The organism is Pseudomonas sp. WS 5021, from assembly GCF_012985535.1.
In the GTDB taxonomy this organism is placed as follows: Bacteria; Pseudomonadota; Gammaproteobacteria; order Pseudomonadales; family Pseudomonadaceae; genus Aquipseudomonas.
The window spans coordinates 223,094-453,779 of record NZ_JAAQWP010000001.1; the positions used below are offsets into that span (position 1 = coordinate 223,094).

A 230,686-nucleotide genomic window follows, 5' to 3' on the forward strand; every position below is an offset into this window, starting at 1 on the left:
CGGGACTTCGCTGTCGTTGTAAGGTCGGATGGTATCGAATTCGCCCATCATGCTCTCTTGTTAGAAACGGCTAGGGTAAGTAAAGGTTTGGATCGATAAGTGACAGGGCGGGGTCTGAACAAATGGCATCAAACGAAAAAGCCCTGCAAATAGACCGGCGATTATACGCACAAGTCACCTGGGAGACCGCGATGCTCGAAAGTGCGCTGTACGATTGTCCTTATTGTGGTGAACGGATCGAGACAAGCGTGGATTTGTCCGGTGGCGACCAGAACTATATAGAAGACTGCCAGGTGTGCTGTCGGCCGATCATTTTCGACCTGCAGGTCCACGGCGATGAATGGATGCTCGAAGTGCGCAGCGAGAATGAATAAGGGGGGCGGCCATGCAACGAATCTACGAGCCGGAAAACCTGATGGAAGGCGAGTTGCTGCAACAAATGCTCGCCAGCGAAGGCATCGACGCCCATCTGGTGGGGCGCCATCTGCTCGGTGGCACGGGTGAACTGCCGATCTTCGGCCTGTTGGGCCTGGAGGTGGAGAACGACCAGGCCACCTACGCCCGTGAGTTGATCACCGCCTATATCGGTGCTCAACCGCTGCCCGGCGATGAACCCGACAGCTACCCCGACGTGCTGGTCTGTTAGGCTGTCGGTCGGTTTACCCAAGAGTCGTGTTGCCCCATGTGTGGACGTTATGCCCTGTTTCGCTGGAATCCCGCCTTTGCTGCCTTGCCGGGGTTCCCGGCGGATCAACAGGCCCAGTGGAATATCTCCCCCAATGATTCAGTGCTGATCCAGCGCGCCACCGATGGCCAGCGCACCCTGGCGCGGGCACGTTGGGGGCTGACGCCGCCGTGGCTGACCGATCTGTCCCGCACGCCGGCCCACGCCCGCGCCGAAACCCTGGCCGAACAGCCGATGTTTCGCGAGGCCTTTCGCCTGCGCCGGTGCCTGCTGCCAGCCAATGGCTTTTATGAATGGCGCGGCACCCAGCGCAAGCGGCCGTACTGGCTCACGCCGGGGGAGGGCTCGACCCTGTTTTTCGCAGCGATCTGGGAGGCCTACCCGGTGCAGGAGCAAGTGTGGCTGAGCGCGGCGGTGGTGACCCAGGCGGCGCAGAGCCAGCGCCGGCCGTTGATTCTGGACGCGGCGGGGCAAGCGGCCTGGCTGGATCCCGAGACGCCGTTGCATGTGTTGCAGGGCTTGCTGGCCAGCGAGCCGGCGGCGTTGCGTGAGCGGGTGCTGGCTAACATGGTCAATGATCCGAAGCTCAATGGGCCGGAGTGTTTGACCCCGGGTTGAGACTGGGAGTTGTGTGGGGGATTCGCTGGCGCCATCGCAGGCAAGCCAGCCCCCACATTTTGATTTGTGAATACCTTCAAATGTGGGAGCTGGCTTGCCTGCGATACGGCCCCAAACGCCACTGAAACCTTCAGACCTTGAACTGATTGATCAGCCGCCGCTGCTGCTCCGCCAACTGGGTCAGCCCCGCACTGGCGGCACTGGACTCATCCGCCCCGCCCGCCACCTCATTGGCCACCTGGCCGATATTGATCACATTGCGGTTGATGTCCTCGGCCACCGCGCTCTGTTCCTCCGCCGCACTGGCAATCTGCGTATTCATGTCATTGATCACCGACACGGCCTGGGTGATGGTCTCCAGGGCCTGCGCGGCCTTGGCGGCGTGTTGCACGCTTTCATCGGTGCGCTGCTGGCTGTCTTCCATGACCTGCACCACATCCCGCGTGCCTTGCTGCAATTGCTGGATCATGGCCTGGATTTCTTCGGTGGCCTTCTGGGTTTTCTGCGCCAGGTTGCGTACTTCGTCGGCTACCACCGCAAAACCTCGGCCCTGTTCGCCGGCCCGAGCGGCTTCGATGGCGGCGTTCAGGGCCAGCAAGTTGGTTTGCTCGGCAATGCCGCGAATGGCAATCAGGATCGCGTTGATGTTCTCGCTGTCCTTGGCCAGGGCCTGGACTACCGTCACCGCCTTGCCGATCTCCAGGGCCAGGGCGCCGATGGAAGTGGAGGTGTCGCGCACGATCTGCATGCCCTGGCTTGCAGCCTGGTCGGCATGGGTGGCGGCCTGGGCTGCCTGGGTGGCATTACGCGCCACGTCCTGGGCGGTGGCGGTCATTTCGTGCACGGCCGTGGCGACCTGGTCGATCTCGACCATTTGCTTGTGCACGCCCTGGTTGGTGCGGATGGCAATGTCGGCGGTGTGTTCCGACGAGTCGCTGACCTTCTGTACCGAGCTGACCACCTGGCTAATCATGCCCTGCAGCTTGATCAGGAAGGTATTGAAGCCGGCGGCAATCGCGCCCAGTTCATCGGCGCGGTCACTGGTCAGGCGACGCGTCAGGTCGCCTTCGCCCTGGGCGATGTCATTGAGCATCGCCACCATTTGCTTGAGTGGGCGGGCAATGCCGTGGCCCACCAGCCAGATCACCAGCAGGCCGATGCCGGCAATCAGCAGGCCGACCATGGTCATGCCGAAGATATCGGTCTTGCGCTGGGCGTCCAGGTCGCCTTGCAGGGTGTGCAGGTCGGCCATTACCGCGCCCAGGGGCAGTTGCAGCATCAGGGTCCAGCGCGCATCGGTCTGGCCGATATTGAAGGGCAGGAACAACTCGATATGCCCGTTTGCCTGGTCGATGTCGTAACGCACGTCACCGACCTTCAACTGGCCGAGGTTCTCCAGTTCATTCTGGTCGAGCAGGTCGCTGGCCTTTTCCCCCAGTTTGCTGGGGTCCTTGGTGTAGGCCACCAGGCGGCCGTTGCTGGAAATCAGCGCCATTTCGCCAGCGCCGTTGTAAAGCTTCTGGTCGGCGGCGGTGAGCATTTCCTGGATGAAATTGACCGACAGGTCGGCGCCGACAATGCCCTGGAACGCGCCGTCGATCATGATCGGTTCGATAAACGAGGCCAGCATCACCGTGGTGTTGCCCACGCGATAGGGCGCCGGGTCGATGGCGCAGGGCTTCTGGGTTTCCTTGGAGCAGAGGTAGTACTCGCTGGCGCGAATGCCGGTGGCGAGGATTTTCTGGTCGGTCAGGTCGGCGAGTTTTTCCAGGCCCAGGCTGCCATCCTGATTGCGGAACCACCAGGGCATGAAGCGCCCGTTGGCAGGTTCTACGCCGACGACGGCGGTGTTCAGGTAGTTGGCGTCATTGTGGTCGATGGCATTGGGTTCCCAGGCGATATAGGAACCGAGGATTTTCGGGTTGCGTACCACCGTTTCGTGCAGCAGGTTGATCAGTTGTTCACGGCTGACCTGCAGCGGGGCCGCGCCGTTTGCGTCCTTCATGCCCATCAGCGCATTGGTGGTGGCCAGGCCTTTGGCGGTCACCAGCGGCGCTTCCAGCTCGCGCTGGATCAGCGTGGCCTGGGTTTGCGCCAACGCCGTAAGGCGTTGCTCGATGATTTGCTCGAATTGCGCCTGGGTGCGGTCCTGCACCATCTCTTGGGTCCGTGCGCCGGCGAACAGCGCGTACAGCACCAGGGCCGCCACGACACTCAGGACAATGGCCCCGGCCAACGCCGCGACAGAAAACTGAATCGACTTGAATTTCATGAAGGCTCCTGGCGCTTGGGGGCATGATCTGCCTTTGTGTATCGGCCACAGGCCACGCAGACATGAGGCGCTGCCCTGCAAAAGAACCAGGCATGTCGTTTATAGAATGGTCGTGGGCGTCGGTGGCCTCTGAAATTAGCGGTTAAGCGTCAGGTGTATCTGGCGCCGATACATGAGAGGGCCTACGATACGCGCCATGTTTTCAGGGAGAATGTGCATGAAAAAATCATTGGCGGTAACGGCATTGAGCGCAGCCTTGCTGCTCGCCGGTTGCCAGTCGGTCAACACCACCAGCGGCGGTGCCGTGGGTGTGGAACGCAAGCAGTACATGTTCAGCATGCTGTCGAGCCAGGAAGTCGACCAGATGTACGCGCAGTCGTACCAGCAGACCCTGGGCGAAGCCAGTGGCAAGGGCCTGGTAGACAAGACCAGCGCCAACGCCAAGCGTGTGCAGGCCATTGCCAAGCGCCTGATCGCCCAGGCCCCCACCTTCCGTCCGGATGCGGCGCAGTGGAAGTGGGAAGTGAACCTGATCAAGAGCGACGAGATGAACGCCAACTGTGGGCCTGGCGGCAAGATCTTTGTCTACAGTGGCTTGATCGACACGCTCAAGTTGACCGATGACGAGCTGGCGGCGGTCATGGGCCATGAAATTGCCCACGCCCTGCGTGAACATGGCCGCGAAGCCATGTCCAAGGCTTACGGCATCGAAATGGCCAAGCAGGGCGCTGGCGCATTGTTGGGCCTGGGCCAGGACAGCATGGCGCTGGCCGATACCGTGGCCAACTACGGCATGACCTTGCCTAACAGCCGCAGCAATGAGAACGAAGCCGACCTGATCGGCCTGGAGCTCTCGGCCCGCGCCGGTTACGACCCGAACGCGGCGATCACGCTGTGGAACAAAATGGCCAAGGCTTCCGAAGGCGCACCGCCTGAATTCATGAGCACCCACCCGGCCTCCAGCAGCCGGATCGCCTCGTTGCAGGCGGCGATTCCCAAGGTGATGCCGTTGTACCAGCAGGCCAAGAAGTCCTGATAATCCAGGCCTTGTGAAGATCCAGATGTGGGAGCTGGCTTGCCTGCGATGGCGGAATGTCAGGTTAGATATATTTAACTGACCCACCGCCATCGCGGGCAAGCCCGCTCCCACATTTGCAATTAGATCCAGCCGCTGCTTTGCATGGCCTTGTACACCGCCACCAACGCCAGGATGAAGAACGCCGAAGCCGCCAGGCGCCGAATCAAGGTCAACGGCAGTTTCTCCGCCGCGAAATTCCCCGCCAGAACCACCGGTACGTTGGCAATCAACATGCCCAGGGTGGTGCCGATAATCACCAGCCACAACTCGGGGTATTGCGCCGCCAGCATCACCGTGGCGATCTGCGTCTTGTCACCGATTTCAGCGATAAAGAACGCAATCAGGGTGGTCAGGAACGGCCCGAACTTGCGCGAGGTGCTGGCTTCATCATCGTCGAGCTTGTCTGGCACTAGGGTCCACAGGGCCGTGGCGCAGAAGCTCGCGGCGAGGATCCAGTGCAGCACCGCATCCGAGAAGAAACTGCCAAACCAGGCACCCACGGCACCGGCAGCGGCGTGGTTGGCCAGGGTCGCGGCGATGATGCCGGCGATGATTGGCCAGGGTTTGCGAAAGCGTGCGGCGAGGATGAGCGCGAGCAATTGCGTCTTGTCGCCGATTTCGGCCAAGGCAACGATTGCGGTAGGAACGAGAAGTGAATCCAGCATCAGGTAGGTTTCCAGGGGCGGGTCGACACGGCTATGACACGTACAGCCTTCCCGCCCCGGGTAAGGTGTGCGTGTCATAGGTCTTGTCAAACCCCGGTCCGTCTGTGCGGACTCCTGGGTCGCATACGCCATGGTCTGCTGACCAAGTATGTTGACGTATGCCGGACGAGCATGTTGCTCGTGGGAGACTACTCCCCTAGGACGGAGCGGATTCTGCCTTGGCAAAATCCATTCGGCAAGCCTTCTTTTTCAAACGCCCGTCAGCCGCGCTTGGCCCGATAGATGCGAAAACCCTGGCCCTCGGCCTTGACTGCGCACACGCCCAGGTGCTCTTCGATCAGTGGTTGATACTTCAGGAAGCTATTGGCGACTAGCCGAAGTTCGCCGCCGTTTTTCAGATGTTGGCGTGCTTTTCGCAGCAGGTTTTCTGTGGCGAAATAATCCGTGTGTACCCCGACATGGAACGGCGGGTTACTCAGAATCGCATCCAGGCCCATGGGCGCGGCGTCGATGCCATCACCGGTCAGCACTTCGCCCTCCAGGCCATTGGCCTCCAGGGTCAGGCGACTGCTGGCGGTGGCGAAGGCGTCCACATCAAGCAGGGTCACGGTGTTGTGCGGGTAGCGCCGCTTGACCGCCGCGCCCAACACGCCGGCGCCACAGCCGAAGTCCAGCAGATGACCGCTGGGCAGTTTGTCCAGGTGTTCCAGCAACAGCGCGGTACCGCGATCCAGGCGGCCATGGCTGAACACGCCCGGCAGACTGACGACCTTGAGCGGTCCGTCGGCCAGTGGCACTTCAAACACCTGGGCCAGGCTCGCCAGTTCCGGCGCCGCCGGAGCATCGGCCACGGTGGCCAGCCACAGTTGGCAGTGCCGTGCGTTGTCGAGCTTGCGTGGCTTGCCGAAGGCGTTCAGTTGCTTGGCGGCGCTTTCGATGCCGCCGCGTTTTTCACCCACCAGGTACAGCTCGGCGCCCGGCAGCCGTGCCGCGACGGCCTTGAGGATGTAGTCGGCCAGATCCTTGGACTTGGGCAGGAACACCACCGCCGTGTCGAATGCGCGTTGCGGCACATCGACCCCGAAATGGCTGCGTTCGGCAAACCGCGCATCCAGCGCTGCCTGGTCGCCCGCATGCCAGCACCAGCCATGGGCATTGGGCAGGCGGCCCAGCAGGTCATCGGCGGGCAGGCCGGCCAGCAACACGTTGCCTTGAAAAAGTTCGGCCTGACGAAGCAGTACTTCACTGCGCGGATCCATGGTCTGCTCCCTGAAAAAGGAGCGCAGTTTATCAACTGACGACGCGCTGCGGTGCTCCGCTGAAAAAGCCCCGGGCGTTTTCAGTCAATTGGCCGACGATCCGTTGCCGTGCTTCGCGGCTGCCCCAGGCACTGTGTGGCGTGATGATCAGCCGTGGGATGTCGCTGGCCAGCAGCGGGTTGCCGGTGGTCGGCGGTTCGACGCTCAGCACATCGCTGGCCGCCCCGCCCAGATGACCGCCGCGCAAGGCGTCTGCCAGGGCCTGTTCATCGATCAGGCCGCCGCGCGCAGTGTTGACCACGAACGCGCCCGGCTTGAGCAGCGCCAACTCACGGGCCCCGATAAAGTGGCGCGTGTGTTCGTTGAGTGGGCAATGCAGGGTCAGCGCATCGATCTGCGGCAGCAGTTCGTCCAGCGGCACCCGGTCTGCACGGGCCGGGCGGCCGGGGATAGCGCCCAGTAGCACGCGCATGCCAAACGCTTGGGCCAGGCGCGCGACGGCGCCGCCCAACTCGCCATGGCCCAGCAAGCCCAGGGTTTTGCCTTCCAGCTCGACAATCGGGTAATCCAGCAGGCAGAACTGCTTGGCTTGCTGCCACAGGCCGGCGTCGACGTCTTTTTGATAGTCCTTCAGGCGTGTGGCGAGGTTGAGCAGCAGCATGATCGTGTGTTGCGCCACCGATGGCGTGCCGTAACCCTGGCAGTTACTAACGGTAATGCCCTGGGCGCGGGCAGCGGCCAGGTCGACGTTGTTGGTGCCGGTAGCAGCGATCAGGATCAGCTTCAGTTCGGGGCAGGCGGCCAGAGTCTGGGCGTTGAGCAGGATCTTGTTACTGATCGCTACCTGGGCACCTTGCAGGCGTTCGACCACCTGATCGGCCGAGGTCTGCTCACACAGCTGCAAGTCGCTGAACGTCTCGCGCAATTCGCTGAGGTCGAGGTCTCCCTGGTCCAGGGAAGGATGATCAAGGAAGACGGCGCGGCGATTGTTCGTCATCAACTGTACCTTTTGCGACAGAGTTCGAAGGCGTAATCTGCCGAGCCTACCAGATGAAATAATCAGTTACTTCTTGGAGTGTGCATGTACCTCACCGAGTTTTTGACCGTGGCGTTGATTCACCTGCTGGCCGTGGCCAGTCCCGGGCCGGACTTTGCCGTGGTGGTACGCGAGAGCGTGACCCATGGCCGGCGCGCCGGTACCTGGACGGCGCTGGGCGTCGGCTCGGCGATTTTTCTTCACGTTGGCTACTCGCTGCTTGGTATCGGCTTGATCGTGTCCCAGTCCATCGTGCTGTTCAACGCCTTGAAATGGGCGGCGGCGGCCTACCTGTTGTACATCGGCTTCAAAGCCCTGCGGGCGCAGCCGGCCAAGCCTGCCGGTGCAGAAGAGCTGCACCGTGAAGTGGGCGAGCGCAGCGCTCGCGGCGCCTTTACTTCGGGCTTTGTGACCAATGGCCTGAACCCCAAGGCCACGCTGTTTTTCCTGTCGCTGTTCACCGTGGTGATCAACCCCCACACGCCGCTGGCGATCCAGGCCGGTTATGGCCTGTACCTGGCGGTAGCCACCGCCGTGTGGTTCTGCATGGTGGCCATGTTGTTCAGCCAGCAGCGCGTGCGCGCAGGCTTTGCGCGCATGGGCCACTGGTTTGATCGGAGCATGGGCGTGGTGCTGATTGCCATCGGTGTGAAAGTGGCTTTCACCGACCGCTGAGTGCGTCATTCGTGAATGAATGCTGGCGCAAAGCTAGCATTCATCCGATTCTGCAAATCATTCCTTCGGCTGATTTGGCCGGCGTGCAAGGTCTCTACAGTGCAAATCCTTTAGCCAAGACCGTGCAGTCATAAAAAGGGATTCGTATGTTGCAGACTCGTGTTATCCCGCCCGCCGAAGGCGCGTACCAATACCCGCTGTTGATCAAACGCCTGTTGATGTCGGGCGCCCGCTACGAGAAAACCCGGGAAATCGTCTACCGCGACAAACTGCGCTACACCTACCCAACCCTGACCGAACGTGTCGCCCGCCTGGCCAATGTGCTGACCGCAGCGGGAGTCAAGGCCGGTGATACCGTGGCCGTGATGGACTGGGACAGCCACCGTTACCTGGAGTGCATGTTCGCCATCCCGATGATTGGTGCGGTGATTCACACCATCAACGTGCGCCTGTCGCCAGAGCAGATCCTGTACACGATGAACCACGCCGAAGACCGCTTTGTGCTGGTCAACAGCGAGTTCGTCGGCCTGTACCAGGCCATTGCCGGGCAGTTGACCACCGTCGACAAGACCCTGTTGCTGACCGATGGCGACGAAAAAACCGCTGACCTGCCCAACCTGGTAGGCGAGTACGAAACCCTGTTGGCCGCTGCCAGTACCCAGTACACCTTCGAGGACTTCGACGAGCACTCGGTGGCCACCACTTTCTATACCACTGGCACCACCGGTAACCCCAAGGGTGTGTATTTCACCCACCGCCAACTGGTGCTGCACACCATCGGCGTGGCGACCATCATGGGCAGCGTCGACAGTGTGCGCCTGCTCGGCACCAACGATGTGTACATGCCGATCACGCCGATGTTCCACGTGCACGCCTGGGGCTTGCCGTATGTGGCGACGATGCTCGGGCTGAAGCAGGTTTATCCAGGCCGCTACGATCCGGAATACCTGGTGGAGTTGTGGCGCAAGGAAAAGGTCACGTTTTCCCACTGCGTGCCGACCATCCTGCAGATGCTGCTCAACGCCAAGGCCGCCCAGGGTGTGGATTTTGGCGGCTGGAAGATCGTCATCGGCGGCAGTGCCCTCAACCGTTCGCTGTACGAAGCGGCCAAGACCCGTGGCATCCAGCTGACGGCGGCCTACGGCATGTCCGAGACCGGACCGCTGGTGTCCTGTGCCCACCTCAATGAAGAACTGATGGCCGGCAGCGAAGACGAACGCACCACCTACCGGATCAAGGCCGGTGTGCCGGGGCCGTTGGTGGAAGCCGCGATCATCGACGGCAACGGTAACTTCCTGCCGGCCGATGGCGAGTCCCAAGGCGAACTGGTGCTGCGCGCGCCATGGCTCAGCGAAGGCTATTTCAACGAGCCGCACAAAGGCGCCGAGCTTTGGGAAGGCGGCTGGATGCACACCGGCGACGTGGCCACCCTCGATGCCTTTGGCGTGATCGATATTCGCGACCGTATCAAGGACGTGATCAAGACCGGCGGCGAGTGGATCTCGTCCCTGGCGCTGGAAGACCTGGTCAGCCGTCACCCGGCGGTACGTGAAGTAGCGGTGGTCGGGATTGCCGACCCGCAGTGGGGCGAGCGCCCGTTTGCCCTGCTCGTGGTGCGCGAAGGCCACGGGATTGGTGCGCGCGAACTCAAGGAGCACCTCAAGCCGTATGTCGAGCAGGGCCACCTGAGCAAGTGGGCGATTCCAAGTCAGATTGCCATTGTTACGGAAATTCCCAAGACCAGCGTCGGCAAGCTGGACAAGAAGCGTATCCGGATCGACATCATCGAATGGCAGGCCAATAACAGCACCTTCCTCTCCACGCTCTGACCCCTCCTGCCGTGCCCGTTCGGGCACGGCAATGCTCTATTACAGGCCTTCGCCTTGTTATTTGCGTAATTTGAGCCATTCTCTTTCGCGTCAGCCCTCGCTGACATGGCGAAAGGGCTGTCGCAGACGGGTTGGTGATGCAAATCACACTTTAGAGGGATCAAGCGCTACCCCCTGCTGGCTATAGTCCCTCCCAGAGTTTTTCAAGGATGCGGCGCTGCGGTCCTGGGTGGTCCGGCGGCAGTCTGGCATTGGAATCGTTGTATTCCGGCCGTTACAAGCGTGTTTGAAAAGGCTCACTGCCATAACAATAAAATGCACATGGAGTAGCGTCGATGACCTCAGTAAATCAGTTCTGGCGCCGGGCGAGATTGCCCCTGGCGGTCAGTCTTGCCTCGACCCTCGCCGGGCCCGCATTCGGCGTCAGTTTCAACATTGGTGAGGTCGAAGGCAGCTTCGACTCGTCCCTGTCGGTGGGGGCCAGTTGGGGCACGTCCAAGCCCAACAAGGACCTGATCGGTGCCAACAACGGCGGCAGGGGGCTGTCGCAGACCTCCGATGACGGCCACTTGAACTTCAAGCGTGGGGAGACGTTCTCGAAGATCTTCAAGGGTATCCATGACCTGGAACTGAAGTACGGCGATACCGGTGTGTTTGTGCGTGGCAAGTATTGGTATGACTTTGAACTCAAGGACGAAAGCCGCGAGTTCAAGGACATCAGCGACCACAATCGCAAAGAGGGCGCCAAGTCTTCTGGCGGGCAGATCCTCGATGCGTTCATCTACCACAACTACTCCATTGCCGATGCCCCGGGTTCGGTGCGTTTTGGCAAGCAAGTCGTGAGCTGGGGTGAAAGTACCTTTATCGGTGGCGGTATCAACTCCATCAACCCGATCGACGTGTCTGCGTTCCGTCGTCCGGGTGCCGAGATCAAGGAAGGCCTGATTCCGGTCAACATGTTCTACGTGTCGCAATCGTTGACCGATAACCTGTCGGCGGAAGCGTTCTATCAGTTGGAGTGGGACCAGACGGTTACCGACAACTGTGGGACTTTTTTCTCGCAGCCGGATGTTATTTCCGATGGTTGCAACGACAACCTGCGGGTGCTGAACAAGCGTTCGCAATTCCCGGCAACAGCGATCCCGTTCCTGACGTCCCAAGGGGTCGACATGAACGAAGAGGGTGTGAAAGTCGCCCGTGGACCTGACCGCGATGCACGTGACAGTGGGCAGTTCGGTTTTGCGTTTCACTACAACTTTGAACCGCTGGATACCGAGTTCGGTGCGTACTTCATGAACTATCACAGCCGTGCGCCGATTTTCAGTGGCCAGGGCGCCTCCCAGCGCGTGTTCAACCTTGCCAATAACCTTCCAGCCCCGTTGGCCGGCCTGGCGCCGGTTATTGTCGCGGGTAATTCCAACTATTTTGTTGAATACCCGGAAGACATTCGCCTCTACGGTTTGAGTTTCTCCACCACCTTGCCTACGGGCACGGCGTGGAGTGGTGAGTTGAGCTACCGTCCGAATGCGCCTGTACAACTCAACACCACGGATATCCTGTTTGCAGGTGTTACTGGGGTTAATGGGTATAACAACGCCTCGGTACTCAAGGGGCAGCCTGGGCAGGACTTGCATGGCTATCGCCGCAAAGAAGTCAGCCAATTCCAAACTACCTTTACGCACTTCTTCGATCAGGTCATGGGGGCAAGCCGCCTGACGACCGTGGGTGAGATTGGTGTGACGCATGTCGGGGGGCTTGAGAGTAAGTCTGACGCGCGTTATGGGCGTGACCCGGTGTTTGGGCCAGGCAGCTTGCCCGGCGGTTTCTGTAACCGTCTCAATGCTTCGACCTCCGCTGGTGCCGGGCTGGGTGGCAGTACTGCCGGCTTGAACACCAATTGCAACCAGGACGGCTACACCACCGCCACTTCCTGGGGTTACCGCGCCCGTGCGATCTGGGAATACCCGGACGTCTTCGCCGGTGTCAACCTCAAGCCAAGCGTGGCTTGGTCCCATGACGTCAAAGGTTACTCGCCAGGCCCTGGCGGCAACTTTGAAGAGGGCCGCAAGGCCGTCAGCCTGGGTGTGGATGCTGAATACCAGAACACCTACACCGTCAGCCTGAACTACACCAACTTCTTTGGTGGCGACTTCAGCACGGTGGATGACCGCGATTTTGTCGCCTTGAGCGCCGGCGTGAACTTCTAAGCACACTCTTTAAGCAGTCAGTATTTTCAGGAAGACCAGAACATGAAAATAACCAAAAGTCTGTTGCACGTGGGTGTGCTGGGACTGTCGATCATGGCCAGCAGCGTCATGGCGGCGGTCTCGGCGGATGAAGCCGCCAAGCTGGGCACCACATTGACCCCGATGGGCGCGGAAATGGCCGGCAACGCTGCCGGCACCATCCCGGCCTGGAAAGCCCTGCCGACCAACGCCGGCGCCGTGGATGCCAAGGGCTTCCTGGCCAACCCGTATGCCAGCGAGCAGCCGCAGTTCACCATCACCGCGCAAAACGTCGAGCAGTACAAAGACAAGCTGGCCCCGGGGCAGTACGCGATGTTCAAGCGCTACCCCGAAACCTTCAAGATGCCGGTGTACACCACCCATCGCGGCGCCACCGTGCCGCCGGAAGTGTTCGCCGCCATCAAGAAAAACGCCACCAGCACCAACCTGGTAGGTGGCGGTAACGGCCTGGAAAACTTCGAGACCGCGATTCCGTTCCCGATCCCGAAAAGCGGGGTCGAGGTGATCTGGAACCACATCACCCGTTATCGCGGGGGCAGCGTCACGCGCCTGGTGACCCAGGCCACGCCACAGGCCAACGGCTCGTACAGCCTGGTGTACTTCCAGGATCAGTTCGTGTTCCGCGACAAGATGAAGGACTACGACCCGAAAAACCCGGGCAACATCCTGTTCTACTTCAAGCAGCAAGTGACCGCCCCGGCGCGCCTGGCCGGTGGTGTATTGCTGGTGCACGAGACCCTGGACCAGGTGAAGGAACCGCGCGCGGCGTGGGTCTACAACGCCGGCCAGCGCCGTGTGCGCCGGGCGCCGCAAGTGTCCTATGACGGGCCGGGTACCGCTGCCGATGGCCTGCGTACCTCCGACAACCTCGACATGTACAACGGTGCGCCGGATCGCTACGACTGGAAGCTCGAAGGCAAGAAGGAAATCTACATCGCGTCCAACAGCTACAAGCTCGACGATCCGAAGCTCAAGTACTCCGACATCATTAAGGCCGGCCACATCAACCAGGACCTGGCACGCTATGAACTGCGCCGCGTCTGGCACGTGGTCGCAACCCTGAAGGAGGGCCAGCGCCATATCTACGCCAAACGTGACTTCTACATCGATGAAGACACCTGGCAAGCGGCGGTGATCGACCACTACGACGGTCGTGGCCAGCTGTGGCGCGTGGCTGAAGCCCATGGCGAGAACTACTACGACAAGCAAGTGCCGTGGTACGCCCTGGAAACCCTCTACGACCTGCAGTCCGGCCGCTACCTGGCACTGGGCATGAAGAACGAAGAGAAAAAGGCCTATGACTTCGGCTTCACCGCCACCACCAAAGACTTCACCCCGGCGGCCCTGCGCCAGGACGGTGTTCGCTAACGTGCAGTAAACACGTTGGCCTCTGTAGGAGCTGGCTTGCCAGCGATGGCATCACCTCGGTCTATCTGACATACCGAGGCGATGCCATCGCAGGCAAGCCAGCTCCTACATTTGTTTGGGGGGGCTGAACATCGCTGGTTATTTCTTGTTGTAGTCTTTTTCAGACAAATGTTGCAAAGATCTACAAAGCGACGGGTTTTAACGCTAGTCTGCGGACATCTGCAATGCCGACCACAGCCTACTACAAGAGCCCGGCGATGACTGATCTGTCCCCAATACAAGGGCCTGCCAGTGCGGTAATCCCCACGCTGGAAGGGCGCTTCTATCGACCCCCACTGCCTGATGGCTATGTGCTGCGCCCACGCCTTTGCGAGCGCCTGAGCGCGGGCCTGGAGGGGCGTTTATTGCTGGTCAGCGCGCCGGCCGGGTTCGGCAAGAGCTCGCTGGCGGTGGAGTTCTGCCAAAGCCTGCCGGATCACTGGCAAAGCCTGTGGCTGGGCCTCAGTGCGCGGGACAGTGATCCGGGGCGTTTCCTTGAACGTCTACTGGAGGGTCTGCAACAGTATTTCCCGCAGGTAGGCAGCCAGGCCCTGGGCCTGCTGAAAATGCGTCAGCGCCACCAGCCGTTTGCCTTTGAAGAATGGCTCGATGGCTTGCTCGACGAATTGACCGTCCATCTATCCACACGCACGCCGTTATTACTGGTGCTGGATGACTACCACCTGGCCCAGGGGCCGGTGCTGGATCGCTGCCTGCAATTTTTCCTCAATCATTTGCCTGATGGCTTGTTGGTGCTGGTCACCAGCCGCCAGCGTCCCGACTGGCATTTGGCGCGGTTGCGTTTGTCCCGGCATTTGCTGGAGTTGCATGAGCAAGACCTGCGCCTGACCAACGACGAATCCCTGGCCTTGCTTGACCGCCACAGCAGTTCGTTGCGCGGTGAGGCACTGGACAATCTGATCCGCCGCAGCGAAGGCTGGGTGGCCGGCCTGCGCTTCTGGTTGCTGGCGGCCGCCGAAGCCGGCAGCGAGGCCAACCTGCCCCAAGGCCTGCATGGTGGCGAAGGGCTGATCCGTGACTATCTGCTGGAAGAGGTGATCGATTGCCTGCCGCCGGAAGTCCAGGCGTTCTTATACGACACCGCCTCCCAGGAGCGTTTTTGCAGCGAGCTTTGCGATGCGGTGCGCGAGGCCCATGACAGCGCGGAAATCCTGCGTTACCTGCAAGCTCATCAGGTATTCCTGGTGCCGCTGGACGAACAGGGTCACTGGTACCGCTATCACCACTTGTTTTCCGATTTGCTGCGCACCCGGCGCTCGCCGAATGCGATGCTGCCGGCCGCCAGCCTGCACTTGCGCGCCTGTCGCTGGTTCAATGCCCAGGGCTTGCTCGATGAAGCCGTGGAACAGGCCCTGCGCGCCGGGCATCTGGATGTAGCGGCGAACCTGGTGCAGAACCTGTCTGAAGAGCAACTGCTGGCTGAACAGAATGTCGGCATGCTCCTGCGCTGGAAGATGGACTTGCCTGACAGTCTGTTGATCAGCACGCCCCGCTTGATCGTGCTCTACAGCTGGGCGCTGGGGCTGGCCTGTCAGTTGGACGCCGCAGAAGAACTGTCCAGCCATCTCAGCCGCTTCCTGCCGGCACCGTCGGCCACGGCGCAGAAGTCGATGCTCGCCCAGTGGCTGGCCCTCAGTGGCATCATTGCCCGTGGGCGCGGCAATCGCGAGCTGACCCAGCTGTATTGCAGCGAAGCCCTGGAAAGCCTGCCGCTCAAGCGTTACGGCCAGCGCTTGATGTGCCTTTCGACCCTGTCGAACCTGGCCATCGTCGACGCCGACCTGTGGCGCGCACGCGGCTTGAATCGCGACTCCCTGGAGCTGGCGCAACGTGTCGGCAACCCGCTGTTCGAGGCCCTGGCCCATTACGATCGGGCGCGGGTGTTGCAGGCGCGCGGGGAAATCCTGCGCTCCCTGGACGAGGTGCGCGAGGGCCTGCAACGCTTGCAGGGCCTGGCGCCCCAGCGCCTGTATGCGGTGCGTGCGCGCCTGTCGCTGTACGAAGGGTTCCTGCTGCTGATGCGTTGCCAGCCCGAAGCCGGGCTGTTGCGCCTGCGTGCCGGGTTAGCCGAGGCTCGCGCCTGCCGGGATATCAGCGTGTTGATCGGCCACTGTGTCATCGCCAACCTCGAGGGGCGCCGTGGTGATTTCCCCAAGGCCTTTGCCGAGCTGGCCGAAGCCGAGCGGCTGATGCATATCTGGGATGTGCCGCCGATTTACTACCTGGCCATGATCACATTGATCAAATGCGAGTTGTGGCTGGCCCAGGGCCGTACGGACCTGGCCGATGCCTGGCTGGCGCGGCTGGGGCAAACCTACAACGGCGACCAGGCTGCCGCCGCCCCGGAGTTTCATCCACATCTGCCGCAACATATCGAATTGCAGCAGGCGGCCCTGGATGCCATTCGTGGCCAAGCCGAAAACGCCCTGCGCCGGCTCGATGCACTCGCCCGGCAAGCTGAAGGCAAAGGCCAGCAGATGATCGCAGTGATGGCCCTGAACCAGTACGTGCTGTTGTTGCTGGATGACGGTCAGGCTGCATCGGCCCGCCCGGTTTTTGCCCGCGCCCTGCAAGTGGCGAGCGGCGGTGCGTTGCAACCCTTCCAACGTTTGCTGGAACGTTATCCGGACTGGATGCGTGAGCAACTGGGCCACGCGCCGAATGACCTGCTGCGGCAAAGCTTGTGGGCCTTGCTGCCGGTAGTTGCCCTGCGCGAGCCGATCGAAATCACCCACACCGGCGAAACCTTGAGCGCCCGTGAGCTGGCGGTGCTGCAGTTGATCGCCCAAGGGTGTTCCAACCAGGAAATCAGCAACCAGCTGTTTATCTCGCTGCACACCGTCAAGACCCACGCCAGCCATATCAACAGCAAACTGGGAGTGGAACGCCGTACCCAGGCCGTCGCGCGGGCGCAGGAGATGGGGTTGTTGGGGTAAGGGGGAGACTTGCGCCGCAAAAGCCGGATAATGGCGGCCAATTCGTTTGCTCCGCTATTCTGGTAATCCCGCATGGAAATCAAGGTCAATTTTCTCGACAACCTCCGGCTTGAAGCCAAGTTCGACGACTTCACCGTGGTGGCCGACCAGCCGATTCGCTACAAGGGCGATGGCTCGGCCCCCGGTCCGTTCGACTACTTCCTGGCTTCGTCGGCGTTGTGTGCGGCTTACTTTGTGAAGTTGTACTGCAGCACGCGCAATATCCCCACGGACAATATCCGCCTGTCGCAGAACAATATTGTCGACCCGGAAAACCGCTACAACCAGATCTTCAAGATTCAAGTCGAGTTGCCTGCCGATATTTCCGATAAGGATCGCCAGGGCATCCTGCGCTCCATCGACCGCTGTACGGTAAAGAAAGTGGTACAGGCCGGGCCTGAGTTTGTCATCGAAGAGGTAGAAAACCTCGACGCCGACGCCCAGGCGTTGCTGATGCCGGCTTCTGCGTCAGACGCGGGTACCTATATTGCGGGCAAGGACCTGCCGCTGGAGCAGACCATCGCCAACATGTCGGCCATTCTGGCGGGCCTGGGCATGAAGATTGAAATCGCTTCGTGGCGCAATATCGTGCCCAATGTCTGGTCGCTGCATATCCGCGATGCGCATTCGCCGATGTGCTTTACCAACGGCAAGGGCGCGACCAAGGAAGGCGCACTGGCGTCGGCGTTGGGCGAGTTTATCGAGCGCCTGAACTGCAACTTCTTCTACAACGATCAATTCTGGGGCGAAGACATCGCCAACGCGGCGTTTGTGCACTACCCGGACGAGCGCTGGTTCAAGCCGGGCCGCAAAGACGCGCTGCCGACTGAAATTCTCGATGAGTACTGCCTGAAGATCTACAACCGCGATGGCGAGTTGCGCGGTTCGCACCTGATCGACACCAACTCCGGCAATGAAGAGCGTGGCATCGTCTCACTGCCGTTTGTGCGCCAGTCTGACGGCGAGGTGGTGTATTTCCCCTCCAACCTGATCGAAAACCTGTACCTGAGCAACGGCATGAGTGCCGGTAATACCCTGGCCGAGGCGCAGGTGCAGTGCCTGTCGGAGATCTTCGAGCGCGCGGTAAAGCGCGAAATCATCGAAGGTGAATTTGCCCTGCCGGATGTACCGGCCGACGTGCTGGCCAAATACCCAAGCATCCTCGCCGGTATCCAGGCCCTCGAAGAGCAGGGCTTCCCGGTGCTGGTCAAGGATGCGTCCCTGGGCGGCGAGTTCCCGGTGATGTGCGTGACCCTGATGAACCCGCGCACCGGGGGCGTATTTGCCTCGTTTGGTGCCCACCCAAGCCTGGAAGTGGCGCTGGAGCGCAGCCTGACCGAGTTGCTCCAGGGCCGTAGTTTCGAAGGTTTGAACGACTTGCCGCAGCCGACCTTTGAGGGGCATGCGGTGACCGAGCCGAACAACTTTGTCGAACACTTCATCGACTCCAGCGGCGTGGTGTCGTGGCGTTTCTTCAGTGCAAAATCCGATTACGCGTTCGTGGAGTGGGATTTCTCCGGCCAGGGCGAAGACTCGAACGCCGAGGAGGCTGCCACCCTGTTCGGCATTCTCGAAGGAATGGGCAAGCAGGTCTACATGGCGGTGTACGAGCATATCGGCGCCAAGGCTTGCCGGATCCTGGTACCGGACTATTCGGAAATCTATCCGGTGGACGACCTGATCTGGGATAACACCAATAAGGCGCTGTTCTTCCGCGCCGATATCCTGAACCTGCACAGCCTGGATGAAGAGGGCCTGCAAGCGCTGGTCGAGCGCCTGGTGGAAAGCGAACTGGATGACTACACCGATATCACCACCCTGATCGGCATCGAGTTCGACGACAACACCGCCTGGGGCCAGTTGACGATCCTGGAGCTGAAGCTGCTGATCTATCTCGCCTTGCAGCAGTTTGAAGAGGCGAAGGAAGCGGTGGAGATGTTCCTGCAATACAACGACAACACCGTCGAACGCGGCCTGTTCTACCAGGCGGTGAATGCAGTGCTGGAGATGCAGTTGGACGAGGACCTGGAGCTGGAAGACTACGAGGCCAACTTCCGCCGGATGTTTGGCAACGAGCGCATGGACGCCGCCATTGGTTCGGTGGATGGCAGCGTGCGCTTTTATGGCCTGACCCCAACCAGTATGAAACTGGAAGGGCTGGACCGGCACCTGCGGTTGATCGACAGCTACAAAAAACTGCACGCGGCACGGGCCAACAGCTAGAAGGGACTCCTTATGCAAATCACAACTCCTGGACTGATCCGTGAAACCTTCCCCGTCGGCCCGTTGCAGTGCAACTGCACGATCATCGGTGACCCGATCAGCAAGAAGGCCATCGTGGTCGATCCGGGCGGCAACCATGAGCTGATCCTGGCGCGCCTCGACGCACTGGGCTTGAAGGTGGTGAGCATCATCCACACCCATGCGCACCTGGATCACTTCCTGGCCTCCGGCCAGTTGAAAGAAAAGACCGGCGCCACGCTGCACCTGCACAAGGAGGATCAGTTCCTGTGGGATAACCTCGAAATGCAGTGCCAGATGTTCGGTGTGCCCTACACCCCGGTGCCGTCGCCGGATCGCTGGCTGGCCGATGATGAAGAGCTGGCCTGTGGCTGCGGCGTCGCCTTGCACACGCCTGGGCATACGCCGGGCTCGATGAGTTTCTGGTTTGCCGATGCCAAGCTGCTGATCGCCGGCGATACCTTGTTCCGGCGCGGGGTAGGGCGCACGGATTTGTGGGGCGGCGACCAGGCGACCATCGTGCGGTCGATCAAGCAGCGGCTTTATACCCTGGACGAAGGGGCGACCGTGGTGACCGGGCATGGCCCGGATACGCGCCTGGGGGATGAAATGCGCGAAAATCCGTTTGTCAGGGCCTGACAGCGCGAGGCTCTGCTAGGGTTTAGGTGAGCGTGCCGGCGTTTATCTTTTGTCACAGGTGCGCGGCGGAGTACGGAATTTTTACCGTTTGTCGCGTTCCAAACTCGGCACAGGTCCATTGCCAATGTCCTCTGCATCACAGAATGCAAAAGTAGGAGCTTCCTTCATGTTCACTTCGCGTCGTCTGCTTGTTGTTGCTACCGCGGTAGCCCTATTGTCGGGCTGTGCTTCCCCTAACCCTTACGATGGCAGCCAGGGACAGGCGGACAACGGTTCGCAAGGCATGAGCAAAACCGCCAAATACGGCGGCCTCGGCGCGCTGGCGGGTGCGTTGGCCGGTGCAGCCATTGACCATAACAACCGTGGCAAAGGCGCGCTGATCGGCGCGGCGGTAGCCGGTATCGGCGCTGCGGGTTATGGCTATTACGCTGACCAGCAGGAAAAGAAACTGCGTGAAAGCATGGCCAACACCGGCGTCGAGGTGCAGCGCCAGGGTGACCAGATCAAGCTGATCATGCCGGGCAACATCACGTTTGCGACCAACTCCGATGCTATCGCCAGCAGCTTCTACACCCCGCTGAACAACCTGGCTGGGTCACTCAAGCAGTTCAACCAGAACACCATCCAGATCGTCGGCTACACCGACAGCACCGGCAGCCGCCAACTGAACATGGACCTGTCCCAGCGTCGTGCGCAAAGCGTGGCCAATTACCTGACGTCCCAAGGTGTCAGCCCGACCAACCTGACCACCCGTGGTGCCGGCCCGGATAACCCGATTGCCAGCAACGCCGACGTCAACGGTCGTGCGCAGAACCGTCGCGTGGAGGTCAACCTCGGCCCGATCCCCGGCCAGCAGTATGGCCAGCCTGCGCAGCAACAGCAGCAGAGCAACCAGTTCCAAGGCAATCCGTACCAGCAGTACCAGTAACCGTCAGCCAATAAAAAGGGCGCCGTGCAGTCAATGCAAGGCGCCCTTTTTTGTGGCTGGCGATTACGTCAGTCGATGTATTCGAACAGTTTCACAATTTTCTGTACCCCGGACACACCCTGTACCAGGTTGGTGGCGCGGGTTGCTTCCTGCTGGGTCAGCAGGCCCATGAGGTAGACGATGCCGTTGTCCGTCACAACCTTGATCCGCGAGCCGGGAATTGCGCTGTCGGTGAGCATCTGGGCCTTGATCTTGGTGGTCAGCACGGCGTCATTGCTGATTGCCAGCAGGGTGATGGGCTGCGCGACCTGCAGTTCGTTGTGGACCTTTTTCACCCGTTGCACGGTTGAGGCTGCCTGTTCGGCTTGGGTCTTGAGGTCGGCGCGCGGGGTTTGCCCGGCGAGCAGCACGATGCCGTTGAAGCTGGTCACGACGATACGCGATGCGCCGTTGCCCAGGTCGGGGGCGGCCTTGGCGACGTTGACGCCGACCTTGGTCTCGATCAGCGAGTCATCGATCTTGCTGCCAAAAGTGCGTGTGCCACGGTCGTCCTGGATAGGGGTGTCGCGGGTCGCAGTGATGGCCGAGGTGCAGCCGCTGATAGCGAGGCACAGCGTGATGGCTATAAGGCTGAGGCGGTTAACGGTCATTCTTCACTCCCGAACAGTTGGCTGTCGATCAGATCGCACAGGCAGTGGATCGTCAGCAGATGGACTTCCTGAATACGTGCAGTGACATTGGCCGGGACGCGGATCTCCACATCCTCGGGTAGCAGCAGCGAGGCCATGCCGCCGCCGTCGCGCCCGGTCAATGCTACGACAATCATTTCGCGATCATGTGCGGCCTGGATCGCCTGAATAATGTTCGCCGAGTTGCCGCTGGTGGAAATAGCCAGCAACACATCGCCCGGTTGGCCGAGGGCACGAATTTGTTTGGAAAAAATTTCGTTGTAGCTGTAGTCGTTGGCGATCGAGGTGATCGTCGACGAATCGGTGGTCAAGGCGATAGCCGGCAGGCTCGGCCGCTCGCGCTCAAAGCGGTTGAGCAGTTCGGAGGAAAAGTGCTGGGCGTCGCCGGCCGAACCACCGTTGCCGCACGAAAGCATTTTGCCTTCGTTGAGCAGGGCGTTGACCATGACCTGGCTGGCTTGCTCGATGTGCGGTGCAAGTACGTCCATCGCCTGTTGCTTGGTATCGATACTGGCCTGGAAAAGCTGGCGAATTCGGGATTGCATGTCCATCTGTGTGACCTTAAGTAGCGCGGCTGTATGGCACACGAATGTGCAGCCCGCAAAGCAAAGAGCAAAAGTGTGCGGTGAAGATGTCTGATCGGTACCGGTAACACTCAGCCGTCGAAGGCGTTGCGCAGCCAGTGCAGATCAGCGGTTCCGTGGGGGGTGCTTTGTATGGCAACCACATCGAAACGGCAGGGGGAGTCAGCCCAGCGACCCTCACTAAGCAGGAAAAACTGCGCGGCGAGTATCAGCTTTTGACGTTTGCGCTCGTCGATACTGGCGAGCGCACCACCCCACTGTGCGTATTTTCTGTAGCGGACTTCGACAAATACTACTGTATCGCCGTCAAGCATGACCAGATCAAGCTCGCCGCGTTTACACAACCAGTTCTGCGCCAGCAGGCGCAGACCCTGTTGCTGCAAGTGTTCAAGAGCTTGTTGTTCGGCATCCTTGCCGCTTTGTGCGCTGGAGCGTAAGGGCATCAGCGCGGGGTATCGGGCAGGCGTTCGACCTGGCCACTGACAAACTTGGCCCACGGCATCTGGCGTTCGATCCGCTGGCTCGGGCTCATGCCCAGGTTGCCGGAAAGACCATCGATACGGGTATCAGGCAGTGCCTTGAGCTGACCCAGGCGCGGCGCCAGGCGGTAGGCATCCACGCCCATGGCGTACAGGCGGCCCAGGCTGCCATTGGCTTGTGGCCATTGGGCAGTGACCTGGTTGCGCAGTGGATCGGTGGTGTTGAGCAGCCACGGCGTTTCACAGAACATGATGCCGTTCATGTCGTTGTACTGGTTCTTGTCGCCGCTGGCACTGAACACGTGGGAAGTGGCATACACCGGCACATCGCCTGCGTATTGGAAGTTCAGCGTTGGCTTGATCTGCTGGGCCTGTTGCGGCGTCACGGCGAGGAAGATGAACTCGATGTCCTGGCGACGCGATGGCTGTGCCGCGACATCCGTGCCAACCGTGCTTTGCAGGCTCTTGGCGCGACCTTCGCTCTGGCGCAGCTTGAACAGGTCGGCGATTTGCTGGGCCAAGGCCACAGGCTGGTCGACATGTTCGACCCCAATCAGGGTGCCGCCATTGGCTTCCCAGTCCTGGCGGAAGGCCTTGAGCACGCGGTCGCCCCATTCGCCTTTCGGCACCATGGCCGCCGCGCGGTGCAGGCCGTCGGCGCGGGCGCGACGCGACACTTCGCGGGCTTCGTCCTCGGCAGCCAGGCCGAACTGGAACAGTTGCGCGGGGGCTTGGTCGCCTTCGCTGTAGTTCAGGGCCAGGGTGGTGATGGGCAGTTGCGGGCGGGCGCTGAGTTGTTTGACCAGCGGCTTCTCCAACGGGCCGATGACCAATTGCACGCCGTCAGCCTGGGCTTTTTTGTAGAACTCATCGATGGAGCTGACGCGCGAGCTGTCATAGAACTCGATGACCGGCGGCTTCTGCCCGGCCTGTTGCGCCTGGTAGTGCGCGGCCATGAAGCCTTCACGCAGGGCCTTGGCCACGCTGGCCAGCGGGCCTTGTTGCGGCAACAGCAGGGCGATCTTGTTCAATGGCTGGCTGGCCAGTTCCTTGAGCCGGGTCAGCGGCATCGGCAGTTGCACTGCCGCCGGGTGCGCAGGGTTCTGCGCACGCCAGGTGTCGATGGCGGCTTGCTGCTGCTCCAGGGTGCCGGCGTTCTTCACGGCCTGGGCCAGGCTGATCCAGCCGTCGAGGACCGGGTTGCCGCTGGCCTGCAACTGCTCGCCAGGCACGGCGGCAATCAGGCTCCAGATGGCTTCATGGTTGCTGGTGGCGGCATCGCCCGTCAGCAACGGGGCCATGGCCACGCGTTCGCGGGCGGCGGCCAGGGTCTGGCCGTCGGCTTCATAGGCGCGGGCATGCACGGTGCCGGTGCGGACCTGCTGCTCCGGCGGCAACTCCTTGAGGCTTTGCAGGCTCGGATGGCTCAACGCCGTCAACGCAGCCTTGGGCTGGTTGCGGGTCATGGCCAGTTCTGCCGACAGGGTGCTGGCAAAAACCTGGGCGGCAGGCTTGAGGCTGTCCAGTGGCACTTGCGCGAGGATCTGCGCGGAGCGTCCTGGATTGTTCTGATGGAAGGCCATGTCTGCCGCGCTCAGGCGCAACAGTGCAGCTTTTTCCGGGGTCTTGGCCGAGGTCGCCTGTTCGAGCAGTTGCTCGATGGTGGCATCCGGGGTCCGTGGGAGTTCGCCAAGGCTTGACGAGGGCGAGCTTGCGCAAGCCGCCAACAGGGCAGCCAGGCAAAGGGCAGAGAACAGCCGCAGGCAAGCGATCATGTAAGTGTTCCTGATACCGATCAAATTAGCGTGGAATTGTACCCAAGCACTGGCCGGGGCGCGATGTTACTGGCGTGAAACCGTCTATTTAGATCGTTTAAATGTTGCAGGGCGTCAGTAACCGCCGCAAACAGACCGTCTGGACGCGACCCCGTCGGCGCATTTTCTTGACGTCTACGCGCTACAATATGGCTTTTGCCAATCATCGAGGTGTGCGCTTTGACTGCTCCAGGTCCTTTGAATTCCACTGCTGGCTCGCTTTTTGTGGTGGCGACGCCCATTGGCAACCTGGACGACATCAGTGCGCGGGCGCTGAAAGTGTTGCGTGAAGCCAAGTTGATTGCGGCCGAAGACACCCGGCACTCGCTGCGCCTGATGCAGCACTTCGGTATCGCCACGCCCCTGGCGGCCTGCCATGAGCACAACGAACGTGACGAAGGCAGCCGCTTTATTACCCGCCTGCTCGCGGGCGATGACGTGGCGTTGATCTCCGATGCCGGTACCCCGCTGATCTCCGATCCTGGTTATCACCTGGTCCGCCAGGCGCGGGCCGCAGGTATCAATGTAGTCCCGGTTCCCGGGGCGTGCGCGTTGATTGCAGCCCTTTCGGCGGCGGGCTTGCCGTCGGATCGTTTTATCTTCGAAGGTTTCCTGCCGGCCAAGGCCGTAGGGCGCCGGGCGCGCCTGGAGTTGTTAAAGGAAGAGCCGCGCACCCTGATCTTCTATGAAGCGCCGCACCGTATCCTCGAGTGCCTGCAAGACATGGAACTGGTCTTCGGTGGCGAACGCCTGGCCTTGCTGGCGCGGGAGCTGACCAAGACCTTTGAAACCCTCAAGGGCCTGCCGCTGGAAGAGCTGCGTGGGTTTGTCGAGGGCGACAGCAATCAGCAGCGTGGCGAGTGCGTGGTGCTGGTTGCGGGCTGGACGGCGCCGGAAAGTGAAGATGCCGTGGGTAGCGAGGCCATGCGCGTGCTGGACCTGTTGCTCAAGGAAATGCCGCTCAAGCGTGCCGCAGCCCTGGCCGCAGAAATCACCGGTGTGCGCAAGAACGTGTTGTATCAGGCCGCACTTGATAAACAAAAGAGCGAATAGTTCCTGGGTTTAACGTGCACGACGTCGGAACATGATGGCAATGCTGTCTTTTAATACTTGTTCTAAGACGTCCGTGCCGTTAACCTTCGCGGCGGAGAGTCGATTGGACAGTCGCTGCCCTCTATGAAAATTAGGGGGGGGAGGAAAGTCCGGGCTCCATAGGGCGAAGTGCCAGGTAATGCCTGGGGGGCGTGAGCCTACGGAAAGTGCCACAGAAAATAACCGCCTAAGCACTTCGGTGCCGGTAAGGGTGAAAAGGTGCGGTAAGAGCGCACCGCGCGACTGGCAACAGTTCGTGGCTAGGTAAACCCCACTTGGAGCAAGACCAAATAGGGTTCCAAGGCGTGGCCCGCGCTGGAACCGGGTAGGTTGCTAAAGATGTCCAGTGATGGCCATCGTAGACGAATGACTGTTCAAGACAGAACCCGGCTTATAGATCGACTCTCCACCTTTTTTCCTTCTGCACGAGTCTCGGGCAGAAACCAGGTAGTAACGCAAGAATCCCTCCCTGCCAAATCATTGGCAGATGCGTCTTCGTAATACCGAAAAAATCTTACTCTTAATAAATTACTTTAAGTTCAAGCTCTAGCTCTTTGAGCTATTTGGGGTTGTTGAGTCAAAAACATCGCCGAACTCTCGTTTCTCTTCCTTTTGCGCTCCTAAATCTCCGTTCTGTAAGGCTTTTCCTTTAATCCGCGCCTTGACGGTGTGGTGGGCGCATTCCTATAGTGTGCGCAAGTGGCGGAAAGTGGCACAAAGTGGGTTTTTTGAACGTAAAACGCTAAAATTTGGAGAAACGCATCTGTGTTTCGCGGAGCTAACGCTATAAGTCTCGATGCAAAAGGCCGTCTCGCCATGCCGAGCCGGTATCGTGACGAGCTCATTTCGCGAAGTTCCGGGCAATTAATCATCACGATTGATGCCGTTGATCCCTGTTTGTGTGTTTACCCCCTCGATGAGTGGGAGTTGATTGAAACCAAGTTGCGCGCTCTGCCTTCGTTGCGTGAAGAAAACCGTCGCCTGCAACGTTTGCTGATTGGTAATGCCGTCGATCTCGAACTCGATGGCAGTGGTCGTTTCCTGGTTCCACCGCGTCTGCGCGAATACGCCAAGCTCGATAAGCGCGCGATGCTGGTAGGCCAACTGAACAAGTTCCAATTGTGGGACGAAGATGCCTGGGATGCTGTGTCTGCAGCTGACCTGGCTGCTATTCAACAACCGGGCGCCATGCCTGATGAACTGCGTGATTTGATCCTGTGACTATTGATAGCGGCTTTAACCACATCACCGTGCTGCTTGACGAAGCCGTCGAGGCTCTCGCCGTGCGCCCTGATGGCTGCTATCTGGATGGCACGTTCGGGCGCGGCGGGCACAGTCGGTTGATCCTCAGCCAGCTCGGCCCGCAGGGCAAGCTCCTCGGGTTCGACAAGGATCCCCAGGCGATTGCCACCGGGCAAGCGCTAGCGGCCGAAGACGGCCGCTTTGTCGTTGTGCAGCGCAGCTTTGCCGAGCTGGGCGCTGAAGTCGCCGAGCGGGGCATGGCGGGCAAGGTGGCCGGGGTCTTGCTGGACCTGGGCGTGTCGTCGCCGCAGTTGGACGACCCTGAGCGCGGCTTCAGTTTCATGAATGATGGCCCGCTGGACATGCGCATGGACCCGAGCCGTGGCATCAGCGCCGCGCAGTTCATCGCCACCGCACCTCACGAAGAAATCACCCGTGTGTTCAAGGAATACGGCGAAGAGCGATTCGCCGGCCGCATGGCGCGTGCCGTGGTCGAGCGCCGGGAAATCCAGCCGTTCGAACGCACCGCCGACCTGGCCGAAGTGCTGAAAGTCGCCAACCCGGCGTGGGAAAAGGGCAAGAACCCGGCAACCCGCGCGTTCCAGGGCCTGCGTATTCACGTCAACAACGAATTGGGTGACCTTGAGGCCGGCCTCGAGGCTGCCCTGGAATCCCTGGAAGTGGGCGGTCGCCTGGTGGTGATCAGCTTCCACTCCCTGGAAGACCGCATCGTCAAATTGTTCATGCGTCGCCTGGTCAAGGGCGAGAGCGATAACCTGCCGCGCAACCTGCCGGTACGTTTCGAAGCCTTTGTGCCGAAAATCAAAATCCATGGCAAAGCGCAGTTCGCCTCCGAAGCCGAACTCAAGGCCAACCCACGTGCTCGCAGCGCCGTCATGCGCGTTGCGGAGAAGCTGCGGTGAGCAAGCTTTTCGCCAAGCCCCTGCCGGGCGGCAGCTTCTTTATGTTGCTGCTGTTTGTCGGCGTGCTGGTGTCCGCGATTGCGGTGTCCTACAGCGCCCACTGGAATCGCCAGTTGCTCAATAGCCTGTACGGCGAGTTGAGCGTGCGCGACAAGGCGCAGGCGGAGTGGGGCCGGTTGATCCTGGAACAAAGTACCTGGACGGCCCACAGCCGCATCGAAGTGCTGGCCGCCGAACAGCTGAAGATGCACATTCCTGGCGCGGCTGAAGTCCGCATGGTGGCGCCATGATGAAACTCGAAGGCGCACTCTACCCATGGCGCTTCCGTGTCGTGCTGGGCTTGCTCGCACTGATGGTGGGCGCGATTGCCTGGCGCATCGTCGACCTGCAGGTGGTGGACCGCGACTTCCTGATCGGCCAGGGCGATGCCCGTAGCCTGCGTCATATCCCGATTCCTGCGCACCGCGGCCTGATCACCGACCGTAATGGCGAGCCCCTGGCTGTCAGTACCCCGGTGACCACCCTGTGGGCCAACGCCAAGGAGCTGCAAGTGGCCAAGGACAAGTGGACCGAACTGGCCCACGCCCTTGGCCAGGATCCCAAGGCCCTTAAAGAGCGCCTTGAAGCCCAGGCCAATAAAGAATTCATCTATCTGGTTCGCGGCCTCACCCCTGAACAGGGGCAAGGCGTGCTCGACCTGAAAATCCCCGGTGTCTACGGCATCGAGGAATTCCGGCGCTTCTACCCGGCCGGCGAGACCACTGCCCATATGGTCGGCTTCACCGACATTGATGACCATGGCCGCGAAGGGGTGGAACTTGCCTACGACGAATGGCTGGCCGGGGTTCCCGGCAAACGGCAGGTCATCAAGGATCGACGCGGCAGACTGATCAAGGATGTCCAGGTCACCAAAAACGCCAAGGCCGGTAAGCCCTTGGCGTTGTCGATTGACCTGCGCCTGCAATACCTGGCCAACCGTGAGCTGCGTAACGCCATCATTGAGAACGGCGCCAAGGCCGGCAGCCTGGTGATCATGGACGTGAAGACCGGTGAGATCCTCGCCATGGTCAACCAGCCGACCTACAACCCGAATAACCGTCGCAACCTGCAACCGGCGATGATGCGCAACCGCGCGATGATCGACGTGTTCGAGCCGGGTTCGACCATGAAAGCCATCTCCATGAGTGCGGCCCTGGAGTCCGGGCGCTGGAAGCCGACCGACAAGGTCGAGGTCTATCCCGGCACCCTGCAACTGGGCAAATACACCATTCGCGACGTATCCCGTAGCGAAGGCCCGGTGCTGGACCTGACCGGCATCCTGATCAACTCCAGTAACGTGGGCATGAGTAAAGTCGCCTTTGATATCGGCGGCGAGACCATCTACCACCTGGCGCAGAAGATCGGCCTCGGCCAGCCCACGGGCCTGGACTTCCCGGGCGAGCGCGTCGGCAACCTGCCCAACTACCGTGAGTGGCGCAAGGCCGAGACCGCGACCCTGTCCTACGGCTATGGCCTGTCGGTGACCGCGATCCAGCTGGCCCATGCCTTTTCCGTGCTGGCCAACAATGGCCGCATGACGCCATTGAGCCTGATCCACGTTGACGAAGCGCCGAAATCCGAACAGGTCATCCCGGAAAACGTCGCCAAGACCATGCAGACCATGCTGCAGCAAGTGATCGAGGCACCGCGCGGCGTGTTCCGTGCCCAGGTGCCGGCCTATCACGTGGCCGGCAAGTCCGGTACGGCGCGTAAGACTTCGGTGGGCACCAAGGGCTATGCCGAAAACTCCTACCGTTCGCTGTTCGCCGGCTTCGGCCCGATGAGCGATCCGCGCTACGCCATCGTGGTGGTCATCGACGAACCGAGCAAGGCCGGTTACTTCGGTGGCCTGGTCTCGGCTCCCGTATTCAGCAAAGTCATGTCCGGCACCCTGCGCTTGATGAACATCACGCCGGACAACCTGCCGCCGACCCAACAAGCCAACGCCGGACCACCGGCCGCTGCTGTAAAAGCCAATGGAGGGCGCGGCTGATGTCTCTTAGCCTGAACAAGATTTTCGCCCACGCTGGTCGCGACCTATTGATTCGTGAACTGAGCCTGGACAGCCGTAACGTACGCGCCGGCGACCTGTTCCTGGCTGTGCCGGGCGGCAAGTTCGATGGCCGTGCGCATATCGCCGACGCCTTGCAGCGCGGCGCGGCGGCCGTGGCCTATGAAGTAGAAGGCGCCACCGTATTGCCGATTACCGATGTGCCGTTGATTCCGGTCAAGGGCCTGGCGGCGCAGTTGTCGGATATCGCCGGGCGTTTTTATGGCGACCCGAGCCGTCAACTCAACCTGATCGGCGTCACCGGCACCAACGGCAAGACCAGCGTCACCCAACTGGTGGCCCAGGCGCTGGACCTGCTAGGCCAGCACTGCGGCATCGTCGGCACCCTGGGCACCGGTTTCTACGGCGCGCTGCAAAGCGGCCTGCATACCACGCCGAACCCGATCGCAGTGCAGGCGACCCTGGCCGACCTGAAAAAGGCCGGGGCCAAGGCCGTCGCCATGGAAGTGTCGTCCCACGGCCTGGACCAGGGCCGGGTGACTGCGCTGGCGTTCGACGTGGCGGTGATGACCAACCTGTCCCGCGACCACCTGGACTACCACGGCAGCATGGAGGCGTACGCCGCCGCCAAGGCCAAGCTGTTCGGCTGGACTGACCTGAAGTGCCGCGTCGTGAACCTCGATGACGCATTCGGTCGCCAACTGGCTGCCGAAAAAAGCGAAGCGCGCCTGATCAGCTACAGCCTGGAAGATTCCAGCGCCTACCTGTATTGCCGCGAAGCCCAGTTCAACGATGAAGGCGTACTCGCAACGCTGGTTACGCCCCAGGGCGAACACCATCTGCGTAGCACCTTGCTCGGTCGCTTCAACCTGAGCAACGTGCTCGCAGCCATCGGCGCCTTGCTGGGCCTGGATTATGCCCTGGATGAAATCCTGCGCGTATTGCCCAAGCTCGAAGGCCCGGCCGGGCGCATGCAGCGCCTGGGTGGCGGGACGCAACCGCTGGTGGTGGTCGATTACGCCCACACCCCGGATGCCCTGGAAAAAGTCCTCGAAGCCCTGCGTCCTCATGCCAAGGGCAAGTTGCTGTGCCTGTTCGGCTGCGGCGGCGACCGCGATCGCGGCAAACGCCCGCTGATGGCCGAGATCGTCGAGCGCTTGGCCGACGGCGTGCTGGTCACCGATGACAACCCGCGCAGCGAAGCGCCGAGCCAGATTTTCGACGATATCCGCGCAGGCTTCAAAGACGCCTCCCAAGTAACTTTTGTTGCCGGCCGCGGCGCCGCCATTGCGCAGTTGATTGCCAGCGCCAGCGCTGACGACGTGGTGGTCCTGGCCGGTAAAGGCCATGAGGACTACCAGGAAATCAACGGCGAGCGCCATGCTTTCTCCGATCTGGTCGAGGCCGATCGCGCCTTGACCGCATGGGAGGTGGCCCATGCTTAAGGCCATGCAGTTCAGCGAACTGACCCAGGCTTTGTCGGCCCGTGTGTTGTCGAGTGATTGCAGCTTCGACGGCGTCAGTATCGACAGTCGCAACATCAAGCCGGGGCAACTGTTCGTCGCCCTGGCCGGCCCGCGCTTCGACGGGCATGACTATTTGAATGAGGTGGCCGCCAAAGGCGCGGTCGGCGCCCTGGTGCAGCGTGAAGTCACTGACTCGACACTGCCGCAGTTGCTGGTGGCCGACACCCGCCTGGCCCTTGGCCAGCTGGGTGCACTGAACCGCGCAGCGTTCACCAACCCGGTGGCGGCGATCACCGGTTCCAGCGGCAAGACCACGGTCAAGGAACTGCTCGCTGGTATCCTGCGCACGCGCGGGCCGGTGCTGGCGACCCGTGGCAACCTCAACAATGATTTTGGCGCACCGCTGACCCTGCTGGAACTGGCCCCGGAACACACCGCCGCCGTGATCGAGCTGGGCGCGTCGCGCATTGGCGAAATTGCCTACACGGTGGCCATGACCCGGCCACACGTTGCGATTATCAACAACGCCGGTACCGCCCACGTTGGCGAGTTTGGCGGCCCCGAGAAGATCGTCCAGGCCAAGGGTGAAATCCTTGAGGGGCTGGACGCTTCCGGTATCGCCGTATTGAACCTCGATGACAAGGCCTTCGAAACCTGGCGTGTACGTGCCGCCGGGCGCAAGGTCCTGAGCTTCGCCGTGCACAACGCCGCGGCCGATTTCCATGCATCGAACATCACGCTCGACGCCCGTGGCTGCCCGGCCTTCACCCTGCACAGTCCGCAAGGTGATGAGCACGTGCAACTGAACCTGCTGGGCAACCATAACGTTGCCAATGCCCTGGCCGCCGCCGCCGCTGCTTACGCCCTGGGCGTGTCGCTGTTCGGCATTGCCACCGGCCTTGGCGCAGTGCAACCGGTCAAGGGCCGTACCGTGGCGCAACTGGCGAGCAACGGCATGCGCGTGATTGATGACACTTACAACGCCAACCAGTCCTCGATCTGCGCGGCCATTGACCTGCTCAAAGGCTTCGACGGTCGCAAGGTACTGGTGCTGGGGGATATCGCCGAGCTGGGCGAATGGGCCGAACAGTCCCACCGTGAAGTCGGTGCCTACGCCAGTGGCAAAGTCGACGCCCTCTACGCCGTCGGTCCGAACATGGCCCATGCCGTCGCCGCTTTCGGTTTGGGCGCGCGGCACTTCGCGAGCCAGGCCGAGTTGATCCAGGCGCTGGGCGCGGCCGAACAAGACAAACACACAACTATTTTGATCAAGGGATCGCGCAGCGCGGTGATGGAAAACGTCGTCGCGGCCTTGTGTGGCTCAAGTACGGAGAAACATTAATGCTGCTGCTGCTGGCTGAGTATCTGCAACAGTTCCACAAAGGCTTCGCGGTCTTTCAGTACCTGACCCTGCGCGGGATCCTGGGTGTGCTGACCGCGCTGTGTTTGTCGCTGTTTCTCGGGCCATGGATGATCCGTACCCTGCAAAACCTGCAGATCGGCCAGTCCGTGCGCAATGACGGCCCACAGTCGCACCTGTCCAAGTCCGGCACACCGACCATGGGCGGTGCGTTGATCCTGTCGTCCATCGGCATCAGCACCTTGCTCTGGGCCGACCTGGCCAACCGCTACGTCTGGGTGGTGTTGCTGGTGACCCTGCTGTTCGGCGCCATCGGCTGGGTCGATGACTACCGCAAGGTGATCGAGAAGAACTCCAAGGGCCTGCCAAGCCGCTGGAAATACTTCTGGCAGTCGGTGTTCGGCCTGGGCGCGGCGATCTTCCTTTATATGACTGCGCCAAGCGCGGTGGAAACCACCCTGATTTTCCCGATGCTCAAGGACGCCAGTATCCCGCTGGGCATTGGCTTCGTGGTGCTGACCTACTTTGTGATCGTCGGCTCCAGCAACGCGGTCAACCTGACCGATGGCCTTGATGGCCTGGCGATCATGCCGACCGTCATGGTGGGCGGCGCCCTGGGCATCTTCTGCTACCTGTCGGGTAACGTGAAATTCGCTGAATACCTGCTGATCCCGTATGTACCGGGCGCGGGTGAATTGATTGTGTTCTGCGGCGCGCTGATCGGTGCCGGGCTGGGCTTCCTGTGGTTCAACACCTATCCGGCCCAGGTGTTCATGGGCGACGTCGGCGCCCTGGCGCTGGGTGCGGCCCTGGGCACCATTGCCGTGATCGTGCGCCAGGAAATCGTCCTGTTCATCATGGGCGGCGTGTTCGTGATGGAGACCCTGTCGGTGGTGATCCAGGTTGCGTCCTTCAAGTTGACCGGCCGCCGCGTGTTTCGCATGGCGCCGATTCATCACCACTTTGAACTCAAGGGCTGGCCGGAGCCACGGGTGATCGTCCGTTTCTGGATCATCACCGTGATTCTTGTGCTGGTTGGCCTTGCCACCCTGAAACTGAGGTAGAAACGAGTGTCCCTGATCGCTTCAGACCACTTCCGCATCGTTGTCGGCCTCGGCAAGAGCGGCATGTCCCTGGTTCGCTTCCTGGCGAACCGGGGCACGTCGTTTGCCGTGGCCGATACGCGGGAAAATCCACCGGAGCTGGTCACGCTGCGCCGTGACTACCCGCACGTGGAAGTGCGTTGTGGCGAGTTGGATATCGAGTTTCTGTGCCGTGCCGACGAGCTCTACGTGAGCCCCGGCCTGGCCCTGGCGACCCCGGCCCTGCAAGCGGCAGCGGCGCGCGGCGTGAAGTTGTCCGGCGATATCGAGCTGTTTGCGCGTAACGCCAAGGCGCCCATCGTGGCGATCAGCGGTTCCAACGCCAAGAGCACCGTCACCACCCTGGTTGGCGAAATGGCGGCTGCGGCCGGCAAGCGCGTGGCCGTGGGCGGTAACCTCGGTACGCCGGCGCTGGATTTGCTCAGCGACGATATCGAGCTGTACGTCATGGAGTTGTCGAGCTTCCAACTGGAGACCACCGATCAACTCGGCGCCGAAGTGGCCACCGTGTTGAACGTCAGCGAAGACCATATGGACCGCTACAGTGGCCTGCCGGCTTATCACCTGGCCAAGCACCGGATCTTCCGTGGTGCGCGCCAGGTAGTGGTCAACCGCCAGGATGCCCTGAGCCGTCCGTTGATGGGCGAGGGCCTGCCATGCTGGACCTTCGGCCTGAGCAAACCCGATTTCAAGGCCTTTGGTATCCGTGAAGAGAATGGCGAGAAATACCTGGCCTTCGAATTCCAGAACCTGATGCCGGTGCGTGAACTGAAAATCCGTGGCGCCCACAACCAGTCCAATGCCCTCGCGGCGTTGGCGTTGGGGCATGCGGTCGGCTTGCCGTTCGACGCGATGCTGTCGAGCCTGCGCACCTTCGCCGGCCTCGAACACCGCTGCCAGTGGGTGCGCGACCTGGATGGCGTGAGCTACTACAACGATTCCAAGGCCACCAATGTCGGCGCCGCGCTGGCCGCCATCGAAGGCCTGGGTGCCGATATCGACGGCAAACTGCTGCTAATCGCCGGTGGCGATGGCAAGGGTGCCGACTTCAAGGACCTCAAGGGCCCGGTGGCTGCTCATTGCCGTGCCGTGGTGCTGATGGGTCGTGACAGCGACTTGATCGCCGCCGCCCTGGGCGACACGGTGCCGCAAGTGCGCGCAACCTCCCTGGACGATGCCATCGCTCAGTGCCGCGCCTTGGCCCAGCCCGGCGATGCCGTGCTGCTGTCGCCGGCCTGCGCCAGTTTCGACATGTTCAAGAACTACGAAGAGCGCGGCCAGTTGTTCGCCCGCGCCGTGGAGGGCTTGGCATGAGTCTGGACCTGAAGAACATTATCAAGCCGTACCCATCGCCGATCATCACTGGGCGTGGGATCGACCTCGACTTCCCAATGCTCGCCGGTTGCCTGGCGCTGCTGGGCCTGGGCCTGGTGATGATCACCTCGGCGTCCTCGGAAGTGGCCGCCGTACAGTCGGGCAACACCCTGTACCACATGATCCGCCACCTGATTTACCTGGTGATCGGCCTCGGTGCGTGCATCGTCACCATGATGATTCCCATCGCCACCTGGCAGCGCCTGGGTTGGCTGATGCTGATTGGCGCCTTCGGCCTGCTGGTGATGGTGATCGTCCCCGGCATCGGTCGCGAGGTGAATGGGTCGATGCGCTGGATCGGCTTCGGCGCGTTCAACGTGCAGCCGTCGGAAATCGCCAAGGTCTTCGTGGTGATTTACCTGGCGGGCTACCTGGTGCGTCGCCAGAAAGAAGTGCGGGAAAGCTGGATGGGCTTCTTCAAGCCCTTCATCGTGCTGCTGCCCATGGCTGGCCTGTTGCTGATGGAGCCGGACTTCGGCGCCACCGTGGTGATGATGGGCGCCGCCGCCGCGATGCTGTTCCTCGGTGGGGTGGGCTTGTTCCGCTTTGCCCTGATGGTCGGTCTTGCCGTGGCGGCCGTAACGATCCTGGTGCAGGCGCAACCCTATCGGATGGCGCGTCTGATCACCTTTACCGACCCCTGGTCCGACCAGTTCGGTTCCGGCTACCAGTTGACCCAGGCGCTGATTGCCTTCGGTCGCGGCGAGTGGCTGGGCGTGGGCCTGGGCAACAGTGTGCAGAAGCAGTTCTACCTGCCGGAAGCCCATACCGACTTCGTGTTCTCGGTACTGGCCGAAGAGCTGGGCGTGGTTGGCTCCCTGGTCACCGTCGGGCTGTTCGTGTTCGTCTGTGTGCGGGCCATGTACATCGGCCTGTGGGCCGAGAAAGCCAAACAATTCTTTGCCGCCTATGTGGCGTACGGCCTGGCCTTCCTGTGGATCGGCCAGTTCTTGATCAACATTGGCGTGAACGTTGGCTTGCTGCCGACCAAGGGCCTGACCTTGCCGTTCCTCAGCTACGGTGGCAGCTCGTTGGTGATCTGCTGTGCCTGTCTCGGCTTGTTACTGCGTATCGAGTGGGAGAGTCGAACCCATTTGGGCAGCGAAGAGATGGAATTCAGCGAGAGCGATTTTGCCGAGGAGCCGACCCATGGGCGCTAACGTGCTGATCATGGCCGGCGGCACCGGCGGCCACGTGTTCCCGGCGCTGGCCTGTGCCCGTGAGTTCCAGGCCCGTGGCTACACCGTGCATTGGCTGGGGACGCCCCGTGGCATTGAAAATGAACTGGTCCCGGCGGCCGGTTTGCGCCTGCATCTGATCAACGTCAGCGGCCTGCGCGGCAAGAGCAAATTGTCCCTGCTCAAGGCGCCGTTCGTGTTGCTCAAGGCTGTGTGGCAGGCGCGCAAGGTCATTCGCGAATTGAAGCCGGTCTGCGTGCTGGGCTTTGGTGGCTATGTCACCGGTCCCGGCGGTGTGGCCGCGCGCTTGGCCGGTGTGCCGGTGATCGTTCACGAGCAAAACGCTGTGGCCGGTACCGCCAACAGGCTGTTGGCGCCGTTGGCGGCACGGGTCTGCGAGGCGTTCCCGAATACGTTTGCGGCCATGGACAAGCGCCGCACCACCGGCAACCCGGTGCGTACCGAACTGTTCATGGACATTGCCCGCCAGGCCCTGGCCGGGCGCAAGGCGCATCTGCTGATCCTCGGTGGAAGCCTGGGCGCCGAGCCGCTGAACAAACTGCTGCCGCAGGCATTGGCGCAGCTGCCTGTGGAGCTGCGTCCCGAGATCTTCCATCAGGCAGGCAAGAACCACGATGAAGTGACCGCCGCCCGCTATCGCGAGGCCGGTGTCGAGGCGACCGTAGAGCCCTTCATCAAAGACATGGCCCATGCCTATGGCTGGGCCGACCTGGTGGTCTGTCGCGCAGGTGCGTTGACCGTCAGTGAACTGGCCGCCGCCGGTCTGCCGTCCTTGCTGGTGCCCTTGCCCCATGCGATCGACGATCACCAGACCCGCAACGCCGAATATTTGGCCGGGGAGGGCGCTGCCTTCCTGCTGCCGCAAAGAACGACTGGCGCCGCCGATCTGGCCGCACGCCTGACTGAGGTTTTGATGCAACCCGAACGACTGAACAGCATGGCGAGCACCGCAAGCCGCCTGGCCAAACCCGACGCCACCCGCAGCGTGGTCGATATCTGCCTGGAGGTGGCCCATGGTTGAGAATCAAAAAGCCATGCCGCAACCGGAAATGCGCCGCATCCGTCGCATCCACTTCGTCGGTATCGGCGGCGTGGGCATGTGCGGGATTGCCGAGGTGTTGCTGAACCTGGGTTACCAGGTCTCCGGCTCCGACCTCAAGACTTCGCCGGTCACCGAGCGCCTGGAATCCTTCGGCGCGCAGATCTTTATCGGCCACCGTGCCGAGAACGCGGCGCAGGCTGATGTATTGGTGGTCTCCAGCGCCGTGAACACCTCCAACCCGGAAGTGGCCACCGCCCTTGAGCGGCGTATTCCCGTGGTGCCCCGCGCCGAGATGCTGGCCGAGCTGATGCGCTATCGCCACGGCATCGCCGTCGCCGGTACCCACGGCAAGACCACCACCACCAGCCTGATCGCCTCGGTGTTCGCCGCCGGCGGCCTGGATCCGACCTTCGTGATCGGTGGCCGGCTGAATGCAGCAGGTACCAATGCACAACTGGGTACCAGCCGTTACCTGATTGCCGAAGCCGATGAAAGCGATGCCAGCTTCCTGCACCTGCAGCCGCTGGTGGCCGTGGTCACCAACATCGACGCCGACCATATGGCGACCTACGACGGCGACTTCAACAAGTTGAAGAAAACCTTCGTCGAGTTCCTGCACAACCTGCCGTTCTACGGTCTGGCCGTGGTGTGCCTGGACGATCCGGTAGTGCGCGAAATCCTGCCGCTGGTCAAGCGCCCGACCGTGACCTACGGCTTCAGCGAAGACGCTGACGTGCGCGCGATCAATGTTCGCCAGCAAGGCATGCAGACGTTCTTCACCGTGCTGCGTCCGGATCGCGAGCCCTTGGATGTGTCGGTGAACATGCCGGGCAACCACAATGTGCTCAATTCCCTGGCGACCATCTGCATCGCCACCGACGAAGGCGTCAGCGATGAAGCCATTGTCGAAGGCCTGTCGGGCTTTGCCGGCGTGGGCCGACGCTTCCAGGTCTACGGCCAGTTGCCGGTAGACGGCGGCGACGTGATGCTGGTGGACGACTACGGTCACCACCCGACCGAAGTCGCGGCCGTGATCAAGGCTGTGCGTGGTGGCTGGCCAGAGCGTCGCCTGGTGATGGTCTACCAGCCGCACCGCTACAGCCGTACCCGCGACCTGTACGACGACTTCGTAAATGTATTGGCCGATGCCAACGTATTGCTGCTGATGGAAGTCTACCCGGCCGGTGAAGAACCGATCCCCGGTGCCGATAGTCGCAAGCTGTGCAACAGCATCCGCCAGCGCGGGCAACTGGACCCGATCTATATCGAGCGAGGCGTGGACCTGGCGCCGATCGTCAAGCCGCTGCTGCGCGCCGGCGACATCCTGCTGTGCCAGGGTGCCGGTGATATCGGCGGCCTTGCCCCTAAATTGCTGGCGAGCCCGCTGTTTGCTGCCGCCGCTGTACAGGGGAAGTCGAAATGACTGCGAATTACGCCTCCCTGTTCTCCACCATCGCACCTGCCGACTTCGGTCGCGTGGCCGTGTTGTTCGGCGGCAAGAGTGCTGAGCGTGAAGTCTCGCTCAAGTCCGGCAATGCCGTGCTCCAGGCGCTGCAAAGTGGCGGTGTGAATGCCTTTGGTATCGACGTGGGCGATGACTTCCTCGCCCGCCTGCAAGCCGAGAAGATCGACCGCGCCTTCATCATCCTGCACGGCCGTGGCGGTGAAGACGGCAGCATGCAGGGCCTGCTGGAGTGCGCCGGCATTCCCTACACAGGCAGTGGCATCCTCGCTTCGGCCTTGGCCATGGACAAGTTGCGCACCAAGCAGGTGTGGCACAGCCTGGGCATTCCGACGCCGCGTCACAGCGTTCTGTGCAGTGAAGACGATTGTATTTCTGCAGCCAAGGAACTGGGCCTGCCTTTGATCGTCAAACCAGCCCATGAAGGCTCCAGTATCGGCATGGCTAAAGTGAACTCGGCCGCCGAATTGATCGACGCATGGAAAGCGGCAAGTACCTACGATTCGCAAGTGTTGGTGGAACAGTGGATCCAGGGTCCCGAGTACACCATCGCCACCCTGCGTGGCCAGGTATTGCCGCCCATCGCATTGGGCACGCCCCACACCTTTTACGACTACGACGCCAAGTACCTGGCCTCCGATACCCAGTACCGGATCCCGTGCGGGCTCGATGCAACCAAAGAGCAGGAATTGATGGACCTCACGGCGAAAGCCTGTGAGGCGTTGGGTATCGCCGGTTGGGCGCGGGCAGACGTGATGCAGGATGACAAGGGGAACTTCTGGTTCCTGGAAGTCAACACCGCGCCGGGTATGACCGACCACAGCCTGGTGCCCATGGCTGCACGTGCGGCCGGCTTGGACTTCCAGCAATTGGTGCTGGGGATCCTGGCGGCCAGTTATGTGGCCGGTAATGAAGAGGCACGAGGTTAAGACCATGCAAGGCGCATCGCTTCGTCATCAGCAACCCGCTCCCGGCCGCAAGCCGGTGCCGCGTGGTGCCAGTCGAATGGTGGCTAAAGAGCCGATGTCGGCGCGCCTGCCGAAAGCCAACTTTGGTTTTCTCAAGGCCCTGTTCTGGCCGGTGCTGTTGGTGGCGTTGGGCTTTGGCACCTATGAAGGTGCACAGCGCCTGTTGCCGTATGCCGACCGCCCGATCACCAAGATCAGCGTGCAGGGCGACTTGAGCTACATCAGCCAGCAAGCGGTACAGCAGCGGATCGCGCCTTTTGTCGCGGCGAGCTTCTTCACCATCGACCTGGCCGGCATGCGTGCCGAACTGGAACAGATGCCGTGGATTGCCCACGCCGAAGTACGGCGCGTGTGGCCGGATCAAGTGACGATCCGCCTGGAAGAACAACTGCCCGTGGCCCGTTGGGGCGACGAAGCGCTGTTGAACAACCAGGGCCAGGCGTTCAACCCGCGTGAGCTGGCCAACTACGAGCATTTGCCGCAGTTGTTCGGACCACAACGGGCACAGCAGCAAGTGATGCAGCAGTACCAGGCGTTGAGCCAGATGCTGCGGCCACTGGGCTTCTCCATTGCGCGCCTGGAATTGCGCGAACGGGGCAGCTGGTTTTTGACCACCGGGGCAGGCAGTTCCGGCCCGGGCATCGAGTTGTTGCTGGGACGCGACCACTTGGTGGAGAAGATGCGCCGCTTTATCGCCATCTACGACAAAACCTTGAAAGAACAGATTACGAACATTGCGAGCATCGACCTGCGTTACGCCAACGGCCTTGCCGTTAGCTGGCGCGAACCGGCTGCGCCCACGACAGCGCAGCCCGCTGTCGCGAAGAATTAAGAAGAGGCAGGACCCATGGCAAACGTGCAAAGCGGCAAAATGATCGTCGGTCTCGATATCGGCACCTCCAAGGTGGTGGCGCTGGTAGGCGAGGTCGCGGACGACGGCACGCTGGAAATCGTCGGAATCGGCACGCATCCGTCCCGGGGCCTGAAGAAGGGCGTGGTGGTCAACATTGAATCCACCGTGCAATCGATCCAGCGCGCCATCGAAGAGGCGCAACTGATGGCCGGCTGCCGGATTCACTCGGCGTTCGTCGGTGTGGCGGGCAATCACATCCGCAGCCTGAACTCCCACGGCATCGTGGCGATTCGCGACCGTGAAGTCAGCTCGGCCGACCTTGAGCGCGTCCTCGACGCCGCCCAGGCCGTGGCGATCCCGGCTGACCAGCGTGTGCTGCACACCCTGCCGCAGGACTACGTGATCGATAACCAGGAAGGCGTGCGTGAGCCCCTGGGCATGTCGGGCGTACGCCTGGAAGCCAAGGTCCACGTCGTGACTTGCGCGGTGAATGCGGCACAGAACATTGAAAAATGCGTGCGCCGCTGCGGCCTGGAAATCGACGACATCATTCTCGAGCAACTGGCTTCGGCCTACTCGGTCCTGACCGACGACGAAAAAGAGCTGGGCGTGTGCCTGGTGGACATCGGCGGCGGCACCACCGATATCGCGATCTTCACCGAAGGTGCGATCCGTCACACCGCCGTGATCCCGATTGCCGGTGACCAGGTGACCAACGACATCGCCATGGCGCTGCGTACACCGACCCAGTACGCCGAAGAAATCAAGATCCGCTACGCCTGCGCCCTGGCCAAGCTGGCCGGTGCCGGTGAAACCATCAAGGTGCCGAGCGTGGGCGACCGCCCACCGCGCGAACTGTCGCGCCAGGCCCTGGCCGAAGTGGTCGAGCCGCGCTACGACGAACTGTTCACCCTGATCCAGGCTGAACTGCGCCGCAGCGGCTACGAAGATTTGATCCCGGCCGGCATCGTGCTGACCGGTGGCACCTCGAAGATGGAAGGCGCGGTCGAACTGGCCGAGGAAATCTTCCACATGCCGGTCCGCCTGGGCGTGCCCCATGGCGTCAAGGGCCTGGGCGACGTGGTGCGCAACCCGATTTATTCCACCGGTGTGGGCTTGCTGTTGTATGGCCTGCAAAAGCAGACCGACGGCATTTCCCTGTCGGGCATTGGCAGCCGCGAAAGCTATAGCAGTGACGAGCCCAAAGCGCCGTTGCTGGAGCGCCTGCAGGCTTGGGTGAAGGGCAATTTCTAAAGATTTACCGCAACACCGTTTCAAGTAGTAGGCGAAAAAACTAGAGAAATGAAGGAGAGGGAAAATGTTCGAACTCGTAGACAACATCCCCGCAAGCCCGGTTATTAAAGTAATCGGTGTCGGCGGTGGCGGCGGCAACGCTGTCAACCATATGGTCAAGAGCAACATTGAAGGCGTTGAATTCATCTGCGCCAACACTGATGCCCAGGCGCTCAAAAGCATCGGCGCGCGGACCATCCTGCAATTGGGCACAGCCGTGACCAAGGGCCTGGGCGCTGGCGCCAATCCGGAAGTCGGCCGTCAAGCCGCTCTGGAAGACCGCGAGCGTATTGCCGAAGTGCTGCAAGGCACCAACATGGTGTTCATCACCACCGGCATGGGCGGCGGTACCGGTACCGGTGCGGCGCCAATCATTGCCGAAGTGGCCAAGGAAATGGGGATCCTGACCGTCGCAGTCGTGACCCGTCCGTTCCCGTTCGAAGGCCGCAAGCGCATGCAGATCGCCGACGAAGGTATCCGTCTGCTGTCTGAAAGCGTTGACTCGTTGATCACCATCCCCAACGAGAAACTGCTGACCATCCTCGGTAAAGACGCCAGCCTGCTGTCGGCTTTCGCCAAGGCTGACGACGTCCTGGCCGGTGCCGTGCGCGGTATCTCCGACATCATCAAGCGTCCGGGCATGATCAACGTCGACTTTGCCGACGTACGTACGGTCATGAGCGAAATGGGCATGGCGATGATGGGCACTGGCTGCGCCAGCGGTCCTAACCGTGCACGTGAAGCGACCGAAGCGGCCATCCGCAACCCGTTGCTTGAAGACGTGAACCTGCAAGGTGCACGCGGCATCCTGGTGAACATCACCGCCGGTCCCGACCTGTCCCTGGGCGAGTACTCCGACGTGGGTAGCATCATCGAAGCCTTCGCTTCCGAGCACGCGATGGTCAAGGTCGGTACCGTTATCGATCCGGACATGCGCGACGAACTGCATGTGACCGTGGTTGCCACAGGTCTGGGCGCAAAAATCGAGAAACCTGTGAAGGTTATCGACAATACCGTGCACACCAGCCAGGCCTCGGCCGCCGCTCCAGCACCTGCTCGCCAGGAACTGCCGTCGGTGAACTACCGTGATCTGGATCGTCCGACCGTGATGCGCAACCAGGCCCAGGCCGGTGCTGCGGCGTCCCGTAGCCCGAATCCGCAAGATGATCTGGACTACCTGGACATCCCGGCTTTCCTGCGTCGTCAGGCCGATTAATGGAATGTATCAGGGCTATGAAGGTGATTGGTGTTCAGCAAAGGTCTGGTCTGCTATTATCGCCAGCCTTTGTTGATACCAGTTCGCAATTTGCGCTGAAGCGGTCCAAGCCATGATTAAACAACGCACCCTGAAGAATATTATCCGTGCCACAGGTGTAGGTCTGCACTCCGGGGAGAAGGTATATCTGACTCTCAAGCCCGCACCTGTCGACACCGGCATCGTGTTTGTTCGTGCCGACCTGGACCCTGTGGTGCAGATTCCTGCTCGCGCGGAAAACGTTGGCGAAACCACCATGTCGACCACATTGGTCAACGGTGACGTCAAAGTGGACACGGTGGAGCACTTGCTCTCGGCCATGGCTGGCCTGGGCATCGATAACGCCTACGTCGAGCTCTCCGCGTCTGAAGTCCCGATCATGGATGGTAGCGCTGGACCTTTTGTATTCCTGATTCAATCTGCCGGCCTGGAAGAACAGGACGCAGCCAAGAAGTTCATTCGCATTCTGCGGGAAGTGACAGTAGAAGACGGCGACAAGCGCGCCACCTTCGTCCCGTTCGAAGGCTTTAAAGTGAGCTTTGAGATCGATTTCGATCACCCGGTATTCCGTGACCGCACCCAAAGTGCAAGCGTGGATTTTTCCAGCACTTCGTTTGTAAAAGAAGTCAGCCGCGCCCGTACCTTTGGTTTCATGAGTGACATCGAGTACCTGCGCAAGCACAACCTCGCACTCGGCGGCAGCGTGGAAAACGCCATCGTGGTCGACGCGGATGGTGTACTGAACGAAGACGGCCTTCGCTATGAAGACGAATTCGTGAAGCACAAGATCCTCGATGCAATTGGTGACCTCTACCTGCTGGGCAATAGCCTGATAGGCGAGTTCAAAGGCTTCAAGTCGGGCCATGCACTGAACAACCAGCTCCTGCGCAAGTTGATTGAGCAGAAAGACGCTTGGGAAGTCGTGACCTTCGAAGATGCCAGCACCGCACCGATCTCTTACATGCGTCCCGTTGCGGCGGTGTAAGTAACAACTCTCTTTCTTTAGTTTTTAAAGGCTGCCTTCGGGTGGCCTTTTTTTATTGGCAAACATCCCCCTGTAGGAGCCGGCTTGCCGGCGATGAGGCCCCTGAACCTTGCACCGACCATCCGGCCGCCATCGCCGGCCAGCCGGCTCCTACATTCAAGGCGCCAGCAGTGTGGCCGCATCGACCACGCGGTTGCGCCCACTATTTTTCGCCTCATACAACGCCCGGTCAGCACTGAGCAGCAACTGCTCCAATGACGCGCTGCTGCGTTTGTCCCAGGTGCTCAAGCCGATACTCACCGTAACTGGCTCACTATCACCCGCAACCGGCGGCAAGTGCTGGATCCCCTGGCGGATACGCTCAGCAATCGCCCGGGCACCGCTGGCGTCGGTATGCGGCAGGATCACCGCAAACTCTTCACCGCCATAGCGCGCCGCGAGGTCGGCCGGGCGGCGGATGTGGCTGCCGATCACCTGTGCCACGCTGCGCAACGCTTCGTCGCCGCCCTGGTGGCCGTGGCGGTCGTTGAAGGCCTTAAAGTGGTCGACGTCGATCATCAACAGGGCCAAGGGCTCGGTCGAGCGGCGCGCGCGCTCCCATTCCAGGGCCAGGCGCTGGTCGAGGATGCGGCGGTTGGCCAGGCCGGTCAGGCCGTCGGTGGCTGCCAGTTCTGACAGTACTTTCTCGGCACGGTAGCGACGCCGCAGTTCCAGGCGCAACATCCAGCTCAGCCACAGCAGGCCCACACACAACACCCCGGTGGCCCCCGCCGTCAGCCACGCGGCGCGTTGCCAGGCGGCGAATACATCGTCGCTGGCCAAGGCCACTACCACGATCAATGGCAACCGGCCCACATTGGTAAAGGTGTAGAGCCGTGGGGTGCCACTGATCGCAGAGATGGCCCGGAAGCTGCCGCTGCCTTCTTGCAGCATGCGCTTGAAGTTGGGGCGTGAGCTCAGATCCTTGTCGATCATGTCCCTCTCGAGCAGGGGTTGCTGGGCCAGCAGGATGCCCTGGTTGTTCAGCAGATTGATGGTGTTACCGCTGCCGATGGTTAGGCTGCTGAACAATTGGTCGAAATATGCCAGGCGCATGGTCGCCACGGCCACCCCGGCAAACTCGCCGTCGGGCCCGGTCACGCGGCGGCTGAAGGCGATGCGCCAGATCTGTTCGCAATCACAGCGGATCTTGAACGGGCGGCTGATAAACAGCCCGGCGTCGGGGTTCTGTTGATGGACCTGGAAATAGTCGCGGTTGGCGAAGTTGCGCCGCGTGGGTGCCAGTGTGGATGAGTCGGCAAGCACCGCGCCCTGGGCGTCCAGCAGCAAGACTTCGCCTTTGTACGGCGCCGCAGTGGACTGGTCGAATTGCAGTTGGTGCCGCACATCGCCCGGCAGCCCTGACATGTCCTTGCCGGCTGCCGCAATCAGGCCTTGCAACGCCAGGTCATAGAGCTCGACGTTGCGCAGCACATCGGCATTGATCAACTGGGTGATATTGCTGGTGGAGCGCTGGGCGGTCTGCAGTGTGCTGGCATGTTCGCGGATCAGCAGCACGGCAACGATGATCAGGATCAGGGTAACTGTGAGACCACTGCCCAGAATCAGCAAAAGCTCCGGGCGTGCAGGCAGGTTAAGGGCGCGGCGTTGACTCATCGGACTGACTTCGGCGGTGACGATGATGGCAGTTTAGTTCCGCGCGCCTTAAATTAAGTCATTGGCGAAAAAGATAATTGGCCGTCAGAACACATTGATCGGGTAGTCGATGATCACCCGATACTCATCCACATCGCGGTCCACCGCCGAGTAGCCATTGCTGCCTCGGTTGGTAGCCCATTGCAGGCGTACCGCCAGGTCCTTGGCCTTGCCGCCCTGCACCACGTACTTGAGGTCGATATCGCGCTCCCAGTGCTTGGCGTTCTTGCCATCGGCGCTGTACCAGGCCGAGTAGCCGCGGCTGTTGGGGTCGACTTTGGTGAGGTCGGTCTTGCCGCTGATGTAGGACACCGCCGAGGTCAGGCCGGGTACGCCAAGACCAGCGAAGTCATAGGCGTACTTGAGTTTCCACGAGCGCTCGTTGGGGCCGTTGAAGTCCGAGTATTGCTGCGAGTTGTCCAGGTACACGCTGTCGCCCTGGGCGATGTAGTCGAACGGCGTGTTGCCATTGACCCGCTGGTACGCGGCCGTGACGCTGTGATTGCCCACGCCCACGGTGAAATGCAGGCTGTAGGTGTTGTTGTCGATATCCCCCAGCAGGGCATTGCCGGTGTCTTGGGTGTGGTAGAAGTGCAGGCCCGGGTTGAGGCTGACCAGGTCATTGAGCGCGTAGGTGTAGTCCAGGTCGTAGTAGTACTGGTTCCACACGTCCTTGAGTTCGGAGGTGTACAGGTTGCTGGTCAGCCCTGGCAGACCGCTCCACGCCACGCCGGCCCAGTTCATGTGCTGGCTGTCCTGGCCCTTGGGCAGTGCGCCATAGCTGGTGCCGATGCGCCCATGGCCACTCTGGTTGTAGAGCTTGGCAAAACTGGCCTGGCCGCCTTCGAACATCCAGCCGTCAAGGCTGTGGTTGGTCAGGCTGACGCCACGAAAGGTCTCGGGCAGCATGCGCGTCATGCCGCCAGCAATCACCGGGTTGTTGAGGAACAGGTCGCCGGCCTTCAGCTCGGTATCCAAGGCGCGGATTTTCAGGGTGCCGCCACCGGTAGAAAACGAGCCCGGCGCTTTGCCGCTGCCGCTGCCGCTGCCGTACGGCAGGATGCTGGAGCCGTCGGTACCGCCACCGCCGTCCAGCTTCAGGCCGAGCATGCCGTGCACATCCAGGCCCAAACCCACGGTGCCCTGGGTGTAGCCGGATTCGAAGATGCCGAGGAAGCCTTGGCCCCACTCTTTGCTGTCGTTGATGTGAATGTCGCGGCGGTCGCGATTCATGTAGTAGTTGCGGGTGTTGATGGTGAGGCTTGAGCCTTCGACGAATCCGTCGGCGGGAGGGGCATCTGCTGCAAGGGCGAGCGGGGAGATAGTTGCTGCAATCGCGAGGAATAACGGGGTGAATGTCAGCGCGGGTTTCACCGGGGGAGCTCCTTTGGGTAAGTCTGAACGGCCAATGTCGTGGGGTGTTCCTGGCCTTTTTTACGGCAAAAAAAAGCCGCTGAAGTCAGCGGCTTTAAGACAGATTCCCAGTGTAGAGCCCTGGAAATAAGTCGAGGGAAATGGCAGGGCGGGTCGGCTGTCTTTGCCGTCTCGCTCGTCGATGCGACATATTGGCGCAGGCGAGCGGTACGGTACAGAGTGTAACAAGATAATGACTGTTGCCCAAATCGCAACAGTCAAGACAGCGAAGATCAACTGTAGGAGCCGGCTTGCCGGCGATAGCAGTGGATCAGTGATGAACAAGTCGACTGACTGGCCGCCATCGCCGGCAAACCGGCTCCTACAGTAGGCCGAGGTGTTTATACGGGCAGGCTGATGCCAAACGTATTGCCCCCGTGCTCACTGCGCACAAACACATCCCCGCCATGCATCAACGCAATTGCCTTGACGATCGCCAGCCCCAACCCATGATTGGCCCCGCTGTTGCTGCGCGAGGCGTCGACGCGGTAGAAGCGCTCGAACAAGCGGGGCAGATGCTCGCTGGCAATCAGCTCACCTGGATTGGTCACGCCAATCAGCACCTGTTGCTCCTGCGGTTGAATCCGCACCTCGATCACCTGCCCCGGCGAGGTGTGCTGCACGGCATTGTTCAGCAGGTTGATCAGGGCCCGGCGCAAATGGGCTTTTTCGATCCGGACCAAGGCATCGCCGACCACCGTGACCTGCACCTGGGCGTCTTCGAGGATGAAATCCAGGTAGTCGAGGGTGGTCGCCACCTCATCGGCCAGGGAGCTTTCGATCAGCTTGGTGGCCTTGCTGCCCTGGTCGGCACTGGCCAGGAACAGCATGTCATTGATGATCGAGCGCAGGCGCTCCAACTCTTCCAGGTTCGATTGCAGGACCTCGAAGTAATGCTCGGCCGAGCGGCCGCGGGTCAGCGCAACCTGGGTCTGGCCGATCAGGTTGGTCAGCGGCGAGCGCAGTTCGTGGGCTACGTCGGCATTAAAGGATTCCAGGCGCGAGTACGCGGTTTCCACGCGCTCCAGGGTCGAGTTGAAGGAGTTGACGAACTGCTTGAGCTCCGGCGGCAACGGTGACAACTGCAAGCGCCCGGACAGTTTTGGCGGTGCCAGTTTTTGCGCTTCGTCCGAGAGTTTGATCAAAGGCTTGAGACCGATGCGCGCGACCCAAAAGCCCAGCAGCGAAGCCAGCACTACGCCGACAAACGCCAGGCTGATCAACGCCATCAGCAGATGGTGCTGGGTGGCGCGGAAGTTGGCGGTGTCGATGGCGATCATAAAGCGCAGCGGCGGGCGCTGGTCTTTGGCCGGGAACTGGCTGACCAGCACCTTGAACGGATACGCATGCCCCGGCAGGTACAAATCACGCTTGCCCGTGGGGCCGGCGGCGAATTCGCGGATGCGTGCGTCCGGGTTGCCGTATTCGTAGGTCGGGTCACTGCTCACCACCCAGAAACGAATCCGTGTGTCCTCTTCCCCCAGCAGCTTGAGTTTGCTGGTCATCTTCACCCAGTGATCCGGCGTGCCGAAACGCGTGATCGACGACTCCAGCACACTGTAGCGCGCATCCAGCTCGGCCCCCGGCAACAAGCCCAGGCCACGGTCCACCTGCTGGTACAGCGCGCCGCCGATCAGCAGGAAAATCACCAGCGCGACCAGGGTGAACATGCCGCTCAGGCGCAGGGCAATCGAGTTACTCGACACTGCGGTTCTCCAGCACATAGCCCATGCCACGAATAGTGTGCAGCAGCTTGTGTTCGAAGGGCCCGTCGAGCTTGGCCCGCAGGCGCTTGATCGCCACTTCGACCACATTGGCATCGCTGTCGAAATTGATGTCCCAGACCATTTCTGCAATCGCCGTCTTGGACAGGATCTCGCCCTGGCGCCGGGCCAGGACGCTGAGCAGTGAGAACTCCTTGGCGGTCAGGTCCAGGCGCAGGCCGGCGCGGCTGGCCTTGCGGCTGATCAGGTCGATCCACAGGTCGGCGATGGTCACCTGCACCGGTTCATGCCCGCCGCTGCGGCGGGTCAGGGCTTGCAGGCGTGCCACCAGTTCGAGGAAGGAAAACGGCTTGCCCAGGTAATCGTCGGCCCCTTCGCGCAGGCCACGAATGCGGTCTTCCACACGCTCGCGGGCGGTGAGCATGATCACCGGGGTCTGCTTGCGTGCCCGCAGTGCGCGCAGCACGCCAAAACCGTCGAGGCCGGGCAGCATCACATCGAGCACGATCACCGCGTAGTCGCTCTCCAGGGCCAGGTGCAGGCCCTCGATGCCGTCGCGGGCCACGTCCACGGTGTAGCCTTGTTCCGTCAGCCCGCGATGCAGGTAGTCGGCGGTTTTTTCTTCGTCTTCAATAATCAGGACGCGCATGACCCCGCCTCAATGTGTGGTCGCCAGCCCAGGGGCCGGTGTGGGTCTATGGAAAAGTTTCTCAAGGTACAAGTATATGACCGGCGTGGTGAACAGGGTCAGCGCCTGGCTCACCAGCAACCCGCCGACCACCGCGATGCCCAACGGCTGGCGCAATTCCGCGCCGGGACCTGCGCCGAGCATCAGCGGCACCGCGCCCAGCAGGGCGGCGAGGGTGGTCATGATGATCGGCCGAAAGCGCGTGATACAGGCCTCGTAAATCGCATCGCCAGGCGCCAGCCCGCGAACGCGCTGGGCCTCCAGGGCAAAGTCGATCATCAGGATGCCGTTTTTCTTGACGATGCCGATCAACAGCACCAGCCCGATCAAGGCCATGATGGAAAAGTCCTGGCCCAGCAGCCACAGCATGATCAACGCACCCAGGCCGGCAGAGGGCAGGGTCGAGATGATGGTCAGCGGGTGCACGAAACTCTCATACAGCACGCCGAGGATGATATAGACCGCCACCAGCGCCGCGAGGATCAGCCACGGCTGGCTGGCCAATGAACTCTGGAACGCCTGGGCCGCGCCCTGGAAATTGCCGATGATGGTGCTCGGCATGCCGATCTCGTTCTTCGCCTGGTCGAGCATGATCACCGCGTCACCCAGGGCCACGCCCGGCGCCAGGTTGAACGACAGGTTGGCCGCCGGGAACATGCCGTCATGGCTGATGGACAACGGCCCGACCGTCGGCGGATCGACCTTGGCCAGCGCCGACAGCGGCACCATTTCGCCGCTCAGGGGCGAGCGCAGGTAGAAGTAGTTCAGGCTCTCGGCCTTGCCCCGTTGCTGGCTGTCCAGTTCCAGCACCACCTGGTACTGGTTGGTCTCGGTCTGGAACTCATTGACCTGGCGTTGGCCGAACGCATCGTACAGCGCCTGGTCGACATCGGTGGCGGTCAGGCCGAAACGCGCGGCGGCTTGGCGGTCGATGCTGATGTGGGTGATGCTGCCGCCCAGTTGCAGGTCGTTGGACAGGTCGCGAAAGGCCGGGTTGGCGCGCAGTTTTTCGGTGAGGCGCTGGGTCCAGGTGTTCAGGGTCGCGCCATCGTTGCTCTTGAGCACGTACTGGTACTGGCTGCGGCTGGGCCCGGAGCTGAGGTTGATGTCCTGGCCGGCGCGCAGGTACAGCACGATCCCCGGGACTTGGGCCAGTTTGGCGCGGATCCGGTCGATAAACTGGCTGGCGGACACGTCGCGATCACCGCGATCTTTCAAGGCAATCCAGAAGCGGCCGTTGGCAATGGTCTGGTTGCTGCCAGTCACGCCCACCGAGTGAGAAAAGTTTTCCACCGCCGGGTCAGCCTTGATGATCTCGGCCAGGGCCTGGTGCTTGGCCACCATATCCGGGTAGGACACATCGGCCGCCGCCTCGCTGGTGCCAAGAATGAAACCGGTGTCTTGTACCGGGAAAAACCCCTTGGGGATAAACACGTAGCCGGCCACGGCCAGGCCCAGGGTCACGACGAAGATACCGAGCATCGTGCGTGGATGGGCCAGCGCCCGGCGCAGGTTCCTCGCGTACCCGGCCAGCAGGCGTTCGCCAAACCCTGGCTTGTCATGGGGGTGGTGGGTCGGGGCGCGCATAAACTGCCCGGCCAGCATCGGCGCCAGGGTCAGGGACACCACCACCGAAATCAGGATGGTCGAGGTCGCGGTCAAGGCAAATTCCTTGAACAGGCGCCCGACCACGCCGCCCATGAACAGCAACGGGATAAACGCCGCCACCAGCGAGAAGCTGATGGACACCACGGTAAAACCGATCTCGCCGGCGCCCTTGATCGCTGCTTCACGCTTGTCCAGGCCGGCCTCAAGGTGACGGTGGATGTTCTCCACCACCACAATCGCGTCGTCCACCACAAACCCCACGGCAATCACGATGGCCACCAGGGTCAGGTTGTTCAAGCTGAAACCCATCACGTACATCAAGGCAAAACTGGCGACCAGCGAAACCCCGAGCACGCTGGAGACAATCAGGGTCGCCGACCACTGGCGCAGGAACAGCGCCATCACCGCCACCACCAGCAACACCGCGATCAACAAGGTGATTTCCACTTCATGCAGCGAGGCACGAATGGTCTTGGTGCGATCCGACAACGAGCTGACGTCCACCGACGCCGGCAGCATCGCCTGCAAGCGCGGCAGCTCGGCCTGGATGCGGTCCACGGTGTCGACGATATTGGCCCCCGGCTGACGGAAAATCACCAGGTTGACCCCCGGCGTATCACCGGACCAGGCCTGCACGTAGGCGTTTTCCGAACCGTTGATCACCCGTGCCACGTCGCGCAACTGCACCGGCGCGCCGTCCTTGTAGGAAACAATCAGGTCGCCGTATTCCTCGGGGTGGAACAGTTGGTCGTTGGTCGACAGCGTCGACACGCTATCGCGCCCATACAGCGCGCCCTTGGCCAGGTTCAGGCTCGATTGCTGGAGGACCAGGCGGATGTCGGCCAGGGTCAGACCGATGGCGGCGAGTTTGTCCGGCGAGGCCTGCACGCGAATCGCCGGGCGTTGCTGGCCGGTGATGCTGATCTGGCCGACCCCGTCGATCTGGCTGATCTGCCGGGCCAGTAGGGTTTCCACGTAGTCGCTCAGTTCGGTGCCGGGCATATTGTTGGAGCTGATACTGAGGATCAGCACCGGGCTGTCCGCCGGGTTGACCTTGCGCCACGTCGGCAGGTTGGGCATGTCGCTGGGCAACTTGCCGGCTGCGGTGTTGATCGCCGCCTGTACTTCCTGGGCGGCGGTATCGATGCTCTTGTCGAGAGTAAATTGCAGGGTCAGGAGGCTGGAGCCCAAGGCGCTGCTTGAGGTCATCTGGGTCATGCCGGGGATGGCGCTGAATTGCACTTCCAGGGGCGTTGCCACCGAGGACGCCATGGTATCGGGGCTGGCGCCGGGCAGTTGGGCGGTGACCTGGATTGTCGGGAACTCCGCCTCCGGCAAGGGCGCGACGGGCAGGCGCGGAAAGGCGATCAAGCCCAGCAGCACCAGGGCAAAGGTCAGCAGCAGGGTCGCGACCGGATGGTCGACGCACCACGCCGATACCGAGCCACGGCCCTTCATGGCTGGGCCTGCGCTTGGGCGGTCTGGATCACTTGCGGCGGCTCCTTGAGCACCTCCACCTGGGCGCCGGCCTTGAGGCGTGACTGGCCGTCGCTGACCAGCACATCACCGGCCTGCACGCCGGTGACAATCGTCAATGCGCTGTTCTGATAGGCCACGTGCACCGGCACCACGTCCACCTTGTCGCCATTGAGGCGGTACACGAAGTGCGAGTCCATGCCGCGCTGGACCACGGTCGGCGGCACCACCAGGGCGGCCTTGTCGAGGGCGGTCTGAATCTTCACCGTGACCAGTTGCCCCGGCCACAGCGTTTGCGTGGCATTGCTGAACTCGGCCTTGGCGCGGATGGTGCCGGTGGTGGCGCTGATCTGGTTATCGATCAGGCTCAGGCGGCCTTCACCGAGCAGCACCGCCGCCGGGCTATCGGTGTCGGCGCCGAGGAAGGCATCGACACTGGCCGGGTGCTGCGCGGCGATCAGGCCTTGCAGGGTCGGCAGCATCTGTTGCGGCAGGGAAAACTCCACGGCGATCGGGTCGATCTGCGTCACCGAGAACAGGCCTTGGGCATCGCTGGTACGCAGGAAGTTGCCTTCATCCACATTGCGAATCCCCACCCGACCGCTGACGGGGGAGCGAATCTGCGTGTAGGAAAGCTGGACCTGAGCTGCATCAATCGCCGCCTGGTTGCCCTGGGCGGTGGCCTTGAGCTGGTTGACCAGGGCTTGCTGCTGGTCGTAAGTCTGCTTCGACACGCCGTCGTCGATGCTCAACTCCTTGTAGCGCTTGAGATTGACCTGCGCCACCTGCAGCTGCGCCTGGCTTTCGCCCAGTTGGGCCTTGGCCTGGTCGAGGCTGGCGCGGATCGCCCGGTCATCGATGCTTGCCAGCAGGTCGCCGGTTTTTACCAATTGCCCTTCCTTGACCAGCAGTTTGGTGAGGATGCCGTCGACCTGCGGGCGAATTACCACACTGTGCAGCGACAGCACCGAGCCGATGCCGCTGACAAATCGCGGGATGTCCTGCTGCGTGACGCTGACCACCCGCACCGGGATCGCAGTCGAGGCAGACAGCTTGGTCTTGGCCGGCCGGGTCGAGACCCAGGCCACGACCGCCAGGGCCACGACGGCGAGCACAATCAAGGTGGTTTTGCGTTGAATGTGCATGGGCTCGCGGCGTCCGGACAGAGAATGGGAAGAGTGGAGGTTCTTTATAGCCTGCAAACCCGGTCAGCAAAGTGACTGTTAACTGACAGCGCTGTCAGCAAAGGTCGACCATTCGTACAGGCGGTGGTTAAAGATCCAGGGCGCGCAGGTATACTGCGCGCCAGTGTGGCCCGCAAGTCGGGCCCGCGTCATTTTTTGCACGCCCCGGAGCTTCCATGAATTCCCCGACACAACCACCTGTTGAAAGCGCCGAACTCGCTGATCCAGACAGCCTCGACAGTGAAGCCAAACCGGTGATCCCGGCCTTCAAGTTCCCTTTCAAACCGGGTGAACTGGCCGGGGCGAAAGACAGCAATCAGCCGTGGTACAAAAACGGCGCGAAGAACGGCCACACCAAGACCCCCGGCATGGCGCCGCCGGGCACCCGTCGTTCGATGGGCAAACGCTGACTGCCTACAGCTCTTGCTGACTTTTCGCCTTGTCGGCCCATGACCTTTTCTTGAAAGCTTTCTCGATTCCCCTTCGCCGCGTCTGGTTGGCAGAAGTACCGGTTGAGGGAGCGGGTCTTTCAAGAAAGGGACTTCTTCATGGCTTTGGCAAAGATCTTCGTTTTATCCGTTGGGTCGCTGCTGTCGGGTGGTTTGTTTATAGGCGCAGCGACAGCTGCTGCAGCGCGCAGCGAAATCCGCTTCGCAATCTCCCCACTGTTTCCCCCCTATGAAAGCCGCGATGCCCAAGGCCAGTTGGTAGGCCTGAACATCGAGTTGGGCAATGCCCTGTGCGCCCAGCTCGACGCCCGTTGCACCTGGGTCGACCAGATTTTCACCCTTAGCATCGACGCCCTGGAAAGCCGGCGTTTCGATGCAATCATGGGCATGGCTTCAACCCCCCAGCGCCGGCAGTTGATCGACTTTACCGACGACCTGTACCCCCTCACCACACACCTGGTAGCCCGCAAGTATTCCGGCCTGCTGCCCACGGTGCGTGCCCTCAAGGGCAAGCGCGTGGGAGTACTTACCGGCAGCAATCGCGAAGCCTTTGCCCTGGCGCAATGGGCGCCGGCGGGCGTGATCATCAAGAGCTACTGGCTCAACGACCAGTTAATCCGCAGCCTGGTGGCCGGTGATATCGACGCGACGCTGCAAGGCACCACCGAAATCCGCCAGGAGCTGCTCGACACCGAGCAGGGGCAGCCATTTGATTTTGTCGGCCGGCCGGTCACCGGCCAACAGATGGGCACCGCCGTGGCCATCGGTGTGCGCAAGTCCGACCCGCAATTGCGCGGTGACCTCAACCGGGCGCTGGAGCAGCTCAAGCAGAGCGGCGAGCACCAGCGCATTCTCCAGCGCTATCTGCAGGAGGAGCCCGAGACGGCAGCGGCGCCGGAGGGCGACGGACCACACTTTTACCCCACTGAAATTGCGCTGCCTTTTTCCGAGGCAGTACGGGTTGGCAACACGCTGTACATTTCCAATATTGCGGGGCTGGATGTTCGCGGCAACCCGGTGAAGGGTGGCACTGGCGCGCAGATGAAGCAGGTGATGAAGACCCTGCACGACCTGTTGGAGCGTCATCATTCCTCGTTGGACCGGGTGGTCAAGTGCACCTTGATGCTGGCCGACCTGGATGACCTGGCCCTGGTCAACGAGGTGTACCTGGGCTACTTCGACCGTAGCCGGTTGCCCGCCCGCAGCGTACTGGCGGTGCGCCGCTTACCGCGCAGCGCGCGGGTGGCGCTGGAGTGCGTGGCCCTGATCGAGGAGTACCGCGAGCCGGAGGCAGCTGTAGCCAACTAAATGCGTGGACCATGAGCTGGATCAGTATTTGCTCAACCGGTGCGCTTAGAGTCGGTGCCCCTGCCGACTCCCTCAATAACCCCCGAGCGCGCTTTCCATGAAGATCAATCTCCCGGTCACGGGTCGAAGTGTTGACATTGCCCCAGACGCCAACATCCTTTCGACCACTGACTTAGGCAGTTCGATTACCTACGCCAACCAGGACTTTATCGACGTCAGCGGCTACAACCGCGAGGAATTGCTGGGCGCGCCACATAACCTGCTGCGTCACCCGGACATGCCGTCGGCGGCCTTTGCCCATATGTGGCAGACCCTCAAAAGCGGCCGCTCGTGGATGGGCATGGTGAAAAATCGCTGCAAGAACGGCGATCACTATTGGGTCAGCGCCTATGCCTCGCCGGTCACGCGCGACGGTGTCGCGGTGGAATACCAGTCGGTACGCACCAAGCCCGATGCGCGGCGGGTGATGGCGGCGGAGCGCGCTTACGCCCGCCTGCGCGCGGGTAGTCGGCGCTTGCGGCCAGTGCTGGAGATGCCCATGAAGTTGTCGCTGGTCACCGGTGCAACCTGCGCCCTGACCTGGGGAGTGGGGGCCGGGTTGGCGAGCTACTCGTGGGCCTTGCAGGTGCTGGGCCTGGCTGCGGTGGGCGCAGCGGGGGTATTGGGTATCAACCTGTTGTTGCGCCCCTTGAGGCAATTGAGCGAGCGGGCACGGCAGATTGCCGATAACCCCGTCAGCCAGGCGATCTACACCGGGCGTGCCGATGAGCTGGGGCAAATCGAATTTGCCATGCAGATGCTCGAAGCCCAGGTGGGCGCGGTGGTCGGCCGGATTGGCGATGCATCGCAGCGTTTATCCGGGCACGCCGCCGCTCTGGTCCAGCAACTGGACAGCAGTCACGCCAGCACCCTGGGCCAGCAGACCCAGACCGACCAGGTGGCCACCGCGATCCAGGAGATGGCGGCCAGCGTGGCGCAAGTCGCCAACCATGCCCAGCAAGCCTCGAAAGCGGCCGACCAGGCCGGCAGCGAGACCCGCGAAGGCCATCAGCGGGTGGACGAAAGCCGTGATGCGGTGCTGCGCCTGTCCCAGGAGCTGGCCAGGGCCACCAGTGTGATCCATCAATTGGAAAGCCACAGCGGGGATATCTCCAGCGTACTGGAGGTGATCCGGGCGATTGCCGAGCAGACCAACCTGCTGGCCCTCAACGCGGCCATCGAGGCGGCGCGGGCGGGCGAGCAGGGCCGTGGCTTTGCGGTGGTGGCAGATGAAGTCCGCGGCCTGGCCCAGCGCACCCAGCAATCGACCAATGAAATCCAGCGCATGATCAGCACCCTGCAGGGCGGCGCCCGCGATGCGGTGATGGCGATGGAGCAAAGCAGCCAGCACGTCGAAGTCAGCGTCGAGCATGCCCAGCGCGCGGCGTCGGCCCTGGATGGCATCAGCCAGCGGGTCAACCAGATCACCGCTATGAGCGTGCAGATTGCCACGGCGGTGGAGGAACAGAGCGCGGTGAGCGAGGACATCAATCGCAATATTGTCGGCATTCGCGATGCCGGCGAGGCCACCGTCAGCGCCGGCCAACAGAGCCAGCTCAGCTCGGGCGACGTAGCGGCCCTGGCGGAGGACCTGCGGCGGCTGGCTGAAGAGTTCTGGGGCAAACGCCGCTAATCTTCGCAACCGGCTTGCCGGCAATGGCGATTTCGCGCACGCCATCGCCGGCAAGCCGGCTCCCAAAAGGTTCAGGCAGCGCGCAGCGAGATAAACGCATAGTTGGCCGGCACTTCGGTGGCGATCTGCGCCCCGGCATCCAGCAACTGTTCGGCAATGTCCATCCCGGACACATGAAACACCCACTCATTGGCCATGGTCGGTTGCTCCACCGCCAGCGCTATGGCCTGGGCAAAGGCGCCCATGTCCGGCAGGTACGCGGTAAAACCATCGCCCTTGAGCGCCGTGGTGCGAATCCCCAGCAGGGCGCACACAGCCTCCTTGGTCTGCACATCGTCACGGTCGGCCTGGCGTGAGCGGTGGATCAGCTCGGCCAGTTCCCGGTCCATCAGCTCGCCGCCGACGATCAGTGCCGGGCCCTGTTCCCAGGATTGCGGCGGGCAATCCTTGGCGGCCGGGTTCAGCGGGATATGCGGATTGATCTCCATCGGGTAGATACGACAGACCAGCGGCCGCCGTTCATAGATGCCGCAGCGGTTGTCTTCGTCAAGATTCCGGCAGCGCCCGGCGTTGTAAGCGGCAAAGGTGATCGCCACGAACGCCTGGGTATTGCCGCTGGGCACCACCACCGAACGCCGTTCGGCATGCTCGCGTTGTTGCACAGGCAGGCCCAGGCCATTGCCCAGGAAACCTTCCACCAGCACGATGACATTGCCGCCGTCCGCCGCCCACTGGCGGGCTTCATCGAGGGTCAGGGGCACATGATGGTCGGTGCAGCATTTACCGCAACCAACGCAGGAAAAATGGGTATTCATGGAGGATCTGCTACCAGGCCAGGTCAGAGGGCTCTCTTGAACGGTGACGGGTTTTTACCTCTATCCGCCGTTCAGAGACTCTGGAAGCAAGTTATGCGCCAGTGCCGCTCAGCCCTCGCTGACCACGTCGCGCAGCACAAACACCATGCCGGCACGTTCATACAACTGGCGTGCGCGCAGATTGCTCTCCAACACCTTGAGGTCCACATAAGGTTCGCCGCGCTGCTTGAACACCTGGAAGCTGTGCAGCAACAAGGCGCGACCCAGCCCCTGGCCCTGGGCGCAGGGGTGGACGCTGAGGTGATGGATAAAGGCACTGGTCCAGCATTGGGCCACGCCAAGAATGCCCTCGGCGTTACTTGCTACCAGGCACAGCGTGGGGTCGAACTCTGCGTCGCTGAGAAATTGCTGCTGCCAGGCCTCCAGGTTGGCCACGCGGCCGCCGCCCTGTTCCTGGGTCATGCGCAATACCGCATGGATCGCCGGAGCCAGTGCAGGGCGGTAATGATCCAGGCGGGTGTCGGCTGGCCACTGCGGTGCAGGCAGGCTGCCGGTGAGGTCGCGGCGTAGCAGTTGGTAATACGCTGTCACTATTTACAGGCCTTTTTGCGCCACGGTCTGGGCGGCGACCACCAGGCATTTGGTCAGCTCGGGCGACGAGAACTTCGTCAGTACCGAGTCGGCCCCCGCCAGGCGGGCTTTTTCGCTGTTCATCGCGCTGTCCAGGGAGGTGTGCAACAGCACGTAGAGGTCCTGGAAGTCCGGGGTTTCGCGCAAGGTGCGGGTGAGGGCGTAGCCGTCCATTTCCGACATTTCGATGTCAGACACCACCACATTGATCTGCCCGGCGCTGCCTTGCAGTTCCAGCAGCACGTCGATGGCCTCTTTGGCGCTGCGTGCGGTGTGGCAGGTCAGGCCGAGGTTGCGCAGGGTGTGCACCGATTGCTGCAGGGCTACCTGGCTGTCGTCCACCACCAGGATGCGTGCATGGCCGAGCACTTCGGCTTCTTCCATGGTCAGGTCAGTCGGCGCCACTTCGATCTGCGCGGGGGCGATGGCGTGGATGACTTTTTCGATGTCCAGCACCTGCACCAGCACCCCATCCACCTGGGTCACGCCGGTGATAAACGAGCGCGTGCCGCCAGAGCCAAAGGGCGGCGGACGGATATCGGTGGTCAGGCAATGCACGATCCGGCTCACCGCCTGCACATGCAGGCCCTGCTTGGAACGGCTGACATCGGTGACAATCAGGCAACCGCCGTCGGGGTCTTGCAGGGGCATCTCGCCCAGCGCGCGGCTGAGGTCGATCACCGACAAGGCCGCGCCACGCAGGGTGGCGATGCCTTTGACGTGCGGGTGGGACTCCGGCAGCTTGGTCAGCGGCGGGCAGGGAATGATTTCGCTGACTTTCAGCAGGTTGATGGCCATCAGCTTGCCGCTGCGCAAGGTAAAGAGCAGAAGCGAGAGTGAATCTGCGCGGGCTTTGGTGGTGGACATAAAAACCTTCTGTGGATCAGCGATAACAATCTATAGCGGGTTATCGACGTTCGCGCCAAAAACTGTAGGGGCTGGCTGGCCGGCTCCTACAATGCCGATCAGCCTTTCCACACCTGCGGGTTCACCAGGTCCTGCGGGCGCTGGCCCAGCAGTGCGCTGCGCAGGTTGTCCAGGGCACGGTTGGCCATGGCTTCACGGGTTTCATGGGTGGCCGAACCGATATGCGGCAAGGTCACCGCATTGCTCAGTTGGAACAGCGGCGACTCGGCCAGGGGCTCGCGCTCATACACATCCAGCCCGGCGCCGCGAATGCGCTGGGTTTGCAGGGCTTCGATCAGTGCCGGCTCGTCCACCACCGGGCCTCGGGAAATATTCACCAGGATCGCGCTGGATTTCATCAGGCCCAACTCGCGATGGCTGATCAGGTGCTTGGTCTTTTCACTCAACGGCACCACCAGGCACACGAAATCTGCCTCGGCCAGCAACTGGTCCAGGCTGCGCAACTGCGCGCCCAGCTCGTGTTCCAGCGCGGTCTTGCGGCTGTTGCCGCTGTAGATAATCGGCATATTGAAGCCCAGGCGCCCACGGCGGGCGATGGCTGCGCCGATATTGCCCATGCCGACGATACCCAGGGTCTTGCCGTGTACATCACAGCCAAACAACGGCGCGCCGACGCTGGCTTTCCACTGCCCGGCCTTGGTCCAGGCGTCCAGCTCGGCCACACGGCGGGCGCTGCTCATCAGCAGGGCAAAGGCCAGGTCGGCGGTGCTTTCGGTCAACACATCGGGGGTGTTCGTGAGCATGATCCCGCGTTCGTTGAAGTAGTCCACGTCGTAGTTGTCGTAACCCACAGAGACGCTGGACACCACTTGCAGCTTGTTCGCCCCTTCGAGCTGCGCCCGGCCCAGCTTGCGGCCGACGCCGATCAGGCCGTGGGCGTGGGGCAGGGCTTCATTGAACTGCGCGTTGATATCGCCCTGCTTGGGGTTGGGGACGATGACCTCGAAGTCCTGTTGCAGGCGTTCGATCATCTGGGGGGTGACACGGCTGAAGGCGAGGACAGTCTTTTTCATCGCAAGTGAGGCTCATCGACGGGGAAGAATGCCAAGCACGCTAACATTCCTCGCTGCGAATGTCAGGACACCGCTAGACCTCTGTGGGCACAGGGCAAAATGTGGGAGCTGGCTTGCCTGCGATGACGGCAGGTCAGCTACCCAGCCGCACCCCACCCAAACTGCCGCTCAACTCATACGCCGCGAGTTCCGCCTGGTGCGCCGCCAGGATCTCCGGCAGCGAGCCGCGCAGGTACTCCACCCAGGTCTTGATCTTCGCATCCAGGTACTGGCGCGACGGGTAGATGGCGTACAGGTTCAGCTCCTGGGAGCGATACGTCGGCATCATCCGCACCAGGGTGCCGTTGCGCAGGCCCTCGATGGCCGCGTACACCGGCAGCAGGCCGACGCCCATGCCGCTGATGATCGCGGTTTTCATCGCGTCGGCGGAGTTCACCAGGAACGGCGAGCTGTTGATGCTCACGCTTTCCTGGCCGTCCGGGCCGTTGAAGGCCCATTTGTCCAGTTGGATCACCGGGCTGACCAGGCGCAGGCAGGCATGGTTGAGCAGGTCACTGGGCCGCTGCGCGCAACCATTGGCTTTAACGTAGGCCGGCGAGGCACAGACGATGCTGTAGGTGATCCCCAGGCGCTGGGAGACAAACCCCGAGTCCGGCAGCTCGCTGGCGAGCACGATGGACACGTCATAACCCTCGTCCAGCAGGTCTGGCACGCGGTTGGCCAGGGTCAGGTCGAAGGTCACGTCGGGGTGGGTGCGGCGATAGCGGGCAATCGCATCGATCACGAAATGCTGGCCGATGCCGGTCATGGTATGCACTTTGAGCTGCCCGGCGGGGCGCGCGTGGGCGTCGCTGGCCTCGGCCTCGGCTTCCTCGACATAGGCGAGGATTTGCTCGCAGCGTAATAAATAGCGCTTGCCAGCCTCGGTCAAGGCGATGCGGCGGGTGGTGCGGTTGAGCAAGCGGGTTTGCAGATGGGCCTCCAGATTGGAGACCGCGCGCGAGACGTTGGCCGTGGTGGTGTCCAGTTGTACGGCGGCGGCGGTGAAGCTGCCGGCCTCGGCGACACAACTGAAGGCGCGCATGTTTTGCAAAGTGTCCATGGGGTGCTCTCAAGGGAGATGACAAATTGTGACAGAAAGTTACGACTACCAGTGATCCCTACCAATGGATTATCGCCTGAACGGTAACAAAGATTCACAGGAATCCCACCTTATCGCCATTCCCCGCGCCCCCTAGAATTGCCGCACCGTCCCCGCACCACCACCTCAGGAATTCGCAGCAGTGCCGCGTCGCATCAGCAGAGAGCTGAAGACTCTCAGTGTTTGGGCTTTATCGTTAGCAATCAGCGGCTGCATCGGAACCGGAGGGATTGCCCCCCAAGGCAAGCACCTCGCCGCCAATACCCTGGCCACCGACGACGCGATCCAGAGCGCCGCCCGGGATGCCCACTGGCCGACCAGCCAGTGGTGGCAGGCCTATGGCGACCCGCAACTCGACCGTTGGATCGACCTCGCCGTACAAGGCAGCCCAAGCATCGCCGAAGCCGCCGCCCGGGTGCGTGAAGCGCGGGCCATGGCGGGGTTGGCCGAGTCGGCCGAGGCCGTGCAGATCAACGGCGACGCCACCCTCAAGCGCCACAACTGGCCCAGCGATCAGTTCTACGGCCCCGGTAAACTGGACAATTCCACCACTTGGGACAACAACGCTGCCCTGGGCCTGAGCTACGCCCTCGACCTGTGGGGCCGCGAGCGCAATGCCAGCGAGCGCGCCCTCGACCTGGCGCATCGGAGTGTCGCCCAGGCGCGCCAGGCCCAGTTGGAGCTGCAGAACAACGTGGTGCGCGCCTATATCCAGCTGTCGCTGCATTACGCCCAGCGCGATATCGTCGCCGCCACCCTGGCCCAGCAACAGCAGATCCTCGACCTGGCGCAAAAGCGCCTGGAGGGTGGGATCGGCACGCACTTTGAAGTCAGCCAGGCCCAGACGCCGTTGCCCGAAACCCATCGGCAACTGGACGCCCTCGACGAAGAAATCGCCCTGACCCGCAACCAACTGGCCGCCCTGGCCGGCAAGGGCCCGGGGGAGGGTGCGAGATTGCAGCGGCCAACCCTGGCTCTCGGCGCACCATTGAAATTGCCCTCGGCACTGCCCGCGCAATTGCTCGGCCAGCGCCCGGACGTGGTTGCCAGCCGCTGGCAAGTCGCGGCCCAGGCCCGGGGCATCGACGTGGCCCACGCCGGCTTCTATCCCAATGTCGACCTGGTGGGCAGCCTCGGCTACGTCGCCACCGGCGGCGGCATGCTGGAGTTTCTCGCCGGCAAGAAGCTCAACTACAGCGTCGGCCCGGCGATCACCCTGCCGATCTTCGACGGTGGCCGACTGCGCGCGCAATTGGGCGCGGCCAGCGCCGGCTACGATATTGCCGTGGCCCGCTACAACCAGACCCTGGTCAATGCGCTCAAGGGCATCAGCGACCAACTGATCCGCCGTGAATCCATGGCCAAGCAGCAAACCTTCGCCGCCGAGTCGGTGGCCTCGGCGCAGAAAACCTATGACATCGCCATGATCGCCTACCAGCGCGGGCTGACCGATTACCTCAATGTGCTCAATGCCCAGACCCTGCTGTTTCGCCAGCAACAGGTCGAGCAACAGGTCCAGGCCGCGCGCTTGAGCGCCCATGCCGAACTGGTGACCGCCCTGGGCGGCGGCCTTGGCGCGGGCAGCGATGGGCCGGCACCCGATAAGACACTCCCGAGCAAGACCCCGGCGGCCTTGGCCGTGTTCGATCACTGATCAGGTTGCCCATGACTCCCTTGCCTGCACCGCTGCGTTGGCTGCATTCCCTGGAATGGCGCCGTGGCTTTTTCGACTGGGCGCGCAGTGACGGCGTGACCTGGGTGTATATCTTCAAAGTACTGATCGCCGCGTTCCTCACCCTGTGGCTGGCCATGCGCCTGGAACTGCCGCAACCGCGTACCGCGATGATCACCGTGTTTATCGTGATGCAACCGCAAAGCGGCCAGGTGTTTGCCAAGAGTTTCTACCGCTTCCTCGGCACCCTGGCGGGGTCGGCGGTGATGGTGTTGCTGATTGCCCTGTTTGCGCAAAACACCGAGCTGTTCCTGGGCGCGCTGGCGATCTGGGTTGGCGTGTGTACGGCCGGTGCCACCCGTAACCGTAACTTTCGCGCCTATGGTTTTGTACTGGCCGGCTATACGGCGGCGATGGTCGGCCTGCCGGCGCTCGCCCACCCCGACGGCGCCTTTATGGCGGCGGTCTGGCGGGTGCTGGAAATCTCCCTGGGGATTTTGTGTGCGACCCTGGTCAGTGCCGCGATCCTGCCGCAAACCAGCAGCGCGGCGATGCGCAACGCCTTGTACCAGCGCTTCGGCACCTTTGCGTTGTTTGTCACCGATGGCCTGCGCGGGCGCAGCCAGCGTGAAGGTTTTGAAAGCAGCAACGTGCGCTTTATCGCCGAAGCCGTGGGCCTGGAAGGGCTGCGCAGCGTCACCGTATTCGAAGACCCGCATATGCGTCGGCGCAATGGCCGGCTCAGTCGCTTGAACAGCGAATTCATGGGCATCACCACCCGGTTCAACGCCCTGCACCAGTTGCTTGAACGCCTGCGCAGCGATGCCGCCGACCATGTGGTGGCCGCGATCAAGCCCGGCCTGCAGGACCTGGCCGAGTTGCTCGATGGCTTCAGCGGGCGCGCCTTGACCAGCCCCGATGCTGCGCGCCTGGTGAGCCAACTGACGGCCTACAAGGAGAGCCTGCCGGCCAAGGTCCGCAGCCTGCGGGCGATGTTCCAGGAGAGCAGCCCCAGCGATGCCGAGCAGTTGGATTTCCACACCGCTTATGAGCTGCTGTACCGCTTTGTCGATGACCTGCACAACTACGCGCAGACCCACGCCTCCCTGGCCGAGCACAGCCACGAACGCGAGCATTGGGACGAGCCCTACACCCCGAAAACCAACTGGCTGGCCTGCGCCGCCTCGGGGATTCGCGCGTCATTCATTCTGCTGGTACTGGGCAGTTACTGGGTGGCCACGGCCTGGCCCAGCGGCGCGACCATGACCTTGATTGCCGCGGCCACCGTGGGCCTGTCGGCCGCCACGCCAAACCCCAAGCGCATGGCCTTCCAGATGGCCTGTGGGACCTTGATCGGCGCGCTGGTGGGGTTTGTCGAAATGTTCTTCGTGTTTCCCTGGATCGACGGCTTTCCCTTGCTCTGCGTGATGCTCGCCCCGGTAATCGTGCTCGGCGCGTTCCTCTCGTCGCGCCCGCAATACGCCGGGGTTGGCCTTGGCTTGCTGATTTTCTTCAGCACCGGTTCGGTGCCGGATAACCTGACGATCTACAACCCCTACACCTTTATCAACGACTACATCGCCATGATCATCGGCATGCTGGTGTGTGCAGCGGCCGGGGCGATCATCCTGCCGCCCAACAGCCCGTGGCTGTGGCGCCGCCTGGAGCGCGACCTGCGCGAGCAAGTGGTATATGCCATCAGCGGCAAGCTCAAGGGCCTGGCCTCGGGTTTTGAAAGCCGCACCCGCGACCTGCTGCACCAGGCCTACGGCCTGGCCGCCGGCCAGCCCCTGGTGCAACGCAACCTGTTGCGCTGGATGTTCGTGGTGCTGGAGGTCGGCCACGCGATCATTGAGTTGCGCAAGGAACAGGCAATCCTGCCGGTGCACCCGGCCTATGCCCAATCCCAGCCTTGGCGCCAGGCAATCCGGGTGATGGGGCGCTCGCTGGTGCGGCTGTTTTTGCAACCGAGCCAGAGCAACCTGGAGCGCGCGCTGGTGGCGGTCGATCACGCCATCAGCCGCGTGCAGGCCACCGACGAACCCTTCGCCCCCCACTTCGATACCTCGGCCCTGCGCCGGGTGAAAAGCTACCTGCACTTTATCCGCACCTCCCTGCTGGACCCGCAATCGCCCCTGGCTGCCTTCAAGCCTTCCGGAGTCGCCCATGCCTCGTGAAATCGCGTTCCACGGCATCTACATGCCGACCATGACCCTGATGTTCTTCATCGCCGCGGGACTGGCCTGGGCCCTGGATCGGTTCCTGGCGGGCTTTGACCTGTACCGTTTTTTCTGGCACCCGGCGCTGCTGCGCCTGAGCCTGTTCACCTGTCTTTTCGGCGCTATGGCGCTGACCGTCTACCGTTGAGAATGCCCCGATGAAAAAGTTTTTCAGCCTGCTCGCAACCCTGCTGGTGTTGGCCCTGGCGATCTGGATTGGCCGTACCCTATGGGTCCATTACATGCAGACCCCATGGACCCGCGATGGCCGGGTGCGCGCCGATATCATCAACGTGGCCGCGGATGTCACCGGCGAAGTGGTGGACGTGCCGGTGCGTGACAACCAGTTGGTGAAAAAGGGCGACCTACTGATGCAGATCGACCCCGAGCACTACCGCATCGCGGTCAAGCAGGCGCAATCTTTGGTTGCCTCACGCAAAGCCACCTGGGAGATGCGCAAGGTCAACGCCCACCGCCGCGCCGACCTCGACGCCCTGGTGATCTCCAAAGAGAACCGCGACGACGCCAGCAACATCGCCGACTCGGCCCTGGCCGACTACCAACATGCCCTGGCGCAACTGGAAGCGGCAGAGCTGAATTTGAAACGCACGCAAGTGCTGGCGGCCGTAGACGGCTATGTCACCAACCTCAACGTGCATCGCGGCGACTACGCGCGCATTGGCGAAGCCAAGATGGCCGTAGTCGATATGAACTCGTTCTGGGTCTACGGCTTCTTCGAAGAAACCAAGCTGCCCCATGTGAAGGTCGGTGATAAAGCCGACATGCAACTGATGAGCGGCGAGACCCTCAAGGGCCACGTAGAAAGCATCTCCCGTGGCATCTACGATCGCGACAACCCCGAGAGCCGCGAGCTGATCGCCGACGTGAACCCGACCTTCAACTGGGTACGCCTGGCCCAGCGAGTGCCGGTGCGCATTCATATTGATGAAGTGCCGCAGGGTGTGTTGTTGGCGGGGGGGATCACCTGCACGGTGATCGTCAACCAGGCACAACACTAAACTTGTAGGCGTTGGCTTGCCGGCGATAGCGGCCTGTCAGCCATCCACCAGTTGACTGACACACCGTTATCGCCGGCAAGCCGGCTCCTACAGGGGAGGGTTATTGGCCCTGGATATAGGTCTCGTGCAGGTGCCGCCACAGCAGCGCGCCACTGGCCTGCTTCTCGAACACCACGGTGGCGCGGCGGTCCGTTTGCGTGCCGCTGGCATCGATCTGGTGTTCGCGGTAGGTCACCGTGGCCCCGCGTGCATGGCGGTCGATGCCCGCCAGTTCACTGAGGGTGATCTTCAAGCCGGGCCGCATACCACCCAGGCGCGTGAACAGGGCCTTGACCCCGGCGGTATTGATCCGTGCGCCGGTGGCGGGGGCGATCATGCTGAAGGCTGGGGAGAAGCGCGCCAGTAGCGTGTGCAAGGTAGCTTCGGGGGCTGTGCCGGCAAACCATTGCTCGATCTCGATGTGGGTCTGGATCACTTCTTCAAAAAAGTCGCTGTAATCAATCATCATTGAGGCTCGCAGGCAGGGTGAAGCAGTGCGCGAACCCTGGAGGTATCCAGGCTTGGCACTGCCAAGAGCGGCAGCAGTGTCAGGGCTGCCGCAATCAAGAAGGTCATGGTGAAGGAATCCGAGGCCGATAGCACGGCGCTGAGTGCCGCTGCACCCAGGCAAAAGCTCACTTGCCGATTGATATTCCACAGCGCGCTGGCGTGGCCCATGCGTTCGGCAGGAATATCCAGAAAGGCCAGGGTCTGCGCGGTGCTGCTGCACAGGCTGCCACCCAGGCCCATCAGGGCATAGGCGCCCACCAGCAGGGCGGGTTGGGCCGCATTGAGCAGCAGGATGCCGGCGCATTGCAAGGCCATGCCGGCCAGCAGCAATGGCTTGGGCCCGCACCGGCTGAACCACTGCTTGCTCAGGTAGATGGCCAGGGCCGAAGCCAGGGCCCACGGCAGCATCAAGGCCCCGGTGCGTGTCGCGTCGTATCCAAGGTCTCGCAGGTAGAGGATGGCGACCAGGCTGGTGCCGATAAATACGCCGGGGATGAACAGATACACCAGCATCGCCACTCGCAGCATCGGGTGGCGGATCTGGTTGAACAGACTCCCCAAAGCCAGGGCCGGTCGCGTGGTGGCGGGCACATCGGGTTTTATCCACAGCAGTGCCAGCAGCAGGGTCAGGAGGGCCAATGGCAGGTTGGCGTAGAAAATCCAGCGCCACGACACCGTGTCCACCAGCAAGCCGCCCAGCGCCGGGGAGAGCGCCGGCACCAGCAGCGCCACCGACATCACTCGGGCCGTCAGTTGGTGACGCTGCCCAGGGGCAAAGTGTCGGTACGCCAAGGCCTGGCCCACCGGTATCAGCAATCCGCCCCCCAAGCCTTGCAACAGCCGCCAGCCGATCAAGGCCTGGATCGATTCGGCCTGGCCCACCAGCACCGATGCCATGCCAAACAGCCCCAGGCTCGCGGCGATCAACCGCCGCTCGCCCAGCACTGCGGCGAGCCAGACGCTCAGCGGGATAATCAGGGTCAGGCCGAGCAGGTACGCGTTGCTGATCCACGCCAATTGCGTGACCGAGGCCTGCAGTTCGTGGGCGATATCCGGGTAGGCGACCGTGGCGACAAACATGTTCACCAGGTCCAGGGCGAACCCCAGTAAAAAGATCCAGGCGACTTTCGAGCGGTAGGTCATAGGGGTGATCCAGCGTTTGAGGCTGGCAGGGTAGGCCGGTCGCAGAGCTTGGGATACAGGGGTTTGCCTGTTAGTTTGTCAAAAATATTTTGACAAAGGGAGCGGTGGCCATGGTTAGCCTGGACCGATTCGACACTTTCAAGGCTGTGGTCGAGGCCGGCTCGCTGACGGCCGCCGCCGATCTGCTGGGCCAGACCCGCGCGGTGGTCAGCTTCAATCTCAAACGTTTGGAAGCCGAACTGGGCGTCACCCTGCTCACCCGCAGTACCCGCCAACTGGCGCTCACCGATGCCGGTGAACGTTTCTACCTGCGTTGTACACGCATGCTCGAAGAAGCACGGCTGGCGGTGGAAGAGGCACGCTCTGAACACGCCCAGCTCAAGGGCACGTTGCGCATCACCACGACTGTTGAATATGCGCTGGCGGTGGTCGCGCCCGCAGTGGAAGGTTTTCGCCGCCTGCACCCGGACCTCAACATCCACTTATCCACATCCTCGACCCATGCCGACCTGATCTCCGAAAGGTTTGACGTGGCGATCCGGCTGGGGCGCCTGGTGGACTCCAATCATCGTGCGGTGCAGTTATCCACTTACCAGGTATTTGCCGTCGCGGCGCCTGGTTTGGGTACCGCCCAAACGCTGGATGAACTAGAACAACTGCCCAAGCTGGGGCATGGCCGCTTGACCGAGTTGAGCGTGACCGACCCGGCAGGTGGCGAGCATCAATATCGCTCGGGCCCCAGTGCGCTGGTGGTTGACAGTGCTGCCGTGCTGCAGGCATTTGCCGTGCGCGGCCATGGCGTGGCGGTCCTGCCGCAGTGGCTGGTGCAGGCGGATCTGGACGCGGGGCGGCTGGTACGCCTGTTGCCGGATCATCGCTTCGCGCCCCAGGGGGTGTATGCGCTGTATCCGGACACGCGGCATTTACCGCTGAAGGTGCGGGCGTTTATTGATTTCATGAAATAGCGAAGCCCCTGTGCAGAGGGCAAGCCCGCTCGCCACAATGATCAAAGCGCTCCACTGAGCCCGAACCGCTTCTTCAACACCTTCTCCAACAACCCTTTGGGCAGCAGCGCCGCCATCAAGGGCAACGCCCGGCTGCCATTGCCCGAGCGCAGCAGGCGGGGTGGTTGGCCCTGTTGCACGGCCTTGAGCACATCCGCTGCAAGCACGCTGGCCGGGGTCGGTTTGTCCTGGGAGGCCTGGGAGCGGGCGCGGATGTTTTCGCGCAGTGGCCACCATGGCGATTGTTCATTGATCAGCAATTCGGCCTGGGTGCCGGCGTTCTTGGCAAAGTGGGTGTTGATCGCCCCTGGCTGCACTTCCATGACCCGCACGCCAAACGGTGCGAGCTCCATGCGCAACGCGTCGCTCAAGGCATGCACGGCGGCCTTGGAAGCGCAGTAGGCGCCGGCAAATGGCGTGACCAGCACCCCGGACACACTGCCGATATTCACCACCAGCCCTTTGCGTGCGCGCAGGGCGGGGAACAGCGCCTGGGTCACGCCGACGATGGCGAACACGTTGGTCTCGAACTGGCGCTGCATGGCCTCGGTGCCACCGTCGAGCAGCGGGCCCATGGCGCCGTAGCCGGCGTTGTTGATCAACACATCCAGCTCGCCTACCTGTCCAGCCAGTTGCGCCAGGGCCGCGCCATCGTTGACGTCCAGTTGCACGGCCTGCAAGCCGGCAGTTGTGAGTGCGGCGACGTCTTCGGGGCGGCGGGCGCTGGCCCATACGTTGTAGCCGGCGGTTTTGAAGGCATCGGCCAGGGCCCGGCCGATGCCGCTGGAGCAACCGGTGATAAGCACGTTGGGCATGGATCAATCCTGTGCGGTTGTTAGTCGGAGAAGCTGCCTTGCAGGTGTTCGGCGCGAAACTCCAGGGTTTGCGGGCGGTAGCCGGGGCGCAGTGGCGGCACCGGCAGGCAATCTTCCCAGGTGGCGCCGGCCTGCAGCTCGCCGGGGCCGCGATAGCGCGGGGCAGCATAGACGTTATCGGCCAGGTTCACCGTATCACCCGGCGCATAGGCGCCGACGCGCCAGCGCAGTTCGGTCAGGGGGACGTCGTTGCCGTTGTTCAGCTTGAGCTGCAAGGGGCGGTCGGCGGGGCACTGCTCGGGGGCGTAGCTGATGCGCAGCTCCAGGCGCGCCAGTTGCGCGGCTTCGCGATTGTCCAGCCAGACCACCCACATCGCCACACAGCCCAGGCCCACAGCGGCGGCGAGGGATACCGGCAACGCCCTGGCCGGGTAGCGCAGCAGCAGGATCAGCCAGGTGATGATCAGTAGAACACCGAAGAACATGGGGGCAGCCTCGCGGATAGGTGAACCATCGTACCGTTGACAGCAGGCGGTTGCCTATCGGGTTGCGGTTGCCCGCACACGGACACGCCCCGATACCTTGGCGCTGGAATCATGGGCGGCGTTCGCCTCACTTAAATATATACAGCCACAGAGCGACAACCGTTGATCTGCGGTCTTCTATAGACGTGCGGAGCACACACCCCATGAGCTTTCCCATACGAAACTTCTCTCTTCCCGCTTACCACCTCGTCGATGCCACCCAAGAGAGCAGTCCAACAAAACCTGCATCCAATACCCAGTCACCCTCCGGCAGCAGTGACCTGGACCACCGTAATTCGCTGATCCTGACACTGGCCGGCCTGGAGCAAGGCATTACCACGGGCCGTATATCCAATGAGCGGATTTTTCCAGCCTTGCAGACGGCCAAGATCCACCTGGCGCCGGATGCGCCACACTCAGGCCCGACCCTACACATCAGCCTTGCGCAATACATCACCGCCAATGGCTGGAGCGTTCCGCAAAACCGCGAAGAGCTCAGCCAACTCAGGCAGACCGTATCGTCCCTAGAGCCCACAGCCACCTCCAATGCCTACGCAGTCATTACCGAGCAGGTGGCCAGGGCCAATCTGGAGAAAGCCAAGTTCAAGTCCATTGCGCTGGATACCGCGGTGGCATTTCCCGATGTGCGCCAAGAAGCCAAAAAGCTGGCGCAAGCTATTGTGTTCCAGTTGACCGGAACCCATGTGGACGCCGACAAGACCTATTTGAATCGGTTTGACGCATCACAATCTGCGGCCACCGTTACCGGTTGGGAACACTTGAAGGAAGAGCCCACTTCATCCATCACGTTGACCGACGCGGTATTGAAGAACTTTTCCGAGCACGACGGGATTCCCGGCACTCTGGACTCGGAAGCAGGTTTGTATAAAGACGGCCCCGGGCAAAGCCAAAAAGCCGGCTACGGTGCTCATAACCAAATCCCCCTGAAGCCTTCGGACTTCATGAAGGCCCTGTGGAAGTCCGATTTCCAGACAAGCATGTCCGAAAAAATCCACAGCTTCTGGAAAGACCACGCCGACGACTACCGCACCGTTCAGAAAGGCATATTCATCTATAAGGCCGGCGAGCAACTCAAGGCCCAGGAGGCCAGGCTACCGGCTGAGCGGGCGCTGCAGCCGGCCGAGCATGAGTTCACCCACAGCGACTATCTACGGCTGATGAAGGCTGTTACCGGTGAGGCATTGGCTGAAGACCAGCCCCTGACCGTCGACAAACTGCAGGCGAAATCCCCGGTAAGTGGCGACGTCCAGGTCCATACCTTCGATATCAATGGTTTTCAATCCAGTGACATTGTGCGTTTTACCCTGCCCGGGGAGGGCTCCCCAAAATATGTCAACGGTCGGCTGGATGGCGTGCAGATTCTCTATATCCCTGATGCCCAGCCGGCTTTTCTCAAGTTCGCCTCGCTGGAAAAAATGGATCAGTGGGTCAGCGAGCAGGCCAGGACGCCCCAGTCGCGCACCGCCCTGGAGTCGCACTTTTCCCTGGCTGATCGGCAGAACAGCGATACCGGGGGATTTGGCAGCACCTTGCTCAACGCAATAGTACCGCTGAGCTCCCTGGTGCCTGATATCCGTCCCAAAGATGGCCTGGATACCACGTTGGAGTACCTCGGTACGGCAAGTGTCAGCGATCAGGAGGGCAGCGTCATTGACCGCGGCAACTTCGCGATCAAGGGCGATGTGTTCAGCCACATGGCGGACCTGAGCCAGCAGCGCATGAACAACGATGCAGACACCGCGATCAAATCCAACAGCCAAGTCACGCGTGACACCTGGCTCAACGACATCTCGGTCGGAGCACAATTGCTGCTCAAACTGGCGCCGTTGGGCGCACCGGTCGCCGCTGCCGCCGTGGTCACAGGCCTCACGGAAATTGTACTGGGCAGCGAAAAGGAGGCGTCGGGGGACACCCAGGCCGAGCGCCGTGATGGGGCGTCGAAGACGTTCGACGGAATGCTCAACACCTTGTTCTCTTCCGTGGGTACCGGCTCGGCAGCCGAAGACCCCTTTGCACTGCCCACTGAAGAGCCGGCAGTCCTTGAACTCGCCAACGCGGGTGTCGATGTGCCCAATCTGTTGCGACCGTCACAAGCGGGCAATCTGAGCGCCTATGTCGTCGCGGATGGCGAGGCATTGCTCGCCAGGAGCACCCTCAATAGCAAAGGGATTTATCAATTCAAGGACGAGGCGGGAGCCGATCGGTGGTTTATCCGTTACACCGATCAGTCAGGTATTGCCAATACGTATGAGATCAAAAGTGATTTCAAACTCAGTGACGGTTACGTCCAGATTGTTGACCCTCTGACGGGTAAACCCGTACTGACCGTCGAAGCGGGGGCGAATGGCGAATGGCGTTCGAGCAGGATGCTTGGGGGGAACAAACAAGCCAAGGGTGTCAACGCTTCCCGAGAACGCCCGGCCGGGTCCGGCCCGCTGGCATCAAGCTCAGCGGCGAATCAAGCATTGGTCAATCATCAGGATTGGCAATCGATCGTCGACTCGGGCACCTACAACGGCAAGCCCGTTTACATTCACTACACCAGCAAGGCAGGTTCAGAAGCCATCGCCCGCGAGCACAGTATCAACGATCTGGCGCGTGGTGAACGGCGCGCGGGTTCCAAGGGCGGGGTGTACGTTAACCCTCCAGGCCAGCAATTCAACAGTGAAAACGTTGAGAACCTGCTGTTCCTAGGCAATGAACGCTACGTGGGCAGTGGCGACTACATGGTGATATTCAGCTCTGAGCAGGCGCCCACGGATCTAGGCCCGGTCACCGCAGGCAGTCCGTTTGTTGAGCTTAAGATGCCCAAGGAAATCAAGCTGACGCCGTCGAACTTCCTGTATCTGGGGACGAACACGTTCAAGGACTATTTCCAATGAAGGCTGCCACCCTGGAAGGGTGATCAATGCCGCACTCAGAAAAAGCCCCCACTCAACCCACTGCGGATAGGGGACGCAATGGGCCGGGCGAGGGCTTTTTGTTCTGCGGTATTACTGCGCGATGGTTTTTACCGAAACGCCACGCTCGATCGGGGTCGAGCGCCCGTAGATATCTTCAAACCGCTCGATATCGTCCTCGCCCAGGTAACTGCCCGATTGCACTTCGATGATCTCCAACGGGATCTTGCCCGGGTTGCGCAAGCGATGCACCGAGGCAATCGGGATGTAGGTGGACTGGTTCTCGCAGAGCAGGAACACGTTTTCGTCGCAGGTCACTTCGGCGGTGCCGCTGACCACGATCCAGTGTTCGGCGCGGTGGTGGTGCATCTGTAGCGACAGGCACGCGCCGGGCTTGACCGAGATGTGCTTGACCTGGAAACGCCCGCCCATGTCCACCGAGTCGTAGGAGCCCCACGGGCGGTACACCTCGCAGTGGTTCTGGGTCTCACTGCGCCCCTGTTCGTTGAGGGTGTTGACCATCTGCTTGACGCCCTGGACCTTGTCCTTGTGGGCAATCATCATCGCGTCCTTGGTTTCCACCACCACGATGTTTTCCAGGCCGATCACCGACACCAGCTTGCCGTTGCCGTGGATCATGCAGTTCTTGCTGTCCTGGATCACCACGTCGCCCTTGGTCACGTTGCCGTTGGCGTCCTTGTCGTTGACCGCCCACAGCGAAGCCCAGCAACCCACGTCGCTCCAGCCGGCGCTCAGCGGCACCACGCAGGCGCGCTGGGTTTTTTCCATCACCGCGTAGTCGATGGAGTTGTCCGGGCAGCAGGCGAAGGTAGCTTCGTCGAAGGTCACGGTGTCGGCGGTGTGTTCGCTGCGCTCCAGGGTCAGCACGCAGGTGTCGTAGATGTCCGGGTCGTGCTTTTTCAGCTCTTCGAGGAAGCGGCTGGCGCGAAACAGGAACATGCCGCTGTTCCAGAAGTAACCGCCGCTCTTGACGAACTCGACGGCGCGTTTTTCATCGGGTTTTTCGACGAACTGCTGCACGCGGCTGACACCTTCGGGCAGCAGTGAATCGTTGGTGGACTTGATGTAGCCGTAACCGGTTTCCGGGCGGGTGGCCGGCACGCCGAACAGCACCATCTCGCCACGCTCGGCGGCCACGGTGGCCAGGGCCAGGGCGCGTTGCAGGGCTTTTTGATCGTCCAGTACGTGGTCGGCAGGCAGGACCAGCATCAGCTCGTCACGGCCTTCGTTGACCAGCATCATCGCGGTCAGGGCCACGGCCGGCGCGGTGTTGCGCCCGAACGGTTCCATCAGGATGCGCTGACTGTCGAGCTTGCGAGTGCTCAGTTGCTCATTGACGATAAAGCGGTGGTCTTTGTTGCAGACGATGATCGGTGCGTCCATGCCTTCGAACACCAGGCGCTCCAGGGTTTGCTGGAACAGCGTGTGCTCGCCGGTCAGGGCGAGGAACTGTTTAGGGAACTGTTTACGGGAAAGCGGCCAAAGACGTGAGCCGCTACCACCGGAAAGGATTACTGGGATCATGTGTTTCTCCTTGAATCGATTTGGGTCAGAGCTACGAAGGTTTGTCGTTTCACTCTTGTTTTTGTCTCGGTCCTGAGTCGACACGCGGACAGTGTGGGAGCTGGCTTGCCTGCGATAGCGCCTTCAAGACCGCCATCGCTGGCAAGCCAGCTCCCACAAGGGGGCGTCTCAACTCAGGGAAATCATCAACGGGTCGACACGGGGCGCTTGACCCACACTGGCGACAGGTTGCTGCCGGAGCCGGTGACATACAGCACCGCTGCCTCACCACGTTCCAGGGCCACCGGCTTCACGTCGCCAACCTTCTTGTCGCCGTCGTACAGCGCCAGGCTGACCTTCACCGGGTTGATCTCGCGCTCGCCACGGCCCTTGGCGGCCACGGCCTTGACCACGTCGGTCTTGCCGTCGGCGGTCTTGAGGGTCAGGGCCTTGTCGCTGAGGTTCTGCACGCGCACCAGGGATTTCTGCTTGTTCTTGAACGGCGGTTCTTCGATCAGTTGCGGCTGGCCAGTGCTGCTGTTGACCAGGGTGTAGTAGTGATCGGCGGCCAGCTTGACCGTGACGTTCTGGCTACCGACCTTGGCGCTGTAGTCGCCGCCCGGCAGGAAGCTGAAGTCGCTGCTGGCCAGCGGTGCCACATCGCTCAACGCAGTGTTACCGACGCTGGCGCTCACTTCTTGGTTGCTGGCGTTGAACAGGCGCACGAAGCTGGAGCCTTTTGGCGCAACGGGGCCGTAGAGGGCGGCGTCACCGGCGAAGACGGACATGGATACGAAGCTCATGCCGGCAGCCAGGGCCAGGGTCTTGGCGAGACGACGCGGATTAGTAGTGAAAGTCATGTGAGTTACCTCTCTTTCAGTTTTGCGCCCGGTCGGGCGTCTCGGATTTTTCGGTTTTAACAGGGGTGTTGCTTGCCATGTTCTGTTGGCGCGTACCGGCGTGTTTGAGCTGCGCGACCCACTTGGGGTCGGCCTCGCCGATTTCGTTGTTCACCGGTAGATAGCGTTCAGGAAACTCCCAGATCAGCACTTGCGGCGGGCTGTTCTTGAAGTCAGCGCTTTTCAGGTAGCTGAGCATCGGCAGGATCGGGCCGTGGCCGTCTTCGGAGTAGTTCACCACTTCGCTGCCCAGGGCTTGCTTCAGGGCACCGACGAAGTTCCAGTTGGGGTTGGCGCTGTAGCTGGTGCCCACCAGGGCCACCGGCATTTCGCTGTCGGCAAACAGCGCGTCGTCGCCTGCGGCCTGGGCCTGCACCGCGTGGGTCACGCGTTTTTGCAGGGGCTCCTTGGGCGGCATCAGGTTTTCGAACAACGGGTCCAGGGGCAGGAACAGGCGCAGGTCACCGCTGTGGGGGGCGGTGCCCTCGGCGTCGGTGACAAAACGCTGGGGTTCGCCGCTGAGCAGGGTCTTGGCGTTGATCACACGGGCCAATTGCTTGGCGGCAACTTCGGCGCCATCCGGGGTCCAGTGGGTGTCGGTGCGCAGGAACACTTGCTGGCCATGGAGCTTGGCCTGTTGCAGCGGGCCCAGCAGGTCGGGGGCGAGGATCTTGTCGGCGGCCACCCGGGCATGGAAGTCCTGGTAGAGCCCGGCATGAATGCTCGCCGGCTGCACTTCACCCAGGTGCTCGGGGTACAGGCGCACCTTGGCCGGGACAATCGCCATGACCAACTGCACGCCCTTGGCCTTGAGGGTCTGGCGCACGCCTTCGACCAGGGCGTAGTTGTCTTGCAGGTTCTGCTCTTCGTTGACGGCGGGGTTGAACTCTTCGTCGCTGTACAGCCAGTGATCGCGACCCAGCACCACGCCGGGGCGGCCTTCGTTGAACAGCTTGTAGTCCAGCGCCGCCCAGAGGTTGGTGCCCAGGCGCTTGATCGGGAACTCATCGTCGTAATGGGTTTCGACCGCCTTGGCCCAGCGCCCGTTGAGCACGGTGGCGTCGGCGTTGGTATTGAAACCGAAGAAACTGCGCACCGACCACGCGCCCAGGGCCATGAGCAGGGCCATGAACAGCGCGGCGTAGAGGATGCGGAATGAACGGGTCATGGTCGGCTCCCTCAGAATTGGAAGTAAAGGAACGGCGAGAAGCTTTGCGCCGAGAGTTTGAGAATCGACGCCACGAACAGCAGCAGGATCAGGGCGCGCATGGCGTAGCGTGGCCAGTCGGCGGTCCAGTAGGCCGGTTGCACGGCGGCGTTGCTGCCGACGCTGAAACCGGGCTCCTGGATGCTGCCGGGGTTATCCCCAGGCACTGCCTTGATCAGGCTCGGATCAGCCGGCCTGGCCTTGTCGGCCGGGCGATTGCTGTAGAAGTCGCGCAGGCCGAAGAACGCCAGCGTGGCGTAGGCCACCACCATGGTTGCCACTTGCAGGCCCGTCAGGTTGGCGCGGTTGAGTTCCGACAGCGACCACTCGCCAAAGCTGAACATCGCGCCGTACATGCGCCCGGCGACGTGCAGGTTTTCGGCACGGAAGATCACCCAGCCCATCACCACCAGCAGGAAGGTGAAGGCCCAGCGCACCGGGTTGAAGCTGCGTGGCGAGGTATTGAGGCCGATGGCTTTTTCAATCGCCAGCCACATGCCGTGCCAGGCGCCCCAGACGATGTAGGTGATGTTCGCGCCGTGCCACAGGCCACCCAGCAGCATGGTCAGGAACAGGTTGCGATAGGTGGTCAGCGTGCCTTTGCGGTTGCCGCCCAGGGTGATGTACAGGTAATCACGCAGCCAGGTGGACAGGCTGATATGCCAGCGCCGCCAGAACTCGGTGATCGACTGGCTGATATACGGCTGCTTGAAGTTCTCCATAAAGCGGAAGCCCATCATCAAGCCCAGGCCGATGGCCATGTCGCTGTAGCCGGAGAAGTCGAAGTACAGCTGTGCGGTATACGCCAGCGCGCCTAGCCAGGCGTCACCGGTGGTGGGGTTTTGCAGGGCAAAGCAATGATCGGCCACCACCGCCAGGGTGTCGGCGATAAACACCTTCTTGATAAAACCCTGCATGAACCGCGTGCAGCCCTCGGAGAATTTATCCAGGGTGTGGGTACGGTTGTTGAACTGGTCGGCCAGGTCGCGAAAACGCAGCACGGGGCCGGCAATCAGGTGCGGGAAGATCGCCACGAACGCCGCAAAGTCGATGAGGTTGCGGGTGGCCGGGGTATCGCCGCGGTACACGTCGATGATGTAGCTGATGGACTCGAAGATGTAGAACGAAATCCCGATCGGCAACAGCACATGGGTCAGGATAAACGGCTCCAGGCCCGCCGATTTCATCATCAGGTTGATGCTGTCGACACCAAAGTTGGCGTACTTGAAGTAGCCGAGGATGCACAGGTCGACCGCCACGCCGAGCAGCAGCCAGCGCTGGGCCGGTTTGGTGCGCACGCCCGCGGCACCGACCTTGAGGCCGATCCAGTAGTTCCACAGGGTCACGGCGGCGAACAGCGCCAGGAAGTCCACTCGCCACCAGGCGTAGAACACGTAGCTGGCAATCAGCAGCAGCAGATTGCGATAGCGTTGCCCGCTCAAATAGTACAAGCCGAGAAAGATCGGCAAGAACAGAAACAGGAACACATTGGACGAGAAAACCATCCCGATCTCTCCATGTTTAACCAACAGTCAAGGGCCAACGGCCCCCCCAAACCCCCCACGAAAAACCGGGGAGGGTGGTACTACATTTGCACTGACGAAACGGGGTCTCTGTGGGAGCTGGCTTGCCTGCGATAACGGTGTGTCAGTTGAAATCAATGCTGAATGTCAGACCGCTATCGCGGGCAAGCCCGCTCCCACATGTGTAACCCGTTCCATCAACTGCCTTTTTCATGCGCCGGGTCGTAGACCTTGGTCAGGTCGCCACCCAGGCGGAAGGTCTTGAACGGCTGCATCTTGTGCTTGCGCTCCAGTACCTCCGGGGCGCAGGTGTAGAGGGTGCAGAAGGGCTCGAGCCAGGCGAATTTCGAGTCCTGCTCCAGATCCTGCATGTCCTGTTCCTTGCCGTTCTTCTGCTCGAACAGCTGCGGATCCTTGACCCCGGCCAGCACCTTGTCGCCCAGGCGCTTGAGCGCGCCGTTGTTTTCCGGGCGTACATCCACGCCGTTGACCAGGGCGAAACTGGCGATCATCGCCAGTGGCGGCAGCGCATAGTTGTGGTAGGCCAAGGCCCGTTGCTGGCGCTTGAGTTCATTGGGCAGGTAGCCCTGGGCGTCAACCTGGTTGGCGCCGACCTTGTATTCCTTCACTGCCCAATCGAACAGGTCGCGACGGTTGGTGGCGACGGACGTGGCCATCACCGACCAGGCGGCCCAGTACGAGTGGTTGTTGGTTTTTTCCAGGGGCAGGTTGTCCCAGTCGCTGACCACTTGCTCGGCCAGTTTGTTGAACCAGGCTTCGATCAACTGCGATTGCTGCGGGTACTTGGCCAGCGGTTGCGACTCGGAAAACTTCAGGCGCACATAGGCCGACGCCATGCTGCCCAGCGCCCATTTGCGCATCGACTTGCCGGTGTGGTTGAAGTCCTTGGACATCAATGCATCGGCCTTGGCCCAGCTCACCAGCCAGTTCAACGTGCATTGCAATTGCTCCGGGCGACCGTCGCGCATGAACTGCATCACCCGCTTGCTGGTGTCTTTTTCCAGCTTGGTGATATCGGCGGTGCTGTCGCGAAAGGCTTTTTCCGACTGCACATTCAGGGTCGAGCGGGCTTTGTCGGAGCCTTCGTATTTGCTGCGAAACTGCAGCGAGCCGGTGTAGGGCGTGGGCATGGCGTCGCAGTCGTTCTTGAAGTCGCCGGTCTTGAACGCTTCAATCGGCGCGAAGTAGCCCTGGGGCGGACGCAGCGGTGCGGCGGCGTTGACGTGGCCGGCAAACATCGCCAGGCCGAGCAACGTTGGAATCAATAACTTCTGCATAGGTAACCTCATTGCCCGGCAGAGGCAGTCTGTTGACCACCCGCTGGGAATACGTTGCGTGTGCAAATTTTCGCTTCGACTTTCTGCGCTGCAGCACCCGCTTCGGGGCCCTGCACTTCCACGGCCAGCAGGTTCTGCGAGGCCCAGTCTTCATCGGTGCGCAGTTCAAAGGCGAAACGCCCGTCTGTCTCGGATGTCTCGGGTTTGTCGATCTTGATGTCCTCGTGGCGCCCGTTCATGTACCAGAGGGTGGCTTGCAGGGTTTTCACCGAGGGATCGGCGAAGCGAATGTCGACCTGGTGACGGCTGTTGCGCAGGTCCATGTTCTTGCTGTTGACCATCAACTCGTTCTTGCCCGGCTTGAGGGTGGTGCTGGCGCTCATCTGCGCCGGCTTGCCTTCGCAGCCGTTGTCGAGCAGGGCCATCATCTGGCGGTAGATGGTTTCCTGGTCCAGGCGATACAGCGGCGAGAATTCCCAGATCAGAATCTTCGGTGGGCTTTTCTGGAACTCTTCGCTGCCCAGGTATTGGATCATCGAGCCTTCCAGGCCGCCGCCGGGGAAGGCGACGTTAAGGATGTCGGCACCGATTTCCTGTTCCAGGAAACCTGCGAAGTTGTAGTTCTTGCCGCTGTGGCTGGTGCCCACCAGGGTGATCTGCGGGTTGCCGGAGTCGCCGAACAGGTCGCCGTCCGCCGCTTCGCCCTTGGGCTCGGTGCTGAACTGGTCCATGTACTGGATCGCGTAGCTGGTGCCGCACAGTTGCCCTGCCATGTTGTGCAGGGTGCCGGTCTTGCCCATGCGCCCGGATTTCTTGGTCTCGAATTCGCGCTGGGGGATCCCGGCGAATTCAGGCATGGCGCGCACTTTGGCGCCAACGATTTTCGCAGTGCGCTGGGCGCCATAGGGGGTCCAGTGCTGGTCGCCACGGAAGTAGAAGTCATGGGCCGGCAGTTCGTCCGGTAATTGCTCGTTGGTCAGCGGCGACAGGTCCGGCACCACATAGCCCATCTTGGCAAAACGCCCGAGCATGCTCTTGTAGTTGCCCAGGGCTTTGTCGAAGTCAAAGCGCGCTTTCTCTGCCGGGTTGAGCTTGTTGCGGTTCACCAGGCCACGGGTCGGCTGGTAGACCACCACCAGTTCCACGCCCTTGCTCTTGAACGCGTCGTGCAGTTGCTGCATGCGTTTGTAGCCGGCCGGGGTGGTGTCGAATTCGGTGCGCAGGTCTTCCTGGGTACGGAACAGCCAGTCGCCCTGGGCCTGTACCAGGGTGGTGAAATTCTGCTGGTAGCGGGTGGTGTAGTTCTTTGCGTCGTGAGCCTCGGGGCACAGGTTGCAGCACGGCTCGGCGGTAAAGCTCGGCGCCTTGGCTTCATCGGCGCGCACGCCGCTGCTGGCGGCCAGGATGCCGAGGGTCAAACCCGAGAGGCTGAGCAGCTTGATCATGTGTGGGTGCATAAAGGTCATCCTCAGTCCTGCAATGGGGTCTGGCGTTCGACAGGGTCGATCAGCACGGCTTTTTTCTGGCGTACCAGCAAGTCGAGAATCTCTTCCTGGCGCTCGCCCAGAACGCCGGAGAAGCTGATGCCACTGGATTTGGTCGGCGCGAGCATCGACACGCGGTACAGCTCGATGCTCAGCGGCGAGTCGATGGACAGCGGCCCGCTGCCATTGGCCGCCAGCTCGCCGCCGACCACGATCAGCGAGACCTTGGTGTCGAACGGGTCGAGCTCGATGTCGCGGTCGGTGTCGGTCAGGTCCTTGATATGGCCGTAGACGCCGGTCAGGCCGTTGGCCATGGCGAGGTTCTCGTACAGGCGGATGTTCACGCTGTTACGGATACGAATACCGTGGCGGCGGTTGCTGATCACCTTGTTGCCCCACAGCAGGTTGTCGCCGCTCTCATAGAGGGTGATGCCGTCGGTGTGGTTGCGGTAGATCTCGTTGTCGGCGATCAGGTTGTTCACGCTGTTACGGTCGATCACCAGGCCCGAAAGCTTGTTGTCGTAGCTGCGGTTGTTGAAGATGAAGCTGTCGTTGACCTCACGGGAAATAATGATGCCGTGCTTCTTCTTGGTGCCGTACACAGTGTTGTCGGCAATGATCAGGCCGTGGGAACGGTCGTGGGGGTCGATGCCGTAGACGATGTTGTCTTTGTAGGTGCTGCCCTTGATCACAAAGCCGGTGGTTTCGTAGCAGTAGAAGCCGTACCACATGTCCGAGAACTCGGAATCGACGATCCAGCCGGTGGGCTCCGGGCGCTTGAGGATCTTGGCCATGTTCGGCGTGTACTGGGAAATACTCACGCCATAGGACTTGCTGTTGGCATAGCCGAAGCTGGCCATCTTGCTGTTGACGATGTAGGTCTGGGTGCCGCCCCAGGCCAGCAGGAACGGGCGGAATTCCTTGGGCGAGCGGAAGGTCGCCGGGCCGTTGGTTTTCTCGCGCCAGCCGGTGATCTTGGTGTCGCGCACAAACAGCTGGCCGTCGTTGACCAGGAACGCGCCGGCCTCCTGGGACAGGCGCAGTTCCTGGGTCTGTTGATCGATTTCGAGGATGCCTTTTTCGCCGACCACAATCGGTAGCTTGGCCAGGAACACGCCGGGCGAGGTTTCGCTCAGGTATTGCTTGGGCACTTTCTGGAGCAGGTCCTTGAGGTTCATGTAGCCGTCGTCGATAAAGATCGCCTGGGGAATGCCGTGCTGGCGCACCACCCATTCGGCCATCTTGTTGTCGCCGCCGATAAAGTCCTTGAGGGCGTTTTCCTGCATCATCCGGCGCACGCTGACCTTGCCGGCCTTGCTGCGCACGATTTTCTTCGCCACGGCTTGTGCGGTGTAGCCCGAGAGGTCCGGCAGTGTCGGCTTGGCCAGCTCCAGCGGCGCGGTGGGCGGGCTGGTGATGGTGTAGGTCTTGGCCTGTTGCAGTTCCTTGGCGATGGTGGGCGCCTTGACCTGCGGCTCGACATTGGCAAAGGCCGGGGCGCACGCCAGCAGCATTGCCGCAGCGAGCAGGGCCGAGCCTTTGAGGGCGTGAGGATTCATTGCGCAGGCTCCCATCAGAAACGCCAGATCACATCGACAAAGGCGCGGTGCATGTACGAGTCGACTTGCTTGCCATAGGCGTCGCCCGGTTTGAACACGCCGCCACGAAAGCGCACCAGGGCCGACGGTTCGTCGATCGACTGGCTGAGGGCGGCGGGCAGCAGGCCCTTCTTGAAGTACTTGGTGACCACCAGGTCCATCTCCTGGCCGAGGTCTTTCTTGCCGTCTTCCAAAGGCAGGGAGGCGCTGGACAGCACGGCGCCGGTGACGTCGTCGTAGTTGTTCTGCACCGCGTCGATGCCATTGCTGCCCACCGGCTTGTTACCGTCGACACGCCAGAACTTGTGGTAGACCAGGCTGGCGTCGTAGTCGTCGCGCAACTGCCAGGAACCGAACAGGCTCATGGACTGCATGTTGTTCATCTCGCCGCGAAACGCCTCGCCAAAACGATGCACCCGCGATTGCGTGCCGGTGAAGTTCGAGCGGTTGCTTTGCAGGCCGTTCTGTTCGTAGTCGGCGCTGGCGCGGGCATAGGCCGCACCCACTTGCCACTGCGGGTCGAGGCGCAGGCGCACACCGAGGTCGGTGGCCCAGCCATCCACATCGGTATTGCGCTTGGCGTTGGCCGGGCGGCTGCCGTCGGCGTTCAACGCGTTGACGTTGCTGCGCTCGCCCTGCATGCCGGTGACGCTGGCCCAGTAGTTGACGCTGTTGGTGTTGCGCCAGTTATAGGCGTCGCTGTTGGCCTCCAGGCCGAGCCAGGTCAGGTCGCCGTTCTGGCGCTTGTCCAATGAGTCGGCGGCCACGCCCGGTTGCGGGTAGTCGAGCTTGCCGTCGTCATGGCTGTGATGGCCGCGCACGCCAACCCAGTGGCCCGGGGTCCACTGGTAGGCCGCGTCGGCGTAGAAGTGCTGGCGGTCCTTGTCTTCGGGGGACAGTTCCTTGAGGTCGGTGCGGTACTCGCTGAAGCGCTCGGCGGCGCCGACATTGGCCTTGAGCAGGGTGGTGTCGAAGGTCCAGTTCAGCGCTTCGATATTGGTGTCGCGCCATTGCCCGTCGTCATTGCGCAGGCGTTGGCGGCCCAGCTTGAGGATCTCGCCAGGGTAGGGGGTGAAGCCGCTGTAGCCGACCCAGAACTCGCGCAGGGCCAGGTAGTTCTTCTTGGTCTTGCGGTCGTTGTTGCTCGATTGCTCGGTGGTGTCGCCATCGGACTGTTGCAGGGTGTCGGTCTCGATGATGTCGCTGGACGCCACCGCCTGGCCCATGGCGTAGGCGCTCCACGCGCCGCGCTCACCATAGATCCACGGGCGTACATCCAGACCGATGCCGTTGACGTCGCCGCCGCGCTGGGTGCCGAGGTCGCGGTCATCTTCGGACTGGCCGGTGACTTTCACTTCCAGGCCGAAGTTCTTGTCTTCGGTCAGCGCGGCCAGGGTCGGGCACGACCACAGCAGGGCGAAGGTCAGGCCAATACCGGCCTTGACGAATGGATTGAGTTTCATAGGGTTTCCTCGCCGTCATCTTCTTGCAGGGCGTGCAGTTGCAGCGCGCTTTGGCTCAAGGCGCCACGGGCGGCCAGCTCTTGTTGCAGCAGGCGCTGGCCCTCGGCGCGCTGGGCAGGCGGCAGTTGTTGTTCGAGTTGCGCGGCCAGTTCATTGGCTTGCGGCGTGTTTTGGGCTTTGGCCAGTTGGCTGAACACATAGGCGTTGAGCGGGTCGGGCTGGGTGCCCTTGCCTTGGGAAAACAGCTGGGCGATAGCAAAGTCGGCGCTGTTCTGGCCGTTGCGCGCGGCGGTCAGCAAGTGATCCAGGGCTTTTTGCGGGTAGACCTGGCCCAGGTAGCCACGGCGGTAGATCTGGCCGAGGTAGTAATCGGCGGCCACTTCCCGGCCCTGGGCTTTCTGAAAGTGCGCTTGCGCGGCCTTGGCATCGGCCGGCACCCACTTGCCTTCGTAGTAGAGCTTGCCCAGCAGCAGTTCGGCGCGGGGCTGGTCGGCGGCGCGGCCGTTGTCGAGGTACTTCATCATTTGCTCGACGTCGCCCAGTTCCGGGAAGTCGTAGAGCAGCTGCGCGAGGCTGACCCAGGACGCCGGGTAGCCGGGGGCGATTTTTTCCAGCAGGGCCTGGGCGGTCTTTTCGTCCGTCTTGCCGAGTGACGCATCACCCAGCACACGGGCCACACTGTCGACCCGCTGGGCGCTGACGGTGCCACGGCTGTAGCCGGCTTGCATCTGCTTGAGCAGTTCGGCCTGTGGCTGCGGCTGCTCGCGCTTCTGGTAGACGGTGGCCAGTTCGACGTAGCAGATATCGGTGCTGCTGAGCGCGGCCTTGCAGATTTTTTCGATGTCATCCAGGTGCTGGTCGTAGGTGCCCTGGGTGCGGTACAGCAGCACCTGCGCCAGACCTGCTTCCGGATAGCCGGCGGTGCGCCAGGTATCGATCTGCTGCTGCGCGTTGATGCTGGGGAAATCGTGGGGGTATTGCAGGTACAGCATGGCCAGGGGGATCAGGGTGTTGCCTTCGCCATTGGCAAAGGCTTTTTTCAACAGGCCTTCGGCTTCACGGTGTTCGGCTTCGGTGGCGCCGGGCTTGGCCACCAGCAGGCGGCCGAGACGGGCCTGGGCGCGGGGCGAGATATCGGCGGCCGCGCGGTAGGTGGCTTCGGCTTGCTTGATCTGCGCCGGGTCGCGGCTGCCGACCTGGATATCGGCCAGGCCGACCTGGGCTTCGCTGTAGCCCAGTTCTGCCAGTTGCTGGTAATTCTGTGCGGCGGTGGCGGTGTCGCCACGCTTGAGGGCTTCATTGGCCAGGCGCTGGTCGGGCAGGCCGGCGCAACCGGCCAGTGTGACGGCCAATGCCAGCAGCGCCACAGGTCGCATGGGGGAGCGAGCTTTTGTAGGAGCTGGCTTGCCTGCGATGCGCGCGACTCGGCTTGCCTGCTGCACCGAGTCGATGCTATCGCGGGCAAGCCCGGCTCCCACAGAAGTGGGCTCCCACAAGGGTTGTGTTGTTCTTGAAATAGGGTTCACAGGCAAATCCTCGCTTACAAACCAGCAGCCATGGCTTTATCAATCAGCCAGTTCAGGGACGGGCCACGGTCGCTCGTCACTTCTACCGGGCGGCCGGCATAGGCGCTGTCCAGCGGGGCATCGGGCTTGATCTGCACGCGGATATCCGAGGACAGGTCGGCGCTGTTGAGGCTGGTGCTGCTGACGATGGTGCCGGTGCGGGTCTGTTCCTCATCGGCGACCTGGAAGCTCACCGGGGTGCCTGGGCGCACATCACCGAACTGGCGATAGGAGAAACGCGCCTCGACATTCGCCTGGCTGCCGCGCGGCACCAGTTGGAAGATCACATCACCCTTGCTCGCGTATTGACCGTCGGCCACCAGTTGCTGGGCGACGATGCAATCGCAGGGCGAGGTCAGGGTGCCGGTCATTTGCTTGCCGAACAGCTCTTCGACCTTGGCCGGTTGCAACTGGTCTTCGTCCAGGTGGCCCTTGAGCACATCCAGCATGCTGGTGCTGAAGGTCGCCAATGGCGCGCCTTTGGCGGCAACCCCGTTGTCCTTGATCAGGCTTTGCACGGTGCCGTCGCGGGGCATCGTGACGTTCATGCCTGGCACGCTGACCAGGCCGGCCTGGGCGTGGCTGACGAAGTACATGCCGTACACCGACTTGAACACAAAACCGAATGCCGCCAGGCCCACCAGGAAGATCGCCAGGCTGAAGGTCACGGCGCGCAGGCGGCCAAAGGCGGTCATGCCGCTGCCGCTGTCCTTGACCTTGCGTGCCTTGGTGAAGTTGTCGCGCTGCAAGGTTGCCAGTACATCGCCCATGGTCACGATATCGCCGGACAGGTGCGAAGTGATCAGGTGGCGCAGGGTGGAAATATCCTGGGCATCCAGGTTCTGGAACTGGCAGCCGGTGCGGCCGGTCTGGCGGTCGTGGGAGCGGATCAACAGCTCCACGTCCATCGCCAGGCCGAGGTTGTCGATGACAAATTGCAGGCGCGCCTTATGCACATCGCCAACCTTCAGCGGTTGCTGGGCGGCATTGAAGGCCAGGCCGCCGGCGGACAGGTCGATGACCCGTACTTCCATGGGGGTGCGGTCGGCGCCGAAGAAGCGCAGCTTGGCCGGGATTTTGACCCGGGCGTGTTGGCGCTGGGCTTCGGATTCGTGGACAACATTGGCGTTTACTTGACTGTTCATCAGGGCATTTCCTTAAGTTAATTCAGGCTTGGCAGGGTCAGACCATCATCAGCAACACGGCGACGAAAATGCTGCCGGCGGAGAAGGTCATGGTCCGAGACGACCAGGTGTTGAACCAACGCTGTGCGCTTTCCAAATCACGGGTCAGTTTGGTGTCCTGGCGGGTCCAGGATTGTTGATCGAGGCGGAAGAACACGTAGATCTTCACCAGCGCGCCCATGATCTGGTTGTAATAGAGAATCACCGGGTAGGCGGGGCCGATCTTGTGGCCCGAGCACGACAGCAACAGGGTCAGGATCAGGCGCGTGATACCAATCCACAAAAGGTAAGCGAGGATGAACGCTCCGCCGTACTTGAAGGTGGCGATGATCGCCACGGTCAGGCCGAGCAGGGAGGTCCACATCGACACGCGCTGGTCGAACAGCACCACGCTGGTGAACAGGCCCAGTCGGCCCATACCCAGGCCCAGGGCCCGGGAGTTCTGGCGCAGGTTGTTGCCGTACCAGCGGAACATCAGCTTGCGGCTGGCCTTGATAAAGCTCTTTTCCGGTGGATGCTCGACGGTGTTGATCGCTGCATCGGGCACGTAGAAGGTGTCGTAGCCCAGGCGCATCAGGCTGAACCAGCTGGACTTGTCATCGCCGGTGAGGAACTTGAAGCGGCCCAGGCGCCAGTGTTGCAGCGAGTCGCTTTCCACGTCGGCGATAAAACCGGGGTCGGTGACCACGCTGGCACGGAACACCGACATGCGCCCGGTCATGGTCAGCACGCGCTTGGACAGGGCCATGGAGCACATGTTGATGTGGCGCTGGGCGAAGCGCAGTTTGTGCCACTCGCTCATGATGTAGCCGCCGCGCACTTCGCAGAACTCGTTGGTGGTCAAGCCGCCGACATTGCCGAACAGCTGGAACCACGGCACGGTCTTGCGTACCACGCCTTCGGCGAGCACGGTGTCGCCATCGATCACCGCCACCACGGCGCGGTCGTCCGGCAGGTGGCGGGAGATGGCGCGGAAACCAAAGGCCAGGCCATCGCGCTTGCCGGTGCCGGCGATGCGCACGAAGTCGAGCTTGACGTGAGCCGGTGGGTTCATCTTTTCCCAGAGGCTCTTGACCAGCAGTTCATCGGACATTTCCACCAGCGAGCAGACCACGGTGGTGGGGAAGCCGCACTCGATAGCCTCGCGAATCACCGAGCTGTAGACCTGGGCCGTGGTCAATGCGTCGATGCGAAAGCTGGTGACCATCAGGAATACGTGGGAGGGGTCCGCCGCCTTGCCCAGCTTGCGCACTTTACGCCGCAGGTGCGGGTAGACCACGTACAGGAACAGCATGCCGCGCACAAAGTGCGTAGCGCCCATGGAGTAGCGCCAGATGCCAACGGCGCCAATCAGGAAAATGAAATTCTTCGACTGCGAGTCGAATGTGCTCGCCGGCAACGCCAGGGCCAGGCACATCAACACGCTTAAAAACAACAGCCAACCGGCGGCCTGAAGGAGGCCGTGCTTTAGCCTGTGCATAATCTGCATCCGTCTGGAGTCTCGGGCGAGCCTGTGGGGTGGCCCGATGGGGTTGTGGCAGGCTTGCAGTGGGGCGCCATCGCCGGCGAGCCGGCTCCTACATGACATGCGCGACCTGTAGGAGCCGGCTTGCCGGCGATCAGCGCGCTTACCAGCAAATGCCTTCGGTACGCCCATTGACGCTGGTGGCCTGGGACATGAAGCCCACCAGGTCGATCACTTGCTTACCGTGCGGGGCTTGTTGGGCCAGGGCGCGGAATTTCTCGTCGCGGTTGCCGAGGATGATCACGTCGCTGCTGTTGATCACATCGTCGAAGTCCGAGTTGAGCAGGGACGACACGTGGGGGATCTTGCCTTCGATGTAGTCCTTGTTGGCCCCATGCACACGGGCGTATTCGACGTTGCTGTCGTAGATGCTCAGGTCAAAGCCCTTGCCGATCAGCATTTCCGCCAGTTCCACCAGTGGGCTCTCGCGCAGGTCATCGGTGCCGGCCTTGAAGCTCAGGCCCAGCAGGGCGACTTTGCGCTTGTCGTGGCTGGAGACGATGTCGAAGGCGTTCTGCACCTGGGATTCGTTGCTGCGCATCAGCGAGTTGAGCAGCGGCGCCTCCACATCCAGGGAGCTGGCGCGGTAGGTCAGGGCGCGCACGTCTTTTGGCAGGCACGAGCCGCCGAACGCAAAGCCTGGGCGCATGTAGTACTGGGACAGGTTGAGGGTCTTGTCCTGGCAGACCACTTCCATCACTTCGCGACCATCCACGCCGACCGCCTTGGCGATGTTGCCGATCTCGTTGGCGAAGGTGACCTTGGTGGCGTGCCACACGTTGCAGGTGTACTTGATCATCTCGGCAACGGCGATGTCCTTGCGGATGATCGGAGCGTCGAGTTCTTCGTACAGCGACTGCAGGACGTCGCCCGAGGCTTTGTCCAGTTCGCCGATCACGGTCATCGGTGGCTGGTCGTAGTCGGCGATGGCGGTGGATTCGCGCAGGAACTCCGGGTTGACCGCGACACCGAAGTCGACCCCGGCTTTTTTGCCCGAGCAGTCTTCGAGGATCGGGATCACTACGTTGGCCACGGTGCCGGGCAACACGGTGCTGCGCACCACGATGGTGTGGCGGGTGGTCTTGTCACGCAGGACAAAACCAATCTCGCGGCATACCGCTTCGATGTAGTTGAGTTCCAGGTCGCCGTTTTTCTTGCTCGGCGTGCCCACACAGATCATCGACAGGTCGGTATCGCGGATGGCGTCGGCGAAGTTGGTGGTACCGCGCAACCGGCCGGTGGCAATGCCCTGGCTCAACAGTTCGCCCAGGCCGGGTTCAACGATGGGGGATTTGCCCGCGTTGATCAGGTCGATCTTATCCTTGGAAATATCCACGCCGACCACTTCGTGGCCCCGTGCAGACAGGCAACCGGCACATACTGCACCCACGTAACCCAAACCAAATATGCTGATGCGCATCGCATTTACCTCTATCTTAATCACGCCATTAGATGGCCGGAGTTCATGTTTTCAAGCGTCACTCATGCACTGGGTAATGCCGTGAATAGACACAGCATTGCCATGTACAGGCATGTTAAAAGTCGAGTGACTAACTAATGCACTCAAGTTGTGCGCAACTTGGCCTTGTTGTTGGGGCTTGCCCTGAAATGCAGCCAGCCTTCGGTGAGAAGGGTCTGGCGCCAGTGCCGCAATGCCTTGATATGGACGTGAAGCCCTTATCTATCAATGTCTTGGGTTGTCTCACTGGCCCATTCGGGTAGGCTTAGCCTTGGCCTTGTAGGGGATGGTCATGCAACCTTATCGCCCGCCCTCAACTAAACAGTTGGTAATTAGACCGAAGAGTCATAGTTGTATGTGACAACTTCACTACTTCTTTTGGTCGCTGTGTAAGTCATATCGCACAAGAACAGAGATAATCGTTACCGGTGGTATGAGCGGCCCTGGAAGACATAGTTCCGGGCCGCTCATCCTGTTTCTCGAAATTTCTTGAAATATTAGGAAAGATGGCACTAGTACTATATTGATAGCACTTGCGGATTGGGCTAGTGGTTATAGGGAGTTGGCGCGGGGATATAGTTTTATGCCACTACTGTTTTAAAAAAGTGGTGCCACTACGAAAAAAACTGACGAATGTCGAGTGAAAGAAACGTTAGGAATTCTGAAGAAATATTTTTGACGTCAAATTAATGACGATTTCATTGGGGAAATGCAGATAAAAATGTGGGAGCTGGCAAGCCAGCTCCCACATTGGATTTGCGCTGTATTGGTGACCTATTGCGGTGCGTGGTCGCGCAAAAACACCAGGTTGTCCGGCTTGGACTGTTCGGCACTGAAGCGATAGCCCTGTACGTCGAACTGCTTGAGCTGCGCCGGGTCGTTGATGCGTTCTTCGATGACGAAGCGGCTCATCATGCCCCGGGCTTTCTTGGCGTAGAAGCTGATGATCTTGTACTGGCCGTTCTTCAGGTCCTTGAACTCGGTGTTGATGATCCGCGCGTTGAGGGCCGGGCGCTTGACCGCCGAGAAGTATTCGTTGGAGGCCAGGTTCAACAGCACGTCGTCGCCTTGCTCGGCCAGGGCTTCGTTGAGCCATTCGCTGATGCGTGTGCCCCAGAAGGCGTACAGGTCCTTGCCACGGGCATTGGCCAGCTTGGTGCCCATCTCCAGGCGGTACGGCATCATCAGGTCCAGCGGGCGCAGCAGGCCGTACAGGCCCGAGAGCATGCGCAGGTGATCCTGGGCGTAGGCGAAGTCGGCGTCGTTGAAAGTCTGGGCGTTGAGGCCGGTGTAGACGTCGCCCTTGAAGGCCAGCAGCGCCTGCTTGGCATTGGCCGGGGTGAAGGCGGGGGTCCAACTGCCGAAACGCGCGGCGTTGAGGCCGCCGATCTTGTCGGAAACATGCATCAGTTCACTGATCTGCGCCGGGCTCAGCTCGCGCAACTGCTCGATCAACGCTTGGGAGTGGTCCAGGTATTGCGGCTGGGTAAAGCGCTGGGTCGCAGGCGGGCTCTCGAAATCGAGGGTTTTGGCTGGGGAAATCACCATCAGCATGAAGTCGTCTCCTGTAATCGTCGGGGGATTCTAGGGGGTTGGGGCCTTCGACTCCACCTATCGCGTCAATAGCCACCCATTCTCTGTCGGCACCGGTAAGCCGGCTCATCGGCTATAGTGGCCGACGACTCTGGAGGGGGAGACCCGTTGTGCGAATTGCGCTTTTGTTGTGCGCCTGGCTGACCTGCCTGGGTGCCCAGGCGGCCAGTGTGGCTGTCGCGAGCCTGGACCGCGGCACCTGGCCGGAAAAACTCAGCAGCCCGGCGCTGTTCGATGTGGCGTCACGCGCCGAAATCCTCATGTTCGCCAACGCGCTGCTGGCCAGCGAGGCCCTGGATGAGCCGGCCCTCAAGCAGCGCCTGGGGCTGAAGATCATCAATCAGGGGGCCATCGACGACCTGCGTCGCCACCTCTGGCAACGGTTGCTGGAAAACTACGGATTTGCCCAGCAAAGCTGCGAGCAGGACGCCTCGTTCTGCTACCTGGTGGACAACATGGACGACCTGCGCGAGCAGGCCGGCAAGTTCGCGGTGGGCGAGCAGTCCTTCTATATAGGCTGGGCCGGCCCCAGCCGCGCGTTTCACCAGCGCTACCTGGACGAGCTGTTGCGCAAGGCGGCCCTGTTTCCACAGATCAGCAGCGAAGTCGCACGTTTTGGCGATTTCGAGCGCAACGGTGATGAACTCAATGACCGCCTGTTTTTACTGACCTTCGATGGCGGCCCGTCACCGATCAGCGGTAATACCGACTGGCTGGCCGACTACCTGCGCAAGCAAAAAATGACCGCGACCTTTTTTGCCCTCGGCAATAGCCTGCAAACCCGCCTGGAAAAGACCTCGCCCGCCGATATGCAGGCGTTGTACCAGGGCCAGTGCGTGGGCATCCAGGGCTGGCAGTACCGCTCCCATAGCCATTGGGTCGACTGGCAAAGTTCGATCACCCGCACGGCATCACTGACCCAGAACCTGTTGCCGGAAAACTACGTGCCGCTGTTTCGCCCGCCCTACGGCCAGCGGCGGGCTGACAGCCAGGGCTTCTTCCAGGGCCAGGGCCTGCAAGTGGCGCTATGGGATATCGACTCCCAGGACGAGCCCGGCCAGCTCAAGGCCGACGAGTCGGCCCAGCGGGTGCTGACGCTGATGCTGTTGTGGCGCAAAGGGGTGATTGTGTTCCACGACACCCAGGACAAGGCGCGGGTCGCATTGCCGCTGTTGCTCCAGGCAACGGCGCAAAGTGGACTGGGCTGGCAGGACTGTCGGGAGGCGTTTCGCTGAAAAGCGCAAAGGCCCGGCCCTGTTGGGGATGATGGCGTTTCGGGGTGATTTGCTGCGACATTTCGATGCAGGCGGACTTCCGACTTTAGCGGTGTGTGTGGCGGCCCGCCAGTGCTATTCGTCATCCTGAAAAATAAACTTCAAAAAAGCGTCAAAGTGCTTTTTCCTGTCATGGGTTTTGCGGTATTACGAAGGCAGATCGCCGAAACCTGCACCACAGGTGGCGTCTTCCCAGACTCCCTTTGCGGTGTGTTCGGCGGTCGAATCGAGGCGCAGCACTGTTGTGGTATTGCGTCGACTGGCTCCCACAAAGGTGACCGAGTATGGATGATCATGGACGTAACCCTTCTTCCGACCAGCCAATCCTTTATGTGCTTGATACCAATGTATTGATCCACGATCCAAACGCGTTGCTCAATTTCGAAGAACACCACGTCGCCATCCCAATGATCGTGCTCGAGGAACTCGACAAACTCAAAAGCGGGCACCACAGCGTTGCCGCCGAATGTCGCCAGGCGATCCGCCTGATCGACAAGACCCTGGGCGAAGCCTCGCCCGAGGATGTGGAAGTCGGCGTACCGATCCAGCGTGGCAAGAGCGGGCCCAAGGGCTTGCTGTCGATCCTGATGAGCAAGCGCAGCGAACCCAACAGCCTGCTGCCGGAAAACCTCAACGACAACAAGATCATCAACCAACTGATCGACCTGCACGCACGTGACAAGGACCTGCGCCTGGTGCTGGTGACCAAAGACATCAATATGCGCCTCAAGGCACGAGCGTGTGGGATCGCCGCCGAGGACTACAGTACCGACCAACTGGTCGACGACGTATCGATGCTGTCCCGTGGTTATCACACCATGACCGGCTCGTTCTGGGACCGCGTCAGCAAGGTCGAGACCCGCCAGGACCATGGCCGCACCTGGCACCAGGTACAGCTGACCGACAACTTGCCGGCGGTGCATATCAATGAATTCATCATCGACGAACAGGGTTTTGTAGGCTGGATCAAAGAGATCCAGGTCGACAAGCTGCTGATCCTCGACCTTCATCAGGAACCCCTGTTGCACCAGGAAGCCTGGGGTCTGAAACCGCGTGATATCTACCAGAGCCTGGCGCTGTACGCGTTGCTCGACCCGGACATCCACCTGGTCAACCTGACCGGCGCGGCGGGTTCGGGCAAGACCATCCTCGCCCTGGCGGCGGCCATCGAGCAGACCATGGTCACCAAGCGTTATCGCCGCATCATCGCCACCCGCAGTGTGCAGGGCCTGGACCAGGAGATCGGCTTTTTGCCCGGCACCGAAGCGGAAAAAATGGAACCGTGGCTGGGGGCGATCACCGACAACCTCGAAGCCTTGCACATGGATGACGAAAACACCCATGGCAGCGTCGACTACATCCTCAGCAAAGTGCCGTTGCAGTTCAAATCCCTCAACTACATTCGAGGTCGCAGCTTCCAGCAGAGCCTGATTTTGATCGATGAATGCCAGAACCTCACCCCGCACCAGATGAAAACCATCATCACCCGTGCCGGCGCCGGTTCCAAAGTGGTGTGCCTGGGCAACCTGGCGCAGATCGACACCCCTTACCTGTCCGCGACCAGCTCCGGGCTGACCTACCTGACGGAACGCTTCAAGGATTTCCCGAACGGCGTGCACATCGCCTTGCAGGGCGTCCCTCGCTCGATTCTGGCTGAATACGCCGAATCCCACCTGTAACCGCCCAGTGTGGGAGCGGGCTTGCCCGCGATAGCGGTGGGTCAGTCGATGATAAGTTGACTGACGCGCTCCTATCGCAGGTAAGCCAGCTCCCACCTTTTGATCTGCGTTGGGTTTACAATCGGGGGCTTCTGATCAGGAGTATCCCCGTGCTGACTCATCTCGATTCCCAGGGCCGTGCCCATATGGTCGACGTCACCGACAAAAACGTGACGTTCCGTGAAGCCGTGGCCGAAGCGCGGGTGCGCATGCTGCCCCAGACCCTGCAAATGATCGTCGACGGCGCCCACCCCAAGGGCGATGTGTTCGCCGTGGCCCGCATCGCCGGGATCCAGGCGGCGAAGAAAACCAGCGACCTGATCCCCCTGTGCCATCCGCTGATGTTGACGGGCGTCAAGGTTGAGCTGGCCGCCGAAGGGGAAAATACCGTACACATCATCGCCCGCTGCAAACTGTCCGGGCAGACCGGCGTGGAAATGGAAGCGCTGACGGCCGCCAGTGTCGCCGCACTGACCATCTACGACATGTGCAAGGCGGTGGACCGTGGCATGACCATCGAGAACATCCGCCTGCTGGAAAAGCTTGGCGGCAAGAGCGGGCATTTCAAGGCGGACCAGGCATGAGCATCCACGTACTGTTTTTTGCACGCTACAGCGAGGCGGTAGGCCTGGACTCCCTGGAGGTCGAAGGCGACTTCGCCACCGTCGATGCCGTGCGCCAGGCACTGGCCGCAGATCCTGGCTTCGAGGTGCTCAATGAGGCCAGCCTGATGTGCGCGCGCAACCAGGAACTGTGCGCCCTCGACGAGCCTTTGCAGGCCGGCGATGAAGTGGCCTTCTTCCCGCCCGTGACCGGAGGCTGACCATGGCCATTCGTGTGCAAGCCCAACCCTTTGACCCCGGCGCCGAAGTCAACGCCATGCACGCCGCCAATGTAGGCGTGGGCGCAGTGGTGAGCTTTGTCGGCTATGTACGCGATTTCAACGACGGCCTCGATGTGGCGGGGATGTTCCTCGAACACTACCCCGGCATGACCGAAAAGGCCCTGGCCAAGATCGCTGTCGAGGCTGAGCAGCGCTGGCCGCTGCTCAAGCTGGAAGTGCTGCACCGCATCGGCGCCCTGGAGCCTGGCGAGCCCATCGTGTTCGTGGCGGCTGCCAGTGCCCATCGCCAGGCGGCGTTTGATGCCTGTGCGTTTGTGATGGACTACCTCAAGACCCGCGCGCCGTTCTGGAAGAAGGAAAACACCAGTGAGGGGCCGCGCTGGGTGGAGGGGCGCGACAGTGATCATGCGGCGGCGGATCGCTGGTAGTGGCGAGCAGCACCCACTACTAGCTCTATTTGACCTATAAAACCTTTGGTTTAGGCCAAAAGGTTCTGCACAACTGTCAATTCTGACAGTTGTTCGTCATTCTCCTTTAATACTTAATTACACTAACGGGCATTGGGTTTTCCTTTAGAGATAACCAGGCTGTATTAAGTAGTTATGCCTCCGATTGTACTTCATCGAAGATGAAAGTTTCAGGGAGAAAAAAATGACTGAGGAAAATAAACTGTCCAGGCTTTCCCATTTCAGGGTTACATGCCCGGATGGCTCGAACTTTACGGATAATCTTTATGCCAACGGGCGCCATCAATGTGAGGTTGTTGTTGAAGTAATAAAAGAGTGCCCAAATAGAATTGGGGTATGGGAGCGTACTGAATTAACTGATGAAGAAATTGAAAGTATCAGAGTTGTTTCGTTTTTTTCAGAAGATGGAGGATTTTTACCTAGTGGTTGGAGTTGTGATGAGAGAAAAAATATTTACAGTGAAGGGCTTTGGGAAGGTGATAAAAAAGTAGAACTGAAACCAACTGATTATAATCCGGGTCCCCTGGTTCAGAGGGTTTCTCGTTACTTGCGTTTCAGTTCGCAAGGCTCTATGGAGTCAGTCAGACTTGTAGCATGTATGGTTTTGAACGGTCAGGTTTATAAAACCAAGTCGTTGGCGGAAGATAGCGGTTTTGATTCGTCGGTTACCCTCCAGCCAGTGGTTCCATTTAGACTCTCTGTGAAAGATTTGGTTGAGTATAAACATGCAGCAGTTTCGGATACAACGTTCTATGCGACGGTGTATTATTGGACTCCTCCTGCTGGGGTGGTGTTCGTTGCGCAAGAAGGTCTTGATCGGCCGTTGGATATGGACTACGAGGGTGACCATTTTCAGACTGGTTACGCTTATGCAAAACAGGGCAATAACACTCCCCATAAGGGGGGTGTAGTTGTTAATAAGGAGAACTCTCCCGTTATGCGGTCGGATATATTCAAGCCTTACGGTGTTCCGGTTTACAACCATTATGTGCGGACTGATATGCGGCCGACCATCATGAGGGCAATAACGGCACGATCTCTTGCTTTGAAAGTTGATGTTACGCACGACTCGAATAGCACATGGAGTTTGATAGATAATTTTGGAAACTTACATCAGTTTGTATTGGAGTCGGCCGGTGCTAACTATGAAGGCTTGCGTATAAAAGATAAGGGGCCAAACCTAAACTTGACCTATTTCAAGATAAAGCTTCCTAATAATCAAACTTGGACGGATGCTCTTTATAGCAACGGTCGTCATCAGTGCAAGGTCCAGGTCGAGGTGCTATTGGAGCGCGAGGGTGCAGGTCCTGTTCCACTGACTGCAGAGCAGCGTGCTAGTGTGACGATTACACGTTACTCAACAAATGTACACGAAGTATTGCCGCCTGGATGGTCTTGTGATGTTGAAAAAAACATGTTTGACACGGGACGCTGGGTGAGAGATGGCATCATGGAAGATGAGCAACGCAACATAGGCCCGGATGATAATGGTTCGGTACCGTTTTCAGAAATAATTGATCGGTATATGCGTTTCGACTCGACCACTCCGATCGAAACTCAAAAATTCATGGCCAGAATCATAATAGATGGGGTTGTTTATACAACTAATCCGATATCTACTCCAGGTGGTAGTTCAATTGATATTCTTCCGATTAGACCATACCGTCTAAGCGTGCGCGATTTGACAGTTTATCATGATTTTGATGCGCAGCATGATGCTAATAGTGACGCAGATGTTTTTTATTATAATCCACCGGCGGGACTGAGGATTGTCTCCACGATGGGACTTGACAACCCTTTGCAAGTCAATGATGAGGGTGATTACTTTCAAACGTCATTTTCGCAAAGAATCAACAGAGATGGATATCGGTATTGTAAGGCCGGTGTTGTCTTGCAAAAAGATGTGCCAGGCTTGAAGCTGCGGACTCATGATGTTCAGAAAAATGCAAACTTTCGTAATCCTTATATTGAATACAATGTTGTGTCTACTATTTTTCGTGTAGTGAAAATTTGGACAACAAATCCAATTGTTGAAGGTGATACAAAAAGTACATTGCGTGTCTGGGATAATTTTGGATGTGAGCATAGATTTTTTATAGAGAAGGCGGACAGTGGGCGTAGTTTAGAACTGAGAGATGCATGAGTGTGCGATTTCTGATGGCGAGTTCGGGTATGTAGTGTGCGTTTGGATTTAACTATTTTGCTGGTTGTCTGTACAGTTGAGGAGTTAAAAATGAATGTCTATTCTAATGCTTTTAATTTCAGTTCGTATCTCAACGGTTCAGTTGATCCGCGCACGGGGCAGTATGGTGGGCAAATTCGCTTGGCCACTTTGTATCCTGAAGGCCCACAAGAGGTGAGTCGGGATATTATGCTGTCGTTTTCTATGCTTAATTCAATTAATAGCCCTTACGGTATCGGATGGCAGCTCAGTAATACTTCATTTGATTTGGTCAGCCTGAATTTTACCTTGCTCAATGGCGGAAGATATCAAACCAGTGGTCTGCCTTCGGTAGGCGGCACGATGATATTCAAGGATTACAAGTTAAAAGATCTAGTCGTCAAACGGCCGGATACCAATACGCTGCATGTAATTTACAAAGATGGATCTGTAGAAGTTTTACGTCGCACAAGCAGTACTGTGCCGTACCGGATAGACGCTATATTGTTCGAGAATGGCGAGCGCTTGACTTTCCGGTACGGCACTACAGGTTTTTTGGAGCGGATCCTCAACCATAAGCAAGAAGATCTACTTATTCTGACCTACTCCACCGGGCGTTTGTCGTACGTAGATGCTCGGGTCGAAGGGGGGCGTTATGCCCGCATTCAATTTACACAGATCAATAATCTTTTGACGAGAGTGACGGCCCCCTATGATCGTAATGAACCGCCCGGCGCTGCGGCTTATGCGTTTGAATACTGGCCGGAGTTTCGCAACGGCCTGGTCCCTCTTAAGCGAGTTTATTCGCCGATGGGTGGGGAGGAACTGATTAGTTATGAGGAGAACGGGCACCAATATGCCAACAACCAATACATTCCACGGGTCGTCCGTTGGGTGCAGACACCAGGGGCCAGTCAGCCGGACATGATCCGGACCTATGCCTACAGTCAGGGCAAGAATTTTACCGGTTACCCGTTCTCCGGCGGTTTTCGCGAAGGCGAAGACAACCTGTACTTGGTAGGCAGCGCTTATGACTACTGGACCGAAGAGACCAGCCGCAGTGCTAATAATGCGGTGCTGAGCGTCAGCCGCACCACCTATAACAAGTTTCACCTGTTGACCGAAGAACGGGTTACGCGTGAGGGGACGCGGACCCAAATGAACATCACGTACAACACGGTCCCCGGCCTGTTTCCCGCCCAGCCAGCCAATCTCCACCTTGCCAAAACCATCACCAAACGCTATGAGCTAGTGGCTGGTGGTACCCCGAGGGAAGAGATCCAGCAGATAGAAACTGACGACTACGGCAACGAACTCAGTCGCACTGAGCCTTCCGGTATCCGTACCGAATACAGCTATTACCCGATTGCGGGAGAAAGCGGCAAGTGCCCTGCCGACCCCCACGGTTTGTTCCAGCGCTACCTCAAAGAAGAGCGACTCGTGCCCGTAGGAGGCGCGCCTGCCGCGCGGCTCACGGAATATACCCATACACGTGTCCCGCAGACGGGCAGTAGCTATTTTGTGCTGCAGCAATCCATCAACCAGGCTGGTGTGCTGGCCATGCAGCAGACTTATTACCAAACCCCTGTCGAGCTGGCTGGCCGGTTGAAGAGCGCCACCAGTACGGTCGGCGGGCAGGCGCTGACCAGTGAGTTCAGTTACGTGATTCAAGGCGATAATGTGCTCGAAACCCGGCGGCTGAAGGGGCGCGAGGGGCAATGGCTTGAGGCCAAGCGCACGCTTTCGCTGGTCAATCGACGCCTGTTGTCGATGACGCGAGACGGCGAAAGCACTCTGGATCTGGCTTACGACGTCAGTGGCCGATTGACGGTGGAAACGGTTGCTCCCGGCACACCGCAAAAAGCCACGCGGCAATACGCCTACCATTTTGCGCAGGGGGTGACGCGTGCCCATTTGATCACCACGGATGCGCAAGGGATCAAGGCCATTACTTACTATGATGGTGCTGGCCGCCAGGTGGCCGAAGCACAGGTGATCGGCTCGAATCAGGAGCGACCCACTTGTACCTGGCGTTATGACGCGCTCGGGCAAACCGTCGAAGTGGTCGATATGGATTACGTGACCGAAGGGCAACGCTTGTTGAAAAGCACCCACACCTACAACCGCTGGGGCAACGCGAGCCGTGTCACCCACGCCGATGGCCGCGTAGTGATCAATGAGTACGACCCGCTGTTCAATCTCACGGAAGAGGGCGTTGTGGGCGGGGAACGCCGTATTACCTATTTCAATGCCTACAACCAGCCGATCAAGGTCGAGCGCCTGGATGCCAGCAACAATAAAGTTGAAGTGGAGTCGTACACCTACGATGGCCTGGGGCGATGCCTGACGGTATTGGATATCAATAAAACCCTCACTGAGTTGACTTACGACGGGTTTGACCGGCTGGTGACGACCCTGCAGAAACCGGTCGACGGTACCCCGCAGCGGCTGAGTAAAACTGACTACGTCCCAGGAACCAGCAGTGAGTTGGCCAGTGCCATCACCGTCGACGGCAAGCGGTTGGGGGCCCGTACTTACGACAGCCTGGGCCGGATGACCAGCCAGGTGCGTGGGACGGGACAGGCTACGACCTGGGAATACGAGGCCGGTTGGTTTGAACCTATTGCCATGGTTTCCCCCCGGGGTGGGCGCCAGGTCATGACCTATGACAAGCAACTCGATGTGCCGACTCGGATTGAGATGACAGGACTGCCGGTGAGCACCTACCGGTATGATCCGGTGGGCGGAGCATTGACGCGTTCGGAGGCCAATGGCCTGATCCATGAGCTTTTCCAGGATGCCATCGGCCATCCCGAGAAGGACATTCAAACCGCCAGCGGTACGTCGCTGACTTCCCAGTATGGCTACTCCCCCGCAGGGCGCCTGCTGCATCAGACCTCAGCCGATGGCCAGCGCAGTGCGCTTGCATACGATACCCTCGGGCGATTTTCCAAGATGACCACCGGCCCCCTGGTGATCGAACAGACTTACGATACCCTGGGCCGGCCGCAGAACCTGACCACCACCTATGAAAGCACGAAGATTCTCACACGCGTGACCTACGACTCGCTGGGTCGGGAAGCTGAGCGCCGCTTTGAGCAAAACGGTGCATTGTTCCAGGTGTTGGCCAGTACGTATTACGTCAACGGTATGTTGGCGACTCGGTTTCTTCGCAATGCGAGTTCACAGGTGGTCATTGGCGAGACCTTCACCTACGACGCCTACCTGCGGCTCAAGACCTATCGCTGTGAGGGGCCTGAACATCCCAAGGATCACCTGGGCCGGGGCATTGTCGAGGAGGATTACACCTTCGACAGCCTCAATAACATCACGCGGGTCGTCACTGCATTTGCCGATGGCACACAAGACACCTGCCAACGTTATTTTACCGGTACCGACCCCACGCAGTTGACCCGCCTGACCCATACCCGCCCGGTGCAGGATGTCACCCTGACATATGATGCAGCGGGCAATTTGCAGGCGAGCCCAGAGGGCCACGCCTATACGTACAATGGCTTTGAACAACTGACGGCGGTGAAGGCCGGCCCCCTCAACTACAGCTATAAGTACGATGCCGAGGCGCGCCAGGTGCATGCATCCCGGGGCGCTGAACCGCCCGTGATGCTGGCATACGCCGGTCGGCGTCTGGATCTGCTGGTTGAAGGCAGTAAAAAGATCCGTTTCGCTGACGGTGGGGATGAGGTGATGGCGCGCAGTGGTGGCGTGGACGGCCCACAACTGCATATGAACGATGCCAGCGGTAGTGTGCGCGGCCTGTCAACTCCCGGTCAGCCCCATGTCCGCCGGCACTACACGCCCTATGGTGATGCATATATCCCCCTGGATGATGGCAAGGTCCGCAGCATGGCCGACCTGCAACTGCCGGCGTTCAATGGCGAACGTCTGGATGTGCCGACCAACCTGTATTTCCTCGGTAATGGTCTGCGGGCCTACAGTCCTAGCCTGAGGATGTTCTTGCAGCCTGATCTGTTGGGCCCATTTGATGAGGGGGGGATCAATTGCTATGCCTACTGTGTCGGCAACCCGATCAACATGCGCGATCCTAGTGGGATGTGGCCTGGCTGGGTGAAGTGGGTATTGACCGGGGTAGCACTGGCGTTGTCGGTGGTAACGCTTGGGTTTGGGGCTGTCGGTCTTGCGGCCACGGTATCAGCTGCTGCAGCTTCGGCAACGTCAGTTGCTGCGGGGTTAGCTGCGGCAACAGTGGCGATGACCGCTGTGGGGGCGCCGGTCGTTGCGGGGGTTTTTGCGGGCGCGGCAGCCACTGCGACTGCGGCTGGCGCTACGATTGCCGCTGCCGCCGCTGCCGCCACAGGGTGGGTTATCGCCTCCAAGGCAGCGATCACCGTCGGAGCGGGGCTCGGTGTTGTCGGCGGGACGTTGAGTGTCGCGGGGCTGGCTACTGCCGAGGTCGATAAAGCCATGGGGTGGGACCGTTCGCACATCATCCGTAGGCTGGGGTGGGCCTCCCTCGGGTTTTCAATTGCCTCGTTGGTAGTGGGTATTGGGGGGGCTTATACCTCGTGGCACATGACCTACACCTCTGCGGCCTCAAAGGCGGCCGGAACCGGAAAACTGCTGGAAAGTCCCGCCGCCTTGGGGTTAATCGCGGGGGGCAAACGCATGTTGGGCTTATCCTACAAATTCACCGATAAATGGGGCATCACCCCATACAGCCAGCTTTTTGGGGCTACACGGGCTGTATTGAGATTTACCAATCTGGGGCGCTCGATTCAAGCGAGAGTCGGCTCACCGGCCACACCTCGACCGGAAGGCGGCGGCCCTGCTCCAGCCCAACCCCAGTCACAACCCACTGCCAGTCGAGTGGTCGATATGCCCGGCAGCAGCGCCGGCTTCTACCAGTCATTCAGAGAGGAAGCCTCGCGCATTCGCCAGCCCATCCTGGGGGAATTGTATCGAGGGTAGTCTTGGCAAACGCCGCATTAACCCAGACGCCGGGGCGACAACATCGCCTCGTTCAACCCCGCTCCCACCAACGCTTCGGGTAACGCCAGCCCACGCACCAGCGCCGCGCTGGCCTGGCCCATCGCCGGTGAGGTCTGGATGCCGTAGCCACCCTGGGCCGCGACCCAGAACAAGCCCTCTACCTGCGGATCAAAGCCACACACCAGGTCGCCATCGCTGACAAAACTGCGCAGCCCGGCCCAGGTGCGCGTGGGGCGGCGGATGCTCAGGGTGGTGGCCTGTTCGATGTGATAAATCCCCGTGGCGATGTCCAGTTCTTCGGGTTGCACGTCGTGGGGCTCGACCGGGTCGGCATTGGCCGGGGAGCCGAGGAACATGCCGGCGTCGGGCTTCATGTAGAACGAGCCGTCGAGGGCGGCCAGCTCCGGCCAGGCATGGATATTCACGTCTGCCGGCGGGGCGAAGATAAAGGCACTGCGGCGCTTGGGTTGCAGGCCGATTTTTTCGGCGCCGGCCAGTTCCGCGACTTGGTCGGCCCAGGCCCCGGCGGCGTTGATGATCACTGGGGCACTGAAGCGCTGTTGCGCGGTGCGCACTTGCCACTGGCCTTGATCGTCACGGGCCAGTTTCTGCACCTCGTTGTCGGTGTGGATTTGCCCGCCATTGCGCCGAATGCCACGCAAGTAGCCCTGGTACAGCGCGTCGGTGTCGATATCGCAGACCGTCGGGTCGTAGATCGCGCCGTGGACTTTTTCCGCGCGCAGGATCGGCAGCATGCGCAGCGCCTGCTCGGCACTCAGCAGCCGCGTCTCGGGCACCAGGGCCTTGGCGCTCAGGTATTGGCGCTGCAACTCGTCAGGATCGCCCACCAGGTCCACCAGCAGTTCGCCACGGGGCGTGAGCAAGGGGTGTTCGCTGAAACCTGCGGGCGGATGATCGAAAAAGTCGCGGCTGCCCAGGGTCAGGGCGCGCACTTGCGGCGTGCCGTAGGCCGCGATGTACAGGGCGGCGGAGCGGCCGGTTGCGTGATAGCCCGGCATGGACTCACGCTCCAGCACGATGACGCGGGCGTGTCGGGACAGCCAGTAACCGGCGCTGGCACCGGCGATGCCGCCGCCGATGATGAGGTAGTCGGCCTGGTTCATGGGTTCCTCCTTGAATATAAAAGCGCTGAAAGCCAATGTGGGAGCGGGCTTGCTCGCGAATGCGGTGTGTCAGTCTCTGGATATATTGACTGATCCACTGCATTCGCGAGCAAGCCCGCTCCCACATGGTTTACCGCAGTCCAGCTTAAGGGCGTTTACGCTCTACGGGGCGCAGCAAGTGCGTCGGCGGCGTCTCGCAGCTGATCTTGCGGCCCAGCAGGGTTTCAATCGACGGCAATTGATACGAATCGTCTTCCCCGGCAAAGCTGATCGATACACCCGCAGCGCCCGCCCGGCCGGTACGGCCGATGCGGTGTACGTAGTCGTCCGGCACTTCCGGCAGGGTGAAGTTGATCACGTGGCTGATGCCATCGATATGAATCCCGCGGCCCGCCACATCAGTGGCCACCAGCACGCGGATCTTGCCCTCGCGAAAGCCTTCCAGGGTCTTGATGCGCTTGTGCTGCGGCACATCGCCCGACAACTGCGCGGCGTTGACGCCATCGCGTACCAGGCGTTCTTCGATGCGCCGGACTTCGTCCTTGCGGTTGGCAAACACCATGACCCGCTCCCAGCCGTTGTCGTTGACCAGGTTGTAGAGCAGCTTGTATTTGTCGGCACCGGCCACGGCATAGATATGCTGCTCGACGTTCTCGCTGGCAACGTTCAGTGCCTCGATCTCGACGATGGACGGGTCGGTGGTCCATTGCTTGGCAAGGTTCATCACGTCTTCGGTGAAGGTCGCGGAGAACAGCAGGGTCTGGCGCTCGTTTTTCGGTGGGGTCTGGCGAATGATCTGACGCACTTGTGGGATAAAACCCATGTCGAGCATCCGGTCGGCTTCGTCCAGCACCATCACTTCGACCATGTCCAGGTGCACGTCGCCGCGCTGGTTGAAGTCCAGCAAACGGCCCGGAGTGGCGACCAGGATGTCGCAGTGCCGCGCTTCCAGGTGCTTGAGCTGTTTGTCGAAGTCCATGCCACCGACGAACGTCATGACGTTGAGCCCGGTGTACTTGGTCAGGTCGGCGGCGTCCTTGGCGATCTGCACCACCAGTTCGCGGGTCGGGGCGATGATCAGCGCCCGTGGCTCACCCATGTAGCGCTCTTTGGGCGGTGGGGTCTGCAACAACTGGGTAATGATCGAGATCAGGAACGCAGCGGTCTTGCCGGTGCCGGTCTGGGCGCGGCCGATGGCGTCTTTGCCGGCCAGGGTAAAGCCCAGGACCTGGGCCTGGATCGGTGTGCAATACGGAAACCCCAGGTCCTGGATGGCGTGCATCAGTTCCGGAGCCAGCTTGAAGTCATGAAAGCGAGTCTTGCCCTCTTGGGGCTCGACCACGAAGTCTTCCAGCTTCCACGGCTTTACCACAGGTTTTGGCGCGCGTTCGCGGCGCGGTTTTTCTGCGCGCGGCGGTTCTTCTGCGGGCTGGGCGGCGACAGGGGCCGGGACAGCAGGCGTGGCGGGCGGCGGTTTTGGCGAGGCAACAGGCGCGGTTCGGCCAGGCTGTTTACCATCATTGCGGCTGCCGGACGTTTGGACAGGGGCGCTGGGAACAGGGGCGAGTGGTTCAGCCTCGCTTTTACCGAACATCTTCTTGAGTGCTTTGAGCACGGTCATCTCATCAATTGGTTAAGGAATGTACGCCGGCCAGTGTAATGCAAGAATCGGGCGCGGCGTAGTGCGTTGGTCATGCGGCTACATAATGGCGGGCTTTGAGCCCAGGCGGCCGGACAACCAGGTGCCGATGTCGCGGATTTCTTCGGGTAACACCTCGTGACCCATTGGGTATTCCTGCCATGTCACGGTGACACCACGCAGCTTTAAATGCTCGTAGGCGCTGCGGCCCATGGCGTTCTGCACCACTTCATCGTACTGGCCATGCAGGCACAGGGCTGGAATTCGCTGCTGGCTGGCGGACAGTTCCAGCTCATCGCTGAAAGTCGGCGCATAAGTGGAGAGGGCAAGCACGCCACCCAAGGCACCCTGCCATTTCACAAACGCGGCGTGCAGGACCACGGCGCCACCCTGGGAAAAGCCGGCAAGGAAAATTCGCGAGGCGTCTATCCCGCTGGCTTTTTGTTGTTCGATCAAATCGATGACCATGTCTGCCGACTCATCCAGCTGTTCGCGGCTGATGGCCCGTGCCGGACTCATGGCCAATATGTCGTACCAGCTTGGCATCTCGTAGCCACCATTGATGGTCACAGCACGGGTCGGCGCCTGGGGCAATACAAAGCGCGTGGACAGCAAGGTTTCCTGCAACGCTTCGGCCACTGGCAGGAAGTCGTAGCGATCGGCACCCAGGCCATGCAACCAGATTACGCAGGCGTCTGCGGGCTTGGCGGGCTGAAGAATCAAGGGTTCGGTCATGTTTGCTCCAAAAATGTGCGTGCGCGCCGATGGGGGGCGTCGGGGCGGTGCGTGGACGGTGGCTCAGTTAACAAGATGTCGCATGGTTGACTGTTTTGCGATGGATCCTGGGCTGAAACGGCTCAGCAGACACTCTGGTACGCCGCTTGCTATGTGTAGGTCGATGTCAGAACTATCTGAGGACGGTAACACTATCAGTGACTGCCGCCTCTGGGATAGCCGCTGCAATTACAGCGAAAGTCTCTGTCGCTTGACCCAAAAAAAAGCCAACACGGGTCGATATCGCCTCATAAGGGTGCGCAGAGGTTGGAGCTCCGACACAACAAGAGCAATTGGAGGTTTGAATGAAGGTATTGAAGTCTACCCTGGCCATCGTGACCGCGGCGACCGTCCTGGGCATCAGTGGCCTGGCCCAGGCCGGTGCCACCCTGGATGCGGTACAGAAGAAAGGTTTTGTGCAATGTGGCGTCAGTGATGGTTTACCGGGGTTCTCGGTGCCGGATGCCAGCGGCAAGATCCTCGGGATCGACGCTGACTACTGCCGCGCCGTGGCCGCTGCCGTGTTCGGTGACGCGACCAAGGTCAAGTTCAGCCAGTTGAATGCCAAGGAGCGTTTCACCGCGCTGCAGTCTGGCGAAGTCGACATCCTCTCGCGCAACACCACCATGACCAGCTCCCGTGATGCGGGCATGGGCCTGAAATTCCCAGGGTTCATCACCTACTACGACGGCATCGGCTTTTTGGTCAACAGCAAGCTGGGGGTAAAAAGTGCCAAGGAACTGGACGGTGCAACCATCTGCATCCAGGCCGGTACTACCACTGAGCTGAACGTTTCCGACTACTTCCGTGGCAATAACCTCAAGTACACCCCGATCACCTTCGATACCTCCGACGAAAGCGCCAAGTCCCTGGAGTCCGGGCGCTGCGACGTGCTGACCTCCGACAAGTCGCAACTGTTCGCCCAGCGCAGCAAGCTGGCCGCGCCGAAAGACTACGTGGTATTGCCGGAAACCATTTCCAAGGAGCCCCTGGGCCCGGTCGTGCGCAACGGCGACGACGAGTGGCTGGCCATCGTGCGTTGGGTAGGCTACGCCATGCTCAATGCTGAAGAAGCCGGCGTCACCTCGAAAAACGTCGAGGACCAAGCCAAGTCCACCAAGAACCCGGACGTTGCGCGTCTGCTGGGGGCTGACGGCGAATACGGCAAAGACCTGAAAGTGAAGAAGGACTGGGTGGTACAGATCGTCAAGCAGGTCGGCAACTACGGCGAAGTGTTCGAGCGCAACCTGGGCAAGAGCACCCCACTGGAAATCGACCGTGGCCTGAACGCGCTGTGGAACAACGGTGGCATTCAATACGCACCACCAGTGCGCTGATAGCTGATGGTTCTATCACCCGGTGGGCCAACCGCCGGGTGATGTTCTGTTCCATTATTCCAGGGGCACTTAATGCAAACTCAAATCGGCGCACCAAAACAGAAGCTCAGCTTCAGTGATCCAAAAGTGCGTGGGTGGCTGTTCCAGATCATCACCATCGTGGCGGTGGTCTCGTTGGGCTGGTACCTGTTTAACAACACGCAAACCAATCTTCAGCACCGGGGCATTACCTCCGGTTTCGACTTCCTGGAGCGCAGTGCCGGGTTTGGCATCGCTCAGCATTTGATCGACTACACCGAATCGGACAGTTATGCCCGGGTCTTTGTGATCGGCCTGCTCAACACCTTGCTGGTGACCGTGATCGGTGTGGTCCTGGCGACGCTGCTCGGTTTCGTCATTGGGGTGGCGCGGCTGTCACCGAACTGGATGATCAACAAACTGGCGACCGTGTATGTGGAAGTGTTCCGCAACATTCCGCCGTTGTTGCAGATCCTGTTCTGGTATTTCGCGGTGTTCCTGACCATGCCGTTGCCGCGCAACAGCCATAACCTGGGCGACACCTTCTTTATGAGCGCCCGGGGCCTGAACATGCCGGCGGCGCTGGCGGCCGACGGTTTTTGGCCGTTTGTGGCCAGTGTGGTGGTGGCCATCGTGGCAATCGTGCTGATGGCGCGTTGGGCCAACAAGCGCTTTGAAGCCACCGGCGTACCGTTCCATAAGTTCTGGGCGGGCCTGGCGCTGTTCATCGTGATTCCGACGTTGTGCACCTTGATCTTCGGTGTGCCGCTGCACTGGGAAATACCCAGGCTTGCGGGTTTCAACTTTGTCGGCGGCTGGGTATTGATCCCCGAGCTGCTGGCGCTGACCTTGGCGCTGACCGTCTACACCGCCGCGTTTATCGCCGAAATCGTGCGCTCGGGCATTGAGTCGGTGAGCCACGGCCAGACCGAAGCTGCGCGCTCCCTGGGCCTGCGCCCGGGGCCTACGCTGCGCAAGGTCATTATCCCGCAAGCCCTGCGGGTGATCATTCCGCCTTTGACCAGCCAATACCTGAACCTGGCGAAAAACTCATCCCTGGCCGCCGGCATCGGCTACCCGGAGATGGTGTCGCTGTTTGCCGGCACGGTGCTCAACCAGACCGGCCAGGCCATCGAGGTCATTGCCATCACCATGAGCGTGTACCTGGCGATCAGCATCAGCATTTCCCTGCTGATGAACTGGTACAACAAGCGCATTGCGCTGATCGAGCGGTGAGGAAACCAGCATGACTTCCCATACTTTCAAACCTGACATGCCACCACCGAACAAAGTGTTCGGGCCGATGGCATGGATGCGCGCCAACCTGTTCTCCAGTGGGTTCAACACCCTGCTGACGTTGCTGGCGATCTACCTGGTCTACTTGGTGGTGCCGCCGATTGTGCAGTGGGCGATCCTCGACGCGAACTGGGTCGGCACTACCCAGGCCGATTGCACCAAGGAGGGCGCCTGCTGGGTGTTTGTCCAGCAGCGCTTCGGGCAATTCATGTACGGCTATTACCCCGGCGACCTGCGCTGGCGCGTGGACCTGACCGTGTGGTTGGCCATCGTCGGCGTGGCGCCGTTGTTCATCTCGCGTTTTAAACCCAAGGCGATCTACGGCCTGGGCTTTCTGGTGGTGTACCCGATCATCGCCTTCTACCTGCTGCACGGCGGAATCCTTGACCTGGCCAACGTCGCGACCAGCCAATGGGGCGGGCTGATGCTGACCCTGGTGATCGCCACCGTCGGTATCGCTGGCGCCTTGCCGCTGGGCATCGTGCTGGCGTTGGGGCGGCGCTCCAAGATGCCGGCGATTCGCGTGATCTGTGTGACCTTTATCGAGTTCTGGCGCGGCGTGCCGTTGATCACGGTGCTGTTCATGGCGTCTGTGATGCTGCCGCTGTTCCTGCCAGAAGGCATGAACTTCGACAAGCTGCTGCGGGCGTTGATCGGCGTAATCCTGTTCCAGTCGGCCTACGTGGCGGAAGTGGTGCGCGGTGGCCTACAGGCGATTCCCAAGGGGCAATACGAAGCCGCCGCCGCGATGGGCCTGGGCTACTGGCGCAGCATGGGCCTGGTGATCCTGCCGCAAGCGTTGAAGCTGGTGATCCCCGGCATCGTCAACACTTTTATCGCGCTGTTCAAGGACACGAGCCTGGTGATCATCATCGGTCTGTTCGACCTGCTCAACAGCGTCAAGCAAGCCGCCTCCGACCCGAAATGGCTGGGCATGGCCACTGAGGGCTATGTGTTCGCGGCCCTGGTGTTCTGGATTTTCTGTTTTGGTATGTCGCGCTATTCCATTCATTTGGAACACAAGCTCGACACTGGCCACAAGCGTTAGGAGTTCTTTTGATGAGCGAAGCAATCAAACAGCCTGTGAGCCCTGAAGGCATTATCCAGATGCAGGGCGTCAACAAGTGGTACGGCCAGTTCCATGTGTTGAAAGACATCAACCTCAACGTCAAGCAGGGCGAGCGTATCGTGCTGTGCGGCCCGTCGGGCTCGGGCAAATCCACCACCATCCGCTGCCTCAACCGCCTGGAAGAACACCAGCAGGGGCGCATCGTGGTCGATGGCGTGGAGCTGACCAACGACCTCAAGCAGATCGAAAGCGTGCGCCGCGAAGTGGGCATGGTGTTCCAGCACTTCAACCTGTTCCCGCACCTGACCATCCTGCAGAACTGCACGCTGGCGCCGATGTGGGTGCGCAAGATGCCCAAGCGCAAGGCTGAGGAAATTGCCATGCACTACCTGGAGCGCGTGCGCATCCCGGAGCAGGCCCACAAATTTCCGGGGCAATTGTCCGGCGGCCAGCAACAGCGCGTTGCCATTGCCCGTGCCTTGTGCATGAAGCCGAAAATCATGCTGTTCGACGAGCCAACCTCGGCCCTCGACCCGGAGATGGTCAAGGAGGTGCTGGACACCATGATCGGCTTGGCTGAGGACGGCATGACCATGTTGTGCGTAACCCACGAAATGGGCTTTGCGCGCACCGTGGCCAACCGCGTGATCTTTATGGACAAAGGCGAGATCGTGGAACAGGCGGCGCCCAATGACTTCTTCGACAACCCGCAGAATGAGCGGACCCAGTTGTTCTTGAGTCAGATTTTGCATTGATTGCGATGTGATGTTCAAAAGCAAACCCGGCCTGGCGCCGGGTTTGTTTTTGCGGGCTAGGAAGCTTTGAGTGTTTCTGCGTCGTTGTTTACGGCATACGTGAAGGCTGCGCGCAAATCAGCACCTTCGGCGAGGACTTTTGCCTCCGCCAGCAAGTGTGGGTGACGGTCCAACAACCGCATCAACAGCACCAAGGGTTTGGGCGCCATAAGCTCACCGCGCTCATACCGAGAGAACGCGTTGTGGCCGCCCCCGGACAACCATTGCACCGCTTCCTTTTGTGTAAGGTGAAGTTTTCGACGGATGCGTTTCATCTCGGTGCCGATCATTTTCCGAGCTGCCAGAACCAACTCGTCACCTGCTTCTCCATAGCGATCGGCACTATCGGTCTCGGGGTCCCAAAAGCCGTCGCCGCAGGCTTTGCATTCCCAGCCTGAAAGATTGTCGACCCGACGCTCCATGCCGTGGACACTGATGGTTTCGCTGCGGCCCTCGAAATAGCTCAAGGCATCAGGGGCGCCACAGATGTAGCACAGCTCGGTTTTTTTCATGGATTTTTCTCCTTGAAGGAGATTACCGGAGGCCTTCCGTCTGTGCGGTAAGTGACCTTGATGTAAATCTCCCGGTCTTTTGAGTGAGTGTGGTACACGTCCTGCCAGACTCGATGGTCTCCATAAGTGGTCATCGACTAGTACAACATCCAGTTTTCCAACGCATAGATCACTTCCTGCATTTCCTCGATGCTCAAGCGCAGGTTCCAGGCACATTGCTGTGCTGTCTTGGTAAATGCGTTCCTCCCAAGCCGCCTGACATCCGCCTTTATCACCGCCAAATCGTAATGAGGTGTGTACTTTTCCATAAGACACCTGCGTTCAATAATTACCCTCAGAGGGTAATTTTACTAATCGAAAATTCCGTTCTTTTGCCCGCCTGAAAACCCTAGTGCGTTGCTTCCGTAGGCAACTCCGAATAGGCTGTACGAAAATTCATCCTATGATTGGACGAAAGCACCAGGCCCATGCCAAACATCGCCCCGCTTATCAAACGCTCTCTGGTCGATCTGGCCCTCGATCAACTGCGCCAGCGCATCACCCAGGGCAAGTGGGCCATTGGTGAACGCCTGCCCACCGAGCCGGAGCTGTCTGCCGAGCTGGGCATCAGCCGCAACACCGTGCGCGAGGCGATGCGGGTGCTGGCGTTTTCCGGGTTGATCGAGATCCGCCAAGGGGACGGCAGCTACCTACGCTCGATGACCGACCCGCTGGGGGTGATGAATGCCATGTCCCATTGCACCCTGGTCCAGGCCCAGGAGACGCGGCAGATTCTCGAAGTCGAGGCCATTGGCCTGGCGGCCTTGCGCCGTACGCCGGAGGATTTGCTACAGCTGCGCCAGGCGCTGCAGGCCAGTGGCGAGCACTACCACGGTGACCTGGAGCACTACATCCAGTGCGACCTGGTGTTCCACAAGCGCCTGGTGGATGCGGCCCACAACCCGGCCCTGAGTGAGCTGTACCAGTACTTTTCGAGCATTGTCGGCGCCCAGTTGCGCCAAACCCTGAATATCAAGCCGCGCCGCCAGGCGGTATTCGACCTGCATGTCGAACTGATCGAGGCCGTGGAACAGCAGGACCCGGAGCGTGCCAAGGCGCTGTCCCGGCAGTTGATCAATGAACCTTGAACCCGAGAACGCCATGCCCCGTGCAGATAACGCCCTTGAAGAATTGCTGATCGACGCCGAAGCCGATGATGCGGTGGTCCAGCACAGCCCGGTGCAGGTGCATCGCCCGTGGCTGTTGTTGCTGGGCCTGATCCTGGTGGCGTTGAACCTGCGTCCGGCGCTGTCGAGCATGGCGCCGTTGCTCAGCGAAGTGTCCAGCAGCCTGGGGCTGTCGGCGGCCCAGGCAGGGCTACTGACTACCTTGCCGGTGCTGTGCCTGGGCCTGTTTGCGCCCATGGCGCCGATCCTGGCCCGCCGTTTTGGCGCCGAGCGGGTGGTGCTGGGGATTTTATTGACCCTGGCCGCCGGGATCATTCTGCGCAGCTCGTTCGGTGAGGTCGGGCTGTTCGCCGGCAGCCTGCTGGCCGGGGCCAGTATCGGCATCATCGGGGTGTTGTTGCCGGGTATCGTCAAGCGTGACTTTGCCAGGCAGGCCGGGGCCATGACCGGTGTCTACACCATGGCCCTGTGCCTGGGCGCGGCGTTGGCGGCCGGTGCCAGCGTGCCGTTGAGCCACTATTTCGCCGACAGCTGGAACATCGGCCTGGGCTTCTGGATGCTGCCGGCACTGGTGGCGGCGCTGTTCTGGTTGCCGCAAGTGGGGCACAAACACGGTGCGCACCAGGTGGCTTATCGGGTCAAGGGGCTGTTGCGTGATCCGCTGGCCTGGCAGGTGACCTTGTATATGGGCCTGCAATCCTCCCTGGCCTACATCGTGTTCGGCTGGTTGCCGTCGATCCTCATCGGCCGTGGCCTGAGTGCCACCGAAGCCGGGTTGGCCCTGTCCGGCTCGATCATCGTGCAGTTGGCCAGTTCCCTGGCGGCACCCTGGCTGGCCACCCGTGGCAAGGACCAGCGCCTGGCGATTGTGGTGGTCATGCTGCTGACCCTCGGCGGTTTGTTCGGGTGCCTGTACGCACCGCTGGACGGTTTGTGGGGCTGGGCGATCCTGCTGGGCCTGGGCCAGGGTGGCACGTTCAGCCTGGCGCTGACCCTGATCGTGCTGCGCTCGCGCGACTCCCACGTGGCCGCCAACCTGTCGAGCATGGCCCAGGGCATCGGCTACACCCTGGCTTCCCTCGGCCCGTTCGCGGTCGGCCTGGTCCACGACTGGACCGGCGGCTGGACTGCCATCGGCTGGATTTTCGCGCTGATCGGCCTTGGCGCAATCGCCGCCGGACTCGGCGCCGGGCGTGCGCTGTATGTGCAGGTCAGCAGCGAAAAACTCTAGAGGTACAGCACTTCCAGGGTCGCCGAGCCGTCGAGCGGGGTGTCGCGGCTCAGGTCCAGGTTCTGCCGGGCATTGATCACCGCTTCGACCTTGACCGTGCTGACCAGCTCCTGGATCGCCGACGGCCCCGCGGTGCTGCCCTGAATGTCGGTGAACCCCAAGTAGCTGTTGGCGCCGATATCGATGGGGTTGAGGTTGGCCGTGCGCCAGGCCAGGCCGCCTGTGGTGGACTCCGTGCCAAAGACCGTTGCGGTGCTGTCCACCAGGGTGTGGCGCGGGTCGAAACTCATGGAGTAGAGGCCGATGCGATTGCCGCTGTGGTCCAGCCCCAGCCCGTAGTAAATCTCGCTATTGACCGTGGCTGTGCCATCGCGATTGTCGCGCATGCGCAAGGCAAAGCGACTCGGGGCGTTGCAGCCGATACTGACTTGCAGTTGCTTGATTGGCAGGCGCGTGCCGCGTTCGAGGTTCAGGTCCTGCTGGGAAATCTTGCCGTAGTCGATCAGCCCGCCACTGGACAGCAGTGGGGTGCAGGCGGTGGGCGTGATCCGGCCCGTGACGCTCAGGTCGACGGTCGATGCTGCTGTCGCAGGGAGGGCGGCCCACAGCAGCAGGGAAGAAACAGCCAGGCTCAAGTTGTTCATAAGACAGGTTCCAGAGGTCAGAGGTAGATGATTTCGAGGGTGCCGGAGCCGTTGATATGCACCACGTTGCGCAGGTCCAGGGACTGGATCGGAGCCAGGTAGGCCTTGACGCGTACCGTGCCGGCCAGGTGCTGGATGGCAATCGGGCCCTGGGTGTTGCCGACGCTGTTGGTGAAGCCCATCAGGCTGTTGGCGGCGATTGGGATTTGCCGGGCACTGGAGCTGCTCCACGCCCGGCCATTGCTGGTGGAGTCGGTGCGATACAGCGTGCCGAAACTATCGGCGCTGAAGTCTGCGGGGTCGATGTTCAGGTAGTAGCGTCCGATCTTGTTCCGGCTGGCGTCCAGGTCCAGGCCGTAGGCGGTTTCATCGGTGCCGCCGGTAGCCGAGCCGAAGCGGTTGTCATGCATCAGCAAGGCAAAGCGTGCGGGCGCATCGCAGCTCACGGAAAACTGCAAGGTGCGGGTGGGCAGTGGGTTTTCTTGGGTGGCGCTCAGGTCCTTGGCCAGCAACGTGCCGTAGTCCACCAGGCCGCCATTGGACAGCAATGGGGTGCAGGCGGCAGGGGCGAAGTGGGCGTGCAGGGTCAGTTCCCGGTAGCGCCCACTCTGGCGTGCGTCGAATGTCCCGGACACTTCCCAGGTGGTTGCCTCACGCACGTGGGTGGCGGCCACATCGGCCCAGGCGCTGAGGCTCAGTTGCAGGGAAAACTGCCGGCCCTGGACCACGCTGGCACCTTGTACCGGTGCGACGCCATGGCCTGGCCGCCAGCTCAATGCGCTAGCGACGCTGGCCGGTGGCTGGCCGGCGCCAGGCAACAACCCCAGCTCCACGGCCTGGCCATCCAGCACGCCATCGCTGACATGCAGGGCATAGGTGCCGTGCTCGGTAAATTGCAGGCGGTGCGCATTTGCAGCCAGGGCGCTATAGAACACGCTCATGTCCGACGGTTGCGGGCAATTGAGGTTCAGGCTCAAGCGGCGTTCGCCGAGCAGACGCTGGGGGGCACTGTCGTTTTGTGCAAGACGGCTCATCTGGCCGAAGTCCAGCAGCGACTCGCTGATATTCAACTGGCACTCGTCATTGGCCAGGGCGTTGCCGGCGAGGCCGACGCTCAGCACTGCAGCGGTCAGTCGCCGCAGGGCGCGCAGAAGGGGCATGGTGATCTTCCTCATAAGGGGTTGCATCGCGCGGGCGCGGTTTCGAAATACACCTGGGGATCGCCCTTGGCCGGCAGTTCGAACTGCAGCCGGCAACGCGCCAGACCTGGCGCGCTGACCCACAATCCCGATGGCTCCAGCACGTTGGGCAGAAACACCTGGCCGCTGTCCTGGACCAGGGTCACGAACTCGCCGCTGGCGGTACTGACCGAGGCCCCGCGGGGCAACAGCACGCCCTGTTCGGTGCGTGCGGTGAGCAACACCCGGCGGGTCAACGTCACTGCGAAGTCCACCCGATCCACCGCCCCGCGCCCGGCCGAGATCATCGTCAGGCCATTGTTGATATCGGCATTGCGCGGCAGCGAGCGGGTCTGCACTTCCACCGGGCTGCGGCCATAGGCGCTCACCTGGGGGACGACGGCCTGGCCTTGCCAGTCGGTCCATACCGGGCCGCTGGGGGTGCTCAGCTTGATCCCGCCCATGTCGCCCACCGCGACCACGGCAAAGGTGTCGCGCACCGGATAAGGGGAAAACGTCACGCCGCCGCCGTGCACCACCACGCCGCCGCGGGCGCTGCCCTGGTAGCTTGAACGCTCGGCGTCGGAGCGGCTGTAACTGAAGTCCAGCTGGCTGTAGCGGGGCAGGGCGGAGACGCCGAGGGTGGTTTCCACTTGTTGGTCACGGGTGTCGTGTTCGGCGCTGACGCGATAACTCAGTTGATCGTCGATCTGTTCGTTCAGTCCCAGCCCCGTGCGATGTTCGCCGCCCGAATTGCGGACCCAGCCCCGCACCCGACGGTTCTCACCCAACGGCAGGCTGACATTCAGGTACACCGCGTTGTCCTGCTGCTGGTGCCCGCCCATCTGCCACTCGGCACTGGCCGACAACGACACGCTACCGACGCTGGTGCCCCAGGACGCCAGGCCGCGGCTGCTGCTGTCGCCATCAAAGCTGCTGGAGCGCGACACCCCGGCACTGAACGCCCCCAGCCATGGGTGGGACCAGCCCACCGTGGCGCTCTGTTGATCGCGATAACGGGAGCGGCGCTGCTGGGTGGATTGCGGTTCATAGGTGGCTTCTTCCAGTTCCCGGTAGCCCGGTGTGCGCCAGGAGTTGGCCACGCTGAACGCCCATTGTTCATTCAGGCGCTGGGACCATGACAGGTCGGTCTGCACCCCCCGGACTTTGTCCGGGGCCTGGGTGTCGGCCACTTGGGTGGCCAATTGCACCTGGCTGTCGAGCCACGGCAGCCACCCCAGGCTCAGCCCCGCCGCCCGGTATTCGCTGGACGCCAGCACGCCACTGCCCAGGGACAGCTGCGGATGTACAGCGCCGGTCCAGCCCGCGCTGACCACCCACGGATCGTCGCCCTGGGCATCGCCGATATTGCGCACGCGGCCTGCCGCCACCGAGTACCCCGGCGCGGGCAACCCAAGGCCGAGCATGGCGGCGGGGACCGTAAAGCGGCGTTCGCCACCGCTGCTTTCCTTGACCGTGACTTCGACGTCCGAGCGTGAGTTCAGACGGCGCACATCGGTCAGGGAAAACGGCCCGGCTGGCACCACTGTGGAGTGAATCAACGCGCCGTTCTGCCGCACCTCGACCTGGGCCGGACTGTTGGCGATGCCTTCGATGGTTGCGCCCTGGCCTTGCTCCTGCAGGGCCTGTTCGGTGAGCACTTGCACCCCGGTGATCTGCGCGCCGGCCAGTACCGGGTTGTAGAGGTTGATCTGCCCCGTCTGCAGCACTGCCTGATGGTTGGCAAAGGTGCGTTGGGCGTAGGCTTCCAGGTGGGTGCTGCGCGACAGGCCATCCTGCCAGGTCTGTACCTGGCGGCTGCGCACGATCCAGTCACCGGCGTTGAAACCCACTTCGGTGTTGGCCGAGCCGAACCGGCTGTCGTCGTCACCGAAGCGGTTGTAGAACCCGGTGAGATCGTAATTGAGCAGGCCGGCAAACCCCCCGGTCCGATAGCCCGAGACGTCCTGTTGCAACGGCCGCAGCGCCTCGGTCGGCACCACCAGCGATACGCTGAGGTTGGCCGGATCGGGTTCTACCAGGCTTTGCGGATACTGCGCGAGCACATCGTGACAGGGGCCGCTGTCATCGGGCACCACCAGGTTGGCGGCGTCCAGCAAGGCCTGGTCAAAGCACAGGCGGCCCTGTGCATCGAAGCGCACTTCCAGGCGCCCGCGGTGCTGGCCATTGACCCGCAAGGTCACGGCGTGCTGGCCTGCGGTAAAACGCGGGGCGTCCAGTAGCAGGCTGGCCAACTGCGGGTCGATACCGCGCTGGTGCAGGGTGGTGGCGTCGAAGCCCGGCTGCTCCTGGGCCCAGCCCGTGGCGGGCAATAGGACTCCCGCCAGCAGCAGGGTGGAGAAGGTGAACCGGGTGGGCACGGCGTTGCCGGCACGGCAGCTCAATACTGTTTTCACGAAAGGCACTCGAGTGATGGGCGTCTGTGCGCCCTGGCGACGGTCTTCGAGCAGGCCCACTGTGGGCGCCGGCTGACCAGCGAAAGCCGTCGACGATTGCGCGGCGGGCCTGGTGCCTCGCGTTGCTCTCGGTTTTTTCGCCGGCAAGCCGGCGCCTACAGGGGGGCAGGACGCCTGGCTCTTGGTTTTTTCGTCAGGTGATAGGGGCTTCGTAGGCGGCCACGGCAAAGCCATAGACGGTGGCCGGTTGCAGCCGCACTTTGCTGGCAGGGCCGCCGGTGGCCGGCACACTCAGGGTTTCCCCCGGCAACACGTAGGTGCGTGGCAGCATGGCCTTGCCATCGCCGGGCAGCAGGCGCAGTTCCTGGGCCAGGCGCACTACATACGGGCTGTCGTTGCGCACCTGCAGGGTGTTGCCGTGCTGCGACCAGGTGAGGCCGGTCCAGGGCGTGCGATTGGGCGCCAGGCCTTTTGGATGAATGATCACCGGCAGGTTCTGGCGGACCGTCACCCCCACACGGGCATGCCCCGCTTCGGTGGCCGGGCGGCCCTGGGGCATACCTTCGAAGATCGCCCGCTTCAGCCGCTGGGTCAGCAGCGGTTGCGGGCTTTGCAGGATAAACCGCACCAGCTGCGATTTGCCCGCCTCCACCCGCGACAGCGGCGGCGTGACCACCAGCAACGGTTCGCTGTCTTCGGGAATGTCTTGCAAGGTAACGTGCAGCAGGGCCAGTTGGCTGTCGGTGTTGGTGACCGAAACAGCGGCCTCACCTTCGGCTTCGTAGACGATGACCACGGAGGTATCCGGGACCATGCCGTCGGCCTGTGCAGGGGCGCCAAACAGCAGTGTCAGGGCCACGATGCAGGCCCTGGTGTTGAACAATGTCGTCGTCATGACGGGGTTTTCCATGGGGGCTGCGTGAAGAGGTCAGAGGTAGCGCAAGTCCAGCACGATGGAGCCATCGAGCGGCACTTCCTGATTGAGGGTCAGGTACTGGGCGAAGTTGATGGACGTGTCGATGCGCAACTGGGCGCTCAACTGGCCGATAAAGTCGGGTTGGCGGTCACCGGGCGGGGCAAAGCCGACATAGGATTTGGGGTAGGCATTGGGTTCCGGCGACCAGGTTTCACCGTTGTCGCTGGAGGCCAGGGTTTGCATGGGTTGCGCGTCACCCACCGGGTTGCGGTAAGACAGCGCCACCGATCCCAGGCGCTCGGCCGGGACGTGAATGTTGCGGCCCAGGCCGTAGAAAAAACCGGGCGCCAGTGAGGACTCGGCGCGGTTGTCCAGCCCCACCAGGGCAAACAGCATCGGCCTGTTGCACTGCACGTTGAGCTCCAGCAATTGGCTGGGCAGCACGGTGAACTCGTTGGAGATCAATGTATGGGCAGGAATCTTCCCGTGATCGACCGTGCCGTCGTCAGACAGCGTGACGTGGCAGGCATCCGGTGTCAGGCGGCCGGTCACTACAAGGTCGACAAAGGAAGCGGCTAAGGTCGCCGCAGTGGTCGTCAACAAAAGCAATACTGTCAGGAGGCGAGGGAGCGTGTTCATCAGTGGGCGCCACGGGTCGGGGTGAATGCGGGCGATACAAAAACAACGCCCATGCCGCAGAGGGGTTGCCAGGCATGGGCGCCCATGGCGTTACAGGTATTTCACTTCAAGGGTTGCCGAGCCGTCGAGGGTGACCTCGTTGCTCAGGTCCAGGCTGTCGGTACGGGCGATGCTGGTGACGACCAGCAGCTCGGTGACCATTTCCTTGACGGAGGCGGGCTGGGTGGCGTCGTCCAGGGCGGCGACTGCCATGTACAAGCCCGCGTCCCAGAACTTCTCGCTGTACCAGGTGTTGCCGCCGTCCCCGGAAGCAATCGGTTGCATCGCCACGCCATCGGCCACGGGATTGCGCAAGGTCAGTTGATACCAGCCCAGCTTCTGGGTGCCGTTGATCAGGCCCAGGCCGTAGTCGGAGGCCACGGTGGAGGATCCGGCACGGTTATCGATGGAGTGCAGGGCAAACTGAATCGGCGCATCGCACAGCACAGCCAGGGTGATGACGTGGCTGCCGATATGCGTCGGGTTGTCGGGGCGCAAGTCCTTGGCGGAAATCTTGCCGTGGTCGATCACCCCGCCGCCGGACAGGTTGGGGGTGCAGGCGCTAGGCACAATCAAGCCCTTGACGGTGAGGTCGACGGTCGATGCGGCGTAGGTGGTGGCGCAACCGAGCAGCATCAGGCTGGTGGCGAGGGCGGTAAACAGGGGCTTCATGGGGACGAATTCCTTTCGATTAGGTTTATAGATAGGTGACTTGGACCGTGGCGTGCCCATCGACGGGGACTTCGTCGGTCAGGGTCAGGCCATCGGCGGGGGCGATGTGGGTGTACAGGCGGATCTGTGCGTCGAAGTCCCGTACCGCAATCGGCACCAGTTGGTTGCCCAGGGCGACGGCCGTCAGCATGTTGTGGGTGAGCAGGCTGGTGGGTAGCCAGGTCACGCCGCCGTCCACGGAAGTGATGGTGCGCACCGCCACACCATCGGCCACGGGGGCATACAGATGGAACGCGGCACCGCCGAGTTTTTCCCCTTCTGCCGTCATGCCCAGGCCATGCCAGCTGGCGTGGTTGGCCGAGGAACCGGCGCGGTTGTCGACCGTGGTCAGGGTGAAGAACGTCGGCGCCTCGCAGCGCACGCTCAACTGCATGGATTGGCTGGGCAGTGCGGTGTACTGCTCGGCCTGGAGATCCCTGGCGGCCATTTTTCCGTAGTCGACCATGCCACCGCCGGAGATCAGCGGCGCACAGGCGCTGGGGGTAATGGTGCCTTTGACGGCGAGGTCGGTGCTGCTGGCGGCCAGGGCCAGTGGCGAGGCGGCAAGCCACAACACGGCCAATGGAATAGCGGTGGAAAAATGCATGATTGGAACCTTCCGTGTGGACGGGGTTTTAGTTACAGGTACAGCACTTCCAGGGTCGCGGAGCCGTCGATGGGCGTCTCTTGACTGAAGTCGAACTGGTCGGCACGGGCGATGCTGGCGCCGACTTCCAAGTCCATCACCAGGCTCTTGACCGGCAGCAGGGTGGTGGCGTCGTCCAGGGCGCCGGCGCCCCATAGGGTCTGCAGTTCCCAGTTGCGCTCGTTGTACCAGGTGCGGCCACCGTCACCGGAGGCGATAGGTTGCACACTCACGCCGTCGGCGAGCATGTTCAGCGGGGTCAGGTAAAACCGGCCCAACCGCTTGTCGCCATTGACCAGGCCCAGGCCGAAGTCGCTGCCGCTGATGGAGGTGCCACTGCGGTTGTCGATGGGGTTGAGGGCGAAGGGAATGGTTGCGTCGCAATCGATGGTCAATTGCAGCGTCACCCGGGGCAATGAGGTGGGATTGTTCTGGAGCAGGTCCTTGGCGGCGATTTTTCCGTGGTCCACCACGCCCCCGGCGGAGAGCGCGGGGGTACAGGCATTCGGGGTGATCAGGCCTTTGACGGCCAGGTCCACGCTGCTGGCGGCGAAGGCGGAGGTAGCGCTGGCGAGCAACAGGGCGGTGCCCACCAGGTTTAGCGACTTGTTCATTTCAGGTTGTTCCAGTGCAAGTTCGGCGATTGATGCGTGCAGCCGGCAGTGCCTGTCCCTTGGAGGGGGCGGGTTGCAAGGCGGCTTGGCGTATCTGTTTCGGGGTGGCCGCAGTGCAGCCTGCCCGTTCCCTCTGATTGGGGTGGAGCGCAATTTAGCGACGGGGGGGAGCGGGGGAAATACAACTATTACGACAATCACCGGGAGGCGGAAATCAGTTTTGTTTGTGTCGGAATAGGTTGCTGGATATGTAGGAAAGTTGGGTTTTTCGTAGTTGTTGCATCGTCATGCCGCCATCCATAAGGCTATTTTCAGGCGGCGATAGCAGTCATGAGGGTTTGGCTGTTGCGTCAGCGCCCTCGTGCGCTGCAGGACGGATCGTCACAATGAGGTGAACATGGAGACTGACGTATCGTTGAGCGCAGTGCTTTCCCGTGAATTGACACCCTCGAGCGCCCCCCCATTGCATTGGCAGCACCTGACCGTATTGGTGGTGGAAGACCACTCCACCTACCGCGCGCTGATGGGCTGGTTCCTGAAAAAACTGGGGCTGGGCCATCACTTGGTTGGCGACGGGCAACACGGCCTGGCTGCCCTGGCCGAACGTCCTTTCGATCTGGTGATCAGCGATTGCCAGATGCCACTGATGGACGGCTACACCATGAGCCGGGCGATCCGCCTGCGCGAACACGCCAACGCACAGCGGCGTGTACCGATCATTGCCTTGACCGGCAACCTGGTCCACGACGATCCCCAACGCTGTCGTGATGCCGGCATGGACGCCTGGTTGCTCAAGCCGCTGAGCCTCGAGCAACTGCATGGCGTGCTGGCGCTATGGCTACCCGGCCCGGCGACCATCGCCCCGAGTGCCATCGCGGCGGTGCCCTGGCCGACCCGTGCCGGCCTGATCGAGACCTTTGGCGATGCCCGCGTAGTGGACCAGATGCTCACCAGCCTGCTGTGCGAAGCCCGGGAAGACAGCGCCGCCCTGGCTCACGCGCGCCAAGCCCTGGATGCGCCGTTGACCGCCGAGCGCCTGCACCGCCTGGTGGGCAGCCTGGCGTTCCTCGGCGTCGCCGAACTGGAGCTGCGCGGGATGAGCCTGATCGAGCGCATCCACACCCAGGGCATAGTGCTGAGCAAACAGCAGTTGGACGCCTTTCAGGAGGACTTGCGGGCGTACCTTCGTTACTTGGGGGCGTTGTGATCAGGGGGGCTTGTAGGTCATTGCCAATCTGTACTGCGGGTTATGTATGTAGGTAATTTCTGTTTACTTTGTAGGCTTTAAAAAAATCACTACAAAACACTGATCGCCACGCAAAAGCCTGGGGTATGGACGGTTGTTGAGGGCCGCCGGCGAGGGTATTTTGCGGGCTCAGTTGCCATCATCCGTGGGGATTTATGCTTCGCGTAATTATTGCTGACGATCATCCCATTGTGCGTATCGGGCAGAGAGTGGTGATCGAGGCGAACGGTCGGTGCAAAGTGGTGGGGGAGGCTGACGGGCCCGATGAGCTGCTGCGGTTACTGCAAACCACTGCGTGCGATGTGCTGGTGACCGACTTCGCCATGCCCGGCGGGCAGCAGGCCGATGGCTACGGCTTGCTCAGCCTGTTGCACCGCCAGTATCCACAGTTGCCGGTGATCCTGGTGACCATGTTTGCCAACGTCGCCACCCTACGGGCTTCTTTTGCCCATGGCGCCCAGGCCATTGTCGCCAAGAGTGCTTCGGCCAAGGAGTTGCCCCAGGCGATCAAGACGGTGAGCGCCGGCCAGACCTTTGTCAGTGAATGCCTGCGGGTGCAACTGGTGGAGGCGGGCACCGGCGATCAGTCGCAACAACCGCAATTGTCCGGCAAGGAACGGGAAGTGGTGCGCATGCTCGCCAGCGGCATGACGGTCAGCCAGATCGCTGCTCGGGTCAATCGCAGTATTTCCACCATCAGCAAACAGAAAAGCACGGCCATGAACCGCCTGTGTATTTCCACCGACGTGGATCTGTTCGCCTATGCCCGTAGCTGCGGCATGGTGCCTTAGGGGTTTACCCCTGGCATTCCCGGGATTGATGCCGATGGCGTTGCAGGCCATTGCACACTATCGTGACTGACTTCCCACCTTTGCCGGATGCAACCCATGAGCGACGCCCACAACGCCCTGATCAGCGAGTTCTACAGCGCCTTCCAGCGCCTGGATGCCGAGGCCATGAGTGACTGCTACACCGAGGATGTGCGGTTCAGCGACCCGGCGTTCGGTGAACTGCGCGGGCGCGATGCCGGCGACATGTGGCGCATGCTCACCACCCGGGCCAAGGACTTTTCCCTGACCTTCGACCAGGTGCGCAGCGACGACACCCTCGGCAGCGCCCATTGGGTGGCGACGTATCTGTTCAGCCAGACCGGCAACACCGTGGTCAACGATATCCAGGCCCGTTTTGTGTTTCGCGACGGCAAGATCTGCGAGCACCACGACCACTTCGACCTGTGGCGTTGGTCGCGCCAGGCCCTGGGTGCGAAGGGCCTGCTGCTGGGCTGGACGCCGCTGGTGCGCAACGCGGTGCGCGCCCAGGCGTTGAAAGGGTTGAAGGCGTTCCAGGCCAGTCGTTGATAAGATTGGCGCTCTTTTCGTTTGCCAGAACCTTTTGTGAACAATCCACCTGAACCCATCGCGCCCAAGCCCTGGTTTGTCTACCTGGTGCGGGCGGCCAATGGCTCGCTCTATTGCGGGATCAGCAACGATCCGCTGCGCCGCTTTGCGATGCATCAGAGCGGCAAGGGCGCGCGGTTTTTCCTGTCCAGCCCGGCGGTCGCGCTGGTGTATACCGAGGCCTGCGCGAGCAAGGGCGAGGCGCTGCGCCAGGAACGCCTGATAAAAAAGCTCAAGAAAAGCGCCAAGGAGTGTCTGGCCCGGGCTTATCAATCTGACTGATCAGTTCCCATCAGGCCAATGGCTAGGCCGCAGGGTTTTTGCACGATAATCTGGCCGCTCCTTCATCTGGCGGAGTCCGGCATGTCTGAGTTGATCCTGCACCACTACCCCCAATCCCCTTTTGCGGAAAAAGCCCGCCTGCTCCTGGGCTACAAAGGGCTGTCCTGGCATTCGGTGACCATTCCCCCGGTGATGCCCAAGCCCGACCTGACGGCCCTGACCGGCGGCTACCGTAAAACCCCGGTGCTGCAAGTGGGTGCAGATATTTACTGCGACACCGCGCTGATCGCACGCCGCCTGGAACAGGAAAAGGCCACGCCGCCGCTGTTTCCCGAAGGCCAGGAACTGGTCAGCCAGAGCTTTGCCGCCTGGGCCGATTCGGTGGTGTTTTCCCATGCCGTGGCCTTGGTGTTCCAGCCCGAATCCCTGGCCGTGAAATTTGCCAAGGTGCCGCCGCAGTTGCTGCAGGTGCTGGTGGCCGACCGCAGCAAGATGTTCGGCGACGGCAGCGCCAGCCGCGTGCAACTGGACGTGGCGCGGCACCAGTGGCCGGCAATCATTGCGCGCCTTGAGCAGCAATTGCAGCGCCAGTCGGGGGATTTCCTGTTTGGCGAGCCATCGATTGCCGACTTTGCCATGGCCCATCCGTTGTGGTTCCTCAAAGGCTCGTCGGTGACCTCGCCGCTGGTGGATAACTATCCGGCTGCCAGCGCCTGGCTGGCGCGGGTCCTGGGCTTTGGGCATGGCACTGCCAGCGAGATGAGTGCCAAGCAGGCCCTGGAAATCGCCCGCGATAGCGCGCCTGCAGCGTTGCCGGATGAAGTGTTTGCAGATCCCAACGGGTTCAGGGGCGGCCAGCAAGTGACCATCGCCGCGACCGACTACGGCGTCGACCCGGTGGCGGGGGAGTTGATGTTTGCCGGCCGTGAAGAACTGATCCTGCGTCGCGAGGATGAGCGCGGCGGCACTGTGCATGTGCACTTTCCGCGCCTGGGCTTCTTAATCCGTTAATCAAACCGCTGTAGGCGTGGGTTAATGCGCAGATCGCCTGTGGGAGCGGGCTTGCCCGCGATGGCGGTGGGTCAGTTAATGCAACTCTGACTGACACACCGCCATCGCGGGCAAGCCCGCTCCCACATTTGATCTGCGCTTAACTGATCGGCATTAGGGCTTGCTCGCGCCTACAGGTTCAGGGCGGACAGGATGGCATCCGGGTTGTAGTCGCGAATCTGCGTGCCATTCACGTCCACAAATGGAATCCCGCCGCCGCCCAGGGCCTCATAGGCCTTGCGGCCCTGGGTATCCTTTTCGATATCCACGCTCTTGTAGGGAATGCCTTTCTGATCGAGGAACCGCTGGGTCTGCTTGCAGTACCCGCACCACTCGGTGGTGTACAGCGTCACCCGGGCGGTGGCCCGCACCTGCTCCGGCACCACCTGCGAGGGGTTGAACAACCGCTCGATCTTGCCCCAGTTCTGGATCGCCACCACCACCAGCAGCACCAGCAGGACTTTCTTCAGGACCCCGCCGAGCATCAGTTACGGCGCTTGAGCTGGTCGGTCAGTTGGGTCGGCAAGCCCTTGATGATCAGGGTGCCGGCGGCTTCGTCATACTCGATCTTGTCGCCCAGCAGGTGCGCTTCAAAGCTGATGGACAAGCCTTCGGCGCGCCCGGTGAAGCGGCGGAACTGGTTGAGGGTGCGCTTATCGGCGGGGATTTCCGGTGACAGGCCGTAGTCCTTGTTGCGGATATGGTCGTAGAACGCCTTTGGCCGATCTTCATCGATCAAGCCCGACAGTTCTTCCAGGCCCATCGGCTCGCCGAGCTTGGCCTGGCTGCTGGCGTAGTCCACCAGGGTCTTGGTCTTCTCGCGGGCGGACTCGTCCGGCAGGTCTTCGCTCTCGACGAAGTCGCTGAAGGCCTTGAGCAGGGTGCGCGTCTCGCCCGGGCCGTCGACGCCTTCCTGGCAGCCGATAAAGTCGCGGAAGTACTCCGAGACCTTCTTGCCGTTCTTACCCTTGATAAACGAGATGTACTGCTTGGACTGCTTGTTGTTCTGCCATTCGGACACGTTGATCCGTGCCGCCAGGTGCAACTGGCCCAGGTCCAGGTGGCGCGAGGGCGTCACGTCCAGCTCGTCGGTCACCGCCACGCCTTCGCTGTGGTGCAGCAGGGCGATGGCCAGGTAGTCGGTCATGCCCTGTTGATAGTGGGCAAACAGCACGTGGCCGCCGACAGAGAGGTTGGATTCCTCCATCAGCTTCTGCAGGTGTTCCACGGCAATCCGGCTGAAGGCGGTGAAATCCTTGGCGCCGTCGAAATATTCCTTCAACCAGCCGCTGAACGGGTGCGCGCCGGACTCGGCATGGAACAAACCCCAGGCCTTGCCTTGCTTGGCGTTATAGCTCTCGTTGAGGTCGGCGAGCATGTTCTCGATGGCGGCGGACTCGGCCAGTTCGGAGTCACGGGCGTGGAGAACTGCGGGCGTGCCGTCGGGTTTTTTGTCGATCAGGTGGACGATGCAGTGACGGATCGGCATGGGCTTCTCGGCTGGTTGGGCGGGAGCGGTTGGCCTCCCGGAAAAAGTCGCCAGTGTACCGCACCCGTTGGTCGCGGCGTCGTTTGCAGCGGTTTTGGCAGGCCTCTGACGGCCCATATGCCTTTTTTTCACGGTTTAGAGCGATAAAGCTGACCAAATGGGTAGGTAGAAGCGGATATTTCCCCGTCTCTGTGCTAGTTTTGCCCCGTCTTACGCGATGTATCGGCGTTAAGCGTGCATTCAGCATTTGTCAGGTCGAACCAAACCCCGTTTCAAGCATCTATAACCCCGATCTCTCGCGGTTATGGCCAGGGGTGCCAGGCCTTGACGGTCGGGCTCGATGGCTGACACTGCACTCTGCAATCCAAATGAATTTGATAGGGAAGGAACACCACAATGGCTTTGACTAAAGACCAACTGATCGCTGATATCGCCGAATCCACTGACACCACCAAGGTTCAAGTACGTGCAGTACTGGAGCAACTGGCTCAGATCGTTGGTGACCAGCTGGACAACGGCGGCGAAATCACTCTGCCAGGTGTTGGCAAGCTGAAAGTGGCCGAGCGTCCAGCCCGTACCGGCCGTAACCCTTCGACTGGCGCTGCCATCGAAATCGCTGCGAAGAAAGTGATCAAGCTGGTTGTGGCCAAAGGCCTGACCGACTCGATCAACAAGTAAGACGCAGCAAAAAAAACCGTGCATCGGAGCGATCCGGGCACGGTTTTTTGTTGCCTGCGATTTGCCTCTAGCGCACCCAGCGCTGGCGCCAGATCTGCTGCTCGTTCTTGGTCTGGAAGGTCCATGCCACAAAACGGCTCTGTTTCTGGCCCTGGGACATCTCCACCACCTGGCTTTCCAGGACCCCGGCCTTTTTCAGCGCGGTCTCGATGGCAGGCAGGTTGGACGCTTTTGACACCAGGGTGCTGAACCACAGCACTTTATGCGCAAAATGCGCGCTTTCGGCGATCAATTGCGTGACAAACCGCGCCTCACCGCCCTCGCACCACAGCTCTGCCGATTGGCCGCCGAAGTTCAATACCGGCAATTTGCGCTTGGGGTCGGCCTTGCCCAGGGCACGCCACTTGCGCTCGCTGCCTTTGGTCGCTTCATCCATGGAGGCATGGAAGGGCGGGTTGCACATGGTCAGGTCAAAACGCTCACCCGGCTCCAGTAGCCCCAGCAGAATATGCTTGGGATTGGTTTGCTGGCGCAGTTGGATGACCTTGCTCAGGTCATTGGACTGCACAATGGCCTTGGCGGCGGCCACGGCGGTCGGGTCGATCTCGGAGCCGAGGAAGTTCCAGCGGTAGTCCATGTAGCCGATCAGCGGATAGACGCAGTTGGCGCCCATGCCGATGTCCAGCACCTTGACGATCGAGCCACGGGGAATCTTGCCGTCGTTGACGCTGGCCAGCAGGTCGGCGAGGAAGTGCACGTAATCGGCACGGCCCGGCACCGGTGGGCACAGGTAGTCAGCCGGGATATCCCAGTGCTGCACGCCATAGAACGCCTTGAGCAGCGCCCGGTTGAACACCCGCACCGCGTCCGGGCTGGCGAAGTCGATGCTTTCCTTGCCGTAGGGGTTGAGGATCACATACTGGGCCAGTTCTGGCGTGGTCTTGATCAGCGCGGGGAAGTCGTAACGGCCCTGGTGGCGGTTGCGCGGGTGCAGGGTCGCTTCCTTGCGCGGCGCGACGGGCTTGGCCGTGGTGGCGGTTTTCGGCTTCTTGCGGGGCGGTTTGGGTGTGCTGGGGGCGGTCATGATGATTCTGGTGTTGGCTCAAAGTGGCGGCCATTGTCACACATCCTGAGCCCAACCCGTTCAACTGTAGGAGCCGGCTTGCCGGCGATGCGGGTGACTCGGTGTATCGGGCAGATCGAGGTGATGCTATCGCCGGCAAACCGGCTCCTACATTGATTGGGTTTGCAGGGCCAAAAAAAAGAGACCCGAAGGTCTCTTTTTTACGCAGGCCGGCCCTTACAGGCTGGAAATCCGCGCATGTTGCTCCGCCAGCTTGCCCAACGCCTGTTCGGCCTCGGCCAGCTTGGCGCGTTCCTTGTCGATGACTTCGGCCGGGGCCTTGTCCACGAACGCCGCATTGGACAGCTTGCCGCCGACGCGCTGCACTTCGCCCTGCAAACGCAGGATTTCCTTGTCCAGGCGTGCCAGTTCGGCGCCTTTGTCGATCAGGCCGGCCATCGGCACCAGCACTTCCATCTCGCCAACCAGTGCGGTGGCAGACAGCGGTGCTTCGGCGCCATCAGCCAATACGGTGATCGACTCCAGCTTCGCCAGCTTCTTGAGCAAGGCGTCGTTCTCGGTGAGACGGCGCAGGTCTTCGGCACTGGCGTTCTTCACGAACACTGCCAAAGGCTTGCCCGGGCCGATGTTCATCTCGGCGCGGATGTTGCGCGTGCCGAGCATCAGGGCCTTGAGCCATTCGATATCGCTTTCGGCGGCCTCGTCGATGCGGGCTTCATTGGCCACCGGCCAAGGTTGCAGCATGATGGTCTTGCCTTGGATACCGGCCAGCGGCGCCAGGCGCTGCCAGATTTCTTCGGTGATGAACGGCATGAACGGATGCGCCAGGCGCAACGCCACTTCCAGCACGCGCACCAGGGTGCGACGGGTGCCGCGCTGGCGCTCGATCGGTGCGTTCTCGTCCCACAGCACCGGCTTGGACAGTTCCAGGTACCAGTCGCAATACTGGTTCCAGATGAACTCGTACAGCGCTTGTGCGGCCAGGTCGAAACGGAACTGGTCGAGTTGGCGGGTCACTTCGGCTTCGGTGCGCTGCAACTGCGAGATGATCCAGCGATCAGCCAGGGACAGCTCAAAGGCTTCGCCGTTCTGGCCGCAGTCTTCGCCCTTGTCCAGCACGTAGCGCGCCGCGTTCCAGATCTTGTTGCAGAAGTTGCGATAGCCTTCGACGCGGCCCATGTCGAACTTGATGTCGCGACCGGTGGACGCCAGCGAGCAGAAGGTGAAGCGCAGGGCATCGGTGCCGTAGCTGGCGATGCCGTCGGCGAACTCGTCGCGGGTCTGCTTCTCGATCTTTTTCGCCAGTTTCGGCTGCATCAGGCCCGAGGTGCGTTTTTGCACCAGGGTTTCCAGGTCGATGCCGTCGATGATGTCCAGCGGGTCCAGCACGTTGCCCTTGGACTTGGACATCTTCTGGCCCTGGCCATCACGCACCAGGCCGTGCACGTACACGGTCTTGAACGGTACCTGCGGGGTGCCGTCCTCGTTCTTCACCAAATGCATGGTGAGCATGATCATCCGGGCAACCCAGAAGAAAATGATGTCGAAACCGGTGACCAGCACGTCGGTGGAGTGGAATTTCTTCAGGAACTCGGTCTGCTGCGGCCAGCCCAGGGTCGAGAAGGTCCACAGGCCCGAACTGAACCAGGTGTCCAGTACGTCGTTGTCCTGTTGCAGCGCCACGTCCGCACCGAGGTTGTGCTTGGCGCGCACTTCGGCTTCATCGCGGCCGACGTAGACCTTGCCCGACTCGTCGTACCAGGCCGGAATGCGGTGGCCCCACCACAACTGACGGCTGATGCACCAATCCTGGATATCGCGCATCCACGAGAAGTACATGTTTTCGTACTGTTTGGGCACGAACTGGATACGGCCATCTTCCACGGCAGCAATCGCAGGTTCTGCCAACGGCTTGGTGGAGACGTACCACTGGTCGGTCAGCCACGGCTCGATCACCGTGCCGGAGCGGTCGCCTTTCGGTACTTTCAGGGCGTGGTCATCCACGCTGACCAACAGGCCGGCGGCATCGAACGCGGCAACGATCTGCTTGCGTGCTTCAAAGCGGTCGAGGCCGGCGTATTCGGCCGGGATCTTGCCGTCGATGCTGTCGTTCAGCGTACCGTCGAGGTTGAACACCTGGCAGGCCGGCAGAACGGCGGCGTTCTTGTCGAAGATGTTCAGCAGCGGCAGGTTATGGCGCTTGCCGACTTCGTAGTCGTTGAAATCGTGGGCCGGGGTGATTTTCACGCAGCCGGTGCCGAATTCAGGGTCGCAGTAATCATCGGCGATGATCGGGATGCGGCGGCCGACCAATGGCAGCTCGACGAATTTACCGATCAGGGCCTGGTAGCGTTCGTCTTGCGGGTTAACGGCCACGGCGGCGTCGCCGAGCATGGTTTCCGGACGGGTGGTGGCGACGATCAGGTAGTCGTTGCCTTCGGCGGTCTTGGCGCCATCGGCCAGCGGGTACTTGAGATTCCACAGGAAACCTTTCTCGTCGTGGTTTTCCACTTCAAGGTCGGAAATCGCCGTGTGCAGCTTGGTATCCCAGTTCACCAGGCGCTTGCCGCGGTAGATCAGGCCATCTTCGTGCAGGCGCACGAAAGCTTCCTTGACCGCTTCCGACAGGCCGTCGTCCATGGTGAAACGCTCGCGGCTCCAGTCTACGGACGAGCCGAGGCGACGGATCTGACGGCTGATATTGCCGCCGGACTGGTCCTTCCATTCCCAGATTTTTTCCAGGAATTTCTCGCGGCCCAGGTCGTGACGGCTCTGGCCGGTGGCTTCCAGTTGGCGTTCCACCAGCATCTGGGTGGCAATGCCGGCATGGTCGGTGCCCGGCTGCCACAGGGTGTTGCGACCCTGCATGCGGCGGAAACGGATCAGGGCGTCCATGATCGCGTTGTTGAAACCGTGACCCATGTGCAGGCTGCCGGTGACGTTCGGTGGCGGGATCATGATGGTGTAGGACTCGCCCGCACCTTGCGGAGCGAAATAGTTCTCGGACTCCCAGGTCTGGTACCAGGAAGTTTCAATAGCGTGCGGCTGGTAGGTCTTATCCATGCGCGGCGGGACCCTAGTTGGCATTTATTCAGGAAAGCCGACAAGTATAACGAGGGATAGGGGAGAGGGCGAGACGAAGAGAAGGGCTACGGCTGGCGCGGGTCAAATGTAGGAGCGGGCTTGCCCGCTCCTACAGGGGATCTCAGGACTGGTACTGGCTGAGCAACCGCTCCATGCGCGCATCCATCCGGCGCTTGATCTCGGTTTCGATGTGCGGGGCAAAGTCGTCGATCACGTCCTGCATGATCAATTGCGCAGCGGCGCGCAGTTCGTTGTCCAGGTGCAGCAGCAAGGCGTCGGGGGCTTTTTCGGCGGCAGGTTGCGTGGGCGCCGCTTGTACGACGGGCGGCTCGACAGGCTCGGCTACGCCAGGCTTGGCGCCGACCTGGTCGAACAGCAGGGGGATCTGTACCTCTTCTGCGACAGTATCGGTCAGCAGCGGTGGTTGCAGGTTGTCATCACCCAGCAACTGGCGGATCGACTCAAGGTCGTCCAGCAGGTGGTCAGACGGTTTTAGCGGGTTTGAAGTGTCCATCATGTGCTCAGAGTCGCTGTAATCGGTGATCTTGCAGAGAATAGCCCTGTTCGCGGTAGAAACGGAAACTCTCCCGCGCGGCCTGACGAATAGCCGGATCTTCCACCACCACTTCCGCCACGCGGGCGAAACCCTTGGCGAACGCCGGCACTTTCAGGTCCAGGTTGACCAACAGGTCATGGTGATCACCACAACTGTCGCCCACACCCAGTACCACCAGGCTCTCAGGCTCCGATTCTGCGGGGCCGTGGGGCACGAAGCTCTCGCCCTTGAAGCGCCACAGGCGGGCATCGAGGTCGTCACGCTGGGCGCTGTCGCTGCAATGCAGGTAGATGCGATGGCCCATGCGCCAGGCTTTTTCCGTGAGCTTGCAGGCAAAGTCCAGGCGCGCCGACGGATCGGCGCTGGGCAATATATAGAAGTCGACTTGGGTCATTACATGTCCTGCAGCGGCCTGCATGCTTTACCTGTAGGAGCGAGCTTGCTCGCGAAAATCGTTAACGATGACGCGTTCATTCTGAATGAACGCGTTGTCCTCAGGTTTTTCGCGAGCAAGCTCGCTCCTACAGGGTCAAGCAGGGGCCGTGATGTTTAGGCCTTGGCGCGATCCAGCAGGTATTGGGTCAGCAGCGGCACCGGACGACCGGTAGCGCCCTTGTCTTTGCCACCGCTGGTCCAGGCGGTGCCGGCGATGTCCAGGTGGGCCCAGTTGAAGTTCTTGGCAAAGCGCGACAGGAAGCAGGCGGCGGTGATGGTGCCGGCCTTTGGTCCGCCGATGTTGGCGATGTCGGCGAACGGGCTGTCCAGTTGCTCCTGGTACTCATCGAACAACGGCAGTTGCCACGCACGGTCGTCGGCGGCCTTGCCGGCGCTGAGCAGTTGCTCGACCAGCTCGTCGCTGTTGCCCAAAAGGCCCGAGGTATGGGAACCCAGGGCGACGATGCAGGCACCGGTCAGGGTCGCGATATCGATCACCGCCTGTGGCTTGAAGCGCTCGGCGTAGGTCAGGGCATCGCACAGCACCAGGCGACCTTCGGCGTCGGTGTTGAGGATTTCCACGGTCTGGCCGCTCATAGTGGTGACGATGTCACCTGGGCGCGCAGCCCCGCCGCTCGGCATGTTCTCGGCACAGGCCAGGATGCACACCAGGTTGATCGGCAGCTTGAGTTCGAGCACGGCACGCAGGGTGCCGAAGACACTGGCGGCGCCGCCCATGTCGTACTTCATCTCGTCCATGCCGGCGCCCGGCTTGAGGCTGATGCCGCCAGTGTCGAAGGTGATGCCTTTACCGACCAGGGCGAACGGCTTGTCGGCCTTCTTGCCGCCGTTGTATTGCATGACGATCAGGCGGGGTGGCTGGTCGCTGCCCTGGCCCACGGCATAGAACGAGCCCATGCCCAGTTCCTTGATCTTCTTCTCGTCGAGCACTTCGACTTTCAGGCCCTTGAACTCTTTACCCAAGGCCTTGGCCTGCTCGCCGAGGTAGGTCGGGTGGCAGATGTTGGGTGGCATATTGCCCAGGTCGCGGGTGAACGCCATGCCGGCGGCGATGGCCTGGGCGTGGGTGGTGGCGCGCTGTACTTCAGCCTGGGCGGCCTTGATGGTCAGCAGGGTGATTTTCTTCAGGGCGCGGGGTTCGGCTTTCTGGCTCTTGAACTGGTCGAAGGTGTAGCCGCCATCCAGCAGGGTTTCGGCCAGCAGGCGGGTCTTGCCATAGCTGTCGCGGCCCTTGACCACGATTTCGTCCAGCGCCAGTGCCGCATCGCTGCCGCCCAGGCCCTTGAGGGTGTTGAGGATGGCGCTGATGATCTTGCGGAACGGGCGGTCGCCCAGTTCGGCGTCCTTGCCCACGCCCACCAGCAATACGCGGTCGGCCTTGAGGTTGGGCAGGCTTTGCAGCAGCAGGCTTTGGCCGACCTTGCCGGCCAGGTCGCCACGCTTGAGCACGGCGCTGATGGCGCCACCGCTCAGTTCATCGACTTGTTTGGCGGCCGCGCCGAGCTTGCGGCCTTCGCCGATGGCGACCACGAGGGTGGCGGTCTTCAACGTTTCGGGGCTAACGCTTTTTACAACCAATTCCATGTTCGGGTCCCTTATATAAGGTCAAAGAGCCTGGAGTCTGTACTCCGGCCTGTAGGCTGGGCCGCCTGTAGGCGAGCCCGACAAGGCCCGCAGTTTGTACCGCGCCGCCCGAGCCTGACAACCCTTGACGCCAGCTTTGTGCACGGCTGTGAGCAAGCTCCGTGACAGGCGCCGACAATCACAGGATAATGCGCCATCTTTTTCGCCGGCCCGTGTCAACGGGGCGACTTGATATGCTTGCTTGTTTGGCCGCCTTAGCCTGACAACCCTGGAGTGTCTGGTTTGATTGTCTTCCGTTATCTGTCCCGCGAAGTCCTGCTGACCCTGAGTGCCGTGAGTGCGGTGTTGTTGGTCATCATCATGAGTGGTCGTTTCGTCAAATACCTGGCCCAGGCTGCCTCGGGGGCCCTGGATCCGGGTTCGCTGTTCCTGATCATGGGCTTTCGCCTGCCGGGGTTCCTGCAACTGATCCTGCCCCTGGGCCTGTTTCTCGGGATCCTGCTGGCCTATGGCCGGCTCTACCTCGAAAGCGAGATGACCGTGCTCTCGGCCACCGGCATGAGCCAGCAGCGCCTGCTGGCCATGACCATGGTCCCGGCCACTGGCGTGGCGCTGGTGGTGGCCTGGTTGAGCCTGAGCCTGGCCCCCCAGGGCGCCATGCAGTTCCAGCTGGTGCTCAACAAACAGGACGCGATGACCGAGTTCGACACCCTCGAACCGGGCCGTTTCCAGGCGCTCAACGACGGCACCCGCGTGACCTACACCGAGCGCATGACCGACGATCGGGCCAACCTCGGCGGCGTGTTCATCTCCGAGAAGCGCCTGGGCCAGGACAAGAAAGACCGTGGCATTTCCGTACTGGTGGCCGATAGCGGGCGCCAGGAAGTGCGTCCGGATGGCAGCCGCTACCTGATCCTGGAGAACGGCTATCGCTACGACGGCAGCCCCGGCCAGGCCGACTACCGCGCCATCAAGTACGACACCTACGGGGTGATGCTGGCCCGGCCGGATGTGAGCAACGAGGTCACCGACCGCGACGCGATCCCGACCCCGGCCCTGATCGGCAGCAAGGAGTTGCGCTCGATTGCCGAACTGCAATGGCGTATTTCCCTGCCACTGCTGGTGTTTATCGTCACGCTGATGGCGGTGCCGCTGTCCCGGGTCAACCCGCGCCAGGGTCGCTTCCTCAAGTTGCTGCCGGCGATCCTGCTGTACATGGCCTACCTGACCATCCTGATTTCCGCCCGTGGCTCCCTGGAGAAGGGCAAGCTGTCGCCGACCCTGGGGCTGTGGTGGGTCCACGGCATCTTCCTGGTGATTGGCCTGGGCCTGCTGTATTGGGAACCGATTCGCTTGAAAATGCAGAGCCGTCGCGGCATGAAGGAGATGGCTCGTGGGTAAGTTGGATCGCTACATCGGTAGCAGCGTACTGGTCGCCATCCTGGCGGTATTGGGCATCATCCTCGGGTTGGCGTCGTTGTTTGCCTTCATTGATGAAGTGGGCAACGTCACCGATACCTACACGGTCACTGACGTACTGAGCTACGTGGCGCTGACCGCACCGCGCCGCCTCTACGACATGATGCCGATGGCCGCGCTGATCGGCTGCCTGATCGGCCTGGGCAGCCTGGCCAGCAACAGCGAGCTGACCATCATGCGCGCGGCGGGGGTGTCCATCGCCCGTATCGTCTGGGCCGTGATGAAACCCATGCTGCTGCTGATGGCCGCCAGTGTATTGATCGGCGAATACGTGGCGCCACCGGCGGAAACCACCGCCCAGGCCAACCGTGCGCTGGCCCAGGGTTCGGGCGATGCCCAGAGCTCCAAGCGAGGCCTGTGGCACCGCCAGGGCGATGAATTCATCCACATCAACGCGGTGCAACCCGGTGGCCTGTTGGTGGGTGTCACCCGTTATCGCTTTGATGAAGAGCGCCATATGCTGTCGTCGAGCTTTGCCAAACGGGCACAGTTCAATGACAACCAGTGGGTGTTGAGCGATGTCACCACCACTCATTTCCGCAATCCCGGCAAAGGCACCGAGGCCAGCACCGAGGTGATCAACGAGCCGACACAGGCCTGGGACATCGCGCTCAAGCCGGAACTGCTCAATACCGTGGTGATGATCCCGGAAAGCCTGCCGATCTCCGGTTTGTGGAGCTATATCCACTACCTCAAGGACCAGGGCCTGAACAACGGCCGCTACTGGCTGGCATTTTGGGTCAAGGTGTTGCAGCCGGTGGTGACCGCTGCACTGGTGTTGATGGCGATTTCGTTTATTTTCGGCCCGTTGCGCTCGGTAACCCTGGGCCAGCGGGTATTTACCGGGGTATTGGTCGGTTTCACCTTCCGCATTGCCCAGGACCTGCTGGGGCCGTCGAGCCTGGTATTCGGCTTTTCGCCGCTGTTTGCGGTGCTGGTGCCGACCGCCATCTGTGCCCTGGCCGGGTTCTGGCTGCTGCGCCGGGCCGGTTGATCCGCGCTTGTTGAACAAAAAATGCCCCATTCGCAAGAACGGGGCATTTTTGTTATTGGTCGCCAAAGATGACGTCTGGCCCGAGCATCAGGTACAATTCCCGGCTATTTTTCAGCGGGCAATCTGCCTGCAGCCTTTTTGAGTGTTGATCCGTGAGTGATTTGAGTCATATCCGCAATTTCTCCATCATCGCCCACATTGACCATGGTAAGTCGACGCTGGCCGATCGATTCATCCAGATGTGCGGCGGCCTTGCCGAGCGTGAAATGGAAGCCCAGGTCCTGGACTCCATGGACCTCGAACGCGAGCGCGGGATCACCATCAAGGCCCACAGCGTTACCCTGTACTACACCGCCAAAGACGGTATCAAGTACCAGCTGAACTTCATTGACACCCCGGGCCACGTCGACTTTACCTATGAAGTCAGCCGTTCCCTGGCGGCCTGTGAAGGCGCGTTGCTGGTAGTGGATGCGGGCCAGGGCGTAGAAGCCCAGTCCGTGGCCAACTGCTACACCGCCATCGAGCAGGGCCTGGAAGTCATGCCGGTGCTGAACAAGATCGACCTGCCACAGGCTGATCCGGACCGCGTGAAGGAAGAAATCGAAAAAATCATCGGCATTGACGCCACCGACGCCGTCGAGTGCAGCGCCAAGACTGGCCTGGGTGTCGACGAAGTGCTCGAGCGCCTGGTCAAGACCATTCCCGCGCCAACCGGCAACTACGAAGATCCGCTGCAAGCGTTGATCATCGACTCCTGGTTCGACAACTACCTGGGCGTTGTGTCCCTGGTACGCGTGCGCCATGGCCGGGTGAAGAAGGGCGACAAGATCCTGGTCAAGTCCACCGGCAAGATCCACCTGGTGGACAGCGTCGGTGTATTCAACCCCAAGCACACCGCTACCACTGATCTGAAAGCCGGTGAAGTAGGCTTCATCATCGCCGGTATCAAGGACATCCACGGTGCGCCGGTCGGTGACACCCTGACCTTGAGCTCGACGCCTGATGTCGATGTGCTGCCAGGTTTCAAGCGCATCCAGCCACAGGTTTATGCCGGTCTGTTCCCGGTCAGCTCCGACGACTTCGAGGATTTTCGCGAAGCCCTGCAAAAGCTGACCCTCAACGACTCTTCGTTGCAGTACACCCCGGAAAGCTCCGACGCCCTGGGCTTCGGCTTCCGCTGCGGGTTCCTGGGCATGCTGCACATGGAGATCATCCAGGAGCGCCTGGAGCGCGAGTACGACCTGGACCTGATCACCACCGCGCCAACCGTTATTTTTGAGCTGGCGCTGAAAACCGGTGAAACGATTTACGTCGACAACCCGTCCAAGTTGCCGGATCTGTCGTCCATCGAAGACATGCGCGAACCGATCGTGCGCGCCAATATTCTTGTGCCGCAGGAACACCTGGGCAACGTCATTACCCTGTGTATCGAAAAGCGTGGCGTGCAGCACGACATGCTGTTCCTCGGTACCCAGGTCCAAGTGACCTACGATTTGCCGATGAACGAAGTGGTCCTGGACTTCTTTGACCGTCTCAAATCCACCAGTCGCGGCTATGCTTCGCTGGATTACCATTTCGACCGTTATCAATCGGCCAATCTGGTGAAGCTCGATGTATTGATCAACGGTGACAAGGTTGATGCCCTGGCGCTCATCGTCCACAAGGACAATGCGCACTACAAAGGTCGCCAACTGACCGAGAAGATGAAAGAACTGATTCCGCGCCAGATGTTCGACGTCGCGATCCAGGCCGCCATTGGCGGGCAGATCATTGCGCGGACTTCCGTCAAGGCACTCAGAAAGAACGTACTGGCCAAATGCTATGGCGGCGACGTGAGCCGTAAGCGCAAGCTGCTCGAGAAGCAAAAGGCCGGTAAAAAACGCATGAAGCAAGTGGGCAACGTGGAAATTCCACAAGAAGCCTTCCTTGCGGTGCTCAGGTTGGATAGTTAGGTCCTATGTCACTAAATTTCCCGCTGTTGCTGGTCATCGCCGTTGCCGTCTGTGGTCTCCTGGCGCTGCTCGATCTGCTGTTCTTCGCCCCGCGTCGTCGGGCGGCCATCGCGTCCTATCAGGGCAGCGTCAGCCAGCCCGATGGCGTAGTGATCGAGAAGCTGAACAAAGAGCCTTTGCTGGTTGAATACGGCAAGTCGTTCTTCCCGGTGTTGTTCATCGTGCTGGTGCTGCGCTCGTTTCTGGTAGAGCCGTTCCAGATTCCTTCGGGCTCGATGAAACCAACCCTGGATGTGGGCGACTTCATCCTGGTGAACAAGTTTTCCTACGGGATCCGCTTGCCGGTGATCGACAAGAAAATCATCGAGGTGGGTGATCCGCAGCGCGGCGATGTGATGGTGTTCCGCTACCCAAGCGACCCGAACGTCAACTACATCAAGCGTGTGGTCGGCCTGCCGGGTGACGTGATCCGCTACACCAGCGACAAGCGCCTGTTCGTCAATGGCGAATCGGTGGCCGAGAAACTCATCGGTTCCGAGCCGAACACCCTGGGCAGCGCCGAGCTGTACGAGGAAAAACTCGGGGCGGTAGAGCACCAGATCCGCAAGGAAATGAGCCGCTACCGTTCGCCGCCCGACAACCAGTGGACCGTGCCTGCCGGGCACTACTTCATGATGGGCGACAACCGCGACAACTCCAATGACAGCCGCTACTGGGATGATCCAAGCATTCCCAAGGAGCTGCTGGGCATGGTTCCCGACCAGAATATCGTCGGCAAGGCCTTCGCGGTCTGGATGAGCTGGCCCGAACCCAAGCTCAGCCACCTGCCGAACTTCTCGCGGGTGGGGCTGATCAAGTAATCCATGCGGCGCTGTGAACACAGCGCCGAATGCTTTTCTGGGGCTTGGACATTGGTCCGGCCTCGAGCAACACACAGCATTGCCAGGATTTGAATTTGAACACAGCGTTAATCGTCGATGGCCTTTGCCGCCACGTACTGAAAGTAGGTAAACCGTGAGCGTTTCTTTGAGTCGTCTTGAGCGTCAGCTCGGTTACACCTTCAAGGACCAGGAATTGATGGTCCTTGCCCTCACACACCGCAGTTTTGCCGGGCGCAACAACGAACGCCTGGAATTCCTCGGTGATGCCATTCTCAACTTCGCCGCTGGCGAAGCCCTGTTCAACCGCTTCCCCCTGGCCCGTGAAGGCCAGTTGTCGCGCCTGCGCGCGCGCCTGGTGAAAGGCGAGACCCTGGCCGTCCTGGCCCGTGGTTTTGACTTGGGCGAATACCTGCGCCTGGGTTCCGGCGAGTTGAAAAGCGGCGGTTTCCGCCGTGAGTCGATCCTGGCCGATGCCCTGGAAGCCCTGATCGGCGCGATCTATCTCGATGCCGGGATGGAAGTGGCCAAGGAGCGGGTCATGGCCTGGCTGGCGTCGGAAATCGACAGCCTGACCCTGGTGGATACCAACAAGGATCCCAAGACCCGGCTGCAGGAATTTTTGCAGTCGCGCGGCTGCGAACTGCCACGCTACGAAGTGGTGGATATCCAGGGTGAGCCGCATTGCCGTGTGTTCTTCGTCGAGTGCGAAGTCACCTTATTGAACGAAAAAAGCCGAGGTCAGGGTGTGAGCCGTCGTATTGCCGAACAGGTAGCGGCCGCTGCAGCACTGATTGCCCTGGGCGTGGAGAATGGCCATGACTGATTCAACCGCAACACGCTGTGGCTATGTTGCCATCGTCGGCCGTCCCAACGTGGGCAAGTCCACGCTGCTCAACCATATCCTGGGGCAGAAGCTGGCGATCACCTCGCGCAAGCCGCAGACCACCCGCCACAACATGCTGGGCATCAAGACCGAAGGCAACGTGCAAGCGGTCTATGTCGACACCCCGGGCATGCACAAAGGCGGCGAGAAAGCCCTGAATCGCTACATGAACAAGACCGCTTCAGCGGCGTTGAAAGACGTCGACGTGGTGATCTTCGTGGTTGACCGCACCAAGTGGACCGATGAGGACCAGATGGTGCTGGAGCGTGTGCAGTATGTCACCGGCCCGTTGATCGTCGCGCTGAACAAGACCGACCGTATCGAAGACAAAGCCGAGTTGATGCCGCACCTGAGCTGGTTGCAGGAACAACTGCCGAACGCCCAGATCATGCCGATCTCGGCCCAGCACGGGCACAACCTCGAAGCCCTGGAGCGGGTGATCGCCGGCTACCTGCCGGAGAACGAGCACTTCTTCCCGGAAGACCAGATCACCGACCGCAGCAGCCGTTTCCTCGCCGCTGAACTGGTACGCGAGAAAATCATGCGCCAGATGGGTGCCGAGCTGCCGTACCAGATCACCGTGGAAATCGAAGAGTTCAAGCAGCAGGGCAAGACCCTGCATATCCACGCGCTGATCCTCGTCGAACGTGACGGCCAGAAAAAAATCATCATTGGCGACAAGGGCGAGCGCATCAAGCGCATCGGCACCGAGGCGCGCAAGGACATGGAATTGCTGTTCGATTCCAAGATCATGCTTAACCTGTGGGTGAAGGTTAAGGGTGGCTGGTCTGATGATGAGCGCGCACTGCGCTCCCTGGGCTACGGCGACCTGTAATCAGTCACCAGTAACACCGCAGGACAAAATGTGGGAGCGGGCTTGTGTGGGAGCTGGCTTGCCTGCGATAGCATCGCCTCGGTCTACGTGACACATCGAGGCGTCTGCATCGCAGGCAAGCCAGCTCCCACACAAGACAGGTCCCACATTGGTTTATCGCTGTTCTTAAGTTCTGCGAAGAGACATTCATGTCCCCAACCCCACCCCCCAGCCAACCCGCCTACGTCCTGCACAGCCGCGCCTACCGCGAGACCAGCGCCCTGGTGGACTTCCTCACGCCCCAAGGCCGGCTACGCGCGGTACTGCGCAGCGCGCGGGGCAAGGCGGGCACGTTGGCGCGGCCATTCGTGGCCCTGGAGGTGGAGTTTCGCGGCAAGGGCGAGCTGAAAAACGTCGGCCGCCTGGAAAGCATCGGCACTTCGGCCTGGCTCAATGGCGAGGCGCTGTTCAGTGGCCTGTACCTCAACGAACTGCTGATCCGTCTTTTGCCCGCCGAAGACCCGCACCCAGCGGTGTTCGATCACTACGCCGCCACCTTGCTGGCCCTGGCCGAAGGCCGTCCCCTGGAGCCGCTGTTGCGTGCTTTCGAGTGGCGCCTGCTCGACGACCTGGGCTACGGTTTTGAACTGAGCAACGACCTGCACGGCGAGCCCATCGCCAGCGACGGCATGTACCGCCTGCAAGTGGACGCCGGGCTGGAGCGCGTCTATCTGCTGCAACCGGGCCTGTTCCAGGGCACCGAACTGCTGGCCATGAGCGAGGCTGACTGGACAGCGCCTGGCGCCCTGTCTGCCGCCAAGCGCCTGATGCGCCAGGCCCTGGCCGTACATCTGGGCGGTCGGCCATTGGTCAGTCGCGAGTTGTTTCGAAAGCCCTGACATCCCCGTGTATGCTGTGCACCGATTCTTTCCCTTTTCAGGAGCGCTTCCGTGACCACCAGCAATCGCATTCTTCTTGGCGTCAACATCGACCACGTCGCCACCCTGCGCCAGGCCCGGGGCACTCGCTACCCTGATCCGGTGAAGGCTGCGCTGGATGCCGAAGAAGCAGGCGCCGACGGGATCACCGTGCACCTGCGCGAAGACCGCCGGCACATCCAGGAGCGCGACGTACTGGTGCTCAAGGACGTGCTGCAAACCCGCATGAACTTCGAAATGGGCATCACCGAAGAAATGATGGCCTTCGCCGAGCGCATCCGCCCGGCACATATCTGCCTGGTCCCGGAAACACGCCAGGAACTGACCACCGAAGGCGGCCTGGATGTGGCCGGCCAGGAAGCGCGGATCAAGGCTGCGGTCGAGCGCCTGGCGCAGATCGGCAGTGAAGTCTCGCTGTTCATCGATGCCGACGAACGGCAGATCGAAGCCTCGCGCCGTGTGGGCGCCCCGGCCATTGAGTTGCACACCGGGCGCTACGCCGATGCCACAACCCCGACCGAAGTCGCCGACGAACTGCAACGCATCATCGATGGCGTGGCCTGCGGCCTGCGTGAGGGCCTGGTGGTCAACGCCGGCCATGGCCTGCACTACCACAACGTCGAAGCCGTGGCGGCGATCAAGGGCATCAACGAACTGAACATCGGCCACGCCCTGGTCGCCCATGCGCTGTTCGTCGGTTTCAAGGGCGCGGTCGCCGAGATGAAAGCGCTGATCCTGGCCGCCGCCAAGCCCTGAGCAACGCTGAAGATCCAACGTGGGACGGGCTTGTGTGGGAGCGGGCTTGCCCGCGATAAGGGAGTTTCAGTCGATACCTCTATTGACTGACACAGCGCTATCGCGGGCAAGCCCGCTCCTACACAAGCCCTTTCCCACATGCGGCAATGCGAAGCCTTACTGTTTAGCCGGCAGGGGTGTATCGTATTTGCCCTTTGCGGGCCCTGGGCCCGCGCAGATCCGTGAGGTTGTTGTGTCCCGATCCTTTTCCCGTCGACAAATCCTTGGTGGCCTCGCCGGCCTGGCAGTGGTGGGTGTCGGTGCCGGTGGCGCCTATCGCTACTGGCTGGGGAAAGTCGCGGACGCCAGCGCCGGGCGTGATTACGAGTTGATTGCCGCACCGTTGGACGTGGAACTGGTGCCGGGACACAAGACCGAAGCCTGGGCTTTCGGCCCCTCGGCGCCGGGCACCGAATTGCGTGTACGCCAGGGCGAATGGCTGCAGGTGCGCTTTATCAACCACCTGCCCGTTGCCACCACCATCCACTGGCACGGCATCCGCCTGCCCCTGGAAATGGACGGCGTGCCGTACGTCTCACAATTGCCGGTACTGCCTGGCGAGTATTTCGACTACCAGTTCCGCGTGCCCGACGCCGGCAGCTACTGGTATCACCCCCATGTCAGCAGCAGCGAAGAACTGGGCCGTGGCCTGGTCGGCCCATTGATTGTCGAGGAGCGCGAGCCCACCGGCTTCCAGCACGAACGCACCCTGAGCCTGAAAAACTGGCATATCGACGAGCAGGGTGAATTTGTCGAGTTCAGCATCCCCCGCGAAGCAGCCCGTGGCGGTACGGCCGGGCGCCTGTCGACCATCAACGGTGTGCCGCAGGCGGTCATCGACCTGCCTGCCGGGCAAATCACCCGGGTGCGCTTGCTCAACCTCGACAACACCCTGACCTATCGCCTGAACATTCCCAACGCCCAGGCGCAGATCTACGCGCTGGACGGCAACCCCATCGAGCCACGGCCTTTGGGCAAGGAATACTGGCTAGGCCCGGGCATGCGCATTTGCCTGGCAATCAAGGCTCCGCCGGCCGGCGAAGAGCTGTCGATCCGCAATGGCCCGGTGCGTCTGGGTACCTTCCGCTCGGTGGCTAATACTGATGCGCCGGGCGAGTGGCCGCCCGCGTTGCCGGCCAACCCGATTGCCGAGCCGGACCTGGCCAATGCCGAGAAACTCAACTTCAATTTCGAATGGGTCGGCTCGGTCTCGGTCAACGTCGAAAACAGGCCGCCGAGCCTGTGGCAGATCAACGGCCAGGCCTGGGATATCACCGACAAGACCTGCGCCGACCGGCCGATTGCCAAGCTCGAGTTGGGCAAGAGCTACATCTTTGAATTGAAAAACATGACCCAGTACCAGCACCCGATCCACCTGCATGGCATGAGCTTCAAGGTCATCGCCTCGAACCGCCATAAAGTGACGCCGTACTTCACCGACACCTACCTGTTGGGCAAGAACGAGCGCGCCCGCGTGGCGTTGGTGGCGGATAACCCCGGGGTGTGGATGTTCCATTGCCATGTGATCGACCACATGGAAACCGGCCTGATGGCCGCCATTGAGGTGGCGTGATGCGCCAGATTCGCCCCACGGCGATCATCGACCGCAGCCGTGACCAGGACTTCATGCGTGAAGCCCTGGCTCTTGCCGCCCAGGGCGCGGCCCTGGGTGAAGTACCGGTAGGCGCGGTGCTGGTGCAGGACGGCGAAATCATCGGGCGCGGCTTCAACTGCCCGATCAGCGGCAGCGACCCCAGCGCCCATGCCGAGATGGTCGCCATCCGCGCGGCGGCCCAGGCCGTCAGCAACTACCGCCTGCCGGGCAGCACGCTGTACGTGACCCTTGAGCCGTGCAGCATGTGCGCCGGGCTGATCGTCCACTCGCGCATCGCCCGGGTGGTGTACGGCGCGCTGGAGCCCAAGGCCGGGATTGTGCAGAGCCAGGGGCAGTTCTTCAGCCAGGGCTTTCTCAATCACCGGGTGTTGTATGAAGGCGGGGTGTTGGCCGAGGAGTGTGGGACGGTGTTGAGTGAGTTCTTCAAGGCCAGAAGGGCCAAGCCCAGCACCTGATCTCAATGTGAAAACCCAATCAATGTGGGAGCTGGCTTGCCTGCGATAGCGGTCTGCCAGTTGCCAAATGTGTAGCTGACCCACCGCTATCGCAGGCAAGCCAGCTCCCACATTTTTGATCTTCATGTTTTCTGGAAGAGTGGGGGTTACTTCTTGGCGATAATCACCGCGCGCATCGGCGCCGGCAGCCCTTCAATCGTCTTGCTGTGATCTTCAGGGTCGAGGAAGTCACTCAAGGACTGATACTTCATCCACTCTGTCCCACGCTGTTCCTCGATCGTGGTCACGCTCACATCCACGCAACGCACTTCGCTGAACCCGGCACGCCGCAGCCAGAGCATCAACGCCGGCACCGAAGGCAGGAACCATACATTACGCATCTGTGCGTAACGGTCTTCTGGCACCAGTACCTGTTGTTGATCACCCTCGATCACCAACGTCTCCAGCACCAGTTCGCCACCCTTGACCAGGCAATCCTTGAGCGCCAGCAAATGCTCGATCGGCGAACGGCGGTGGTAGAACACGCCCATGGAGAACACCGTGTCGAAACCTTCCATGTTCGGTGGCAGGTCCTCGAACGGGAACGGCAGGTGCCAGGCGTTGGGGGCCGACAGGTAGCGCTGCACCGCCTGGAACTGGCAGAAGAACAGCCAGTTGGGATCCACGCCAATCACACTGTCGGCGCCGGCGCCGAGCATGCGCCACATGTAATAACCGTTGCCACAGCCCACATCGAGGATGCGCTTGCCTTTGAGGTTCAGGTGCGGCGCGACCCGCGACCATTTCCAGTCCGAGCGCCATTCGGTGTCCACATGCACCCCGAACAGGTTGAACGGCCCCTTGCGCCACGGGCTCAGGCCCATCAGCGCGGCATGCATCTGCTCACGGGTTGCGTCATCGCAATCGGTGTCCAGGGTCAGGCCGTTCAGCAGGTCGATTTTGCTTGGCAGGATCTTGGGCAAGGCGTCCAGCGCACTTTGCCAGCGGGCCAGGTCGCCATGGCCCTTTTCCATCTTTGCATCGAGTTGTGCTTGCAGGCCCTGGGCCCATACGGCCAGGGGAGTGCCGACCAGATGGCGGGCGAGGGGAGACAGATCAATCATGGCAAGGCAATCAACGAGGCAAAGTTAAGACACTGGAACCACGGCACGACTTTCGAGAACCCGGCCGCCAGCAGGCGTTCACGGTGTTCCTCGAGGCTGTCGGGCTTCATGACGTTTTCGATGGCGCTGCGCTTCTGGGCGATTTCCAGTTCGCTGTAGCCGTTGGCGCGCTTGAACGCCACGTGCAGATCGGTGAGCAATGCATGTTCTTCGGGATCATTGAAACGCAGTTTTTCCGAGAGAATCAGCGCGCCACCCGGCAGCAGCGCCTGGCGAATCCGCCCAAGCAGCGCCAGGCGCTCCTCGGGGGCGATAAATTGCAGAGTGAAATTCAGCGCCACCACCGAGGCCGGCTGGAACTCCAGGGCGAGGATATCGCCATCGATTACCTCCACCGGCAGCAGCTCCTGGAACATCGAGTCCTGGCCGTTGAGGTATTCGCGGCAGCGCTCGACCATCGCCGCCGAGTTATCCACAGCGATCACCCGGCAGCCGTCGGTGCGCACATGGCGCCGCAGGGCCTGGGTCACCGCGCCCAGGGACGAACCCAGGTCATACAGCACACTGCCCGGCTGGGCGAACTGCGCTGCCAGTACGCCGAGGTTCTCGACAATGGTCGGGTAACCGGGCACCGAACGCTTGATCATGTCCGGGAACACCCGCACCACGTCCTCGTTAAAGGCGAAGTCCGGCACCTGGGGCAAGGGCTGGGCGAATAGGCGATCGGGTTCTTTGCTCACGGCTGTTCCGGCGACGAAGTGGAAAAGGCCGGCATTTTAGCCAGGTTGGCGAGGCGATGCGCGGGTTGTCTGATGGAAAGCCGATGCGGTGATGCCCCATTGCCCCAACCAGTAGGTGATGATCAACAGATACGGCGCCGCATCGAAGGTCACCACAAAGCGGTTGATGCCGATCAGCGTGTCGGAAAACACAAACAACGCCGCGCCGATGGCCGCCAGCTGTGCCGAGCGCTTGGGCACGTCGCTACCCAGGCGAGCCAGCGCACGCCAGAGCATGGCGCTGATCACCAACGCGTACACCACCACCGGAATCAGCAAATCGCCCAGGCCGTGGGAAATCAGGATGCTCAACAAAATTGCCCCAACTCCCAGCGCCAGGGCCAGTGGCAACAGGGCCGGGCGGCGGCAGTCGCTGAAGTAGGCCTTGAGGTACGCCAGGTGCGCGAACAAAAACGCGCCCAGGCCGAAGATAAACAGGTCGCCAGGCCAGGCCAGCAACACATCGCCCACTACGGAGAAAATCAACCCCAGGCTGATCCAGCGTCGATAGTCGCTGGGCGGCGCATCATGCAGCCAGCCCAGCATCGCCAGCACCGGTAGCGGCTTGACCAACAGGCAAAGCAAGGTGGCATGCGTGCTCAGACCGTAGATAAAGGTACCGGCACCCATCAACGCAAGAATCATCCATGGCATATCAGTTCACCGTAATGGCGCAGTCAAAGGTGTCCACCGGATTCACTTCCGGGGCCCAGGGTTGTTGGGAGGTCAGGCGCAGGCGGCCGCTACCTGGGGTAAAGGCCTGGAAGCGCCAGGTGGATTGCCCGGCGGCACCCACCACGCCCGCGTCCTCGGGGTTGCTGTAGACCTCGGGGCCGAGGCTGCGCAGCACGCCGCCGGCCGAATCCTGGATCGCCCAGCGATAACCGGTGGTGGGGTTGCTCGGCAAGGTCAGGGTCAGGTTTTGCCCGGCCTTGAGCTTGAGCGGGCAGGCGCTCTGTTTTTCGACGGTGACGTTTTGCTTCGGTGCACTGGCGCAAGCCCCGAGCAGGGCGAGGCTTAGCGCAAGAAGCAGGCGGGCAGCGGTCATGAAGGCTCCGTTTATTGGCGACGAAGGGCGAGCATAACCGAAGATGAGACAAGGTGTTACAGCAGGGTTTTGATGTTGGCCGTGCTGGCCCTATCGCGGGCAAGCCCGCTCCTACAGAGTACGCATTCCAACTGTAGGAGCGGGCTTGCCCGCGATGAGGCCAGTGCAGGCGCTACAGAACTATCAGAACAACACCTTCGCCACATCCGCAAACCGCTTGGCAAAGTGCACCGTCATGCCCTCCTTGAGGTACTCCGGCAACTCTTCAAAGCTGCCGCGGTTGGGCTCCGGCAGGATCAGTTCATGGATCTTCTGCCGCCGCGCCGCAATTACCTTCTCGCGCACGCCGCCAATCGGCAGTACATGCCCGGTCAGGGTCAGTTCGCCGGTCATGGCCACGCCTTTTTTCGGCGGCTGGTTGCGTGCCAGCGAGAGCAACGCACTGGCCATGGTCACCCCGGCACTCGGGCCGTCCTTGGGCGTCGCACCTTCCGGCACGTGCAGGTGCACGAAGGCTTCGTCGAAGAACTTCGGGTCACCGCCAAACGACTTCAGGTTGGAACTGATGTAGCTGTAGGCGATTTCGGCGGATTCCTTCATCACTTCACCCAACTGCCCGGTGAGCTTGAAGCCGCGATTGAGCGTGTGGATGCGCGTCGCCTCGATCGGCAAGGTGGCGCCACCCATGCTGGTCCAGGCCAGGCCGGTGATGACACCCGTGCCCGACAGTACCTGCTCGTTACGAAACACCGGCATGCCCAGGGAGCTTTCCAGGTCCTTGTTGCCGATCTTGATCACCGAGTCCGGCTCATCCAGCAGCTTGACCACCGCCTTGCGTACCAGCTTGCCCAGTTGCTTCTCCAACTGGCGCACCCCGGCTTCGCGGGCATAGCCGTCGATCAACGCGCGCAGGGCGCCGTCGGTGATGCTCAGGCTGGTTTTTGCCACACCGGCTTTTTCCAGCTGCTTGGGCCACAGGTGGCGCTTGGCGATGGCGACTTTTTCTTCGGTGATGTAGCCCGACAGGCGAATCACTTCCATGCGGTCCAGCAACGGGCCGGGGATCGAGTCCAGGGTGTTGGCGGTGCACACGAACAGCACCTTGGACAGGTCCAGGCGCAGGTCCAGGTAGTGGTCGAGGAATTCGACGTTCTGTTCCGGGTCGAGGGTTTCCAGCAGGGCCGACGCCGGGTCGCCCTGGTAGCTCTGGCCCATCTTGTCGATCTCGTCGAGCATGATCACCGGGTTCATCACTTCTACATCTTTGAGCGCCTGCACCAGCTTGCCCGGCAGGGCGCCGATGTAGGTGCGGCGATGGCCCTTGATCTCGGCCTCGTCGCGCATGCCGCCGACGCTGAAGCGGTAGAACGGCCGCCCCAGGGACTCGGCAATCGATTTGCCGACGCTGGTCTTGCCCACGCCCGGCGGGCCCACCAGCAGCACGATGGAGCCGGCGACTTCGCCTTTATAGGCGCCCACGGCAAGGAACTCGAGGATGCGACTCTTGATGTCGTCCAGCCCCGCATGGTGTTTATCCAGGACTTTGCGTGCGTGCTTGAGGTCGAGCTTGTCCTCGCCATACACGCCCCACGGCACCGAAGTGGCCCAGTCCAGGTAATTGCGCGTCACCGCGTACTCCGGCGATCCGGTCTCGAGGATCGACAGCTTGTTCAGCTCTTCATCAATGCGCTTCTGCGCCTGGGCCGGCAGCACCTTGCCTTCCAGGCGTTGCTCGAACTGCTCGACGTCGGCACTGCGGTCGTCCTTGGTCAGCCCCAGCTCCTGCTGGATCACCTTGAGCTGTTCCTTGAGGAAGAACTCGCGCTGGTGCTCGCCGATCTTGCGGTTCACCTCGGCGGAAATTTCCTTTTGCAGGCGCGCAACTTCCACCTCTTTGCGCAGCATCGGCAAGACTTTTTCCATGCGCTTGAGCATCGGCACGCAGTCCAGCACTTCCTGCAACTCGTTGCCGGTGGCCGAGGTCAGTGCGGCGGCGAAGTCGGTCAGGGGCGACGGGTCGTTGGGGCTGAAGCGGTTGAGGTAGTTCTTCAGCTCTTCGCTGTACAGCGGGTTGAGCGGCAGCAGTTCCTTGATCGCATTGATCAGCGCCATGCCGTAGGCCTTGACCTCATCGGTCGGCTCGCTGGGCTGGTGCGGGTATTCGACTTCTACCAGGTACGGTGGGCGGTGATGCTTGAGCCAGGTCTTGATGCGCACGCGGGTCAGGCCCTGGGCAACGAACTGCAGCTTGCCGTTTTCGCGGCTGGCGTGATGCACCTTGACCAGGGTGCCGTACAGCGGCAGGGCGGAGGTGTCGAAATGCCGTGGGTCTTCGGGTGGCGTGTCCATGAAGAACAGCGCAAGGGAGTGATGGTCGGATTTGCTCACCAGCTCCAGGGTCTCGGCCCAGGGTTCTTCATTGACGATCACCGGCAACACTTGCGCCGGGAAGAACGGGCGGTTGTGGATCGGGATGATATAGACCTTGTCCGGCAGGTTTTGCCCAGGCAGGGCCAGGCCGGTGTTGGACGACGGGGTTTGTGCGTTTTCGGGGTCGGCGTAGTCGTTGAGGTCGATATCGGGGAATTCTTGCTGGTCGCTCATGGGGCACCTGCATAGTGAAGTATGGAGGTTAGATGGGGCAGGTGAGCGGTGGTTTCAATGGCGGCGGGTGGTTAGCAACAAATTGCATGATATTTCGACGTCAGCGCGGTGCCGCTGCGGGAACGGGCAAGTCACCGCGCACCGGCACTCTCTTGCGCAAAAAAACACGGCGATTTGAGGCCTGCCTGCGGGGTTTAGACGGTGATCTGTCGTCAAAATAATGTCAGCCAGGCGCCCGCATTTATTAGGTTTACTTCTGCCCGGCTGCGGCTAATCTGGGTTTTCCAAATGCCCCGAGAGAACGGGCATTTATTTGACACCGGGTCTGCAGTCGCGAGGGATGCGTATGACAAAAGGACGCTTGAGCTGGGGCGCGGGCACGCTGCCAGGAGGCAAGCGAATGAAGTGGCGCCACGCTTTCCAGACGCGGCTGGTCGGGGTGTTGGGGTTATTGCTGCTAGTGGTGGTGGGCGCGGTGTACTTCGCCGTGAAGGTTGCCACCACCCGTGCCGTGGAAAACCAGGCCCAGGTGCAACTGGAGACCGGCAGCCGGGTGTTCGAGCGCCTGCTGGACCTGCGCGGACGGCGCCTGCAATACGGCCTGGACTGGCTGACGGTGGACGAGCAATTTCGCCGCGCGGTCGCCGAGGGCCAGCCGGCACCGATCCTCGCTGCCCTGCGCCGGCATGGCAGCGGGATCCGTTCCAGCGAGGTGTTTGTGCTGGGGCTCGATGGCCAGGTCATCGTCAGCACTCTGGCTGGCGTGCCGGCGCAGCAAGCCTTCCCCTATGCCGATGCACTGCGCCATGCCCGGCGCAACTCCCTGCAAATGTTGATCGTCGCCCTGGCCGGCCAGCCGTTTTTGCTGGTGCAGGAAGAGGTGCTGGACCCGCTGCCCATTGCGCGGGTGGTCATGGGCTTTTCCATGGATGAGGTGTTTGCCGCCGAATTGCGCTCCCTGAGCAATCTGGAGGTGTCGTTCATGAGCATGGACCAGGGGCAGCCGGGCACCCTGTTCAGCACCCAGCCCTCGGCCGACCGCCCGGCCATCATCCAGGCGCTGCAGGAATCGAGCACCGCCGAGCTGGCGCAGATGAGCGAATTGCACGGCCAGCGTTTTCTCAGCCAGGTCCTGCCCCTGGCCAACACCGGTGATGGCGGGCAAGTCATGGCTTTGCTGCAAAGCCCGCTGGACCATGCCCTGCAATCCTTTGCGCCGCTGGACCGGCAGTTTCTCGGCATCGCCCTGGCAGCCCTGCTGGTCTCGCTGGTGGGCGCGCTGTTGATGGCGCGCCGCGTGTCCCGCCCTCTCGATGCCCTGGTGCAGGCGGCCGAGCGTATTGGCGGCGGGGATTACCGCACCCCAGTGGCGGTGCGCGGCAAAGATGAGTTCGGCCTGCTGGCCCGGGCCTTCAACGCGATGCAAAGCGGCATTGCCGTACGTGAGCGGCAGTTGGCGCACAACGCCCTGCACGATGCGCTGACCGGCCTGCCCAACCGCGCGCTGGCCATGGAACGCCTGGGCAGTGCGATCAGTGCACGGCGGCCGGTGGTAGTGCTGTACCTGGGGATTGAAAACTACCGGGTGATCAACGAAGGCTTTGGCCCCCAGGGCGTCGAGGAAATGCTGCGTGAGGCCAGCCGCTGCCTGCTGTCGAGCCTGGCGGCGGGGGATTCGGCGGCGCGCATTACCGGCAGCGAATTCCTCGTATTGCTGGAAAACACCAAGCTCGACAGCGCCGTGGCCCGCGCCGACCGCCTGTACAGCCTGTTGACCGAGCCGCAGCGGGTCGGTGGCGACGAACTACGCCACGAAGTGAGCATGGGTATTGCCGCCTACCCCGAGGATGGCCAGCAGGTCGAAGAGTTGATCAGCCGCGCCGCCATTGCCCGTCACGACGCGGCCGCGCTGCCTGGCTATTTACAGATTTACCAACAGGACCGCGACCTCGCCCATCAACGCCAGATCAGCCTGATCCGCGACCTGCGCCGCGCCGCCATCGAAGACGAACTGTTCCTGTGCTATCAACCCAAGCTCGACCTGCGCCACGGCTATGTGCGCCAGGCCGAGGCGCTGTTGCGCTGGCAGCACCCGACCCTGGGCCTGGTGTCCCCCGCCGAATTCATCCCCCTGGCCGAACGCTCCGGCAGCATGGCCAGCCTGACGCACTGGGTGATCGAAGAGGCGATCCGCCAGTTGGCAGAGTGGAGCGTGCGTGGGCTGGAAGTGCAGCTGTCGCTGAATATTTCGGTGGACGACCTGGGCGATGAAGGGCTGGCACCACGGGTCACCGAGCTGCTGGAACTGCACGGGGTGCTGGCCGGGCAGTTGATTTTCGAAATCACCGAAAGCGCGATCATGCACAACCCGGAACAGGCGTTGCGCATTCTCGAGCAATTGCGCGGCTGTGGCATCAGCCTGTCGGTGGACGACTTCGGTACCGGCTACTCGTCCCTGGCCCAATTGCAGCGCTTGCCGGTGCAGGAACTGAAGATCGACCAGTCGTTCGTGCGCAACCTCGACAGCACCAGCGGCGACGCGGTGATCGTGCGTTCGACCATCGAGATGAGCCACAACCTGGGGCTCAAGGTGGTGGCCGAAGGGGTGGAGTTCGAACCCAGCCTGAGGCTGCTCAAACAATGGAATTGCGACACCGCCCAGGGCTACCTGATCAGCCGGCCATTGAATGCCATGGCCTTTGAGATGTGGATGCGCCGCGATCGCAGCACGGTGTGACGGGCCCGGCGCGGTCAACATGTGGGAGAGGGCTTGTGTGGGAGCTGGCTTGCCTGCGATAGCGGTGGATCAGTTGGCATATGTTGCACTGACCCACCGCTATCGCAGGCAAGCCAGCTCCCACATTTGAACGGTATTTCAAATAAAAAACCCCGGAATCCCGGGGTTTTTTGTTGCAGCTGTCGCTTAATCCGCCAGCTTGAACGCCATCACATAGTCACCCTGCTTGGTCCCCAGGGAACCATGACCGCCCGCCACGACCAGCACGTATTGCTTGCCGTCCTTGCCGGTGTAGGTCATCGGGGTGGTTTGCGCGCCCGCAGGCAGGCGGCCTTCCCACAGTTGCTTGCCGTTTTTCACATCATAGGCACGCAGGTACTGGTCGAGGGTACCGCTGAGGAAGGACACGCCACCGGCCGTGGTGAAGGTCCCGCCCAGGCTTGGCACGCCCATGCTCAGGGGGATGGGCACTGGCGAGCTGTCACGCACGGTGCCGTTCTTGTGCATCCAGATGGTCTTGTTGTTGGTCAAGTCCACAGCGGCCACATAACCCCAGGCCGGCGCCTGGCACGGCAGGCCCATGGGCGAGAGCATCGCTTCCAGGACCACACCATAAGGGGTGCCTTTGTTCGGCTGCACGCCTTCGGTCTCGCTGACACGCGGGCCCATGGCGGCGATTTTTTCCGCCGGGATCATGGTCGACTTGAACGCCATGTAGCTTGGGTTGACGAACGCGATCTGGCGTACCGGGTCAACCGAGATGCCGCCCCAGTCGAACACGCCGAAGTTGCCTGGGTAGACGATCGAGCCTTGCAGCGATGGCGGGGTGAACGGGCCGTCGTAGCGCAGGGACTTGAAGTCGATCCGGCACAGCAGTTGGTCGAACGGGGTCACGCCCCACATGTCACGTTCCTTGAGGGGCGGTGGCATGAAGTTGAGGTCGGACTTGGGCTGGGTTGGCGAGGTGTGATCGCCCGCGACCGCACCTTGCGGTACCGGGATTTCGTTGATCGGCACCACCGGCTCGCCCGTTGCGCGGTCGAGCACGTAGATGCTGCCTTGCTTGGTCGAGGCCATCACGGCTTGCTTCACGCCGGCGGCGGTCTTGATGTCGATCAGGCTTGGCTGGCCGCCCACGTCCATGTCCCACAGGTCATGGTGAGTGAACTGGAAATGCCAGCGCACTTTACCGCTGTCGATATCCAGGGCAGTCAGGCCGGCAGCATGCAGCTCGGAAGCCGGGGTACGGTAGCCACCGAACTGGTCCGGGGTCTGGTTGCCCATCGGCAGGTAGAGCATGCCGAGTTTTTCATCGACCGCGAACATCGACCACATGTTGGGCGAGTTGCGGGTGTAGGTCTTGCCTTCGGCAATCGGCGTGGTGTCGTCCGGGTTGCCGCTGTCCCAGTTCCACACCAGCTTGCCGGTGTGCACGTCGAACGCGCGAATCACGCCGCTCGGCTCGTCGGTGGAGACGTTATCGGTGACGTGACCGCCAATCACCACCAGGTTCTTGGTGACGGCTGGCGGCGAGGTGGAGTAGTAGCCACCGGGGGCGAACGTGCCGATGTTGGCGCCCAGGTCGACCTGGCCTTTGTCGCCGAAGTCTTCACACATCTTGCCGGTGTCGGCGTTCAGGGCGATCAGGCGGGTGTCGGCAGTCGGCAGGAAGATGCGGCGCGGGCAGGCATTGGCGGCTGGCGCAGCGGCGCCGGTGGCCGGGCTTTGCTCGGTGGCGGCATAGGCTGCGTCATCGTGATACGACACGCCACGGCAGGTCATGTGTGCCCAACCCTTGAAGTTCGCGGCTTTTTGCGTCGAGAGCTTGGGGTCGAAACGCCAGATTTCCTTGCCGGTATCCGGGTCAAGGGCAATCACCTGGCTGTGCGGGGTGCACACGTAGAGCATGCCGTTGACTTTCAGCGGGGTGTTTTCCGCAGTGGTTTCGCCGGGGTCGCCCGGGCCAGGCAGGTCGCCGGTGCGATAAGTCCAGGCCGGTACCAGCTTGTGGGCATTTTGCGGGGTGATCTGCGCCAGCGGCGAGTAACGGTCACCGAAGGCCGAGCGGCCATAGGAATTCCAGTCGCCATCGGCCTGGGCCGGCGCGGCATTGGTCATGCCCGGTACCGCGTCGCGGTCCAGTTGGCCCTTGATTTCACCGGGGTTGGTGAACTGGCTGGCGATGGCGGTTGCGCCGGCCAGCACCACGGCCACGCTCAGCGCGCCGGTGCCCAGCGGGGCGGGTTGGCCACGCAGCAGGGGACGGCGCAACCACGGCAGCAGCATGACGATGCCCAAGGCGAACAGCAGGGCCAGGCGCGGCACCAGTTGCCACCAGTCCAGGCCGACTTCCCACAGGGCCCACACCGTACTGGCGAACAGCACCACCGCGTACAGGCCCAGCGCCGCGCGGCGCGTGGCCAGCAGCAGGAGGCCGGTCAGGGTGATGCCGATACCGGCCAGCAGGTAGTACAGCGACCCGCCGAGCATGCTCAGCTTGATGCCCCCGGCCAACAAGGCCAGGCCCATGATCAGCAGCAAGATCCCCAGCAACCTGGGCAGCAGGCGGCTTGGACTTGAAGCACCATCAGTGCTCATAGTGTGATTCTCCGTGACGTTTAAGGTAGTCCCGCGCTTGTTCACTGTAGATGACGTTTGCGCACAGGCTTGGTTCAGGGCTAATTGCGTTTATTGCGATTCAGAAGGACGCTTGCAGCTTGATCCCGCCGACCAGCGCGTCATCCACCTGGGCGACGGCCCCCGGATGACGGATGTATTGCAGGTTCGGGCGCACGGTCAGCCAGTTGCTGACGTGCACGCCGTAATAGAGCTCGGCGCTGTATTCGGTGTCTTGCACCGGCAGGTAGGCGCCGTCGTCAAAATCGTAGAGCGCACTGGCCTGGTTGCGGGCCTGGGCGTTCTTGCGATAGGCCGGGTTGACGTGCACGCGGGCCACGGCAAAGCCGATATCGTCGCGGGCGCGGGCATCGAAGGGGCCTTTGTAGACCACACCTGCCTGCACATAGTTATCCACAGCGTTGGTTTTCTTATCGTGCATCGTCGCGTTGGCGAACACGCTCAAGCCACGGGAGTGGTCACTGGCCAGGCTGGTGACTTGCTGCTGCACACCCAGCCACACGCCATGCTTGCTGGAGGCGCTGCGATAGGCCTCGCCACTGACGGCGGCGGGTTGGTCGTGGCGGTCCTTGTACACATCGCTGGCCTTGGCGCTGCTGTAGTAGTAGCCGGCGCGGTATTCGCCCGGCAGGTCGTGGAACGTTGGCGTCCACACCAGCTCCACCGGCAATAGGGCGCCCTGGGTGCCGCTGCCGCTGAGCTTGAAGCCATTGCCGCGATCGAGGTTGGACGGGTTCTGCTCAAAGGCGCCGATTTGCGCGTACAGCTCGGGTGTCAGGTGGTATTTGACCCGCAGCGCCCATTGGCTCACCGGCCAGTTGTACCAGATGCCACCGACCCAATTGCCCACCTGGGAGCCGCAGAACGCCAGGTTCTGGAAGTCGCAGGGGAAGCTGTTGAAGTCTTCGCCTTCGCCAAAACGCCCAGCTTTGATATCCAGTTTTTGGTCGAAGAATTTCTGCTGGTACCACATCTGCGTCAGGCGCCAGGTCTGGCCACGGCCCCAGACTTCCTGGGACGAGGTAAAGCCGCCGACCCGCGGGTCGTTGATGCGGTCGTTGCTGATGTTATTGCCACTGCGCTCGGTGATCGTCAGTTGGAACTCGGCGTCGTGCCAGCCGAGGATCTTCTGCAGATCCAAGTGGCTGCCGAAGGCCCACTGGTCGCTATAGCGAGCGGTGCGGTCATGGTCCGAGCCGCCGTGCAGGTTGCTGCCCATCTCGCCTGTGTAGTCGATCTTGAAGTCATAGCCTTGCTCAGACAGCGCTGTCCGGGAACCGCCAAGATCACCCAGCATCCACGGGGACTCATGGTCAAAGGCAGGGGCGGCCTGGGCGCAGTCGATCAGGCACAAAGGCAGCAGCGCAGCGCACAGGCGCAGTGTTGGGAAAGCAGGCATAGGCAAGGGCAGGTCTTAATAGTTTTTGGTTTTAGTACGCAAACGGCGGCCGGGGGATGGACGCTCGTCAGGTCTGGCTGAATGATGAAACGTTTCAGTTTGTTGCAGGCAAGGATAAAGCGCCGGCTCGGGGAGAGAAAGGGCTAATCGCAAGATGGATTATTTCGGATTTGGTAACAGTCGGCGCAGATACCGCAGAGCGATGTGGGAGCAGGCTTGCCCACTCCCACAGGGGGGCTCGTTTACAGCACGAGTTTGGCTAGACAACACGATTTAATGTGGGAGCTGGCTTGCCAGCGATAGCGTTGTGTCAGCACCGGATAAGCTGGCTGACCCACCGCCATCGCGGGCAAGCCCACTCCCACAGGGGATCTCGTTTACAGCACGAGTTTGGCTAGACAACAGAATTTAATGTGGGAGCTGGCTTGCCAGCGATAGCGTTGTGTCAGCACCGGATAAGCTGGCTGACCCACCGCCATCGCGGGCAAGCCCACTCCCACAGGGGGGCTCGTTTACAGCACGAGTTTGGCTAGACAACACAATTTAATGTGGGAGCTGGCTTGCCTGCGATAGCGTTGTGTCAGCACCGGATAAGCTGGCCGACCCACCGCCATCGCGGGCAAGCCCACTCCCACAGGGGATCTCGTTTACAGCACGAGTTTGGCTAGACAACAGAATTTAATGTGGGAGCTGGCTTGCCAGCGATAGCGTTGTGTCGGCACCGGATAAGCTGGCTGACCCACCGCCATCGCGGGCAAGCCTGCTCCCACAGGGGGCTCGTTTGCAGCACGGGTTTGGCTAGACAACACAATTTAATGTGGGAGCTGGCTTGCCAGCGATAGCGTTGTGTCAGCACCGGATAAGCTGGCTGACCCACCGCCATCGCGGGCAAGCCCGCTCCCACAGGGGGCTCGTTTGCAGCACGGGTTTGGCTAGACAACACATAGCTCCCCCAGGCTGAACATCACTGTCTGTTAGAAGGTCGTGCGCAGGCCCACCTGCACACTACGGCCTGGCGCCGGCGCGATATCGCGCAGGATCGAGCTGGCATAGCGTACGGTCTGGTTGGTCAGGTTCTCGCCGTTGACGAACGCCAGCCACTGGCTGCCGCCCAGGTTGAAGCGATAGCCGGCACTGGCGCCCAACGTGGTGTAGCCATCGGTGCCGCTTTCGTTGCTAGGCACCCGGCCCTGGCCAGCAGCATGCTCAACATCAATGCGCGCTTGCCAGCGATCCAGTTCCCACAGCAAGCCGCTGTTCAGACGCAGCGGAGCAATCCGTGGCAGGGCTTCGCCAGTATCCAGGTTGGTGGCGCGGGTGTAGTCGCCCGACAGTTCCAGGGCAAATTTACCGTAGGCACTTTCGCCAAGTTTCCAGTGGTCCTGGGCTTCGAAGCCGACGAAACGTGCGCGCACACCCGAGTAGGTGTATTCCGGGATGCCATCGGCAGCCTCTTCGCCCTCGTCATTCAAGGTGCGACCGCTGTTCAGCAGGCCGATGTAGTTGGAAAAGTGGCTATAGAACACGCCAACACTGCCCTTGTGCGTGCCATTGTCAAAGCGCAGGGCCAGGTCGCTGGCCACGGCTTTTTCCTTGGACAGCTTGGCATCGCCCACTTCATAGGTGCCGGTGGCGACGTGGGCGCCATTGGCATACAACTCGTAGAAGGTCGGCGCGCGTTCGGTGTAGCCCAGGGTCGCGGCCAGCGACCAGATCGGGGTCAGGGTGTAGACCGCACCCGACGACAGGCTGCCGGCAGTGAAGCTGCTGGAGCTGTTGGCATTGGCAAACCGCTCGTTGCCTTTGCCATCCGGGTCGACGGTGGTGTGTTCCAGGCGCCCGCCCAGGCTCAGTTTCAGGCGTTCGGTGGCCTGCATTTCTTCAAGGATAAACAGCGCGCCGGCATTGGTATCGGTTTGCGGTACGAAAGCTTCCTCGCCCAGTGCGGAAAATTCGCTACGGCTGACCTGGGCACCGACGATGCCATCGAACGGCCCCAAGGGCTGGTGCCGCGCCTCGATGCGCGCTTCATAGCCCTTGTTCTTGAAGGTGGTGCCGGTTTCGCCGCCTTCGATTTCCCGGTGTTCGTAGTCGGTGTAGCCGGCGTCGAGTTTGACCGAGGTAAACGGGCCTTGCAGGTTGCGGATCTCGGACGCGAAGGCGTAGTGCTCCTGCTGCATGCGGATGCGCACGTCCTGTTCGGCGGGCGAGCCGTAGTTGCTGTCGGAGTTGCTGTAGGACAGCCCGGCGTAACCGTCGTCCCACGTGTAGGAACCGCCCACTGCACCACTGTCCTGACGCCCGTCGCTGTTGCCCAGACGGCCGTTTTTGCCGGGGCCGTTTTCGCTTTCCGCAGCGTGGCGGCTGCGGGCGTAACCTGGGATTTTCAGGTCGTTGAATTGCCGTGCGCTGGCATCCAGGTGCAGGGCGAAGGTGCCGTTGCCGGCCTCCAGTTTGCCCGCGCTGCTGCGGGTGGTATCGGCGCCGCCGTAGCGCAGTTCGCCCGCGCCATGGATGCCTTCGATGGCTTCGGTGGGGATGCGGTTGTCGAAGGTATTGACCACCCCGCCGATGGCGCTGCCGCCGTAGAGCAGGGCGGCCGGGCCACGGACGATCTCGATGCGCTCGACGTTGACCGGGTCCAGCGGCACCGCATGGTCATACGACAACGACGAGGCATCCAGCGCGCCGACACCATTGCGCAGGATGCGAATGCGGTCGCCATCCTGGCCACGGATGATCGGGCGGCTGGCACCGGGGCCGAAGTACGACGACGACACCCCAGGCTGCTTGTTCAGGGTTTCGCCCAGGCTGCCTTTTTGTTGCAGGGTCAGGTCATCGCCTTCCAGCACGGTGCTTGGCGAGGCCAGTTGTTGGCTGCCCAGCGGGTTGCCGGTGATGACTTGGGGTTGCAGTTCCAGGGCGTGGGCCTGGGTACTGATCAGCAGGGCAGCGGCCAGCGGGGTCAGGCGCCAGAGAGGGGAGAGGGACATCGGGGGTTCCTTGGCAAAGCAGAGAGGTTGGATATGAATGGTTACAATATAACATCTCTTTTTCCTTCAGGAAGCGGAACTTTTCATAAACCTCTGTAGGAGCGAGCTTGCTCGCGAAGATCGTCAACGATGACGCGGGCAGCCTGAATACACGCAGTGCTCCTACGTTTTCCGCGAGCAAGCTTGCTCCTACATTGGTTCGGGAGTGGGCCTACAATCATGGCAATGCTTCCACCTGCCTGGCCTCTCGGCTAAGGTGCGCGGCTTCCTCTTCATTTACTTGGCAAAGGCCCGGCATGACCGCATCGAACAACAACCCCCTGCACGGCGTTACCCTGGAACAAGTGCTCACCGCACTGGTGGCGCATTACGAATGGGAAGGCCTGGCCGAGCGCATCGATATCCGCTGCTTCAAAAACGACCCAAGCATCAAGTCCAGCCTCACCTTCTTGCGCAAGACCCCGTGGGCGCGGGAGAAGGTCGAAGGCCTGTACGTCAAGCTGATGCGCACCAAACGCCCGCTGGACTGATCCCATGAAGCGGTATGTGGCGGCAGCGGCGCTGGCCGGTTGGGCAGGCCTGGCGATCCAGCAATACTTGATCCTCTACTCACGCTGGCTGGTCGATGCCAGCCTGTTGGGCGGGTTGGTGAATTTCTTCAGTTTCTTCACGGTGCTGAGCAACACCCTGGCGGCGGTGGTGCTGAGTTATGCACTGGTGAGTCGGCCTTCGGCCGGGCGCAGTTTCTTCCTACAGCCTGCGGTCAGCAGTGGCGTAACCGTGAGCATCGTGGTCGTAGGGCTGGCCTATAGTGTGCTGCTGCGGCATTTGTGGAGCCCCGAGGGCTGGCAGTTCATCGCCGACGAACTGCTCCACGACGTGATGCCGCTGCTGTTCCTCGGCTATTGGTGGTGGTGCGTGCCCAAGGGCACGTTGCGCCTGGGGCACATCGGCTACTGGGTGATTTACCCGCTGGTGTATTTCGTTTATGTGCTGCTGCGCGGGCATGTGCTGGGGCAGTATCAGTACCCGTTTATTGATGTAGGCACCTTGGGTTATCCACAGGTGTTTATGAATGCAGGGGGGATATTGCTGGGGTTTGTGGCGTTGGCGTTGGCGATAGTAGGGCTGGACAAGCTCCCCAGGGCAACCAAGAACTAATGTGGGAGCGGGCTTGCCCGCGATTGCAGTGGATCAGTAGCAAATGTGCCGACTGATACAGCGCAATCGCAGGCAAGCCCGCTCCCACATTTTGACCGAGTAAGTCCTATTCTTCGCTGCTGCCCTCGGCCCGCCAGTAGCCTACCGCCTTGACGAACTCGTCGTTAAGCTGATGTTTATCCAGCAGCACCCGCCGAACCTGGCGCGACAGCTTGGTCTCGGTGGCGACCCAGGCATACAGCGATCCACCCGGTAGCTGCAGGTTCTCCACGATGCTCAGCAGGTCATCGACCCCGCGCACCACCCAGATCACCTCGACATTTGCCGCACTGCCAAGCGCCTGCTTTTCATGCACATCGGCAATTTCAATCACCGCCAGCACCGTGCGCCCGGCCGGCAGTTCTTCCAGGCGTCGGGCAATGGCCGGGATCGCGGTTTCGTCGCCCACCAGCAGGTAGCTGTCGAAGATATCCGGCACGATCATCGAGCCCCGTGGCCCGCCGATGTACAGGTGTTGGCCGACGGCAGCCTGTTCGGCCCAGGTCGACGCCGGGCCGTCGCCATGCAGCACAAAGTCGATATCCAACTCGCCAATGGCCAGGTCGAAACGCCGTGGCGTGTAGTCGCGCATCGCCGGTTGTGGGCCTTCGCCCTTGATGGCGAAGGTCGGGCTTTGCAGCGCAGCCAGTTCAGCGGCGTTCTGCGGGAACAGCAGCTTGATATGGTCATCGCTGCCCAGGCTGACAAACCCGGCCAGTTGCTCGCCACCCAGGGTGATGCGGCGCATGCGCGGGGTGATATCGACCACCCGCAGTACGTCCAGGCAGCGGCGTTTAATCTCGTGGGTGACGCGGTGGATGACGGGCTTGTTCATTCACTTTTCCCCTGTACAGGTTGGACGGCGGGGCCATCCACAATGGCTTGGGCGGTGCTGTTGAGCAGCTCCGCGACACGCGTGATTTCTGCCGGGCTCCAGCGCCCGTGGTGCAGTTGCAAGGCATGGCGCAGGTTATGCACCGCCTCGTGGATCTCCGGTGGCCGGTCATGGCCGCGCAGCGAACGCTTGCTCACGTCGATGCGCATGCGCACACCGTCCAGGGCAATTTTCTGTTCGCTCAAGAAGAGACGTCCGGCGTCGGTGATTGTGTAGCGTTTTTTCCCGCCCTCGGCGTCGCCGCTGATCAATTCGCTCTCTTCGAGAAAGGTCAGGGTGGGGTAGATCACTCCGGGGCTGGGGCTGTAGGCACCGTCGAACAGCCCTTCGATCTGGCGGATCAGGTCGTAGCCGTGGCACGGCTGCTGGGCGATCAGCGCTGGCAGGAGGATTTTCAGGTCGCCGGGGGCAAAGACCCGCGGGCCTCGGCCACCGCGCTCGCGGCCTGGGCGTTTCTCGAAGCCGTCGCGGCCGTCACCGGGTTCACGGTGGGAATGATGGTCTCTCATTGTGCTGCTCTCTGTGGTTATCTAAGACATAACGTAAGATATATCTTATTGCTCAAGCAATGTGTTCTGACGAACGGTAGGCTGGCACTACTGCCTGCGGTACCCGGTCTGCCACGTCAAATAATTGCAATATCCACTACAAACTAACGAGTTCTCGGCTTAAATAAGGCGTGGAGTCTTTGCTCTAAATCGAGTGATGATTAGTTGTGCTGGTGCATGTAATACATTTCTGACGGAATGATGTTTTCAGTATGTAAGTTAAACAGGTTTCAGTTGTCTTCCATGTATGACAGTTAGTCCGTGATTTATTGAGAAATAAGGTTTTTTTCTGCCTGTGTATAAGGGCTGGAAACTACGTGTTACACGGAATTTGCTGGCTTACCTGAAGTTGAATTCGGTTGATCATTTACTTGCGTCTTAGGACTCGACCTCTTCATTGAAAGTTAGGTTTTTTGCGCGGCGTGAAGTTTCGATCGACTCGAATCTTTAACTTACTTAAAAAGCACCAACAGGTATTTAACGATGCTGAAAAAAACTGCTCTCGCCCTGCCACTGGCCTTGCTGGCCGTCGCTTCCTCCAGCGTGTTTGCTGCCGGTGAAGCCACCAGCGTGATCAACATCAAGGCCTCGATTCCTACCAAGCAGTTCCACGCCCAGCCGCTGGATCCGGACTTCGGTAAGGACGAAACCATGACCTACAACACCGTCACCGGTCAGTTGAGCTCGCTGCGGGCCACTTATGCGGTAAAAAACACCGACGGTTCGATCAACGCCTACATCCAGGGTGGCCCGGCGTCCCTGACTAACGGCACTTCCTCCATTCCCCTGACCACCACCTTCAACGGCGTGACTCTGACCGCTAACCCGCAGCAAGTTGTCGATGACGCCAGCTCGACCCCAGGCACCCAGGCCGACATGGTGGTCGCCGCTGCCAAGCCAGCCGACACCGATGCGGGCCTGTTCACCACCGACTTCACCGTGGTGTTCGACCACGTGCCACGCGTCTCCAACCCTTGAGCGCGGCGCGTTGATCAATAAGTCCTGGCTTGTTGCTTGACCTCTACCGATCGACAGGCAGCCGCTGTCGGTTGATCGGTATTCAAGTCTTCCCCTGAGCGTAATCAGAGTATCCGTTCATGTTCCCGATGATTCTCATCGCGGCAGCGCTTGCCTTGTTGTTTTGTACGGGGGCGTTTGCAGCTGACGCGGCAACTGGCACAACCCCAAGAAGTTTGCTGTCCCAGGCCAAGGGTTTACCGGCGGACTTTGAAGAACATTTTTTTGATGTGCCATTGGCGGTACGGGTCGAACTGGACCAGGAGTTTGTGTCCGAGGCGATGATCGTCCTGACCCGCGATGACCGCCTGACCCTGCTGGATTTCACTGACCACGAAGGCAGTGTGATCAAGGACATCGACCGCGACCGCTGGGGTGACTACCTCAAGCAGGGCGTGTCCCTGGGCACCTGCGCCACTGATTGCCCGGAGCAATTGCTGGCAGTGCACTACAACCTGGAAAAGTCCCTGGTCACCTTGCTGACCGAGAACGCCGAGCGCGATGGCCTCCAATCCCAGTACTACACCCTGCCCACCGCAGGCAGCAGCGGCTTGATCGTGCGTAACCAACTCAATATCAGCGGCGGCCAGGGCCAGGACCTCGGCGGGCGCCTGGGCCTGGATGCCAGCGGCAGCCTGGGTAACTGGAACCAGGTCTTGAACATGCAGTTCTCGCGCCTGGGCGGGCCGGATGATGACGACCTCAACCACGCGGTGTACTCGCTCTACGGCCAGCGTGAATTGCACGGGCAATTCCTGCGCCTGGGTTACTTCACGCCCAACGCCGAAGGCCTGACCCGCCAACTGCGAACCTTCGGCGCCAGCCCCGACACCGCCGTAGGCGTGATGTATGGCAGCTCCGACAGCCTGATGATCAGCAACCCCAAGCCGAGCATCTACCCCATCTACGTCACCGCCAACCGCCAGGGTTCGGTGGAGATCTACCGCAACGGCCTGCTGATCAACACCCAGGCGGTCGGCACTGGCCTGCAAAGCCTGGATACGCGGCCGTTGCCCGGCGGGATCTATGAAGTGGAAGTGCGCCTGCTCGAAGACGGCCAGGTCACCAACACCACCCAGGAGTTGGTGTACAAGCCCAACAACTGGCGCAACCTCGACAACCGCTGGCGCTATAACGTGTTTGCCGGCCAGGAAAGCAAGCTGCTGAGCAACTGGGACAACCAGTCCAGCGGCGACCTGACCGCCGGAGCCTCGGTCAACTACCTGGCGCACCCACGAGTGGTGCTTGGGCTGTCCGGGCGCCAGGTCAAGGACAGCATGCAGTACGGCACGTCCATCGACTGGAGCCTGGCCAATAACTTCAGCCTCTACGCCAACGTCTACCAGACCGATGACTACGGCACCGGCGTGGACCTCAACAGCCTCTATAACTACGGCCTGGGCAGCGTGGTGTTCAGCCACACCCGCAGTTGGCTGGATACCCGCAACACCTACGAAACCCTGCCCGACGGTACGCGCATTCGCCAGCGCGATGTGTTTGTCGGCCAGACCAGCCTGTCGTCGGTCTCTCTCAGCCATCGCTTGAGCAACCTGCGCTCCATCAGCGCGCGGCTGTCCTACAGCGAAGGCAATGTGCAAGGTACCGGCCTGGACCTGGGCTGGAACGAACGCAGCCATCTGTTTGGCAGCGACGCCAACTGGCGCTTGTCGCTGTTCGACCGCCCGGCCAGTGCCAGCACTGGCGACAAGCGTAACCGTGGGGTCGACCTGAGCGTCAGCCTGGCCCTGGGCGGCCCAGGCGAGCAGTGGGCGGCGAGTATCGGTACGCGCACCTCCCGCGAGGGCGAACGTGACAACAATGCCTCGCTGAGCTACCGCCGCGACCTGCAAGACCACGTGCTGCAAAGCGTCTCGGGCACGGTGCTGGCCGACACCTATGGCGTGGGCCTGTCGGGCATGGCCAGCTTCCAGACCGACAGCGTCAATGGTGATGGTTTTGTCCAGCGCTCATCGTTTAACAACGACCTCACCGGTGGCCTGAACCTGGACAGCACCTTCGCCTTAGGCGGCAACCGGATGGTGCTGACCAGCCAATACTCCGGCGCGGGCTCGGGAATGATTGTCGACGTAGAAACCGATGTCGATGACATCGTCCTGCGCGCCGATGACTTGAGCGGTGGCAGCACGGTCCTGCGTCCGGGGCGCAACTTTATTCCGATCACCGCCTACAAGGGCAGCTCGGTCAGCTTCGACTTCGACGGCAACCACGCGCCTGCGGCCAGTATCCAGCCGCCGCGCGCTGCCTACCACCTGAACAAGGGTGGCGTGGACTACCGCAAGGTCAGCGTGATGCGCAGTGTCACGGTGCTCGGGCGCCTGGTGGACCCCGAGGGCAAGCCGCTCAAGGGCCATCACATCATCAACCACGCCAGCCGTGGGGTGAGCGAGGTCGACGGGTTCTTCTCCCTGGAAATGAACGCCAGCTCGCCCACCCTCGAAGTGCGCCGCGATAACCGCCTGCTCTGCCAGTTCCGCCTCGACACCAGCGGCGCGCGGGAGGCCGACGACGTGCTGATGATCGGCGACCTGCGCTGCACGCCGGACACCCTGGCCGATTCCACCTTTACCACTCAGACCGCAGGTTGAGGGTCATGACGAGATTGCCTAGCACCATGAGACGTATCAGCACCTTGATCACCCAGCTTGGGGCCGCGGGCGCAGCACTGCTGTGCAGCTCCACGGCGCTGGCCCTGACCCAGGACATCACGGCGGTATTTACCCCGGACCCTGGCAACCCGTTTGTGAACACGTTTCGCAATACCACGCCGGTCAGCTCTATTTGTCAGTCGCACATTCCCAGCCAGTGCAAGGCACTGAACTTGTTCAGCCTGCGGATCCCGGCGTTCGACGCCCTGAGCAACGCGCCGATCCAGGCCAACCACGAAGATGAGCGCCAGGGTTTTATGGTGCAGGTGCCCTCCAGTTGGCGTGATGCACAAGTCACCCACACCCGCACCGGGGAAGTGGAGACCGTGCAGATGCGCATCGCCGGCTTCGGTGGGCTGTGGCAGGTTTCCTATCCGCCGGGCGTGTCGGGCTGGGCCCAACCGGGGGTGTTTTGGACGACTCAATGGCTCAGGGCCCCAAGCCCTTGCGTCAGTACTGGCCACCTTGCGGCGGGTCGGCAAACGGCGACCTACTTCTGGATCGTCCCGGAAGGCGCCGGGGTGTGCAGTCGCAAGCCGTCCCAGGACCTTGACTACATGCGTATCTACCAAATGGAGTACGCCTATGAGATCCGCACGCCCAACCCCTTGGGCATGTCCAGTGGCGAGTACACCGGCAGCCTGACCTACACCCTGGGGCCACGGGGTGACTATGACTTTGGTGATGTGCTGATCCCCACCGACAACCAACTGACCTTCAACTTCAACCTAGAAGTGCAGCACCAACTCCAGGTGGAGGTCCCGCCGGGCGGCAACCGCGTCGAGTTGGTGCCCCAGGGCGGCTGGCAAGCCTGGGTCAACCAGGGCCGCAAACCGGCGCGGCTGTTTCGCGACCAGACCTTCAATATCTCTGCCTCGTCACGCTTCAAAATGCAGATGACCTGCGAGCGGGTGATCGGCGACACCTGTGCCTTGCGCAACACCAGCGACGGTCACGAGGTGCCGGTGGATGTCGCCGTCAGCCTGCCCCACGGCCTCAACCGTGAGGATGGCGCCGGGGTGATCCGCCAACCGCTGTTGCTCAGTGGCGTCGGCACCGAGATGTTGCAACCGACTTTCTACGTCAACCGCCGGCCCGGCACGTTGCACTTCGAGGTCAAGAAAGAGTACGCCGACCAGATGCTGGAGCGTGGCGGCACCACCTATGCGGGCCAGGTCACGGTGGTCTGGGATTCGGAGCTTTAAATGAGGTGTATGGGTATGAAATATCTGTTGGCGCTGTGCACGCTCTGCTGGCTGCCGCTGTCGATGGGCGCGCCGAACATCAATGTCGGCGTGTTCTACGACTACCTGGCTGAGGACAAGAGCACCTACCTCAAGCGGGTGTTCAACAGCGGCGACAGCACGGCGTTTATCAAGGTGTCGGTGATGGAGATTGTCTACAACGCCGACGGCACTTCCGAAGAAGTCGAACTTAAAAGCAACCCCGAAAACACCGCCCGTGACGGCTTGGTGGCGACCCCGGCGCGGCTGATCGTGCCGGCCAATGGCATGCAGGGCACGCGCCTGCTGTACCTCGGCCAGCGCGACAAGGAGCGTTATTTCCGCCTGCGTTTTGTGCCGGTGATGCCAGAGCCCGAAGACGGCTTTGTGGTGTCCAGTGAAGAACGCGAGACCTACAAAAATAGCCTGTCCGCCGGGGTCACGGTACTGGCTGGGTTTGGCACGGTGTTTTTCGTGCGGCCCAAACACAGCCGCTTCGCCACCCGTGTCGATGAGCGCAACGACGCCTATGGCCTGCACAACGACGGCAACAGCGTGGTGGTGGTGGATCAGTTCAAGGACTGCCCCACTGGCCAGACCCAGGAGTGCCTGCCCGTGACCAAGAACCACATCCTGCCGGGGCGCAGCTTCAGCTTTGCCAAAGAGGCCGGGCGTACCTACCGCTTTACGCTGGTCGAGGGCCGCGCGAAAAAACACTACGAGGTCAAAGGCTGATGATCATTCAACGCGCCCCCGAACCCCCGCGCCGCTCGGGAAAATTGTGCAAGGTGCTGACGGCAACCCTGCTGCTGCTCGCCGTGGCCCTGCTCAGTACCCAGGCCCTGGCGATTCGCGAAGAACAGGTGTTTGACGTCACGGTGAGCATTCCCACCGCAGACTTTTATGTGCTGCCGATCCGCCCCGCGTTCCTTGAGCGCCAGCAGGAAATGACCTGGAACCTGGTGACCCGCACGCTCAAGCCGCTGCGCGAACAGTTCGACGTGAAGAACAGCGGCGGCGGCATTGTCGCGCGCCTGGGCCAGTTGCCGACCCTGTCCAATGGCCGGCGCCTGATCCTGCTCAATGTCGAGTTCAACGGCCAGTTGCTGGATTTGACCGATACCCAAGTGGTCTCTGCCGAGCAAGCGCGGGCCGGCAAACGTGTGCAGCTGGAAATTTCCGCCGTCGAGCCCGAGGACGGTTATGTGGCCGGCGACTATTTTGGCAGTGTGCATCTGATCTTCGACGCGCTGCGCCCGTAATCAATGAGGTGCTTATGAAATACCTGTTTGCAGCACTGGGAATGTGCCTGTGGTCGCTGAATGCCCAGGCGGGACCGGCGATCAATGTCGGTGACTTCTACGACTACATGAACGGCGACAAGAACACTTACCTCAAGCGCGTGTTCAATGGCGGCACCAGCACCGCGTTCGTCAAGGTCGACATCACCGAAATGCTCTACAAACCCGACGGCAGCTATGACGAAGTGCCGCTCAAGGACCAGGCCGGCACTGGCCTGGTACGCGATGGCCTGATGGCCAGCCCGGCGCGCCTGATCGTGCCGGCCAACGCCATGCAGAGCACGCGCCTGCTGTTTATGGGCGAGCGCGACCGCGAGCGTTACTTCCGCGTGCGCTACCTGCCGGTGGCGCCGGAGAAGGACGACGAATTCGGTGTCAGCGACGAAGACCGCGCCGCCTATGAGGCCTCGCTGGCGGGCGGGGTGCGGGTGATGTCCGGCTACGGCACGGTGTTCTTCGTACGCCCCAGCCAGAGCCGCTTCGACACCCGTGTCGAGAACGGTGGCCAGCGCTACACCTTGCGCAACGCCGGTAACACCGTGGTGGTGGTAGACGAGTTCAAGGACTGCGCCGTGGCCGATCGCCTGGACTGCGCGCCCGTGACCAAGAACCACATCTTCCCTGGCCGGGTGTTCAGCTTCGACAAACAGGCCGGGCGGATCTATCGGTTTTTCCTGGTGGAAGGCGCGGCCGAAAGGGTGATTGAAATCAGCGGCTAGCCTGGCGATTACGCAGCTCTCGCGCCGCCATCAAGGCGGTGCGGGTGCGCTGGCGCATCCACTCCTCGGCGTTGTAGCCCAGTTCCTCCTCACGTTTTTCGCAGGCAGCTTGGAATTTCAGCGGGTCTGCCAGGTTCGACTCGATCATGCCCTGCGCCTTGGCCAGGGCAGCGATCTGTGCGGGTAACGGTACTTTCTGCGGCACCTGTTCCCACATCTCTTGCAGATCAAGCAACTGCTCATGCTGGGTCCTGAGCCACTGCTGCTGTTCGGCGTATTGGCCGGCATAGCGTTTTTGCAGCCAGGCGCGCCAGTGCGGGTCCAGCAGCATGCGGTTGACCAGGCCGTCACCGTTTCCCAGCTCCTGCACCCGCGCATAGGCCGCGTCAATCTGTGCGGCGCTGACCCGGGCGGTGCTGCGGTACAGCATATGCTCGGCGATCCACGGCAGGTCCAGGCGCACGGCAAGTGCGGTCTGGTAGGCCAGGTAGATTTCTACCTCATCGACCTGGCCGGCCACGCCGTCGACCACATCGGTGAGAAACCGCAGGCCCAGGCCGCCCTCGGCGACCGGCGCCAGGCGTTGTTGCACATCGGTGCGGATCACATCGTTGAGCTGTTGCAGGCGCGCCCGGCCCCTGATCAGGGTGGCCAGTTGCAGTTCATGCGCCTCTGGCGTCTGCGCCTGGTGCTCGATCTGGTAGAGCAGCACCTCGACCCCCAGTTCATTGAAAATCTGCGTCCCCGCATCCGGGCAGTTGCTGGGGAAGCTGGCCATCTCGAACAACCGTTTGCGCAGCGGCGTGTCGACCACCGCCGCTTGCAGCAAGAGCCACACCTGCTGCGTCAACTGGCGGTGGTTGGCGGCGTAGCGTTGTTGATCTTGCGGGGTCTGGAACACCTCCGGCTGCTCCAGGGCCTTGAGCACCTCGAACAAACCCTGGGAGCCATGTTCGTGCTCCAGCGCGTCCCAGACTTGCCGGGCTTCTTCCCGGGCGGCCGGCGACAGGTAGTTCAGCCACGGCGTGCAATCGCCGCGAGGTTCATAGGTGCGCTCCGGGTCCAGGCCGACCGACGCGCGGTAGGCTTTGAACTGTTCGCGTTGCAGGGCGTCCAGCGCCGAGCGGTTGAGGTAGGTGCGGGCCACCAGCGCGGCTTCGCGACTGCCCAGGGCCACCGCGGGCAGGCGGGTGATCGCGGTGCCTTGCAGGTTCAAGAAGAACGGCGCCGGTCGCGGCACCTCGAACAGTCCTTCGGGCCAGCGTTTGATTGGGCTGTGGCTGAGGTCCAGGTGTATCAGGTCGCGCATGCGCCCGATGTCCGGCGCTTGCTGGGCGCGGGTGTTGTTGAGCTTGAGGCGCCGCAGGTAGCGCAGGTTTTTCAGGCGGGTGATGTCTTCGACCGGCAAAGTCAGCGGGCACCCGGCCAGGTCGAGGTCTTCCAGGTGGCGCAGCTCGCGGATTGCCTCAGGCAGGCGGGTCAGCGGGTTCTCTGCCAGATACAGGGCCGACAGTTGCGGGAAGTGCTGCAGGAACTGGCCGTGGGCCGGGCCGAACTGACTGCGGATCAGGTTCAGCTCCGTGACATGGCTGAAGTCGGCGCGCAACGGCGGCAGCGTATCGGGCAGTGTCACTCCGCTGAGGTCCAGGCGCGAGCCGAGGGGCTCGGTGGCGGCGCGGATCTGGTCCTGCCAGCATTCGAGAACTTGCCCCTGAATGAAACTGCGCAACTCCCGTTCCATGGCGGGCGGATGATGCCCCGGCTGGCGCGACCAGTGCGCCAGATCGCCGTCCAGACGGTAATGCTCAACGATTAACTGGTTGACCCGGGGGCCGATCTGCTCGTGGCCGACCTTGTCCATAAAGGCCAGGATGCGCGCTTCGCTCTGGTGCGCAAAGACTGTCTTCAAGGCGTTCAGGATCAACGCGTCTGCACTTCTGAGTACCGCAGTGCGCACGGGCATGGGTTTGCCGAGCAGCTTCAGCGTTTGCGGGTCGGCGTGGCGTGGGACCGGCGGTTGGGCCAGGGCGGCGCGGCGTTCGGCCAGAGGCTCCAGGGTGGTCAGCAGCCAATGCCGCAGACCTTCGCCCTGGCCGGGGCCAAGGCCCAGGGCCCGGCGGCTGTCGAGGGGGGCGGCGTGCAGCAGGGCTTCGTACAGGGTGTCGAGGTCATGCAGCTTGCGGTGCTCGGCATCGCGCACTTCGTAGCCCAGGTGGTCTTTCCTGACCAGGATGCGCCGGGTACTGGCGTTGGCCGGCCCTGCCTCGCAGCGCAGCCGGCCATCTGCGCTGTGCTCGCGGATTTGCAGGTGCAGGTCGGCAAACCAATCGCTGTGGCGTTTGAGGGTGCCGAGCAGCATGCGTTCGCTGTCGATACTCTGGCGCCAGGGGAAGTAGAAACCTTCATAGGCGTGGCTGGTGCCGGCGCTGAAGTGCAATTCGCGGGCGAGGTTTTTCAAGCGCAGCGGCAGGCGCCCCTGGGTCGCCATCAGGTTGCGCTCGGCTTCATCGGCAGTGGCGAGCAAGGCCCGCGCCACGCTCGAATCCATCTGCGCGAAATGCTCGCGCAGCAGGCGGACACCCGGCTCATCGGACAGCTCGCGCAGATGATGGGCGTACTGGCCGATCTCTGGCGCCTGGCGGGTGACGTAGGCCGCCAGTTGCTCGCGCAGGTGTTGCACTTGCTGGGCCTTGGGCACCTGGGCGCCGAGCAGGGCACGGGTTTGCGGCTCATCGAGAAAACCCAGTACCTGTTCCGGCAACTGGCCGGACATGACTTGCGCCACACTCAGGCGCAGGGTGTCGGCAGGCGCCGCAGCGAGGTTGCCGTAGCGGTGCGAATCGCCGCTCAGGCTGGCGCTGAGGAACACTTGCAGGGCCTTGTCCTGGGGCCAGCCCTCCAGTTCGGTGACGGTTTGCTCGAACCAGGCGGAGTCTGGGGCCAGGGGCATGCCTGCGCGGATCTGCGCGCTGGCCTGTTGTGCGCTGGCGTAGGCCTCGAAGCGGTTCAGGGTGTCGGCCAGCAACGGCGGCAGAGGCTGCTCATGCAGGTACAGGCTGCGCAACTGGTCGTCATCGCAGCCACTGGTGCGGCGGATCTGCTCCAGTTGCGCGGCGCTGAAAGCCTCGGCCCTGGGCCCGAGGCGGCGCATCAGGGTGGAGTTGTCCCAGGTTTGCGGCTGCTCGGCTTCATGCACCACGATGCCATTGCCGCGCCGATGCACGTGGGGCCGGTAGGCATCCGCGCGGCGCGGGTGGACGATGCGCCCGTGTTGCACCTGATACTGCGCACCCTCGTGGCGCATTAACGGTTGATCTGCGGGTGCGCCCGGGTCGGCGACATAGGGCGCCAGGTCCGGGTTCCACAGGCGCCGGCGGCCGTCGGCGAGCGTCACTGGCGTGAGCCCTTCGACAAACGCCGACAGCTTGAGGCGCAGCGGCGCCGCCACCTGGATGCCGGCGGCGAACAGGCCGAACTGCACCAGGTCCTGGGCCACCCCGATCAAATGCTGCGCCGCCTCTGTGCCTCGGCCCTGGGCCCAGTCGACCACCCCCTCGAACACCTGATCGGTGAGCTGATAGGCGGTGTAGGCGAGCATCACTTCCCCCAGCCCCGGCACAAACGGGGTGAGCACTTGCAAGGCAGCGTTGAGGATATCGCCGAGGATTCGCCCCAGGTTGTCCCACCAGGCCTGGCGGGCCAGGCGGTCGACGCGGCTGGTCGAGACGGCAATGTCCTGGGCGTCATTGAGCACCTTGTTCAGGTGCACCCGGTAACGGTAGTGCCACAGGTCATTGTTGCCGCTTGAATGCGCGCGGTTCTGGTAGTCGTCGGCAATGGGCTGCACATGGAATTGCAGGTGGGGATGGTCCAGGGGCGTGTCTTGCCAGGTCGGTTGGCTATCGGTCGCGGCTTTGGCGCGCCACTGCACCCGGCTCAGGCGGGTATTGAGGTTGGCGAAAAAAAAGCCGCGCTGATCATGGTCGACAAAGCGGCTGAAGAACACCTGATAGCGTTCGCTGTCACGCAACTGGCGGGTCAGTTCGTGGATGAAGGACAGGGGCGTGGGGTATTGCTTGAGGGGGTGCGCGGGGTCGTCCGGCACATAGGCAATCACCCGCGCCGCCGAGTGGGGCGTGGCGCAGAACAGCAGGATGCCGGTCAGGCGCGTGTTCATCAGGTCCAGGGTGTGGCCGGCAAGCACCTGGCCATCCAGGCGCAGGGCGGTGTTGCCAGCGATCAGCGCGAGCACTTCGTCACAGGCATCCTGGGCCAGGTCGCCCTTGACCAGGGCCAGGTGGGCGGCGGCCTTCAACGCGGCTTGGTGCTGGGCGATCACCTGGCGGCGCAGGTCGCGGGCCACCGTGGGGTTGTAGACACCCATGACAATCTTCAGATGTTCACGGTAGTGCCCGCCGATGTTCAGTGCGCGGCACAGTTGCTTGAAACCCTCGGCGGTCAGGGGCGTGCCGCGGGTCTTGTGCTTGAAGGTCAGGCTGCGCTGCTGCCCACGGGCATCGGCGCCAGACAGGAAGGCATAGTCGACAAAGCTGTCGGTGGCGGCAAAGTTATGCAGCGCCGCATCCAGCAGCGACAGCGTATGGCTGGTGACGCCTGACTTGAAGTCATGTACCCACCAGGCTGTCGACGCTTTGACATACAGGCGCACATAGGTGTTGCGCACATCAATCGGACCATAGTCGGCGCTTAGCGCGCCGCCCAGGATGCGCTCGGCGTAGGCATACAGATCATTGAGGGGCTGGAGGCGCTTATCCAGGGTGTTGAGGGCTTGCCAGTGGCCGGCGATAGCCTGCCGCAGGTTGGCGTGCTGCGCCGGCGCGGCGTTCGGGTAGGGCGCCGGGTCCTGGAGCCCGACGGCCTGCAAGGCATCCAGGCGGTGCGGGGCGGTGGTTTTCAGCCACGGCGGCAGGGCACTTTCAAGCAATGGGTAGTGCCGGCCTTGAAACGTGGCCGGGCGCGGGGAAGGGAGTAAGTCAGCCATGCAACAGATCCTGAAAAGAGCCATGAAAGCGCTTCAGTCTATTTTGGGCTGGGGCCGAGAATAAGTTTGAATACTGGGTCCAACAGGCCGCTTACACAGGCGAACCGTTCAAAATTCATCACCTTGAAAACAGCCGGCTACCGCCCTGGTTCAGCGCCATTGAGGCGGGGGCACACAAGGTGTGGCTGCCCGGTTGCAGATAAGGCGTGAGGATCGGCGCCATGCCCTTGAGCACCTGCACCGGCAAGGCCGAGGTGAAACTGAAGCCCTGGGCCGTGGCGCCGGGGACGAAGGCGGTCAAGGTGCCGAAATGGTGCTCGCCGATATAGAACACAAACGTCGCCGTGCGGTTGATGGCCTTGGAGCTGAGCACGCGCCCGCCGGCCCCGATGGCTTCGATGCGGTTGTCGCCGGTGCCAGTCTTGCCACCCATGGCCAGTGGTGTGCCGTCGGCCAGCTTGAAACTGCCGGCCACGCGCTTGGCGGTACCGGCATCCACCACTTGCGACAGCGCCTCGCGCAGGGCCGTGGCCACGGCGCTGGGCATCACCCGCTTGCCGCGTTCGGGGTCGTTGACCAGGCGTGTGTCATAAGGCGTGCGGGCGGCAAAGTGCAGGCTGTCGATGCGCAGTGTCGGCTGGCGGATACCGTCGTTGAGAATAATCCCCACCAGTTCGGCGAGCGCGGCCGGGCGATCGCCGGAACTGCCGATGGCGGTGGCGAGGGACGGTACCAGATGGTCGAACGGGTAGCCCACCTGTTGCCAGCGCTGGTGGATATCCAGGAAGGCCTCGATCTCCAGCATGGTGCGGATGCGGCTGTCCCGCGCGCTCTTGTGTCGGCTCTTGAACAGCCAGCTGTAGACCTCCTGGCGCTCGTGCGTGCTGGCCGCCACCGCCTGGGTGAAGGTGGCGTCGGGGTGTTGCAGCAGGTAGCCGAGCAACCACAGGTCCAGGGGATGGACCTTGGCGATATAGCCCTGGTCCGGCAAGTCGTAGGCACCGGGGCCGTAGTTCTGGTAGAGGTTGGCCAGGCGTTCGTCGCTGAGTTTGGCGCGGGCCGTGGGGTCATTGAGGTGGGCGCGCACAAAACTGTTGAAACTTTGCTGGCTGGCCTGCGGCAACAGGTAGCGGTGTACGGCGGCCAGGCGGATGGCGGTGGGGTGCAGGCTGTCGAGAAAGGTGTCGAGGCGCGCCTGGGTGTCCTTGTTACGGTACTTTTTCCAGAACCGCAGCAAAAAGGTGGTGCCCTCGCGGTCGGCGAATTTGGCCAGGTATTCCTGGCGGCGCGGGTCGCTGTCGTCCTTGAGCAGTTCGGCGCTGTTGTTGGCGCCCTGGTAGGTGCTGTAGCGCACCAGGTCGCGCATCAGGCGGATAAATGGCAGGTTGATCGACTCGCGTAGCGCCTCGCGCAAGGTCGGGTTGCGGCCGTTGTCTTCGTTGCGAAAGTTATGGAAGTGATGCAGGCCGCCCCCTGTGAAAAAACTTTCGCCGGGGCTGGCGGAGTAGTGCCGGTCCAGGGCTGCGGCGAGCATCGTCGGCAGGTTGCGGTCACTGTTCTGTGCCAGGTAATCCACGGCCCAGCGTGTCAGGCGGTCCTGCTCGTCGATGACGACTTTTTTCAGCGCCGCCGGGCTCTGGTCGGCATAGCGTTGGTGCAGTTCGCTGATGATTTGCATGTAGGTGGTCAGCACCCGCAGCTTGGCGGTGGAGCCCAGTTCCAGCTTGCTGCTTTCATTGATATCGAAGGGCTGGTCGGTGTTGTCGGTCTGCACCCGCACCCGGGCGCCGTCGGTGGTCATTTCGTAGAGGGTGAAGCTATAGCGCACCTGGGCCGTGCTGGCGGGGGTCAGCAGACGCGGCCCGAGCAGGCCGAGCTGGCCGGCGAAGGCCGGGTCGGCCAATTGCTTGAGGTACGCGGTGGCCTGGCTTTGCAGATCGCTTTGCAGGGTGCTGGTGGCGGCCAGGTCGAGGCGGTCGAGGTCGTACAGCGGGCGATCGAGCAGGGCGGCCAGGCGGCTGCGCGCGACACTGATGCCCTTGTTGGTTTCTATGGGCTGCAGGGTCGGTTGCTGCTGCCAGTTGCGGTAAGTGACCTGGCTGGCCAGTGCGGCGCTGGCCAAGGCCGGATCGATCACCGCGTTCTGCGCCAGCAGGCGGATATGGCTGTCGGTGAGGCTGGCCAGCTCGTCGCGGCCCTTTGACAGGTAGTGGGAAGGACGGCGCTGGGCGATGGTCAGCGACAGCACTTCACGCAGGGCCAGGCCTTTTTGCGCAAGATCCTTGGGGTCGTCACTGGCCAGCAGGCTGTTGGTCCGGTTGAAGTCGGCGCCGTACCAGACCCGCAAGCCTTCGGCCATACCATGCACTTCACCATGCCCGGGCACCGCCGACAGCGGCACGCTGTTGAGGTAATCGCGCACGATCGCCTGGCGCGCTACCAGCGTCTGGGGGCCGTCCAGGTAGGTGCGCACGCTGGCGGAAATCATCTGGCGGATCTTCTCGCCACCCGACAGTGTCAGCCCGTCGGGCGAGTGGCGATATTTCTCCAACTGCGTGGCCAGGGTGCTGCCGCCTGCAGTCTGGCCCGGCAGGTGCAGCAGCCGGGCCACCTGCGACCAGGCGGCCTTGGCAAAACGCGGCCAGTCCACGGCGGGGTTGGCCTGGGGCTGGGCGGGGTCGAGCAGCTCGCGGTTCTCGATAAACAGCAGGCTGTTGACCACCACCGGCGGGATCGCGGCAAAGGTCGGATAGAACTGCTGCGGGTAGCTGAACTGGTACAGCGGCTCGGCGCGGCAATCGCTGATCGACAGGCCTGCCTGGATCTTCTCGTCATAGGGCACAAACAGCCCCTGGCGGCTGTAGTCGAGCAAGGCCTGGGAGAACTGCGCCTGGCTCTGGATCAGGTAATTGCGCTTGAGCAGGCGTGGCAGAAAATCACTCAGGGCACTGTAGCCCAGGCGTTTGTCGAAGGGGCCGGCGCCGGGGTAGACAATCGCCGCGCTCGGGCCGGGCTGCACCTGGTAACTGAGGGTGGCGGCGATCCGGCTGAATTCCCGGGCCTGCCACTTGGAGGTGCGCATTTCCCGGGACGCGGCATAGGCCAGGCCGATCAGCAGCATCACCAGCAATAGCCAGAACATGCGCCAGCCGAAGCGGCGTGGGCGGGTTTTTTGTGGCAAAGGCGGTTCATCCGCACTGTCGGTTGGCACCGCAGCCTGGGTCGAATCGGTTTGCCATAAAACACCCATAGTCGATTGATCCATTCACGCAGATTGATCGGACTTGTTTCAAGCGTAGTCGCTGATTGGTCCACGCAAGGAATTTGTCTGCGCCGGCCATGACCGACTACCACCGACGGCAGCGGGCGCGGCCTTTCGCAGCATCCAGGCCGGACAGAGCGGGCGCGTGACGCATGCCCTGGCGATTCATCGCGGCGAAATCAACTTGCGCATGGCGCGCGAGCTGTTCTTTGACGCGCCGCCCTGGCCTGAGGGCGAAGTGCCGTTCTAGAGCCTTTGCGATTGGTAAATGCGACCAGGGTAGGGGCATGACGCTGCACCCATGCTGTGCAATACTCGCCGCCGTTTTCCAGGGAGAACGGCGTTCCAGGCAGATGATGCCTCGCCGTCATATCGGCTTTTGCCGAGAGTTCTCGCTGAATTTTGCCGTTTATTGAGTGAAAAGCTCTATAGGGAGCTTTTTATACTGCACGCCCGCTGATCTGGCCGGTTTTCCTGTCAGACGGATCTGCCCACAAGGTAGGCCCGGTGACCCAGGCGTACGAGCCCACCCGCTGGTACGCCCGAGACTCGGTGGTTCAATCCAATAACAAAATGAGGTTGTACCCCTATGCCTGTTGGCAACCATCAGCCCCACGGCGAGACCGCTTCCGGCGGCCCGCTCAAACGCGAACTCGGCGAACGGCATATTCGCTTGATGGCGCTCGGCGCCTGTATCGGTGTCGGTCTGTTCCTTGGTTCGGCCAAGGCCATTGAAATGGCCGGCCCGGCAATCATGCTCTCGTACATCATCGGCGGCCTGGCGATCCTGGTGATCATGCGCGCCCTCGGTGAGATGGCCGTACACAACCCGGTGGCCGGCTCCTTCAGCCGTTACGCCCAGGACTACCTCGGCCCGTTGGCGGGCTTTTTGACCGGTTGGAACTACTGGTTCCTGTGGCTGGTGACCTGCGTTGCAGAAATCACCGCCGTCGCCGTGTACATGGGCGTCTGGTTCCCCGATACACCGCGCTGGATCTGGGCCCTGGCCGCCCTGATCAGCATGGGCACCATCAACCTGATCGCGGTCAAGGCCTTCGGTGAGTTCGAGTTCTGGTTCGCCCTGATCAAGATCGTCACCATTATTGCCATGGTGATTGGCGGCGTCGGTATCATTGCCTTTGGTTTCGGCAACGACGGCGTGGCGCTGGGGATTTCCAACCTGTGGGCCCACGGCGGCTTCATGCCCAATGGCGTGCAGGGTGTGTTGATGTCCTTGCAGATGGTGATGTTCGCCTACCTGGGCGTGGAAATGATCGGCCTGACCGCCGGTGAAGCGAAGAACCCGCAAAAAACCATCCCCAATGCCATTGGCTCGGTGTTCTGGCGCATCCTGCTGTTCTACGTCGGTGCGTTGTTCGTGATCCTGTCGATCTACCCATGGAATGAAATCGGCACCCAGGGCAGCCCGTTTGTGATGACCTTCGAGCGCCTGGGCATCAAGACTGCCGCCGGCATCATCAACTTCGTGGTGATCACCGCCGCGCTGTCGTCGTGCAACGGCGGGATCTTCAGCACCGGGCGCATGCTCTACAGCCTGGCGCAGAACGGCCAGGCCCCGGCGACCTTCGGCACCACCTCGCGCAACGGCGTACCACGCAATGCGCTGCTGCTGTCGATCTTCGCCCTGCTGCTGGGCGTGCTGCTCAACTACCTGGTGCCGGACAAGGTCTTCGTCTGGGTCACTTCCATCGCCACCTTCGGCGCGATCTGGACCTGGGTGATGATCCTGCTGGCCCAGCTCAAGTTCCGCAAAAGCCTGAGCCCGGCCGAACAGAAAGCCCTGAAGTACCGCATGTGGCTGTACCCGGTCAGTTCGTACCTGGCCCTGGCGTTCCTGGTGCTGGTGGTGGGCCTGATGGCGTACTTCCCCGATACCCGTATCGCGCTGTATGTCGGGCCGGTGTTCCTGCTGTTCCTGACCGTGCTGTTCTACGTGTTCAAGCTGCAACCGACCCAGGCCGGCGTCGGCTCACAGCGTTCGGCGTAAACCCTTGAGCCCTGGCCGGCCTGTCACCTGCGACAGGCCGGCCCAGGTTCAGGTGCGCATCAGCGCCCGTTGCGTGCCCTCCGTCAACTGCCGGACCAGGCGGTTATGTTCGCTGGTTTCCAGGTCAACCAGTGCCTGGCGGCGCTCCAGAAATACCTGCGAACGTTTGTCCTGGAGTTCCCGATTCAACAGGCTGACCTTGTAGCTCACGGCTTGCTTGACCGTGATAAAAGGCTCCGGATGACTGTTGGCCAAATACTCAATCCAGAACTCACTCATCAAAATCGCCTCCTGCACGGCCGGTGATTGGCCGAGTCTGCGCAGGGTGCTGCGTGCCCGGCCCACCACCTCATCGGTGACATAGTCATCCACGGTGTACAGCAGCTCCAGCGGATAAAACGGCAATTTGAATTCACTGGCCAATTGGCTGCGCAGGTATACCGTGACCTCGGCCGGATCGACAGGCAGCCCGGCACGCTCGCGCTCGAGAATGAACTGGTCGGCAAAGTGGTCCAGTTGGTTGAGGTAGAAGCAACTCTCGGCCAATTCCAGCAACGCCCGGTCAGCTAGATAACTGCGCGGTTGCAACTTGGCCTGATGGATCCGGTGGTGCAGTTCCATGTTGGTAAAGGCCAGCAGCACACTGTCGCCGCAGTTGCCGGAGCCGTAGGTGTTGAGGCACACCGCGTTGCGCAGTTGCGTCGACTCGCCCATGGCCTGCAACAAGGTCCAGACTCGCTTGGTCAGGCCTGGCCTCAACTTTTTGTTGCGGTAGGCGTGCGTATTCTTCAGGTCACGCAGCACGCGGAATACATCATCGGCACTCGCCGTTTCATTGGCCTTGAGTTGTTCCCACAATTGTCGGCGCGGCGTTACGTCCTTCTCGGCGACGTCGGTCAGCCAGGTGTCGAAGTCATTCGGCGTCGCTGGGGCATGGGCGGGGGTGCGCAGTTGGCCACCCAGGCGAATACCGGTCTCGAGGTAGTAGCGGTCGATGCGTGCCAGGGTCTCGGCGGTCAGCGGGTTCTCATGCAAAAAGGTGTTGCGATTGGCGGCTTGCAGCCACGGGTTGGTGAACACTTCTTCGGGAATGGTGCTAATCGAGTTGGTCTGCAGGTGCAACTCCTCCAAAACCGGCAGGGCGCCGGCGCCGATCGGCCATTGGCTGATGCCGGTGTTGGCCAGGCGCAGGCGGCGTAGCCGGCTCATTTGGCTGACATCCGGGGTCAGGTCCAGGTCCGGATTATCGTTGAGGTCGAGGTGTTGCAGATTGACCATGCCGGCCAGGCGTTGCACGGCGTCTTCGGTCAGGCGAAGGTCGTTGTCGTTCAGGTCAAGGTGGTTGAGCGTGGTCATATCGGTGACCGCGCTGGGCAGTTCCGTCAGGTAACAATCCAGGCGCAGCACTGCGAGCCCGGTGAACTTGGTCAGAAAGTCCGGCCCCGAAGCGGGGAACGCGTTACCGGAAATCCGCAGGAATTGAATGTGATTGAAACCGCTGGTCCCGGTTATGAACGAGGCCGGTGGCAAGCCTTCGTCGTCCAGTTGCAACTCCAGTGACGGTACGTTGAACAGGCCGGCCATGTACACCGTGGAGGTTTCCCGGCGCCATGCCGCACACAGTTGGGAGGCGATATAGCGCCGCCTGCCCCGGCCGGTGCCCAACGGGTCGATCAGAGGGTTGTCGGCCGCCACAGGGGTTTCGCTCCAGCGCGTCAGTTGCGTATCCATGGCCTGGTACTCGGCTTTCAGCCGTTCCAGTTCGAGCAGTTTTTCCGGGTCGGTCATGTTCAACGCGCTCAGGAAGCTGCGTGCATCGGCATTGCCCAAGCGCGGGTACAGCTCCTGGACCTTGGCTACCAGGTTCGGCGGCCGTGGCCCGTGAAACGGCCAGAGGCGCTGCCACAGCGGGTACACCAGGAACGAACGATCCAGGCCCATGGGCGGTTGCATCCAGGGCTGCAAGTGCGGGATATCCAGCAGGCCCTTGATCTCCACGCGGCGGGCCAGGGCCTGCTCGGCGATCTGGCGGCGCAACTCGGCAATCGCGCTGTCGGTGTCAGCCTCCAGCAGCACCTGCTCGGCAGCGGACAAGGTGCTGAGAATGACCGCCAGCAATCGGGTCGACGGTTGGCCGAGTGTCTTGCCGTGTTCGTCATAGGCCTGATATCCACGGTTGGTCCTGGCCACGGTCTTGCGTGACGAACCCGCCAGGTGGCCCGCTGTTTCCAGCAGGCGTCCCTGGTCGTCCCATTCGCGGATATCGACGCGCAGGTTCTTCGGCCAGGTCGGCAGCCGGCGCAGCAGGTACAGCGTGATCCGGTCGCTGTCGGCATTGGCGCAGGCGTCCACATACAAGCCTTCGAAGGCACGGTTGAGGCGCAAGTCATGGGTTGTCAGGCGCGCCTGTTCTGACAGGCGCAGGCTCAGTTGGTTTTTTTCATGCAGTTGCTTGAGTTCCCGCGGCGAGGCATGGCCGAGAATCGCCTTGACCGCGTTGTTCGGCAGCGCCGGGTACTGGGTCTTGACGGGGCGCTCCTGGGCGGTGGTTGCGGCCTCGCTGCGCTGGTACATGGATTCGAGGATTTGCCCACGCTCGCGCTCAGTGTATTCGACCATCCGGTTGATCAGTTGGACCAGGCGCTGTTCCAGGGTTTGCGGCAGCTCGCCGAGCAGGGCCAGGGCAAGGTCGTCGTCGGTGACGAGTTTTTCCAGGAGCCCGGGGCTCCTGATGTCCTGGTCGGTGACTTGTACCACCTTGGCCCCGGGTGCTTGGTTTGTTGGGTAGCGCAGGGGGCTGGCGCTGCCGACAATCTCCAGCACGTGGCTGGCGGGCCAGCCTGGCAGGCTGGTGAGGATCAGCAGGCGCAGGTCCGGGTTGGCGACCGAGGTGCTGGGCACCTGATAGAGCGAGACGATGAACTGGGTGATCTGCTGGTCCATCCTGAAGCGCTTACAGGTATCGGCAAGCATCGGCGGGGCCGGCCGGCCGCTGCGGTGGACCTGGCGCAGCACGTGGGCCGGGGTGTCGGTCAGGGCGATGATTTTCGCAGCTTCGCCCTCGTCGACCAGTTGGTGGTCACCCCCCAGGCGGTACAGCAGTCGATGCTCGTCCCATTCCATGGGGTTCTCGCTGGACAGACGCCAGGCCCCTTCACGGTTGTGTTCCAGGGTGGGCGTATCGACGCCAATCTTGTCCGGGTGCTTGAGCCGCCACCGGAAAACCCGCTGGTCATAGATGACGCGGTACAGCGAGCCAAACAACGGCAGGTAATGCTCGCCCTCATGGGAATACAGCCCCTGGGTATCGGGCAGCAGTTTGGCCGGCAGAGACAGGGTGTGCTCGTATTGCTTCAGCGAACCGTCGGCCAGGCGCACATAGCCTTGCGGGTTGCGCTGGTCGCTCATGTACTTGCCCAGGGTGTTTCGCAGGCCTGGGGCGTCGGTCACGCTGGCCATGCCCAGCAGTTCCCGCTCATGGGGTTGCAACACCGAACCGATGGCCAGGTAGAAACTGTCGACGGCCGGTGTTACGGCGATCGTGCCCGCGTTGCGCATGTCATAGGCTTCATAGTGGCCGTCGCCGCTGTGGCGCAGCTCCACGGTGAGATCGTCAGGACCGCTGGAGCGATAGGGTTTGGCGATCCCGCCGTCGCGCACCTCGGTAATCACGAAGCCGCGCTGGAGCCGCTGGCGTACCAGGGCCGAGGCGAACTCCCTGGCCCATTGGTCGGCGTCGTTGTTGAATAACCGTGGGTGGTACAGGCCATCGATGGCCGCGTCGATGCGCAGGCAAGTGCGGTGGTTGTCCAGCAATTCACGAAAGGCGCCGGGCAGTTCCCCACCTTGCAGGTAGGCCCGTTGTTGGCGGGGTGTCAGCGGCTGTTGTTCCAGCAGCCGTTCCAGCAGGGCTGCAGACAAGGGGCGGTTGAGGTCGCGCAGTTTTTTCAGCAGCGGTGTGACGGCCACCAGCGGCGCGGAGGCCTTGACGGGCAGGAAGCGGCGCACAGCGGCGGGCGGCAGTTGCTCGGGTTTTTCATAGCCGGCGTAACTGACCAGCGCGGCAAACAGCGTCAGGCGCTCCTGGCGTGCCAGGGTGACCACGGCCTGGCGCACCGCCATGATCCGCTGGGCCGGTGTGGCATCGGGTTGGTTGCTCAGGCCCAGTTGCGAGGTGCCGGGTTGCAGGCTGATCACCAGGCCCAACAGCGGTTCGGCGCGGTAAGGCACCTGGCCGCTATCCTCTTCGCTTTGGTAGCTGCCGTCTTCGTTACGGATGATCGTAATGGTCGTCGGCTCGAGCAGTGGCTGGGTGCTTTTGCCGAAGGTCTCGATCACGCTGCGCTGCGGATCGCGGATGCTCAGCAGGGCGGTGGCCGGCCATTCGGGCAACTGGGTCAGCAGGCACAACACTACGCTGTCGCCATAGGGCGGTAGATAACCGGCTTGATGGAAGCGCCCGATGATGTGCTGGATCAGTTGGTCGGCTTGCAGGCGCCGCACACCTTCGATCAGGTTCAACGGCGCCGGCTCGCCGTGCCATACCTTGTCGAGGGTTGCACGGGAGGTGGCGGTGCAGAGCAACATTTGCTCGAGGTCGAGCTGGGTGATGTTCGAGGAGTCGCCGGGCAGCATCTGTTGCAGCAACTGGGTATCCGACAGGGCCTGGGCGTTATGCAGGTCGAAGGTCCAGGCTTGCAGCGCCGGGTCGAACACGATGGGTGGCTTGTAGCTGCTGCGCCCGTTCTTGAGCACGTAGCGCTGGGTTTGCTGGTCGTGGGTGACTTCGGCGACCTGGGTCTGCTGTTCATGGTGCAGCTTGACGTACTGCTTGCCCTGCACGGCGAATACGCACAGGGCATCGGCAGTCTTGCCCTCCAGCAGGTAAGGCTCGTCATGGGCGTAGGGGTGCGCGTCAGGCTTCCACAGTTCATCGACCCCGTCGGGCCGCGTCACCTTGCGCGGGTTGCCCAGGCGCTGCAGGTGTTCGAGCATGCGCTGGCGATGGACCCTGCCGGCGATGCTGATCAGGCGCCCGCTGATGGCCAGGTCGGCGACATCGCTGAGGGTCGTGGCAAAGCTGCTGGCATCGCCCTTGGCTGCTTCATTCAGGCCCACGCTGACGCTGTAGGTCATGCTGCCCAGCACCGCCAGTTGCATCACCCGGTTCATTCCCGTGACTCCGCCGGGCAGGGGCGTGAGCAGCAGTTGCAGGACTTCGGCGGCGATGGCCGCAGCGGCGTCCTTGAGTGCTTGCCAATCGGCTTCGGAGCGGGTGTTGGCCAGGGTGTCCATATCGGCCTGGCAGCGCTGGACCTGCCGATAAGTCAGGGTTTGCAGCAGGGTTTCGGCGGGGCCTCTGGGTGGATCGGCGGCGAAGCGGATGTCGTCGAGGGTGCGTTCGGGGAAGGCTGCGTGAAACCCGTCGTACAGCTTGCCGGCCAGCCAGTTCAGGCCTTCGGGGCGCTTCTCCAGGGTCAGCAACGGCTTGAACACCGACAGCCCCACCAGCGGCAGTTGCCGGGCAAACCAGCCGAGGTCGTCCTGGCGATGGCTGTCGCGCAGTTGCCGGCGAAAGTCGGCTTCTGCCGCGCGCGCGTCGGGGTGGTAGCGAAACGCACCGCCGGGGCGGAAAGGGAAATACGACAGCACCCCGAGGCTGGCCACGCGGATCAGCAGGAGCGGCACGGGAATGGCGCTCTCCCAGGGCACGAAGGGCACGGCGGCAATCGGGGTGACGCCCGAGGTCAGGCTCAGGCTCTCGACCGCCAGTGGCGGCCCGCTGCCATCGAGCGAGGCGGTGAGGCTTGCGTACACCGTTTGCGTCAGACCGTTATGGGCGCGGTTGCGCCAGGCGTCCAGGGCATCGAACTGCAACAGGGCCTGCGCTGCCACGCCCATCAAGCGGCGCAGCGTACCCTGCTGATCGAGGGTGGCCTTGATCTTCACTTGCAGTTGGTGGCCCAGGTCCAGCTCGCGGGCGATGGCGATAAACTCCCGGGCCTTGAGACTGCGATCGCCGTCGGGGCCCACCACTTTGCTGGCGTCGACCAGACTGTAGCCGGAGTCCTGGCGCAGGCCTGAGGTGAAGCCGAAGTTCACACAGGCTGCTTCCCACAGGGACATGCTCTTGACGTGTTCGATTTCGCGGTAATCGATATCGGAGCGGCGCGGCGTGCGGATGTGGCTGCCGGGCTGGCGATCCCAGGGCAAGGGTTGCTCGATTTTTTCAATGTAGGTGGTGTCGAAGCGGTACTGCTCGGGATCGCGCCCGCCGATCCGGCTGCGCAACTGCGCCAGGCCATCGGCCTTGAAGGAACGCACCACCCGTTCTTTTTCGCTTTCAACGGCCGCCAGCGCCGCGTGGGCCTGGCGTTGCAGTTGCACGAAACGCTGTTGTTCTTCGGTGTCCAGGCCCTGTAGGGCTTGGGTCACATTGCGCTGGATCAGCTCCAGCGCCTGTTGCTGGGCCCAGGAGGTGCTCGATTGCAGATTGCCAGACAGGCCGTTGAGTAAATGATGAGTCGGCATGCGCTCTACCTTTCACGATAAGTGGAAGGCAGATGGAAGCACTGCGCATGCGCGCCCGGGGCCTAACTATTTAACGGGCGGCCCTCACTGCGTTGGGCCTGGTTCAACTGCTTGTTGAACTCCAGCCACGCCGCCAGCCCGGCCATCAACACCAGGCCCAGCAGCGCACTGAATATCTGCATCGGCCAGGCGTCGTCGACCTGGGCGTTGAGCATGTCCGCCAGCGGCGCCAGCAGCACCCCCAGGCAGAACACCTCCAGGGAGTAGCGCCCCATGCGGCAGCTTTGTTGCGCCAGCCAGTTTTGCGTCCAGCCCCGGCCGGGCAGCAGCTTGGCGGTGACATAGGCCAGGGCCAGGAAGTGCAGCAGGCGTACCGGCGACAGGTCGGTCTTGCTGATGGGGTACAGCAGCTCGCTCAACACGGCCGGCATCACGGCATCGTGGATTTCGGGCCAGCGCCAGGACAGGGTGATCACCCCAGCCAGCAGCGTATAGGCCGCCGCGCCAAGAAACAGCGGCTGCCTGTGCAATGGCCGGGTTTGCGGTGCGCGGGGCATACCTGCGCGGATCGCCGCCGCACCGCCGAGGACGAACAGGAACTGCCAGGTCACCGGGTTGAAGTACCACACGCCATCGGCAATCGCCGCCAGGTTCCAGCCCAGCCGTGGCGCCAGCAGGTACACCACCATCGACACCACTACCACCGCCAGGGGCTTGCGTACCAGCACCGGCAGCACCAGCGGCAAGCCCAGCAGCAACACGATATACAGCGGCAACGGGTCCATCAGGTTGGGCTTGAAGCGCAGCAGCAATTCATCGGTCAGGGCTTGTTGTGGGTTGGTGATGAAGTGGGTCAGGCCCATTTCCTGCACCAGGTCGCGGGTTTCTACCTTGCTGTTGGCGAAGAACACGATGCCCATCAGCATCGCCAGCAAAAAGATATGCACCACATACAACACCCAGGCGCGGCGCAGGATTTTCAGGCAGGCCATCGGGTAGCCTTCGCGCTGCAACACCTTGCTGTAGGCCAGCACCGAGGCGTAGCCGGCGAGGAACACAAAGACCTCGGCGGCGTCGCTGAAACCGAAATTGCGCAGGGTGATCTGACCGAGCGGGTTGTGGGGCACGTGATCCCAAAAAATGAAGATCAACGCCAGGCCCCGAAAAAAATCGATGCGCGGGTCGCGTCCGTTAAGCATGGCTGCGGGCTCTTGAACAAGTCGTTAAGTAATGACCCGGGATGGTCGGCAATGGTACGCGCCGTACGTCGGGCCGGCGCAGGTTGGCGGTATTTGTAAGCAATTGCAAAGGTTGGGTATTACTGAATGTCTCAATTGCCCGAAAGGGTCATGCCGTTGGTCGTATAAGCGCTGCTACCTGTTATTTCTGACAGTAGACGGGCTTTTGTGAGCATGGCTTGCTTGCCTATCGGCTGCGATAGGCAACGAGGCGTGATGGTGGCATGAGCAGACTATGGATAGGGTTCTCCAGCTATACGGTGATTGGCATCGCCAACACAGTGATCCACTGGCAGCTTTTTTTCGTGCTCCGGGCAGCGCTTGACCTGAGCCAGGCCGTGAGCAATTTCCTGGCGTTTTGCGTGGCGGCGAGCTTCTCGTTTTTTGTGAATGCCACGTTCACCTTTGGGGTATCCGCTTCGCTTGGCCGCTACCTGTTATTCATGCTGTGCCTGGGCAGTTTGAGTCTGGTGGTCGGCTGGATGGGTGACTATTGGCGATTGCCCGGCCTGGCCACGGTGGCGGTGTTTTCCCTCAGTAGCCTGTTGTGTGGCTTCCTGCTGTCCAAGTACCTGGTGTTTCGCAGGCCTGAATCATGAGGCTTTCGCTGATCGTGCCGTTGTTCAATGAAGAACTGGCGATCGAGCCGTTCTACCAGGCCATACGCCGCGAGCCATCGCTGCTGGAGCATGAGGTCGAGATCGTCTTTATCAACGATGGCAGCACCGACCGCACGCTGGAGATCGCCAGGGATATCGCGCTGCTTGATCGCAACGTGGTGCTGATCAACTTTTCGCGCAACTTCGGCAAGGAACCGGCGTTGTTTGCCGGCCTTGAATACGCCAGTGGCGAGGCGGTGGTGCCGATGGACGCCGACCTGCAAGACCCGGTGGAGGTGGTTGCTTGCCTGATCGAGAAATGGCAGCAGGGCGCCGATGTGGTCCTGGCCAAACGCCGCGACCGCTCCAGCGATGGCTACCTAAAACGCCACAGCGCCTCGCTGTTCTACCACCTGCTCAATCGCATCGCTTACACCCATATCGAAGAAAACGTCGGCGACTTCCGCCTGATGGACCGCAAGGTGGTGGACGTGATCAAGGCGCTGCCAGAGCAGCAACTGTTCATGAAGGGCGTGCTGTCCTGGGCCGGCTTCACCGTGGCGATTGTCGAATATGACCGGGCCTCACGGGTGGCTGGCCAGAGCAAATTCAATGCCTGGAAGTTGTGGAACCTGGCGCTGGAGGGCATCACTTCGTTCAGTACCTTGCCGTTGCGGTTATGGAGTTACATCGGTGCCGGTATTTCGTTATTGGCACTGGGGTATGCGGGGTACCTGATTGTCGACAAGTTGCTGTTTGGCAATGAGGTGCCGGGGTATCCATCGTTGATGACGGCGATCCTGTTTCTGGGCGGTGTGCAACTGATCGGGATAGGCATATTGGGGGAGTATGTGGGGCGGATCTATATGGAGGCTAAGCATCGGCCGAGGTATGTAGTGAAAGAATTTATTAGGCGAGAGGACTATCCGAATTGAATGTAAGAGTGCTGGGGGAACAACGTCACGCAGGGATGGCAGTGTGGTTGATGATTATGGTACTGGCTATCACCGTTCGCTTTTATGGAATAACGCTCCCCTATGTTTGGTACGACGAAGCGTTTAGTGTGTGGATCAGTGCCCTTTCACCTGGGGAAATCTGGTTTCATACAGGGCGGGATGTTCACCCGCCCCTTTATTATCTGTTGCTCCATGGGTGGATGGAGTTATTCGGCAAAACACCTTTTTCGATCAGGGCACCTAGCGCTATCGCAGGTGTATTGACCGTCGCTGTGTGTATTACGTTGGCTCGAAAAACCCTTGGTTATCGTGCTGCGATCATTACCGGGTTTTTAATGGCGTTATTTCCGGTCTCAGTGCGATTTAGCCAGGAAGCGCGGATGTATGCGCTGGTGGGGCTGTTCTTGGTGGGGGCGACGCTCGCCTTGGTCTGTTGGTTGAAGCACTCTGAACGCCATCGTTACGGTGTGCTTTACGCAGTGCTGATGGCCGCCGCCCTTTACACGCACTACTACGCGGTATTGGCAGTGCTTGCTCATTGGCTCTATCTGGTGGTGTTGCGGTTGCATCCAGCCATCAGGTCTGGGCAGGTCACTGGTCTGCCTTGGTGGATATTTAATTTATTGATTTTTGTCATTTATATTCCTTGGTTATTGAGTTTGGTTGATTTGTTGATTAATTACTCAAAACTTCAGGAGGCCGGCAATATTTCTTGGCTGTCCAGAGGTTGGCTCTACACGTTGCCGGATGTCGTATGGCGATTTTTCACATTGATAACCCCACGAGAAACTTCTAAAGTTGCGTGCTGGTTGATGCTTGTATTCGTCGTGATGGCGGGCGCTCGGCTGGTTTTTCTAGATAAGTCAGTTTATCGTTTTTCCTTATTGTTGGTGATGTATTCCTTTGTTCCAATGTTGGTGTTGTTTGGTGTGTCATTGGTTGCCCCCGTTTATAGTGATCGCTATCTAGTAGTGTATGCTATCGGGTTGCCACTGATTTGCGCAGGATGGTTGGTGCAGCTTGGTAGGAATCACAGGGTTGTGGCCGGACTTTTATTTATTGGGTTGGCCGGCTTGGAAGTGTATGGGTTGGGTAATAATTATAGTCAGCGAAATGAACTGAGTTATTCCCGTAGTCTGAAAGATTATCCTTTTGTTGAGGTGTTTAAGTATATCGCGGCCCAGCGACGCGACGCGGATATTGTTGTTGTCGGCGGCGGTCTCTATTACTTCAGTAGCGTTTATTACAATGATGGGGATGCCGGTATGTACCTGTATTACCCAAATAAAGGTGAGGCCGGTTCGCCCCGTCTCAACGGATATGGCGCGGGAACGTTGATGTATGAAACCTGGCGTGAGCATACCGTCGTCAATATGGATGCCATGCCCGCAGGTGTGCGACGGGTATGGTGGTTGACCGACAATTCCACCACGGCTGATCACGTACCTTATGCAGGGCAATGGCGAGAGGTCGACTCCCACCTTGCCGGTAAACTTGACCTAAGGCTTTATCAAGCACCTTGAATCAGAACCCATCCATCAACAACACCCGGCACGGCCTGGCCTGATACGCATTGATCTGCGGCACCAGGCGGGTGAAGTGTTCGGTCTGGCAGTGCGCATCCAGCGCGGCCTGGTCGGGCCATTGCTCGATAAAGATAAAGTGCCCTGGGTCTTTCTGGTCGATGAACAAGTCGTAGGCAATGCACAGCGGTTCCTGGCGGGTTTTTTCCACCAGTTCGGCGTACCAGGGGCGCACGGTGTCCAGGTGTTCGGGTTGGATAAAGTCTTCAGCAATAACTTTCAACATCAGATCGGTCCTTAGGCAGCTTCTACTTCATGGGGCTCGAAACTGTCGGCTCGCGCCATCTGCCACATACGTGAATAAAACTCGCCGTTCACTTCGCCGGTCAGCAGTTCCCCAGGCTTTAAGAACACGTGCAACTGCGAAAACAGTTTGATCTCGGTGGCCGACATGCGCCGCACCAGGTGCTTGGCCGACAATTGCGACGGATGATCAAGGCCGGCCGCCGCGAGCATTTCCGCCAGGGCCTTGAGGGTGTTGCGGTGGAAGTTGAACACCCGCTGGGCCTTGTCCGGCACCACCAGTGCGCGTTGGCGCAAAGGGTCCTGGGTGGCCACGCCGGTCGGGCATTTGTTGGTGTGGCAAGACTGCGACTGGATACAGCCGATGGCGAACATAAAGCCCCGGGCCGAGTTGGCCCAGTCGGCGCCGATGGCCAGCACGCTGGCGATATCGAAGGCGCTGACGATCTTGCCGCTGGCGCCCAATTTGATCTTGTCGCGCAGGTTCAGGCCCACCAGGGTGTTGTGCACAAACAGCAGGCCTTCGCGCAGGGGCACGCCGATGTGGTCGGTGAATTCCACGGGCGCAGCGCCAGTGCCGCCTTCCTTGCCGTCGACCACGATAAAGTCCGGCAGGATCCCGGTTTCCAGCATGGCCTTGGCAATGCCCATGAACTCCCACGGGTGGCCCAGGCAGAACTTGAAGCCCACCGGCTTGCCGCCCGACAGCTCACGCAACTGGGCGATAAAGTGCATCAGTTCAATCGGCGTGGAAAACGCGCTGTGGCGGGATGGCGAGATGCAATCTTCGCCCATCAAAATGCCGCGGGTCTCGGCGATTTCCTTGGTCACCTTGTGCTTGGGCAGGATCCCCCCGTGGCCGGGCTTGGCGCCCTGGCTCATCTTGATTTCGATCATCCGCACTTGCGGGTTTTGCGCCTGCACGGCAAAGCGTTGCGGGTTGAAACGGCCGTCGCTGGTGCGGCAGCCGAAGTAGCCGCTGCCCAGCTCCCAAGTCAGGTCGCCGCCGTTTTCCCGGTGGTAGGCACTGATGCTGCCTTCGCCAGTGTCATGGGCGAAGTTGCCGAGCTTGGCCCCCTGGTTGAGGGCGCGGATGGCATTGGCGCTCAACGAGCCGAAACTCATCGCCGAGATATTGAACACCGACGCCGAATACGGCTGCGTGCACTGCGGGCCGCCGACCATCACGCGAAAGGCGCTGGGGTCGCTCAACGGGGCCGGGCGCATGGAGTGGCCGATAAATTCGAAGCCGGACTGATACACGTCGATCAGGGTGCCGAAGGGTTTGTCGGCGCTTTCATTCTTGGCCCGCGAATACACCAGCGAACGCTGGGCCCGGGAGAAGGGCAGGGCATCGCTGTCGGACTCCAGCAGGTACTGGCGGATTTCCGGGCGGATGCCTTCCACCAGGTAGCGGATATTGCCCAGGATCGGGTAATTGCGGCGCACCGCGTGGGGGCTTTGCAGCAGGTCGAACACGCCGATCAGGCTGAGCACGCCGGTCACCAGGGTAAAGGGCCACAGCCATTCGTGTTGGATAAAGGGGAGGCTGGCGAGGGTGAAAATCACACACACGGCAAAGAATGCATAACGGCTAAGCAACGACAGGCTCATACGGTTTCCTTGGGTTCGGACTCTTTCTAACCTGCGGGAGCCGGCTGGCCGGCAATGGCGTTTTCGATCGCGCTATCGCTGGCAAGCCAGCTCCTGCAAGGATCTCCAGGCTATGGATGCCTGTGCTCTCACGGAGTCCCAGCTTACGGGCGAGGTCCTTGCCGGGGCAACCACATAGAACCCGGGCTTCTATCGGTATTGCAATACGTTCTCGTTTGGGTGCATTATTTGTGTTACTGTATAACGTATTGATTCTGCCAAAACGCCCTGGAGGCCCTATGAAAGCTGGTATCCATCCCGACTACCGCACCGTGCTGTTCCACGATACTGCCGCCGATGTGTTTTTCCTGATCGGCTCCACAGTCGACACGGACCGCACCTACCAACACAGCGATGGCAACACTTACCCCTATATGGCCCTCGACGTGTCCAGCGCATCCCACCCGATCTACACCGGCCAGCAGCGCAAGACCCAGGTCGAAGGGCGGATCGCTGGCTTCAACAAGCGCTTCGCCTCGTTCAGTTCGTCCGGCAAAGCAGCTGAGGCCTAAGGGGCTTAAGGCACACTGGTGGTAAATGGCATCATTTAGCCACTATCGACTGAAAACTGACTAAACTACTAGGTAATAGCCAGGAGGCTGTTACCTTGACCGTAGGAAGCGCACACCGACGCGACTAGATCCGAGGTGTCCCGTGGGAGAGTCAGTTACCTTTTCTGAAACCGATCGTCCCGTGGTGCTGTTGATCGACACCCACCCGGACGTGCATGACCGCCTCGCGCAGCTGCTGCGCCTGGAGCCCTTTGAACTGTGCAGCGCCACCACGGCGGCCGAGGCCCTGGCCATTCTGGCGCGCCAGCCCGTGGACCTGGTGATGAGTGCCGCACGCCTGCCGGATATGGACGGGGCCACGCTGCTGGCGCAGATCCATCACGCCTATCCCCAAACGGTGCGCCTGTTGTTGACCGGCGAGACTGACCTGACCCTGATCATCAAGGCGATCAACGAAGGGCAGATCTACCGCTACCTGAGCAAACCCTGGAAGGATGAAGAACTGCTGCTGGCCCTGCGTCAGTCCCTGGCCCACCAGCATTCCGAACGGGAGCGCCTGCGTCTTGAGCAACTGATCCGCCAGCAGAACGAGGAGCTCAAGCAACTCAATGCATCCTTGGAAAAACGCGTGGTTTCGCGCACCAGTGAATTGCAGCAGACCGCCGACATGCTCGACCTGGCCTACGAAGAACTCAAGCACAGCTACGCCACCGGCACCGAGGTGTTCTCGCTGCTGGCCAACCTGCGCCTGCCGCGCAGCAAGCAGACCAATCGGCAGATCATCGAGCTGGTCCGCACCTGGTGCGTGCTCCATGGCCTGGACGATGCCAGCAGCCGCGACCTGACCATGGCTGCGGCGCTGTACAACATCGGCAAGTTGAGCTGGAGCGACAGCATGATGGTCGCGCCCTCGGACTTGCTGCACAGCACCGACCGCGAGCGCTTTCGCGAGTACTCCACACAGAGCGAGTCGCTGTTGATGACCCTGGAGCCGATGAAGGACGCCGCGCGGCTGATCCGCCATCACCAGGAACGCTGGGACGGCAGTGGTTTCCCCGACCATCTCAAGGGCGAGGCAATTCCCTTTGGCTCGCGCCTGCTAAAGCTGGCGGTGGACTTTATCGAACTGCAGCGCGGCCTGATCCTTGAGCGGCAGATGAACAGCGACGAGGCGCTGCTGTACATCCGCAAATACGCCGGGCGCCTGTATGACCCGGACATGGTCGAAGACTTCGTCCAGGCCTGCGCGGCCTTCCTCAGCGACGTGACCCTGGGCGACCCGATGGTCAAGGTGCTCGGCACTCGCGAGCTGGCCGAAGGCATGGTCTTGGCGCGCAACCTCAATGCCGACAACGGCATGCTGCTGCTCAACGCCGGCAAGGTGCTGAACCTGCCGCTGGTGGACAAGTTGATCGCCTTTGAAGCCATGGAGGGCGCCAAGTACAGCGTGTTCATCAAGGAAGCCGAGTAACCCGAAACTCTGTAGGAACCGGCAAGCCGGTTCCTACATTCATTGCGAGGAACAGGGCAGCCGTGTGATCCTTTGCGCCCTTTACTCCAAGGCGTTTTTTTCATGTCCAAGACCATCCGTATCGCCGCCGCCCTGTTGATCGGCAGCGACGGCCAGACTCTACTGGTGCGCAAGCGCGGCACCCAGGCCTTCATGCAGCCGGGCGGCAAGATCGACGCGGGCGAGCAACCGGCGCAGGCCCTGGCGCGTGAGCTGCACGAAGAACTTGGTCTGCGGATCGACCCGGCAGCGGCGCAGTACCTTGGCCACTTCTCGGCGCCAGCGGCCAATGAGCCGGGGTTTACCGTGGAGGCCGAGTTGTTTGAAGTACGGATCGATGTGCCGGTGACACCCGCCGCCGAGATCGAAGAAGTGCGCTGGATCGACCCGGCCGGCGATGGCGGCCTGCAGTTGGCGCCCTTGACACGTGACCTGATCCTGCCGTTCTATCGCGCATCGCTGACTACCACAGCCTGAACTGTCAGGCGCAAAGGACTGAGCCGTGATCCCCCTCAATGACCTGCTGATTTTTGCCGCCGCCTCGCTGCTACTGGTGCTGACACCCGGCCCGAACATGATCTATTTGATCTCGCGTTCGATCTGCCAGGGCCGCAAGGCTGGGGTGACGTCGTTGCTGGGGGTGGTCGCGGGGTTTTTTGTACACCTGTTTGCCGCCGCTGCCGGTTTGACCGCGGTGTTTCTTACGGTGCCGGTGGCCTATGAAGTGCTGAAGTGGGCCGGCGCGCTGTACCTGCTGTGGCTGGCCTGGCAGGCGGTGAAACCGGGCGCGCGTTCGCCGTTCGAGGCCCAGCAACTGCCCGCCGACTCACCGCGCAAGCTGGTGACCATGGGCTTTTTGACCAGTGCGCTGAACCCGAAAATCGCGGTGTTCTACCTGTCGGTATTCCCGCAGTTCATCACCCCGGAGCACGGCTCGGTCTTCACCCAGAGCCTGATGCTGGGCTTTACCCAGATCAGCGTCAGCTTTGTGGTCAACCTGCTGATCTCGCTGTGCGCCGCCAGCATCGCCGCCTGGTTTATCCACAACCCCACGTGGTTGGCGGTGCAGCGTTACTTCATGGGGTTTGTGCTGGCCGCCCTGGCGGTGCGCCTGATGCTGGAGCAACGGCGTAGCGCGTGAGCCGTCACCGCACTGCGCTGACCCCATCCAGGGTCGAAAACGACGTGTCCTTGGCCGTCAGCAAAAAGTCGCGCATGTACGGCGCATCCAGCATATCTGCGCGGATCCCGGCGTACAGCGTGGCAAACAGACCCTTCTCCCCCAGCCGCTTGGCCTTCACATAACCCCGCGAGCTGTACTCGTGCAGCGCCCAGTGGGGCATGCCACACACGCCGCGTCCGCTGGCCACCAGTTGCATCATCATCACCGTCAGCTCCGAGGTGCGCACCTGGGCGGGTTCGACGTCGGCCGGTTCCAGGAAACGGGTGAAAATGTCCAGGCGGTCGCGCTCCACCGGGTAGGTAATCAGGGTTTCGCTGAGCAAATCCTCGGGCACGATGTATGGCTTGTTCGCCAGGGCGTGCTGGTTGGCCACGGCGAGCATCGCCTCATAGGTGAACAACGGCACATAGGTGATGCCCGCCAGCTCTAGCGGGTCGGAGGTCACCACCAGGTCCAGGTCGCCACGGGCTAGGGCTGGCAGCGGGGCGAAGGCAAAGCCGGAGGCCAGGTCCAGCTCGACTTCCGGCCAGGCATCGCGGAACTGGTCGATGGTCGGCATCAGCCACTGGAAGCAGCTGTGGCATTCGATCGCCATATGCAGGCGCCCGGCAGTACCGCCGGCCAGGCGCGCAATATCCCGTTCGGCACCGCGCAGCAGCGGCAGGGTGGCATCCGCCAGTTGCAGCAGGCGCAGGCCGGCGCTGGTGAAGCGCACCGGCTTGGTCTTGCGCACAAACAGCGGCATGCCCATGCGCTCTTCCAGCTCCTTGAACTGGTGGGACAACGCCGACTGGGTCAGGTGCAGGCGCTCGGCGGCTTCCACCAGGCTGTCGGCTTCGCGCAAGGCGTGCAGGGTCTTGAGATGACGGATTTCGAGCACGGGCTCTCCATGAAGACAATTTGTGACAAGTTCGGATAGCGTGAGTTTGTCTCATGTTGGCAAATCTGTCGACCATGACCGCTGGGCGCTCTTCATCAAACTGTCACGTAACTGTGGCAGCGCGCTTGAACAAACTTCATCAGACTCGCGCTCTACTGGGGTTCTGCGTTTCGGTGTTTTTCATGCGCGTGTTGCTTTTACTGGCTGCCTTACTGGTCGGCCTGCCGTCTTTTGCGGCGTCTCGATGTGATGTCAATGTCCCGACTGAGCGGGTCGACCTGGACCAGGTGAGCCTGGCGTACCAGAGCATTGGCCGTGCTTCTGACCCAGCGTTGCTGCTGGTGATGGGCTTGGGCGGGCAGTTGATCCATTGGCCGGACGAGGTGGTGGTTGCCTTGTGCCAACAAGGTTTTCGGGTGATCCGCTACGACAACCGCGACGTCGGCCTGTCCACCTGGCGTCAGGCCCCGGCCAGCGCCAACCTGACCTTTGAAGTGTTGCGCTACAAACTCGGCCTGCCGGTGGCCGCGCCCTACACCCTGACCGACATGGCCGACGACGCCCTGGGATTGATGGATGCGTTGCAGGTGCGCCAGTTCCATGTGCTGGGCGCGAGCATGGGTGGGATGATCGCCCAGCACCTGGCGGCCATGGCCCCGCAGCGCGTGGAAAGCCTGACCCTGATCATGACCAGCTCCGGTGCCGAAGGCCTGCCTGCGCCGAATGCCGCGCTGGTACAACTGTTGTCACGGCGCAGTGCGCCCAACCGCGAAGTGGCCCTGGAGCAGCAGGCCGACTTGCTGGCGGCCCTGGGCAGCCCCGAGGTCAAGGATGATCGCCAGGCGTTGTTGCAGCAGGCTGCGCAGTCCTATGACCGGGCGTTCAATCCCGAGGGTGTGAAGCGCCAGATCATGGCGATCCTTGCCGAACCGAGCCGCGTGCCGCTGCTCAACCAACTGCGGGTGCCGACCCTGGTGGTGCATGGCACGGCCGATCCATTGCTGCCGGTGATGCATGGGGTGCACCTGGCGGCGCATATCCAGGGCAGCCAGTTGCGGCTGATCCCGGGTCTGGCCCATCGGTTCCAGGAAGCGTTCAAGGCGCCGTTGCTGGCGGCGGTGTTGCCGTACCTGCAAGCCCACCGCGAAGAGGCGGCGCATTGGGCGCAGGTTGAACCGCTGGCCCCCGCCAAGGTTTTATGACGGCCGCGTAGAGGTGTATGGTGCGAACTTTGTGGCGTGTAATGCCTGCGAGGTTGCCTGAATGAGTACTTCCCTGAAAATCGATTTCGTCAGCGACGTGTCCTGCCCCTGGTGCGTCATCGGCCTGCGCGGCCTGACCGAGGCCCTGGACCAGCTGGGCGCCGAAGTGCAGGCCGAGATCCACTTCCAGCCGTTCGAACTGAACCCGAACATGCCTGCCGAAGGGCAGAATATCGTGGAGCACATCAGCGAGAAATACGGCTTCACTGCCGAAGAGTCCCAGGCCAACCGCGCGCGCATCCGCGACCTGGGCACCGCGTTGGGCTTTGCGTTCCGTACCGATGGCCAAAGTCGTATCTACAACACCTTCGACGCCCATCGCCTGCTGCATTGGGCTGGGCTTGAGGGCTTGCAGTACAACCTCAAGCACGCGTTGTTCAAGGCTTACTTCAGCGATGGCCAGGACCCGTCCGACCACGCCACGCTGGCAATCATTGCCCAGAGCGTTGGCCTGGACCTCAAGCGCGCAGCCGAGATTCTGGCTTCGGACGAGTACGCCGCAAAGGTGCGCGAGCAGGAGCAACTGTGGGTATCGCGCGGGGTGAGTTCGGTGCCGACCATCGTGTTCAACGACCAGTACGCGGTCAGCGGCGGACAGCCGGCTGAAGCGTTTGTGGGGGCGATCCGCCAGATCATCAACGAAGCCAAAAGCTAACAAACACCACCGGCCAAAGGTGGGAGCGGGCTTGCCCGCGAAAGCGGTATATCAGCTAAGTATCTCTTAACTGACCCACCGCCTTCGCGGGCAAGCCCGCTCCCACATTGGCTCCTGGCCCATCCCTTGCATTACCCCCCTAAAGCCCAGCCGGCATGCGGTTGGGCACTGCCAAGGGGTGAAACATTACCTTGAATATTCTCGATCTCGACCACAGCCTCACAGCCCAGGCACCCATTGCCCGGCGTCTGGCCAGTGGTCAGGCCACGCGCCTGGATTTGCTCGACCTGGGTCCGAAACTGCGCCTGTGGTCCACCGAAAAAACCTGGAAACGCTTTGCCCAGCGCCTGGCCCAACGGCCCCGGCCGAGCACGGCGCGGCCGGAAATCTTCTTTGTCGGCTCCGGCGACTACCACCACCTGACCCCGGCCTTTCTCGCCGAAGTGCAAGAGCCGATCAGCCTGATCCACTTCGACAACCACCCCGACTGGGTACGCCTGGCCCCGCGCCGGCACTGCGGCTCGTGGGTCAACCAGGCCCTGAAGATGCCGGCGATCAAGCGCATCGTCACCCTCGGTCCGTGCAGCGATGACCTGCATAACCCGCAACTGCGCGGCGGCAATCTTGGTGCCCTGAAGCGCGGGCACTTGCAGTTGTTTCCCTGGCAGCACGCGCCGTCGAAAGTCTGGGGCCGGGTTGGGGATGGCGCCGGCCATGCACAGCAGGAAAACCACCTGCACTGGCGCAATCTCGCTGAGCTCGACTGGCCTGCATTCCTTGAGCAAATGATCGCCAGCCTGCCTACCGAGGCGGTATGGATCACCCTCGACAAGGACGTGCTGGCCAGCGAAGACGCGGCCACCAATTGGGACCAGGGCGGCATGCGCCTGACGCACCTGTTGCAAGCCCTGCGTGCGTTGGCGGCGAGCAAGCGGATTATTGGCATCGACGTGTGTGGCGAGTTTGCCCGGCCTGCGTTCAGCAACGCGTTCAAACGCTGGGAAGCCAAGTCCGACCAGCCACCGGCCGAACGCTGGAGCGACGACGACCTGCTGCGTAACGCGACCACCAATGAAGCGTTGATCAACCTGTTCGAGGAGCTGTTTCCGTGACCCTGACCGTGGTGTTGTTGGTGGCCTTTTCCATCGTGCTCGATGTGATCGGCCAGTTGTGTTTCAAACTGGGCCTGGACCGCTTGCCGGAGCTTTCCGGCGGGTTTCGCCTGAGTGCCTTCTGGGGCCAGGTGTTCAATGCGCCGTTGCTGTGGGCGGGCATCGGCGCCTATGTCATCGAATTTTTCGTCTGGCTCGAAGCCTTGTCCCGTGCGCCGTTGAGCCTGCTGTTCCCGGCCGCCGCGCTGGCCTATTGCGGGGTGGTGCTGGCGGGCAAAGTGGTGCTGGGCGAAACCGTCAGCCGCCGGCGCTGGTTGGGCACGATGGTGATTACCGCCGGCGTGATGTTGGTGGCTGTAGCAGGAGCACAATCATGAGTGCGCAAGAGATGACTATCCGTCCGGAAGGCTGGCTGCATGGGCGCCTGGGCACGGTCGTGTTATGGGCGCTGTTGATCCTCACCGAAAGCGCCGGGCAGCTGTTTACCAAGGTGGCCGGCGATCAGATAGGGCAGATGGATTTCAGTTGGCAGTGGTTGGCGGCGGTGGCGGTCAACCCGGGGATCCTGGCGGCGATTGCCTGCTATATCGGCGCGTTCTTTGTGTGGATGCTAATCCTGCGACGCAGCAGCCTGTCCCTGGCCTTCCCCTTGAGCTCGCTGGTGTTTGTGGTGGTGTTGCTCGGCTCCTGGCTGGGGTTGGGCGAGCACATCAGCTTGCTGCATTGGGTGGGCGTGGTGGTGATTATTGGCGGGATTGCACTGCTGGCCGAGGGCGAAGAAAACTGAGTTCCCTGTGAAATACGGACTAAATGTGTGAGCGGGCTTGTGTGGGAGCTGGCTTGCCTGCGATGCAGGCGCCTCGGTGTCTCAGTTACACCGCGGTGAGGCTATCGCAGGCAAGCCAGCTCCCACATTTAGATGGGTGTCGCCCTTGAGACAATCAATCGAAGGTATAGCTGATCGCCGTCTGCACCTGTCCCTGGTTGACCTCGCCGGTCTGGCGCACGATGCTGCTGTCGGCCGCCGATCCCAGCAGATGCACCCAACTGGCACTGGTCAGTAACGTCCACTTCGGTGCCAGGGGGATCTGCAAGCTCTGGGTCAGGGTCAGGTTCTGGAACCCGCCGCTGGCGCTGTACGGACGGATCCCGGAGTCTGTCGCCTCATGCTCATCCACCCCGAAAAACGTCTGGGCCTGGCGGCCGTCGGCAAAATGCGCGACCAGGCCCGTGCTGCCAATCACTGCGCCGCCCAGCGGGTAGCCCAACTCCCCACCCAACTTGCCGAGCACGCCGCTCTGCTCGCGGGCACCGCCCACAGCCCGGCCCAGTTGCGCATAGACCCGCCAGAAGTCGGCAGGCGCGTACTGGATAAACCCGCCGACCTCGGCCATGTCCGACACATCCCGCAAGCCCTGTAGCGGCCCGTTGGCCGTGCGTCCCGGCAAGTAATTGAGGTACGGCCCGGCACTCAAGCCATTGCGGTTGAGCGCGCGCCAGGTCAGGCCGTCATCGGTATCGAGGCTGACATCTCCCCAATCCAGGTCGAAGTAAGGCACAGGCACGGTCTGATAACGACTGGCGGCGGGTTCCCGTGGCTGATAGCTCAAGCCCAGGCCCACCTCGCCGCTGATGCCGGCCGCCGCTGCCGAGTCCATCCACAGCCCCAGGACGCCGGCGAATACCAGCGAAGTCACCCTGAACATATTGCTTGCTCCTCTTGCAAAACATGCGCGCATGAACGCGCAGGCGCGGGGGCTTGTGCAAGCACTCATGTTGTTTGTAGCGACCTACAAAATTTGTAGCTTCGCCGCAGCCTTTATCACCCATCCATGCCCGCGAGCCCCAGCCCTGCTGGGTTTTGCCCACTTGGCACAGTCCCTGCTCTATCCCTGGTAACGGCGCATCAGCGCGCTAGCATCCAAGGTAAACGCAGATGAATGACTGGCATATCGTGTGTGACTTCGATGGGACCATCACACCCACCGATGTCATCGACAATGTTCTCCAACGCTTCGCCGGCCCCGAATGGGAAACCATCGAGCAGCAATGGCTGGATGGCCATATCGGTTCGCGCGAATGCCTGAGCCGCCAACTGGCGCTGATCAAGGCGAGCCCGGCCGAACTGCTGGCGTACTTCGACACCGTCGAGATCGACCCGGACTTCCCGGACTTCGTCGACCATGTCCTGGGCCAGGGCGCGTCCCTTGAGGTGGTCAGCGATGGCATCGAGCAAGGCATCGCGCGGATCCTTTCGCGCAACTACGTGACCTTGCTGCCGATCATCGCCAACCGCCTGCGCCAGGTCGACCAGAACAGCTGGCGCATCGACTTCCCCCATGCCAGCGACGCCTGCCGCGCGGCCTCGGGCAACTGCAAATGCAAGTCCACCCCGCGTAACAAACGGGTGCTGGTGATCGGCGACGGCAAGTCCGATATGTGCGTCTCGACCACCGCCGATTTCGTCTTCGCCAAGGGCAGCCTGGCGCAGTACTGCCAGGCCCACGCCATCCCCCATCTGCGCTTTGACACCTTTGCCGAACTGCCGGCCTTGCTGGCCAAGCTGCCCCAGGGCATCGCCGCCAACGCCACCCATTTCACTTTTGAAAATCAGGAACTCTTTCATCATGTCTGATATCCGTATCGCTACCGCCGAAGACCAGGTTCTGCTGGATAAAGAAGCCAAATACTGCTCCTACGGCGACACCGTCCACTACATCGACCCTCCGCGTATCTTCAGCCGTTGCGAAGGCTCCTACGTGTGGGACACCGAAGACCAGGCCTACCTCGACCTGCAAATGTGGTACTCGGCGGTCAACTTCGGCTACGCCAACCCGCGCCTGAACAATGCGCTGAAACAGCAGATCGACACCCTGCCGCAAATCGCCAGCCAGTACCTGCACAAGGGCAAGATCGAGCTGTCGGAAATGATCGCGGTGGACGCCAAGAAAAAATTTGGCCTCGATGGCCGGGTGCATTTCAACGTCGGCGGTTCGCAGTCCATCGAGGATTCGCTCAAGGTCGTACGTAACGCCACCAACGGCAAGAGCCTGATGTTCGCCTTCGAGGGCGGCTACCACGGGCGCACCCTTGGCGCGTCGTCCATCACCTCCAGCTACCGCTACCGTCGTCGCTACGGCCACTTTGGCGAACGCGCCAACTTCATCCCGTTCCCGTACCACTTCCGTGGTCCCAAGGGCATGACCAAGGAAGAATACGGCAGCCACTGCGTGCAGCAGTTCGCGCGCCTGTTCGAGACTGAATACAACGGTGTGTGGGACCCGAAAGTCGGCCAGAGCGAGTACGCAGCGTTCTACGTCGAGCCGATCCAGGGCACCGGCGGCTACGTGATCCCGCCGATGAACTTCTACAGCGAACTCAAGCAGGTGCTCGACCAGCACGGCATCCTGATGGTGGTCGATGAAATCCAGATGGGCTTCTGGCGCACCGGCAAGTTGTGGTCGATCGAACACTTCGATGTGCAGCCGGACGTGATCGTGTTCGGTAAAGCCCTGACCAACGGCCTCAACCCCCTGGGCGGCATTTGGGCCAAGGAAGAGTTGATCAACCCGAAAATCTTCCCGCCGGGTTCCACCCACTCAACCTTTGCCTCCAACCCGCTGGGTACGGCGGTGGGCCTGGAAATGTTCAAGATGACCAGCGAAGTCGACTACGGCGCGATGGTCATGGCCAAGGGCAAATACTTCCTGGAAGGCCTGCAAGAGTTGCAAAAGCGCTTCCCGATCATCGGCGACGTCGATGGCCTGGGCCTGGCCCTGCGCTGCGAAATCTGCGGCCCCGATGGCTTCACCCCGGACAAGGCGACCCTGGACTACATGGTTGACGAGGGCATGAAAGGCGACATGCTGGTCGACGGCCAGAAACTCGGGTTGATCCTCGATGTGGGCGGCTACTACAAGAACGTGATCACCCTGGCGCCGTCCCTGGAAATCAGCTACCCGGAAATCGACCTGGGCCTGAAGCTGCTGGAGCAACTGCTGACCCGAGCGATGAAGCGGTGAGCCTGGCCGATATCGATCTCGGCGAAGGCAACGCCGGCTTCGTTCTCGGCAACGGTCCGGTCGGGATCCTGTTGATCCACGGCCTGACCGGCACCCCGACCGAGTTGCGTCGGGTCGCCCAGGGCCTGGCCAAGGCGGGCAACTGCACGGTGTACGTGCCCACCCTGGCCGGGCACTGCGGGGGCAACGAAGACCTGCAGGCCACCGGCTGGCGCGACTGGTACGAGGGTGTGCGCAAGACCTTTGTCGGCGTGCAGCAGCGCCATGCGCAGGTGTTCGTCGGTGGCTTGTCCATGGGCGCGGTGATGTCGATGTACCTGGCCTCGGAGTTTGCGGGCCAGGTCGCCGGGTTGCTGATGTACTCCACGACCCTCAAGTACGACGGCTGGAGCATCAACAAATTTGCCTTCATCACGCCGTTGCTGATCCGTATTCCGTTCGGCGTGCGCCTGTTCCGTTTTACCGAGAAGCCGCCCTACGGCATCAAGAACGAACGCCTGCGGGCCATCGTCGAGCGGCAGATGAAAGAGGGCGAGAGCAGCGAGGCGGGGTTGTTGACCATGGAGGGCGTCACCGTACGCGAGCTGCACTGGATGAACGCGGTGGTGAAAAAACGCATGCCGTCGATCAAGACCCCGGCGCTGGTCCTGCACTCCATCGAGGACGACATCACCAGCCGCTGGAACGCCGACTACGTGGAACGCCACCTGGGCGGCCCGGTAACCAAGATCCTGTTGGATAACTGCTACCACATGATCACCGTTGACCTGCAATACCGGCGGGTGATCGAGCTGAGTGCGGACTTTATTGAACAACACACCACCCCTGTGGACGAATATCTCCGGGCTTGACACCGCCCCCTGTGGGAGCGGGCTTGCCCGCGATGGTCGTGAACGATGACGCATATGGCCCGGTTTACGCGGTGTTTTTAGATGAAGGAAACGCTGTGATCAGCACTAAAGCCTATTCAACTATCCAAGCCATCGACCGCAGCGCCTGGAACGACTGCTTTCCCCAGGCCCTGGAAGATTGGGACTACTACGTTGCCGTGGAAAACGCCGCCATCGAGGATTTCCAATGGCGCTACCTGGCCCTTTATGAGGATGGGCAACTGCTGGCCGTTGCCCCGGCGTTCATCACCCATTACCGCCTCGACACCACCGTGTCGGGCATCGCCAAACGCTTTACTCAACGCCTGGAGCGCTGGCGGCCCGGGGTTTTGCGCCTGGGCCTGTATGCGATCGGCTCGCCGGTGGCCGAGCAATGCCATGCCGGTGTCGCCAGCCACGTGCCCGCTTCACGCCGTGGCGCGTTGTTGGCACACCTGCTGGCCGCCGCGCGCCGGGATGCCGATGCCTTTGGCATCGGCTTGCTGGCCGTCAAGGACGCCCCAACCCTGGACCCGGACTGGGCCGACAGCTGCAAGGCTGCCGGCCTGCACAGCATGCCGAGCCTGCCTACCGGGCTGTTGCCGCTGCCCTACGGTTCGGTGGATGCCTACCTGGGCTCCCTAGGCAAATCCACGCGCAAGGACTTGCGGCGCAAGATGCGCGCGCCGGGGCCGCAGGTGGAGTGGCGGGACAATATCGATGATGTGCTGCCGGATATCATGCGCCTCTACGAGGCCACGCTGGCCCGCGCTGACTTGCAATTCGAACGCCTGCCCGCCGGGTATTTCAGCCAGGTGCTCGCCCAGCTTGAACAACGGGCGCGCTGTGTACTTTACTGGGTGGACGGGCAACTGGTGGCGTTCAACCTGGTGCTGCTGGACCAGCACCGGCTGATCGACAAGTTCTTTGCCCACGACCTGGCCCACAGCCGCGAACATAACCTGTACTTTCGCAGTTGGCTGACCAACGTCGACTACTGCATCGCGCACAATATTGCGTTGTATGAGTGCGGGCAGGCCGGGTATGCCAGTAAGCTACGCCTGGGCTGCGAGTTCGCGGGTAATGCGCTGTTCTTCCAGCATCGCAACCGCCTGCTCGACACCCTGCTCAAGCTGGTAAGAATGTTTATTCGCCCGGACCGATCCGACCCTGCCATGGCTGCTGCAATAAGCGAAACCCGATGATTGCCAAAACCCGCCAGAAAGCCCGCCCGTTTGCCATTTCCCGCTGGAGCCTGCAGCGCAAGCTGGTGTTGGCGTTCTGGCTGGTGACGGTGATCCCGACGATGATCGCCGCGGAGCTGGCAGCCACCACCCTGTCGCAGATTTTCGACAGTAACGTGCGCATCTGGCTGCAAGAGTCGACCCGCATCGTCAAGGATGAAGTCAGCGACATCCTGCACGACAACGCCCGTGTCGCGCAGATCTTCCTGCGGTATGTGCGTCCGCCCTCCAGCCATGAAGCGATGCGTCATGACCGTTTGATCGCGGACATTGCCAGCGCCACTGATATTGACGTGGTGACGCTGATTCGCAGCAGTGACAGCAAGGTGATGTTCAGCACCGTGGGCGATGATGTGGTGAAACAAATCAGCCTCGCTCCCAATGCCGTACTGCAAACCGTGCAGGTCGGCGGCGTGGCCACCGGGGCCGTGATTTCGTCGTTCGAGACCAGCCAGGATGGCGTCGACTATGAACTGCTGGTCGGCACCTACCTGGACAGCAGTTTCCTGACCAGTGTCGCCGAGGTGCATTCCCTGGACTTGCGCCTGTACCTGGCCAATACCGATGGTTTCTCGGAGATCTTCTCTACCCAGCGTTTTGAAGACCACCCGACCCGCGTGCCGAAATCCGTGGAAACCCTGCTGCGCAGCACCAAGCAGCCCAGCGAACAGTTCACCAGCAACTACAGCGGCCTGTACTGGCCGATCTTCAATGACACCGGCGAGTTGCAGGGTGTGATCTTCAGTGGCCTGCTGCGCCACACCAGCCTGGTGGGGCTGGTGAACCAGAGCAATCTGTTCGTGCTGATCTTCCTGCTCAGCTCTGCCTTGTCCCTGGGCGCCGGGGTGCTGGTTTCCCGGCACCTGACGCGGCCGCTGCGCGAGTTGTCCCAGGGCGTGAGCGCGGTGATCAGCGGCAACTACCAGCACCGCGTGGCCGTCACCGGCGGTGACGAGCTGGCGCAACTGAGCAGCACTTTCAACCACATGACCGAACGCCTGGGTGAGTTGCATCACCTCGAAGCGCAACTGCGGCGCCGCGATCGCCTGCATGCCCTGGGCGAAGTGGCGATGGGCCTGGCCCATGAAATCCGCAACCCCCTGGGCATCATCAAGACGGCGACCCAACTGCTGCACCGCCGCGCCGATCTACCGGAGACCGACAAGCGCCACCTGGAATACGTGATCAGCGAAGTCAGCCGGATCAATGACCTGATCACCGACTTCCTCGACTTTGCCAAGCCCAGCGAACCGCTGCGCAGCCAGCAACTGGCACGGCCGCTGGCGCAAGAAATCCTCGGTTTCTGCGCGCCGGAGCTGGCCAGTCATGCCATCGACGCGCACCTCGACGACCAGGCGCCCGGCGCGACCCTGTATGTGGACGCCAAGCAAATCAAGCAGGCGTGCCTGAACCTGATCCTCAATGCCGTCGATGCGATGCCCGAGGGTGGGCGCCTGACGTTGGGCATCAGCCGCGTCGAACACTTCACGGTGATCAGCATCAGCGACAGCGGCCCGGGCATCGCGCCGGAAATGATCGAGCGGATCTTTACCCCCTTCGTCACCACCAAGGCCTCGGGCACCGGCCTGGGCCTGGCGAAAGTCTACTCAATCATGGAAAGTCACGATGGCCGCATCGAGTGCACCAGCGAGAAGGATGCGGGTGCTACCTTCAGCCTGTACATACCGGCCAACGGTGAAGATGACGGCGACGACGAGGACAGTCATGACGCATAACATATTGGTGGTCGACGACGAGCCCAAGCTCTGCGACTTGCTGGCGTCGGCCCTGAGCCAGAACGACATCCAGGTGTTTATCGCCGGCAACGGCCTGCATGCCCTCAAGGTGCTGGAGCAGGAAGACATCGACCTGGTGATCAGCGACTGGCGCATGCCCGGCATGGACGGCCCGCAACTGCTGGCCGAGATCAAGGTGCGCTACCCGCAGTTGCCGGTGATCGTGATGACGGCCTACAGCACGGTGAAAAATGCCGTGCAGTCGATGCGCAATGGTGCCTACGACTACATTGCCAAGCCCTTCGATATCGACGAGCTGGACATCACCGTGGCCAAGGCCTTGCAGTTTCGCGACATCATGCGCGACAACGCACGGCTGCGCGCCGAGCTTGATGAGCACGCCCAGTTCGACAGCCTGGTGGGTGACAGCCCGGCGTTTCGCCGGGTGTTACAGGCGGTGGATTCGGTGCGTGAGAGCAATGCCACCATCTTGCTGACCGGCGAAAGCGGCACCGGCAAGGAAATGGTCGCCCGCGCCATTCACAAGCATGGCAACCGTGCAGACAAACCCTTTGTGGCGGTCAATTGCGCGGCGATCCCCGAAGGCTTGCTGGAAAGCGAAATGTTCGGTCATCGCAAAGGCGCGTTTACCGGCGCCGTGGCTGACCGGGTAGGGCGCTTCATGCAGGCGGACAAGGGCACGCTGTTTCTCGACGAAGTTGGCGATATGCCCTTGGCGTTGCAGGCCAAAATCCTGCGCGCCTTGCAGGAACGGGTGATCGAGCCGGTGGGTGACCCGCGTGAACGCAAGGTGGATGTGCGGGTGATCGCCGCCACCAACAAGAACCTTCTGGATGCGGTGGCGAACAAGGAGTTTCGCGAGGATCTCTACTACCGTCTCAACGTCTTCCCGATCCCGCTGCCCGCCCTGCGCGAGCGTGTCGAAGACATCGCCCCCCTGGCCCGGCACTTTGCCCGCAGCCTGAGCGCCACAGCCGGCAAACGCATCACCGGCTTCAGCGCAGATGCCTTGCAGGCCATGGCCGCCTACAACTGGCCGGGCAATATCCGCGAGCTGCAAAACTGCGTGGAGCGCGCGACCATCGTGGCGGCCAGCCCGGTGATCGAGGACATTGACCTGCCGGCCTATCTGTTTGCGTCCCAGCCGACGGCGGGTGATGTAACGACGATTCTCAGCGAAGGCCCGGGCGTGCCTCGGGACCTGGATGCGGCGCTGGCAGAAGTGGAGAAGGCGTACATCCTGGCGGCGTTGCAGGAGAGCAATGGGGTGCAGGCGGCTGCGGCGTCAAGGATCGGGATCTCCGAGCGCAGCTTCTGGTACCGCTTGAAAAAGCTCGGCATCCAGATTGACAAGATCGTGCGCTGAGTCCTGGGAGTCACACAGCTCCCACAAGGGATTGGGGAAGCACATTGAGCAAATGTAGGAGCTGTCGAGCTTTAGCGAGGCTGCGATGCGGGCAACTGGGTTTTGCAGGTGTACCGAGTCGATCCCATCGCCGCCTCGCCGGGGCTCGACAGCTCCTACAAGGGATCGGGGAGGCACACGGAGCAAATGTGGGAGCTGTCGAGCTTTAGCGAGGCGGCGATGCAGGCAGTTCGGTTTTGTAGGTATACCGAGTCGATCCCATCGCCGCCTCGCCGGGGCTCGACAGCTCCTACAAGGGATTGGGGAGGCACACGGAGCAAGTGTGGGAGCTGTCGAGCTTTAGCGAGGCTGCGATGCGGGCAACTGGGTTTTGCAGGTGTACCGAGTTGATCCTATCGCCGCCTCGCCGGGGCTCGACAGCTCCTACAAGGGATTGGGGAAGGACACGGAGCAAATGTAGGAGCTGTCGAGCTTTAGCGAGGTGGCGATGCAGGCAGCTCGGTTTTGCAGGTGTACCGAGTCGATCCCATCGCAGCCTCGCCGGGGCTCGACAGCTCCTACAAGGGATCGGGGAAGGACACGGAGCAAATGTGGGAGCTGTCGAGCTTTAGCGAGGCTGCGATGCAGGCAGCTCGGTTTTGCAGGTGTACCGAGTTGATCCTATCGCAGCCTCGCCGGGGCTCGACAGCTCCTACAAGGGATTGGGGAAGGACACTGAGCAAGTGTGGGAGCTGTCGAGCTTTAGCGAGGCTGCGATGCAGGCAGCTCGGTTTTATGGGGGTGTCGAGTTGGTCCAGTTCCCACAGGGGAGCGGTGGAGTGTCAGGCGTGGATTCGAATCCACACACTCACCAGCACCGTCGCCGCCATCAACCACGCCACTGCGGCCACCGCCAGTGAGGCCTCCAGGCGCATGCGATCGACCATCACGTACAGCGTCGCCAGGTACACAAAGTACGGAATGATCGACCACATGCCGAACACGATGGTGGTCTTCAGATCGTCTACCGACCGGCCCTTGCCGACGATGTAGTGGGCGATCAGGGCAAAGGTCGGAAACAGCGGCACCAGGCCGGCGATGTAATAGTTCTTGGTTTTGGCCAGCACCGCCAGGAGCAATACCACCGCCGCACCGAGGGCGGCCTTGAAGACTAAATCCACGCAGTTCTCCTTAATGGCTCAGGCCGTATTTCTTGACCTTGTCGAACAGGGTGGTCTTGGCCATTCCCAGTTCCAGGCTGGCCTGGGTCAGGTTGCCGCCGCTGCGTTGCAGGGCGTCGCTGAGCAGGTTGCGTTCAAAGGCTTCCACCGCCTCGGTAAAGGCCAGGCCATGGTTGTCGGGGCTGGTGCCGCTTTTCTTGAAGGCCGGCAGGCCCAGGGCAAAACGTTCGGCGACGTTGCGCAGTTCTCGCACGTTGCCGGGCCAGTCGTGGCTCATCAGGCTGGACAGGGTCTGGTTGTCCAGTTCCGGGGCGATGCGGTCAAAGCGCAGGGAGGACTGCTGCAGGAAGTGTTCGAACAGTTGCAGGATATCTTCACGACGCTCGCGCAGCGGCGGCAGTTCCAGGGTGACCACGTTCAGGCGGTAGTACAGGTCGCTGCGGAACTGGTTGGCGCGACTCAATTCGTCGAGGTCGGACTTGGTGGCGGCGATCACCCGGCAATCCACGGCCACGCTCTGGTTCGAACCCAGGCGTTCCAGGGTGCGCTCCTGCAAGACCCGCAGCAGTTTGATCTGCAGGTTCATCGGCATGCTTTCCACTTCGTCGAGGAACAGCGTGCCCTCGTGGGCATGTTCGATCTTGCCGATCCGCCGTTTGCCCGCGCCGGTAAAGGCGTTGGCTTCGTGGCCGAAAATCTCGCTTTCGAACAGGTTTTCCGGCAGGCCACCGCAGTTCAGGGCGACGAACTGGTGGGCGTGGCGGCGGCTGAAGTCGTGCAGGCAGCGGGCGACCAGCTCCTTGCCGGTGCCGGTCTCGCCTTCGATCAGCACGTTGGCCGAGGTGTCGGCGACGTTGGCGATCAGCTCGCGCAGGTTCTGCATCGCCGGCGAGCGCCCGATGATCCGGCCTTCCAGGGAGTCACGCTCGGCCAGTTGCCGGCGTAGCGCCCAGACCTCCCGGGCCAGGCCGCGCTGTTCGAGGGCGCGGCGCACCACGTCTACCAGGCGCTCCGGGGAAAAGGGTTTTTCCATGAAGTCATAGGCACCGTTGCGCATCGCGCCCACGGCCATGGAAATATCGCCGTGGCCGGTGATCAGCACCACCGGCAGGCTTTTATCCAGGGCCTTGAGGCGGGTCAACAGCTCCAGGCCGTCGATACCGGGCAAGCGGATATCGCTGATCACAATGCCGGCAAAGTTTTCGCCGACACGTTTGAGAGCCTCTTCGGCGCTGGCCACGCCGACGCTGGGAATATCTTCCAGGGCCAGGGCTTGCTGGCAGCCGAGCAACACATGGGGATCGTCTTCGACGATCAGCACGGTCAGTTCGGTATTGGGTTGGCTGTTCATATCGATTCGCCGGGTTGATGGCCTGCCAGGGGCAGGCTCAGGACAAAGGCCGTACCACCAACGGCCGGGGGCTCGACGGCCAGGTTGCCGCCGGTGGCCGCTGCAAGGCTGGCCGACAGGGTCAGGCCCAGGCCCAGCCCTTGCTCGCCGGGTTTGGTGGTAAAAAAGGGTTCGAACAGATGCTTGCGGGTCTCAGGGTCGATGCCATGCCCGTTGTCCCGCACCCGCAGGCGATATTTTCCGTCGCTGATATCACTTTCCAGCCACAGCTCGGGGGCGGGTTGGGCGTGCATCGCATCCAGGGCGTTGCCGATCAGGTTGACCAGGATCTGCTCCAGGCGCGTCTGGTCGATCTGCAACAGGGCCTGGCTAAAACCACGGTGGACGGTCAGCGGCAGGCTGTCGAGGCGGCTGCCCAGGACCTGGAACGCCGCATCCACGGCCTTGCCCAGGCTGGCTTCGCCCTGGTCGTCGCCGCGTCGGGCAAACGAGCGCAGGCTGGCGGTGATGCGGCCCATGCGGTCGATCAGTTCGTTGATGGTCTTGAGATTGGTGCTGGCAGTATCCAGGGCTCCGCGTTCCAGGAAGCGCACGGTGTTGCCGGACAAGGTGCGCAGGGCCGCCAGGGGCTGGTTCAGTTCATGGGCGATGCTGGTGGACATCTGGCCGATGGCCGCCAGTTTGCCGGCCTGGACCAATTCGTCCTGGGCGCGGCGCAGGGTTTCTTCGGCCTGGCGGCGTTCGCGGATCTGCGCCTTGAGCCGTTCGTTGCTGGCCCGCAGGTCGGCGGTGCGCTCGGCAATCCGCCGCTCCAGCTGGTTGTTGGCTTCTTGCAGGGCCTCGCGGGCAGCCAGGCGCGTGGCGATCACCTTGCGTCGCTCGTTCCAGGCAATCAGCAGGAACGCCACCAGGGCAAAGGCCACGGCGACGAGGATGCCCTGGTTGATCGCCGCCTGGCGCAGGTCGTTGAGCGGGGTGAGCAGGGTGAAGTTCCACGGCGTGTCGTTCAGCGGTCGGGTCTGGGCGAGGTAGGTGACTTCCTGGTCGTCGGTCACCACTTCACTGTTGGCCGGGAACGTCAGCTTCTCGGTACCAGCATCCAGCTGTTCGCGGGCCAGGGGTTGCAGTTCGTTGAGGGTCGCCCAGTAATATTGCAGGCTGCGAGCCAGGCGCTCCTTGGTATCGTCGCTCAGCGGGCGCACGGCCTTGAGCCGGCGCGCCGGGTCGCTGGAGAGGATGATGATGCCGTTCTCATCGCTGACAAAGGCTTCCAGGCGCGCGCGCTGCCAGCGTTCTTCCAGCGCTTCGAGGCGCACCTTGACCACCGCGACGCCAATGATCTTGCCGCGTTCTTCCAGGCCATGGGCCAGGTAGTAGCCGGGTTCGCCATTGGTGCTGCCGATGCCATAGAAACGGCCGGGCTGGCCACGCACGGCATTCTGGAAATAGGCGCGGAACGACAGGTCTTCACCCAGGTAGCTGTCAACATCGCGCCAGTTGCTGGTGGCCATCACACGGCCGGTGGTGTCCATCACATAAATCGCCCGACTGCGGCTACGCCGGTTCAGGCCTTCGAGGTATTCGTTGACGGCTTGCCGGTGTTCCGGGCTTGGCTCGGCCAACAGCCTGGAGACGCTGGATTCCAGTTCCAGCAGGCTGGGCAGGTAGGTGTATTTGCTGATCTCACTCTCGACCGTGCGCGCATGCAGCTCCAACTGACGCTCGCCGTTCTCGCCCAGGGTGCGGATGCCGTAGTGCTCGCTGGTCCAGAAGCCGATAAAACCCAGGCCGATCATCAACAGGATGATCAGGGGCGGCAGGAACAACTGGCGAATCAGACGAGGCTTCACGGCAAGTGATGGCGGCGCGGCGCGATAGAGGGTGGGGTCGCATTTCATCACAGATGCCTTGGGTCAACCAGCGCTTGCCTGGACCGGTGTGGGAGCAGGCTTGCCCGCGATGACGGTAGGTCAACCACAGACAGGTTGACTGATACGCCGCAATCGCGGGCAAGCCCGCTCCCACAGGGCCCGGTTTCTACAGTGGACGCTGTGTTGTGCTTAGTGCTGCAGGATTTTCTCGAGGAAGTGCTGCGCACGTTCGGAACGGGCGCTGATATCGCCGAAGAACTCATCTTTAGGGCAGTCTTCGATGATCTTGCCGGCATCCATGAAGATCACACGGTCGGCCACTCTGCGGGCGAAGCCCATTTCGTGGGTCACGCACATCATGGTCATGCCTTCCTGGGCCAGTTGCACCATCACGTCCAGCACTTCGTTGACCATCTCCGGGTCCAGGGCTGAAGTCGGTTCGTCGAACAGCATGACGATCGGGTCCATGGCCAGGGCACGGGCAATCGCCACGCGCTGTTGCTGGCCGCCGGAAAGCTGGCCTGGATGCTTGTCCTGGTGCGCCGACAGGCCCACGCGTTCGAGCAATTGCAGGGCTTTCTTCTTGGCCTCTTCTTCGCTGCGGCCCAACACCTTCACCTGTGCGACGGTCAGGTTCTTGATGATGGTCATGTGCGGGAACAGTTCGAAGTGCTGGAACACCATGCCCACGCGCGAGCGCAGTTTCGGCAGGTTGGTCTTCGGGTCGGCAATCGAGGTGCCGTCGACCACAACGTCACCTTTCTGGAACGGTTCCAGGGCGTTGACGCACTTGATCAGGGTGGACTTGCCCGAGCCGGATGGCCCGCACACCACGATCACTTCGCCTTTTTTGACATCAGTGCTGCAATCGGTCAGCACCTGGAAGTCGCCATACCACTTGTTGATGTTCTTGATAGAGATCATACGGCAAACCTTTTTTGCAGACGCTTGACCAGCAGCGAGGCGGCAAAGCTGATGATGAAGTAGACGACACCGGCAAAGATCAGGAACTCATTGGAGCGGCCGATAATGTCGCCGTTGGAGCGGGCGGAGTTGAGGAAGTCCACCAGGCCCACGGTGTAGACCAGCGAGGTGTCCTGGAACAGGATGATGCTCTGCTGCAGCAGCAGCGGGGTCATCTTGCGAAACGCCTGGGGCAGGATGATCAGGCGCATGGTCTGGCTGTAGGTCATGCCCATCGCTTGTGCCGCAGCCATCTGGCCCTTGGGGATCGACTGCACGCCGGCCCGCACGATTTCGCAGAAGTACGCCGCCTCGAACATCATGAAGGCCACGACGCAGGAGGTGAATGCACCGATTGGCGTGTCTTCGCCAGTGATCCAGCGCAATACGAATGGTACCGCCAGGTAGAACCAGGTGATCACCAACAGCAGCGGGATCGAGCGGAAGTAGTTCACATAGGCGCCGGCCACGCGCGACAGCAGTTTGCTGGAGGACAGGCGCATCAAGGCCAGGATGGTACCGAGGAAGATACCGCCGACCACGCCCATGACCATCAGCTTCAAGGTCATGACCATGCCGTTCCACAGGCCGGGCATGGCTGGGATAATGCCGCTGAAATCGAAGTCCATTATTTGCCCCCCACGGAAATCAGGCCAGGCACCGCGACTTTCTTCTCGACCAGGCGCATCAGCAGCATCAGGCTCATGTTCAGGGTGAAGTAGATCAGCGTGGCCAGGGTGAAGGCTTCAAACAGGTTGGCCGAGAATTCGGCGGTCTGCTTGGTTTGTGCCAGCAATTCCATCAGGCCGATCAAGGACGCCACGGAGGAGTTCTTGAACACGTTGAGGAATTCCGAGGTAAGCGGCGGGATGATGATCCGGTAGGCCTGGGGCAGCAGCACGTTCCAGTAGATCTGTGACAGGCTGAAACCCATGGCACGCGCGGCGGCTTCCTGGCCGCGAGGCAGCGCCTGGATACCGGTACGCACTTGTTCACATACGCGGGCGGCGGTGAACAGGCCCAGGCACACGACAACGCTCAGGTAGGCCGAGGTGGTCGGGTTCAAGTCTTGTTTGTACCAGTCCTGCAGGTTTTGTGGCAGCAGGTCAGGTACCAGGAAGTACCAGATGAACAGCTGAACCAGCAGCGGCACATTACGAAACAGTTCCACGTAGCAGGTGGCGATGCCGGCTACGAGGCGGTTAGGCATCGTGCGCATCACACCCAGCATCGAGCCCAGCAGCAAGGCGACGATCCATGCCACGACGGCGATGGCGATGGTCCAGCCCAAACCGGAGATGAACCAGTCGAGATAAGTCTCGCTGCCCACGCCGGTGGACTTGAAGAATACGCCCCAGTCCCAGTTGTAATTCATTAGGGTCTCCCCCGAAATCGATCGATGTACAAGCACCCGCTTGGGGAAGATCCATTCCCGCCTGACGGTGAACGTCAGACACACACGATCGGCTCGCAAACCGCCAGGTCGAGTGTTCCAAATAATGCCAGCAGGTAGTAACAGGCACCTGAGGGAGGGTTGGCTCCCCCAGGGGATAAGGTTAGTTCGGAATCAGGACTTTTTTTCAGCCGTTTTGTCGTCGGCCGCTTTGTCGGTCGGATTGGCGATCAGGGCCTTGAGTTCGTCGCTCATCGGGAACATCAGGTTCAGGCCTTTTGGTGGGATCGGCTTTTGGAACCAGGTGTCGTAGATCTTGTTGATCTCGCCCGACTTGTAGGTAGCAACGATTGCATCGTCGACTGCTTTCTTGAACGGTGCATCGCCTTTGCGAACCATGCAGCCGTAGATTTCGTAGGACTGTGCAGTCCCCGTTACAGCCCAGTCGTCTGGCTTCTTGGCCTTGGCCATCTCACCGGCCAGCAGCGCATCGTCCATCATGAAGGCAACGGCGCGGCCGCTTTCCAGCATCTGGAAGGACTCACCGTGGTCCTTGGCGGAGATCACGTTCATGCCCATCTGCTTATCAGCGTTCATGGACTTGAGAATGCGCTCGGACGTGGTGCCGGCGGTGGTCACGACGTTCTTGCCCTTGAGGTCAGCGAAATCCTTGTAGGTCGAGTCCTTTTTGGACAGCAGACGGGTACCGATTTCGAAGATGCCGACGGAGAAGTCGACTTGTTGCTGACGTTCAACGTTGTTGGTGGTGGAACCACACTCAACGTCCACGGTGCCGTTCTGCACCAGCGGGATACGAGTTTGCGAAGTGACCAGGTTGTATTTGACCTTCAGCTCGCCTTCCTTCATGCCGAGGTCTTTCTCGACAGCTTTGACGATGGCCAGTTGAATGTCGTGGGAGTAGCCCACTGGCTTGCCCGAACCATCCGCAATGTAGGAAAACGGAATGGAGGCGTCGCGGTGGCCCAGGGTGATGGTGCCCGACTCTTTGATTTTCTTCAGCGTGCCGGTCAGTTCGGCGGCGAAGACTGGAGTGCTAATCAGAGCGGCAGCAATGGCTGCGCCCAAAATATGGGGAACGATACGCATCAATACTTCCTCGACATTTGTTTTTTTTATGAAGCCTGGACGGCTCTTTCGATACAGCGAATGCCTGTGACGGCTCCTGAAGCATCTCAGGCAAACACGTCCCAAGTGTAGAGCATGAGTCGTGCCAGACTGCTAATAAAGATCTAACTATATGATTTATATGGTTATTAACTTTATGTGACGATGTTTATCCGGTGTTTAAGTCCGGCAAACCGAATAGGGGGAGGTATCGCGTTCGGAAAACCGAATTTGTAGGAGTCTGCTTACGATGTGCGAGCCAAAAAAAGCCCCTGGACCTTTCGGTGCAGGGGCTTTGTCATTCAGGCCGCTTCGATCTTGCTGCGGTTCTGCTCGACCTTGACCAGGTAGCGCTGCAGGTTTTCCTGCTCCTCGGGGGTGGTGAACAGCCCCAGTTTGGTGCGGCGCCACAGGATGTCGTAGGCCTGGGTCGCCCATTCCTCGGCGCACAGGTAGTCGACTTCCCGGGTGTACAGGCCACCACCCAGGTGCTCGCCCAGGTCGGCCAGCGATTGCACGCCTTCGAGCAGGCGCCAGGTGCGGCTGCCATAGGTGGTCGACCAGCGGCGGGCGATTTCGCTGGGGATCCACTCGAACTTGCTGCGAATGTCCGAGGCCAGGGCTTCCGGGGTGCTCATGTCTTCGCCGCCGGGCAGGCTGGCCTTGGCCGTCCAGCTTGGCTTGATATGCGGGAAGTACGGGGCCAGTTGCGCCAGGGCCGACTCGGCAAGCTTGCGGTAGGTGGTCAGCTTGCCGCCGAACACCGACAGGATCGGCGCTTCCTCGCCAGTACCGGACAGCGCCAGGGTGTAGTCGCGGGTGATGGCCGACGGGTTATCCGACTCGTCGTTGCACAGCGGACGCACGCCGGAATAGGTGTGCACGATATCGTCGCGGCTCAACTGCTGCTTGAAGTGGGCATTGACCACCTTGAGCATGTAGTCCGTTTCACCTTCGGTGATCGCCACTTTCGCCGGGTCGCCGGTGTACTCACGGTCGGTGGTGCCGATAATGGTCAGGTGGTTGAGGTACGGAATGGTGAAGACGATACGCCCGTCCTCGTTCTGCAGGATGTGCGCATGGGCGCCTTCGTACAGTTTTGGCACGATCAGGTGGCTACCCTGGATCAGGCGGATGCCGTAGGGCGAATCGAGCTTCAAGTCATCCTTGATGAATTTGGCGACCCACGGGCCGGCCGCATTCACCAGGGCCTTGGCGCGGATCGACAACAGGCTGCCATCGGCGCGTTCCAGGTGCAGGTGCCACAGGCCCTTGCTGCGACGGGCGCTGACGCAACGGGTCTGGGTGTGGATATGCGCCCCTTTTTCCCGGGCGGCCATGGCGTTGAGTACTACCAGGCGTGCGTCGTCGACCCAGCAGTCGGAGTATTCGAAGCCCTTGGTGATCTCGCTTTTCAGCGGGCTGTCGGCACCGAACTTCAGGCTCTTGGAACCTGCGAGTTTTTCGCGCTTGCCGAGGTGGTCATACAGGAACAGGCCGGCGCGAATCATCCAGGCCGGGCGCAGGTGCGGGCGATGGGGCAGCACAAAGCGCATCTGCTTGACGATGTGCGGAGCCTTGGCCAGCAGCACTTCGCGTTCGGCCAGGGCCTCGCGCACCAGGCGGAATTCGTAATGTTCAAGATAGCGCAGGCCGCCGTGGATCAGCTTGCTGCTGGCGGACGAGGTGTGGCTGGCCAGGTCGTCCTTTTCGCAAAGGAATACCGACAGGCCGCGACCGGCCGCGTCTGCCGCGATGCCCACGCCATTGATCCCACCACCGATAACGGCAACATCATAGACTTCGGCAAGGGGTGGAGCAGGCAAGGTAGAAGGGGTCATCGGCTGGCCTCGCGATCTTTATTTATATTTGAATTCGAACATTAATGTTCATTTGCGAAAATGGTAGCCTATAAACGCAGGCACAGCCAGTCGACTTCGATTGAAAAAACTCATCGAAGGGCGGGGAAAGGAAAAATTGTGAACATTGAGCCTGCTGCTGGCTCAAGAGGGTTGTTGCTCTTTAGGCCGCCATCGCGGGCAAGCCCGCTCCCACAGGTTGAACGCATTCCAACTGTGGGAGCGGGCTTGCCCGCGATGAAGGTGGTCCAGGCGCCAGAGATCTCAGGGCCAGATCAGACGACTTCCAGGCGAATCTTGTTCTGGCTCAACAACTGCACCAGCGCCGGCACCGGCTGCTGATCGGTGACCAGGCAATCAATCAAGCTGATCGGCCCCAGGCGAATCATGGCATTGCGCCCGAATTTGCTCGAGTCCGCCGCCAGGATCACCTTGCGTGCATTGGCAATGATCGCCTGGGAAACCCGCACTTCCTGGTAATCGAAGTCGAGCAGGCTGCCGTCCTCATCGATGCCGCTGATACCCACCAGGGCGAAGTCGACCTTGAACTGGTTGATGAAGTCCACGCTGGCCTGGCCCACCACGCCGCCGTCACGGCGCACATTGCCGCCAGTCAGCAGCACGTCGAAGTCGTCCTTGGCGCTGAGCATCATGGCAACGTTGAGGTTGTTGGTGATGATCTTCAGGTGGCTGTGGTTGAGCAGCGCCCGGGCGATGGATTCGGTGGTGGTGCCGATATTGATGAACAGCGAGGCATGATCGGGGATCTGTGCGGCAATGGCTTCGCCGATACGCTGTTTTTCATCGCGCATCTGGTCGGCACGCATGGCGTACTCGGTGTTTTCGACGCTGGAGTCATAGGCGGCGCCGCCGTGGTAGCGACGCAGCAGGTTGGCTTCGGCCAGTTGGTTGATGTCGCGGCGGATGGTTTGCGGGGTCACAACGAACAGCTGCGCCATTTCCTCGATACTGACGTAGCCGCGTTCGCGGACCAGTTCGAGGATTTGCTGCTGACGGGGAGGCAGATTCATGGGGCGTCCTTTGGGCTGCCGTACAAAAAAGTGGCCCATGATGACGCAGGAATCTGCTCCCTGCCAGTTACAACCCTAAGTGGGTCCGGCGCGTGGCTTATTCGGCGCCTTCGTGGGGTTCCCAGTCGCGGGTGCGGCTGACCGCTTTTTTCCAGCCGGCGTAGAGTTTTTCTTTGGCTGCCTCGTCCAGTTGCGGTTCGAATTCGCGCTCGATCACCGCCTTGCCACGCAATTCATCCAGGCTGCCCCAGAAACCACAGGCCAGGCCGGCCAGGTAGGCCGCGCCCAACGCCGTGGTCTCGCGCATTTGCGGGCGCTCGACCTGGGTGCCGAGGATATCGGCCTGGAACTGCATCAAGAAGTTATTGGCCACCGCACCGCCGTCCACCCGCAGGGATTTGAGGCGTTCGCCGGAGTCCTGCTGCATGGCGTCGAGCACGTCGCGGGTCTGGTAGGCAATCGACTCCAGGGCTGCACGAATAATGTGATCCACGCGTACGCCACGGGTCAGGCCGAACAGCGCGCCACGGGCATAGGGGTCCCAGTACGGAGCGCCCAGGCCGGTGAACGCCGGCACCAGGTATACGCCGTTGCTGTCCTTGACCTTGTTGGCGAAGTATTCGGTGTCGTGGGCGTCGTTGATGATCTTCAGCTCGTCGCGCAGCCACTGCACGGTGGAGCCGCCGTTGAACACCGCGCCTTCGAGTGCGTAGGCCACTTCGCCACGGGGGCCGCAGGCGATGGTGGTGAGCATGCCGTGCTGGGACTTGACGGCCTTGTCGCCGGTGTTCATCAGCAGGAAGCAGCCGGTGCCGTAGGTATTTTTCGCCTGGCCCGGCTCGACGCACATCTGGCCGAACAGAGCGGCCTGCTGGTCACCGGCAATGCCGCCGATGGCAATCCCGCTTTTGGTGCGGCCATAGATTTCTGAGGAGGACTTCACTTGCGGCAGCATTTCCCGCGGGATGTCCAGCACCTCGAGCATCTTCGCATCCCACTCCAGGGTGTGGATGTTGAAGAGCATGGTGCGCGAGGCGTTGGTGTAGTCGGTGACGTGGGTCTTGCCGCCGGTAAATTTCCAGATAAGCCAGCTGTCGATGGTGCCGAACAGCAGTTCGCCGTTGCGCGCGCGTTCGCGGCTGCCTTCGACGTTATCGAGGATCCACTTCAGCTTGGTGCCGGAGAAGTACGGGTCGGTGACCAGGCCGGTGGTGTCGCTGATGTATTGCTCATGGCCGTCGCGCTTGAGCTGCTGGCAGATCTCGGTGCTGCGTCGGCACTGCCAGACGATGGCGTTGTAGATCGGGCGGCCGGTGATCTTGTCCCAGACCACCGTGGTTTCACGCTGGTTGGTGATGCCGATGGCGGCAACCTGGTCGTGATGCAGGCCGGCTTGTGCCAGGGCCTCGACCATCACGGCACTTTGGGTGGCGAAGATTTCCATCGGGTCGTGCTCGACCCAGCCGGCTTGCGGGTAGTGCTGGACGAATTCGCGTTGGGCGGTGCACACCACGTTGGCGTCACGATCAAAGATGATCGCCCGGGAACTGGTGGTGCCCTGATCGAGGGCAATGATGTAGTTCTTATTCTGTGTGTCGGTCATGTCGATTGCCTTGGACGGAAAAAGGGAATGGGTAAGTAGCCTGGGCCGCAAAGGGGCAGAAGGGCCCAGGCTACCGCTTTCAGGAAGTTCGGGTGTTACCGCTGGCGGCGGTTTCGGCTGCATCAGTTGTAGCGGCTGTGGCGTTGGGCAGATGGCGGGCAATCAACCCGCGATAGGCCGCAGCGCCGAGGCAGGCACCGACAATCGGTGCAAAGATCGGAATCAGGAAATAAGGAATATCGCGCCCGCCGGTGAAGGCCATTTCACCCCAACCGGCGAAAAACGTCATCAGTTTAGGGCCGAAATCCCGTGCCGGGTTCATCGCAAACCCGGTCAGCGGGCCCATGGCGCTGCCGATCACCGCGATCAGTAAACCGATCAGCAGCGGGGCCAGCGGGCCACGGGGCAAGCCATTGTTGTCGTCGGTCAAGGCCATGATCACGCCCATGAGGATGGCGGTGATGACCATTTCCACCAGGAACGCCTGGGCTGTATTCAGCAAGGCGTGGGGGTAGGTAGAGAATACCGAGGCCAGCTCCAGGCTGGCTGCGGAGCCGCGGACCATCTGGTGAGTTTGTTCGTAATCGAAAAACAGGTTGCTGTAGAGCGTGTAGACCAGCGCGGCCGAGCAAAAGGCGCCGGCAACCTGGGCAATGATGTAGAAGGGCAGTTTGCGCTTGTCGAAATCGGCAAAGATGCATAGCGCGATACTGACGGCTGGATTGAGATGAGCCCCGGAAATGCCGGCGCTCAGGTAGATCGCCATGCTCACGCCGATCCCCCAGATGATGCTGATTTCCCACAAGCCAAAGCTGGCACCCGCGACCTTGAGCGCAGCGACACAGCCGGTGCCGAAGAAGATCAGCAGCGCGGTGCCGAGGAACTCGGCCATGCATTGGCTTGAAAGAGAAGGCTGTTGAAGAGCAGTTGTCATTGAAAACCTCGATTTTTTTTCTTGTCTGGCGCGGTGCCACAACGGGCGGTGCGCGATTTTCACCGTGACGAGGATCCCCATCCTGGTCACGGCTTACTGCTCGGACACTGTGGATAGATTCCTACAGTATTCGGAAACGAAAAAATATAGACAAGAAACACCGCTGTCAAAGGTCGAAAGTGAACGGTCGGTCATTTTCAAACTATTAACACGGTGAATGATCGCCGCAACAAGGCGACGCAATGGGCGGCGAGCGTGGCCAGGATCTGCGCGGATTCGTCGCACAGCGCCCTGCACTAGAGCGTTTTGCCTGGGTTTGTCCTAGAATCGGTGGCCTGCTTTTCCACGTTTCCCCCGAGCCTGGAGCCCCTATGACACCCGCATTGGACTTGTTGAAAAAAGTTCGCGCCGAACATCGTATCCACAGTTACGAACATGACCCCAAGGCCGCCTCTTATGGCCTGGAGGCCGCGGAGAAGTTGAGTCTCGACCCGGCGCGGGTGTTCAAGACCCTGCTCGCCAGCAGCGAAAAGAGCGAGTTATTGGTGGCGGTGGTGCCGGTCGTCGGAAGTCTGGATTTGAAGGCCCTGGCGCACGCGGCAGGGGTGAAGAAAGTCGAGATGGCCGACCCCGCGGCGGCGCAGCGTTCTACCGGCTATTTGTTGGGCGGGATCAGCCCGCTGGGGCAGAAGAAACGCTTGCGCACCTTCATCGATGAGAGCGCACAGCCTTTTGCGACAATTTTTGTCAGCGCGGGTAGGAGGGGCTTGGAAGTGGAGTTGGCGGCGGCGGTGTTGGCCGAGCAGACCCAGGGCAAATTCGCGCCGATTGGTCGGGCTTGAATTCAATAACGGTGGGATCAAATGTGGGAGCGAGCCTCTGTGGGAGCTGGCTTGCCTGCGATAGCATCACCTCGCTGTAGCTGACAGCCCGAGGCGCCTGCATCGCGGGCAAGCCAGGCTCCCACACAAGCCTGCACACATTTTGGATTCGGTTTCTTCAGCTGGCAGTGCTGTAGCGCCGCACGCCGGACTCCACCTGCGGAATCTGCGCCGCCGTGCTCCCCGAGGCCTGGAACAGCACCAGGTGTTCGGCCGCCACGCGGATCCCCACCTGCGCACCCACCTGATGATCGGCATGGCTGGGGAAAATCGATTCCAGCTGGGCGCCGGTCGGCAACTGTAAGCGGTACAAGGTCGAGGCACCCAGGAAGGTCTTGCCGACAATCTGCGCTTTCAAGGCGCTGTCCGGTGCATACACGATGTCATCCGGGCGCAGCAAAACGTCTACCGCAGAGCCAGTCGGCCAGGTATAGGCACGATTACCGCGCAACTCGCCCAACTCGGTGCTGACCGACTCCGGCGTGCTCAACTGGCCACGGATGAAATAACCCTGGCCAATAAAGCTCGCGACATAGGGTGTCAGCGGTTCGTGATATAGGTTGTAGGGCGTATCCCACTGCTCCAGCCGGCCTTCCTTGAACACGCCGACGTGATCGCTCACGGCAAACGCTTCTTCCTGGTCATGGGTGACCAGAATCGCACTGGTGCCACGCGCCTTGAGGATGTCGCGCACTTCATGGCTGAGCTTGCGCCGCAGCTCACCATCAAGGTTGGAGAAGGGTTCGTCCAACAGCAGCAATTGCGGCTCCGGCGCCAACGCACGGGCCAGGGCCACGCGCTGTTGCTGGCCACCAGACAGTTCGTGGGGGAAGCGCTTGCCCAGGTTCTTCAGGTTGACCAATTCCAGCAGCTCGGCGACCACTCGCTCTTTGTGCGGGTGTTTGCGAATGCCGAAGCCAATGTTGTCGGCCACGCAGAGGTGCGGAAACAGCGCGTAGTCCTGGAACACCATGCCAATGCGACGTTTCTCCGGGGCCAGGGTAAAGCCGGCGCTGGAGATCACTTCGCCGGCCAGGTTGATCTCACCTTCGTGCACCGGTTCGAACCCGGCAATCGCCCGCAGGGTAGTGGTTTTGCCGCAGCCCGAGGAGCCCAGCAGGCAACCGATATCGCCGGCGTTAAGGTGCAGGTTGAGGTTCTGCACCACCCGTTGGTCCTGATAGCCGCATGCCAGATTGCGTAGATTCAGCAGAAGTGGCTGGCTCATGCGTGGTGGTACGCCGGTGGGACCAGGAACTCCAGCAAGGCCTTCTGGGCGTGCAGGCGGTTTTCTGCCTGGTCCCAGGCGACGGAGCGCGAGTCGTCCAACAGGTCGAGGCTGATTTCTTCGCCGCGATGGGCCGGCAGGCAGTGCATGAACAGCACATCCGGCGCGGCGAGGTCGAGTAATTCACGGGTGACTTGATAAGGTGCGAACAGGGCCAAGCGCTTGGCGGTCTCGTCTTCCTGGCCCATGGAGGTCCAGACGTCGGTACTCACCAGGTGCGCGCCGATCACCGCGTCTTTCGGGTCGCGCACGATTTGTACGCGGGCGTCGGCCTTGGCCAGGAATTCGGCGCTCGGCTCATAGCCCTCGGGGCAGGCGATGCGCAGATGGAAGTCGAACTGGATCGCCGCTTCTATATAGCTGTTGCACATGTTGTTGCCATCGCCGATCCAGGCCACGGTCTTGCCCTGGATCGAGCCGCGATGTTCGAGGAACGTCTGCATATCGGCGAGCAACTGGCAGGGATGCAGGTCATCGGACAGGCCGTTGATCACCGGCACCCGCGAGTTGGCGGCAAATTCGGTGAGGGTGCTGTGGGCGAAGGTACGGATCATCACCGCATCGAGCATGCGCGACATGACGATGGCGCAATCGCTGATCGGCTCGCCACGGCCCAGTTGGGTGTCCCGTGGCGACAGGAAAATGGCCTGGCCGCCGAGCTGGATCATGCCGGCTTCGAAGGACAGGCGGGTACGGGTGGACGATTTCTCGAAAATCATCCCGAGTACGCGGTTTTTCAAAGGCTCGAACAGTACGCCGCGATTACGCAGGTCTTTAAGCTCAATGCCTCGACGGATCACGCTGACCAGCTCTTCGGGCGTGCAATCCATCAGGGAGAGAAAGTGCCTTGCGCTCATCATTAACTACCTTTTTGCAACAGACCGCAGATACTCAAAGCCTTGTTTATTGTGACAACGGGCGAGACCTGCGGCGAAAGCCGCACGGGGCGACGAAATAGGGGAAGGCGCGATATTGACACTAAATGTCGCGTCTTACCAATAGGCTACGGTTTTTTAGGGGTGTTCAAAGGGGCGGGAATTGCACTTTTGAGGCCTGTTTACGGACAGCAGCGGGTCATTTGTACACTGGCGCCGCGACCTTTTGCAATGTGTGATGGCGGCCCCGGGCCAGGTTGGGTCGGTTTCCTGGGCGGTGTGGGAGGTTTCTGAAACATTTGCTCATGCTTACCCATGGCCTGGCCTGATGCCCGTTGATTCACGGGGCGAACGTTGCTGGCGCCGCCGATGGGCGCGGCTCATAGTCGGGCCAAAGCCCTAATAAAGAGACTGGCCATGACCAAGACTCTCCATCACCGTGCCTGCCACCTGTGCGAAGCCATCTGCGGCCTGACCCTGGAAACCACCACCTCGGATGATGGCAGTATTGCCATCACCTCGATCAAGGGTGATGCACAGGACACCTTCAGCCGCGGCCATATCTGCCCCAAGGCCGTGGCCCTACAGGATATTCAGAACGATCCCGATCGCCTGCACCAACCCATGTTGCGGGTGGGCAGCGAATGGCAGCCGATCCCCTGGGACGAGGCCTTCGCCCTGGTGGCCGAACGGCTGGCGGGGATCCAGGCGCGGCATGGGCACAATGCGGTGGCGGTGTATCAGGGCAACCCCAGCGTGCATAACTATGGCTTGATGACCCACAGCAATTACTTCCTCGGGCAGTTGAAGACGCGCAACCGCTTCTCTGCGACATCGGTAGACCAGTTGCCCCATCACCTTTCCAGCCACCTGATGTACGGCCATGGCCTGTTGCTGCCCATCCCGGATATCGACCAGACCAACTTCATGCTGATCCTTGGCGGCAATCCACTGGCCTCCAATGGCAGCATCATGACCGTGCCGGACGTGGAGAAACGCCTGAAGGCCATTCAGGCACGTGGCGGCAAAGTGGTGGTGGTCGACCCCCGGCGCAGTGAGACGGCGGCCATGGCCGACCAGCATCTGTTTGTGCGCCCCGGTGGCGATGCGGCGTTGCTGTTTGGGTTACTCAACACATTGTTCAGCGAGCACCTGACCCGCGACAGCCACTTGCCGGTGGATGGCCTGGACGAGGTGCGCCGCGCTGTCGCGGGCTTTACCGCCGAGGCCATGAGCGCGCAATGCGCGGTGCCGGCCGAGCAGATTCGCCAGTTGGCGCGGGATTTTGCGGCGGCAGACAAGGCTGTCTGCTACGGGCGCATGGGGGTGTCGACCCAGGCGTTCGGTACCTTGTGCCACTGGCTGGTGCAGTTGATCAACCTAGTTACCGGCAATCTGGACCGGGTCGGCGGTGCCTTGTGCACTGAGCCTGCGGTAGACCTGGTGGCGGCCACGTCCGGCGGGCACTTCAATCGTTGGCAGAGCCGGGTGTCCGGGCGTCCCGAGTACAGTGGCGAGTTGCCGGTGTCGGCCCTGGCCGAAGAAATGCTCACCGAGGGCGAAGGACAAATCCGCGCACTGGTGACAGTGGCTGGCAATCCGGTGCTGTCCACGCCCAATGGGCGGCAACTCGAGCAGGCGCTGGACGGCCTGGAGTTCATGGTCAGTGTCGATCTGTATATCAACGAGACCACACGCTATGCCGACCTGATCCTGCCATCGACCTCGGCCCTGGAAAACGATCACTACGACACCACCTTCAACATGTTTGCAGTGCGCAACGTCACGCGCTTCAACCGGGCGATTCTGCCCAAGCCCGAGGGTGCACTGCACGACTGGGAGATTTTCGTCGGCCTGGCCCAAGCGTTTGCGGCCCGCACCGGCAACCCGCTCAAGCCGACCCTGGCGCCGGCGCAGATGATTGACCTGGGCCTGCGGGCGGGAGCCTATGGCGACGCCTCCACGCACAAGTTGTCAGTGGCGATGTTGGCCGAGCATCCCCACGGCCTGGACCTGGGGCCGCTGAAGGCCAACCTGGCCGCGCGCTTGAAAACCGCCAATGGTCGGGTGCAGGCGGCGCCAGCAGTGATCCTCGCGGACCTGGCGCGGTTTGCCGCATTGCCGTTGCCCAAGGTCGATGAGTTGCTGTTGATCGGCCGCCGGCACGTACGCAGCAATAATTCATGGATGCATAACTATCACCGGCTGGTGAAGGGCAAGCCGCGGCACCAGTTGCTGATGCACCCGGATGACTTAGCCAATCGCCAGCTCAGTGACGGGCAGCGTGTGCGGGTCAGTTCGCGGATCGGCATGATCGAGGTGCAAGTGCTGGCCAGCCTGGAGATGATGCCCGGCGTGGTCAGCCTGCCCCACGGTTGGGGTCATGATCGGCCGGGCGTGCACATGAACATTGCCAGCGCGCAGCCGGGGGCCAGTGCCAACGACCTGACGGATGAGCGGCAGTTGGATGAGTTGTCGGGCAACGCGGCATTGAATGGCGTGCCGGTGCAGGTCGCGGCGGCGTGACGCAGTGAGTCTGTCGGGGAGCCCGAGCACCACGCTGGGATTTTGCGTTACAATGCGCCACCGTGCCGACCTGTGAGTCGCAAAGTTCCAGCCGAGGTGTTCCATGGATATCATCGAAACGATTAAAGAGCAGATTGCTAACAACACCATTCTGCTTTACATGAAGGGCGCGCCGAATGCCCCGCAGTGCGGCTTCTCCGCGAAGGCCTCCCAGGCTGTCATGCAGTGTGGCGAAAAGTTCGCTTACGTCGATATCCTGCAAAACCCGGAAATCCGCGCCAATCTGCCCAAGTACGCCAACTGGCCTACTTTCCCACAACTGTGGGTGGCCGGTGAGCTGGTCGGCGGTAGCGACATCATCACCGAAATGGCGGCTGATGGTTCGTTGCAAGCGCTGATCAAGGATGCTGCTGAAAAAGCGGCGGCCAAGACCGAAGCGTAATCGGCGCGCAATAAAAAGCCCCGCTTCTCATTCGAGAGCGGGGCTTTTTTGTGCCTGATGTTTACCGGCAGGCGATGGGTTATTCACCCATTTGCGATTGCAGGTAGTTCTCCAGGGTCACTTTGTCGATCAGGCCAACTTGGGTTTCCAGCCAGTCGATATGTTCTTCCTGGTCTTCGAGGATGTCTTCCAGCAGTTCGCGGCTGCCGAAGTCGCCCTTGGTTTCGCAATGGGCGATGGCGGCCTTGAGGTCGGCATGGCTCTTGCGTTCGAAGCCCAGGTCGCTGTTGAGCATTTCCAGGGTGTGCTCGCCGATGTTCAGCTTGCCCAGGTCCTGGACGTTCGGCAGGCCTTCGAGGAACAGGATGCGCTTGATCAGCGCGTCTGCGTCCTTCATGGCCTTGATCGATTCCTTGTACTCACGCTTGCCGAGCTTTTCCAGACCCCAATCGTCATACATGCGTGCATGCAGGAAGTACTGATTGATCGCGACCAGTTCATTGGCAAGGATTTTGTTGAGTTGCTGGATGACTGAAATGTCGCCTTTCATGATTGGGGTCCTGCCCTGTGTTCGTTGTATATAGGGCGGAGTTTGAGCTGCGCAATTACTGGTGTCAAACCTAAGTTATTGAATAATAAATGAAAATTAATCGGAATAAGAATGTTTGTGTTCCGCGTCTTGGCCCTAACTATTTGAATTACAGGCATAAAAAAACCGGACACTAAGTCCGGTTCTTTAAAATAGGCTGTTTCAGGCGTGTGTAAATTCTGCCGAGTAGGGGATCGCCGCCTGGGCTACCTGCAGTTTTGTCAGGGTTTCCCGTACCACTTGCTTGGCAAGGCAGGCACATTTGCCACATTGGCTGGCAACGCCGGTGGTTTCACGCACTTCCTTGTAGCTGCAGCAACCTTCATAGATCGCTTCGCGGATTTGTCCGTCGGTGACGCCAGTGCAGAGGCAGACATACATAAGGGAGAACCATCGCGGTTTAAGGCTTAAGTGCGATGGATCTTAATGTTAACGAGAATGATTGTCAAAGTGCTTTCTCAAACCGTTGCCCGCCCTGGCCCCCACACTGACGAACGGCTTTTTTCAGGTATGATGGTCGGTCTTTACGAAGCGTGATCGCGTCACAGGCCTGTCGTCAATTCGCGGCAGACTCAAGGGCGGTCCATTTACTTCAATTACCATCAGGAGATAACCAATGAGCGTACTCGTCGGCAAACAAGCCCCGGATTTCGACGTCCCAGCCGTCCTCGGCAATGGCGAAATCGTTGACAGCTTCAAGCTGTCTGAAGCCATCAAAGGCAAATACGGCCTGGTGTTCTTCTATCCGCTGGACTTCACCTTCGTCTGCCCGTCCGAGCTGATCGCCCTGGATCACCGCATGGACGATTTCAAGGCGCGTAACGTTGAAGTGG

188 protein-coding genes, 1 other RNA gene, 1 pseudogene and 1 riboswitch (2 of these 191 cut by a window edge) are annotated in these 230,686 nt (G+C 61.5%); of the genes and pseudogenes, 100 read left to right on the forward strand and 90 right to left on the reverse strand.

All coding sequences use genetic code 11. From position 1 onward, the window contains the following. On the reverse strand, positions 1 to 48 hold the beginning of the coding sequence (locus tag HBO19_RS01090) for a 1-acyl-sn-glycerol-3-phosphate acyltransferase (protein WP_169956393.1). Its footprint begins 1,116 nt before the window's first position; only the first 48 of its 1,164 coding nucleotides appear in the window; the start codon lies at positions 46 to 48; the stop codon falls past the left edge of the window. A 143-nt stretch (positions 49 to 191) separates the two neighbouring features. On the opposite strand from HBO19_RS01090, the gene HBO19_RS01095 reads away from it, so the two are divergent. Genes HBO19_RS01095 through HBO19_RS01105 form a run of 3 tightly spaced genes read left to right on the forward strand, consistent with a single transcriptional unit; the run spans position 192 to position 1,303 of the window. Beyond that, entirely contained in the window at positions 192 to 374 is a 183-nt protein-coding gene (locus HBO19_RS01095) for a CPXCG motif-containing cysteine-rich protein (protein WP_029297780.1), read from the forward strand. An 11-nt stretch (positions 375 to 385) separates the two neighbouring features. Continuing rightward, positions 386 to 646 carry a DUF2007 domain-containing protein gene (locus HBO19_RS01100; protein ID WP_029297781.1) on the forward strand — a complete coding sequence of 87 codons (261 nt, stop codon included), beginning with the start codon at positions 386 to 388 and terminating at the stop codon, positions 644 to 646. Positions 647 to 682: 36 nt separating this feature from the next. Then, the gene (locus tag HBO19_RS01105; protein WP_169956388.1) at positions 683 to 1,303 is read left to right on the forward strand and encodes an SOS response-associated peptidase; all 621 of its coding nucleotides are present in this window, start codon (positions 683 to 685) and stop codon (positions 1,301 to 1,303) included. Positions 1,304 to 1,433: 130 nt separating this feature from the next. Here the strand turns inward: HBO19_RS01105 and HBO19_RS01110 are convergent, their stop codons facing one another. Continuing rightward, positions 1,434 to 3,575: a methyl-accepting chemotaxis protein gene (locus HBO19_RS01110; RefSeq protein WP_169956386.1), complete on the reverse strand. Its 2,142-nt coding sequence runs from the start codon at positions 3,573 to 3,575 to the stop codon at positions 1,434 to 1,436. A gap of 217 nt (positions 3,576 to 3,792) precedes the next feature. Here HBO19_RS01110 and HBO19_RS01115 point away from each other — a divergent pair, with 217 nt between their 5' ends. Beyond that, positions 3,793 to 4,611, forward strand: coding sequence for a M48 family metallopeptidase (locus HBO19_RS01115; protein ID WP_169956384.1), 819 nt, complete (start codon positions 3,793 to 3,795; stop codon positions 4,609 to 4,611). A 122-nt stretch (positions 4,612 to 4,733) separates the two neighbouring features. Here the strand turns inward: HBO19_RS01115 and HBO19_RS01120 are convergent, their stop codons facing one another. The 3 genes from HBO19_RS01120 to HBO19_RS01130 all read right to left on the reverse strand — a co-directional run bounded on the left by HBO19_RS01120 (position 4,734) and on the right by HBO19_RS01130 (position 7,574). Continuing rightward, a complete protein-coding gene (locus tag HBO19_RS01120) occupies positions 4,734 to 5,318 on the reverse strand; it encodes a TMEM165/GDT1 family protein (protein WP_029297789.1) in 585 nt (194 codons plus the stop codon). A gap of 89 nt (positions 5,319 to 5,407) precedes the next feature. After that, a riboswitch (yybP-ykoY riboswitch) is annotated at positions 5,408 to 5,527 on the reverse strand. A gap of 51 nt (positions 5,528 to 5,578) precedes the next feature. Continuing rightward, positions 5,579 to 6,577: a class I SAM-dependent methyltransferase gene (locus tag HBO19_RS01125; RefSeq protein WP_169956382.1), complete on the reverse strand. Its 999-nt coding sequence runs from the start codon at positions 6,575 to 6,577 to the stop codon at positions 5,579 to 5,581. Positions 6,578 to 6,608: 31 nt separating this feature from the next. Then, the gene (locus HBO19_RS01130) at positions 6,609 to 7,574 is read right to left on the reverse strand and encodes a 2-hydroxyacid dehydrogenase (RefSeq protein ID WP_170056743.1); all 966 of its coding nucleotides are present in this window, start codon (positions 7,572 to 7,574) and stop codon (positions 6,609 to 6,611) included. Between the two features lie 84 nt (positions 7,575 to 7,658). On the opposite strand from HBO19_RS01130, the gene HBO19_RS01135 reads away from it, so the two are divergent. The 8 genes from HBO19_RS01135 to HBO19_RS01170 all read left to right on the forward strand — a co-directional run bounded on the left by HBO19_RS01135 (position 7,659) and on the right by HBO19_RS01170 (position 20,574). Continuing rightward, entirely contained in the window at positions 7,659 to 8,288 is a 630-nt protein-coding gene (locus HBO19_RS01135; RefSeq protein WP_170056744.1) for a LysE family transporter, read from the forward strand. 146 nt (positions 8,289 to 8,434) lie between these two features. Further along, positions 8,435 to 10,117 (forward strand): fatty acid--CoA ligase, encoded by a 1,683-nt coding sequence (locus HBO19_RS01140; protein WP_170056745.1) that lies wholly within the window; start codon positions 8,435 to 8,437, stop codon positions 10,115 to 10,117. A 335-nt stretch (positions 10,118 to 10,452) separates the two neighbouring features. Beyond that, entirely contained in the window at positions 10,453 to 12,324 is a 1,872-nt protein-coding gene (locus HBO19_RS01145) for a DUF1302 domain-containing protein (RefSeq protein ID WP_170041750.1), read from the forward strand. 42 nt (positions 12,325 to 12,366) lie between these two features. Continuing rightward, positions 12,367 to 13,731, forward strand: coding sequence for a DUF1329 domain-containing protein (locus tag HBO19_RS01150; protein WP_169956372.1), 1,365 nt, complete (start codon positions 12,367 to 12,369; stop codon positions 13,729 to 13,731). A 257-nt stretch (positions 13,732 to 13,988) separates the two neighbouring features. Continuing rightward, positions 13,989 to 16,727 carry a LuxR C-terminal-related transcriptional regulator gene (locus tag HBO19_RS01155; RefSeq protein WP_170056746.1) on the forward strand — a complete coding sequence of 913 codons (2,739 nt, stop codon included), beginning with the start codon at positions 13,989 to 13,991 and terminating at the stop codon, positions 16,725 to 16,727. A gap of 72 nt (positions 16,728 to 16,799) precedes the next feature. Continuing rightward, the gene (locus HBO19_RS01160; protein WP_169956368.1) at positions 16,800 to 18,989 is read left to right on the forward strand and encodes an OsmC domain/YcaO domain-containing protein; all 2,190 of its coding nucleotides are present in this window, start codon (positions 16,800 to 16,802) and stop codon (positions 18,987 to 18,989) included. Between the two features lie 12 nt (positions 18,990 to 19,001). After that, positions 19,002 to 19,646, forward strand: a complete 645-nt coding sequence (locus tag HBO19_RS01165) for an MBL fold metallo-hydrolase (RefSeq protein WP_170056747.1) — start codon at positions 19,002 to 19,004, stop codon at positions 19,644 to 19,646. Positions 19,647 to 19,812: 166 nt separating this feature from the next. Continuing rightward, on the forward strand, positions 19,813 to 20,574 hold the full coding sequence (locus tag HBO19_RS01170; protein WP_170056748.1) for an OmpA family protein: 762 nt from the start codon (positions 19,813 to 19,815) through the stop codon (positions 20,572 to 20,574). Positions 20,575 to 20,642: 68 nt separating this feature from the next. On the opposite strand, the gene HBO19_RS01175 is transcribed toward HBO19_RS01170, so the two are convergent. From HBO19_RS01175 to HBO19_RS01190, 4 genes are all read right to left on the reverse strand, one after another. Next, positions 20,643 to 21,224 carry a BON domain-containing protein gene (locus HBO19_RS01175; protein ID WP_169956365.1) on the reverse strand — a complete coding sequence of 194 codons (582 nt, stop codon included), beginning with the start codon at positions 21,222 to 21,224 and terminating at the stop codon, positions 20,643 to 20,645. Beyond that, positions 21,221 to 21,814 (reverse strand): phosphoheptose isomerase, encoded by a 594-nt coding sequence (locus tag HBO19_RS01180; protein ID WP_003171862.1) that lies wholly within the window; start codon positions 21,812 to 21,814, stop codon positions 21,221 to 21,223. Before HBO19_RS01180 ends, HBO19_RS01175 begins: the two co-directional genes overlap by 4 nt. A 104-nt stretch (positions 21,815 to 21,918) precedes the next feature. Beyond that, positions 21,919 to 22,290, reverse strand: coding sequence for a YraN family protein (locus tag HBO19_RS01185; RefSeq protein WP_170056749.1), 372 nt, complete (start codon positions 22,288 to 22,290; stop codon positions 21,919 to 21,921). Further along, positions 22,290 to 24,101 carry a penicillin-binding protein activator gene (locus HBO19_RS01190; protein WP_170056750.1) on the reverse strand — a complete coding sequence of 604 codons (1,812 nt, stop codon included), beginning with the start codon at positions 24,099 to 24,101 and terminating at the stop codon, positions 22,290 to 22,292. Before HBO19_RS01190 ends, HBO19_RS01185 begins: the two co-directional genes overlap by 1 nt. 219 nt (positions 24,102 to 24,320) lie before the next feature. Between HBO19_RS01190 and rsmI the strand changes: the two genes are divergently transcribed. From rsmI to lpxC, 18 genes are all read left to right on the forward strand, one after another. Beyond that, on the forward strand, positions 24,321 to 25,193 hold the full coding sequence (gene rsmI, locus HBO19_RS01195; RefSeq protein WP_169956359.1) for a 16S rRNA (cytidine(1402)-2'-O)-methyltransferase: 873 nt from the start codon (positions 24,321 to 24,323) through the stop codon (positions 25,191 to 25,193). Between the two features lie 95 nt (positions 25,194 to 25,288). Further along, positions 25,289 to 25,642, forward strand: an RNA gene (gene rnpB / locus HBO19_RS01200) — RNase P RNA component class A. A 355-nt stretch (positions 25,643 to 25,997) separates the two neighbouring features. After that, positions 25,998 to 26,453, forward strand: coding sequence for a division/cell wall cluster transcriptional repressor MraZ (mraZ, locus tag HBO19_RS01205; RefSeq protein WP_003171868.1), 456 nt, complete (start codon positions 25,998 to 26,000; stop codon positions 26,451 to 26,453). 2 nt (positions 26,454 to 26,455) lie between these two features. Further along, positions 26,456 to 27,397 carry a 16S rRNA (cytosine(1402)-N(4))-methyltransferase RsmH gene (rsmH, locus tag HBO19_RS01210; RefSeq protein WP_169956407.1) on the forward strand — a complete coding sequence of 314 codons (942 nt, stop codon included), beginning with the start codon at positions 26,456 to 26,458 and terminating at the stop codon, positions 27,395 to 27,397. Beyond that, positions 27,394 to 27,687, forward strand: coding sequence for a cell division protein FtsL (gene ftsL / locus HBO19_RS01215; protein WP_169956357.1), 294 nt, complete (start codon positions 27,394 to 27,396; stop codon positions 27,685 to 27,687). The genes rsmH and ftsL overlap by 4 nt, the downstream gene beginning before the upstream one ends. Then, positions 27,687 to 29,429, forward strand: coding sequence for a penicillin-binding protein 2 (locus tag HBO19_RS01220; RefSeq protein ID WP_169956405.1), 1,743 nt, complete (start codon positions 27,687 to 27,689; stop codon positions 29,427 to 29,429). Before ftsL ends, HBO19_RS01220 begins: the two co-directional genes overlap by 1 nt. Then, positions 29,429 to 30,892 (forward strand): UDP-N-acetylmuramoyl-L-alanyl-D-glutamate--2,6-diaminopimelate ligase, encoded by a 1,464-nt coding sequence (locus HBO19_RS01225; protein WP_170056751.1) that lies wholly within the window; start codon positions 29,429 to 29,431, stop codon positions 30,890 to 30,892. Before HBO19_RS01220 ends, HBO19_RS01225 begins: the two co-directional genes overlap by 1 nt. After that, positions 30,885 to 32,255 carry a UDP-N-acetylmuramoyl-tripeptide--D-alanyl-D-alanine ligase gene (gene murF, locus HBO19_RS01230; protein ID WP_170056752.1) on the forward strand — a complete coding sequence of 457 codons (1,371 nt, stop codon included), beginning with the start codon at positions 30,885 to 30,887 and terminating at the stop codon, positions 32,253 to 32,255. The genes HBO19_RS01225 and murF overlap by 8 nt, the downstream gene beginning before the upstream one ends. Further along, positions 32,255 to 33,337, forward strand: a complete 1,083-nt coding sequence (gene mraY / locus HBO19_RS01235; RefSeq protein ID WP_029297824.1) for a phospho-N-acetylmuramoyl-pentapeptide-transferase — start codon at positions 32,255 to 32,257, stop codon at positions 33,335 to 33,337. Before murF ends, mraY begins: the two co-directional genes overlap by 1 nt. 6 nt (positions 33,338 to 33,343) lie before the next feature. Beyond that, positions 33,344 to 34,690 (forward strand): UDP-N-acetylmuramoyl-L-alanine--D-glutamate ligase, encoded by a 1,347-nt coding sequence (gene murD / locus HBO19_RS01240; RefSeq protein ID WP_170056753.1) that lies wholly within the window; start codon positions 33,344 to 33,346, stop codon positions 34,688 to 34,690. Between the two features lie 8 nt (positions 34,691 to 34,698). Next, positions 34,699 to 35,910, forward strand: a complete 1,212-nt coding sequence (ftsW, locus tag HBO19_RS01245; protein WP_169956403.1) for a putative lipid II flippase FtsW — start codon at positions 34,699 to 34,701, stop codon at positions 35,908 to 35,910. Then, positions 35,900 to 36,970 carry an undecaprenyldiphospho-muramoylpentapeptide beta-N-acetylglucosaminyltransferase gene (gene murG, locus HBO19_RS01250; protein WP_169956351.1) on the forward strand — a complete coding sequence of 357 codons (1,071 nt, stop codon included), beginning with the start codon at positions 35,900 to 35,902 and terminating at the stop codon, positions 36,968 to 36,970. Before ftsW ends, murG begins: the two co-directional genes overlap by 11 nt. Beyond that, complete coding sequence (gene murC, locus HBO19_RS01255; RefSeq protein ID WP_029297832.1) at positions 36,963 to 38,414, forward strand: UDP-N-acetylmuramate--L-alanine ligase; 1,452 nt, start codon at positions 36,963 to 36,965, stop codon at positions 38,412 to 38,414. The genes murG and murC overlap by 8 nt, the downstream gene beginning before the upstream one ends. Next, positions 38,411 to 39,382: a D-alanine--D-alanine ligase gene (locus HBO19_RS01260; RefSeq protein ID WP_170056754.1), complete on the forward strand. Its 972-nt coding sequence runs from the start codon at positions 38,411 to 38,413 to the stop codon at positions 39,380 to 39,382. Before murC ends, HBO19_RS01260 begins: the two co-directional genes overlap by 4 nt. A 4-nt stretch (positions 39,383 to 39,386) precedes the next feature. Further along, the gene (locus tag HBO19_RS01265; protein WP_169956346.1) at positions 39,387 to 40,253 is read left to right on the forward strand and encodes a cell division protein FtsQ/DivIB; all 867 of its coding nucleotides are present in this window, start codon (positions 39,387 to 39,389) and stop codon (positions 40,251 to 40,253) included. Between the two features lie 15 nt (positions 40,254 to 40,268). After that, a complete protein-coding gene (gene ftsA, locus HBO19_RS01270) occupies positions 40,269 to 41,528 on the forward strand; it encodes a cell division protein FtsA (RefSeq protein WP_029297837.1) in 1,260 nt (419 codons plus the stop codon). A gap of 64 nt (positions 41,529 to 41,592) precedes the next feature. Next, positions 41,593 to 42,783: a cell division protein FtsZ gene (gene ftsZ, locus HBO19_RS01275; protein ID WP_057444456.1), complete on the forward strand. Its 1,191-nt coding sequence runs from the start codon at positions 41,593 to 41,595 to the stop codon at positions 42,781 to 42,783. Between the two features lie 112 nt (positions 42,784 to 42,895). After that, positions 42,896 to 43,807, forward strand: a complete 912-nt coding sequence (gene lpxC, locus HBO19_RS01280; RefSeq protein WP_029297841.1) for a UDP-3-O-acyl-N-acetylglucosamine deacetylase — start codon at positions 42,896 to 42,898, stop codon at positions 43,805 to 43,807. 156 nt (positions 43,808 to 43,963) lie between these two features. Here the strand turns inward: lpxC and HBO19_RS01285 are convergent, their stop codons facing one another. From HBO19_RS01285 to HBO19_RS01310, 6 genes are all read right to left on the reverse strand, one after another. Further along, complete coding sequence (locus HBO19_RS01285) at positions 43,964 to 45,463, reverse strand: sensor domain-containing diguanylate cyclase (protein ID WP_169956344.1); 1,500 nt, start codon at positions 45,461 to 45,463, stop codon at positions 43,964 to 43,966. Positions 45,464 to 45,547: 84 nt separating this feature from the next. Next, positions 45,548 to 46,876 carry an OprD family porin gene (locus HBO19_RS01290; protein ID WP_170056755.1) on the reverse strand — a complete coding sequence of 443 codons (1,329 nt, stop codon included), beginning with the start codon at positions 46,874 to 46,876 and terminating at the stop codon, positions 45,548 to 45,550. A 380-nt stretch (positions 46,877 to 47,256) separates the two neighbouring features. Further along, a complete protein-coding gene (locus HBO19_RS01295; protein WP_170056756.1) occupies positions 47,257 to 48,621 on the reverse strand; it encodes a heavy metal sensor histidine kinase in 1,365 nt (454 codons plus the stop codon). Continuing rightward, the gene (locus tag HBO19_RS01300; RefSeq protein ID WP_169956339.1) at positions 48,611 to 49,288 is read right to left on the reverse strand and encodes a heavy metal response regulator transcription factor; all 678 of its coding nucleotides are present in this window, start codon (positions 49,286 to 49,288) and stop codon (positions 48,611 to 48,613) included. The genes HBO19_RS01295 and HBO19_RS01300 overlap by 11 nt, the downstream gene beginning before the upstream one ends. 9 nt (positions 49,289 to 49,297) lie before the next feature. Next, positions 49,298 to 52,393 (reverse strand): multidrug efflux RND transporter permease subunit, encoded by a 3,096-nt coding sequence (locus HBO19_RS01305; RefSeq protein ID WP_169956337.1) that lies wholly within the window; start codon positions 52,391 to 52,393, stop codon positions 49,298 to 49,300. After that, positions 52,390 to 53,556, reverse strand: coding sequence for an efflux RND transporter periplasmic adaptor subunit (locus HBO19_RS01310; RefSeq protein WP_170056757.1), 1,167 nt, complete (start codon positions 53,554 to 53,556; stop codon positions 52,390 to 52,392). The genes HBO19_RS01305 and HBO19_RS01310 overlap by 4 nt, the downstream gene beginning before the upstream one ends. Positions 53,557 to 53,771: 215 nt before the next feature. Between HBO19_RS01310 and HBO19_RS01315 the strand changes: the two genes are divergently transcribed. The 3 genes from HBO19_RS01315 (at position 53,772) to HBO19_RS01325 (ending at position 57,024) form a co-directional block, all read left to right on the forward strand. Then, complete coding sequence (locus HBO19_RS01315; protein WP_057438192.1) at positions 53,772 to 54,005, forward strand: hypothetical protein; 234 nt, start codon at positions 53,772 to 53,774, stop codon at positions 54,003 to 54,005. 138 nt (positions 54,006 to 54,143) lie between these two features. Next, on the forward strand, positions 54,144 to 55,352 hold the full coding sequence (locus HBO19_RS01320) for a transporter substrate-binding domain-containing protein (RefSeq protein WP_170056758.1): 1,209 nt from the start codon (positions 54,144 to 54,146) through the stop codon (positions 55,350 to 55,352). 97 nt (positions 55,353 to 55,449) lie between these two features. Next, on the forward strand, positions 55,450 to 57,024 hold the full coding sequence (locus HBO19_RS01325) for a PAS domain-containing methyl-accepting chemotaxis protein (protein WP_170056759.1): 1,575 nt from the start codon (positions 55,450 to 55,452) through the stop codon (positions 57,022 to 57,024). Between the two features lie 71 nt (positions 57,025 to 57,095). Here the strand turns inward: HBO19_RS01325 and HBO19_RS01330 are convergent, their stop codons facing one another. From HBO19_RS01330 to HBO19_RS01350, 5 genes are all read right to left on the reverse strand, one after another. Then, a complete protein-coding gene (locus tag HBO19_RS01330; protein ID WP_169956329.1) occupies positions 57,096 to 57,839 on the reverse strand; it encodes a YkgJ family cysteine cluster protein in 744 nt (247 codons plus the stop codon). A 108-nt stretch (positions 57,840 to 57,947) separates the two neighbouring features. Beyond that, positions 57,948 to 58,430 (reverse strand): GNAT family N-acetyltransferase, encoded by a 483-nt coding sequence (locus tag HBO19_RS01335; RefSeq protein ID WP_170056760.1) that lies wholly within the window; start codon positions 58,428 to 58,430, stop codon positions 57,948 to 57,950. A 3-nt stretch (positions 58,431 to 58,433) separates the two neighbouring features. Beyond that, positions 58,434 to 59,336, reverse strand: a complete 903-nt coding sequence (locus HBO19_RS01340; protein ID WP_057438202.1) for a chemotaxis protein — start codon at positions 59,334 to 59,336, stop codon at positions 58,434 to 58,436. Positions 59,337 to 59,434: 98 nt separating this feature from the next. Further along, complete coding sequence (locus tag HBO19_RS01345; protein WP_170056761.1) at positions 59,435 to 60,409, reverse strand: D-glycerate dehydrogenase; 975 nt, start codon at positions 60,407 to 60,409, stop codon at positions 59,435 to 59,437. A 133-nt stretch (positions 60,410 to 60,542) separates the two neighbouring features. Next, on the reverse strand, positions 60,543 to 61,511 hold the full coding sequence (locus HBO19_RS01350) for a LysR family transcriptional regulator (protein ID WP_169954563.1): 969 nt from the start codon (positions 61,509 to 61,511) through the stop codon (positions 60,543 to 60,545). A gap of 181 nt (positions 61,512 to 61,692) precedes the next feature. Here HBO19_RS01350 and HBO19_RS01355 point away from each other — a divergent pair, with 181 nt between their 5' ends. From HBO19_RS01355 to HBO19_RS01370, 4 genes are read left to right on the forward strand one after another with little or no spacing between them, the layout of a single operon-like run. Further along, on the forward strand, positions 61,693 to 63,204 hold the full coding sequence (locus tag HBO19_RS01355) for an efflux transporter outer membrane subunit (RefSeq protein WP_170056762.1): 1,512 nt from the start codon (positions 61,693 to 61,695) through the stop codon (positions 63,202 to 63,204). 11 nt (positions 63,205 to 63,215) lie between these two features. Further along, positions 63,216 to 65,399: an FUSC family protein gene (locus HBO19_RS01360; protein WP_169954561.1), complete on the forward strand. Its 2,184-nt coding sequence runs from the start codon at positions 63,216 to 63,218 to the stop codon at positions 65,397 to 65,399. Continuing rightward, on the forward strand, positions 65,389 to 65,589 hold the full coding sequence (locus tag HBO19_RS01365) for a DUF1656 domain-containing protein (RefSeq protein ID WP_029297878.1): 201 nt from the start codon (positions 65,389 to 65,391) through the stop codon (positions 65,587 to 65,589). The genes HBO19_RS01360 and HBO19_RS01365 overlap by 11 nt, the downstream gene beginning before the upstream one ends. Positions 65,590 to 65,599: 10 nt before the next feature. Beyond that, complete coding sequence (locus tag HBO19_RS01370; protein ID WP_170056763.1) at positions 65,600 to 66,460, forward strand: HlyD family secretion protein; 861 nt, start codon at positions 65,600 to 65,602, stop codon at positions 66,458 to 66,460. A gap of 100 nt (positions 66,461 to 66,560) precedes the next feature. Here the strand turns inward: HBO19_RS01370 and HBO19_RS01375 are convergent, their stop codons facing one another. Next, on the reverse strand, positions 66,561 to 66,965 hold the full coding sequence (locus tag HBO19_RS01375) for a DUF4440 domain-containing protein (protein WP_170057086.1): 405 nt from the start codon (positions 66,963 to 66,965) through the stop codon (positions 66,561 to 66,563). After that, positions 66,965 to 68,152, reverse strand: coding sequence for an MFS transporter (locus HBO19_RS01380; RefSeq protein WP_170056764.1), 1,188 nt, complete (start codon positions 68,150 to 68,152; stop codon positions 66,965 to 66,967). Before HBO19_RS01380 ends, HBO19_RS01375 begins: the two co-directional genes overlap by 1 nt. A 110-nt stretch (positions 68,153 to 68,262) precedes the next feature. On the opposite strand from HBO19_RS01380, the gene HBO19_RS01385 reads away from it, so the two are divergent. After that, positions 68,263 to 69,117, forward strand: a complete 855-nt coding sequence (locus HBO19_RS01385; RefSeq protein WP_170056765.1) for a LysR family transcriptional regulator — start codon at positions 68,263 to 68,265, stop codon at positions 69,115 to 69,117. Positions 69,118 to 69,158: 41 nt separating this feature from the next. Here HBO19_RS01385 and HBO19_RS01390 read toward each other — a convergent pair whose 3' ends face one another. Further along, entirely contained in the window at positions 69,159 to 69,971 is an 813-nt protein-coding gene (locus tag HBO19_RS01390; RefSeq protein WP_169954557.1) for an SDR family oxidoreductase, read from the reverse strand. A 20-nt stretch (positions 69,972 to 69,991) separates the two neighbouring features. Then, entirely contained in the window at positions 69,992 to 70,456 is a 465-nt protein-coding gene (locus tag HBO19_RS01395) for a multidrug transporter (RefSeq protein ID WP_169954556.1), read from the reverse strand. A 203-nt stretch (positions 70,457 to 70,659) separates the two neighbouring features. On the opposite strand from HBO19_RS01395, the gene HBO19_RS01400 reads away from it, so the two are divergent. After that, complete coding sequence (locus HBO19_RS01400; protein ID WP_170056766.1) at positions 70,660 to 73,398, forward strand: DUF6543 domain-containing protein; 2,739 nt, start codon at positions 70,660 to 70,662, stop codon at positions 73,396 to 73,398. Positions 73,399 to 73,509: 111 nt separating this feature from the next. On the opposite strand, the gene HBO19_RS01405 is transcribed toward HBO19_RS01400, so the two are convergent. The 13 genes from HBO19_RS01405 to yaaA all read right to left on the reverse strand — a co-directional run bounded on the left by HBO19_RS01405 (position 73,510) and on the right by yaaA (position 91,699). Next, positions 73,510 to 74,961, reverse strand: a complete 1,452-nt coding sequence (locus tag HBO19_RS01405; RefSeq protein ID WP_169954554.1) for a mannose-1-phosphate guanylyltransferase/mannose-6-phosphate isomerase — start codon at positions 74,959 to 74,961, stop codon at positions 73,510 to 73,512. A gap of 185 nt (positions 74,962 to 75,146) precedes the next feature. After that, positions 75,147 to 75,800 (reverse strand): alginate O-acetyltransferase AlgF, encoded by a 654-nt coding sequence (locus HBO19_RS01410; RefSeq protein WP_169954553.1) that lies wholly within the window; start codon positions 75,798 to 75,800, stop codon positions 75,147 to 75,149. Positions 75,801 to 75,816: 16 nt separating this feature from the next. Further along, positions 75,817 to 77,007: an alginate O-acetyltransferase gene (locus tag HBO19_RS01415; protein WP_170041773.1), complete on the reverse strand. Its 1,191-nt coding sequence runs from the start codon at positions 77,005 to 77,007 to the stop codon at positions 75,817 to 75,819. An 11-nt stretch (positions 77,008 to 77,018) separates the two neighbouring features. Next, positions 77,019 to 78,551 carry an MBOAT family protein gene (locus HBO19_RS01420; RefSeq protein ID WP_170056767.1) on the reverse strand — a complete coding sequence of 511 codons (1,533 nt, stop codon included), beginning with the start codon at positions 78,549 to 78,551 and terminating at the stop codon, positions 77,019 to 77,021. A 215-nt stretch (positions 78,552 to 78,766) separates the two neighbouring features. After that, a complete protein-coding gene (locus tag HBO19_RS01425; protein ID WP_169954550.1) occupies positions 78,767 to 79,867 on the reverse strand; it encodes a mannuronate-specific alginate lyase in 1,101 nt (366 codons plus the stop codon). An 8-nt stretch (positions 79,868 to 79,875) separates the two neighbouring features. Beyond that, positions 79,876 to 81,324 carry an alginate O-acetyltransferase gene (locus tag HBO19_RS01430; protein ID WP_169954549.1) on the reverse strand — a complete coding sequence of 483 codons (1,449 nt, stop codon included), beginning with the start codon at positions 81,322 to 81,324 and terminating at the stop codon, positions 79,876 to 79,878. An 11-nt stretch (positions 81,325 to 81,335) separates the two neighbouring features. After that, entirely contained in the window at positions 81,336 to 82,925 is a 1,590-nt protein-coding gene (gene algG, locus HBO19_RS01435; RefSeq protein ID WP_170056768.1) for a mannuronan 5-epimerase AlgG, read from the reverse strand. Next, complete coding sequence (locus HBO19_RS01440) at positions 82,925 to 84,412, reverse strand: alginate export family protein (protein ID WP_169954547.1); 1,488 nt, start codon at positions 84,410 to 84,412, stop codon at positions 82,925 to 82,927. Before HBO19_RS01440 ends, algG begins: the two co-directional genes overlap by 1 nt. Continuing rightward, positions 84,409 to 85,788: an alginate biosynthesis TPR repeat lipoprotein AlgK gene (algK, locus tag HBO19_RS01445; RefSeq protein ID WP_170056769.1), complete on the reverse strand. Its 1,380-nt coding sequence runs from the start codon at positions 85,786 to 85,788 to the stop codon at positions 84,409 to 84,411. Before algK ends, HBO19_RS01440 begins: the two co-directional genes overlap by 4 nt. A 164-nt stretch (positions 85,789 to 85,952) precedes the next feature. Continuing rightward, the gene (locus HBO19_RS01450) at positions 85,953 to 87,122 is read right to left on the reverse strand and encodes an alginate biosynthesis protein Alg44 (RefSeq protein ID WP_169954545.1); all 1,170 of its coding nucleotides are present in this window, start codon (positions 87,120 to 87,122) and stop codon (positions 85,953 to 85,955) included. Positions 87,123 to 87,159: 37 nt separating this feature from the next. Continuing rightward, positions 87,160 to 88,644: a mannuronan synthase gene (alg8, locus tag HBO19_RS01455; protein ID WP_169954569.1), complete on the reverse strand. Its 1,485-nt coding sequence runs from the start codon at positions 88,642 to 88,644 to the stop codon at positions 87,160 to 87,162. A gap of 145 nt (positions 88,645 to 88,789) precedes the next feature. Then, a complete protein-coding gene (locus HBO19_RS01460; protein ID WP_170041778.1) occupies positions 88,790 to 90,106 on the reverse strand; it encodes a nucleotide sugar dehydrogenase in 1,317 nt (438 codons plus the stop codon). 813 nt (positions 90,107 to 90,919) lie between these two features. Further along, entirely contained in the window at positions 90,920 to 91,699 is a 780-nt protein-coding gene (yaaA, locus tag HBO19_RS01465) for a peroxide stress protein YaaA (RefSeq protein ID WP_170056770.1), read from the reverse strand. 149 nt (positions 91,700 to 91,848) lie between these two features. On the opposite strand from yaaA, the gene HBO19_RS01470 reads away from it, so the two are divergent. The 7 genes from HBO19_RS01470 to HBO19_RS01500 all read left to right on the forward strand — a co-directional run bounded on the left by HBO19_RS01470 (position 91,849) and on the right by HBO19_RS01500 (position 103,149). After that, the gene (locus HBO19_RS01470; protein ID WP_170056771.1) at positions 91,849 to 92,973 is read left to right on the forward strand and encodes a polysaccharide deacetylase family protein; all 1,125 of its coding nucleotides are present in this window, start codon (positions 91,849 to 91,851) and stop codon (positions 92,971 to 92,973) included. 323 nt (positions 92,974 to 93,296) lie between these two features. Continuing rightward, entirely contained in the window at positions 93,297 to 94,691 is a 1,395-nt protein-coding gene (locus HBO19_RS01475; protein WP_169954541.1) for a PhoH family protein, read from the forward strand. A gap of 149 nt (positions 94,692 to 94,840) precedes the next feature. After that, the gene (gene moaC, locus HBO19_RS01480) at positions 94,841 to 95,314 is read left to right on the forward strand and encodes a cyclic pyranopterin monophosphate synthase MoaC (protein ID WP_170041779.1); all 474 of its coding nucleotides are present in this window, start codon (positions 94,841 to 94,843) and stop codon (positions 95,312 to 95,314) included. After that, the gene (gene moaD, locus HBO19_RS01485) at positions 95,311 to 95,553 is read left to right on the forward strand and encodes a molybdopterin converting factor subunit 1 (RefSeq protein ID WP_169954540.1); all 243 of its coding nucleotides are present in this window, start codon (positions 95,311 to 95,313) and stop codon (positions 95,551 to 95,553) included. Before moaC ends, moaD begins: the two co-directional genes overlap by 4 nt. 2 nt (positions 95,554 to 95,555) lie before the next feature. Next, positions 95,556 to 96,002 carry a molybdopterin synthase catalytic subunit MoaE gene (gene moaE, locus HBO19_RS01490; RefSeq protein WP_169954539.1) on the forward strand — a complete coding sequence of 149 codons (447 nt, stop codon included), beginning with the start codon at positions 95,556 to 95,558 and terminating at the stop codon, positions 96,000 to 96,002. A gap of 223 nt (positions 96,003 to 96,225) precedes the next feature. Further along, positions 96,226 to 98,184 (forward strand): hypothetical protein, encoded by a 1,959-nt coding sequence (locus HBO19_RS01495; protein WP_170056772.1) that lies wholly within the window; start codon positions 96,226 to 96,228, stop codon positions 98,182 to 98,184. A 36-nt stretch (positions 98,185 to 98,220) separates the two neighbouring features. Continuing rightward, complete coding sequence (locus HBO19_RS01500; RefSeq protein ID WP_346266475.1) at positions 98,221 to 103,149, forward strand: RHS repeat-associated core domain-containing protein; 4,929 nt, start codon at positions 98,221 to 98,223, stop codon at positions 103,147 to 103,149. Between the two features lie 17 nt (positions 103,150 to 103,166). On the opposite strand, the gene HBO19_RS01505 is transcribed toward HBO19_RS01500, so the two are convergent. The 3 genes from HBO19_RS01505 to HBO19_RS01515 form a co-directional block, all read right to left on the reverse strand. Beyond that, positions 103,167 to 104,294: an FAD-binding oxidoreductase gene (locus HBO19_RS01505; RefSeq protein ID WP_170056773.1), complete on the reverse strand. Its 1,128-nt coding sequence runs from the start codon at positions 104,292 to 104,294 to the stop codon at positions 103,167 to 103,169. A 145-nt stretch (positions 104,295 to 104,439) separates the two neighbouring features. Next, positions 104,440 to 105,915: an ATP-dependent RNA helicase RhlB gene (gene rhlB, locus HBO19_RS01510; protein WP_169954535.1), complete on the reverse strand. Its 1,476-nt coding sequence runs from the start codon at positions 105,913 to 105,915 to the stop codon at positions 104,440 to 104,442. Positions 105,916 to 105,993: 78 nt separating this feature from the next. Then, complete coding sequence (locus tag HBO19_RS01515) at positions 105,994 to 106,668, reverse strand: alpha/beta fold hydrolase (RefSeq protein ID WP_169954534.1); 675 nt, start codon at positions 106,666 to 106,668, stop codon at positions 105,994 to 105,996. 344 nt (positions 106,669 to 107,012) lie between these two features. Between HBO19_RS01515 and HBO19_RS01520 the strand changes: the two genes are divergently transcribed. From HBO19_RS01520 to HBO19_RS01535, 4 genes are all read left to right on the forward strand, one after another. Continuing rightward, a complete protein-coding gene (locus tag HBO19_RS01520; RefSeq protein ID WP_169954533.1) occupies positions 107,013 to 108,044 on the forward strand; it encodes an amino acid ABC transporter substrate-binding protein in 1,032 nt (343 codons plus the stop codon). A 72-nt stretch (positions 108,045 to 108,116) separates the two neighbouring features. Further along, entirely contained in the window at positions 108,117 to 109,298 is a 1,182-nt protein-coding gene (locus HBO19_RS01525; RefSeq protein ID WP_170041785.1) for an amino acid ABC transporter permease, read from the forward strand. Positions 109,299 to 109,308: 10 nt separating this feature from the next. Continuing rightward, a complete protein-coding gene (locus tag HBO19_RS01530) occupies positions 109,309 to 110,406 on the forward strand; it encodes an amino acid ABC transporter permease (RefSeq protein ID WP_170056774.1) in 1,098 nt (365 codons plus the stop codon). 11 nt (positions 110,407 to 110,417) lie between these two features. Beyond that, positions 110,418 to 111,182 (forward strand): amino acid ABC transporter ATP-binding protein, encoded by a 765-nt coding sequence (locus tag HBO19_RS01535; protein ID WP_169954530.1) that lies wholly within the window; start codon positions 110,418 to 110,420, stop codon positions 111,180 to 111,182. Positions 111,183 to 111,238: 56 nt separating this feature from the next. On the opposite strand, the gene HBO19_RS01540 is transcribed toward HBO19_RS01535, so the two are convergent. After that, positions 111,239 to 111,733 carry a type II toxin-antitoxin system MqsA family antitoxin gene (locus HBO19_RS01540; protein ID WP_170056775.1) on the reverse strand — a complete coding sequence of 165 codons (495 nt, stop codon included), beginning with the start codon at positions 111,731 to 111,733 and terminating at the stop codon, positions 111,239 to 111,241. Beyond that, positions 111,730 to 112,041, reverse strand: a pseudogene (locus HBO19_RS01545) (type II toxin-antitoxin system MqsR family toxin). Before HBO19_RS01545 ends, HBO19_RS01540 begins: the two are co-directional and overlap by 4 nt. 159 nt (positions 112,042 to 112,200) lie before the next feature. On the opposite strand from HBO19_RS01545, the gene HBO19_RS01550 reads away from it, so the two are divergent. Next, positions 112,201 to 112,860 carry a FadR/GntR family transcriptional regulator gene (locus HBO19_RS01550; protein WP_170056776.1) on the forward strand — a complete coding sequence of 220 codons (660 nt, stop codon included), beginning with the start codon at positions 112,201 to 112,203 and terminating at the stop codon, positions 112,858 to 112,860. Beyond that, positions 112,850 to 114,130, forward strand: coding sequence for a CynX/NimT family MFS transporter (locus HBO19_RS01555; protein WP_169954526.1), 1,281 nt, complete (start codon positions 112,850 to 112,852; stop codon positions 114,128 to 114,130). The genes HBO19_RS01550 and HBO19_RS01555 overlap by 11 nt, the downstream gene beginning before the upstream one ends. Here HBO19_RS01555 and HBO19_RS01560 read toward each other — a convergent pair. The 8 genes from HBO19_RS01560 to HBO19_RS01595 form a co-directional block, all read right to left on the reverse strand. Continuing rightward, entirely contained in the window at positions 114,127 to 114,774 is a 648-nt protein-coding gene (locus HBO19_RS01560; RefSeq protein ID WP_170056777.1) for a DUF1120 domain-containing protein, read from the reverse strand. The two genes, HBO19_RS01555 and HBO19_RS01560, sit on opposite strands and share 4 nt — an antisense overlap. A 17-nt stretch (positions 114,775 to 114,791) precedes the next feature. Beyond that, complete coding sequence (locus HBO19_RS01565; protein WP_170041791.1) at positions 114,792 to 115,934, reverse strand: DUF1120 domain-containing protein; 1,143 nt, start codon at positions 115,932 to 115,934, stop codon at positions 114,792 to 114,794. An 11-nt stretch (positions 115,935 to 115,945) separates the two neighbouring features. Continuing rightward, positions 115,946 to 118,369 carry a fimbria/pilus outer membrane usher protein gene (locus tag HBO19_RS01570; protein ID WP_170056778.1) on the reverse strand — a complete coding sequence of 808 codons (2,424 nt, stop codon included), beginning with the start codon at positions 118,367 to 118,369 and terminating at the stop codon, positions 115,946 to 115,948. A gap of 193 nt (positions 118,370 to 118,562) precedes the next feature. Further along, positions 118,563 to 119,264: a fimbria/pilus chaperone family protein gene (locus HBO19_RS01575; protein WP_169954522.1), complete on the reverse strand. Its 702-nt coding sequence runs from the start codon at positions 119,262 to 119,264 to the stop codon at positions 118,563 to 118,565. Positions 119,265 to 119,297: 33 nt separating this feature from the next. Then, positions 119,298 to 119,924, reverse strand: a complete 627-nt coding sequence (locus HBO19_RS01580) for a DUF1120 domain-containing protein (RefSeq protein WP_170041794.1) — start codon at positions 119,922 to 119,924, stop codon at positions 119,298 to 119,300. A 90-nt stretch (positions 119,925 to 120,014) separates the two neighbouring features. Further along, entirely contained in the window at positions 120,015 to 120,635 is a 621-nt protein-coding gene (locus tag HBO19_RS01585) for a DUF1120 domain-containing protein (protein WP_169954520.1), read from the reverse strand. Between the two features lie 25 nt (positions 120,636 to 120,660). Further along, positions 120,661 to 121,281 (reverse strand): DUF1120 domain-containing protein, encoded by a 621-nt coding sequence (locus tag HBO19_RS01590; RefSeq protein ID WP_169954519.1) that lies wholly within the window; start codon positions 121,279 to 121,281, stop codon positions 120,661 to 120,663. A 32-nt stretch (positions 121,282 to 121,313) separates the two neighbouring features. Further along, the gene (locus HBO19_RS01595; RefSeq protein ID WP_170056779.1) at positions 121,314 to 121,934 is read right to left on the reverse strand and encodes a DUF1120 domain-containing protein; all 621 of its coding nucleotides are present in this window, start codon (positions 121,932 to 121,934) and stop codon (positions 121,314 to 121,316) included. A 397-nt stretch (positions 121,935 to 122,331) separates the two neighbouring features. Here HBO19_RS01595 and HBO19_RS01600 point away from each other — a divergent pair, with 397 nt between their 5' ends. From HBO19_RS01600 to HBO19_RS01620, 5 genes are all read left to right on the forward strand, one after another. Continuing rightward, positions 122,332 to 123,141 carry a response regulator gene (locus HBO19_RS01600; RefSeq protein ID WP_170056780.1) on the forward strand — a complete coding sequence of 270 codons (810 nt, stop codon included), beginning with the start codon at positions 122,332 to 122,334 and terminating at the stop codon, positions 123,139 to 123,141. 194 nt (positions 123,142 to 123,335) lie between these two features. Then, positions 123,336 to 123,971 (forward strand): response regulator transcription factor, encoded by a 636-nt coding sequence (locus tag HBO19_RS01605; RefSeq protein ID WP_169954516.1) that lies wholly within the window; start codon positions 123,336 to 123,338, stop codon positions 123,969 to 123,971. Positions 123,972 to 124,067: 96 nt separating this feature from the next. Then, positions 124,068 to 124,538 carry a nuclear transport factor 2 family protein gene (locus HBO19_RS01610; RefSeq protein ID WP_170056781.1) on the forward strand — a complete coding sequence of 157 codons (471 nt, stop codon included), beginning with the start codon at positions 124,068 to 124,070 and terminating at the stop codon, positions 124,536 to 124,538. Between the two features lie 36 nt (positions 124,539 to 124,574). After that, a complete protein-coding gene (locus HBO19_RS01615) occupies positions 124,575 to 124,859 on the forward strand; it encodes a GIY-YIG nuclease family protein (protein WP_346266476.1) in 285 nt (94 codons plus the stop codon). Between the two features lie 81 nt (positions 124,860 to 124,940). Then, the gene (locus HBO19_RS01620; RefSeq protein WP_170056782.1) at positions 124,941 to 125,870 is read left to right on the forward strand and encodes a glutathione S-transferase family protein; all 930 of its coding nucleotides are present in this window, start codon (positions 124,941 to 124,943) and stop codon (positions 125,868 to 125,870) included. Positions 125,871 to 126,040: 170 nt separating this feature from the next. Here HBO19_RS01620 and HBO19_RS01625 read toward each other — a convergent pair whose 3' ends face one another. Both HBO19_RS01625 and yejK read right to left on the reverse strand, forming a co-directional pair. Further along, positions 126,041 to 126,394: a glutaredoxin family protein gene (locus HBO19_RS01625; protein ID WP_169954512.1), complete on the reverse strand. Its 354-nt coding sequence runs from the start codon at positions 126,392 to 126,394 to the stop codon at positions 126,041 to 126,043. Further along, entirely contained in the window at positions 126,394 to 127,398 is a 1,005-nt protein-coding gene (gene yejK, locus HBO19_RS01630; protein ID WP_169954511.1) for a nucleoid-associated protein YejK, read from the reverse strand. The genes HBO19_RS01625 and yejK overlap by 1 nt, the downstream gene beginning before the upstream one ends. Positions 127,399 to 127,794: 396 nt before the next feature. On the opposite strand from yejK, the gene HBO19_RS01635 reads away from it, so the two are divergent. Then, the gene (locus HBO19_RS01635; RefSeq protein WP_169954510.1) at positions 127,795 to 128,076 is read left to right on the forward strand and encodes an HU family DNA-binding protein; all 282 of its coding nucleotides are present in this window, start codon (positions 127,795 to 127,797) and stop codon (positions 128,074 to 128,076) included. Between the two features lie 67 nt (positions 128,077 to 128,143). On the opposite strand, the gene rlmF is transcribed toward HBO19_RS01635, so the two are convergent. The 5 genes from rlmF to HBO19_RS01660 all read right to left on the reverse strand — a co-directional run bounded on the left by rlmF (position 128,144) and on the right by HBO19_RS01660 (position 134,840). Then, positions 128,144 to 129,160: a 23S rRNA (adenine(1618)-N(6))-methyltransferase RlmF gene (gene rlmF, locus HBO19_RS01640; protein ID WP_170056783.1), complete on the reverse strand. Its 1,017-nt coding sequence runs from the start codon at positions 129,158 to 129,160 to the stop codon at positions 128,144 to 128,146. 216 nt (positions 129,161 to 129,376) lie between these two features. Beyond that, on the reverse strand, positions 129,377 to 132,223 hold the full coding sequence (locus HBO19_RS01645) for a valine--tRNA ligase (RefSeq protein WP_170041797.1): 2,847 nt from the start codon (positions 132,221 to 132,223) through the stop codon (positions 129,377 to 129,379). Between the two features lie 142 nt (positions 132,224 to 132,365). Continuing rightward, positions 132,366 to 132,758: a DNA polymerase III subunit chi gene (locus HBO19_RS01650; RefSeq protein ID WP_169954507.1), complete on the reverse strand. Its 393-nt coding sequence runs from the start codon at positions 132,756 to 132,758 to the stop codon at positions 132,366 to 132,368. Positions 132,759 to 132,765: 7 nt separating this feature from the next. Then, positions 132,766 to 133,194 carry a DNA polymerase III subunit chi gene (locus HBO19_RS01655; RefSeq protein WP_169954506.1) on the reverse strand — a complete coding sequence of 143 codons (429 nt, stop codon included), beginning with the start codon at positions 133,192 to 133,194 and terminating at the stop codon, positions 132,766 to 132,768. 155 nt (positions 133,195 to 133,349) lie between these two features. Then, a complete protein-coding gene (locus HBO19_RS01660) occupies positions 133,350 to 134,840 on the reverse strand; it encodes a leucyl aminopeptidase (RefSeq protein ID WP_169954505.1) in 1,491 nt (496 codons plus the stop codon). Positions 134,841 to 135,122: 282 nt separating this feature from the next. Between HBO19_RS01660 and lptF the strand changes: the two genes are divergently transcribed. The 10 genes from lptF to tadA all read left to right on the forward strand — a co-directional run bounded on the left by lptF (position 135,123) and on the right by tadA (position 145,646). Next, positions 135,123 to 136,241 carry an LPS export ABC transporter permease LptF gene (lptF, locus tag HBO19_RS01665; RefSeq protein WP_169954504.1) on the forward strand — a complete coding sequence of 373 codons (1,119 nt, stop codon included), beginning with the start codon at positions 135,123 to 135,125 and terminating at the stop codon, positions 136,239 to 136,241. Continuing rightward, complete coding sequence (gene lptG, locus HBO19_RS01670; RefSeq protein ID WP_169954503.1) at positions 136,234 to 137,313, forward strand: LPS export ABC transporter permease LptG; 1,080 nt, start codon at positions 136,234 to 136,236, stop codon at positions 137,311 to 137,313. The genes lptF and lptG overlap by 8 nt, the downstream gene beginning before the upstream one ends. A 152-nt stretch (positions 137,314 to 137,465) precedes the next feature. Then, positions 137,466 to 139,265 carry a translation elongation factor 4 gene (lepA, locus tag HBO19_RS01675; protein ID WP_003210439.1) on the forward strand — a complete coding sequence of 600 codons (1,800 nt, stop codon included), beginning with the start codon at positions 137,466 to 137,468 and terminating at the stop codon, positions 139,263 to 139,265. 5 nt (positions 139,266 to 139,270) lie between these two features. Continuing rightward, entirely contained in the window at positions 139,271 to 140,125 is an 855-nt protein-coding gene (gene lepB / locus HBO19_RS01680; protein WP_032859965.1) for a signal peptidase I, read from the forward strand. A gap of 154 nt (positions 140,126 to 140,279) precedes the next feature. Then, positions 140,280 to 140,969 carry a ribonuclease III gene (gene rnc / locus HBO19_RS01685; RefSeq protein ID WP_029297476.1) on the forward strand — a complete coding sequence of 230 codons (690 nt, stop codon included), beginning with the start codon at positions 140,280 to 140,282 and terminating at the stop codon, positions 140,967 to 140,969. Continuing rightward, positions 140,962 to 141,864 (forward strand): GTPase Era, encoded by a 903-nt coding sequence (gene era / locus HBO19_RS01690; protein WP_029297473.1) that lies wholly within the window; start codon positions 140,962 to 140,964, stop codon positions 141,862 to 141,864. Before rnc ends, era begins: the two co-directional genes overlap by 8 nt. A 188-nt stretch (positions 141,865 to 142,052) precedes the next feature. Beyond that, entirely contained in the window at positions 142,053 to 142,742 is a 690-nt protein-coding gene (recO, locus tag HBO19_RS01695) for a DNA repair protein RecO (RefSeq protein ID WP_170056784.1), read from the forward strand. 51 nt (positions 142,743 to 142,793) lie between these two features. Beyond that, positions 142,794 to 143,537 (forward strand): pyridoxine 5'-phosphate synthase, encoded by a 744-nt coding sequence (gene pdxJ / locus HBO19_RS01700; RefSeq protein WP_169954501.1) that lies wholly within the window; start codon positions 142,794 to 142,796, stop codon positions 143,535 to 143,537. Positions 143,538 to 143,769: 232 nt separating this feature from the next. After that, positions 143,770 to 145,149 (forward strand): multicopper oxidase family protein, encoded by a 1,380-nt coding sequence (locus HBO19_RS01705; RefSeq protein ID WP_170056785.1) that lies wholly within the window; start codon positions 143,770 to 143,772, stop codon positions 145,147 to 145,149. Then, complete coding sequence (gene tadA / locus HBO19_RS01710) at positions 145,149 to 145,646, forward strand: tRNA adenosine(34) deaminase TadA (RefSeq protein WP_169954499.1); 498 nt, start codon at positions 145,149 to 145,151, stop codon at positions 145,644 to 145,646. Before HBO19_RS01705 ends, tadA begins: the two co-directional genes overlap by 1 nt. A 146-nt stretch (positions 145,647 to 145,792) precedes the next feature. Here the strand turns inward: tadA and cmoB are convergent, their stop codons facing one another. From cmoB to lon, 5 genes are all read right to left on the reverse strand, one after another. Next, positions 145,793 to 146,749, reverse strand: a complete 957-nt coding sequence (cmoB, locus tag HBO19_RS01715) for a tRNA 5-methoxyuridine(34)/uridine 5-oxyacetic acid(34) synthase CmoB (protein WP_170056786.1) — start codon at positions 146,747 to 146,749, stop codon at positions 145,793 to 145,795. Continuing rightward, entirely contained in the window at positions 146,746 to 147,489 is a 744-nt protein-coding gene (gene cmoA / locus HBO19_RS01720) for a carboxy-S-adenosyl-L-methionine synthase CmoA (protein ID WP_170056787.1), read from the reverse strand. The genes cmoB and cmoA overlap by 4 nt, the downstream gene beginning before the upstream one ends. Before the next feature lie 36 nt (positions 147,490 to 147,525). Then, positions 147,526 to 148,182: a lysoplasmalogenase gene (locus HBO19_RS01725; protein ID WP_169954496.1), complete on the reverse strand. Its 657-nt coding sequence runs from the start codon at positions 148,180 to 148,182 to the stop codon at positions 147,526 to 147,528. Between the two features lies 1 nt (position 148,183). Then, positions 148,184 to 148,576, reverse strand: coding sequence for a protease inhibitor I42 family protein (locus tag HBO19_RS01730; protein WP_169954495.1), 393 nt, complete (start codon positions 148,574 to 148,576; stop codon positions 148,184 to 148,186). 183 nt (positions 148,577 to 148,759) lie between these two features. Further along, positions 148,760 to 151,180 carry an endopeptidase La gene (gene lon / locus HBO19_RS01735; protein WP_262376934.1) on the reverse strand — a complete coding sequence of 807 codons (2,421 nt, stop codon included), beginning with the start codon at positions 151,178 to 151,180 and terminating at the stop codon, positions 148,760 to 148,762. A 400-nt stretch (positions 151,181 to 151,580) separates the two neighbouring features. Here lon and HBO19_RS01740 point away from each other — a divergent pair, with 400 nt between their 5' ends. After that, a complete protein-coding gene (locus HBO19_RS01740) occupies positions 151,581 to 153,917 on the forward strand; it encodes a bifunctional diguanylate cyclase/phosphodiesterase (protein WP_170041801.1) in 2,337 nt (778 codons plus the stop codon). A 186-nt stretch (positions 153,918 to 154,103) separates the two neighbouring features. Here HBO19_RS01740 and HBO19_RS01745 read toward each other — a convergent pair whose 3' ends face one another. The 3 genes from HBO19_RS01745 to HBO19_RS01755 form a co-directional block, all read right to left on the reverse strand. After that, positions 154,104 to 156,515 (reverse strand): glucose/quinate/shikimate family membrane-bound PQQ-dependent dehydrogenase, encoded by a 2,412-nt coding sequence (locus tag HBO19_RS01745; RefSeq protein WP_169954493.1) that lies wholly within the window; start codon positions 156,513 to 156,515, stop codon positions 154,104 to 154,106. Positions 156,516 to 156,615: 100 nt separating this feature from the next. Then, positions 156,616 to 157,953, reverse strand: coding sequence for a carbohydrate porin (locus tag HBO19_RS01750; RefSeq protein WP_170057088.1), 1,338 nt, complete (start codon positions 157,951 to 157,953; stop codon positions 156,616 to 156,618). Between the two features lie 974 nt (positions 157,954 to 158,927). Continuing rightward, positions 158,928 to 160,946, reverse strand: coding sequence for a TonB-dependent receptor (locus tag HBO19_RS01755; protein ID WP_169954492.1), 2,019 nt, complete (start codon positions 160,944 to 160,946; stop codon positions 158,928 to 158,930). A gap of 296 nt (positions 160,947 to 161,242) precedes the next feature. Here HBO19_RS01755 and HBO19_RS01760 point away from each other — a divergent pair, with 296 nt between their 5' ends. After that, positions 161,243 to 161,476, forward strand: a complete 234-nt coding sequence (locus HBO19_RS01760; protein ID WP_057438302.1) for a VF530 family protein — start codon at positions 161,243 to 161,245, stop codon at positions 161,474 to 161,476. Between the two features lie 4 nt (positions 161,477 to 161,480). Next, positions 161,481 to 162,107 carry a Pr6Pr family membrane protein gene (locus HBO19_RS01765; RefSeq protein ID WP_170056788.1) on the forward strand — a complete coding sequence of 209 codons (627 nt, stop codon included), beginning with the start codon at positions 161,481 to 161,483 and terminating at the stop codon, positions 162,105 to 162,107. Positions 162,108 to 162,213: 106 nt separating this feature from the next. On the opposite strand, the gene HBO19_RS01770 is transcribed toward HBO19_RS01765, so the two are convergent. Both HBO19_RS01770 and HBO19_RS01775 read right to left on the reverse strand, forming a co-directional pair. After that, a complete protein-coding gene (locus HBO19_RS01770) occupies positions 162,214 to 162,981 on the reverse strand; it encodes a siderophore-interacting protein (protein ID WP_170056789.1) in 768 nt (255 codons plus the stop codon). Next, positions 162,978 to 163,550, reverse strand: a complete 573-nt coding sequence (locus HBO19_RS01775; protein ID WP_169954489.1) for a PadR family transcriptional regulator — start codon at positions 163,548 to 163,550, stop codon at positions 162,978 to 162,980. The genes HBO19_RS01770 and HBO19_RS01775 overlap by 4 nt, the downstream gene beginning before the upstream one ends. Before the next feature lie 522 nt (positions 163,551 to 164,072). Here HBO19_RS01775 and HBO19_RS01780 point away from each other — a divergent pair. From HBO19_RS01780 to HBO19_RS01805, 6 genes are all read left to right on the forward strand, one after another. Further along, positions 164,073 to 164,567, forward strand: coding sequence for a CS1 type fimbrial major subunit (locus tag HBO19_RS01780; protein ID WP_169954488.1), 495 nt, complete (start codon positions 164,073 to 164,075; stop codon positions 164,565 to 164,567). A gap of 119 nt (positions 164,568 to 164,686) precedes the next feature. Then, on the forward strand, positions 164,687 to 167,212 hold the full coding sequence (locus tag HBO19_RS01785) for a TcfC E-set like domain-containing protein (RefSeq protein ID WP_169954487.1): 2,526 nt from the start codon (positions 164,687 to 164,689) through the stop codon (positions 167,210 to 167,212). Positions 167,213 to 167,238: 26 nt separating this feature from the next. Continuing rightward, positions 167,239 to 168,477, forward strand: coding sequence for a hypothetical protein (locus tag HBO19_RS01790; protein ID WP_169954566.1), 1,239 nt, complete (start codon positions 167,239 to 167,241; stop codon positions 168,475 to 168,477). A gap of 15 nt (positions 168,478 to 168,492) precedes the next feature. Then, positions 168,493 to 169,230, forward strand: a complete 738-nt coding sequence (locus HBO19_RS01795; RefSeq protein ID WP_169954486.1) for a molecular chaperone — start codon at positions 168,493 to 168,495, stop codon at positions 169,228 to 169,230. Beyond that, positions 169,230 to 169,757: a CS1 type fimbrial major subunit gene (locus tag HBO19_RS01800; RefSeq protein WP_169954485.1), complete on the forward strand. Its 528-nt coding sequence runs from the start codon at positions 169,230 to 169,232 to the stop codon at positions 169,755 to 169,757. The genes HBO19_RS01795 and HBO19_RS01800 overlap by 1 nt, the downstream gene beginning before the upstream one ends. Before the next feature lie 14 nt (positions 169,758 to 169,771). Beyond that, a complete protein-coding gene (locus HBO19_RS01805; protein WP_170056790.1) occupies positions 169,772 to 170,515 on the forward strand; it encodes a molecular chaperone in 744 nt (247 codons plus the stop codon). Here HBO19_RS01805 and HBO19_RS01810 read toward each other — a convergent pair. Both HBO19_RS01810 and HBO19_RS01815 read right to left on the reverse strand, forming a co-directional pair. Further along, entirely contained in the window at positions 170,505 to 175,517 is a 5,013-nt protein-coding gene (locus HBO19_RS01810) for an NEL-type E3 ubiquitin ligase domain-containing protein (protein ID WP_170056791.1), read from the reverse strand. The genes HBO19_RS01805 and HBO19_RS01810 overlap by 11 nt on opposite strands. Before the next feature lie 118 nt (positions 175,518 to 175,635). Then, the gene (locus HBO19_RS01815; RefSeq protein ID WP_170056792.1) at positions 175,636 to 178,767 is read right to left on the reverse strand and encodes a transglycosylase domain-containing protein; all 3,132 of its coding nucleotides are present in this window, start codon (positions 178,765 to 178,767) and stop codon (positions 175,636 to 175,638) included. Between the two features lie 601 nt (positions 178,768 to 179,368). Between HBO19_RS01815 and HBO19_RS01820 the strand changes: the two genes are divergently transcribed. Then, complete coding sequence (locus tag HBO19_RS01820; protein WP_170041809.1) at positions 179,369 to 180,787, forward strand: amino acid permease; 1,419 nt, start codon at positions 179,369 to 179,371, stop codon at positions 180,785 to 180,787. 48 nt (positions 180,788 to 180,835) lie between these two features. Here the strand turns inward: HBO19_RS01820 and HBO19_RS01825 are convergent, their stop codons facing one another. Beyond that, complete coding sequence (locus tag HBO19_RS01825) at positions 180,836 to 187,318, reverse strand: NEL-type E3 ubiquitin ligase domain-containing protein (protein ID WP_170056793.1); 6,483 nt, start codon at positions 187,316 to 187,318, stop codon at positions 180,836 to 180,838. 62 nt (positions 187,319 to 187,380) lie between these two features. Further along, entirely contained in the window at positions 187,381 to 188,517 is a 1,137-nt protein-coding gene (locus tag HBO19_RS01830) for an OpgC domain-containing protein (RefSeq protein ID WP_170041811.1), read from the reverse strand. A 263-nt stretch (positions 188,518 to 188,780) separates the two neighbouring features. On the opposite strand from HBO19_RS01830, the gene HBO19_RS01835 reads away from it, so the two are divergent. The 3 genes from HBO19_RS01835 to HBO19_RS01845 are packed head-to-tail and all read left to right on the forward strand — an operon-like array spanning position 188,781 to position 191,634. Continuing rightward, positions 188,781 to 189,155, forward strand: a complete 375-nt coding sequence (locus HBO19_RS01835; protein ID WP_170056794.1) for a GtrA family protein — start codon at positions 188,781 to 188,783, stop codon at positions 189,153 to 189,155. Next, positions 189,152 to 190,090 (forward strand): glycosyltransferase family 2 protein, encoded by a 939-nt coding sequence (locus HBO19_RS01840; RefSeq protein ID WP_170056795.1) that lies wholly within the window; start codon positions 189,152 to 189,154, stop codon positions 190,088 to 190,090. The genes HBO19_RS01835 and HBO19_RS01840 overlap by 4 nt, the downstream gene beginning before the upstream one ends. Positions 190,091 to 190,140: 50 nt before the next feature. Next, a complete protein-coding gene (locus HBO19_RS01845; protein WP_170056796.1) occupies positions 190,141 to 191,634 on the forward strand; it encodes a glycosyltransferase family 39 protein in 1,494 nt (497 codons plus the stop codon). Position 191,635: 1 nt separating this feature from the next. Here the strand turns inward: HBO19_RS01845 and HBO19_RS01850 are convergent, their stop codons facing one another. Next, entirely contained in the window at positions 191,636 to 191,920 is a 285-nt protein-coding gene (locus tag HBO19_RS01850; protein ID WP_169954475.1) for a putative quinol monooxygenase, read from the reverse strand. A gap of 11 nt (positions 191,921 to 191,931) precedes the next feature. Further along, positions 191,932 to 193,551 (reverse strand): FMN-binding glutamate synthase family protein, encoded by a 1,620-nt coding sequence (locus HBO19_RS01855; RefSeq protein ID WP_170056797.1) that lies wholly within the window; start codon positions 193,549 to 193,551, stop codon positions 191,932 to 191,934. Positions 193,552 to 193,829: 278 nt separating this feature from the next. Between HBO19_RS01855 and HBO19_RS01860 the strand changes: the two genes are divergently transcribed. The 4 genes from HBO19_RS01860 (at position 193,830) to HBO19_RS01875 (ending at position 196,753) form a co-directional block, all read left to right on the forward strand. Beyond that, on the forward strand, positions 193,830 to 194,102 hold the full coding sequence (locus HBO19_RS01860) for a type B 50S ribosomal protein L31 (protein ID WP_169954473.1): 273 nt from the start codon (positions 193,830 to 193,832) through the stop codon (positions 194,100 to 194,102). A 142-nt stretch (positions 194,103 to 194,244) separates the two neighbouring features. Next, positions 194,245 to 195,573, forward strand: coding sequence for an HD domain-containing phosphohydrolase (locus tag HBO19_RS01865; RefSeq protein ID WP_169954472.1), 1,329 nt, complete (start codon positions 194,245 to 194,247; stop codon positions 195,571 to 195,573). 102 nt (positions 195,574 to 195,675) lie between these two features. Beyond that, positions 195,676 to 196,089, forward strand: coding sequence for an NUDIX domain-containing protein (locus HBO19_RS01870; RefSeq protein ID WP_169954471.1), 414 nt, complete (start codon positions 195,676 to 195,678; stop codon positions 196,087 to 196,089). A 25-nt stretch (positions 196,090 to 196,114) separates the two neighbouring features. Next, positions 196,115 to 196,753, forward strand: coding sequence for a LysE family translocator (locus HBO19_RS01875; RefSeq protein ID WP_169954470.1), 639 nt, complete (start codon positions 196,115 to 196,117; stop codon positions 196,751 to 196,753). Between the two features lie 4 nt (positions 196,754 to 196,757). Here HBO19_RS01875 and metR read toward each other — a convergent pair whose 3' ends face one another. Next, positions 196,758 to 197,675 carry a transcriptional regulator MetR gene (metR, locus tag HBO19_RS01880; protein ID WP_032859924.1) on the reverse strand — a complete coding sequence of 306 codons (918 nt, stop codon included), beginning with the start codon at positions 197,673 to 197,675 and terminating at the stop codon, positions 196,758 to 196,760. A gap of 182 nt (positions 197,676 to 197,857) precedes the next feature. On the opposite strand from metR, the gene HBO19_RS01885 reads away from it, so the two are divergent. The 5 genes from HBO19_RS01885 to HBO19_RS01905 all read left to right on the forward strand — a co-directional run bounded on the left by HBO19_RS01885 (position 197,858) and on the right by HBO19_RS01905 (position 201,491). After that, on the forward strand, positions 197,858 to 198,877 hold the full coding sequence (locus HBO19_RS01885) for an alpha/beta hydrolase (protein WP_169954469.1): 1,020 nt from the start codon (positions 197,858 to 197,860) through the stop codon (positions 198,875 to 198,877). A gap of 61 nt (positions 198,878 to 198,938) precedes the next feature. Continuing rightward, positions 198,939 to 199,592, forward strand: coding sequence for a DsbA family oxidoreductase (locus HBO19_RS01890; RefSeq protein ID WP_169954468.1), 654 nt, complete (start codon positions 198,939 to 198,941; stop codon positions 199,590 to 199,592). 191 nt (positions 199,593 to 199,783) lie between these two features. Continuing rightward, complete coding sequence (locus HBO19_RS01895; protein ID WP_170041821.1) at positions 199,784 to 200,704, forward strand: arginase; 921 nt, start codon at positions 199,784 to 199,786, stop codon at positions 200,702 to 200,704. Next, positions 200,701 to 201,081: a transporter gene (locus HBO19_RS01900; RefSeq protein ID WP_170041822.1), complete on the forward strand. Its 381-nt coding sequence runs from the start codon at positions 200,701 to 200,703 to the stop codon at positions 201,079 to 201,081. Before HBO19_RS01895 ends, HBO19_RS01900 begins: the two co-directional genes overlap by 4 nt. A gap of 11 nt (positions 201,082 to 201,092) precedes the next feature. Beyond that, positions 201,093 to 201,491, forward strand: coding sequence for an EamA family transporter (locus HBO19_RS01905; RefSeq protein WP_170041958.1), 399 nt, complete (start codon positions 201,093 to 201,095; stop codon positions 201,489 to 201,491). Positions 201,492 to 201,645: 154 nt separating this feature from the next. Here HBO19_RS01905 and HBO19_RS01910 read toward each other — a convergent pair whose 3' ends face one another. Further along, positions 201,646 to 202,410, reverse strand: a complete 765-nt coding sequence (locus tag HBO19_RS01910; RefSeq protein ID WP_170056798.1) for a MipA/OmpV family protein — start codon at positions 202,408 to 202,410, stop codon at positions 201,646 to 201,648. Positions 202,411 to 202,640: 230 nt separating this feature from the next. On the opposite strand from HBO19_RS01910, the gene HBO19_RS01915 reads away from it, so the two are divergent. The 6 genes from HBO19_RS01915 to HBO19_RS01940 all read left to right on the forward strand — a co-directional run bounded on the left by HBO19_RS01915 (position 202,641) and on the right by HBO19_RS01940 (position 209,962). Then, positions 202,641 to 203,339, forward strand: coding sequence for an MtnX-like HAD-IB family phosphatase (locus HBO19_RS01915; RefSeq protein WP_170056799.1), 699 nt, complete (start codon positions 202,641 to 202,643; stop codon positions 203,337 to 203,339). Next, positions 203,332 to 204,726, forward strand: a complete 1,395-nt coding sequence (locus tag HBO19_RS01920; protein ID WP_057438348.1) for an aminotransferase class III-fold pyridoxal phosphate-dependent enzyme — start codon at positions 203,332 to 203,334, stop codon at positions 204,724 to 204,726. The genes HBO19_RS01915 and HBO19_RS01920 overlap by 8 nt, the downstream gene beginning before the upstream one ends. Further along, positions 204,723 to 205,577: an alpha/beta fold hydrolase gene (locus tag HBO19_RS01925; RefSeq protein ID WP_170041825.1), complete on the forward strand. Its 855-nt coding sequence runs from the start codon at positions 204,723 to 204,725 to the stop codon at positions 205,575 to 205,577. Before HBO19_RS01920 ends, HBO19_RS01925 begins: the two co-directional genes overlap by 4 nt. Positions 205,578 to 205,672: 95 nt before the next feature. Continuing rightward, positions 205,673 to 206,800: a GNAT family N-acetyltransferase gene (locus HBO19_RS01930; RefSeq protein WP_170056800.1), complete on the forward strand. Its 1,128-nt coding sequence runs from the start codon at positions 205,673 to 205,675 to the stop codon at positions 206,798 to 206,800. Continuing rightward, positions 206,797 to 208,575 (forward strand): ATP-binding protein, encoded by a 1,779-nt coding sequence (locus HBO19_RS01935; protein ID WP_169954461.1) that lies wholly within the window; start codon positions 206,797 to 206,799, stop codon positions 208,573 to 208,575. The genes HBO19_RS01930 and HBO19_RS01935 overlap by 4 nt, the downstream gene beginning before the upstream one ends. Continuing rightward, complete coding sequence (locus HBO19_RS01940; protein ID WP_169954460.1) at positions 208,565 to 209,962, forward strand: sigma-54 dependent transcriptional regulator; 1,398 nt, start codon at positions 208,565 to 208,567, stop codon at positions 209,960 to 209,962. The genes HBO19_RS01935 and HBO19_RS01940 overlap by 11 nt, the downstream gene beginning before the upstream one ends. A gap of 821 nt (positions 209,963 to 210,783) precedes the next feature. Here HBO19_RS01940 and HBO19_RS01945 read toward each other — a convergent pair. The 11 genes from HBO19_RS01945 to HBO19_RS01995 form a co-directional block, all read right to left on the reverse strand. Next, positions 210,784 to 211,122, reverse strand: coding sequence for a GlpM family protein (locus tag HBO19_RS01945; protein ID WP_057438356.1), 339 nt, complete (start codon positions 211,120 to 211,122; stop codon positions 210,784 to 210,786). A gap of 10 nt (positions 211,123 to 211,132) precedes the next feature. Beyond that, positions 211,133 to 212,473, reverse strand: a complete 1,341-nt coding sequence (locus HBO19_RS01950) for a sigma-54 dependent transcriptional regulator (protein WP_170041828.1) — start codon at positions 212,471 to 212,473, stop codon at positions 211,133 to 211,135. Continuing rightward, entirely contained in the window at positions 212,470 to 214,371 is a 1,902-nt protein-coding gene (locus HBO19_RS01955; protein WP_170056801.1) for an ATP-binding protein, read from the reverse strand. Before HBO19_RS01955 ends, HBO19_RS01950 begins: the two co-directional genes overlap by 4 nt. Positions 214,372 to 214,533: 162 nt before the next feature. Next, on the reverse strand, positions 214,534 to 215,268 hold the full coding sequence (locus HBO19_RS01960; protein WP_170041829.1) for an amino acid ABC transporter ATP-binding protein: 735 nt from the start codon (positions 215,266 to 215,268) through the stop codon (positions 214,534 to 214,536). After that, a complete protein-coding gene (locus HBO19_RS01965; protein WP_169954456.1) occupies positions 215,265 to 215,936 on the reverse strand; it encodes an ABC transporter permease subunit in 672 nt (223 codons plus the stop codon). The genes HBO19_RS01960 and HBO19_RS01965 overlap by 4 nt, the downstream gene beginning before the upstream one ends. After that, the gene (locus tag HBO19_RS01970; protein WP_169954455.1) at positions 215,936 to 216,682 is read right to left on the reverse strand and encodes an amino acid ABC transporter permease; all 747 of its coding nucleotides are present in this window, start codon (positions 216,680 to 216,682) and stop codon (positions 215,936 to 215,938) included. The genes HBO19_RS01965 and HBO19_RS01970 overlap by 1 nt, the downstream gene beginning before the upstream one ends. 192 nt (positions 216,683 to 216,874) lie before the next feature. Continuing rightward, positions 216,875 to 217,807 (reverse strand): glutamate/aspartate ABC transporter substrate-binding protein, encoded by a 933-nt coding sequence (locus HBO19_RS01975; protein ID WP_170041830.1) that lies wholly within the window; start codon positions 217,805 to 217,807, stop codon positions 216,875 to 216,877. Positions 217,808 to 218,127: 320 nt separating this feature from the next. Continuing rightward, positions 218,128 to 219,666, reverse strand: coding sequence for a glycerol-3-phosphate dehydrogenase (gene glpD / locus HBO19_RS01980; RefSeq protein ID WP_170056802.1), 1,539 nt, complete (start codon positions 219,664 to 219,666; stop codon positions 218,128 to 218,130). A 293-nt stretch (positions 219,667 to 219,959) separates the two neighbouring features. Beyond that, on the reverse strand, positions 219,960 to 220,715 hold the full coding sequence (locus HBO19_RS01985; RefSeq protein WP_038443004.1) for a DeoR/GlpR family transcriptional regulator: 756 nt from the start codon (positions 220,713 to 220,715) through the stop codon (positions 219,960 to 219,962). A gap of 97 nt (positions 220,716 to 220,812) precedes the next feature. Continuing rightward, the gene (gene glpK, locus HBO19_RS01990) at positions 220,813 to 222,318 is read right to left on the reverse strand and encodes a glycerol kinase GlpK (RefSeq protein WP_169954452.1); all 1,506 of its coding nucleotides are present in this window, start codon (positions 222,316 to 222,318) and stop codon (positions 220,813 to 220,815) included. A gap of 79 nt (positions 222,319 to 222,397) precedes the next feature. After that, positions 222,398 to 223,252 carry an MIP/aquaporin family protein gene (locus HBO19_RS01995; protein ID WP_169954451.1) on the reverse strand — a complete coding sequence of 285 codons (855 nt, stop codon included), beginning with the start codon at positions 223,250 to 223,252 and terminating at the stop codon, positions 222,398 to 222,400. 371 nt (positions 223,253 to 223,623) lie between these two features. Between HBO19_RS01995 and ybaK the strand changes: the two genes are divergently transcribed. Beyond that, entirely contained in the window at positions 223,624 to 224,094 is a 471-nt protein-coding gene (gene ybaK / locus HBO19_RS02000) for a Cys-tRNA(Pro) deacylase (RefSeq protein WP_170041832.1), read from the forward strand. Between the two features lie 157 nt (positions 224,095 to 224,251). Here the strand turns inward: ybaK and HBO19_RS02005 are convergent, their stop codons facing one another. Together HBO19_RS02005 and argF are read right to left on the reverse strand one after the other, a co-directional pair. After that, positions 224,252 to 225,361: an ABC transporter ATP-binding protein gene (locus HBO19_RS02005; RefSeq protein ID WP_169954449.1), complete on the reverse strand. Its 1,110-nt coding sequence runs from the start codon at positions 225,359 to 225,361 to the stop codon at positions 224,252 to 224,254. Beyond that, entirely contained in the window at positions 225,358 to 226,278 is a 921-nt protein-coding gene (argF, locus tag HBO19_RS02010) for an ornithine carbamoyltransferase (protein WP_169954448.1), read from the reverse strand. The genes HBO19_RS02005 and argF overlap by 4 nt, the downstream gene beginning before the upstream one ends. Positions 226,279 to 226,713: 435 nt before the next feature. Here argF and HBO19_RS02015 point away from each other — a divergent pair, with 435 nt between their 5' ends. Both HBO19_RS02015 and grxD read left to right on the forward strand, forming a co-directional pair. Then, positions 226,714 to 228,822, forward strand: a complete 2,109-nt coding sequence (locus tag HBO19_RS02015) for a molybdopterin oxidoreductase family protein (protein ID WP_170041833.1) — start codon at positions 226,714 to 226,716, stop codon at positions 228,820 to 228,822. Between the two features lie 103 nt (positions 228,823 to 228,925). Beyond that, positions 228,926 to 229,264 carry a Grx4 family monothiol glutaredoxin gene (gene grxD, locus HBO19_RS02020; RefSeq protein ID WP_032858447.1) on the forward strand — a complete coding sequence of 113 codons (339 nt, stop codon included), beginning with the start codon at positions 228,926 to 228,928 and terminating at the stop codon, positions 229,262 to 229,264. 79 nt (positions 229,265 to 229,343) lie between these two features. On the opposite strand, the gene bfr is transcribed toward grxD, so the two are convergent. Both bfr and HBO19_RS02030 read right to left on the reverse strand, forming a co-directional pair. Further along, the gene (gene bfr, locus HBO19_RS02025; RefSeq protein WP_038442996.1) at positions 229,344 to 229,814 is read right to left on the reverse strand and encodes a bacterioferritin; all 471 of its coding nucleotides are present in this window, start codon (positions 229,812 to 229,814) and stop codon (positions 229,344 to 229,346) included. A 201-nt stretch (positions 229,815 to 230,015) separates the two neighbouring features. Then, entirely contained in the window at positions 230,016 to 230,234 is a 219-nt protein-coding gene (locus HBO19_RS02030; protein ID WP_038442994.1) for a bacterioferritin-associated ferredoxin, read from the reverse strand. 235 nt (positions 230,235 to 230,469) lie between these two features. Between HBO19_RS02030 and HBO19_RS02035 the strand changes: the two genes are divergently transcribed. Further along, positions 230,470 to 230,686, forward strand: the 5' end (the start) of a protein-coding gene (locus HBO19_RS02035) for a peroxiredoxin (protein WP_032858443.1). The gene runs 386 nt beyond the window's last position; the window shows 217 of its 603 coding nt (coding positions 1–217); its start codon is at positions 230,470 to 230,472; its stop codon lies beyond the right edge, outside the window.

Coding starts and splice junctions, on each gene's coding strand:
- HBO19_RS01745 (WP_169954493.1), bottom strand. CDS start 156,515: ATGAGCACTGATGGTGCTTCAAGTCCAAGCCGCCTGCTGCCCAGGTTG.
- HBO19_RS01110 (WP_169956386.1), bottom strand. CDS start 3,575: ATGAAATTCAAGTCGATTCAGTTTTCTGTCGCGGCGTTGGCCGGGGCC.
- HBO19_RS01995 (WP_169954451.1), bottom strand. CDS start 223,252: ATGACAACTGCTCTTCAACAGCCTTCTCTTTCAAGCCAATGCATGGCC.
- HBO19_RS01325 (WP_170056759.1), top strand. CDS start 55,450: ATGAAGATCAATCTCCCGGTCACGGGTCGAAGTGTTGACATTGCCCCA.
- HBO19_RS01660 (WP_169954505.1), bottom strand. CDS start 134,840: ATGGAATTGGTTGTAAAAAGCGTTAGCCCCGAAACGTTGAAGACCGCC.
- HBO19_RS01375 (WP_170057086.1), bottom strand. CDS start 66,965: ATGATTGATTACAGCGACTTTTTTGAAGAAGTGATCCAGACCCACATC.
- HBO19_RS01430 (WP_169954549.1), bottom strand. CDS start 81,324: ATGCACCCACACATGATCAAGCTGCTCAGCCTCTCGGGTTTGACCCTC.
- HBO19_RS01420 (WP_170056767.1), bottom strand. CDS start 78,551: ATGGTTTTCTCGTCCAATGTGTTCCTGTTTCTGTTCTTGCCGATCTTT.
- HBO19_RS01970 (WP_169954455.1), bottom strand. CDS start 216,682: ATGAATTACAACTGGGACTGGGGCGTATTCTTCAAGTCCACCGGCGTG.
- HBO19_RS01835 (WP_170056794.1), top strand. CDS start 188,781: ATGAGCAGACTATGGATAGGGTTCTCCAGCTATACGGTGATTGGCATC.
- HBO19_RS01800 (WP_169954485.1), top strand. CDS start 169,230: ATGATCATTCAACGCGCCCCCGAACCCCCGCGCCGCTCGGGAAAATTG.
- HBO19_RS01650 (WP_169954507.1), bottom strand. CDS start 132,758: ATGGACACTTCAAACCCGCTAAAACCGTCTGACCACCTGCTGGACGAC.
- HBO19_RS01100 (WP_029297781.1), top strand. CDS start 386: ATGCAACGAATCTACGAGCCGGAAAACCTGATGGAAGGCGAGTTGCTG.
- HBO19_RS01115 (WP_169956384.1), top strand. CDS start 3,793: ATGAAAAAATCATTGGCGGTAACGGCATTGAGCGCAGCCTTGCTGCTC.
- HBO19_RS01550 (WP_170056776.1), top strand. CDS start 112,201: ATGCCAAACATCGCCCCGCTTATCAAACGCTCTCTGGTCGATCTGGCC.
- HBO19_RS01365 (WP_029297878.1), top strand. CDS start 65,389: ATGCCTCGTGAAATCGCGTTCCACGGCATCTACATGCCGACCATGACC.
- HBO19_RS01910 (WP_170056798.1), bottom strand. CDS start 202,410: ATGTTCAGGGTGACTTCGCTGGTATTCGCCGGCGTCCTGGGGCTGTGG.
- HBO19_RS01955 (WP_170056801.1), bottom strand. CDS start 214,371: ATGAAATGCGACCCCACCCTCTATCGCGCCGCGCCGCCATCACTTGCC.
- HBO19_RS02030 (WP_038442994.1), bottom strand. CDS start 230,234: ATGTATGTCTGCCTCTGCACTGGCGTCACCGACGGACAAATCCGCGAA.
- HBO19_RS01535 (WP_169954530.1), top strand. CDS start 110,418: ATGAGCGAAGCAATCAAACAGCCTGTGAGCCCTGAAGGCATTATCCAG.
- yejK (WP_169954511.1), bottom strand. CDS start 127,398: ATGCCGATCCGTCACTGCATCGTCCACCTGATCGACAAAAAACCCGAC.
- HBO19_RS01330 (WP_169956329.1), bottom strand. CDS start 57,839: ATGAATACCCATTTTTCCTGCGTTGGTTGCGGTAAATGCTGCACCGAC.
- era (WP_029297473.1), top strand. CDS start 140,962: ATGACTGATTCAACCGCAACACGCTGTGGCTATGTTGCCATCGTCGGC.
- HBO19_RS01370 (WP_170056763.1), top strand. CDS start 65,600: ATGAAAAAGTTTTTCAGCCTGCTCGCAACCCTGCTGGTGTTGGCCCTG.
- HBO19_RS01855 (WP_170056797.1), bottom strand. CDS start 193,551: ATGAGCCTGTCGTTGCTTAGCCGTTATGCATTCTTTGCCGTGTGTGTG.
- HBO19_RS01840 (WP_170056795.1), top strand. CDS start 189,152: ATGAGGCTTTCGCTGATCGTGCCGTTGTTCAATGAAGAACTGGCGATC.
- HBO19_RS01225 (WP_170056751.1), top strand. CDS start 29,429: ATGTCTCTTAGCCTGAACAAGATTTTCGCCCACGCTGGTCGCGACCTA.
- algK (WP_170056769.1), bottom strand. CDS start 85,788: ATGCGACCTGTGGCGCTGCTGGCATTGGCCGTCACACTGGCCGGTTGC.
- HBO19_RS01580 (WP_170041794.1), bottom strand. CDS start 119,924: ATGAACACGCTCCCTCGCCTCCTGACAGTATTGCTTTTGTTGACGACC.
- mraY (WP_029297824.1), top strand. CDS start 32,255: ATGCTGCTGCTGCTGGCTGAGTATCTGCAACAGTTCCACAAAGGCTTC.
- HBO19_RS01730 (WP_169954495.1), bottom strand. CDS start 148,576: ATGACCGCTGCCCGCCTGCTTCTTGCGCTAAGCCTCGCCCTGCTCGGG.
- HBO19_RS01985 (WP_038443004.1), bottom strand. CDS start 220,715: ATGAATCTGCCTCCCCGTCAGCAGCAAATCCTCGAACTGGTCCGCGAA.
- HBO19_RS01440 (WP_169954547.1), bottom strand. CDS start 84,412: ATGAAACTCAATCCATTCGTCAAGGCCGGTATTGGCCTGACCTTCGCC.
- rlmF (WP_170056783.1), bottom strand. CDS start 129,160: ATGACCGCCCCCAGCACACCCAAACCGCCCCGCAAGAAGCCGAAAACC.
- HBO19_RS01750 (WP_170057088.1), bottom strand. CDS start 157,953: ATGCCTGCTTTCCCAACACTGCGCCTGTGCGCTGCGCTGCTGCCTTTG.
- HBO19_RS01140 (WP_170056745.1), top strand. CDS start 8,435: ATGTTGCAGACTCGTGTTATCCCGCCCGCCGAAGGCGCGTACCAATAC.
- HBO19_RS01655 (WP_169954506.1), bottom strand. CDS start 133,194: ATGACCCAAGTCGACTTCTATATATTGCCCAGCGCCGATCCGTCGGCG.
- HBO19_RS01475 (WP_169954541.1), top strand. CDS start 93,297: ATGGATGATCATGGACGTAACCCTTCTTCCGACCAGCCAATCCTTTAT.
- grxD (WP_032858447.1), top strand. CDS start 228,926: ATGGATATCATCGAAACGATTAAAGAGCAGATTGCTAACAACACCATT.
- recO (WP_170056784.1), top strand. CDS start 142,053: ATGTCCCCAACCCCACCCCCCAGCCAACCCGCCTACGTCCTGCACAGC.
- HBO19_RS01515 (WP_169954534.1), bottom strand. CDS start 106,668: ATGACCGAACCCTTGATTCTTCAGCCCGCCAAGCCCGCAGACGCCTGC.
- HBO19_RS01095 (WP_029297780.1), top strand. CDS start 192: ATGCTCGAAAGTGCGCTGTACGATTGTCCTTATTGTGGTGAACGGATC.
- HBO19_RS01395 (WP_169954556.1), bottom strand. CDS start 70,456: ATGTTCTTCGGTGTTCTACTGATCATCACCTGGCTGATCCTGCTGCTG.
- HBO19_RS01915 (WP_170056799.1), top strand. CDS start 202,641: ATGAATGACTGGCATATCGTGTGTGACTTCGATGGGACCATCACACCC.
- murF (WP_170056752.1), top strand. CDS start 30,885: ATGCTTAAGGCCATGCAGTTCAGCGAACTGACCCAGGCTTTGTCGGCC.
- HBO19_RS02015 (WP_170041833.1), top strand. CDS start 226,714: ATGACCAAGACTCTCCATCACCGTGCCTGCCACCTGTGCGAAGCCATC.
- HBO19_RS01885 (WP_169954469.1), top strand. CDS start 197,858: ATGCGCGTGTTGCTTTTACTGGCTGCCTTACTGGTCGGCCTGCCGTCT.
- tadA (WP_169954499.1), top strand. CDS start 145,149: ATGCGCCAGATTCGCCCCACGGCGATCATCGACCGCAGCCGTGACCAG.
- HBO19_RS01635 (WP_169954510.1), top strand. CDS start 127,795: ATGGCTTTGACTAAAGACCAACTGATCGCTGATATCGCCGAATCCACT.
- HBO19_RS01145 (WP_170041750.1), top strand. CDS start 10,453: ATGACCTCAGTAAATCAGTTCTGGCGCCGGGCGAGATTGCCCCTGGCG.
- HBO19_RS01830 (WP_170041811.1), bottom strand. CDS start 188,517: ATGCTTAACGGACGCGACCCGCGCATCGATTTTTTTCGGGGCCTGGCG.
- HBO19_RS01170 (WP_170056748.1), top strand. CDS start 19,813: ATGTTCACTTCGCGTCGTCTGCTTGTTGTTGCTACCGCGGTAGCCCTA.
- HBO19_RS01385 (WP_170056765.1), top strand. CDS start 68,263: ATGGTTAGCCTGGACCGATTCGACACTTTCAAGGCTGTGGTCGAGGCC.
- HBO19_RS01220 (WP_169956405.1), top strand. CDS start 27,687: ATGAAACTCGAAGGCGCACTCTACCCATGGCGCTTCCGTGTCGTGCTG.
- HBO19_RS01315 (WP_057438192.1), top strand. CDS start 53,772: ATGAATTCCCCGACACAACCACCTGTTGAAAGCGCCGAACTCGCTGAT.
- HBO19_RS02005 (WP_169954449.1), bottom strand. CDS start 225,361: ATGAGCCAGCCACTTCTGCTGAATCTACGCAATCTGGCATGCGGCTAT.
- HBO19_RS01600 (WP_170056780.1), top strand. CDS start 122,332: ATGGAGACTGACGTATCGTTGAGCGCAGTGCTTTCCCGTGAATTGACA.
- HBO19_RS01360 (WP_169954561.1), top strand. CDS start 63,216: ATGACTCCCTTGCCTGCACCGCTGCGTTGGCTGCATTCCCTGGAATGG.
- HBO19_RS01405 (WP_169954554.1), bottom strand. CDS start 74,961: ATGATCCCAGTAATCCTTTCCGGTGGTAGCGGCTCACGTCTTTGGCCG.
- HBO19_RS01150 (WP_169956372.1), top strand. CDS start 12,367: ATGAAAATAACCAAAAGTCTGTTGCACGTGGGTGTGCTGGGACTGTCG.
- HBO19_RS01565 (WP_170041791.1), bottom strand. CDS start 115,934: ATGCCCCTTCTGCGCGCCCTGCGGCGACTGACCGCTGCAGTGCTGAGC.
- HBO19_RS01285 (WP_169956344.1), bottom strand. CDS start 45,463: ATGAGTCAACGCCGCGCCCTTAACCTGCCTGCACGCCCGGAGCTTTTG.
- HBO19_RS01120 (WP_029297789.1), bottom strand. CDS start 5,318: ATGCTGGATTCACTTCTCGTTCCTACCGCAATCGTTGCCTTGGCCGAA.
- HBO19_RS01410 (WP_169954553.1), bottom strand. CDS start 75,800: ATGACTTTCACTACTAATCCGCGTCGTCTCGCCAAGACCCTGGCCCTG.
- HBO19_RS01400 (WP_170056766.1), top strand. CDS start 70,660: ATGAGCTTTCCCATACGAAACTTCTCTCTTCCCGCTTACCACCTCGTC.
- HBO19_RS01725 (WP_169954496.1), bottom strand. CDS start 148,182: ATGCCATGGATGATTCTTGCGTTGATGGGTGCCGGTACCTTTATCTAC.
- HBO19_RS01645 (WP_170041797.1), bottom strand. CDS start 132,223: ATGGATAAGACCTACCAGCCGCACGCTATTGAAACTTCCTGGTACCAG.
- HBO19_RS01770 (WP_170056789.1), bottom strand. CDS start 162,981: ATGAACAAGCCCGTCATCCACCGCGTCACCCACGAGATTAAACGCCGC.
- HBO19_RS01960 (WP_170041829.1), bottom strand. CDS start 215,268: ATGATCTCTATCAAGAACATCAACAAGTGGTATGGCGACTTCCAGGTG.
- algG (WP_170056768.1), bottom strand. CDS start 82,925: ATGGGAGCCTGCGCAATGAATCCTCACGCCCTCAAAGGCTCGGCCCTG.
- HBO19_RS01780 (WP_169954488.1), top strand. CDS start 164,073: ATGCTGAAAAAAACTGCTCTCGCCCTGCCACTGGCCTTGCTGGCCGTC.
- HBO19_RS01795 (WP_169954486.1), top strand. CDS start 168,493: ATGAAATATCTGTTGGCGCTGTGCACGCTCTGCTGGCTGCCGCTGTCG.
- moaE (WP_169954539.1), top strand. CDS start 95,556: ATGGCCATTCGTGTGCAAGCCCAACCCTTTGACCCCGGCGCCGAAGTC.
- bfr (WP_038442996.1), bottom strand. CDS start 229,814: ATGAAAGGCGACATTTCAGTCATCCAGCAACTCAACAAAATCCTTGCC.
- HBO19_RS01605 (WP_169954516.1), top strand. CDS start 123,336: ATGCTTCGCGTAATTATTGCTGACGATCATCCCATTGTGCGTATCGGG.
- glpD (WP_170056802.1), bottom strand. CDS start 219,666: ATGACCCCTTCTACCTTGCCTGCTCCACCCCTTGCCGAAGTCTATGAT.
- HBO19_RS01175 (WP_169956365.1), bottom strand. CDS start 21,224: ATGACCGTTAACCGCCTCAGCCTTATAGCCATCACGCTGTGCCTCGCT.
- cmoB (WP_170056786.1), bottom strand. CDS start 146,749: ATGATTGATCTGTCTCCCCTCGCCCGCCATCTGGTCGGCACTCCCCTG.
- HBO19_RS01810 (WP_170056791.1), bottom strand. CDS start 175,517: ATGGCTGACTTACTCCCTTCCCCGCGCCCGGCCACGTTTCAAGGCCGG.
- HBO19_RS01495 (WP_170056772.1), top strand. CDS start 96,226: ATGACTGAGGAAAATAAACTGTCCAGGCTTTCCCATTTCAGGGTTACA.
- HBO19_RS01505 (WP_170056773.1), bottom strand. CDS start 104,294: ATGAACCAGGCCGACTACCTCATCATCGGCGGCGGCATCGCCGGTGCC.
- HBO19_RS01920 (WP_057438348.1), top strand. CDS start 203,332: ATGTCTGATATCCGTATCGCTACCGCCGAAGACCAGGTTCTGCTGGAT.
- HBO19_RS01975 (WP_170041830.1), bottom strand. CDS start 217,807: ATGCGTATCGTTCCCCATATTTTGGGCGCAGCCATTGCTGCCGCTCTG.
- HBO19_RS01860 (WP_169954473.1), top strand. CDS start 193,830: ATGAAAGCTGGTATCCATCCCGACTACCGCACCGTGCTGTTCCACGAT.
- HBO19_RS01555 (WP_169954526.1), top strand. CDS start 112,850: ATGAACCTTGAACCCGAGAACGCCATGCCCCGTGCAGATAACGCCCTT.
- HBO19_RS01560 (WP_170056777.1), bottom strand. CDS start 114,774: ATGAACAACTTGAGCCTGGCTGTTTCTTCCCTGCTGCTGTGGGCCGCC.
- HBO19_RS01305 (WP_169956337.1), bottom strand. CDS start 52,393: ATGAAGGGCCGTGGCTCGGTATCGGCGTGGTGCGTCGACCATCCGGTC.
- HBO19_RS01130 (WP_170056743.1), bottom strand. CDS start 7,574: ATGACGAACAATCGCCGCGCCGTCTTCCTTGATCATCCTTCCCTGGAC.
- HBO19_RS01610 (WP_170056781.1), top strand. CDS start 124,068: ATGAGCGACGCCCACAACGCCCTGATCAGCGAGTTCTACAGCGCCTTC.
- ybaK (WP_170041832.1), top strand. CDS start 223,624: ATGACACCCGCATTGGACTTGTTGAAAAAAGTTCGCGCCGAACATCGT.
- HBO19_RS01125 (WP_169956382.1), bottom strand. CDS start 6,577: ATGGATCCGCGCAGTGAAGTACTGCTTCGTCAGGCCGAACTTTTTCAA.
- HBO19_RS01450 (WP_169954545.1), bottom strand. CDS start 87,122: ATGAACAGTCAAGTAAACGCCAATGTTGTCCACGAATCCGAAGCCCAG.
- HBO19_RS01300 (WP_169956339.1), bottom strand. CDS start 49,288: ATGCGCGTCCTGATTATTGAAGACGAAGAAAAAACCGCCGACTACCTG.
- HBO19_RS01765 (WP_170056788.1), top strand. CDS start 161,481: ATGAAGCGGTATGTGGCGGCAGCGGCGCTGGCCGGTTGGGCAGGCCTG.
- HBO19_RS01425 (WP_169954550.1), bottom strand. CDS start 79,867: ATGCAGAAGTTATTGATTCCAACGTTGCTCGGCCTGGCGATGTTTGCC.
- ftsZ (WP_057444456.1), top strand. CDS start 41,593: ATGTTCGAACTCGTAGACAACATCCCCGCAAGCCCGGTTATTAAAGTA.
- HBO19_RS01790 (WP_169954566.1), top strand. CDS start 167,239: ATGAGACGTATCAGCACCTTGATCACCCAGCTTGGGGCCGCGGGCGCA.
- HBO19_RS01460 (WP_170041778.1), bottom strand. CDS start 90,106: ATGCGCATCAGCATATTTGGTTTGGGTTACGTGGGTGCAGTATGTGCC.
- HBO19_RS01180 (WP_003171862.1), bottom strand. CDS start 21,814: ATGGACATGCAATCCCGAATTCGCCAGCTTTTCCAGGCCAGTATCGAT.
- HBO19_RS01820 (WP_170041809.1), top strand. CDS start 179,369: ATGCCTGTTGGCAACCATCAGCCCCACGGCGAGACCGCTTCCGGCGGC.
- HBO19_RS01950 (WP_170041828.1), bottom strand. CDS start 212,473: ATGAACAGCCAACCCAATACCGAACTGACCGTGCTGATCGTCGAAGAC.
- HBO19_RS01575 (WP_169954522.1), bottom strand. CDS start 119,264: ATGACGACGACATTGTTCAACACCAGGGCCTGCATCGTGGCCCTGACA.
- HBO19_RS01260 (WP_170056754.1), top strand. CDS start 38,411: ATGACTGCGAATTACGCCTCCCTGTTCTCCACCATCGCACCTGCCGAC.
- HBO19_RS01625 (WP_169954512.1), bottom strand. CDS start 126,394: ATGCTCGGCGGGGTCCTGAAGAAAGTCCTGCTGGTGCTGCTGGTGGTG.
- HBO19_RS01755 (WP_169954492.1), bottom strand. CDS start 160,946: ATGTCCCTCTCCCCTCTCTGGCGCCTGACCCCGCTGGCCGCTGCCCTG.
- HBO19_RS01785 (WP_169954487.1), top strand. CDS start 164,687: ATGTTCCCGATGATTCTCATCGCGGCAGCGCTTGCCTTGTTGTTTTGT.
- lon (WP_262376934.1), bottom strand. CDS start 151,180: ATGAGCGACCAGCAAGAATTCCCCGATATCGACCTCAACGACTACGCC.
- HBO19_RS01320 (WP_170056758.1), top strand. CDS start 54,144: ATGGCTTTGGCAAAGATCTTCGTTTTATCCGTTGGGTCGCTGCTGTCG.
- HBO19_RS01965 (WP_169954456.1), bottom strand. CDS start 215,936: ATGGACTTCGATTTCAGCGGCATTATCCCAGCCATGCCCGGCCTGTGG.
- glpK (WP_169954452.1), bottom strand. CDS start 222,318: ATGACCGACACACAGAATAAGAACTACATCATTGCCCTCGATCAGGGC.
- HBO19_RS01540 (WP_170056775.1), bottom strand. CDS start 111,733: ATGAAAAAAACCGAGCTGTGCTACATCTGTGGCGCCCCTGATGCCTTG.
- HBO19_RS01815 (WP_170056792.1), bottom strand. CDS start 178,767: ATGGGTGTTTTATGGCAAACCGATTCGACCCAGGCTGCGGTGCCAACC.
- HBO19_RS01740 (WP_170041801.1), top strand. CDS start 151,581: ATGAAGTGGCGCCACGCTTTCCAGACGCGGCTGGTCGGGGTGTTGGGG.
- HBO19_RS01160 (WP_169956368.1), top strand. CDS start 16,800: ATGGAAATCAAGGTCAATTTTCTCGACAACCTCCGGCTTGAAGCCAAG.
- ftsA (WP_029297837.1), top strand. CDS start 40,269: ATGGCAAACGTGCAAAGCGGCAAAATGATCGTCGGTCTCGATATCGGC.
- HBO19_RS01530 (WP_170056774.1), top strand. CDS start 109,309: ATGACTTCCCATACTTTCAAACCTGACATGCCACCACCGAACAAAGTG.
- HBO19_RS01265 (WP_169956346.1), top strand. CDS start 39,387: ATGCAAGGCGCATCGCTTCGTCATCAGCAACCCGCTCCCGGCCGCAAG.
- HBO19_RS01775 (WP_169954489.1), bottom strand. CDS start 163,550: ATGAGAGACCATCATTCCCACCGTGAACCCGGTGACGGCCGCGACGGC.
- HBO19_RS01940 (WP_169954460.1), top strand. CDS start 208,565: ATGACGCATAACATATTGGTGGTCGACGACGAGCCCAAGCTCTGCGAC.
- HBO19_RS01845 (WP_170056796.1), top strand. CDS start 190,141: ATGATTATGGTACTGGCTATCACCGTTCGCTTTTATGGAATAACGCTC.
- HBO19_RS01890 (WP_169954468.1), top strand. CDS start 198,939: ATGAGTACTTCCCTGAAAATCGATTTCGTCAGCGACGTGTCCTGCCCC.
- murG (WP_169956351.1), top strand. CDS start 35,900: ATGGGCGCTAACGTGCTGATCATGGCCGGCGGCACCGGCGGCCACGTG.
- HBO19_RS01190 (WP_170056750.1), bottom strand. CDS start 24,101: ATGATCGCTTGCCTGCGGCTGTTCTCTGCCCTTTGCCTGGCTGCCCTG.
- rhlB (WP_169954535.1), bottom strand. CDS start 105,915: ATGACCGTGCTCAAAGCACTCAAGAAGATGTTCGGTAAAAGCGAGGCT.
- HBO19_RS01185 (WP_170056749.1), bottom strand. CDS start 22,290: ATGCCCTTACGCTCCAGCGCACAAAGCGGCAAGGATGCCGAACAACAA.
- HBO19_RS01520 (WP_169954533.1), top strand. CDS start 107,013: ATGAAGGTATTGAAGTCTACCCTGGCCATCGTGACCGCGGCGACCGTC.
- HBO19_RS01760 (WP_057438302.1), top strand. CDS start 161,243: ATGACCGCATCGAACAACAACCCCCTGCACGGCGTTACCCTGGAACAA.
- HBO19_RS01935 (WP_169954461.1), top strand. CDS start 206,797: ATGATTGCCAAAACCCGCCAGAAAGCCCGCCCGTTTGCCATTTCCCGC.
- HBO19_RS01585 (WP_169954520.1), bottom strand. CDS start 120,635: ATGAAGCCCCTGTTTACCGCCCTCGCCACCAGCCTGATGCTGCTCGGT.
- HBO19_RS01390 (WP_169954557.1), bottom strand. CDS start 69,971: ATGCCCAACGTGCTTATCACCGGTTGCTCCAGCGGCATCGGCCGGGCC.
- HBO19_RS01155 (WP_170056746.1), top strand. CDS start 13,989: ATGACTGATCTGTCCCCAATACAAGGGCCTGCCAGTGCGGTAATCCCC.
- HBO19_RS01805 (WP_170056790.1), top strand. CDS start 169,772: ATGAAATACCTGTTTGCAGCACTGGGAATGTGCCTGTGGTCGCTGAAT.
- argF (WP_169954448.1), bottom strand. CDS start 226,278: ATGAGCGCAAGGCACTTTCTCTCCCTGATGGATTGCACGCCCGAAGAG.
- moaD (WP_169954540.1), top strand. CDS start 95,311: ATGAGCATCCACGTACTGTTTTTTGCACGCTACAGCGAGGCGGTAGGC.
- HBO19_RS01345 (WP_170056761.1), bottom strand. CDS start 60,409: ATGAAAAAGACTGTCCTCGCCTTCAGCCGTGTCACCCCCCAGATGATC.
- HBO19_RS01620 (WP_170056782.1), top strand. CDS start 124,941: ATGTCTGAGTTGATCCTGCACCACTACCCCCAATCCCCTTTTGCGGAA.
- HBO19_RS01380 (WP_170056764.1), bottom strand. CDS start 68,152: ATGACCTACCGCTCGAAAGTCGCCTGGATCTTTTTACTGGGGTTCGCC.
- HBO19_RS01905 (WP_170041958.1), top strand. CDS start 201,093: ATGACTATCCGTCCGGAAGGCTGGCTGCATGGGCGCCTGGGCACGGTC.
- HBO19_RS01165 (WP_170056747.1), top strand. CDS start 19,002: ATGCAAATCACAACTCCTGGACTGATCCGTGAAACCTTCCCCGTCGGC.
- HBO19_RS01595 (WP_170056779.1), bottom strand. CDS start 121,934: ATGAACAAGTCGCTAAACCTGGTGGGCACCGCCCTGTTGCTCGCCAGC.
- murC (WP_029297832.1), top strand. CDS start 36,963: ATGGTTGAGAATCAAAAAGCCATGCCGCAACCGGAAATGCGCCGCATC.
- HBO19_RS01105 (WP_169956388.1), top strand. CDS start 683: ATGTGTGGACGTTATGCCCTGTTTCGCTGGAATCCCGCCTTTGCTGCC.
- lpxC (WP_029297841.1), top strand. CDS start 42,896: ATGATTAAACAACGCACCCTGAAGAATATTATCCGTGCCACAGGTGTA.
- lepB (WP_032859965.1), top strand. CDS start 139,271: ATGTCACTAAATTTCCCGCTGTTGCTGGTCATCGCCGTTGCCGTCTGT.
- HBO19_RS01850 (WP_169954475.1), bottom strand. CDS start 191,920: ATGTTGAAAGTTATTGCTGAAGACTTTATCCAACCCGAACACCTGGAC.
- yaaA (WP_170056770.1), bottom strand. CDS start 91,699: ATGCTGATGGTGATTTCCCCAGCCAAAACCCTCGATTTCGAGAGCCCG.
- HBO19_RS01870 (WP_169954471.1), top strand. CDS start 195,676: ATGTCCAAGACCATCCGTATCGCCGCCGCCCTGTTGATCGGCAGCGAC.
- HBO19_RS01350 (WP_169954563.1), bottom strand. CDS start 61,511: ATGGACACTTTGCAAAACATGCGCGCCTTCAGTTGTGTCGCCGAGGCC.
- HBO19_RS01415 (WP_170041773.1), bottom strand. CDS start 77,007: ATGACCCGTTCATTCCGCATCCTCTACGCCGCGCTGTTCATGGCCCTG.
- HBO19_RS01590 (WP_169954519.1), bottom strand. CDS start 121,281: ATGCATTTTTCCACCGCTATTCCATTGGCCGTGTTGTGGCTTGCCGCC.
- HBO19_RS01310 (WP_170056757.1), bottom strand. CDS start 53,556: ATGCACATTCAACGCAAAACCACCTTGATTGTGCTCGCCGTCGTGGCC.
- HBO19_RS01340 (WP_057438202.1), bottom strand. CDS start 59,336: ATGTCCACCACCAAAGCCCGCGCAGATTCACTCTCGCTTCTGCTCTTT.
- HBO19_RS01135 (WP_170056744.1), top strand. CDS start 7,659: ATGTACCTCACCGAGTTTTTGACCGTGGCGTTGATTCACCTGCTGGCC.
- HBO19_RS01825 (WP_170056793.1), bottom strand. CDS start 187,318: ATGCCGACTCATCATTTACTCAACGGCCTGTCTGGCAATCTGCAATCG.
- HBO19_RS01525 (WP_170041785.1), top strand. CDS start 108,117: ATGCAAACTCAAATCGGCGCACCAAAACAGAAGCTCAGCTTCAGTGAT.